160 protein-coding genes, 1 tRNA gene, 1 pseudogene and 6 riboswitches (2 of these 168 cut by a window edge) are annotated in these 230,686 nt (G+C 44.1%); of the genes and pseudogenes, 66 read left to right on the top strand and 96 right to left on the bottom strand.

The window, feature by feature from the left end:
* Both HMPREF0999_RS05390 and HMPREF0999_RS05385 read left to right on the top strand, forming a co-directional pair.
* Positions 1-707 carry the end of a TonB-dependent receptor gene (locus HMPREF0999_RS05390; protein ID WP_009275381.1) on the top strand. The gene continues 1,687 nt to the left of window position 1, outside the view, so only the last 707 of its 2,394 coding nucleotides appear in the window; its start codon lies off the left edge, out of view; the stop codon is at positions 705-707.
* Positions 708-839: 132 nt separating this feature from the next.
* Positions 840-3,488 (top strand): ATP-binding protein, encoded by a 2,649-nt coding sequence (locus HMPREF0999_RS05385; RefSeq protein WP_009275380.1) that lies wholly within the window; start codon positions 840-842, stop codon positions 3,486-3,488.
* Here the strand turns inward: HMPREF0999_RS05385 and HMPREF0999_RS05380 are convergent.
* Together HMPREF0999_RS05380 and HMPREF0999_RS05375 are read right to left on the bottom strand one after the other, a co-directional pair.
* Entirely contained in the window at positions 3,483-4,490 is a 1,008-nt protein-coding gene (locus HMPREF0999_RS05380; RefSeq protein ID WP_008779195.1) for a sensor histidine kinase, read from the bottom strand. The genes HMPREF0999_RS05385 and HMPREF0999_RS05380 overlap by 6 nt on opposite strands.
* Positions 4,487-5,851, bottom strand: a complete 1,365-nt coding sequence (locus HMPREF0999_RS05375) for a sigma-54-dependent transcriptional regulator (RefSeq protein WP_009275379.1) — start codon at positions 5,849-5,851, stop codon at positions 4,487-4,489. Before HMPREF0999_RS05375 ends, HMPREF0999_RS05380 begins: the two co-directional genes overlap by 4 nt.
* Positions 5,852-6,067: 216 nt before the next feature.
* Between HMPREF0999_RS05375 and HMPREF0999_RS05370 the strand changes: the two genes are divergently transcribed.
* Positions 6,068-6,673 carry a DUF4858 domain-containing protein gene (locus tag HMPREF0999_RS05370; RefSeq protein ID WP_009275378.1) on the top strand — a complete coding sequence of 202 codons (606 nt, stop codon included), beginning with the start codon at positions 6,068-6,070 and terminating at the stop codon, positions 6,671-6,673.
* Here the strand turns inward: HMPREF0999_RS05370 and nudC are convergent.
* The gene (gene nudC, locus HMPREF0999_RS05365) at positions 6,644-7,417 is read right to left on the bottom strand and encodes an NAD(+) diphosphatase (protein WP_009016882.1); all 774 of its coding nucleotides are present in this window, start codon (positions 7,415-7,417) and stop codon (positions 6,644-6,646) included. The two genes, HMPREF0999_RS05370 and nudC, sit on opposite strands and share 30 nt — an antisense overlap.
* A gap of 213 nt (positions 7,418-7,630) precedes the next feature.
* On the opposite strand from nudC, the gene HMPREF0999_RS05360 reads away from it, so the two are divergent.
* A complete protein-coding gene (locus HMPREF0999_RS05360; RefSeq protein WP_009275377.1) occupies positions 7,631-10,018 on the top strand; it encodes an ABC transporter permease in 2,388 nt (795 codons plus the stop codon).
* On the opposite strand, the gene HMPREF0999_RS05355 is transcribed toward HMPREF0999_RS05360, so the two are convergent.
* Positions 9,957-14,066: a hybrid sensor histidine kinase/response regulator transcription factor gene (locus HMPREF0999_RS05355; RefSeq protein WP_009275376.1), complete on the bottom strand. Its 4,110-nt coding sequence runs from the start codon at positions 14,064-14,066 to the stop codon at positions 9,957-9,959. The two genes, HMPREF0999_RS05360 and HMPREF0999_RS05355, sit on opposite strands and share 62 nt — an antisense overlap.
* Before the next feature lie 162 nt (positions 14,067-14,228).
* On the opposite strand from HMPREF0999_RS05355, the gene HMPREF0999_RS05350 reads away from it, so the two are divergent.
* The 4 genes from HMPREF0999_RS05350 (at position 14,229) to HMPREF0999_RS22880 (ending at position 18,633) form a co-directional block, all read left to right on the top strand.
* Positions 14,229-16,625, top strand: a complete 2,397-nt coding sequence (locus tag HMPREF0999_RS05350) for a TonB-dependent receptor (protein ID WP_009275375.1) — start codon at positions 14,229-14,231, stop codon at positions 16,623-16,625.
* A gap of 431 nt (positions 16,626-17,056) precedes the next feature.
* Entirely contained in the window at positions 17,057-17,626 is a 570-nt protein-coding gene (locus tag HMPREF0999_RS05345) for a GNAT family N-acetyltransferase (protein ID WP_009275373.1), read from the top strand.
* 18 nt (positions 17,627-17,644) lie between these two features.
* Positions 17,645-18,418: a class I SAM-dependent methyltransferase gene (locus HMPREF0999_RS05340; RefSeq protein ID WP_009275372.1), complete on the top strand. Its 774-nt coding sequence runs from the start codon at positions 17,645-17,647 to the stop codon at positions 18,416-18,418.
* 62 nt (positions 18,419-18,480) lie between these two features.
* Entirely contained in the window at positions 18,481-18,633 is a 153-nt protein-coding gene (locus HMPREF0999_RS22880; protein ID WP_009275371.1) for a hypothetical protein, read from the top strand.
* A gap of 928 nt (positions 18,634-19,561) precedes the next feature.
* On the opposite strand, the gene HMPREF0999_RS05330 is transcribed toward HMPREF0999_RS22880, so the two are convergent.
* Entirely contained in the window at positions 19,562-22,516 is a 2,955-nt protein-coding gene (locus HMPREF0999_RS05330; RefSeq protein WP_009275369.1) for a DUF6383 domain-containing protein, read from the bottom strand.
* A gap of 839 nt (positions 22,517-23,355) precedes the next feature.
* Between HMPREF0999_RS05330 and HMPREF0999_RS05325 the strand changes: the two genes are divergently transcribed.
* Complete coding sequence (locus HMPREF0999_RS05325) at positions 23,356-26,058, top strand: prolyl oligopeptidase family serine peptidase (protein ID WP_009275367.1); 2,703 nt, start codon at positions 23,356-23,358, stop codon at positions 26,056-26,058.
* Between the two features lie 8 nt (positions 26,059-26,066).
* Here the strand turns inward: HMPREF0999_RS05325 and HMPREF0999_RS05320 are convergent, their stop codons facing one another.
* Complete coding sequence (locus HMPREF0999_RS05320) at positions 26,067-27,044, bottom strand: ATP-binding protein (RefSeq protein WP_009275366.1); 978 nt, start codon at positions 27,042-27,044, stop codon at positions 26,067-26,069.
* Between the two features lie 18 nt (positions 27,045-27,062).
* Complete coding sequence (locus HMPREF0999_RS05315; RefSeq protein ID WP_008779184.1) at positions 27,063-27,839, bottom strand: response regulator; 777 nt, start codon at positions 27,837-27,839, stop codon at positions 27,063-27,065.
* Between the two features lie 157 nt (positions 27,840-27,996).
* On the opposite strand from HMPREF0999_RS05315, the gene HMPREF0999_RS05310 reads away from it, so the two are divergent.
* Positions 27,997-30,360 (top strand): ABC transporter permease, encoded by a 2,364-nt coding sequence (locus tag HMPREF0999_RS05310; RefSeq protein ID WP_009275365.1) that lies wholly within the window; start codon positions 27,997-27,999, stop codon positions 30,358-30,360.
* A 22-nt stretch (positions 30,361-30,382) separates the two neighbouring features.
* On the opposite strand, the gene HMPREF0999_RS05305 is transcribed toward HMPREF0999_RS05310, so the two are convergent.
* From HMPREF0999_RS05305 to HMPREF0999_RS05275, 7 genes are all read right to left on the bottom strand, one after another.
* The gene (locus HMPREF0999_RS05305) at positions 30,383-31,081 is read right to left on the bottom strand and encodes a hypothetical protein (protein WP_010182276.1); all 699 of its coding nucleotides are present in this window, start codon (positions 31,079-31,081) and stop codon (positions 30,383-30,385) included.
* 37 nt (positions 31,082-31,118) lie between these two features.
* On the bottom strand, positions 31,119-33,701 hold the full coding sequence (locus tag HMPREF0999_RS05300) for a M14 family metallopeptidase (RefSeq protein ID WP_009275364.1): 2,583 nt from the start codon (positions 33,699-33,701) through the stop codon (positions 31,119-31,121).
* Positions 33,702-33,716: 15 nt separating this feature from the next.
* Positions 33,717-35,324 (bottom strand): RagB/SusD family nutrient uptake outer membrane protein, encoded by a 1,608-nt coding sequence (locus HMPREF0999_RS05295; RefSeq protein ID WP_005859529.1) that lies wholly within the window; start codon positions 35,322-35,324, stop codon positions 33,717-33,719.
* Positions 35,325-35,336: 12 nt separating this feature from the next.
* Positions 35,337-38,606 carry a SusC/RagA family TonB-linked outer membrane protein gene (locus HMPREF0999_RS05290; protein WP_008779179.1) on the bottom strand — a complete coding sequence of 1,090 codons (3,270 nt, stop codon included), beginning with the start codon at positions 38,604-38,606 and terminating at the stop codon, positions 35,337-35,339.
* Positions 38,607-38,890: 284 nt separating this feature from the next.
* Positions 38,891-40,153, bottom strand: coding sequence for an LVIVD repeat-containing protein (locus tag HMPREF0999_RS05285; protein WP_009275363.1), 1,263 nt, complete (start codon positions 40,151-40,153; stop codon positions 38,891-38,893).
* A gap of 20 nt (positions 40,154-40,173) precedes the next feature.
* Positions 40,174-41,556, bottom strand: coding sequence for a porin family protein (locus HMPREF0999_RS05280; RefSeq protein WP_009275362.1), 1,383 nt, complete (start codon positions 41,554-41,556; stop codon positions 40,174-40,176).
* A complete protein-coding gene (locus HMPREF0999_RS05275) occupies positions 41,543-42,094 on the bottom strand; it encodes an RNA polymerase sigma factor (protein WP_008772825.1) in 552 nt (183 codons plus the stop codon). The genes HMPREF0999_RS05280 and HMPREF0999_RS05275 overlap by 14 nt, the downstream gene beginning before the upstream one ends.
* Positions 42,095-42,195: 101 nt before the next feature.
* Between HMPREF0999_RS05275 and HMPREF0999_RS05270 the strand changes: the two genes are divergently transcribed.
* A complete protein-coding gene (locus HMPREF0999_RS05270) occupies positions 42,196-43,014 on the top strand; it encodes a hypothetical protein (RefSeq protein WP_005859539.1) in 819 nt (272 codons plus the stop codon).
* Here HMPREF0999_RS05270 and HMPREF0999_RS23135 read toward each other — a convergent pair.
* The 10 genes from HMPREF0999_RS23135 to HMPREF0999_RS05225 form a co-directional block, all read right to left on the bottom strand.
* Positions 42,967-43,266 (bottom strand): DUF4249 family protein, encoded by a 300-nt coding sequence (locus tag HMPREF0999_RS23135; protein ID WP_255349030.1) that lies wholly within the window; start codon positions 43,264-43,266, stop codon positions 42,967-42,969. The two genes, HMPREF0999_RS05270 and HMPREF0999_RS23135, sit on opposite strands and share 48 nt — an antisense overlap.
* A 68-nt stretch (positions 43,267-43,334) precedes the next feature.
* Complete coding sequence (locus HMPREF0999_RS23130; protein WP_009275360.1) at positions 43,335-44,078, bottom strand: DUF4249 domain-containing protein; 744 nt, start codon at positions 44,076-44,078, stop codon at positions 43,335-43,337.
* Between the two features lie 4 nt (positions 44,079-44,082).
* Entirely contained in the window at positions 44,083-46,839 is a 2,757-nt protein-coding gene (locus HMPREF0999_RS05260) for a TonB-dependent receptor (protein WP_010182289.1), read from the bottom strand.
* Positions 46,840-46,923: 84 nt separating this feature from the next.
* Complete coding sequence (locus HMPREF0999_RS05255; protein WP_009275358.1) at positions 46,924-47,961, bottom strand: DUF4249 domain-containing protein; 1,038 nt, start codon at positions 47,959-47,961, stop codon at positions 46,924-46,926.
* 3 nt (positions 47,962-47,964) lie between these two features.
* Entirely contained in the window at positions 47,965-50,613 is a 2,649-nt protein-coding gene (locus tag HMPREF0999_RS05250; RefSeq protein ID WP_009275357.1) for a TonB-dependent receptor, read from the bottom strand.
* 14 nt (positions 50,614-50,627) lie between these two features.
* Positions 50,628-51,473 (bottom strand): FecR family protein, encoded by an 846-nt coding sequence (locus HMPREF0999_RS05245; protein ID WP_009275356.1) that lies wholly within the window; start codon positions 51,471-51,473, stop codon positions 50,628-50,630.
* 201 nt (positions 51,474-51,674) lie between these two features.
* A complete protein-coding gene (locus HMPREF0999_RS05240) occupies positions 51,675-52,484 on the bottom strand; it encodes a porin family protein (protein WP_009275355.1) in 810 nt (269 codons plus the stop codon).
* Positions 52,485-52,572: 88 nt separating this feature from the next.
* The gene (locus HMPREF0999_RS05235) at positions 52,573-53,085 is read right to left on the bottom strand and encodes an RNA polymerase sigma-70 factor (protein WP_009275354.1); all 513 of its coding nucleotides are present in this window, start codon (positions 53,083-53,085) and stop codon (positions 52,573-52,575) included.
* A gap of 149 nt (positions 53,086-53,234) precedes the next feature.
* Positions 53,235-54,287, bottom strand: a complete 1,053-nt coding sequence (trpS, locus tag HMPREF0999_RS05230) for a tryptophan--tRNA ligase (RefSeq protein ID WP_005859555.1) — start codon at positions 54,285-54,287, stop codon at positions 53,235-53,237.
* Positions 54,288-54,369: 82 nt separating this feature from the next.
* Positions 54,370-54,672: a PAAR domain-containing protein gene (locus tag HMPREF0999_RS05225; RefSeq protein WP_009016867.1), complete on the bottom strand. Its 303-nt coding sequence runs from the start codon at positions 54,670-54,672 to the stop codon at positions 54,370-54,372.
* A 99-nt stretch (positions 54,673-54,771) separates the two neighbouring features.
* On the opposite strand from HMPREF0999_RS05225, the gene HMPREF0999_RS05220 reads away from it, so the two are divergent.
* Both HMPREF0999_RS05220 and HMPREF0999_RS05215 read left to right on the top strand, forming a co-directional pair.
* Positions 54,772-55,713: a DMT family transporter gene (locus HMPREF0999_RS05220; protein ID WP_005859559.1), complete on the top strand. Its 942-nt coding sequence runs from the start codon at positions 54,772-54,774 to the stop codon at positions 55,711-55,713.
* A 129-nt stretch (positions 55,714-55,842) separates the two neighbouring features.
* Positions 55,843-57,105, top strand: a complete 1,263-nt coding sequence (locus tag HMPREF0999_RS05215; RefSeq protein WP_009275353.1) for a DUF4933 domain-containing protein — start codon at positions 55,843-55,845, stop codon at positions 57,103-57,105.
* A gap of 7 nt (positions 57,106-57,112) precedes the next feature.
* Here the strand turns inward: HMPREF0999_RS05215 and HMPREF0999_RS05210 are convergent, their stop codons facing one another.
* Complete coding sequence (locus tag HMPREF0999_RS05210) at positions 57,113-58,285, bottom strand: ATP-binding protein (protein ID WP_009016865.1); 1,173 nt, start codon at positions 58,283-58,285, stop codon at positions 57,113-57,115.
* Positions 58,286-59,056: 771 nt separating this feature from the next.
* Here HMPREF0999_RS05210 and HMPREF0999_RS05205 point away from each other — a divergent pair.
* On the top strand, positions 59,057-61,039 hold the full coding sequence (locus HMPREF0999_RS05205; RefSeq protein WP_008779168.1) for a discoidin domain-containing protein: 1,983 nt from the start codon (positions 59,057-59,059) through the stop codon (positions 61,037-61,039).
* A 239-nt stretch (positions 61,040-61,278) separates the two neighbouring features.
* On the opposite strand, the gene HMPREF0999_RS05200 is transcribed toward HMPREF0999_RS05205, so the two are convergent.
* Positions 61,279-62,280: a transcriptional regulator gene (locus HMPREF0999_RS05200; RefSeq protein ID WP_226766585.1), complete on the bottom strand. Its 1,002-nt coding sequence runs from the start codon at positions 62,278-62,280 to the stop codon at positions 61,279-61,281.
* A gap of 192 nt (positions 62,281-62,472) precedes the next feature.
* Between HMPREF0999_RS05200 and HMPREF0999_RS05195 the strand changes: the two genes are divergently transcribed.
* From HMPREF0999_RS05195 to HMPREF0999_RS05125, 14 genes are all read left to right on the top strand, one after another.
* Positions 62,473-62,691: an NVEALA domain-containing protein gene (locus HMPREF0999_RS05195; protein ID WP_009275352.1), complete on the top strand. Its 219-nt coding sequence runs from the start codon at positions 62,473-62,475 to the stop codon at positions 62,689-62,691.
* An 8-nt stretch (positions 62,692-62,699) separates the two neighbouring features.
* On the top strand, positions 62,700-63,749 hold the full coding sequence (locus HMPREF0999_RS05190) for a TolB-like 6-bladed beta-propeller domain-containing protein (protein ID WP_009275351.1): 1,050 nt from the start codon (positions 62,700-62,702) through the stop codon (positions 63,747-63,749).
* Between the two features lie 12 nt (positions 63,750-63,761).
* Positions 63,762-64,616, top strand: coding sequence for a DUF1573 domain-containing protein (locus HMPREF0999_RS05185; RefSeq protein ID WP_009275350.1), 855 nt, complete (start codon positions 63,762-63,764; stop codon positions 64,614-64,616).
* Between the two features lie 206 nt (positions 64,617-64,822).
* The gene (locus HMPREF0999_RS05180; protein ID WP_005859565.1) at positions 64,823-65,053 is read left to right on the top strand and encodes an NVEALA domain-containing protein; all 231 of its coding nucleotides are present in this window, start codon (positions 64,823-64,825) and stop codon (positions 65,051-65,053) included.
* A gap of 187 nt (positions 65,054-65,240) precedes the next feature.
* Positions 65,241-66,293, top strand: coding sequence for a BF3164 family lipoprotein (locus tag HMPREF0999_RS05170; protein ID WP_005859567.1), 1,053 nt, complete (start codon positions 65,241-65,243; stop codon positions 66,291-66,293).
* 95 nt (positions 66,294-66,388) lie between these two features.
* Positions 66,389-67,249, top strand: coding sequence for a signal peptidase I (gene lepB / locus HMPREF0999_RS05165; protein WP_008779164.1), 861 nt, complete (start codon positions 66,389-66,391; stop codon positions 67,247-67,249).
* Positions 67,250-67,255: 6 nt separating this feature from the next.
* Positions 67,256-68,665: a transglutaminase domain-containing protein gene (locus HMPREF0999_RS05160; protein WP_009016860.1), complete on the top strand. Its 1,410-nt coding sequence runs from the start codon at positions 67,256-67,258 to the stop codon at positions 68,663-68,665.
* Between the two features lie 2 nt (positions 68,666-68,667).
* The gene (locus tag HMPREF0999_RS05155; protein WP_009275349.1) at positions 68,668-70,476 is read left to right on the top strand and encodes an O-antigen ligase family protein; all 1,809 of its coding nucleotides are present in this window, start codon (positions 68,668-68,670) and stop codon (positions 70,474-70,476) included.
* A 100-nt stretch (positions 70,477-70,576) separates the two neighbouring features.
* Positions 70,577-71,644 (top strand): efflux RND transporter periplasmic adaptor subunit, encoded by a 1,068-nt coding sequence (locus HMPREF0999_RS05150; RefSeq protein ID WP_009275348.1) that lies wholly within the window; start codon positions 70,577-70,579, stop codon positions 71,642-71,644.
* Positions 71,645-71,671: 27 nt separating this feature from the next.
* Complete coding sequence (locus HMPREF0999_RS05145) at positions 71,672-74,737, top strand: efflux RND transporter permease subunit (protein WP_009275347.1); 3,066 nt, start codon at positions 71,672-71,674, stop codon at positions 74,735-74,737.
* On the top strand, positions 74,734-76,227 hold the full coding sequence (locus HMPREF0999_RS05140; protein ID WP_005867468.1) for a TolC family protein: 1,494 nt from the start codon (positions 74,734-74,736) through the stop codon (positions 76,225-76,227). Before HMPREF0999_RS05145 ends, HMPREF0999_RS05140 begins: the two co-directional genes overlap by 4 nt.
* A complete protein-coding gene (locus HMPREF0999_RS05135; protein ID WP_009275346.1) occupies positions 76,217-79,447 on the top strand; it encodes an efflux RND transporter permease subunit in 3,231 nt (1,076 codons plus the stop codon). The genes HMPREF0999_RS05140 and HMPREF0999_RS05135 overlap by 11 nt, the downstream gene beginning before the upstream one ends.
* 52 nt (positions 79,448-79,499) lie before the next feature.
* Positions 79,500-80,846 (top strand): hypothetical protein, encoded by a 1,347-nt coding sequence (locus tag HMPREF0999_RS05130; protein WP_005859583.1) that lies wholly within the window; start codon positions 79,500-79,502, stop codon positions 80,844-80,846.
* Positions 80,847-80,890: 44 nt separating this feature from the next.
* Entirely contained in the window at positions 80,891-81,247 is a 357-nt protein-coding gene (locus HMPREF0999_RS05125; RefSeq protein ID WP_005859585.1) for a DUF6078 family protein, read from the top strand.
* Positions 81,248-81,418: 171 nt separating this feature from the next.
* On the opposite strand, the pseudogene HMPREF0999_RS21755 reads toward HMPREF0999_RS05125, so the two are convergent.
* A pseudogene (locus HMPREF0999_RS21755) lies at positions 81,419-83,129 on the bottom strand (AAA family ATPase).
* A gap of 359 nt (positions 83,130-83,488) precedes the next feature.
* Between HMPREF0999_RS21755 and HMPREF0999_RS05105 the strand changes: the two are divergent.
* From HMPREF0999_RS05105 to HMPREF0999_RS05070, 8 genes are all read left to right on the top strand, one after another.
* Positions 83,489-83,905, top strand: coding sequence for a hypothetical protein (locus HMPREF0999_RS05105; RefSeq protein WP_005859592.1), 417 nt, complete (start codon positions 83,489-83,491; stop codon positions 83,903-83,905).
* Positions 83,902-86,193, top strand: a complete 2,292-nt coding sequence (locus HMPREF0999_RS05100) for a S8 family peptidase (protein WP_009275344.1) — start codon at positions 83,902-83,904, stop codon at positions 86,191-86,193. Before HMPREF0999_RS05105 ends, HMPREF0999_RS05100 begins: the two co-directional genes overlap by 4 nt.
* 348 nt (positions 86,194-86,541) lie before the next feature.
* Positions 86,542-89,760, top strand: a complete 3,219-nt coding sequence (carB, locus tag HMPREF0999_RS05095; RefSeq protein ID WP_005859594.1) for a carbamoyl-phosphate synthase (glutamine-hydrolyzing) large subunit — start codon at positions 86,542-86,544, stop codon at positions 89,758-89,760.
* Between the two features lie 77 nt (positions 89,761-89,837).
* Positions 89,838-91,898, top strand: coding sequence for a transcriptional regulator (locus tag HMPREF0999_RS05090; protein ID WP_008779156.1), 2,061 nt, complete (start codon positions 89,838-89,840; stop codon positions 91,896-91,898).
* 254 nt (positions 91,899-92,152) lie between these two features.
* A complete protein-coding gene (locus HMPREF0999_RS05085) occupies positions 92,153-92,392 on the top strand; it encodes a hypothetical protein (protein ID WP_008779155.1) in 240 nt (79 codons plus the stop codon).
* A gap of 5 nt (positions 92,393-92,397) precedes the next feature.
* A complete protein-coding gene (locus HMPREF0999_RS05080) occupies positions 92,398-93,531 on the top strand; it encodes a 6-bladed beta-propeller (RefSeq protein WP_005859602.1) in 1,134 nt (377 codons plus the stop codon).
* Complete coding sequence (locus HMPREF0999_RS05075) at positions 93,521-94,114, top strand: hypothetical protein (RefSeq protein WP_005859604.1); 594 nt, start codon at positions 93,521-93,523, stop codon at positions 94,112-94,114. The genes HMPREF0999_RS05080 and HMPREF0999_RS05075 overlap by 11 nt, the downstream gene beginning before the upstream one ends.
* A 397-nt stretch (positions 94,115-94,511) precedes the next feature.
* Entirely contained in the window at positions 94,512-95,888 is a 1,377-nt protein-coding gene (locus HMPREF0999_RS05070) for an NAD(P)/FAD-dependent oxidoreductase (protein WP_005867456.1), read from the top strand.
* A gap of 100 nt (positions 95,889-95,988) precedes the next feature.
* Here HMPREF0999_RS05070 and HMPREF0999_RS05065 read toward each other — a convergent pair whose 3' ends face one another.
* The 8 genes from HMPREF0999_RS05065 to accC all read right to left on the bottom strand — a co-directional run bounded on the left by HMPREF0999_RS05065 (position 95,989) and on the right by accC (position 109,597).
* Positions 95,989-98,760, bottom strand: a complete 2,772-nt coding sequence (locus HMPREF0999_RS05065; protein ID WP_009275343.1) for an FAD-binding and (Fe-S)-binding domain-containing protein — start codon at positions 98,758-98,760, stop codon at positions 95,989-95,991.
* Positions 98,761-98,823: 63 nt separating this feature from the next.
* Positions 98,824-99,942 carry an ABC transporter substrate-binding protein gene (locus HMPREF0999_RS05060; RefSeq protein ID WP_009275342.1) on the bottom strand — a complete coding sequence of 373 codons (1,119 nt, stop codon included), beginning with the start codon at positions 99,940-99,942 and terminating at the stop codon, positions 98,824-98,826.
* Positions 99,942-101,306 carry a DUF5074 domain-containing protein gene (locus HMPREF0999_RS05055; RefSeq protein ID WP_005859612.1) on the bottom strand — a complete coding sequence of 455 codons (1,365 nt, stop codon included), beginning with the start codon at positions 101,304-101,306 and terminating at the stop codon, positions 99,942-99,944. Before HMPREF0999_RS05055 ends, HMPREF0999_RS05060 begins: the two co-directional genes overlap by 1 nt.
* A gap of 20 nt (positions 101,307-101,326) precedes the next feature.
* Entirely contained in the window at positions 101,327-103,330 is a 2,004-nt protein-coding gene (locus HMPREF0999_RS05050; RefSeq protein WP_005859614.1) for a TonB-dependent receptor plug domain-containing protein, read from the bottom strand.
* 37 nt (positions 103,331-103,367) lie between these two features.
* A riboswitch (cobalamin riboswitch) is annotated at positions 103,368-103,573 on the bottom strand.
* 109 nt (positions 103,574-103,682) lie between these two features.
* Positions 103,683-105,365 (bottom strand): putative transporter, encoded by a 1,683-nt coding sequence (locus tag HMPREF0999_RS05045; protein ID WP_005859616.1) that lies wholly within the window; start codon positions 105,363-105,365, stop codon positions 103,683-103,685.
* A gap of 299 nt (positions 105,366-105,664) precedes the next feature.
* A riboswitch (cobalamin riboswitch) is annotated at positions 105,665-105,866 on the bottom strand.
* Positions 105,867-106,023: 157 nt separating this feature from the next.
* Positions 106,024-107,556 carry an acyl-CoA carboxylase subunit beta gene (locus tag HMPREF0999_RS05040; RefSeq protein WP_009275341.1) on the bottom strand — a complete coding sequence of 511 codons (1,533 nt, stop codon included), beginning with the start codon at positions 107,554-107,556 and terminating at the stop codon, positions 106,024-106,026.
* Positions 107,549-108,073 carry a biotin/lipoyl-containing protein gene (locus HMPREF0999_RS05035; protein ID WP_005859628.1) on the bottom strand — a complete coding sequence of 175 codons (525 nt, stop codon included), beginning with the start codon at positions 108,071-108,073 and terminating at the stop codon, positions 107,549-107,551. Before HMPREF0999_RS05035 ends, HMPREF0999_RS05040 begins: the two co-directional genes overlap by 8 nt.
* 12 nt (positions 108,074-108,085) lie before the next feature.
* Positions 108,086-109,597 carry an acetyl-CoA carboxylase biotin carboxylase subunit gene (accC, locus tag HMPREF0999_RS05030; RefSeq protein ID WP_008777846.1) on the bottom strand — a complete coding sequence of 504 codons (1,512 nt, stop codon included), beginning with the start codon at positions 109,595-109,597 and terminating at the stop codon, positions 108,086-108,088.
* Between the two features lie 85 nt (positions 109,598-109,682).
* A riboswitch (cobalamin riboswitch) is annotated at positions 109,683-109,884 on the bottom strand.
* A 489-nt stretch (positions 109,885-110,373) separates the two neighbouring features.
* Here accC and HMPREF0999_RS05020 point away from each other — a divergent pair.
* From HMPREF0999_RS05020 to HMPREF0999_RS05000, 5 genes are all read left to right on the top strand, one after another.
* Positions 110,374-110,967, top strand: coding sequence for a sugar O-acetyltransferase (locus HMPREF0999_RS05020; protein ID WP_029257150.1), 594 nt, complete (start codon positions 110,374-110,376; stop codon positions 110,965-110,967).
* Positions 110,960-111,577: an HAD family hydrolase gene (locus HMPREF0999_RS05015; RefSeq protein WP_008779151.1), complete on the top strand. Its 618-nt coding sequence runs from the start codon at positions 110,960-110,962 to the stop codon at positions 111,575-111,577. The genes HMPREF0999_RS05020 and HMPREF0999_RS05015 overlap by 8 nt, the downstream gene beginning before the upstream one ends.
* A gap of 90 nt (positions 111,578-111,667) precedes the next feature.
* A complete protein-coding gene (locus HMPREF0999_RS05010) occupies positions 111,668-112,465 on the top strand; it encodes a TerB family tellurite resistance protein (RefSeq protein WP_008779150.1) in 798 nt (265 codons plus the stop codon).
* Positions 112,466-112,519: 54 nt separating this feature from the next.
* Positions 112,520-112,717: riboswitch (cobalamin riboswitch) on the top strand.
* Between the two features lie 111 nt (positions 112,718-112,828).
* The gene (locus tag HMPREF0999_RS05005) at positions 112,829-114,892 is read left to right on the top strand and encodes a TonB-dependent receptor plug domain-containing protein (protein WP_009275339.1); all 2,064 of its coding nucleotides are present in this window, start codon (positions 112,829-112,831) and stop codon (positions 114,890-114,892) included.
* A gap of 22 nt (positions 114,893-114,914) precedes the next feature.
* On the top strand, positions 114,915-116,012 hold the full coding sequence (locus tag HMPREF0999_RS05000; RefSeq protein ID WP_009275338.1) for a sirohydrochlorin cobaltochelatase: 1,098 nt from the start codon (positions 114,915-114,917) through the stop codon (positions 116,010-116,012).
* Between the two features lie 73 nt (positions 116,013-116,085).
* Here the strand turns inward: HMPREF0999_RS05000 and HMPREF0999_RS04995 are convergent, their stop codons facing one another.
* The gene (locus HMPREF0999_RS04995) at positions 116,086-117,015 is read right to left on the bottom strand and encodes a sirohydrochlorin cobaltochelatase (RefSeq protein ID WP_009275337.1); all 930 of its coding nucleotides are present in this window, start codon (positions 117,013-117,015) and stop codon (positions 116,086-116,088) included.
* A 33-nt stretch (positions 117,016-117,048) separates the two neighbouring features.
* The gene (locus tag HMPREF0999_RS04990; protein ID WP_009275336.1) at positions 117,049-119,232 is read right to left on the bottom strand and encodes a TonB-dependent receptor; all 2,184 of its coding nucleotides are present in this window, start codon (positions 119,230-119,232) and stop codon (positions 117,049-117,051) included.
* Positions 119,233-119,280: 48 nt separating this feature from the next.
* Positions 119,281-119,483: riboswitch (cobalamin riboswitch) on the bottom strand.
* A gap of 262 nt (positions 119,484-119,745) precedes the next feature.
* Between HMPREF0999_RS04990 and HMPREF0999_RS04985 the strand changes: the two genes are divergently transcribed.
* From HMPREF0999_RS04985 to fldA, 4 genes are all read left to right on the top strand, one after another.
* Positions 119,746-121,953: an anaerobic ribonucleoside triphosphate reductase gene (locus HMPREF0999_RS04985; protein ID WP_009275335.1), complete on the top strand. Its 2,208-nt coding sequence runs from the start codon at positions 119,746-119,748 to the stop codon at positions 121,951-121,953.
* A gap of 33 nt (positions 121,954-121,986) precedes the next feature.
* Positions 121,987-122,487, top strand: a complete 501-nt coding sequence (gene nrdG / locus HMPREF0999_RS04980; RefSeq protein ID WP_008772872.1) for an anaerobic ribonucleoside-triphosphate reductase activating protein — start codon at positions 121,987-121,989, stop codon at positions 122,485-122,487.
* A gap of 266 nt (positions 122,488-122,753) precedes the next feature.
* Positions 122,754-122,951, top strand: a riboswitch (cobalamin riboswitch).
* 49 nt (positions 122,952-123,000) lie between these two features.
* The gene (locus tag HMPREF0999_RS04975; RefSeq protein ID WP_010182336.1) at positions 123,001-124,338 is read left to right on the top strand and encodes a threonine/serine exporter ThrE family protein; all 1,338 of its coding nucleotides are present in this window, start codon (positions 123,001-123,003) and stop codon (positions 124,336-124,338) included.
* Positions 124,339-124,456: 118 nt separating this feature from the next.
* On the top strand, positions 124,457-124,966 hold the full coding sequence (fldA, locus tag HMPREF0999_RS04970; protein WP_005859688.1) for a flavodoxin FldA: 510 nt from the start codon (positions 124,457-124,459) through the stop codon (positions 124,964-124,966).
* 114 nt (positions 124,967-125,080) lie between these two features.
* Here the strand turns inward: fldA and HMPREF0999_RS04965 are convergent, their stop codons facing one another.
* The 4 genes from HMPREF0999_RS04965 to HMPREF0999_RS04950 all read right to left on the bottom strand — a co-directional run bounded on the left by HMPREF0999_RS04965 (position 125,081) and on the right by HMPREF0999_RS04950 (position 130,881).
* The gene (locus HMPREF0999_RS04965; protein ID WP_008772875.1) at positions 125,081-126,184 is read right to left on the bottom strand and encodes a PepSY-associated TM helix domain-containing protein; all 1,104 of its coding nucleotides are present in this window, start codon (positions 126,182-126,184) and stop codon (positions 125,081-125,083) included.
* Positions 126,181-127,011, bottom strand: a complete 831-nt coding sequence (locus HMPREF0999_RS04960) for an alpha/beta hydrolase (protein ID WP_009275333.1) — start codon at positions 127,009-127,011, stop codon at positions 126,181-126,183. The genes HMPREF0999_RS04965 and HMPREF0999_RS04960 overlap by 4 nt, the downstream gene beginning before the upstream one ends.
* Positions 127,012-127,020: 9 nt before the next feature.
* Positions 127,021-128,436, bottom strand: coding sequence for a DUF4374 domain-containing protein (locus tag HMPREF0999_RS04955; RefSeq protein ID WP_009275332.1), 1,416 nt, complete (start codon positions 128,434-128,436; stop codon positions 127,021-127,023).
* A gap of 63 nt (positions 128,437-128,499) precedes the next feature.
* Positions 128,500-130,881, bottom strand: coding sequence for a TonB-dependent receptor (locus HMPREF0999_RS04950; RefSeq protein WP_010182341.1), 2,382 nt, complete (start codon positions 130,879-130,881; stop codon positions 128,500-128,502).
* Positions 130,882-131,168: 287 nt separating this feature from the next.
* Here HMPREF0999_RS04950 and HMPREF0999_RS04945 point away from each other — a divergent pair, with 287 nt between their 5' ends.
* On the top strand, positions 131,169-132,161 hold the full coding sequence (locus HMPREF0999_RS04945; protein ID WP_009275330.1) for a sugar phosphate isomerase/epimerase family protein: 993 nt from the start codon (positions 131,169-131,171) through the stop codon (positions 132,159-132,161).
* A 173-nt stretch (positions 132,162-132,334) separates the two neighbouring features.
* Here the strand turns inward: HMPREF0999_RS04945 and HMPREF0999_RS04940 are convergent, their stop codons facing one another.
* From HMPREF0999_RS04940 to pflB, 8 genes are all read right to left on the bottom strand, one after another.
* On the bottom strand, positions 132,335-134,644 hold the full coding sequence (locus HMPREF0999_RS04940; RefSeq protein WP_008779142.1) for a TonB-dependent receptor: 2,310 nt from the start codon (positions 134,642-134,644) through the stop codon (positions 132,335-132,337).
* A gap of 46 nt (positions 134,645-134,690) precedes the next feature.
* A complete protein-coding gene (locus HMPREF0999_RS04935) occupies positions 134,691-135,041 on the bottom strand; it encodes a hypothetical protein (protein ID WP_005867403.1) in 351 nt (116 codons plus the stop codon).
* A gap of 84 nt (positions 135,042-135,125) precedes the next feature.
* On the bottom strand, positions 135,126-136,679 hold the full coding sequence (gene ahpF, locus HMPREF0999_RS04930) for an alkyl hydroperoxide reductase subunit F (protein ID WP_005859705.1): 1,554 nt from the start codon (positions 136,677-136,679) through the stop codon (positions 135,126-135,128).
* Between the two features lie 19 nt (positions 136,680-136,698).
* Positions 136,699-137,265 carry an alkyl hydroperoxide reductase subunit C gene (gene ahpC / locus HMPREF0999_RS04925; protein ID WP_005867400.1) on the bottom strand — a complete coding sequence of 189 codons (567 nt, stop codon included), beginning with the start codon at positions 137,263-137,265 and terminating at the stop codon, positions 136,699-136,701.
* A gap of 220 nt (positions 137,266-137,485) precedes the next feature.
* Positions 137,486-138,766: a phosphopyruvate hydratase gene (eno, locus tag HMPREF0999_RS04920; RefSeq protein ID WP_005867398.1), complete on the bottom strand. Its 1,281-nt coding sequence runs from the start codon at positions 138,764-138,766 to the stop codon at positions 137,486-137,488.
* 107 nt (positions 138,767-138,873) lie between these two features.
* A complete protein-coding gene (locus tag HMPREF0999_RS04915; protein ID WP_010182348.1) occupies positions 138,874-139,464 on the bottom strand; it encodes a Crp/Fnr family transcriptional regulator in 591 nt (196 codons plus the stop codon).
* A gap of 186 nt (positions 139,465-139,650) precedes the next feature.
* The gene (gene pflA / locus HMPREF0999_RS04910; RefSeq protein WP_005867396.1) at positions 139,651-140,385 is read right to left on the bottom strand and encodes a pyruvate formate-lyase-activating protein; all 735 of its coding nucleotides are present in this window, start codon (positions 140,383-140,385) and stop codon (positions 139,651-139,653) included.
* On the bottom strand, positions 140,386-142,626 hold the full coding sequence (gene pflB, locus HMPREF0999_RS04905; protein WP_009275329.1) for a formate C-acetyltransferase: 2,241 nt from the start codon (positions 142,624-142,626) through the stop codon (positions 140,386-140,388).
* Between the two features lie 217 nt (positions 142,627-142,843).
* On the opposite strand from pflB, the gene HMPREF0999_RS04900 reads away from it, so the two are divergent.
* The 9 genes from HMPREF0999_RS04900 (at position 142,844) to HMPREF0999_RS04860 (ending at position 160,413) form a co-directional block, all read left to right on the top strand.
* The gene (locus HMPREF0999_RS04900) at positions 142,844-146,884 is read left to right on the top strand and encodes a response regulator (RefSeq protein WP_009275328.1); all 4,041 of its coding nucleotides are present in this window, start codon (positions 142,844-142,846) and stop codon (positions 146,882-146,884) included.
* Positions 146,885-147,086: 202 nt separating this feature from the next.
* On the top strand, positions 147,087-150,149 hold the full coding sequence (locus HMPREF0999_RS04895; protein ID WP_005859721.1) for a SusC/RagA family TonB-linked outer membrane protein: 3,063 nt from the start codon (positions 147,087-147,089) through the stop codon (positions 150,147-150,149).
* Positions 150,150-150,178: 29 nt separating this feature from the next.
* The gene (locus tag HMPREF0999_RS04890) at positions 150,179-151,774 is read left to right on the top strand and encodes a RagB/SusD family nutrient uptake outer membrane protein (RefSeq protein ID WP_005859723.1); all 1,596 of its coding nucleotides are present in this window, start codon (positions 150,179-150,181) and stop codon (positions 151,772-151,774) included.
* A 181-nt stretch (positions 151,775-151,955) separates the two neighbouring features.
* Positions 151,956-154,292 (top strand): GH92 family glycosyl hydrolase, encoded by a 2,337-nt coding sequence (locus tag HMPREF0999_RS04885; protein ID WP_010182359.1) that lies wholly within the window; start codon positions 151,956-151,958, stop codon positions 154,290-154,292.
* Between the two features lie 31 nt (positions 154,293-154,323).
* The gene (locus HMPREF0999_RS04880; protein ID WP_005859727.1) at positions 154,324-155,121 is read left to right on the top strand and encodes a basic secretory family protein; all 798 of its coding nucleotides are present in this window, start codon (positions 154,324-154,326) and stop codon (positions 155,119-155,121) included.
* 238 nt (positions 155,122-155,359) lie between these two features.
* Entirely contained in the window at positions 155,360-156,346 is a 987-nt protein-coding gene (locus HMPREF0999_RS04875; RefSeq protein ID WP_005859728.1) for a GSCFA domain-containing protein, read from the top strand.
* Between the two features lie 4 nt (positions 156,347-156,350).
* Positions 156,351-158,816, top strand: a complete 2,466-nt coding sequence (locus HMPREF0999_RS04870) for a bifunctional UDP-N-acetylmuramoyl-tripeptide:D-alanyl-D-alanine ligase/alanine racemase (RefSeq protein WP_005859730.1) — start codon at positions 156,351-156,353, stop codon at positions 158,814-158,816.
* Positions 158,817-158,951: 135 nt separating this feature from the next.
* Complete coding sequence (locus HMPREF0999_RS04865; protein WP_005859732.1) at positions 158,952-159,809, top strand: enoyl-ACP reductase; 858 nt, start codon at positions 158,952-158,954, stop codon at positions 159,807-159,809.
* Position 159,810: 1 nt separating this feature from the next.
* Entirely contained in the window at positions 159,811-160,413 is a 603-nt protein-coding gene (locus tag HMPREF0999_RS04860; RefSeq protein ID WP_005859734.1) for an L-threonylcarbamoyladenylate synthase, read from the top strand.
* Here HMPREF0999_RS04860 and HMPREF0999_RS04855 read toward each other — a convergent pair.
* The 3 genes from HMPREF0999_RS04855 to HMPREF0999_RS04845 all read right to left on the bottom strand — a co-directional run bounded on the left by HMPREF0999_RS04855 (position 160,392) and on the right by HMPREF0999_RS04845 (position 167,843).
* A complete protein-coding gene (locus HMPREF0999_RS04855) occupies positions 160,392-163,025 on the bottom strand; it encodes a glycosyl hydrolase 2 galactose-binding domain-containing protein (RefSeq protein WP_009275326.1) in 2,634 nt (877 codons plus the stop codon). The two genes, HMPREF0999_RS04860 and HMPREF0999_RS04855, sit on opposite strands and share 22 nt — an antisense overlap.
* A 113-nt stretch (positions 163,026-163,138) precedes the next feature.
* The gene (locus HMPREF0999_RS04850) at positions 163,139-164,794 is read right to left on the bottom strand and encodes a SusD/RagB family nutrient-binding outer membrane lipoprotein (RefSeq protein ID WP_005859739.1); all 1,656 of its coding nucleotides are present in this window, start codon (positions 164,792-164,794) and stop codon (positions 163,139-163,141) included.
* A gap of 16 nt (positions 164,795-164,810) precedes the next feature.
* Positions 164,811-167,843, bottom strand: a complete 3,033-nt coding sequence (locus HMPREF0999_RS04845) for a SusC/RagA family TonB-linked outer membrane protein (RefSeq protein ID WP_005859741.1) — start codon at positions 167,841-167,843, stop codon at positions 164,811-164,813.
* Between the two features lie 631 nt (positions 167,844-168,474).
* Here HMPREF0999_RS04845 and dgt point away from each other — a divergent pair.
* Positions 168,475-169,800 (top strand): dGTP triphosphohydrolase, encoded by a 1,326-nt coding sequence (gene dgt, locus HMPREF0999_RS04840; RefSeq protein WP_008772892.1) that lies wholly within the window; start codon positions 168,475-168,477, stop codon positions 169,798-169,800.
* Between the two features lie 15 nt (positions 169,801-169,815).
* Here dgt and rsgA read toward each other — a convergent pair whose 3' ends face one another.
* From rsgA to folP, 11 genes are all read right to left on the bottom strand, one after another.
* Positions 169,816-170,748, bottom strand: coding sequence for a ribosome small subunit-dependent GTPase A (rsgA, locus tag HMPREF0999_RS04835; protein ID WP_009275324.1), 933 nt, complete (start codon positions 170,746-170,748; stop codon positions 169,816-169,818).
* A 95-nt stretch (positions 170,749-170,843) separates the two neighbouring features.
* Positions 170,844-171,407 (bottom strand): ribosome recycling factor, encoded by a 564-nt coding sequence (frr, locus tag HMPREF0999_RS04830; protein ID WP_005859749.1) that lies wholly within the window; start codon positions 171,405-171,407, stop codon positions 170,844-170,846.
* A gap of 127 nt (positions 171,408-171,534) precedes the next feature.
* The gene (locus tag HMPREF0999_RS04825; protein WP_009275323.1) at positions 171,535-172,701 is read right to left on the bottom strand and encodes an MFS transporter; all 1,167 of its coding nucleotides are present in this window, start codon (positions 172,699-172,701) and stop codon (positions 171,535-171,537) included.
* A 3-nt stretch (positions 172,702-172,704) separates the two neighbouring features.
* On the bottom strand, positions 172,705-173,577 hold the full coding sequence (locus HMPREF0999_RS04820; RefSeq protein WP_009275322.1) for a carbohydrate kinase family protein: 873 nt from the start codon (positions 173,575-173,577) through the stop codon (positions 172,705-172,707).
* Between the two features lie 18 nt (positions 173,578-173,595).
* Positions 173,596-175,404: a DUF4980 domain-containing protein gene (locus tag HMPREF0999_RS04815; RefSeq protein ID WP_009275321.1), complete on the bottom strand. Its 1,809-nt coding sequence runs from the start codon at positions 175,402-175,404 to the stop codon at positions 173,596-173,598.
* A 128-nt stretch (positions 175,405-175,532) separates the two neighbouring features.
* The gene (locus HMPREF0999_RS04810; RefSeq protein ID WP_010182377.1) at positions 175,533-178,196 is read right to left on the bottom strand and encodes a substrate-binding domain-containing protein; all 2,664 of its coding nucleotides are present in this window, start codon (positions 178,194-178,196) and stop codon (positions 175,533-175,535) included.
* A gap of 110 nt (positions 178,197-178,306) precedes the next feature.
* Positions 178,307-179,017 (bottom strand): UMP kinase, encoded by a 711-nt coding sequence (gene pyrH / locus HMPREF0999_RS04805; RefSeq protein WP_005867363.1) that lies wholly within the window; start codon positions 179,015-179,017, stop codon positions 178,307-178,309.
* A gap of 157 nt (positions 179,018-179,174) precedes the next feature.
* On the bottom strand, positions 179,175-180,377 hold the full coding sequence (locus tag HMPREF0999_RS04800) for an acetate/propionate family kinase (protein ID WP_009275319.1): 1,203 nt from the start codon (positions 180,375-180,377) through the stop codon (positions 179,175-179,177).
* A 25-nt stretch (positions 180,378-180,402) separates the two neighbouring features.
* Entirely contained in the window at positions 180,403-181,416 is a 1,014-nt protein-coding gene (gene pta / locus HMPREF0999_RS04795; protein WP_009275318.1) for a phosphate acetyltransferase, read from the bottom strand.
* Between the two features lie 127 nt (positions 181,417-181,543).
* Positions 181,544-182,329, bottom strand: coding sequence for a diadenylate cyclase CdaA (gene cdaA / locus HMPREF0999_RS04790; RefSeq protein ID WP_010182378.1), 786 nt, complete (start codon positions 182,327-182,329; stop codon positions 181,544-181,546).
* 34 nt (positions 182,330-182,363) lie between these two features.
* A complete protein-coding gene (folP, locus tag HMPREF0999_RS04785; protein ID WP_009275316.1) occupies positions 182,364-183,203 on the bottom strand; it encodes a dihydropteroate synthase in 840 nt (279 codons plus the stop codon).
* Between the two features lie 129 nt (positions 183,204-183,332).
* Between folP and HMPREF0999_RS04780 the strand changes: the two genes are divergently transcribed.
* Entirely contained in the window at positions 183,333-184,616 is a 1,284-nt protein-coding gene (locus HMPREF0999_RS04780; protein WP_005859772.1) for a UDP-N-acetylmuramoyl-tripeptide--D-alanyl-D-alanine ligase, read from the top strand.
* On the opposite strand, the gene HMPREF0999_RS04775 is transcribed toward HMPREF0999_RS04780, so the two are convergent.
* Both HMPREF0999_RS04775 and HMPREF0999_RS04770 read right to left on the bottom strand, forming a co-directional pair.
* Complete coding sequence (locus HMPREF0999_RS04775; protein ID WP_009275315.1) at positions 184,611-186,797, bottom strand: DUF2339 domain-containing protein; 2,187 nt, start codon at positions 186,795-186,797, stop codon at positions 184,611-184,613. The two genes, HMPREF0999_RS04780 and HMPREF0999_RS04775, sit on opposite strands and share 6 nt — an antisense overlap.
* Before the next feature lie 278 nt (positions 186,798-187,075).
* Complete coding sequence (locus tag HMPREF0999_RS04770) at positions 187,076-189,886, bottom strand: DUF6383 domain-containing protein (protein ID WP_009275314.1); 2,811 nt, start codon at positions 189,884-189,886, stop codon at positions 187,076-187,078.
* A gap of 452 nt (positions 189,887-190,338) precedes the next feature.
* Here HMPREF0999_RS04770 and HMPREF0999_RS04765 point away from each other — a divergent pair, with 452 nt between their 5' ends.
* A complete protein-coding gene (locus tag HMPREF0999_RS04765) occupies positions 190,339-191,235 on the top strand; it encodes a PfkB family carbohydrate kinase (protein WP_005859778.1) in 897 nt (298 codons plus the stop codon).
* Between the two features lie 63 nt (positions 191,236-191,298).
* Here HMPREF0999_RS04765 and HMPREF0999_RS04760 read toward each other — a convergent pair whose 3' ends face one another.
* The 13 genes from HMPREF0999_RS04760 to HMPREF0999_RS04700 form a co-directional block, all read right to left on the bottom strand.
* Positions 191,299-192,537, bottom strand: a complete 1,239-nt coding sequence (locus tag HMPREF0999_RS04760; protein ID WP_005859780.1) for an MFS transporter — start codon at positions 192,535-192,537, stop codon at positions 191,299-191,301.
* 168 nt (positions 192,538-192,705) lie between these two features.
* The gene (locus HMPREF0999_RS04755; RefSeq protein WP_005859782.1) at positions 192,706-194,973 is read right to left on the bottom strand and encodes a cation:proton antiporter; all 2,268 of its coding nucleotides are present in this window, start codon (positions 194,971-194,973) and stop codon (positions 192,706-192,708) included.
* A gap of 447 nt (positions 194,974-195,420) precedes the next feature.
* Complete coding sequence (locus HMPREF0999_RS04750; protein WP_009275313.1) at positions 195,421-197,475, bottom strand: DUF3732 domain-containing protein; 2,055 nt, start codon at positions 197,473-197,475, stop codon at positions 195,421-195,423.
* Positions 197,472-197,933: a three component ABC system middle component gene (locus tag HMPREF0999_RS04745; protein ID WP_010182388.1), complete on the bottom strand. Its 462-nt coding sequence runs from the start codon at positions 197,931-197,933 to the stop codon at positions 197,472-197,474. The genes HMPREF0999_RS04750 and HMPREF0999_RS04745 overlap by 4 nt, the downstream gene beginning before the upstream one ends.
* Positions 197,930-199,057 (bottom strand): hypothetical protein, encoded by a 1,128-nt coding sequence (locus HMPREF0999_RS04740; RefSeq protein WP_009275311.1) that lies wholly within the window; start codon positions 199,055-199,057, stop codon positions 197,930-197,932. Before HMPREF0999_RS04740 ends, HMPREF0999_RS04745 begins: the two co-directional genes overlap by 4 nt.
* 116 nt (positions 199,058-199,173) lie before the next feature.
* Positions 199,174-200,091, bottom strand: coding sequence for a DUF5712 family protein (locus HMPREF0999_RS04735; RefSeq protein ID WP_009275310.1), 918 nt, complete (start codon positions 200,089-200,091; stop codon positions 199,174-199,176).
* Between the two features lie 4 nt (positions 200,092-200,095).
* Positions 200,096-200,680, bottom strand: coding sequence for a BfmA/BtgA family mobilization protein (locus HMPREF0999_RS04730; protein WP_009275309.1), 585 nt, complete (start codon positions 200,678-200,680; stop codon positions 200,096-200,098).
* Positions 200,681-200,964: 284 nt separating this feature from the next.
* Positions 200,965-201,297, bottom strand: coding sequence for a helix-turn-helix domain-containing protein (locus HMPREF0999_RS04725; RefSeq protein ID WP_009275308.1), 333 nt, complete (start codon positions 201,295-201,297; stop codon positions 200,965-200,967).
* A 129-nt stretch (positions 201,298-201,426) separates the two neighbouring features.
* Complete coding sequence (locus HMPREF0999_RS04720) at positions 201,427-201,840, bottom strand: RteC domain-containing protein (protein WP_009275307.1); 414 nt, start codon at positions 201,838-201,840, stop codon at positions 201,427-201,429.
* Entirely contained in the window at positions 201,815-202,042 is a 228-nt protein-coding gene (locus tag HMPREF0999_RS04715) for a hypothetical protein (protein ID WP_009275306.1), read from the bottom strand. Before HMPREF0999_RS04715 ends, HMPREF0999_RS04720 begins: the two co-directional genes overlap by 26 nt.
* 75 nt (positions 202,043-202,117) lie before the next feature.
* Complete coding sequence (locus HMPREF0999_RS04710) at positions 202,118-202,648, bottom strand: GNAT family N-acetyltransferase (protein ID WP_009275305.1); 531 nt, start codon at positions 202,646-202,648, stop codon at positions 202,118-202,120.
* A 5-nt stretch (positions 202,649-202,653) separates the two neighbouring features.
* A complete protein-coding gene (locus HMPREF0999_RS04705) occupies positions 202,654-203,505 on the bottom strand; it encodes a GNAT family N-acetyltransferase (protein ID WP_009275304.1) in 852 nt (283 codons plus the stop codon).
* Between the two features lie 55 nt (positions 203,506-203,560).
* Positions 203,561-204,133, bottom strand: coding sequence for a Crp/Fnr family transcriptional regulator (locus HMPREF0999_RS04700; protein ID WP_009275303.1), 573 nt, complete (start codon positions 204,131-204,133; stop codon positions 203,561-203,563).
* A 356-nt stretch (positions 204,134-204,489) separates the two neighbouring features.
* On the opposite strand from HMPREF0999_RS04700, the gene HMPREF0999_RS04695 reads away from it, so the two are divergent.
* Genes HMPREF0999_RS04695 through HMPREF0999_RS04685 form a run of 3 tightly spaced genes read left to right on the top strand, consistent with a single transcriptional unit; the run spans position 204,490 to position 205,443 of the window.
* Complete coding sequence (locus HMPREF0999_RS04695; protein ID WP_009275302.1) at positions 204,490-204,768, top strand: helix-turn-helix domain-containing protein; 279 nt, start codon at positions 204,490-204,492, stop codon at positions 204,766-204,768.
* A gap of 22 nt (positions 204,769-204,790) precedes the next feature.
* On the top strand, positions 204,791-205,096 hold the full coding sequence (locus HMPREF0999_RS04690) for a DUF3876 domain-containing protein (protein ID WP_009275301.1): 306 nt from the start codon (positions 204,791-204,793) through the stop codon (positions 205,094-205,096).
* Positions 205,097-205,149: 53 nt separating this feature from the next.
* On the top strand, positions 205,150-205,443 hold the full coding sequence (locus HMPREF0999_RS04685; RefSeq protein ID WP_004293696.1) for a helix-turn-helix domain-containing protein: 294 nt from the start codon (positions 205,150-205,152) through the stop codon (positions 205,441-205,443).
* 282 nt (positions 205,444-205,725) lie between these two features.
* Here HMPREF0999_RS04685 and HMPREF0999_RS04680 read toward each other — a convergent pair whose 3' ends face one another.
* The 3 genes from HMPREF0999_RS04680 to HMPREF0999_RS04670 all read right to left on the bottom strand — a co-directional run bounded on the left by HMPREF0999_RS04680 (position 205,726) and on the right by HMPREF0999_RS04670 (position 208,488).
* Complete coding sequence (locus tag HMPREF0999_RS04680; RefSeq protein WP_009275299.1) at positions 205,726-206,946, bottom strand: site-specific integrase; 1,221 nt, start codon at positions 206,944-206,946, stop codon at positions 205,726-205,728.
* Positions 206,947-207,188: 242 nt separating this feature from the next.
* Positions 207,189-207,261 (bottom strand) — tRNA-Lys (locus tag HMPREF0999_RS04675).
* A 69-nt stretch (positions 207,262-207,330) separates the two neighbouring features.
* Positions 207,331-208,488: an AI-2E family transporter gene (locus HMPREF0999_RS04670; protein WP_009275298.1), complete on the bottom strand. Its 1,158-nt coding sequence runs from the start codon at positions 208,486-208,488 to the stop codon at positions 207,331-207,333.
* Positions 208,489-208,546: 58 nt separating this feature from the next.
* On the opposite strand from HMPREF0999_RS04670, the gene dacB reads away from it, so the two are divergent.
* Entirely contained in the window at positions 208,547-210,004 is a 1,458-nt protein-coding gene (gene dacB / locus HMPREF0999_RS04665; protein ID WP_009275297.1) for a D-alanyl-D-alanine carboxypeptidase/D-alanyl-D-alanine-endopeptidase, read from the top strand.
* A gap of 7 nt (positions 210,005-210,011) precedes the next feature.
* Here the strand turns inward: dacB and HMPREF0999_RS04660 are convergent, their stop codons facing one another.
* The 12 genes from HMPREF0999_RS04660 to HMPREF0999_RS04605 all read right to left on the bottom strand — a co-directional run bounded on the left by HMPREF0999_RS04660 (position 210,012) and on the right by HMPREF0999_RS04605 (position 223,436).
* On the bottom strand, positions 210,012-210,767 hold the full coding sequence (locus HMPREF0999_RS04660; protein WP_009275296.1) for a LytR/AlgR family response regulator transcription factor: 756 nt from the start codon (positions 210,765-210,767) through the stop codon (positions 210,012-210,014).
* Positions 210,764-211,831, bottom strand: coding sequence for a sensor histidine kinase (locus HMPREF0999_RS04655; RefSeq protein ID WP_008772910.1), 1,068 nt, complete (start codon positions 211,829-211,831; stop codon positions 210,764-210,766). Before HMPREF0999_RS04655 ends, HMPREF0999_RS04660 begins: the two co-directional genes overlap by 4 nt.
* 83 nt (positions 211,832-211,914) lie before the next feature.
* Positions 211,915-213,135, bottom strand: coding sequence for an ABC transporter permease (locus HMPREF0999_RS04650; RefSeq protein ID WP_009275295.1), 1,221 nt, complete (start codon positions 213,133-213,135; stop codon positions 211,915-211,917).
* Positions 213,136-213,154: 19 nt separating this feature from the next.
* Positions 213,155-213,895: an ABC transporter ATP-binding protein gene (locus tag HMPREF0999_RS04645; protein ID WP_005859794.1), complete on the bottom strand. Its 741-nt coding sequence runs from the start codon at positions 213,893-213,895 to the stop codon at positions 213,155-213,157.
* A gap of 8 nt (positions 213,896-213,903) precedes the next feature.
* Positions 213,904-215,130, bottom strand: a complete 1,227-nt coding sequence (locus tag HMPREF0999_RS04640) for an efflux RND transporter periplasmic adaptor subunit (RefSeq protein ID WP_005867336.1) — start codon at positions 215,128-215,130, stop codon at positions 213,904-213,906.
* Positions 215,131-215,250: 120 nt separating this feature from the next.
* Positions 215,251-216,567 (bottom strand): TolC family protein, encoded by a 1,317-nt coding sequence (locus tag HMPREF0999_RS04635; RefSeq protein ID WP_008772912.1) that lies wholly within the window; start codon positions 216,565-216,567, stop codon positions 215,251-215,253.
* 695 nt (positions 216,568-217,262) lie between these two features.
* Positions 217,263-217,814: a chromate transporter gene (locus HMPREF0999_RS04630; RefSeq protein WP_005867334.1), complete on the bottom strand. Its 552-nt coding sequence runs from the start codon at positions 217,812-217,814 to the stop codon at positions 217,263-217,265.
* A gap of 1 nt (position 217,815) precedes the next feature.
* Entirely contained in the window at positions 217,816-218,343 is a 528-nt protein-coding gene (locus HMPREF0999_RS04625) for a chromate transporter (protein WP_005859800.1), read from the bottom strand.
* Positions 218,344-218,364: 21 nt separating this feature from the next.
* Complete coding sequence (locus HMPREF0999_RS04620; protein ID WP_009275294.1) at positions 218,365-219,954, bottom strand: S41 family peptidase; 1,590 nt, start codon at positions 219,952-219,954, stop codon at positions 218,365-218,367.
* 23 nt (positions 219,955-219,977) lie between these two features.
* On the bottom strand, positions 219,978-220,451 hold the full coding sequence (gene coaD / locus HMPREF0999_RS04615; protein WP_005859804.1) for a pantetheine-phosphate adenylyltransferase: 474 nt from the start codon (positions 220,449-220,451) through the stop codon (positions 219,978-219,980).
* On the bottom strand, positions 220,438-222,303 hold the full coding sequence (locus HMPREF0999_RS04610) for a DNA topoisomerase IV subunit B (RefSeq protein ID WP_005867331.1): 1,866 nt from the start codon (positions 222,301-222,303) through the stop codon (positions 220,438-220,440). Before HMPREF0999_RS04610 ends, coaD begins: the two co-directional genes overlap by 14 nt.
* 5 nt (positions 222,304-222,308) lie before the next feature.
* A complete protein-coding gene (locus tag HMPREF0999_RS04605) occupies positions 222,309-223,436 on the bottom strand; it encodes a hypothetical protein (protein WP_009275293.1) in 1,128 nt (375 codons plus the stop codon).
* 138 nt (positions 223,437-223,574) lie between these two features.
* Here HMPREF0999_RS04605 and HMPREF0999_RS04600 point away from each other — a divergent pair, with 138 nt between their 5' ends.
* Together HMPREF0999_RS04600 and rnr are read left to right on the top strand one after the other, a co-directional pair.
* Positions 223,575-224,483: an SMP-30/gluconolactonase/LRE family protein gene (locus tag HMPREF0999_RS04600; protein WP_009275292.1), complete on the top strand. Its 909-nt coding sequence runs from the start codon at positions 223,575-223,577 to the stop codon at positions 224,481-224,483.
* A 138-nt stretch (positions 224,484-224,621) separates the two neighbouring features.
* A complete protein-coding gene (rnr, locus tag HMPREF0999_RS04595) occupies positions 224,622-226,808 on the top strand; it encodes a ribonuclease R (RefSeq protein ID WP_009275291.1) in 2,187 nt (728 codons plus the stop codon).
* 103 nt (positions 226,809-226,911) lie between these two features.
* On the opposite strand, the gene HMPREF0999_RS04590 is transcribed toward rnr, so the two are convergent.
* From HMPREF0999_RS04590 to HMPREF0999_RS04580, 3 genes are all read right to left on the bottom strand, one after another.
* Complete coding sequence (locus HMPREF0999_RS04590) at positions 226,912-227,124, bottom strand: immunity 17 family protein (RefSeq protein ID WP_005859813.1); 213 nt, start codon at positions 227,122-227,124, stop codon at positions 226,912-226,914.
* Positions 227,125-227,128: 4 nt separating this feature from the next.
* Positions 227,129-227,548, bottom strand: a complete 420-nt coding sequence (gene tsaE / locus HMPREF0999_RS04585; protein WP_008772916.1) for a tRNA (adenosine(37)-N6)-threonylcarbamoyltransferase complex ATPase subunit type 1 TsaE — start codon at positions 227,546-227,548, stop codon at positions 227,129-227,131.
* A gap of 75 nt (positions 227,549-227,623) precedes the next feature.
* Positions 227,624-229,174, bottom strand: coding sequence for a PglZ domain-containing protein (locus HMPREF0999_RS04580; RefSeq protein ID WP_009275290.1), 1,551 nt, complete (start codon positions 229,172-229,174; stop codon positions 227,624-227,626).
* Between the two features lie 863 nt (positions 229,175-230,037).
* Here HMPREF0999_RS04580 and HMPREF0999_RS04575 point away from each other — a divergent pair.
* Positions 230,038-230,583 carry an RNA polymerase sigma-70 factor gene (locus HMPREF0999_RS04575; RefSeq protein ID WP_009016548.1) on the top strand — a complete coding sequence of 182 codons (546 nt, stop codon included), beginning with the start codon at positions 230,038-230,040 and terminating at the stop codon, positions 230,581-230,583.
* A gap of 74 nt (positions 230,584-230,657) precedes the next feature.
* Positions 230,658-230,686 carry the start of a FecR family protein gene (locus tag HMPREF0999_RS04570; RefSeq protein WP_009275289.1) on the top strand. Its footprint extends 901 nt past the window's final position, so the window shows 29 of its 930 coding nt (coding positions 1-29); it begins with the start codon at positions 230,658-230,660; its stop codon lies beyond the right edge, outside the window.

Raw genomic sequence — 230,686 nt, 5'->3', positions numbered from 1 at the left:
TGAAATTCACGGCCGAAGGATTCTATAAACATTATGATCGTTATCCGATGTCCATACTCGACAGTATCCCACTTGCGTCGAAAGGTACGGACTATGGTGTCTTGGGAAATGAGGCCGTATCGTCTACCGCTACAGGGCGAGCTTATGGGCTTGAGATCATGGGACGTTGGTATAATTATAAAGGGCTTACTTTCATCGCGTCCTACACTTTGGTAAGAAGCGAATTCAAGGATGGGAGAAATATGGACACTTATCTTCCCTCGGCTTGGGACAATAAGCATCTGTTCACGTTTAGCGGGACTTATTCTTTACCCAAGAACTGGGACGTAGGCGCCAAGTTCCGGGTAGTAGGAGGCGCTCCCTATACGCCTTACGATGTAGAAAAGAGTAGTTATGTAGAAGCTTGGGACGCTAATAACGGGCTATACTATGATTACAGCCGGTTTAACAGCGAACGGCTCAAGCCATTCACGCAGTTAGATATCCGTATCGATAAAACATTTTACTTCAAAAAGATTATGCTTGGAGCCTATATCGACATCCAAAACATATTGAATTCCAAATACAAAGAGCAAGACGTATATATCAAAACGGGTAAAATTATCAACCCGGAAGCTCCCATATATGAACAACGGTACGAATTAAGACCGATAGAACGTCTTACAGGAACGCTTCTCCCAAGTATCGGAGTGATGATCGAGTTATAGATTTTAGGCGTAATAGATTCTTTTTATTTTGAATTTCAGCAATTAATCATAAATCTTTTCTATTTTTGTGGACTGTATGAACAAAAAATAGTACTTTAATCGCAAATAAGCACATGAATAGGTAGGTAAAGAATGACATTATTAAAATACTACATACGATTCGTACTCTTTATCGTGTTAAGTCTGGTCTTTTCTTTCCACTTATACGCTACAGATAATGCAGGCCCTATTTTAATCATTAGCTCCTACAATCCCGATACACGTAATACGACCGCCAATATTTCCGAGTTTATGGAGGAATATAAGCGGGGAGGTGGTATCTCGCCGGTGGTTATCGAGAACATGAACTGTAAGAGCCTCCCGGAAGCCCCCTTATGGGACGGTAAGATGAGAGGTATATTGGATAAATATAAGGAAAATAACACTCCTCAGCTTATCATAATCTTAGGTCAAGAAGCGTGGGCTTCTTATATCTCCCAAGAATACAAGCCTGATATACCGGTTTTATGCGGTATGATCAGTAAGAATGCGATCTTATTACCCGACTCGGATTTAAATGTCGCCGAATGGGAGCCGAAATACATCGATATCCAAGAGTACGTAGATAAAGGTTTACATCTTGGCGGATTCTTGTATTCTTATGATGTAAAAGAAAACATCCGGTTAATACATAAGCTATATCCTAAAACTCAAAATATAGCATTAATCACCGATAATACCTACGGTGGTTTAGCTATGCAGACCTTGGTAAAAAAGGAAATGGAAAATATCAAGGATCTGAACTTGATATTACTGGATGGAAGAAAGAATAATATCTACACCATCGTTGAGCAAATCAAGAACCTGCCGGATCAGACCGTGATATTGATTGGTACATGGCGTGTAGACGTGAACGACGGGTATTATGTTGGAAATGCCACGTATACCATGATGACCGCCAATCCCAGAATCCCGACATTCACATTGGCATCCGTCGGCATAGGGCACTGGGCCATCGGAGGTTTCAGTCCCAAATATAGGCCTATAGGTTCCGATTTGGCGAAAGAGGCTTTAAGTATATTGGAGAAGAAAATCGCCCCTAAAGATATCCATCCACAAATCATTCCCAATGGATATATGTTCGACGCTTCAAAGATCAAGGCTTTTGATATCAGCAGATTGTCATTGCCCCACGACGCTACTATTATCAACGAGGACCCGAGCCTATTCTCCAAATACAGGTTCGAGATCTTGCTAAGCGTAATCACCGTATTGTTTATTTTCCTGATAATGATATTAATCTTCTTTATCCGAACCAATAAACTGAAAGATAAGTTATTGGATCTACAGAAGGATAATATACTAATCATGAATAATATCCAAGCTTCCATCTATTTCATCAAGCCGGATTATACCGTAAAATGGAGAAATGAGGTAGAGTTCCATGACTGTATCCCTGAATTCGGTCCGGCTAATTGCTTCTTGGTCAAGAACGGAGTAAAGCCTTATTGTACCCGTTGCACGGTCGCAAAGGCCATGGAAACCAAAAAGCAGGTCGATATCACGAATGAGTTCGGCGATGGAAAGTATCTTCATATTTTGGCGAACCCTGTATTAGACGAGCACGACAACCTTATCGGGGTTATTTTCAAGAAAGAAGATGTGACAAAACAAAAACAGGCGGAGAACGAACTGAGGAAAGCGAAAGAGAAAGCGGAAGAGTCCGATCGTTTGAAATCCGCGTTCTTGGCGAATATGAGTCATGAGATTCGAACGCCATTGAATGCGATCGTCGGTTTCTCCGGATTATTGGCCGTAACCGAGAATATGGAGGATAAAGAGGAATATATCAATATCATTAATAGCAACAACGACCTGCTATTGCAATTGATCAATGATATTCTCGATCTAGCCAAGATAGAGGCGGGTACGCTAGAATTCGTGGATTCAGACGTAGATGTCAATCAACTATTCTCCGATATCGAGCAGTCTTCCCGTTTGAAGGCGCAAGATGGTGTGCAGGTATGCTTTGTCGAGAAGATCCCGAATTGTATCTTACGCACCGACCGTAACCGGGTCTCCCAAGTCATTACGAACTTTATCAACAATGCCATCAAGTTCACGACTCAAGGTAGCATCCTGTTTGGCTACCGCCATAGAGATGATGAGTTGTATTTCTATGTAAAAGATACAGGATGCGGTATCGCCAAGGATAAGATCGGTCAAGTTTTCACCCGTTTCGTTAAGTTAAATAGCTTTGTGCAAGGAACGGGGCTGGGATTATCGATTTGCCAGATGATTATCAAGCGTCTGGGTGGAGATATAGGGGTGGAATCAGAGCAAGGAAAAGGTTCTACATTCTGGTTTACGTTGCCCTATTCGATACTAGAGATGCAGGAAGTCCCGCATGAGAAACCAAAAACCGAGAATGTACAGAAGAGCCAGTCATCCAAATCGGCAACCCTATTAATAGCGGAAGATAACGAAAGCAACTATACTTTATTCCAAGCCATGTTGAAAGATTATAACCTTATACACGCATGGAACGGGGAACAAGCGATCGATTTATTCAATAAATATCAACCGGACTTAATCCTAATGGACCTAAAAATGCCGATCGTAGACGGCTATGAGGCTACACGGGTAATTCGGGAAAAGAACCAGTCCATCCCTATCATCGCCGTAACGGCTTTCGCTTTCGCGGAGGATGAGGAACGGGTAAAACAAAGTGGATTCTCCTCTTACATCGCTAAACCGATCAAGCCGGATAAGCTAATCGCATGTATTAATACTTATTTATAGAATCCGTTTGGTAACAATCGGAAAACGCAAGACGAAAGAGGAACCCTTCTCTACTTGAGAGTCGAGACTAATACTTCCTCCATGACGGTTCATGATCTGCCGGCAAAGACTTAATCCGATACCGGAACCTTTAGATTTAGTCGTGAAGAAAGGCACGAAGACCTTGTCGATCGCCTCGGGAACAATTCCGCTACCATTATCAATCACCGAAATAATAACCATGCCGGCTTTTTGGACAGCCTCCACGACTATTTGAGGAGATAAGGACTCTTCACAAGCCTCTATCGCATTTTTCAATAGATTAATTAATACTTGTTCCACCATGATCCGATCCGCATATAAATTCAAATCTTCCGGTTTTACACGAAAGAAGAGGATGTCGGACTTCTCCGGAAATAGAAGCCGGATATCGTCAAAGAGAGCCGAAACCGAGAAGTTTCGTAAAGTAGGTAAAGGCAGACGGGTTAATTGCCGATAATTCTCGACAAAATCCAATAGCCCCTTACTTCTCCGGTGGATCGTTTGCATGGCTTGTACCATGATAGCGTAGTCTCTCTCATTCATGCCATTTATCGTCGCACGCTCGGCTACCGTCTCTGATAAAGAGATTACCGGAGCGATCGAGTTCATGATCTCATGCGTCAATACCCGGATAAGTTTCTGCCATGCCTCGGTTTCCGCCTCAGCGACCACCGAATTATACAATCGACTCCGTAAAGCTTCCAAGGCAGCGTTCATAGAAGAGGCCAAAGCCTTTTCGTCTTCCGTCATTGAATCGGAAGGATAAAACAGGCTCAGATCCCCGTAATGAATACTCTCTATCAGGTATTCCATCCGCTTAACAGTCTTTTGCTGATCCTTATATAAGAAAACCGAAAGCGCAAGAATACAAAATCCGAACAGCGCAGGAATAAACAAAAACCCTTTCAGCATTAAGAATGAGGCAGTAAAAGACAAGACCACGATCCCCAAAATACGAGCGAACAACAAGTAACGTATCATAAGCCAAATTTCTCCAATTTACGATACAAGGTAAAGCGGGTAATCCCTAGAAGCTCGGCGGCACGAGTGATATTCCCCTCGGCACGACGTAAGGCACGTTCGATCGCTTCTTTCTCCAATACCGTCAAATTTAACTCATCGGATGGTTCCTTATCCCTAAGCGGGACAGAACGCAGAATAAAGTCTTCCGGCCTTAGCCAATTACTTTCAGACAAGATAACCGCCCGTTCAATCGCATGTTGCAGTTCACGTACATTACCGGGCCAAGCATAATTATGTAGCTTATTCTTCCCATCCCTGTTAATGCCCTTCAAGTCTTTCTTATATTTACGGGCATACTTCGACAAGAAATGTTCAGCCAATAAGATCACGTCATTTCCTCGTTCCCTCAAGGGAGGAATATGTAACTCGATCGTATTAATACGATATAAAAGATCTTGCCGGAAAGTACCTTCTGCCACAAGATGATGGATATTCACGTTCGTTGCGCAGATCAACCGGATATCAATCGGTATGGGTTGCGTTGCTCCCAAGCGGGTTATCTGTCGTTTTTCCAAAGCGGTCAACAGTTTCGCTTGCATGGAAAGGCTTAAGTTCCCGATCTCATCCAAGAACAAGGTACCACCGGAAGCTACCTCCATTCGTCCCGGCTTTTCCTTACGGGCATCCGTAAAAGCCCCTTTCTCATAGCCGAATAATTCACTCTCGAAAAGTTGTTCCGGAATAGAGCCCACATCGATCCCGACGAAAAGATTCCCCGAACGCGGAGATTGATGATATAAGGCGCGGGCAACTAAATCTTTACCGGTTCCATTCTCCCCCAAGATTAATATATTGGCATCCGTATTCTTTAATTTATCGACCGTAGCGAAAATAGCCTGCATCGGTTCGCTTTCACCGATGATCTCGAAGCCAGCATCCTCGGGTGAACTAAGAATCTCAACTTGTTTCTTTAAATTTCGCACTTCCGCCCTACTCTCCCGAAGTTCCAATGCCGAAGAGAGTGTAGCGAGTAATTTCTCCTTTTCCCAAGGTTTCGGGATAAAGTCGGTAGCTCCTGCCTTAATCGCCCGCACGGCCTTATCCGTATCCGAATAGGCAGTCATAAAAAGAACCACCACGTCCGGGTCTATCTTCTTTATCTTCTCCAGCCAATAGAAACCCTCCTGACCACTAATAGCATCCCGTTTGAAGTTCATATCCAACAAGATAATATCCGGGATAAAAGTCCGCATGAAATGATCGATGCGCTCCGGTTGCGTAGCCACTCTTATTTGTTCCATATAGGGCTCCAGTAATAAGTTAAGGGCAAAAAGGATGTCCTCATTATCATCTATAATTAATAGTTTTCCCTTTTTCATAAGCGCTAAACTAGTTTGTGATGCCTCAAAGGTAGGTATTAAATCAATGGAAGAAGCGTGCGTAATCGAACGATTATCGTGCGCAGATGAACTGTTAAATTAATAGTCCGCAAAGAGGGTTAAGATTAAGTAAACGGTAAGACTATTTAAGCGAAAGAAAAAACGAGGAGAAAGAAGGAAGACTATCTTTGAACACAATTAACAATTCAGGCATTCATGAGACCACTATTGATTGGATTTTTCGTCTGTATAAATATACACTTAGGCTATGCGCAATGGACTGAGCAAGATTCGATCTGGCTAAAGGATGTATTAGCAGGCAAAGATTCCATCAAATTGAACCCTGAATTCCAAAAAGCAATCCAAAGCGGTTCTTTCCTCAACCCGGAACCGGGAAAACCGATGGGGAAACCTCAACTGGCCGCTCCCAGCAATATCCCTATCACCAGAGATTTCTCAGAATATATCCAACAAGACGATACGACACACCGAAAAGTAGCATTGAAGGATTTACCACCATCGGTATTCTGGCGACATAATCCACCGTATAAAAAGATACTGCCTGTCTATCAATCTATCTTAGATGAATTGAAAAGGACTCCGTCCAGTGGTCGTACCTCACTAGCAACCTTCGATCTAGGAAGGATGACCAGCCGGAAAACATATGTCCATAAACGCAACGCAAAACGCAACGGAACTTGGCAAAACTACGGCAACCTCCCTACCCCGGATGTCATCTCTAAAAGGAAGAAATTCGAAAGACAACAGGCAGAGGCCGCAAAAAAGGACTCCTCATTGATGATCCAACCACCAATCGATTAGCTTACGGGCCAAGCTCAACTTACGGGGGATCTCCGGTAAGTTATCTTTGGTATAGAAGGCACCAGAACTTAGTTCCTCATCCTGCAACTTAATTTCCCCACTTACATAATCCGCTACAAAGCCTACCATCAAGCCACTCGGATAAGGCCAGGGTTGGTTTCCGAAATAAGTGATATTATCGACCTCTAAACCCGTTTCCTCACGGACCTCCCGACGCACACACTCTTCCAAGGTCTCGCCAACTTCTAAGAATCCGGCCACTAATCCATGGAAAGTTCCCCGGAAATTACGGGCATGTACCAAAAGAATCGAATCCTCCTTACGGATCAAGACGATCATCGCTGCTGAGATTGTCGGATAAATCTCATGTTTGCAAGAAGGACATTGCTTCATGATCGACGTAGTCTGCACGGTAGGAGTACCACATACCGGGCAGAAACGGCTATGGCTATCCCAATAAAGCAATTGAAAAGCCTTACCCGCCTTCTCGTAACACGCTCTCGAGATATAATCCCAAGAGGCACGCAACCCCATATGTACGTAACGGTCATTCCCCTCCACCGGAGTATCCAATTCTGCCGTACGCGCGGGAAGTCCATCCCGGTAATCAACCTCCAGCGTATGAGAAACCGGAACTGGGGGATTCTCGCCATAAGGGATGGTATACGTATCATTCTCTTTCTGAAGCAACAGTTGGTCTTTATAAAAAAGGAACCAATAACAGAGTTTATTTGAAGTTTCCATGCTGATATTTCCGAATTATCTTTCTATATGTAAAACATCCGCGAACTTACGAATTAAAATCAAATAACGTGCGAAAGCGAACGTGCACCGTGCGAAGGCACACACAATCGTTTCTAAGCATTTTTCTATTATCTTATGATTAGCAGAACGTTACATCGATGGCACATTATTTGCCTCTTTTCTAAAAAATGAATATATTTAAAACCTGTTACAATGAAACTAATGATTCGAAACTTACTTTATCTATTCAAGCGGTTTAAGACCGCCGTCGTGTTAAACCTCTTCGGCTTGACAATCGCTTTCGCCGCCTTCCTCCTGATAGTAATGCAGGTGGATTACGAGATGAATTACGATGCCATGCACAGTAAATCGGGCCGAACCTTCCGGCTAGAGGCAAATCACGGAGAATTCGAGCATAACGCCATCCATTGCCTAATGTTTAGCGATGCTTTTGTTAACTCATCCGCTCATATCACGGATTACTCCTACCGTTATCCATTCTACGGAGGAGAACGGTATTGCCAAATCGACGAGGTAGACGATCAAGGAGAAGCGAAAGTATTTAAGGAAAACTTCCAGCTTTGTCTACCCAATATCTCAGATGTCTTTGATTTCCACATGAAAGAAGGTTCCGTCGAATGCCTATCCATTCCCGGTTCCGTACTCATTCCGGAGAGTGTCGCCAAAAGGCTGTTCGACAAACAATCCGCTATCGGTAAACGTATCCGGATGTCCGGCAGTAGTGGCTGGCAACCTGTAAGTACCACGATACTTACTATTGGGGGTGTCTATAAGGATTTCCCGGGAAATACTACGGTACAAAACCGTATTTACGTCCCGATGGACCAACTGGGTCTATTAAAAAGTTCTTGGCAAATGTATGCCAACGAAATATACGTCACGCTAGACGACCCCCTAAATAAAGAGGAGGTATTGGATCATTTCAACAAGACTTTCGATTTCGCTAAAAGCCAAATGGGTTCAGCGCAAGAGATCGCATTACGTCTAACCCCCTTAAAGGATGTTTATTACACGCATGATACAACTTTCGACTTTAATCCGAAAGGTCACCGGGAGACAAATTATGTGTTACTGGGTATCGCTTTCCTCATCTTATTCATCGCCGGAATCAATTTTACCAATCTCACAACCTCGTTGATTCCCCTACGATTGAAAACGATCAATACGCACCGGGTATTAGGATGCTCCATCTATAAGTTACGAGCCATCTCACTGATTGAATCGATCGTGATCTGCTTGATATCCTACATTCTCGCCTTATTCATCGTAAACGATTTGTCTTACACACCGATCGCTAATTGGGTAGATGCGGATATACGTCTTAGTCAATACAAAGGCCTGATCCTTCTCACAGCACTGATCGCTATCTTGACGGGTTGCTTGGCAGGACTTTATCCAGCTATACGAAGTACCTCCTATGCGCCGGCCTTGGTACTAAAGGGCTCTTTCGGTCTTAGTCCCAAAGGGAAAAAAGTACGTGTCGCCCTGATCGGTTTCCAATACACGGTATCGATCGCCTTGATTATTGTCACCTTATTCATGGGACTTCAGAACCATTTCATGACCTCTAGCGAGCAACTAGGATTCAATAAAGACCAAGTAGCCATCGTGAACCTGACACCGGAGATCTACGCCAAGCATAAGCCCCAATATATCCAGAAACTTAAAGATTATCCGGGAATAGAGGATGTGGCCTTCTCCGTCTACGAATTATCGAAAGAAGATGACATGATCGATCTCGAATATGCCCGTCATGAAGATAAGGATGTATTCTTCAAGGTATTCTATGCCTCCGAGAATTTCCTTTCCGTCATGGATATCCAAGTAGAGGAAGGAAGGGATTTTACACGGGAGGATTTAAACAAGGCACAAAGTGATTATATCATCAATCCGGCGGCAGAGCGGGATTTCCACTTACATCCCGGAGATCGTTTCAATGATCGTACGGTTCTAGGAGTCAGCAAGGATTTCCGGTTTAACTCTTGCCGGATCGCAAGCTCGCCTTTCGTATTCGCATTGAATAACGATATACCCAATCCTAAATTGGTATCCTATATCCGCTTCAATTCGAAAACGAATTTACAGGAAGCTGTCGCCCACGTCCGGGAAACATTGAAAGAGATCGATCCGACTTTCCCTTTCGAGATCTCTTTCTACAACACCATCTTAAACAATTTATATCAGAAAGAACAAACACTGGGTAAACTAATCTCCCTATTCGGAATAATGGCGATCTTGATCTCTATCGTAGGTGTATTCGGACTCGTGCTATTTGAGACGCAATACCGCCGGAAAGAGATCGGTATCCGCAAGATCAACGGAGCGACTACCGGACAGATTCTTTTGATGTTCAACAAGACTTATATCCGGATCGTCTCCGTTTGCTTCATCATCTCGATCCCAATAGCATGGATGGGAACACAACAGTGGCTAGAGAATTTCGCTTATAAAACACCACTCCATCTTTGGGTCTTCATCGTAGCTTTCCTAATCATTCTCTCGGTTACGATCGGTACCGTTACTTTCCGGAACTGGCAAGCGGCGAATGAGAATCCTGTGAACTCGGTGAAGTCTGAATAAACTCACTCGGAGTGATCCCGTAAATTTCTTTAAAGCAACGGGTAAAATAGTTCGGATCGGAGAAGCCGACCTGAGCAGCTACCTCCCCGATCGAATAAGCGTGCTGCCCCAATAACTCGGCGGCACGCTTTATACGTATATTGCGGGTGAATGAGGAAGCGGAGCAACCAGTAGTAGACTTTAATTTCCGAAATAAGCTGGCACGGCTCATCGCCATCTCGGAACAGAAAAGCTCTACATCAAACTCCGGGTCCTGCAAATGAGCCAGAACGACCTTTGTCACTTTCGAAACAAATTCCTTATCCGGATCGGCGATGGTTTGCTCCGGAGTACGCAAGTCGAACCGATCCCTGAAATATAACTTTAGTTGCTCACTACGTTTGAGCAGATTCTTGATCTTCGCTTTTAAGACAGCAAGACTGAACGGTTTAGGCAGATAATCATCCGCTCCGGCTCCATACCCTTCCAATTGTTGACGTTCTTCCGCTAAAGCAGTCAATAGGATAACCGGTATATGGGCCGTCCGTTCATCCATTTTCAAAGCCTCGCAACATTCAATCCCATTCATGACCGGTATCATTACATCCGAGACAATCACGTCCGGTAGGATCTCCATGGCTTTCTCCAAGCCGACCTTTCCGTTTTTCGCTATCACGACCCGGTAATCCGTTTGAAAAGCATTCATCAAATAACGACATAGATCCTCATTATCCTCTACAAACAAAAGCGTTTGTCGTAGATTCTCCGGGACCGGGTTTGTTCCTTCCAATGGAACTGATTCCCGCAAAGATGCCTCTTCCATTTTAGGTTCCGAATACTCCAACCACTCCTCAGGATAAGCCTCTTCCGATATAGGCAAGGCAACCGTAAAAACAGAACCTTTCCCCAATTCACTCTCACATTGAATGGTTGCCTTATGTAACTCCAATAGCTCTTTTGTGTACGCAAGGCCGATCCCCGAACTCTCCGAGCGGCGAAACGCTATCGATTCCCCCTTATAATATTGATCAAAAATATACGGTAACGATTCGGGGGGAATGCCGATTCCACTATCCGTAATTCGTAAAGTCATGACCGCATCGGATGAGCTTTGCTCCAATAAAGCGGAAAAGCTTACCGAACCACCATCCGGCGTATACTTAAATGCGTTCGACAGTAAATTATATAGAACCTGCTCTAGGATATTCTTGTCAAAATAAGCGATTGAGATATCTGGGGCAATCGAATACGTAAACGCGATTTTATAGGAATCGGCCAAAGGAATAAAGGTTTCCGAAATCTCCTTTAAGAATCGACTGAGATCCGCACAAACAATATGCGGGGAAGGAACTCCCCGGGTCAATACCGATAAATCCAGTAATTCATTGACATGCCGAATCAAGCGATTGGTATTCCGGGAGATCGTACGCAAAGTTTCTTTATCTCCACAAGATTCTTCTGAACCGGAATGCCGTTCCAGATCCTCCGTCAATCCCTTGATTATCGTCAGCGGGGTACGAAGCTCATGAGAGACATTCATAAAGAAACGAGTTTTCAACGCATCTTTTTCCTCCAGTTCTTGCTTGGCCTGTTTCAACAGCCGTGTACGTTCTTGTATCTTACGCTCCAACTCGGCTTGGCGAAGCTGATACCAGCGCACCCGGCTCTTATAGGCGATATACAACAGTACGCATACAACCACGAATACCAGCAAAATAAACCACCACGTCCGCCACCAAGGAGGAAAGATCCTGACAGGTTCGGTAATGGGAGCGCTCCAATAGGAACCATTGCCGGAAGTTTCCACCCGAAACACATAGTTTCCCGGTGGTAGGCGGTTATATATAGCCGTACGATCGCTGGCGTCCACCTCCCGCCAATCCGTATCATATCCATCCAGACGATACCGGTATCGGATACTACGGGGATGAGAATAATCGAACGCAATAAAACCCACCTGTAAACCTTGCTTCTCACGTGAGTCTCCGATCGTGAGGTTCGTGATTCGCAAAGACTCAGGTATTTTTCTCAAACCGTCCGTTAACTGAACGGGATCAAAAGAAACGATCCCCTCATTACTGCCAAATACAAGTTCACCCGATTTGCGCTTACAGCAAGCGCCACCCATAAACTCATTCGATAATAAACCGTTCGCCGTCGTATAATTAACGATATGCCGGTTTTGTATATCCAAGCGACTCAGCCCTTTATTCGTGCTGACAAACAGGATGCCCGGCTCACCTTCACGGATTCCTCGTACGATATTTCCCGATAAGCCATCCTGTACCGTGAAATGATCAAATCGCCCGGTTCGCTTGTCGTATTGATCCAACCCCGCATTCGTACCGATCCACAAATAACCGGAAGAGTCCACAAACAGACAATGAATATGATTCGACGCAAGGGGATTCATCTCACCCGGTATATATCGATACGTGATAAGCGCTCTCGTCTTCGTATCCCACACCCGAAGCCGCCCCTCATCCGCTCCTCCCCAAAACCAAGACTCTTCGCTCACGCATAAGTTACATAACTCCGACAACGAGTTGATCGGATAATCATAAGAGACTTGGTAATCCGGTATAAAAGGGCGGATTCGGAAATCATCCAGATTCAACCGGTCCGGGTTGGCGTCTTGATAACTGATCCATAGGTTCCGCTCCGAATCCTCACGGATAGAACCTATAATCTTTCCGGATAAAGAGGACGGACTTTTTCGGGGTGAGAAGGTAAAACGCATATCTACCCGGGAAGTCTTATGGTTAATCCGATCTAATCCCCTAGAGGTCGCAACCCAAAGATTCAGGTCCGAATCCTCATAAACGGCTAGGATATGAAGAGAAGACAGATTCTCTTTTTCCGTGTATCCCAAGGTATATCGAAACAAGGAAGGTGTTAAATCCGCATGGCTCACCCCATACGTGGAATGCCCCGCCCACAGATGATCCGAGTCATCCAGAAACAAACAGGTAATCTGGTTACTGCTGATAGAATGTGCGTCTTCCGGCACGTTCCTCAACTGTCCCATTTTCCTCTCCTTCGGAGAATAATAAAAAAGACCTTGATTGAAACGGCTATCATCAAACCAGACCGTTCCGTCCTTACTCTCGAAGATGGATCTCACTTGGCATTCTCCCGTAGGTTCCAGATCCTCCGGCCGGTCAAAGAAATGCTCACATCGCAAGGCAAGCCGGTTCATCCGGCTAATCAAGCTTGCCCCCTTATTATGTCCGATCCAGAAATCACCATCACCGGTCTCCAAGAATTGATATACCCGAGTATCCTCACGACCGACAGATTGGAAGATCTCTCGCTCTCCCATATCAACCGAACGAAAAGCCCCTTCACGTCCCGTACCTAACCACATATAATCAAACCGGTCGATATAGATCGCGTTAACGCCATTCAAATTGCCGGCATTGATATCCTCCCGGTCATTTGTCCGTATCGTATAATCTTGAAAGTGGTTTGTTTCTTTGTCATACAAACTAAAACCTGCTAAAGTCCCTACCCAAAACGAATGATCCGGTGCCGAATACAAACAATTCACAGGAGACGACGAGACTACCGAACCCGCCGGCGAAAGGCGTACCAATTTCTTCTCTTTAGCGTCATACTCCAACATCCCGTTCTCCGTACCTATAAAGATATGTCCCGGAACGGAGGCCGAGAAACAAGTAGGACTACCATACACACGTAACTGTTGTCGAAGCCATTCTTTCGTGAAATTCAGAAATGTATCCGAACCTCTGTCATAACGGCTAATCCCACCCGAGGAAAAAAAGATCCAGATACCTCCATCTGAATCCTCGAATAATTTATCGATAGAACTGCTTTGTATACTTTCCGGACAATCCGGTACGGGCAAGAATACTTTAAACGTATATCCATCGTAGCGGTTCAAGCCTTCAGTCGTCCCGACCCAGACATACCCGGTACGATCCTTCAAAATAGAGGTTACCGAGGAAGAAGAAAGCCCGCTATCCATTGTTATCCGGTCAAAAATAACGTTGGTAGCTTGCGCTCTCGTTATCATAAGTACAAACAGCAGTAAAAGGTATATTCTCATCCATTCATCTGATTAAAGCCCCAAATATAAAGATTAAGTAGGTGAAAATCACAGAAAATAGAAAGATTGAACGATTTGTACGGTATTATGAAACATATGTCCGGCCCGCTCCCTCCCTATTTCCCTAGCTTTGCGGTATCAATTCTAAAACGAATGTAAAATATGAGAAAACTTTTTCTATCGCTAGTATTCCTTAGCGTGCTACTATCTATCCATGCGAATCCGGGTATTAAAGGAATCGTAATCGATCAAACCACCCGTAAGGCATTAGACTACGCTCACGTTGTATTATATGATGGAGATCATATCGTCGAAGAAGCTATGACTGAAGCGAACGGTTCTTTTCTAATCCAGCCCGTAAAACCGGGAACGTATTCGATCCGTATCCATTTTCTGGGATATGATGTTTATATGGGAGAGGAGTTTATCCTTACAGAGCAAATCAAGGATCTGGGTATTATCCCGATGCAAATGCTTGAGGTAGGCTTACAGGAAGTGGAGGTCGTAGCCAACAAGAAACAAGTCATCTATAAACTGGATAAAAAGATCATCGAGGCTTCTTCCAACCTGCTTTCCTCGGGAGGAACCGCTGTCGATATCCTAGAGAACACGCCTTCCATCCGGGTGAACGCCGAGGGAGAGGTTACCTTCCGGGGGAGTAGCGGATTCACGGTCTACGTAGATGGAAAGCCCAGTATATTTACCGGGACCCAAGCCTTGGAACAGATCCCGTCCGGACAAATCCAGAATATAGAGATCATCACCACCCCGTCCGCCCAACATGATACAGGGGGTGATGTCGGGATCATCAATGTCATTACCAAGAAGAACTTCGGGGAAGGGCTGAGCGGAGTAATCAACCTAAGCGGGAATACGGTATGGAGCCGGACCTTGGATTTCTTGTTGACCGGACAAAACAAGGCGTCTCAATGGCGTATAGGCGGTTATGTGGGAAACCGACTTCGCAAAAGTCATTTTACCCAAGAGAAAACGACGTTGGTAAACGATACGACAACGACTTCTTATTCCAATGGCCCCCGTGAAAGTAACGGCTACGCATATATTCTCAACGGAGGTTGGAGCTATACACAAAAACAAACGACTTTTTCTATTAACGCGGAAGGCGGATATGCCGGACTCAAACGAAAAGGGGATCTTGAATATACGGAAGAACGTTCCGCTAATGGCGAGCAATTCGAGAACGGAGAGTTCAAGAGCCTTGACGACTTTGATATCCATGAGACTTTCGGACTAGGGAATCTGGCCGTGGATCATAAGTTCAATGATAAGGGGCATAACCTTAGCGGTAGCTTCTTCTTGAAATATGGAGGCGACGCTCTGGAATATTTCCAAAGCGATCTGTTCGACAAAAACAACGTACGCCAGCAAGGTCATCGTGCGTGGGAGGCCGAACATCGTTGGACCGTCCGTACGAAAGCCGATTATGTATTTCCATACAGCAAAACCGGACAAATCAAGGCGGGTTATCAATATTTCTCATACTCGGAAGACGGCGATTATAGTATGCAGTTTTGGAACCCGGATACCAAAGAGTTCTTCTGGCGTGACGATATTTACAACACGTTCTATTTCCAACAAGGGATCAACTTCCTTTATGCGATCGTTGGGGATAGCTACCGGTCTTTTGATTTTCAAGTAGGATTACGAGGAGAACATACGCATCAAGTATTACGTAGCTCCAAAGATTGGGCGAACCGCCTACAAAGGCGTTTTGAGTTGTTCCCATCCGCCCATATCGGTTATAACCTCACACAAAATCAGAAGCTTCTATTCGCTTACAGCCGTCGTACGACCCGACCGGAGCTTTATTTCATGGAGCCATACATCACTTACAAGGATTACTATACAGCCGAGATCGGTAACCCGGATATACGCCCGGAGTACATTCATTCTTTCGAGTTGAATTATTCCTTGACTTCCGGCGACAATGCCTTGTCTGCCTCCCTATTCCACCGAACCCGCAAAGACAAGATCGAACGATTACGGGTTCCTTACCAAGCCGGGGTTACCTTGGATTCCATGGCGAACGTGGGACATGATTATTCCACCGGAATAGAACTATCGGGCAGTTTGCAGGCCACCAGTTGGTGGAATACGCAAATAAACGGTAGCCTTTATCACTACCGGGTAGAGAACGAGTATAAGACGGACGGAAAGAATGAGACCAGTACCAATTACGAGATCGCTTGGAACAACGCTTTCACGGCCGGGAAATACACAAGGATACAGCTTGACGGCAATTTCGTAGGTCCTTCCGTAACCACCCAAGGAAGAACCCAGTCGTTCTGTTTTGTCAACCTAGCGATACGGCAACAATTCTTCAAACGAAAGTTGACGGCCACCCTCTCTTTCCGGGATGTCTTCAATACGGCCCGTTATGTCAATACGATCACTTCCTCGAACTTGATTTCCAAAACACGAATCCGGCCCGATTACCCGTTGATAGGCTTGACCCTTAGCTATACGTTCAACCAGTTCAAGCTAAAGAATGGCTTATCCAACAATTCAAAGGATTTATTCGAGGGGACGAATCATTAACACATACCTATTGCTCCACTTTCAAAGTATGTTAAGTTACTTTGCCGATGAACTTAACATACTTTGCCGATGAACCTAGCTTAATTTGCCAACAAAGTTAGCCTGCTTTTTCCTATCTATTTTCACTGTATTGGAAACCTCTGACTATAAAGATATTATAATAAGCATATTTTGCAATTTAAAACGGTTTGACATAATTTCCAGCTCTCCAATAATATAAATACAGAAAAAACCATTACTTTTGCAACCTATGTGTAAAACAAAGAAGGAAATTGTAAAGTAAATAACCTCAGACGTTCCTGTCGGGGTTATCCCACCATCATACTCGGGCATATTCCTGCCCGAGCTATTTTTCATATACCTTTAGGAATTAATTAAAGCTTGACAAGGTGCGTTATGCATTTGTTGAAGTTCTTAACATACATAATACAATGAATTTAAATAATATTCAAATAAGAGAAACTGCGACAAGCGATTTTAGCCATATAATGGAAGTTGAGAAATTGGCATTCGGCTATGATAAGGAAGCCGAACTCGTAGCAGAGTTATTAGCCGACAATACAACCAAACCGATAGTCTCACTTCTTGCTTTTTATAAAGACGAGCCTATCGGACATATTCTTTTTACCAGAGCCTATTTCAACGAACAGCAGCAGCAACCGATGATGCATATTCTTGCACCTTTGGCTGTAAAACCGGAATATCAACGGCAAGGTATTGGTGGAATGCTGATAAAGGCTGGTATAGAGAAATTACAAGAAAAAGGTTCAAACCTTGTGTTCGTATTAGGGCATAAAGAATATTATCCTAAATATGGATTTATACCTGATGCCAATCATTTAGGTTATCCTGCGCCTTATCCCATTTTGGAAGAATATAGTGATTATTGGATGGTTCAACCAATAAGCCCAAAAGGATTCGAAATCGGTAAAGGAAAAATTAAATGCAGCGAAGAATTAAACAAACCCGAGCATTGGCGAAATGAAGAATCAGATAGATAACTTTTAATAAAAAACATCATGAGTAACGAAAATAAAACAATTCACGAATTCGATTTCAACCTGATCTGCGAATACTTTTCAAACGTAGAACGTCAAGGACCGGGCAGCCCAGAAGCAACTCTTAAAGCGTTGAGTTTTATCGACAATTTGGCTGATAATTCCCGCATTGCCGACCTTGGTTGCGGTACGGGAGGGCAGACAATGATTTTGGCAGAGAACGCTCCGGGGCAGATTACCGGGCTTGACCTCTTTCCTGAATTTATCAATATATTCAATCGGAACGCCAAACAATCTGACCTTTCCGATAGAGTAAAAGGTGTTGTAGGTTCAATGGACGATCTTCCTTTCGGGAAAGAATCCTTAGACCTTATCTGGTCTGAAGGGGCTATCGCCAATATCGGCTTTAAAAAAGGCTTGAATTATTGGAACGGCTTTCTAAAAAAAGACGGTTATGTCGCCCTGACCTATGAGTCGTGGTTTACGGATGACCGCCCCGCCGAAATCGAAAAGTTCTGGCTTGACGCAGTTCCTGAAATGAACACGATAAGTCATAATATTTCAGTCTTGCAGAAAGCCGGTTATCGTCTTGTTGCCGCATTTACGTTACCTGAAACCTGCTGGACAGAGCATTACTTTTCTCCATGCAGCAAGATACAGGATGAGTTTCTGAAGAAACATGCAGGCAGCAAAACCGCTGAGGAACTTATAGCCGGTCAACGCCATGAAAAGGTGTTGTATGACAAATACAAAGAGTTCTATGGTTATGTGTTTTATATCGGGAAGAAGATCTAATTAACTCAAAGAGGGAAGATTATCGTAAAACAATAGTCTTCCTCTTTCAAATAAAAAATAAAATGAAAAAGATAAATTACTATTATCTCGTTGCTGGATTCTTAGCTCTCCTGTTTTCGATAACGCATGAGCTAAACGGACAACGGGCATTAATTCCTGCCCTGTATGCCGGGGAATTAGATATAAATACCGTAACGACATTCAAGTATATTTGACATATTATTACGGCTGAGAACAGTGTTTTTGGTATTGCTTTCATTATCATGGCATTTTATAAAGAACAGGAAAAAGTAAAATTTACCGCATGCTGATTTGTGCGATCTTGTACGCTGATGGGGCCTTATAAACAAATAAGTACATTAAGCCAAAATGTAGCGAATCTGAGATTCAAGGTATTGCTAAACGAGAAAATAGCGGAGAAGATATTAGATGGGATAATTCATTTCGGCCCAATAAATATACCAAGATTTCGACTTATTGAAAAACGCTATAGCCGAGCCATAGAAATGCACACGGAAGGAAAAGCTTACAAAGAAATGATCCAAACACTATATTTCCTCGATGACGATCTCAACAATGATACTTACCAGCAACATATAAGTATCGAAAGATACTTCATTAACGCAGGGTTCATTGATGACAAGATCGAGTATTTAAAGGATAAATCAGGATTATCTTTGAATATATTCTCCGCTTTTTACTCCTTGCAGTTTTGTTCATAGTGCTATTGAAAGGATATAAATACTATCTACAGCACAAAAAGGAAAAAACGGAACTTACCATTAAAAACGAACAGGATCAACGCGCCTTTATAAGGTTCTTCCTACAACATAGCTCTGACACCAAACAACAATAGCAAAAGAAAAAGCAGTAAGTAGAAATAAACCAACTCCAATACCCTGATAAATTAACTTCATGGACAAACAAAGCCGGTAACCTCCAAAAGTAAGCCCCGATCAAACAAACGACCGGGGCTAATTCTTTATCCGCTCTCCATCCTCACGGAGGTACTTACGGATGAACTTTAATTTATTACTTTAGTATTAATATTAATCGCTCCCGCCTGTTCGCCCATCACGGGGTACTTGGACCGAGGCCCTCACGGGAACATGATTATCTTATTTCATTATTCCTTTACATGTCTTATTTAACGACAACCTTTACGGTCTCCTCGCCAACCGTCACGAGAACGATACCAGCGGGAACAGCGATCGTCGCATCATCAGAAGTGATAACCGTCTCTGCCAACGGCATACCCAACAAGTTACGGACATAAGCCGTCTCGCCTTGAGCGCCTTGGATCGTTACATAACCGGCGTTGCCTGTTACTACGATAGAAGAAGATACGGAATTATCGATAGACTCGTTAGATGTAGGATTACCCTCGCCTACTGTTAGCGGCAACGCTTTAGAAGCATTAGTAGTAAAGCCTAATTTACCGTTCAACGCATACAAGTAAGTAGTAGCGGCACCTACCGGCGTAACTGAATAACCACCCTCTATTTTCGTGATATAGAACTTGAAGTTATCGATGCCTGCTGAGCAAACATTTTCCTTAGTCTCTTTAGCCACTACCACAGCCTTACCGTTCACGGTCGTATTGATCGTATCCACACCTGCCAAAACTGCCGGGCGGAAGATAGCCTTAACATCCGTTTCCTCCGTAGGATCATTAGAATAAGAGCCTTCCAACGCATAGTTAGCGTTTACGTCAAATTTAGCCTTGCTTTCGTTCCAGAAATACATAGAGTCCTTAGCATAATACAAGAAGTTTCTGGTAACTGCGGCAGGTTCTTCCGCTTTAGTAACAGGTTCTTCGGTAGCGATGCCCTTAGAGATATAGAAAGAAGGGATCTCAGCCTTGCTGTCTGCCGTATCCAACCAGAAAGTCAAGCCCTCCGCGCCAATGACACCTTCCAAGATACCATTTTTGTTCTCTTTCAAGGAGATTGAGCCTTCATCACCGTCCAATGTAGCGTGTCTCGGGGTAGCCTCCAAGCTGATGCCCAATTGATAGAAATCTACGGTTACATTCGTATAAGATTTATCCGCACCTACCAAATCTTCCGAGAAAGAAGCTTCAGTTACATCTACGTATAATCTCTTAGCGCCAGCTTTCACTACTTGGTTATAATTATCAGCCGCTTTCTCCGCATTAAGCTCACTATCCAAACAGATTACGGAATAAGTTCCATCTACGTTCTTCTTGAATACCAAACGAGATAACTTCTCTGACTTCTTATCCTTATGTTCTGCCAATGCGTATTTGCTGTTATCAGTATCATGTTTGAAGCCATTATCTCCATCAACCAGATAATAAGCCTGTATAGTCAACATATCAGCCTCTTTCTCCGCAACGGCATCATCCTTCAAATAGATATACTTGAAATTGTTCTTCACGGACTCAGCCTTCTCGAAAGCCCAAGAGTAGCTCTTAGCGACATCACTAATCGGCTCAAATTGCTTTTTCTTAGCATCGTCATTGTAATACATGTACAGTTTATCAACAGCCACGGTTGATTTACCATTGAATACCAACTGAGCCTTTTGTTTCAATTGAGCGTCTGTCAAGTTCAAGAAGCCCTCGTTACCGCTTACGGCTACCAATTTGATATTCTCCGCGGTTAATTCACCAACCGTAGTACTTACGGCTTGATAGATACCAGCCTTATCTGTTTTGTACAAGTTTGCCTTGAAAGTCTCGCTTGTCTCAAGATTCTTGAACGTAACACTACCCATACCCGGCATCGCGATAACAACCCATTGAGCGGACGGAGCCTTCAAGTCTACGTCTTTCGGAGCGACAGCCTCTTCAACGAAAGAATAAGAATTCGTTCTTGCCACGTCAGCCTTAGCCGCATACTTAGAAACCAAATATTTGCCATATAAAGATTCATTCTCCTTACCGGATTCAGGCTGCGTACCCGTAAAATAGATATTATAGATAGCGGCACCGTCAGTCTTCAACAAATCAGAAGCTTTTGCCCAAGTATCACCCGTTGTTTGAGCCAAAGTAAGCTTAGCTTCATCTTTTTTAGTAGTGATATAGGTCTTCAAGCCACCAGCGGTCAAGGAGTAAGCGCCGACGTAAACATTCAGATTTGAACCATGGTTCTCATCCGTATCCTTCGTAGCCTTAACACCCTTCATCTGGACCGTATACTGCCCACCTTTATTAGCCAAATCCTTTTCTGAAACACTATAGATAGCATTCACGAAAGCGATCTTACCATCTTTCTTAACATTGGTTGAGTTCAACTTCTCGCCTTTTACGGTAGTGAAGCCGAAGCCCTCACCTTGAGTAGCATCCAAGCTAATGATACCGAAAATAGCGTTCGGATTCAATACGATGAAAGTAGCGGCTTTCAAGTTATCCTTAGTTTTGCCATCACTTTTAGCCAGCTTCAAACCGGCATCGTTGGCGACTACGAAACATACACCGGAAACCGATTCCACACCTAATTCCAATTGCTCATTAACCGTAGCAGCGTCGATAGCGAACATCTGCTCCCCAAACGGATTCACGTCCGGCTCTGAAGCGGCTTTCGGGAATTTGAAGGAGAATCCTTTACCGGAAAGGTTCTTGTTTAAGTCGTCCGCTGTCGTTTCTTTAGAAGCTTTAAGCATTTTAGCGACTTTGGAAGAGGAGGACATATCGTATGCCAAAGGCTTGTTTCCAAGCTTAATCACACCTTCGGCAAACGTAAACCAGCAATAGCCCTTCTTTACCGCATCCGCATCAGGAGTGCCCACAACGTCACCACTTGTCGTACCATATATCACCTTACCCGCGGCATTCAACAGTTGAAAATAGTCCGTACCATTTTCCGTCTTCTTACCACTTACCGTAAACACTTCCGCACCAGCTTCGTCAACCGTAGTGAAACCGTAACCTACATTCTTTACTTCCTCTGATTTTAAAAAGCTTGTAACAACTTTAGTATCCTCATTAGGATCAGCTCCCAGATACACCTTTTCCCCATTCGTCACTTTATCAAGTGCTTCATAGGTTTTCGCAGGTGTAGTTTCTCCAGCAGCGAACACCGCCCCCGCCATAAGCAAGAACGACGCAAACAAAGTAGAAATTCTCTTGTTCATAAATCGAAAATTTAATATTAATAATAGTGTTAATTATATATCCATCAACCCTTTTAGCCAATCTCGGCTTTACGAAAACGACTAGTCTAAACGATCGTTTAGATCTTGCGTTTTTCGAGAGGTACAAAGGGGAGTTTGTGGAAGGAAGAGCTTGTTTCGTAAAGGATAGCCTATCCTATTGATAAGAAAGCGAATAAGGGAACAAAAAAATAGCTCGAAAGGGTTGCAGAAGTCAAAGAAACGCGTACCTTTACAAATGACTAATTATAACGATCGTTTTCAACAATCATTTTCATATATATAATATAATGTACATGCGTACATTATAATAGCGTACTAAAATATCTCCTTGCAATAAATAACATATTCAATATAAACTCCCCCGTTTTGGGCCTCGGAAGTGAATAACTAACGGCTTGTCGAGTGAATAACTAACGGCTTGTCGAGTGAATAACTAACGGCTATACCTAGTGGATAACTTACGGCTTGGGAAGTGAATAACTAACCACTTACAAACCTTTTCTCCTACCGTTGACCAAAGGAATTTCCTATCATCATAATGCCCATTATAAGGTCTTTACAATAGGCAATGTAACACCTTTATAATGCCCATTGTAAGCCGCTTATAACTGCGACCATTAGAACGCTCAAAAAGGACACTGATAATCAATACATTAAAAACGCCATTACCTTGTCCAGAAAACACGTACGACTTTTACAAAAAACACGTACATGTTTTCTCGGAAACACGTACGTGTTTTTCCAGAAGCAAATTCCGGTCAAAAGCAACAAAGATTCTGATAAAGCCATTATCTTTGTTTTAAAATCAATACATAACCATGATGAGACACTTAAAGTACTTGGCTTTTGTAGCATGTCTGGGAAGTCTTTCCCCAGCCTTCGCGCAAAACGCCTCTAAAAGCCTAACAGTTGATGACCTAGTCACTTGGCAACGAATCACGGACCGGGAGATCTCGGACAACGGAAAATGGGTAGCTTGCAAGATGGAACCTTGGGAAGGTGACGCTACCGTTTATTTGTATGCGGCCCAAGGGCAAGAGACCGCCACTTTTTCTCCGGCCGATAAGTTCGCGTTCTCCGCTTCCTCGGGTTATCTGGTTGTCACGCAAACACCCGGAAAGTCCACGGTAGATTCCCTGAAAGTATTGAAGACGAAAGAGGACAAGATGCCGATGAACACCTTGGTAATCTATTCCGTCGCCGGTAAAAAGGAGACGATAGACTCCCTCAAAACCTTCAAATTAGCGGACGAGGCGGATTGGATCGCTTATCAAAGAGGCCGGAAGGACTCCACGTTGTACGTCCGTTCGCTGGATGGAAGCAAGACCTTCCAGTTCCCGACCGTAACGGATTTCCAATTCGCCAAGAAAAGCGGTATGCTATATTACACGAGCGCAGCGGAAGGAGAAGCAGGTATATTCACCTTGAACCCGGAGAAAGGAAGTCCGGCGCTCATCAAAGAGGGAAAAGGCGTATTCAAACAAACCACGTTCGACGAGAAAGGGGAACGGCTAGCTTTCTTATATTGCGCCGACAAAGATTCTTCTTACAAAGCGTTAAGCTTATGGTTATCCGAGCATAACGCTCCCGCAAAAGAAATCGCCACCCGTGGAAACAAGGCTTTCCCCGCTGAATGGGTAATCAATGAGAACGGGATGCTTCAATTCTCGAAATCTGCTTCCCGTCTGTTCTTCGGTACCTCACCGGAGCCGAGGCAAAAAGACACGACCCAACTAGCCGAGAATCGTCCGAACGTACAGGTTTGGAGTTGGGATGAGCCCGTACAATATACCGTACAGAATTATAACAAGGAAAAAGACTTAAAGAAAAGCTATCAAGCGGTTTATAATCTGGGCAACGGCTCTATCTTCCAATTGGCGAATGAGGAATTACCGAATATCCAATTGGGTAACGAGGGTGACGCAGCCTTGGCGCTCCTTTCCACTTCCCGTCCCTATTCTTTGTCTTCCATGTGGGAGGCCCGCACACGCAGCGACTATTATACCGTATCGCTGGATAACGGGGAGCGCAAGCAAATCGCCCAAGCGGATTATGGACGTTTCCGCCTCTCCCCACAAGGTAAATACGCATATTGGTATGGCGAGACGGATAGTTGCTGGTACACGATCGCCTTGGCAGAAGGTAAGCGATATCGCCTAACCACCCCGGAAAGCTTCCCGGCTTGGGACGAGGAGAACGACGTTCCTAATCATCCTTATGCGCATGGAGCCGCCGGCTGGACCGCGAACGATCAAAATCTATTGATCTATGATCGTTACGACATCTGGAAATTCGATCCGACCGCAGCTACCTCACCGATCAACCTGACCGTGAACGGAAGGAAGGAGAAACTGTCCTACCGCTTGGAACAACTGGATAAAGAGGCTCGCTTTATCGACCTCGGCAAACCGCAATTATTAAAAGGATTCAACGAGACCACGAAAGGATACGGATTCTATAACGCACGCCTCTCCGCTCCAGCAGCCCCGAAGACCTTGCTGGCAGGCAACTATATGTTGCGATCTATCAACAAGGCGAAGAATACGGACGACGTGATCTATACGATGGAAACCTTCCAGCAATACCCGGATATCCACTATTCGACCTTGGCGTTCAAGAAATCCGTGCAATTGACGCATGGAGACAAACAGCAGGAAGGTTTTATCTGGGGTACCGCCGAGTTGGTATCATGGATTTCCTTGGACGGCCGTCCACTGGAAGGTGTCGTTTATAAGCCGGCGAATTTTGATCCGAACAAGAAGTACCCGATGATGGTAAACTTCTACGAGCGGAATTCGGAGACTTTATATAATTACCGTATGCCGGAACCGCATCGTTCTACGATCGATTATCACTTATACAATAGCAACGAATATGTCATCTTCAACCCGGACATTCGCTATGTAGATGGTTATCCGGGAGAAAGCTGCTATAACTGCTTGATGCCGGGTATCACCATGATGATCGCCAAAGGATATATCAACGAAAAAGGGATCGGTGCGCAAGGACATAGCTGGGGAGGTTACCAAGTAGCTTATTTAGCGACTCGCACGAATTTATTCTCCGCTATCGAGTCTGGGGCGCCTGTCGTAAATATGTTTAGCGCTTATGGCGGTATCCGTTGGGGTTCCGGCATGGCCCGCTCTTTCCAATACGAGCATACACAAAGCCGTTTAGGAGCTACGCCATGGAGTTCTCCACTTCGTTATCTGGAAAACTCGCCGTTGTTCACGATGGATAAGGTGCAGACCCCAATATTGATCATGCACAACGATGCCGATGGTCATGTGCCTTGGTACCAAGGTATCGAGTATTTCGTTGCCATGAAACGGTTAGGTAAACCTTGCTGGTTACTGAATTATACAGGTGAACCGCATTGGCCGATGCATATGGCAAACCGCATCGATTTCCAACGCCGCATGTTCCAATTCTTCAACCATTACCTGAAGAACCAGAAGATGCCTAAATGGATGTCCGAGGGCGTACCTGCCGTAGAGCAACCGTTTGAGTTGGGGTATTGATCAGACAATTACAGCTTCATACGAAACTCGGTACGGACACCGGGTAAGGAATCAACGGTTAAATCGCCGCCATGCAAGCGCATTATGCGGTGGGAGATACTGAGGCCGATGCCGCTACCACCGGACTTCGTAGAGAAGAAAGGCGTAAAGATAGCAGACAATAGTTCAGGAGAAATACCGGGGCCATTGTCTGTTATAGTTATATATACCCTACCATCTGTCTTCAAGGCTTCTACGGAGACGATACCATCCGCTTGCCCCTCTATCGCCTGTAATGCGTTACGGATCAAATTAATCAGAGCCAACACGATCAAGTTTTGATCCACACGTACCGTTAAAGCTTCCGCAGAGGAGAAACGGATACGGTCGCTACCCGGCTCGGCACACAACAACCGTTCCATCTTCTGAAATAAAGAGGTTATAGGCACCTCGGTTCTTTCCGGCTCCGGGAGATGCGTCAGACGATGGTAGGAATCCAAGAAGGCGGATAAATTTTGCGCTTGCCCATGAATAACCTCCAAACCTTCCCGTAATTGCTTCGGAGTATATGTATCGGAATATTTCAATAGGTCAGCAGACAAGGAACGGATTGGCGTAATCGAATTACGAATCTCATGCGTCAGTACCCGCAAGATACTCTCGTAATATAAACGCTTCTCTTCCATCTCACTCTGGTTTTGACTGAATAGGAGGATAATCCGGTTCATTTCCGTATACAAATCCTTTACAAAAGGATCATTCGTTTTATTTGGGTACCGCAAAGCTGTATCCCCATTACGAACCGACTCAAAGAAGGTAGCTATCTTACGGTTTATACCGTTCATCCACCGGATTAGTAACAGAGTTATCAACAGGATAATACACAGACATACAAAGGATAAGAAGTAAGAGGTACCGGTTATCAACAATACGGACCCAAGTAACGCGAGAAACACGATCAAGGAGACGATTCCTATAATCTTCAAGTATAAACTCCGGTTAACCATAGCTACTCTCCTTATAATCTACAATCCGTATTTCCGCATCTTATTATAAAGGGTCTGGCGGCTAATATCCAATTGTTGAGCCGCAAGCGTCAGGTTCCCTTTCTTTTCTTTCAATACCTCGGCGATAAACTGCCGTTCCATATCCTCCAACGTACAAGGATGGGAGACTTCCGAAAGCTCCTCCACATAGAAATCATCGGCATCCAAACGGCATTTATCCACAAGTAAGACCGTACGTTCGACGATTTGCTGCAACAAGGCCAAATCACCCCGCCCGGCCATATCGGATAACTTATCGACCGCCTCCGCTGTCAGACGAGGCAATGGTTTCGCATAAGCCTCCGTATATTTCTTTAGCAATGCATTAATAAGAGATTCGGCCACAGATGAAGCCTTATCTGTATTTGATTCCATACGGTGTTCCCACACATGGACAAGGGTTTGAATAAGTTTCTCGTTATCCCAAGGTTTCACGATAAAGTCCGAGGCTCCCCTTTTAAGGGAAGATACAGCCAACTCGATATCCCCAAAAGCGGTTATCAAGATAACGGCCGGAGGATTCTTAAGCTCCAAAATACGATCCAACCAGAAAAGCCCTTCCCCACCGCTTTGCTTTCCAGCGCCGAAGTTCATATCCAGTAAAACCATATCTACATCTCCATTCCGTAAAAGGGCAGGCAATAGAACAGGAGATGATACGGTAACGATCGTCTTAAACTCATGGGACAGGATCGTCCGCAGACTTCTCAATACCGCCTCATTGTCATCTACGACTATAATCTTCGCGTTACGCATGAAGCCTCCTCTTTTTTCGCACGCAAAGATACGATCTTTTCCCGGCTCTCAGTGTCCAATATTTAGACAAATCCAGTCCTTTACGAACGTTTCCTCCGATTTTATTTGCCATATTCCACGCAACCGGATAGCTTTGAACCAACAAACAGATAAAACCATGGAATCCATATCTCTAAAACTTATATTCCGTAGCTGGTGGCGAAACAAGACGTTCGCCGTCATTTCCTTATTGAGTCTGGCGGCAGGCATCACTTGTACCAACCTACTGATCTCATACGTCATTTATGAATCTAGGATAGAAGCCCATAATCCCAATAAGTCGCATATCATCTATATGGCACAAGACTCTCCCTTGACCTCCGGAGAGAAAGTATCTTTTATTAAAGGGAAGATCCCTGTGCAGCTAAAAGACCAATACCCTGAAGTTGAGGATTATTTACGACTGAACATAGACAATGCCGCCTCCATCACGATAGGAGAAAAGCGCTTCGACCCAATCTCGATCGTCAGAGCTGATCCCTCCTTTCCTCGCTTTTTCCCTTACAAGGTAATGGCAGGAAATATAAACAAGGCATTAACCCAACCAAACGCAATTGCGTTGACCGAATACCAAGCGAAGATATTCTTCGGGAACGAGGATCCTATCGGTAAAACCTTTTCGGCAAAGTACGCTTATGAGAACGAGACGATTACCTACGAGGTCGCCGCCGTTATCAAAGAGTACCCTCAATCATTCTTGAAGTTCAACGCATTGGCAGGTACTACCTCCCAATTCAATGGCGGCCCTACCTTATTACTGGTAAACGATCTCTTCAACATTGATACGTTCACTCAAAAACTAAAGGATGATAAGGTACCTACTTTCAACGGAACCGGACAGTATTATTTCTATACCCTCCAAGAGAGTTATTTCCAAGAGCAAACCTATACACAAGAATACATCCCCTATATCCACCGAAACCAGAAAGACTTACTGTACGTTGGTTTGTTCTCAGCCATCCTAATCCTCGTGATCGCCTGTTTCAATTATGCCAACCTAAGTTTCTCCCGCATTTTGCAACAGGTAAGGATGATCTACACCCAGAAGGTGATGGGAGCATCGGCTGGGCAAATCCATCGCCAGCTATTCTTGGATACTTTCCTTACCGTGCTGATCGCTTTCTTTTTATCCTTGTTACTTACACTAGATTTCCTGCCGGCTTTCAACCGGATCGTTTCCGGACGTATCTCCTTGGGATTTTTCTTTAGTGGACAGGTCTTACCTGTGATCGTGGCACTCATCCTAGCTCTATCCATTATCCCCTCATTATATATGAGCCATAAGATCAACTCCCTTTCCCATTCCGAGTATAAATCATTCACCACCGGTACCCGGAAGCGGACAATCATAAGCGGGCTCTCCATCTTACAATTCGCCATCTCAATAGCTCTGGTATTCGCCACGCTAACCGTACGGCAGCAACTAACGCTCACTCAGACAAACGGTGAACGTTACCGGGACCTCATCGAAATAGCCGACTGGAGTGGGAATCATATACAGACCTTCTCTGAAGAGATCCGGCGTTATCCTTCCATAGAAGAGATGTGCCTTTCGAGAAGCGGGATCATACAGTTCAACTTGCGGACAATGGTCTTGAAAGACGAAAACGGAAACGAACTAAATTATACGCTAGGCCAATACGAAGGTGATAGTACTTTCCTAAAGGTTATGAAGATAAACATTCTTCAAGGGCTCTCAGAGCGAGAGGCTCTAAAACAATACAGCACACCCGTCTATATTAACGAACAATACGCACGTTTGCTCGTGCCCAAAGGCGAGAATCCCGTGGGTAAGCCTGTCCGCCTTTACGACACTGAATTCGGGAAGATGGAAAAGGAGGGAGAACCGATAGCGATTATAGCAGGGATCGTGGAGAATCTATATACAGGAACCTTACGACAAGAGGTTTACCCTAGCTTGACCTACCTAACGCATACTCCCCCCTATAACCTCGTCCAAGTCCGACTGAAAAAAGAGCACAGAGCCGAGGCTCTAGCTTTACTGCAACAAACATGGGAAAAGATCAATCCCAACGTACCTTTCGAATACCAAGATATATACGAGGAATTTATGTTATCTAACCGAAAAACGATCGAACTGGCACATTTGCTCATCATGTACTCGATCATCAGCCTCCTGCTAACCGCCTTCGGATTATTCGGCATGGCTCTCTATGCCATCCAGCAGCGTACGAAAGAAATCGGTATCCGTAAGGTAAACGGGGCTACGGCCGGGGAGATCTTGTATCTATTAAATCGTCGGTTTATCGGCTGGGTAGGGATCGCTTTCGCGATTGCCGTTCCTATCACGTGGTATTCGCTGAGTTGTTGGCTGGAGAATTTCGTATATCGGGTGGACATATCCATAGGAACATGCCTGCTGTCCGGCGGTATCGTATTGATGGTTACGCTACTGACCGTAAGCAGGCATAGTTATAAGGCGGCATCCCGCAATCCCGTAAATGCCTTACAAAGCGAATAGCGAAAAGGAATATTTTGGATACTCACCTCAGTGTCTTCTCATCAAGGAATGCATCACAATCATCATACAAATTGAAAACCAATTCCTCGGGAATTACCGACCTTGATCGCCACGTTTCGATGGAGGAATAAAAACGTTCGAATAACTCCTCCTCCAATCGCTCGGTTTGCTGCATATACCCATTGCCGCTTAGATTGAAAAGTAATTCCCAATGGAAATAACTTTCCGTATTCGTCCCCCGATGATAACTGTAAATCTTATCCCGAAGCATGTTCGACGCGTCACATAACGGAGCATGTTTATTTTGATCGACAGTTAACGCCTTGGGCAACTTCTTATCGGCGCCTTTCAACCAAACCGGAACCGCAGGAGTAACCGGTGGGTAACCGATAACCGTCCACATCGTAGTGAACGAAGCATCCTCGTCCGGCCGTACACCTTGAATAGCCACAGCGCAAGAGGTACTTCTACGAGCGATAAAATCCTGCTCCGCAAACCAACTGGAAGTCTCTGGCTTATTATGTTTTCCATCTTTCAAGTCGATACCCATCAAAGGATTATGGAACGAGCGAGATAAATGGGACCGCACACAATTCTTCAAGTTTTCCGCATCGCGATTTTTCCACATAATCGGACGTCCGTCAGGTGTTACCTTGCCAGAAATGATAGCCGACGTGCAAGCATTGGCAAATTCCATGGCTCCTGATAAAACAAGAGCCATGAGACACAATATATTTCGTTGCGTACTCATCCGACAACTACATACATTTGTTATAAAACAACGCATTCATGAACAACTTACTAGTTCCAAAGAAGTAAGAACGGAAATTCATATCATCAGCAAAAACAATCACCTTACCGCTTCTATAAGGTTTCACCATTATAGCAGGCTCCTCTCTCAATAGGTTCGCATTATCCGCCGACAAGAATCCCGACAACAAAGGCTTCTTGGTATAATATAAAGGCGAAACATATGGATCCCTATCTTTCTGGAAAATGATATCATTCGTTTTTATAACAGCAATCTCATCTTGATCAAGTCCCCAAGCTAGCGGATGCGTCTTATCCAAATGACAGTTCAGAATTACCCCTTTGATCAACTTTCCGGCTTTTGCTTCCGCCTTATCCGCAAAAGAACGATAAACCGATAAGCTGTCCGCCTTTTCAAGCAATGTTTCCTTTGTCTTTAAAGAGATAAGCCCTTGTTTACCAGCCCATGCGCTAGCCTTTCCGGTAGCGATCAACACTCCTCCGGCAGCAACCCACTCCTTCAAGGCAGTCTCGGTACCCTTAGTTAGATTTGGAACACCATTAGCCAAAATGATAACATTGTAAGCCTTCAAGTCCTTGCCTGTCAAAGACGGGTTCTCTATCAATACCGGACGCATCTGAAAACGCTTATCCAACAAGAACCAAATCTCACCCGATTCCGGGATACTTACGCCACGTCCTACCAACATAGCCACTTTCGGCTGCTCCAATGGTTTAAAAGCCGGGCTGCCAAAATCCACATCAGCCATCAATCCCGTGTTGGCCGAATAGATATCCACTCCCGTATTTTTCGCCAACTCATCCAATGTCGCATAGAGCACATCCGAAGGAAGCGGCTGATTATGCGTCAATACCTGGTAGGTACCATAGCCCATCGTCCATTCTCCCTCTTCGTTCTTAAATTGGAACGGACGGTTGGTCGCACTGACCCGAATCCCCTTACGCTGCAACTCATAGACTACCTTAGGTGCATAAAACTCCCGGTTCTCAAACACATACCCCACCCGGCTTTCCCCGCCGATGAGCCGTCCTTGCGGAAAATCATTTCGCTCAATCCGATCACCCATCAATCCGGCGACACTCTTCACCGGAGCACACTCCAAGTTAAACGCATGCGGGAACGTCCATGTAGAGATATCATAGAAAGTACTATCCGTATATTCTAAACAATCCTCCATAAGCACCTTAACCATCGTACTGTATTTTTGCGCCACCGGAATGACATAGGCTGAACCTTTTTGGAACTCCTTGTTACCTGCGGCTTGATAGTCCTTCGCCAACTGATAGACCTCGATATGATGACGGGCCATATTCTCCAAGAAATGAAAAGCGACAGACTTAGATCCGCGTGTATCGAACACATAGCCCTGTACCGCCTCCTTCCGCGCCTCAGAAGCCGTACGTTCATAATATTCCTTCTGATAAGCCAGCAAACGGGTACGCATCGCCTTGGCCGCTTCCAGCGTAGCGCAAGAGGCTAATGCCTGATTCCGGATCGTCCAGCCAAAGGTCCATTCCCCGCTCGGGGTATTACGCAAATGTCCGCGCGTGGAACCTTGCTCATATAGCAGGCAAACGGATCCATGCGCATCTCCATAAGCAGCCCCTTTTCCGTAATAGAAGTCATCATAACCCTCCTTCGAATAATAAGTCGTCCCAATCCGATCGAGTGCCTTTGCCGTATAAGAAGAAATCTCGGCTGTCAAGTCTTGATTAAGCTGGGGAGTAAACGGATGGGTACGCTTAGGATGTCCCGGACTGAAATAATAAGGACGTAACGCCCCTTGCTCATGTTGATCCACGACCACATTGGGCAACCATTCAAAATATCCATTTAAGCCATTGATCCCCTCGGGATGTTGTGCCATAAGCAAGTCGCGATTACAATCGATCCAATAATGGTTCGTACGACTGGAAGGCCAAGGCTCGGTAAACTCACGTGATTTTATATCGCTAACATTCGTGAAACTTCTAGAGGAATTCACCCACGACGCAAACCGATTGATTCCATCCGGATTGGCTCCGGGAGTCATCACGACAATCTCTTGGTCTAGTAATTCCTCGATCTCAGGCCCTTGTGCCGCCGCCAAATGATAGGCAACAGCCAACGAAGCGTTCACACCCGATGCCTCATTTCCATGAATGCTATAAATCAAGCTTACGATCACAGGCATGTCGTCTATCACTACGCTTCTCGATTTCGCCACGTCGCTCAACTTTAAGTGCTCCTCCTTCAGTCGATCTATATTCTTTTGGTTCTCGGCCGAAGTAAACACGACCTCTATAAAAGGACGGTGCTGATAGGTACGCCCCGTCTCCCTAATCGTGACACGGTCGCTGCATCGCGCCAATGTTCTCATATATTCCACTACTTGATCCCATCCGGCATGTTGTTCTCCAAGCTGGAATCCCAAGATTTTTTCCGGGGTAGGAACCTGAGGGTCATAAACCTGAGAACCTTCCGGCAAGAAATACGTTAAATCATACGGATACTCATCCGCTTGTGGTTGAGCAAAAACACCTGTCGCCAAGAAGATTGGCAACAGGCACATTAAAAAAAATCTTCTCATAACTATTTATTTACTTTATGGATTCGGTTCGCAAAGCGGATTCAGTTGAGTCTCCTTATCAGGAATAGCCCATTGCCAATCCCTATGTCCGGCCGGACGATATCTGTTCCCGTTACCCGTCACCGTTCCATCTCCATACATATTGTAATTAGAAGCTTCTGGATCCACCACTTTAGGCATTGCGTCTTTGTTCCAATATTCAATCAAACCATTCGGGAAAACCTCAGGACGAGGAGCCGGTCCACGGTCCAAATCCATATTCAAACGTTTCAAGTCGAACCAACGGAAACCTTCCCCCCAAAGCTCTATGCGACGTTGAGTCATCACCTCTTCTATCAAGTTTTCGCCCGTTTTCGTAGACAATGTATACTCCGGATCCCGATGACTTGCCAGCGGATAAAGAGCCTGAGCCGCTTTGCCTGGCTCCCCAGCACGTGCATATCCCTCCGCCATGATCAACATCATCTCCGGCAAGCGCATGAAAGGAACATCCCGGCCACCTTTCGTCGTAGGATCCGATACGATAAACTTATTGGCCATATAATTAGCATACGCTTTACTGTTACACTCCGCCCGGATCGGTCGCGGAAGAGTATTGGGATCGGTCGCCCTCGGAAACCAAATTCCTTTACGCACATCGGTATCACTGATCTTGTCGTATAACTTATTATAAATCGCACGAGGGGTATTGCCATTATACGAAATGATCTCATTCGACATATATCCATGGAAGTGAGTCAAGTTCGGAGCTTGCTGCAACAAAGGATTCGATCCCCACAACCATTCTGTATTTGATTGATCGCTAAAACGATCATTCAATGTCGTATAGGTATCATCTTGCAATTTGGCTCCTGATAGATCAACGACCAATTTAGCCATTTCAGCCGCTTCCAACCATTTACCTTGCGTCAATAAGATACGAGCCTTCAAACCGCGAGCCACGTGCAAATCAATATGCGACTTATTAGTCCGTTTCTCCTCCGTAGCACCCAATAATTGGATCGCCAAGTCGATATCCTCATTGATCTGCGTATACACCTCCTCTACAGAAGCTCTCGCTCTCGGCTCCGTTGAGTTATCGTTACGAATTACCACACCCAATTGCGTGTTATCGCCCTCTGCCTTATAACGGCCGCCATACATCTGTACCATCGTGAAATAGGCGAAAGCCCGGTAAAAATGGGCTTGCCCCTTGATATAATTCCTCTCGCTCTCCAAACCTTCCGCAGCATCGATATTATCGATAATCATACTACTGTTAGAGATAAAATATTGCAACAAGCGATAAAAATGGGTCGCACTACCGATCGTCGCATTCCGATGGCTCGACCATTGAGCCTGCTTTTGGAACTGCGCATTGCTGTACGTATATACCAAATCATCCCCCATCACCTCATACCAAATCATCAACATATCGTAACCGCCATAAAAAGCCGAACTAGACAGATCACCCGTCCACATCAATTTATGCAAGCCATTTACAGCCAACATAGCCGATTGGGTATCATTGAACACTGCTTGCTCATCCACCGTTTGTGTGGAAGTTGTCTCCAAAAAATCCTCCTTGCAGCCATTGAATAATACCACAAGAGATAGCAACACTACTATATATATATTTTTCATATTGAACATGATTTAAAAAGTAAGATTCAAACCAAAAGTAAATACTCTCGCAGGCAAATAAACATCCGCATTACCACTATATCCTGAGAATATGTTTGAACGAGGGAAAATACCTTTTCGTTTCGTCAGCAAGAATAGATTCTCTCCTGACGCATATACCCGGAGTCCTTGCATGGAAACCTTCTCCAGCCATTGCTTCGGCAGATCATAGCTCAAAGTAGCGGAAGCCAACTCCAACATATTCGAGCTGATCAACCAACGAGTAGAAGTTCCCGCATTCATATTCGTATCTGCGAAATCCTCGATGCGAGGCACATTCGTGACATCGCCCGGTTTCTGCCAACGATTCAAGATATCCACATGCTTGTTGGAAGTCAAGGATGCGGATCCTGAAGGCTGTGTCATCAAATCAGAATATCCTACATCATACATCTTGCCACCTAGCTGGAAGTTAAACAACAGGCTTAAAGAAAGATTCTTCCAAGATACGTTCGTATTAAGACCTCCCGATACCTTCGGTGTAGATTCTCCGGCCCAATCATAAATGGCCTCATTCACGTTAGTCGTATATGTTTTTCCATCCACCTCTACCAGGTCGACAGACTCCACCGTCAGTTCCGGATCCGGCACATAGATAGAGTTTCCGGTAGCAGGATCTACTCCCGCCCACTGGCGAAGATAAAACTCATAGCGCGAATGTCCCTCTTCCACCCGATGTACTCCGCTGTTATAAGGTTCTACCGGCAAAGAGGTAATCCGATTTTTCAACCATGTAGCGTTAATTCCCACAGACCACGTCCAATCCTTCGTCTGGATGATTCTTCCGTTCAAATCAACTTCCACACCTCGATTGTACATCGTACCTGCATTCTTATATGCGCTGGTAGTACCCGTATCCGGTGCTTGCGGGATCGAGAACAATAAGTTGCTGGAACGGCGATCGAAATACTCTACACTACCCGACAAACGGCTTTTAAACAACTCAAACTCTAACGCCACATCGCCATTGCGAGACACCTCCCATTGCAAATCCTTATTACGAACGACACGTTGCTGGATATAACCGGCCTCCAATCCGTTCATGGCCTGCTCGTAAGCCGCTTGCCACGCATAGTAGCTACCGATGGCATCATTACCCACCTCACCGTAAGCGACACGCAACTTCAGCAAATCGATGAAATCAAGATCTTCCATGAAACGCTCCTCGTCAATACGCCAACCAGCTCCTACCGAGAAGAATGTACCCCAACGGGAATCCTTGTAAAAGCGGGAGGATCCGTCGCGGCGCACGGATGCAGAAAGGAAATAACGGCTGTTATAGTCATAGTTCGCACGGGCAAGGAATCCCTCCGTCTTGTAGGTATTCGTATAAGAGTCTTGCTCGTCCGGCACCGAATAATTGCTGAACTCAAAGTTGCCATTATGGATGGTCTGGTTTTGCATGGAGCCTTTCAGGTAATTGTACTCATAATCATAACTCTCATGTCCTAATAAGACATCGACATGGTGATTGCCGAAATTCTTTGTATAGGAGAGCAATTGGTTGAACGTCCAAGTTGTCTCAAACGAAACGGTCTTCGTGCTTGACCCCACCTCAGTCTTCTCCGGATAATAGATACTGGCCGAATGCCCTAAACGAGAGCTTGTTCCCACGGCTCCGTTCACCGTAAACTTGAAATCATTCAAGAAACGGATCTCCGCATACAATTTCGCGTTCAATTGATTCCGCTTGTATCCGTTGCTGATATTTTGCAACTCAATAGCCGGGTTATTACCAGAGATATACGCACGCGAAGGCGCTTCCACACCCTCCTCGATCGTATAGGCCTGACCGAAGTCGTACACTTTATTACCATTGGCATCCAGCACATATTCTTTGGTACGAGGATCGTGTACATGGATCGGATAGATCGGTCCGATATAGCGAGTGAATCGGAAAGGGTTGTTGTTATTTCCCGAAGCTTGCGACTGCTGCCCTTCCGCCTTGCTGATATTCCCGGAGAGCGTACCGCCAATCTTCAAGAACGAGGTGATCTGCGAGTTAACATTCGTATTCAAGGTATATCGGTCAAACTTCGATCCGATGATATAACCACCTTCCGTCAGATAACCGGCGGAAAGATAATAATCCGACTTATTATTACCTCCGCTCACGCTCACGCCTATATCCGTACGGCTGCCCGTGCGCTGGATAGCGTCTTCCCAATCGGTATCATCCGCCCACATGAACGTAGCGTTCGGGTTAAGCACACCGTTCGCATCCACGACCTGATCGTCCGGCACGTTAAACGGATTGAAGCCCAGCGTTCCCGAAATCAAGTTTTGAGCGGCTGCCATTCCCGCTTGCTCTGGTGACGCACCACCACTTATCAACTGGTTGCGTGCGCTCTCCCAATATACTTTCAAATAATCATTCACGCCCAATCGTTCATAATCCTGACTTTGCCGATTCGTGAATCCTTGGTTGATTTTCACATTCACCGACATACGATCCTTACTACCCGTCTTGGTGGTTATCAGGATAACACCATTACCACCTCGTGCGCCGTACAGAGCCGCAGATGAAGCATCTTTCAAGACAGACATACTCTCTATATCACTGGGATTGATACTACTGATACTCTGATCGTAGGGCATACCGTTAAGTATAATCAAAGGGGTATTCGTCGCAGAAATAGAGCCCAATCCGCGAATATAGATATCCGAATCTGAACCGGGCTGACCACTGGCTGAGGCTACTTGCACACCCGGCGTAGATCCTAGTAAGGCTGAAGTTGCCGATGTAACAGGACGAGCCTCTATCTTCTCTGACTTCAGCAAACTGGCAGATCCAGTAAACGTACTTTTCTTAGCCGTACCATAAGCCACGACCATCACCTCATCCAATGTTTCCGAATCATCCTCCAGAAGTATCATCATCTCTGATTTGATCGGAAGCGTTTGCGAAGTCATGCCAACAAAAGATACGGTAAGCGTACGGGCATTTGCCGGCAAGTTGTCCAATGAGAAACGTCCCTCCACATCTGTAATTGTACCGATTGTTGTACCTGTCACAACAATATTAGCACCAATGACCGGCTCGTTATCAACTCTTTGCAAAACACGTCCTGCAACTTTCCGGGATTGTTGTTCAATGCCATTTAAATAAGAAGTAGGCAAAGCCTCGGCAGAAACACTACCTGCCACTGAAAAAGCCAATAAAAAATGAGCTAAAAGCACGTTTTTAAAAGTCAAACAACGAATGCATCCTTTTAGTCCGTGCATATTGTCAAAAAGATTCATAATAATAGTTTTAGATTTTAATTTATCAAACACAATAACATCCGCAAGATCAGAATAAATATTATAACATCAAAGTAGGAAGCTCATTTTATTTACATTCTCGTATAAATAACACATAAAAAGTAGCGAATTTTCGTGAACGTATTCCATAGAAACAAGCCTGCTATTCGGCGGTATCGTACTGATGGTTACGTTACTGACCGTAAGCAGGCATAGTTATAAAGCGGCACCTCGTAATCCCGTAAATGCCTTACAAAGCAAATAGTGAAGAGGAATATTAAACTCTATTCGCCCATTGGCAATTTACTTAACTGAGATATTGCCTGTAAATTGGAATAATCGTATTGGTAAAGGCCATCATCGGCGATCATCATCAAGGTATTCCTAAAAGGGATTACATCGTAACCCTCCATACCTGCATAATGAACAAGCTGATTAGCCAGCAAGGTCATAGGATCTTTCGCATTGAAGACCTTTAACCCTTCGTCACAGAGGAATAAAGTACCGTTATCGATACCTAATCCTTTCGGACATTTCATGCCATAAGTAACCAGCAGGTTCGGTTGGTCCACATCACTTACATCTATGAGCATCAGTTCATTGGTATTTTGCCCGCAAGTATTTCCGGAATGCACGGTCACATACGCTAAGTCATCCTCCACGACAACCGGATCACAACCAAAGACATGACTTACGGAAGAACGATACTTAGGCGCTAACGGATCTTCCAGCGAATAGATCAACATGCCGGTCGGAGTTCCCATGAACATCTTATCTTTATAGTTGAAAAGAGTCTCGACATCACGTTGCAACCAAATGTCGTTTGTCGTCAAGACAGGCTTGTCTCCAGACAGGTCGAAAACACACATGATATTCTGTTCTACCGTATATAAGTACTTACCATAAATAGAAAAACGAGCCATAGATCCGTTCACGCCCTGCGTGGAAGTACCCGGCGCCGCATCGTTCGCCATCAGATCACCGCCATAACTCGGATAATGGTAAATGGTTTCCTCCCGTTCCTTCGGCTCCCAACCAACCACGACACCTTTCGCTCTCGCTTCTTCCGAATAACACATATTATAATCGAACCCATAGCCATTCTCTATGGTCGGAAGCGCATAACGGAAAGCGTTCTCCACACGACCTTCCAATTCAGGTCTCTCCGGATCGGAGATATCGAACCAGACCAGATCCACATACGAATCCGCATACAATTTATCATCCTTGATCGAGAGATCCTCGTTACCGATCAATTCTACAAAGCCCACTATCCGGGGAGATGCCGGATTCCTGTTATCCACGATATGGATGCCCTTATCCGGGGAAGAAATATACAGGTAATCCTTATAGAAACAGATCTTACCCCGCTTGGTGATTGGCACCACCTCATCCGTCACCTTCACTGAATTCCGAAACTCGGAGATCGACATGAATACCGGTTCGTTGATAGCATACCGCACGACCTCCACTCGCACTCCATCATCCTTGCATCCCATTAAGACGCAAAGGCTAAAGGCAAACGCCCAATAAAAAAGTTTCCGCATAATTATAATAGATTTAATCATTAAAAAGCATATCGTATACCTGCGCTCAACCCAAATCCCAACGGCTTGTCCGTACGGATACTAGCCGGTTGATCACAGTCAAAATAATGGGAGAAGCGAGGCTCGAAATAGAGGCTCCAATCCCCATAAAAACGATAAGCAGCACCGACCGAGGCATTCACGGACCATTGCATACCATGGATATCCTCCTTTTTGCTCTTGGAGATAGTCGTTCCGTTTCCGGCGATATAGCCACTATACACGGCCTGCAAGCCCTTCTCCATCATAAAGCCTCCGGAGAGATAGACATTCCATCGCTGATTCTTCCATAAATAAACCACCAGATTCAAGGGAATACCCAGATAATGCAAAGACGATTTCACCTCTGACGGGCAATCCCCTCCCCTCTTGAATGTAGTGGATAAATACGTATACATCAATCCACTTTCCACGGCTATACGCCGGCTCAAATCCTTCCGTACCGTAAAACCGAATGATATCGGAAGGGAGTAGCTAACGTCCGGATAAGATTCGAACGAACGATTATCCAAGAAGTTCTCATCCACCTTAGAACTCCGTAATACCGGGGCATTACGGAATGAGACCGTTTGGGGAGGCGTATTACCACTCTCCTTTTCATCATCGTCTTTATCCGGCTTATCCGGATCGGGGCTTCCTGCCGAATTATTCATATCTCCCGGAGAAGAAGCATCGCCATAACTCATATCCGTATTTAAAAAGCTATCTACATAACCACTAGAGCCAACGGCGGCGGCCAATAACCACTTGTTCCGTTTACTCTTCTTGGCTTTCTTTTTCAAAGAGGCTTTTCGTCGGGGACTCCGTTCGCCTTCCGGTAGAGGAACCGTAGAGTCACCTCGCTTAACGACTATGTCCGTCGAATCCTCGGACGCATCCTCCTTCACAGACGGTTCTTCTACGATAGCCGCAATCGCATCCTTCTCAATAATCTCGATAGTCTCACACTTCTCATCCTCCCGGATCGTTTCCTTTTCCCCGACAATAGCGGAAAGCTTAGCCTTTTTTTCCCATTTCAGCACTTTCGCTATACGTTTCTTTACAGGCTCTACAGGTAAAACGGGATGCTCCGGAAGAATATTCATTTCCTCCGCTTTCTCCGATATCTCTTTCTGAAAGGGGCTCAATTCCTCCAATGGCATCTTCTCCGGGGAAGGTAGCAGCCAAATAACCAAGGCCAGCACTGCGGCGGCGGCCAAGCCTCTCGTCCACAACCAACCCCGTGATCTCGCTCTTCGGTTCATCCGGGCCTCCACCTCATCCCAGCCGCCAGCATCTACCGGCAACCGGTGCTCTTCCAAGCGCTGCCGCATATAGCCGCTGAAATCATCCAGCCGTTCGTTATGATCCTTATCGTCCCGCATTTTCATGCCTTATTAAAGATTGTACACTCTTTTGCAAAGCGTTCCTCGCCCGGATAAACTGGGAACGGGAAGTCGCCTCCTGTACATGCAGCATCTCGGCGATCTCGCTATGCGTATATCCCTCTATCGCATATAAGTTGAAGACCGTACGATATCCCGGCGGCAATTGGGCCACGCAAGCCAACAAGTCATCCGCCGATAAACGGTCCAATACGGAATAGTTGATATCTTCCAAACTGTCGTCATAGCCGTCCAGGCCTACACTTAGCCTCGTGTTCTCTGAAGACCGGAGATATTCAAGAGCCGTAGTGACAAAGATCCGCCGTATCCATCCCCCGAAAGCCCCGGAGCCGGAATACGACCGGATCTTCGTAAATATCTTCACGAACCCGTCCTGCAGAAGATCACGGGCCGTCTCCCTGTCACCCACGTAACGCATGCAAACACTCATCATAGCAGGAGCATATTGCTCGTACAATTCCTTACGAGCCCATGATTCGCCTCGCATACATCCATCGATTAACAGTTGTTCATCCATAAGTACTTATGCTCTCTATTATATGGATGAAATAGGTATCCTAAAAGTTGCATCTTATTCAAAAAAAAGTTACCTTCACATCAAAAATAGGAGGAGAGTGTATGAGACGAGGATTATTTATATTCATGGCATGGATATGTGTCGTTGGAATTCAGGCACAGTCTGACTTTTCGTTTATTTTAAATAAAGAAGGTAAAATCATCGTCCTGCCTAAAAACAAGACGTATGAGTTGAACATCCCGAAAGCCTCTTATAAGACATTTACCCCTGCGGGGACACGGGATATCGATATTAAACTGCGGGAGTTCACGCCCGATATTCCCCATACGTCCCTACAAGAGCGTCCGATGGATATGCAGATATCTTCCGCCGCCTATCAGCCGTTCTTTAACGTATATACCCCGATGCTTCGGGAGGTATCGCCTATGGCGTTGGATTTCAATGAGACTTATATGAAACGGCTAAACGAAAGTTTCGATCTTATCGCTAACGGTGTTCAATATACATGGCCGGGAGTCGGAGGCATGACGATCATGAACGGGGGTATTTCTTGGCACAGCGGCAATTGGAGTCTTTATGGCGGAGGATTCGGTGGTCGTTTCTTTAGTCCCTTCAACCCTAGTCCCGGAATAACAGCCGGCGCAAACGTACAAGTGGAATATCAACCTACGGACTGGTTGAAACTGAAAGGATGGGGACAATACGCTTATTACGCCGACGAGTACAACAATCCCCATATGCTTAGGAATCCCTTTTTCTATCATACCCAAGTGGGCGGCTCAATGGAGTTCAAGGTTACTGATAATTTCTGGATGGGAGCCGGTATCAACTATGAATACAACCCGGTACGACGGAAGATGGAACCACAGTTCCTAGTCTATCCCGTCTTCAAATCGGGCCGCTTCAAGATTGGAATGTGAGGAAGACGCTATTTCCGTCTCAAACATTCCTACATGGCAACTGCCTAGGATACCGACACCACCGTCTATATTGCTAAATACACGGATCGGTTCGGCCAGACCGCCATCGATCAAAAGGTTCGAAACTGAATCCGTGTCTTTATCTTGCAAAACTTTCAGATATCGATAGTATTCCGCCGAGATAGCATATAGGTGTACCCGTAGGTGCTTGGGTGGAATCGGAAGGAAATCTTCCTCATTTAGATCTTCCATCCCTATCGAATCCGGGACTACTTTTAGCGGGTATGATCCATAATAAGGTTCATAATAATACTCATCCGTTAAGTGCAAGGTATATTCTGCCCGTTTATTAACTCATCAGAAAAGACCTTTCCATCATACCCATACATCCAGTCATTGCCAAAGATTTGATCCAAGGCCGTCAACGATTGGCCAAAAACAGGTTCAGTCGCATAGTTTGGACTCACCGAGAACCATTTATATTCTCCTGTATATTCCTTAGCTATTCCATCAAAAACAGGAATGCCCTCTTCCATACGAAGTAAATAATAATTCTCCTCGGCAGGGTTATCTTTGAGCGTTACCTGATAAATCGCATTCTGGTGAGAACCGAAAGAACCAGCTACCGTGGCATAGGTTACCCCCGCTTTCAAGACCCGGGCGGGCGCTGGCATGACTGTCTCGGCGCTTGCCACACCATATTCCGGATAAGAAGCTTCCACACGGATACGATCCCCTTTCACCGGTATAAAATCAGACTTAAAATACCCTTTCGTGTTAAATGCCTCATCCCCCTCCTGAAAGCTCATACGCTCTTTAAAAGCGCCATTCACGAATAAATTCACCTCGGCTTTATCCAAAGTCACGTTCGGATGATCATCCGTGAAAAACCAAGTACGGGAGACACTTACGGTTAAGGGTTCGCCGGTTATAGCGACACAGTTCACCACCAAAGTGGGATCCGGCCGTAAGGATTCAAGATCGATCTCCTTGATGCAAGACATCAAACCAAACAGGCTTACTATACAAATCGTATTTATTAAGATACTCTTTATCTGTTTCATCTTCCTAGAATTTATAAGTATATGATATGGAAGGTATGATAGGCATAATACCTATCAACTTAAAACAAGGTTTTGTTTTACCGTTATAGGGAGAAGAAGAACCCGGGACTAAGTTATTCGTTCGTTCCCAGTTATCACTTTTATAGACCATAAACGGATTCATCCGGCTATATACATTATAAATACTGATATTCCAGATGCCCATTCGCCCCTTCTCCTTCGGACGGTAAATATTAAGTCCCAAATCCAGACGATGATAAGCCGGCATCTGGTAATTATTACGACGTGTATACAAATCCACCACTTCCCCGGATGGTTCCCACCAGTTATTCATCTTGTATTGGTTGGAAATAGTAAGCGTACCAGCTTGCTCATAACTCTCCAACGACAAGGTCATGCGATTGCCGGAAGTATACGTCCAAGCAGCTGTCAGCTCCACCTTTTCCGATAGTTTATGCGATACCACGATATTCAGCTTATGCCGGTTATCGTAACGTGCCGGAAAGCGTCGCCCGTTATCGATCTCATCGAAACGCCGATCCGACCATGAAAGCGTATATCCTATCCAACCGGTCGTACGTCCGCTTTCCTTGCGAGCCAAGAACTCCACGCCATACGAACGCCCCTTACCGACCGCCATTTTTTCCTCCCAAGCCGCCGTACCGGGCAAGAAGGAATAGCCGTCTTTATAATCCAACAGGTTCTTCATCCATTTATAATACCCCTCTACCGAGAAACTATAAGAACGCATCAGATTATAATAGAAACCAGCGGAGACTTGATCACTGATTAAAGGTTTCAACTTACGGGTAACAGGCATCCACGCATCCGTCGGCAAATTTATATAACTGTTGCCCAATAAATGGATATATTGCCCCATACGGGCGTATGAGGCTTTGAAGCTAAGATCGTCACGTAGCAACCATCTCAAGGAAGCGCGAGGCTCCAATAAGGTATAAGCCTTCCGCTCCACATTGAACAGGCTAAACCGAATCCCCGCATTCAAACGCAAGCTAGGTAAGACATTCCAATCATCCTCTCCAAAGATAGCCGCCTCACGGGCCCATAGCAGATCATTTGTATATATTTTCCCTATATTCGAAAACTCCAGCATACCGGAACCGGCTGCTTTCACCTCATTATACTCCGGGCGGAAACGGTGCATCAAGAAATCCCCTCCAAAACGAATCACATGCGACGTAGAAGGCGTGTAATCAAAAGAGGAACGGACGCCCATATCCAAGATAGAGGTAGAACTACTCGTTTCCGATGAAGAAGAGAGATAATTATCTTCTCCTTCCACACCATAATTATATTCTTTTGAACTCCGTACATTCGAGCGATACCGTGAAAAGACCCCGGAAACCCGTCCGAACAAACGGTTATTGAAGACATAAGTCCAGCCCAAGGTTCCCATCAAATTACCCCAACGCAGCGATGAATGGGTACCATCCGTATAAGGGACTTGCTCTTCTTCTGTTGAGAAATCCGTTCCCCCTCCTTTTAATACATCATTCCCGTTATATAAGCTGAAAAACATCCGGCTGCGATCGCTGAAACGATGATTAAGCTTTAAATTCAAATCGTGAAAAGCATAACGAAGATTTATTTTATGACCGTCTTTTCGAACCTTATTTGCTATCGCTATCGCTGGGGCAGAGAGTACATCCAGCCACGAGCGTCTAAGCGCTATCTGAAAAGCCGTGCGATCCTTGATGATAGGGCCTTCCAAGCTCAGATTACCGGAGATCAGCCCGATCGTAGCGCTACCATGGTACTCTTTCATATTGCCCTCTTTGGTATGGACATCTACCACAGACGAGAGTCGCCCGCCATATCTCGCAGGGAAACCCGCCTTGAAAAAGTCCAGATTACGGATCGCCTCCGGATTGAAAGCGGAGAATAGCCCGCCGACATGATTGATCTGGTAAACCGGATTACCGTCTATCAAAAACAGATTTCCATCTTGGTCGCCGCCACGAACATATAAACCGGCCAGTCCCTCTGTCCCACTGGCTACACCCGGAGTCAGTTGCAAGGTCTTCACGATATCGGACTCACCAAACAGGGTCGGTGTCGCCTTGATCGTCTTCTGGCTAAACTCCATCGTTCCCATCAAGGTGTTATTTACAGACAAACGATCCCGCTCCGAGGCCGTAACTACCACTTCCTCCAGACGGGCGTTCGGACGCAACTCAATATTTAATATGGTATCCCTATCCAATTCCGTGAAATTAAAGGAACAGCTCTCATAACCAATGTAAGAAGCATGCAAGCGGATATTCCCCGGCGGAAGCGTCAAACTGAAAAAACCATAGCTATTCGTAGCCGAGCCTTTCCGGCTGGCGACCTCATAAACAGAGGCTCCGATCAGAGACTCCGAGGACGCTTGGTCCCTCACGAAGCCGCTGATCGTTACCTGTCTCTGTCTACGCTTCAGAATCACGATCTTTCCACTCACCTTATACACGATCGGATACGACTCGAACAAGCGGGTCAAACAATCCGTCAATGTCTCATCTTTCACTTGGAAACTGATCTTCGGAAGCTCTTTCAACAAAGAAGACTCATACGAGAAGGTCACGCCCGCCTGTCTTTCGATCTCTGACAAGACCTCCGGCAACGAAACCTCCTTCATACGCAACGTAATCCGGGGATCATCCTTCGTCTTGGCTGATTGGGCCAAGAGGTCTGGAACAGGCATAAAAATCATCCAGCAAAAAATGGCCATAAGCCATTTATTCATCCACTCTGTCATCATTCTACTTCATTGAATTCATTTATAAGACAAGATTTCCTAAAATACCCCTATCCGAGAAGGGTCTTTTTCGGCGTAGCCCACTGCCTACTGTACACTGTATCCGTCCCAAGGATTCCAAGAAGGAGGTACCGTATCTCTCCGCATCGTGATACGCAATTTATCCTCTTGATATCCGGCGACAATCCCAAAGCCGTTCTCCACATTCGAATACGTATCGGCAGGCTCTATCAACGCCCCGAAATTCGCGTCGCCGATCGTGATAGAGTAGCCCCGCATAATCTTCATATATCGATAATAATCCTCGGAGATAGACAACAGATGCACATCGTAATGGACTTTCGACGAAAGCGTGTCGCTCTCATACGAATAATCTACCGGAGAAACAGACACACGGAGCGTATTCCCGGAAATCATGTCCTTCCCCGCAAACACCCCCATACAATACCGCCCGTCTATCTGACTCGTGATCGGGCTTCCCTCGAAAGTCTGGAATACCGGATCCTCGTAATATAGGTTAAAATAAGTATAATACCAAAGGTATCCATTCGCACTTTGGTAAGAGGTCACAGTCATGGTACTATCCCCTTTCCGGTAATCCGTCACTTTCTCTATGACTAAACGGTAATAGCCACTACTAGCGGGATTCATCTCGACTGTAAAACGTAAATTACTGGATGAATATGAAGAAGATCGATAGGTAGAAGTGTCCACACCGATAATCTTCACTCCACCGGGAATTAGAGTTTCCCCCGAGACTGGTTCATACCCGTCCGCCTCCGCCTCCATGCGTAAACGGTCTCCCTCACGCACCCGGCAACCGGGCAAAACATATTGCCCCGTATTAAAAACCTCCTCCTTAAAGTCATCATACCGCATCAAACCTTGAAACTCGCCATTGATGTAGACACGAATTTTCGGATCCGGTAAATCGAAATTGGCCACATTATCCATGATAAACCAAGTCTTCGAGACATGGGCACGTACATCCTTCCCGGGACTCACCGAGGCGTTGAGGACGATCCGGTCCGGCAAATCCCCTAAGTTTATTTCCACGTCACGTACACATGAGGCCGCTAGCACCCCATACATCAAGATACATATAGCCAGTAAACTTCTTCCCATAAGCTAAAATTTATAAGTGTAAGAGACCGATGGCATACAATAAAACAAAATCGTCTCCTGCAAAACGACGTCGGAACCACCAGCTTTCAACTCGGTCATGAAAGGGTTCGGCTTCAGATAAGCGTTATATAAGCTTAGGTTCCAAATCCCCATTCGTCCTTTCTTTTTATACCGGTAAAAATTCACCCCTAGATCCAAACGATGGTACGGAGACAGTTGATAATTATTGCGTGCGCTCAAGCCGGGATTCGTATCCATCATCCCTACCACCTCAAAATATCCATGCTCTCTCTGGTAAGAGGGAGAAAGATACTTATATTCCGGCAAACTGATATGATTGCCCGACGCGAATACCCAAGCCGCCGTCAACTCCACCTTCCGGGATAACTTACGAGAAACGACCACATTCACCTTATGCCGGTTGTCGAAGCGAAACGGGAAATGACGCCCCTTATTCACGGAACCATCCGGAAACCACCGATCCGACCAAGAGAGCGTATACCCGATCCATCCGGTTGTCTTCCCATTTGTCTTTTGCGCCATAAACTCCACACCATAGGTCTTACCCTTTCCCAAACCGACCCGGTCTTCCCAACCGGAGAAATGTGTCTCAACCGGCCAATGATCCTTATAATCAATCAAGTTATTCAACCGTTTATAATACCCCTCGATCGAGAAATCATACATCCGTTTCAGATTATAATAAAGCCCGGCAGTAATCTGGTGAGAACTCATCGGAGGGACTTGCTCCGTCACCGGGACCCAAATATCCGTAGGTTGGTTCACATAGGTATTCGATAATAAGTGGACATATTGGTTCATCTTACTGTAGGATATCTTCGCCGATAGATCCGGACGAAGTAAATAACGTGCCGACAAACGAGGCTGAAAAGAATGATAGATCTCATTCTCTACATGAAACAAGGTATACCGCAATCCGGCATTCACCCGCAAGCGATCCGTGACCCGCATCTCATCCTCGGCAAACAAAGAGAACTCATGCCCTTTTATCAAGGAATAATCATACAAAAGCTCATATACGGGATTTACTAACGAATCGTTCACCCAAGACCGTTGCTGGCTATTCTCCGGGCGAAAATTATGATACAGGTAATCCGTGCCCATTCGTATCCGGTGATTCATTGAAGGACTGTAATCCACCGACAAACGTACGCTCAGATCCTCCATCTCCGATTTATAGTAGCTCTCTCGTTTGAACGATTCTTTTCCCTCCTTACCTGCATAAATTTCATATCCCCCCACTTCCTGCCGGATATGAGAACGAAAACGGCTGTAACCCACCATCAAATTACCAAACAGTTTTTGCCCGAACACGTAGTTCCATCCAGCAGAGCCGATCAAGTTTCCCCAACGCCACAGAAACATATCCTCGGAATCCCCATTCTTCTCCTTACTCCCTTGCCTGAAAGCATCTTGCCCCATATAAAAGCTCAGATAGGCACGGCTCCGATCCGAGAAAGAGTGGTTGAGTTTCGCATTAATATCGAAGAAATGATAACCGAAAACATCTTTGATACTACTGTTCTTATTGACTACAGCCAAAGCCGTCCCTGTTATCAAATCCAACCACGTACGACGTACCGAGACATTAAACGAGGAGCGATCCTTAACAATCGGCCCCTCCAGATTGGCCCGTGCGGAAAGCAAACCCACGGAGATATTCCCGTGATACTCCTGCCGATTACCGTCATTCATACGGACATCTACAACCGACGAGAGCCTTCCGCCGTATTCCGCCGGAAAGCTCCCTTTATAAAACCGGGTATTCTTTATCGCATCCGGGTTGAACGCCGAGAAAAACCCCAACAAATGGTTCACATGATAGACCGGATTTCCATCCAGCAGATACAAATTCTCATCGGCCCCGCCCCCACGCACATACAAGCCGGTCATTCCCTCGGTGCCTACCGCCACGCCCGGCAACTGCTGTAAGGTCTTCACCAGATCCGCCTCCCCCAGCAAAGCGGGCATCGACTTCACCCGCTCGGCAGGTACGTCGATCACCCCCGCACGGCTACTCAATATCTCGTAGCGAGGCCGGGTCCCCCGAATAACGACCTCGCCTAACGAGGCCAATGACCTCAACGGGAAGTCGATCATCGTATCCCTTTGCAAATCGATCTCTATCTCCATCGCCTTAAAGCCCACATACGAGGCCCTAAGGCGAACCTTACCGGGTGGAAGTATCAAGCTGTAAAAGCCGTAATTATTAGACATCGTCCCTCCCCTCGAACTTTTCACCAGAACCGAGGCCCCCAACAAACTCTCATACGAGGCTGAATCCCTGACAAATCCGCTGATCGTATATTGACGGGGCTTTCGCTTTAAGATGATATATTGCCCCGTAACCCGATAGATAATCGGTAATGGGGAAAATAAGCGCTTCAAGCAGTACGACAAGGATTCATCCCGGACAGACAGGGAAACCTCTGGCAGCTCTTTCAGCAGAGAAGACTCGTACGAGAAGAACAATCCGGTTTGTTTCTCAAGCTCCATCAATATATCCAACAGGGGAACCTGCCGCATATCCAACGTAACCGTCGGCGTAGGTTCGGGCATCTGCGCATATAGATGTCCCATCCAACCGGGAAGCAAAAGAATCCCTATCAGCCATACAACAATAGATCTCATAAAATGATCTGATTTTATTTCTTCGAAGTGGAAACCAAACGTGCGTCCAATGTCTGGTTAACAACCTGCAATACATCCTCCAAGGGCAGATTATTAAAAGTAGCGGTCAATCTCGCTCCCTCATTCTTTGTCCGGTTCGCGATCTTGACTTGATAATAATCACTCAAGTCCTCAATCACCTTATCCAGCGGCGTCTCCATAAAACGCAGTTGCCCCGTTCTCCAAGCCAACTTGTTCACGTCTTCTTCCGTCACTACCGTTATCTCCTTGTTCTCCACAGAATACTGAGCCGACATTCCAGCGGTAAGTATCACATTCTCCTTTTCCTCCCCGGCGGTAAAACATACCTTGCCGGTAACTACATTGACTTCCGTAACGGTAGGCTTCTCATCTATCTGGAAACTTGTTCCCAACACCGTAACTTCCGTTTGGCTCGTTTTCACTGAGAAAGGGCGTGCCTCATTCCTCGTCACTTGGAAAAAGGCCTTTCCATTCATCTCCACGGCACGCCTCTCTTTATCATATCTCTTCGCGTCATACCGGATCCATGAATCGCCAGCCAAAGCGACCAAGGTACTATCCGGAAGATAAACATCTTTCATTTGTCCGGGGGCGGTAGTAATCGCAACCCAATCCGGGGCGTTTCTCTCTACCGTAAACCATGTTCCCAGACCTACGAGCACTAACACGACAGCGACCGCCCCGATCCAATACCGGCGAAACGAGACCTTCCGGCTAATCGCATGCTCAGAAGCGAACTTCTGCCATGCCTTATCCGGGTCAAGGCTTCCTTCCCGATAGCGTTTCGCTACGAAACGGATGCGTTGTTCCAATTTATTGTCATGCTCGTTATTATTCATAACTATTCCTTCTATTTAATAAGTCCTTCCAGTCTCATACCATTGGAATCCGACATTTGGGGCCTGCCCCTTCTTCAATGGAACTCCCACGCTCATACTCGGCGAGATCCTAGACGATACGCAAGATGAGAAAATCATCATCGACACCGCGAATATAAATACCCACTTTATACAAACCATCGCTTTCATCCTATTTTCTCTTTAAAATGTGTATCCCAAGGTAAAACTAGCCGTATGATAGTTCAGACCTATGTTATAAGCATATCCCTTGTATTGCTTATCTATACCCAGATCATAGCCAACCTTGAAAGCGACCCGTTTCACCTCTATACCAGCCTCTATGGTAGCTCCCCAGTCAAAACGAGGCGCTACCGCATATCCTTGGCCGGGATTAAACGGGTTATATGATATTTCCTTATTATAGGGCAGCTTTCCTTTTAAAGAATAATCACTTTCCTCATACGTCACTTTTCCTCCCAAGCCAACCGCCAAATAGGGACCGACCGCCAAATGTAACCGAACATCCTTACTTACCTGCCAATCGAAACGAGCCAAGATCGGTAATTGGATATATTCACGATGCTCCTTCTGACTGCGATGCCTTATACCTTCTACATCAAAATCCTTAATTCCATAGGTATCATAATAGAAGCCCGTAAAGCCGTAACCATTACCATAACCGTATCCCCACAGATTCAAATAATCACTGGAAACGGGATAGAGAAATATACTCGTACCTTCCCGTCCCCCATATGGACTCTCACTAGTTCCATAAATCTCACTATAAGAAGACAGCCCCTTCCCCCGTCGCACATAGTACAAACCGGATTGAAGCGAGAACCAGCCCGATCCGAATGTATAAGAGACCGCGGCCCCAGCCTTAAAGCCTACCTTAGCGACATCTCCCTTATACTTTGTCACGTTCATACCGGCTTCCGGCGTCACTTTCCATTGCGCTTGGGCCGAGATCACGCACGTCATCAACATCACAAATACCACCAACTTCCTCATACACTCTCCATGCTTTAATGAAATAAACAAGTAACCTTTATCTCTAAGACAGAGAAATATGAAAAACCCCCATTCCTTTCTATAAAAATTATCCGAAAAAGAACATATAAACACGGATAGCGGTCTCTCGCAAAGCTTTCAATGCCTTGCTCATCTGGTTCTCAACCGTTTTTACCGATAAATTCAATTCCTCCGCGATCTCTTGGTATTTCAAGCCATCCCGTTTGGATAACAAGAAAATCTTCTTCCGTTCGGGAGGTAACTGATCGATAGCGTCCCACAGGCGGGCGTCACGCTCCGATCGCAGGATGTCTTCCTCTTCCGAGGTATCTTCTACGTCGGGTAACTGCTCGGTGGCCTCAGCGTTTACGGGTTGTGAGGTAAATGAAAGAGAACGATTCCTCACCGCTTGATATAAATAAGCCTTGAGATTCCCGATCACATTACCAGCCCGGTTCTTATCCCATACATCCGCGAAGGCCTGTTGCACGATATCCTCGGCATCATCCACCTGATCGGTATAACGAAGCGCAAACAAACACAAGGGCTTATATAAACTCTTGAAATGATGTTCAAATTCTTGGGTGGTAATAGCAGCCATACGTTTGTTATCTGTAACTATTCACCACAAAGTAACAACCTTTTCTTTTTAACAAATCGCTTTTCAGGTTCTTTATAATGGTTTTAATAAAAAGAAAGCGTTTAAGGACTTATCCCTAAACGCTTTTTCTTATTTTTAATTAATAAGCATCAATATGGACGAAAACCGATAATCTGGCGTACCTCATTTAAAGTCTTAGAAGCGCTCTCACGAGCTTTCTCCGCACCCATACGGGCTACCTTATCCAGATATTCCGTATTGGCGGCCATATCCAAGATACGCTCACGGATCGGAGCGCAGAACTTATTGATATCCTCGGCCAACTGCTTTTTCATATCGCCGTAACGGATCTCGCAATTGTTGTATTTCTCATTAAAGAAATCATAGGTCTCTTTCTCGGAGACAATTTCCATCATCGTGAATAAATTGGCGATCGGCTCGGGCTTCACGCTATTCGGCTCGGTTGGTCCCGCATCAGAAACCGCTTTCATAACCTTCTTCTTGATTGTTTTCTCATCATCGATCAAGTAGATCGCGTTACCCTCACTCTTACCCATCTTACCGGAGCCATCCAAGCCCGGTACTTTCACGGACTTATTGCCCAAATGGAACGACGCAGGTTCCGGGAAGAAATCTACTCCATAGGTAGAATTGAAACGGCGGGCGAAACGACGAGCCATTTCCATATTCTGCTCTTGATCCTTACCTACAGGAACCTTCAACGCCTTATGGATAATAATATCGGCGGCCATCAAGGTCGGGTAAGTCAACAAACCAGCGCTTACGCTATGTTTATTACCTTCATTAAAAATCTCTTTCTCTACATCGCCTTCACATCCTTCCCGGCTGATATGCAACTGCTGACGGGCCTTATCCTTAAAGGAAGCCGTACGCATCAACTCGCCGATACCGGCGTTCATATTCAAATATAGATACAACTCTACCACCTCCGGCACATCGCTCTGAATATAAATGGTAGCTTTTTCCGGATCGATACCACAAGCCAGATATTCCGAGAGGATCGTCTTTACGCTATTTCGTATATTGTCAGGATGCGGGTGAGTAGTCAACGAATGCCAATCAGCGATAAAGAAGAAGCAATTATACTCATCTTGCATCCGCAAGAAACTCTTTACCGCGCCAAAGTAATTGCCTAGATGCAGATTACCTGTTGGTCTGATTCCACTTACTACTGTTTCCATGTCTTGTTATTTTTAGTTTTCAAGTGGCGGCAAAGATAGTAATATTCTCACAATATACATATATTATATGCCGCAGATCCTCCTAACCACCTATTATAACGGTGGGACATCCCAATACGATTTGCCCTCCGTGAGCTGTCGTATCTCCCATTCTGGCGGCAGGTTTACCGCAGATCATCACGGTGGAAGATCCTTTAATGATCGTATCCGGAGGACCTACGCAAACGCAACTATCCCCCATTACCGCCGCCGGTAGCTTGCCGATTAGAACAGTCGCCGCTCCCGGCCCTACGATAGGACCGCCTACATGGGGTATCGGTGATGGCCAAGCCGGGGTTTGCATAGGACATGTATGCATATCTGTCAATCTTGCTGCTGGAGGCATATTTATTACTTTTTAGTTAACGATTTATTGAAATGATAATCTACAAATATATAATATTTATCATGAATATACTACTTTTGCGCGCTAATATTTTTAATCATGAATGCAAAAGCAAAAGGATATGTTCTAGGGGCTATCGCCGCCGCGACTTATGGAATGAACCCCTTGTTCGCCCTACCCTTGTATAAAGCCGGTATGAATCCGGATTCAGTCCTGTTTTTCAGATATTTATTCGCGATCCCGGTATTGGGTATCATGATCAAAGCGAGAGGGCGGAACTTTAAGTTGAAACCCAACGAGATCGTTCCTTTAATCCTCATGGGGCTGTTGGTTTCCTTCTCTTCCCTAGCGTTATTCCAAAGCTATAATTATATGGAAGCAGGCATCGCCTCGACTTTGCTGTTTGTCTATCCGATCTTAGTGGCGCTGATCATGGCGTTTGTCTTCAAGGAGAAATTAACGTTACAAACTATCTTTTGTATCTTGCTGGCATTAGGCGGTATCGGCTTACTTTATAAAAGTGGCGACGGAACGACTCTTAGTTTAACCGGTGTCCTGTTGGTCATGGCTTCCGCTCTTTCCTATGCTATTTATATCGTAGGCGCGAATCGTCCGCTATTGAAGAATATCGCTACGTTGAAACTTACGTTCTATGTCTTGCTTTTCGGAATGACCTTGTTTTTAGTCCGTATAGATTTCGGCAGGAGCCTTCACATTGTCCATGATTGGTATTTATGGGGTAACCTGATCGCTCTAGCCATATTCCCAACCGCTATCTCTTTCCTTTGCACGACACTGGCGGTCCAATATATCGGCTCCACCCCGACGGCTATCCTCGGAGCTTTGGAACCGTTGACCGCCGTATTCTTCGGAGTGACTGTCTTCGGTGAATCATTAACGTTACGATTGTGTTGCGGAATCATCCTGATCATCCTAGCCGTTACCCTCATTATCGCAGGAAGTAACGTAACAAGCCACCTAGTTCGTTTTCGAAAGCTTTTCCCAAGGCTTCCGCTTAAGAAAAAGAACGCTAAATCATAAAATCATATACAGGCATCATTTCTAGATACTATTCTACGGGGCTATCGCAAATCTATGATAAATTCGTAAAATCATTTGTTACAATCAATTATTTTACATATGTTTGCGAGAAACAATACGTATCCAATCATGATCACCAAGTTCTCAACATGCTTATTGTTCCTTGCATTGCTCTTGAATAGTTGCCAACAAAGGAATCAACCCACCTCTCCCCAATATGAAGCGGAGTATAATCGTTCGACAACTCCGGCCCTCATTGATATAGAAAAGGCGCTGGACCATCCAGCGATGTTGAAACTGAGTCAAATAGCCTCTAAGCTGGAATATTATAATGTTGGAGACGCTCGTTACACGGTAACACAAGCGATCGCTATTCCGGATAGCGACGCTTTTATCACATTCAATAACCCACGTATTTATTATCGTAAGCAAGGCATTCCCAGCAAACGATATGGATTTAAGGCCTTGGATTATAAATGGAACCATGGGATGAACGGCCTTAATCTATTTTACGACAAGAAAACAACCCGTATGTACTGCGCCTTGAGCGGCCTCGACCAAGACAATAAAAAAGATTCGACCACATTCAACGATATAAGGCCATGTATCGGGGAATTACCCACATTAGATACGATGCTGACCATTCAGAATTATATATTCCCCGAAAACCTGCCTACCAAATATTCGATAAATGCGGATGCCAGTCAAATAGTAGGCTTCTCCTCCTCGGGATATATGCTTTGTGATTACGCGGAAGGCTCTAAAATCCCGAAAGGAATAACGACATTCAACCTTCGAGGAGATACGCTTTGCAAATTCATCCTTGCGGATGCCAAAGATATTAACGTCTCTCCGGATACGATCACCCGGTTTCAAACCTTTTATTGGAATACGGATCAAGACCGAATAAATTTCTTGATTCCTTATCGAGATACGGTATACCAGCTTTCAAGTTCCCACTCGATCACCCCTTTATATGCGCTTCATAAAGACAATCAAGATAAACCGACCGGTCTTCGTTCTTTCTTGGAGAATCCGAATGGGCTATTTATGGGAGTCTTTCAAAAAGGTTCTCCCGCCATCTATAATTGGCTGGGATGGCTGGACGATTACAAACCGGTTATCACCCATCGAGTAGTCTATCTCAAGAAAGAGAAGAAAACATACGCCTTACCCAAAAGCTCCGGAGGATTTATCAATGATATAGATGATGGACTTCCGTTCTGGCCAGACGGACAAACCGATGACTGTGTTTATATGATTCGTACCGTCACCGAAATGCGTGAGACCGTTAAACGCACAGGCTCCTCCCGCCAAAAAGACCTGATCAAATTCTTAGACGATCCTAAAGTGTTCGAGAGGGATTATGTAATGATCGTGGCAAGACCTTGATGGATATTCAATAGATAAAGCCAAACATCCATAAAGGAATCATATTGCGGAAAGCATACTCTATGTCATCTTTCACCACATACCCATCCGCCGCTTGCTTGATCTGTTGCCGCATCTTATTCTTTCCCCCAATCTCAAAGGTTCGGCCATCTATCTCAAAGTCTGAAATCGCAGAAGAAGTAACGAAGCATACGACTCGCATCCAAGATAGAAAAACCGTCTCACGCACGGAACCGATATCCGGTACCTGCTCCGACAACGCATAAGCCAGATTCGTATTATTCAGATAGATCTTCTCTACTTTCTCCAATAATTTCAAGCCCTGCGCTTTTTCTCGCAGTAAATTAACCAGACCTGCCTTCTCCAAATAACTCATGTAGTCGGGCAACACATTCCGGCTGATATCCAAATCTCTCGCCAACTTCGTATAATTTGGTTTGAAAGGGACACTTTGAGCTAATACATATAATAATTTCTTCAACTTTACGGCAGAAGCCACCGTCATATCCGCAAAAATCGGAATATCAGATTCCACCATTTGGTTAATCACGCTACGCAGACGCAAGAGATATTCCGTATCTTGAAAAAATGGATAATAACCTGTCGATAAATAATCATTAAATAATTTGAGTGGACGAGCTTCCTTATAAGGGAACTCAACCTTCCCAGCAAGAATCTCTTCCAACGAATACGATGGAAGCTGCCACCCCTGCGATATATTCAAATATTCCCGAAAAGAAAGTCCGGGTAATCTATACTCTACCTTCCTGCGACTTAAATCCGCACCACCTTTCTCCAGATCAAGAATAGACGAACCTGTATAGATAACTTGAAGACCAGGAATTTGATCGTATATATTCTTCACCTCCCTAGACCAATCTTTGTATTTATGAATCTCGTCAATATAAAGTTTTTTCCCACCCAGATTATAAAATTGATAAGCCATGTCGAATAACCGATACTTGGTAAAATAGAAATCATCTGCCGTAACATACAAAGACTCATCCTCACGATCATACAATTTGATATGCTGCAACAATAGGGTAGTCTTCCCAACACCACGAGCACCTAAAATCGCAACCAATCGGCTATCCCATGCGATCTGATCGTGAAGAAAGCGCACGACTTCTGTCGAAGTATGCTCTAATTGAGTTCTAAAGGAACGAAATAAGGTCTCCATATCGATTCATGTTTAAAGGACAAATATACAAAATTGCACATCGTATCGTGCAATTTTCATACAAAATTGCACATCGTATCGTGCAATTTCCTTTATATAGGTTGACCATGTTCTATCCTATTGATGAACGAGGTTTACCCGGACAAAAATAATTAACATTGTTTGCACAAATTCATTCAACTCACGATATAAATAGGTGACCTTAGATTGGCAATCCTAAGAGCAATACTGACTTGGCTAAGTAATATATACTGACTTGCCCGACACAGTATATATTACTTAGCCAAGTCAGTACTACTGCCGATAGCAAGCTCATCACACAAATAAACCATCAAATGAACGTTGAAATGGAGAATTTACTCTCCCGAAACGATCTTTAGTGAATATCCTTTACCCCGAGCACTCTCTATCACCAAACCCGGAATAGGAGACAAATCCTCTTTAAGCCTTTTAGCCGTAACGGTAAGATGCACGAAAAGTACTATCTAATGATAATATCTGAAGTGCCCCCCCTGTATAAGAAAAACAAAAATCATCCCCAAGTTCTTTGATACGCCGATCTGTATCCTCTTGGACTACCTGTTGAAATGATAGCAATACAAATACATAACTTTATGCCAACAAACCCTCATTTTTTGTCTGTCAGCTAAAAGTCAGCTAAAACAATTGGCCATGAAAAGGAATAAACTTATGTTTGTGAAAAATTAAATACGATATGAAACGAGCAATCTATTAAAACACCGTCCTTCGCAAAAAGAACAAATAAAACGAATGAAACTCTTTTGGATCACGCTACTTATATCTAGTTTAGTCTCTTGTCACAATTTCAAAGAAGACAGACAACTCTCATTCGCTCTTGAAAGAGCAGGCGAAAACCGCCGTGAATTAGAACAGGTATTGGAACATTACAAAAATGATTCCTTGAAATATCGTGCAGCTTGCTTTCTTATTAAGAATATGCCCGGGCATTATTCTTATTGCGGGAAAATCACCAACACATATAATAAACAAATTGACTCTATAATACTTCAAACACAAAAAGAGGGGCGTTATCATGATACACCTTATCTTGCCAATCGCATTGATAGAATCTCTAAAATCCACGAGAACACCTCATTCCCGATACAAGAAGACATTCGTATAATTACAGCTGATTTTCTTATTCAAAATATCGAGCAGGCTTTCCACCTATGGGAAGATGCCCCTTGGAGCCGACATTTAAATTTTGATGACTTCTGTGAATACCTATTGCCCTACTCTATCGGAGCCATGGATGTACTGGAGGATTGGAGGACTGGCATGTACCAACAAATAGATTCTACGACATTAACAGAACTCAACGACTTCAGCTATTCTTCCGATATGCAAAACTCAGCATTTTGGGCTTGTAAGCATATCAATCAGTTTTTAGAGAAGAAATTAGTTCCTGAAAACTCGGTATATTCCATTCCGTTCATAGCAAAAACCTCCACTAGGAGCATGATATCATTCGGCACTTGTAATCAATTCTCGTTAATAGCGTTAGCTATGATGAGAAGCATAGGAATTCCCGTCATGCTAGATTTCACACCACAATGGCCTTTCCGCTCGATGGGGCATTATTGGAATGTACTTTTAGATAATACAGGAAAGAATCTAGCGTTTGGAGGATGCGAGACAAAAACAGATCCGGATATACTGCATAAACCTAGCCAGAAGATGGCTAAAGTGTATAGGCGAACATACGCTATTAATCAAGATCTCGTAAAGCTGAATACAACCGAAGAGGTCGTGCCCGACCTCTTCCGGAATATTTTCATGAAAGATGTTACCTCCGAATACATGAAAACTTGTGATATCATGATTCCAACACAAAAAAAACGAAACCATAAACATGCCTACCTAGCCGTTTTCGACAATCAGAAATGGGTACCTATATGTTACGGTACACAAAAAGGAAAAGTTTGTTACTTCAATGAAATAGGAAAAGATATTGCCTATCTCCCACTTTATTATGACAATCAAGGTATTCATCCTATTACAGATCCATTCATACTTGATTCACGAGGTAGAATAAAATATCTACATGCAGATACCAGTAAACGAAAGAAAGTTATATTATCTAGGAAATACTATCTCGCAAAACATATTTTCGATTATGCAAAAACTCTCACCGGAGGACATTTTGAAGCTTCCAATAATCCGGATTTCTCCGATCCTGATACAATACATACGATTTCTCATTGGTTATTGTCCGCAGATTCTTTCGAGATAAAACCTCAAAAAACATATCGCTATTGGCGCTATGTATCAGCAAAAAACAAGGGTTGTAATCTAGCCGAACTCGCTTTCTACTCAGACAAGGAGGAAAAAGAATTAACCGGCACAATCATTGGAACAAATGCCTCGGTTCGTTACGATACTATGCCAATGGATAAATCCAAAGTATTTGACAAAGATATCCTAACTTACTATGAAGCCCCTTCTACGGTTGATTATCCATGGGTAGGCTTGGACTTCAACAAACCGGTATCTATCAATAAGATCATTTATACGCCAAGAAACGATGATAATAACATCCACGCAGGTGATCTATATGAGCTATTCTATTGGGAATATAACCATTGGATGTCATTAGGCCAACAAAGAGCTATTGAATCAAAGCTAACCTATACAAATGTACCAGACAATGCTCTCTTGTTGTTAAAAGACTTAACCAAAGGAGAAGAAGAACGCATATTCACATATGAAAATGACAAACAAGTTTGGTGGTAATCTTTATTATTCCATGAGAACCATATTAAATTAATTACAACAAGTAGGCAATTTTAATTTTATCTATAAATAACTGATAATCAGCGTGCAAAAAACATCATTATATTTTCCGAAAAACTCGTACGTGTTTTTACTAAAAGTCGTACGTGTTTCTAAAAATTCACGTACGTGTTTTTTAGAAGACGAAGTCGAGAAGAATATAAACATTCAAAAAAATACACTAACCCACCTTGTAAAACCTACCCACCACACTTCAGCACATAGCCATGCCCCCGAGCACTCTCAATCACCAGATCCGGAATAGGAGACAAATCCTCTTTAAGCCTTTTAGCCGTAGCGGTAAGAGCGTCTTTGGACACACTTCCATCCGGCCAGATTTCTTCTTTCAGCCGATTAGACTCAATGAAATATCCTTTATGTTCTAATAAAATACAAAACAGTTTCAGCCGTTGATTTGCCAATTCGATACGATGCCTATGATAATGCAATACGCCATGTGTTTCATCGAACAAGATATCTTCTGTTATTTGTATCATCTCTTTAGGTGCTTCTTGTAGCGGTAAGATATTTATCCTTGGTCTTTTCCATGTCAAGACAATCGCAATAACCCAGAGAATAACCATTGCCAGAATCCAAAATATATTTCGCAAAAACACTTCACCTACTATATAAAGGAAAGGAAATTGAACAAACGCTTGTAAAACGATCGTCCGATTCGCTCCAAAAACAATATCTTTTAATGGTATGAAAGATTGATAAAAAGAAGTATCTGAAGAGCTACATTCCGTCTTGTCTATAAAGGTATAACAAGTTACGGTCTGAGCCGAAATCGCATGTTCATACAAAGATGCACGAAAAGCGCTATCCAGCAAGGTTACTTGAATCGGATTCTCCATAGACAAACAATGTTGGAGACAAAAATCAGACTTCTCCTGTGAAGACATCCTCCGTGCCACCTCCTTATTATTCCTCATATGTATAATCGCATCGGCAGTCTTGATTGTAATGCTATCTCGTTCCAATCGATTAGCGCCTGAATAGGAAAAACAAAAAGCATCCCCTAAATCTTTTATCCGCCTATTTGTATCATCTTGAACTGCCCGCTGAAATAACGTTTGAGACTCTTCTTGTAATTCATACTTTACATTTTGGTATGATTTATAAAAAGACAACAAGCAAATCATCGTCATCAGAACAAATACACTCCACTTCCAATAAAATTTCCAATTTTGCTTCTCCATAATTATTCCTCGTTGAAACTGCAAAGATACGTTTTCCATCCCTTTCTACGAATAAATTCATTCAACTCGCAAGATGAAAGATGACTATAGGTAGACAAAAGGCTTATTTTTCAACTGTCAGCTAAAAGTCACCTAAAAAGATTGGCTATCCAAAGACCAAGCCGTACGTTTGTAACAAAAATTAGAAACGACATGAAACAAATTACTTTCAAGAAAGCTTTCGCTATCATTTTCATTTGCGCCTTGTGTGCTTCGTATTTTCTTTTGAAAGAAGGAAAACAAAATTTCTCAGATCTTACTTTCTCTAATATTGAAGCGCTAGCTTCCGGTGAAAGTGGATCCAAAGATTGTTATATGGCTGGCTCTCTATCATGTAATGGAGGATATTACAAATATATATACAACCGTTAAAACAACACATGAACTACTACGTGTACATAGTTCTATTAATAGGTAGTCTGGTATCCTGTTCGGAATCCTCACGGCACTTCCCCCGCTACGAGGATTTTCCCGATGAAAAGGCATTAAATGCGCAGGTTATCCACCTAAATACCGCCTTGTTCCGCTATCCTTTCCGGGTAGCGGTCAAGGATGGTATCGCTATTATCATGGACTTGCACAACGTAGATTATTTCTTCCATGCCTTCTCTTACCCCGAATGGGAATATATGACATCGTTTGGCAAACGAGGCGAGGGACCCGAAGAAATGGTATCGGCAGATTGCTTCCGGTTTATCTCCAAGGATTCTATCTGGACGCTCGATGCGAACAAAATGCGAACAACCCGGTGGAAGATTGAACAAAATATGAACAACATCATCCCCGTAGAAACGATCGATATGGACAAGCGGCTGGTTAGGGCATTGGACTTTTACCCGATGGAATCGGGCTTTTTGGTATCTGACTACCTCGGTGAATATAGACAAAAGTGGACAGACCGAGAAGGGAAATGGATTCACTCCGCTAATCAGATCCCGACTGAAAATAATTATGAAGACATCGCACGCCCTGCATTGGCGCAAGCGTGGCGAAGCTTCTTCGACTATAATCCCCAAAAAGGCATCTTGGTCATGGCAACCCAACTAGGAGAGGCATTAGAAATATACAACTTCACAGATACTACACAAACCGTACGGTATGGGCCTAATGGAGAACCTCAATTCGCAATCTCACGATCGGAGGGAATTCCAACCGGCATCATGGGATTTAGTGATGTCCATATCACAGACCATTTCATTTATGCCGTATTCCATGGGCGTAGCTTCAAAGATATCGAACAAGCATACCTACGAGGGGAAGAGATTGAGGATGGAGGACGATATATCTATGTATTCGACCTCAAAGGAAACCCCGTCCGGAAATATGTGCTCGACCATGCCATTTACGGTATCAACGTAGATGAGGATACGGGAACGATCCTCGCCACGGATGTAAACAGCAACGATCCGATTCTTTCATTTAAAATATAACGACAAAATATCATGAAATACTTAAATCTAATCATACTATTATTATTCCTTCTAGCTTGCCAAGACAAGAAAAAAGACGAGATCAAGCATTTAGTATCCGAATGGCAAGGAAAAGAGATACGATTTCCGAAAGACATGGTCTTTACACGGTTTGCAACCGATACGGTAGACTTCACCCTGCCAAAATCCCCCCACAAGGTGCTGGTTTTCGTGAATTCCATAGGATGTACCAGTTGCAAACTCCAACTGCACCGATGGAAAGAACTGATTCAATACACCGACTCCATTACCCAAGGAACGGTTCCATTCCTGTTTTTCTTCCAGTCCGATGATAAGAAAGAAATACGGTATCTATTGAAAAAAGACAATTTCGACAAACCTATCTGTCTGGATCAATCCGACAAGCTGAACGAACTAAATCATTTCCCGGCCGATGGGAGATTTCAAACCTTCCTATTGGATAAGTACAATAAGGTCGTAGTGATAGGAAATCCTATCCACAACCCGAATATCCGGGTGCTATACCTAAAAGAGATCACCGGAAAACAACCCGCTTCACAAATACAGACCACCGTGAAAGTGGAAGAGGCATCCATACAGCTAGGAACTATCCAAATGGGAGAAAGCAAAGAAGCTGTTTTCCGATTAACAAACACAGGAAATAACCCGTTAGTCATACTAGACGCGGCTACAACCTGCGGCTGTGCCCGCCCATCTTTCGACAAACATCCCGCCAAGTCGGGTGAGACCCTTCAAGTAAGAGCCATCATGACACCGAAAGACAAAGGAGTCTTTGACGAGACGATTACCGTGAAATGCAATACGAATCAACTGATAAAATTAAACATTCGGGGGATGGCTCAATAAATAAAAGAGAAGGGAGAGCTTGCCGGATATATTGGAACGATCACAAGCAAGCCTCCCACCCCACTTTTACTCATGAAGCAGAAAGGAGGTGACACAAAAGTAGTAAATTAAATTGAAAGAGGAATTCGAGAATATCCTTATCTTGCAGAAGAATAGTAAGCAAGAGATTAAATTCTCAAAAACATAAACTATAAAAAAGAAATATCATGAGAAAAAAGATTTTAGGAATAGCCGTAATGGCAGTCGTAGCAGTAGCTGCGGCATGGAACATCAACCAGAGTGAAAACGAGATTAAACTCTCTGATTTAGCGCTTGACAATGTGGAGGCATTGGCTAGTGGGGAAGGTGGAAGCGGATATTGCAGTTACTCTGGGGGAGGATGTATTATCAAATATTCCGATGGGACATCCACTTACATACCGGGACGTTGGAACTAAAATTTAATCAAAGGAGGGTGTGCCAAAACGAAAAAAATCACAATGGAATACAGTCGGTAAATCAATGGAATGCAGATGTTTTCTCATTGATTTTTAATTTGTATTTCATAGACTCTAGGTATCTTGAGCAAGAAGAAAATGTGTTCAATCCCTTAATTTGGCATGCCCTCCTTAAAAAATCAGTATCATGAAGAAATACATTATCTTACATCTTTCACTCATCCTATTAGTATTCATCGCTTGTACCGATGATCAAAAACAAGATGACAAAAACATAACCTTCCAGAGAAGTGATTTCAAAGTCCGAAAATCACTATCCGGAAAAACTATTGAATTTGACAGTCTTATTTTACGACCTTCACAAATCCAATTATTCGACTCCTTCCTAGTTACTTGCAATCAAGGGGCGGAAAAACAATTCCACATCTTCAACCTCAATACGGCACATAAGGAAGGAGAATGTATTCCTGTAGGACAAGGGCCTAAAGAGATGATGACACCATGTTTCGTCAATCGGAACGATTCCGTAGTCATTTTTGATATGATGACCTCTACGATTTTCACTTACTCTATCCCGGAATTTACCAGTGGAAAAGAACCGGAATACGCCAGCCGTATCTCCCTAGATACAAAACCGCTATGGAGCAATATTCGAAGCTTGGGCAACGGGTTCTTAGGCGTATCCTATCAAGAGACGAGTCCTGGATTCCTTTTTGATCAAACAGGTAAGAAAACGATGGATTTCGGTACTTATCCTAAAACTGAGCAGGAGTATACTCCTGCCGAATTAATCAATGCGTTTCGGGCAGACCTAACCACCAACCGAAAAGAGAAGGTTGCAATCACTCACTACTTCACTGATTTAATTTGCATCTATAACGTGAACGGGACCTTGGAAAAACAATTACGGGGACCGGATCATTTCGCATCTGTTTTCAAAGAATTTAGGGATGGAGACATTATCGGAAGTAAAGCGAGCCCGCAAACTTATAGAGACGCTTTTTATAGTCCTGTAAACGTGGGGAATAGTTTATTTGTTCTTTATAATGGAAAAATGGTGACAGAGCCTAATTACAATATATTATGCAAAGAATTATTTGTAATCGGATGGGACGGTAGCCTTGAATGCCATTACACATTAGACCAAGGAGTCTCCTCCATCGCTGTAGACAATCAAAAACGGAAGATCTATGGTATCAGTGATGATCCGGAATATCATATCGTAGTGTTCGACTATTGATGACTGATATCCAAAGAATTTGGATTTAGGAAATGAGGCATAAACATAAAAGAATGGGAATAGAAAAACGTATATACAAAACAAATATAAATCAGATGTTACGATATCTGACACTTATATTTTATGGGGTATTTGGTATTGGTTGCATATACGCATTCCTCCTCATCTTCTGTTTCAGCACGTTCAAAATCCCTTCCGATTCCATGGAGCCTCAACTCCAAACCGGAGATCAAGTATTAGTAAACAAATGGATAGCCGGACCTAGGTTATTCAATATTTTCGCATCTATGAAAGGGAAGCGGGTAGATATATACAGAGTACCCGGAGTCGGGCAAATCAAACGGAATGATATTCTCGTATTCAACTACCCGCATCCCTATTCATGGGAGCGGATCGAAATGCACATCATGCAATATTATATCAAACGCTGCCTCGGGTTACCGGGAGACTCCATCCGGATCGAACAGGGATTCTACCGAAACAACCATACAAAAGAGCCTTTGGGGAATGTGGAAAGTCAAGCGAACTTATCCAGACAAAAAGCGGATCGGATGCCGGACGGTGTCTACCGTTGTTTCCCTTTTGATTCTACATTCAATTGGAATGTTCATGATTTCGGTCCTTTGTATATCCCCCGAAAAGGGGATAGAATTACCGTGAATCAAACAAATTATAAGCTATACAAACAAATGATCGAGTGGGAATCAAAAGATTCCCTATCGTGGAAAGATAGTAAAGTTTATATAGGAGACAAACAGGTAAGACAATACCAGTTCCAAAGCAACTATTACTTCGTGGCCGGAGATAAGACAGAAAACTCTAGAGATTCCCGTTATCTCGGACTTATACCGGAGGAATTTATCGTAGGGGTAGCTTGGAAAGTGTGGAAATCCGTTGACCCTTACACGGGGGAATACAGAAAGGGACGTTTTTGGAAAAATATTCGAAACAATTGAAGAATTATGAATAAGCTTATTTTATATGTATGCGCTTGGATCTGTCTGCACTCTTGCGGTTTCTCAAAAAGCCAAGAAGAAAGTATGTTGGAATATGCGTTGTCGCAAGCCGGCGATAACAGGAAAGAGTTGGAATATGTCATCAAATACTATGAAGGGGATTCGTTAAAAAGAGAGGCCGCCCGCTTTTTGATACGCAATATGGTCTATCATTTCGGATATGAGAAGCGAGAGAGGGTATCAGACATCACCACCCTATCCTCGGACTATCTAATCCGTAATATCGAGCTGGCGTTTCAGGCGTGGCCCAAGCCCTGGAATAAATCGGTAAGTTTCGAGAATTTTTGCAGGTATATACTTCCCTACCGGGGGTTATACGAACCGCTCTCCGGTTTACGTGAGGAGCTGATGCGGACGTACCTCCCTTTGCTGGATAGTTCGCATATTGATAACACGTACGATGCGGCCGTGAGGTTACAAAAGATACTACGAACCCGAGTCACCTATCAAACGGAGATACCCATCCACTATCCAACCGCAGAGGAGATCCACCGGACAGGGGTTGGACGTTGTGATGGGGTAGTCTTGTATGGTATCCAGCTGATGCGTGCGGCCGGTATTCCCACTGTAGCAGAACATACGATCTGGACTCGTAGGAACGGGGAACATTATTGGTGCGCATTCTTAAACGAGGATGGGCGATTCCTACCTTTCGCTCCGGAGTACGAAGGCCCGGATTCCTTGATCTACAACCTAACCAAGCCGTTCTTGACCCCGGCCAAGGTTTACAGATACGGATTCGCCCCCTTACATCCGGTAACGACCGAGTCGACCGATGAATACCGTACGTTCTTAAAAAATCCGTTATTGACCGCTGTCACGGAGCAATACCTACCACCTGTCGCAGATATCCATACGACTTGCGACCTCCCGGTGAGATCAAAAAGAGCACCTATTTACCTCTGTACCTATAATCATGGTAACTGGAGGCCTTTCGCCATGAGCGAACGGATCGGCAACCGCTGTACCTTCCCGAAGATCGTAGGCGATGATGTGTTTATCATCGCCGAATATGACAAAGAGGCTTATGGCTCACTACGCTTCATCACATCCCCTTTCCATGTGAGCAATACGGGGATCATCACGAAAATTAAGCCCGATCCGGCCCGAACCGATTCCATCTTTATCGCCTCGGACAACCCGTATCAACAGCAAGTGCCGTATACACTCGCTTATTGGGAACAGGAACAGCAGTGTTTTAAAAACGGATATTTCCCGACAGACACGATACCCGGTGGCATCCTCATTCGCAAGATACCTAAAGGGAGCCTGTTGAAAGCGATGATCTCGCGACCGGAAAAGGCTGCGGAAGATCGTATCTTTTTGGTGGAAAACGATACGGTAAAAAGATATTAACCATGAAAGAGCTGTTGAAACTCGGCGTATATACCCTACTCGGGACACTTTTGCTAAGCGCCCCTTTCGCAGGATTGGGAATGCTATCCACACACTTGGTGACAGAGAAAACCTTTTGGATTCAACTAATCGCCCTGTTCTTATCCGCCGTGTCCCTACAAGGTTTGTGGTTGAATCCAAGCAAGGGGCTGTGCCCATGGACTTACGTGGATATCCTCCCCCTTTCCCTCTTGGGGCTTATCCTCCTCTCTTATCCCTACTCCATACACCCGGAGCCGGAAAAGCTCCTGTTTATCGGACAAATGGTTGTCTTGTGGTATCTGCTTCGGCAGGTGTTCCATGAATATCCGGTGCTCATAGGATATTTTTCAATGTTCTTTATCGCGACAGGCCTTATAGAAGCCATCTGGGGCTTCCGTCAATTACAGGGATGGGCCTATTCGAACCATTCCCTGTTTCGGCTGACCGGCTCTTTTTTCAATCCGGGGCCTTATTCCGGATATTTGGCGATCACATTACCGGTGGCTCTTGGCATCTTGCTGGAACAGTCCAAACGAAATATGCCCTATTACCTGTCCATGGGATGTATAGGCACAGCGATCGTTGTACTTCCTGCGGGAATGAGCCGATCGGCATGGATAGCGGTGGTCGTTTCTTGCGCCTGGGTATATGCCCTGTACCGCCTTGACAGGAAACAGGCAGCGACCAGACTGAGACAACACAAAAGGTGGTATATCATAGGCGGTATCCTAGGCGGCATATTGCTTCTTGGCGGGAGCGCATCACTCTATACATTAAAGAAAGATTCGGCAGACGGAAGGTTTCTGATGTGGAAGATCACGACGAAAGCGATACAAAAACAACCGATTACAGGTACCAGCCTAGGTGGGTTCCCTGCCGCTTACGCTGAAACACAAGCGGAATACATGGCTTCGGGAAAAGCGACTGAACAGGAAAAGTTGGTTGCCGGATGCCCGGAGTACGCATTTAATGAATACTTGCAGATTGGATTAGAACAGGGGTTAGTAGGATTAGCCCTATTTATAGGCTGGCTGGGGCTTCTATTTTATAAAGGAATAAAGAACAAAAGGTATGCTTGTTGCGGGGGATTGATGTCTATGGCTATATTCGCCTTCTCTTCTTATCCATTGCAATTGCCGGAGTTTTGGGTAGTATTGATATTCCTAGGGGTGATGAGCGTAACACCGGACAAGGATGAGATCCGTGAGAACCAAGCCGAATCAAATGGCCATAGATGGGGCAAACAGATATTTTTTATGGGAATCGCTATTCTTGGAATTGGTTTGTTCTGGATGCAAAAAGATCATTATAAGGCTTATCAACAATGGAATAAGGCGCAAATGTTTTACAATAATAAAGCTTACGAAGCGGCCTTGGAGGTATATGAACCTTTGTATCCATTATTGAAGCATAAACCGGAATTCCTTTTCGAGGTCGCTCAATGCCTAAGCAAGACCGGACGATACGAGAAAGCGAATGGATATCTGGAAAGAGCTGTCTTATTAAGCTCCGATCCCATGCTTTATTACGTAATGGCTAAAAATGAGCAGTGTTTAGGTGAATACCGACAAGCGGAAAAGCACCTGTTACATGCCATTGATATTTTACCGGAACGTATCTATCCGTATTATCTGTTAATGAATCTTTATACGGAACCATCTTATTTTCAACCTGCAAAATTGAAAAAGGCGATTGATTCCGTATTAACTAAGAAACCCAAAGTGGAAAGTTCCGCTATTAAAGAAATGAAAGAGAAAGCACGAAGTATGTTAAACAACACATCAATATGAATACAATATCCTTATTTTTATAGCAATTACGACTACATCGTAACAATAAATACTTATATTTGCGAATGATAAATTGTACAAACCGATCAATCATACGAGTATGAAATACTATAAATTGTTGACCTTTACGCTTTTATTATGTTTAAGCGCATGCGGAGGAGAAAAGAAAGATACAGATGCCACACAGGATTCCGTAGAGACCGTATTGCCGGATGAGGCGAACGAAGTCACGATCATGACATTGAAGCAAACGGAATTTAATCATGAGTTGATAAGCAATGGTAAACTGTCCGCTCGCAAGCTGGTGGACTTACGATTTGAATCGGCGGAACCGATCGCCCGTATCTACGTGAAGAACGGAGACCGGGTAAACAAAGGAGAGAAAATAGCGGAACTCGCTACTTTCCGGCTCACGAACAAAACAGCGCAAGCCAAGGATGCCCTAGAGAAAGCGAGGCTTGAATTAAAAGACGTATTGATCGGTCAAGGATATATGCTGGAAGACTCAGCGAAAGTCCCGCCTGCGACGCTCAACCTAGCACGGGTAAAAAGTGGATATGATCTGGCGCTCGCCCAATATCAACTTGCCCAATATGAGGAACAGAACGCGACGCTAATCGCGCCTTTCGACGGTATTATCGCAAACCTTTTCGCTAAACAAGAGAACGTGGCGTCTACGACGGACGCATTCTGTACCGTTATCGATCCTCATAGTCTGGAAGCCTCTTTCACCGTATTGGAAAGTGAGTTGCCGCTTATCCAAAACGGAGATAAAGTGGAAGTTACCCCTTTCGCCACCACCAGCTTAAAGACTGAAGGACGTATATCCGAGATCAACCCGCTAGTGGATGAGAACGGGATGGTACAAGTGAAAGCGGCGGTAAACGACAAAGGTAAATTATTCGAAGGCATGAATGTACGGGTTAGCGTACAACGCTCGCTCGGGAAACAATTGGTCGTACCGAAAACGGCCGTGGTATTACGTTCCGGGAAACAGGTCGTATTTACTTTAGTTGATGGGCACGCTTATTGGAACTACGTGCGCACCGGACTGGAAAACGCGGATAGTTATACCCTTTTGGAAGGATTGAAAGAAGGGGATGTCGTGATTACAAGCGGCAATATTAATCTGGCGCATGAGTCACCGGTCAAGGTAATTGAAAATTGAGAATTGAGAATTGAAAATTAGTCGCGTATGATTCGCTTCCTGCTACAACGTCCGATAGCGGTATTGATGGCTTTTACGGCCTGCTTTATCGTGGGGTTGGTGACTTATTTCACCATACCGGTCTCCTTATTGCCTGATATCGCCATACCTGAGATTACCGTTCAGATATCCGGGCAAAATACATCCGCACGGGAATTGGAAAATACTGTCGTAAAGCCGGTCCGTTTGCAATTGATGCAAGTGGCAGGATTACGGGATATCCATAGCGAGACTCGCGATGGAGCGGGTATTATCCGCCTTAGCTTCGACTTTGGCACGAATACGGATCTTGCCTTTATAGAGGTCAATGAGAAAATAGACGCCGCCATGAATTACCTGCCCCGTGAGGTAGAACGTCCACGGGTGGTCAAGGCGAGCGCTACGGACATTCCGGTGTTTTGCCTCAACCTCACACTCAAGACAATTGAAAATGATGCCGCTTTCCTCGATCTTTGCCAATTTGCGGAAACAGTAATCAAACGAAGGATCGAACAGTTGCCGGAAGTCGCAATGGTGGATATCACGGGCATATTAGGACGGCAATTACAGATCGTACCGGATATGAAGCTCTTGGATATGGCTGATATTACGTTAAATGATTTGGAATCAGCCTTGTCTGCCAACAATATAGAGCCGGGAAGCATGACCGTACGGGATGGTTATTATGAGTACAATATCAAATTTTCTACCTTATTACGTACACCGGAAGACGTACAAAATATCTATATCCGTAAGAATGACCGGATCTTCCAGATAAAAGATCTGGCAAAAGTAGCTGTCGTACCGGAAAAAGAAACCGGCTTATCGCTAGCCAACGGGAAAAGGGCCGTTACATTAGCCGTTATCAAGCAAGCGGACGAGAATATGGATAATATGAAAGAGGCGCTTGCCGAGGTTACCGATTATTTCAAGTCTATTTACCCGGATATTGAATTTACGATCACAAGAAACCAGACCGAGTTATTGGATTATACGATCTCCAACCTCAAGCAGAACCTATCGTTAGGTTTCTTATTTATCTGCATCGTGGCGATCCTTTTCCTCGGGGACGTAAAAAGCCCGGCGGTAATCGGACTAAGTATGGTAGTCAGTATCATCATTAGTTTCTTGTTCTTCTACCTTTTCAATATGTCCTTAAATATCATCTCCCTATCTGGATTAATTCTGGCATTGGGTATGATGATAGACAGCTCCATCATCGTGACGGAGAATATAGCGCAATACCGGGCAAAAGGAGATAATCTGGAAGAAGCGTGTATAAAAGGGACCACAGAAGTAATCACCCCCATGCTTAGTTCCACATTTACCACGATCGCCGTATTCGTTCCGCTGGTATTTATAAGTGGTATAGCGGGAGCGATTTTCTTCGATCAGGCGTTTGCTGTTACGGTTGGTTTAATGGTCTCTTATTTCACCGGAATCATGTTACTGCCTGTACTTTACAAATTAGTTTACAGCATACCGGAGATCAAGCATTCCTTTTTCAATCTGAAAATAAACAATTTGATCAAGGAGCATACGCTAGACCGATTCTATGACGGAGGGGTTGATTTCATATTCAGGCATAAAACCACTAGCCTACTATTTGTAGCTGTCACTATCCCCCTTTGCGCAATCCTATTCTATATGATCCCCAAAAGCCGGATGCCGGAAATCGATCAGAATGAGTTAATCGCACATGTTGAATGGAATGAGAACATCCATATTGATGAGAATAGAAAGAGAGTCACCGAATTATTTGGTGAGGCCGATCGGTTAGGTGCGCAACACACGGCCTATATCGGACAGCAACAATTCCTGCTAAACCGAGACAGGGAATTATCCATCTCGGAAGTAGAGCTTTATTTCAAGACAGAAGAGACCGATGCTATCGCCCCTTTACAACAAGAAATCTCCGCTTGGGTAAAGCGAAATTACCCGACAGCCGTATTATCGTTCTCTCCGCCGGAGACTGTGTTTGAGAAACTGTTCGTAACCGGTGAGGCCGATATCGTAGCCGAGTTCTATGCCCGTAACAAAGAACAAGCTCCGGATGCCCCTACTTTGCAAAAACTAGAGAAAACACTAGAGAGTAAGACCGGTCTCGCTCCCGTTGGCGTAGCTTTCGAGAATCAATTAAACATATCCATAGACCATCAGAAACTATTACTTTATAATATCTCCTATGAAGAGGTCTACAGGGTACTTAAGACGGCCTTCAAGGAAAATGAAATCGCTACCTTACGCTCTTATCAACAGTATTTACCGATCACGCTAGCCGGAAACGAGCAAACGGTCGATCAGACCTTACAAAATACCTTAATCCGTACACAGCCGGACGAAAATCAAAAGACGAATCATGTCCCTCTTAGCGCAGTAACAAAAATTACTCCCGGAGAGGATTTGAAGACACTCACCGCTGGAAAGAACGGGGAATATATTCCTTTTAGCTTCTATCAAGTAGAGAACGCGGAACAGTTAATGGAAAATATTCGGGAGCTCGTCCGCAGCGAATCCAAAGATAAGACGAATTGGGACATCGATTTCTCGGGAAGCTTCTTCTCGAACCAACAAATGCTGAATGAACTGGTCGTCATCTTGTTCATATCCATTCTCTTGATGTACTTTATCTTAGCGGCGCAATTCGAGAGCTTCTTGCAGCCCTTGATCGTCCTGCTGGAAATACCTATAGACGTAGCCGCCTCCTTACTGGTATTATGGATATGCGGGCATACCTTAAACCTGATGAGTGCTATCGGTATCGTGGTAACTTGCGGTATCATCATAAACGACTCTATCTTGAAACTGGACGCGATCAATGAGCTTCGGAAAGAAGGTGTACCCTTGATGGAAGCGATCCATGAGGCGGGTCGTCGCCGTCTGCGCCCGATTATCATGACCTCATTGACAACTATATTCGGTATGGTACCGCTACTATTCACGTTCGATATGGGAAGTGAGTTGCAAAAGCCACTCTCCATTGCCATGATCTCGGCGATGCTGATCGGTACGGCAGTCAGTTTATTTATTATCCCTTTGGTTTATTGGTTTATCTATAGGAGACATGCATTATGAAAAAAAGATACAAGAGGACATTCCTAGTTTTATATGCGTTCTGTTCGCTATTAGCCGAAGGAGTATCGGCCCAATCGCTCGTCCTTTCCCTTGAGAAGACGATCTCATTGGCCGCCGATAGCTCGCTGGAGGCTTTTCGTACGAAAAACCTATTCTTGTCCGGCTACTGGGAGTTTCGTAATTACAAAGCGGAGCGACTGCCTAGTCTTACATTGAATATCACACCCGCCGAATATTACCGGGATATCACGAAACGATACGATTCAGAAAAAGACATCGACGAATACCGTAAGCAACAGTCCTTTTATGCGGGAGGAAACTTAAAGATCAAACAGAACTTCGATATGCTGGGTGGTAGTTTCTTCGTGGACACGGATCTGGGGTATATGCGCTATTTCGGCTCGAATACTTATAATCAGTTCACCTCCGTTCCAATCCGTATCGGATACAGCCAAGATTTATTGGGATACAATCCTTTCCGGTGGGAGAAGAAGATAGAGCCTCTAAAATATGAGAAAGTAAAGAAAGAGTTGCTTTATAATATCGAGACCGTCAGCGAACAAGCCACCACTTACTTTTTCTCTTTAGCCATGGCTCAAGTAGAATATGATATGGCCAAAGAAAATGTAGCGACAACCGATACGTTATACCGTACCGGCCAAGAGCGGCATAAGATCGCGGCTATTAGTCAAGCGGATTTACTGACACTCAAGCTGGATGCGATCAATGCCCGCAATACGTTACAAAACGCCGATATAGCCTTGAAGCGAGCCATGTTCAGTCTGGCCTCGTATTTGAATTTCGATAAGAATACGGAGATACGGCTTCGGCTGCCGTCACGCCCCCATGATATGGATATTCCGGTGGATCAAGCATTGACGTTAGCCCGGGAGAATAACCCCAAGTTTCTGGAAGTGCGGCAAGAGGTGTTAGAGGCCGAGCAACAAGTGGATAAGACCAAAAAGGAAACCTTATTCAACGCTTCCTTGAATGCCAGTATCGGTTTCAATCAAGTAGCGACCCAGTTTAAGGAAGTTTACAAGAATCCGCTGCAGCAGGACTTGGTATCGATATCTATCTCTATTCCCCTTATAGACTGGGGAGTACGGAAGGGTAAATACAATATAGCCAAAAGCAATCTAAATGTTACGCAAATATCCGCACGGCAGACGGAAGTCACTCTGGAGGAAGACGTAATCATGACTGTCGGCGATTTCAATGTACAGCAAAACCTGATCGCCAGCGCCGAAGAGGCTTTGGACATCGCGATCATGGCCTATAACGAGACCAAGCAACGTTTCATGATCGGCAAAGCGGATATCAATAGCCTTACGCTCTCCTTGAACCGACAGCAGGAAGCGCAACGTAATTATATCACGGCCTTGCAAAATTATTGGTTGAGCTATTACAAAATACGTAAGCTCACCTTACATGATTTCGAAACAGGCATCTCATTAGCCAACGAATTTGATTACGAGCATGGGTTCTAAGCCGAACATATCATCCTTTACGATCATCGTCACCTTCCTTTGTATCGCATTGGCGGGGATCGCTTTCGTGCCTTTATTGCCGATCAAGCTATCTCCCTCCCGTACGCTGCCGAAATTAAGTATCAGCTATAATATGCCCTCCAACTCAGCGAGGGTTATCGAGATGGAGGTAACCTCCCGGTTGGAGGCGATGCTTGCCCGTATCAAAGGAATTAAAGAGATCTCCTCGACCTCGGGAAACGGATGGGGAAGGATTACCTTAGAACTAGATAAACATACGAATATAGACGCCGCACGTTTCGAGGCATCAACCATTGTAAGGCAGACGTGGCCGGACCTTCCGGAAGAATTAAGTTATCCGATTTTAGAGATGAGCCGTCCGGACGACAAGGAATCACGCCCATTCATGAGTTATACCTTGAACGCTTCCGCTACCCCGATATTCATCCAGCGATTCGCCGAGGATCAGATAAAGCCCCGGCTTAGCAGCGTGCAAGGTATTTATCGTATCGATGTAAGCGGAGCGACCCCTATGGAATGGCGCTTGGAATACGATAGCCGCCAGCTACGGGATCTGGGGATCACGATAGAGGATATCCAATCGGCGATCAGCCAATATTACAAAAAAGAGTTCCTTGGAACCGCTAATATGGGACAAGGAGATACCAGCAAGGAATGGATTCGTCTGGCGTTAATGCCGGAAAAGATCACGAATGGGTTCGAACCATCGCATATCACCGTCGCAAACAAAGATGGTAGCTTAATCCGGCTGGATCAATTGATAAAGGTAACCCGGCAAGAAGAGGCCCCGCAAAGTTACTACCGGATCAATGGTTTAAACTCTATTTACCTGTCTATCCGTGCGGAAGAGACTGCCAACCAGTTGCAATTAGCCAAGAAAGTGAAGGAAGAAATGGAACATATCCGCACCTTGCTTCCTCCCGGTTACGAGATCCATACCAGTTACGACGCTACCGAATTTATCCAAGAAGAATTGGATAAAATCTACGTCCGTACAGGCTTGACCATCTTGATCCTCTTGCTCTTCGTTCTGCTGATTACCCGGAATGTACGTTATCTGTTCTTGATCATCATCAGTTTAAGTATCAACCTGTGTATAGCCGTTATCCTTTATTATTTATTAGGGTTGGAGATGCAATTGTACTCGCTGGCGGGTATCACGATCTCTCTCAGCTTGGTGATCGATAATACGATCGTGATGACCGATCATATCCGGCACCATCATGACCGGAAAGCGTTCTTGTCTATTCTGGCGGCCACTTTGACGACTATGGGCGCCCTCGTGATCATCTTCTTCTTGGATGAGAAGATACGGTTGAACTTACAGGATTTCGCCGCTGTCGTGATCATCAATCTGGCGGTATCTTTGTTCATCGCACTATTCTTGGTTCCGGCATTGATCGACAAGATGAATTTGCACCGGAAGAAAGTCGCTTCTTCTTCCCCAAAAGCCCGGAGTCATTGGAGACAACATCCGGTGGTCCGTCCGATACGGTCGTTCATACACCGTTTCCCAGTCTATTTCTCTCATTATTACCGGGCGCAGATCCGTTTCCTTTGCAATTGGAAAAAGCTGGCTTGCCTTATTCTAGTACTGGCTTTCGGACTACCGATATTTTTATTGCCGGAGAAGATCGAGCCGGAAGAGAAGGATCTATCCGCAAGGGACTCTTTGTGGATCGCTCGCTACAATGAATTCGCGGCGAAAGGTATTTGGAAGGAAACGATAAAACCTATCGTCGATAAGAGTTTGGGAGGAACCTTGCGCCTATTTGTCCAAAAGGTATACGAGGGAAGTTATTTTACCCGGAATGAAGAAACGGTATTAAGTATCAGCGCTTCCATGCCGAACGGTACGACCCTTGATCAAATGAACCACTTGATCAACCGAATGGAGGCTTACTTGAGTACCTATAAGGAAATACGGCAATTCCAGACCAGTATCTATAACGCACGTCAAGCCAGTATCAACGTCTATTTCACCCGTGAGAACGAGCGAAGTGGTTTCCCCTACACCTTGAAAAGCAGGGTGATTAGCAAAGCGTTGGAATTAGGTGGTGGAAGTTGGGGCGTATGGGGACTTATGGACCAAGGTTTCAGCAATGATGTCCGTGAGAACGCAGGTTCTTTCCGGATCGAGATGTACGGATATAATTATGACGAGTTATACGAATGGGCGGAAAAACTACGGGAGAAATTGCTTACGTATCGCCGTATCAAGGAAGTATTGATCAATTCCGAGTTTTCTTGGTGGAAGGATGATTATCAGGAATTCTACTTCAACTTGAATAAATCCCGTATGGCGCAAGCGGATATATTGCCTATCGATTTATTCGCATCTATCCGGCCTGTTTTCGGTAAAGATATCTACGCAGGTACCATCGTCGTTGATAACGAGACGGAAAAGCTAAAACTTTCTTCTCGCCAATCAAAGGAGTTCGATATCTGGAGTATGCAATATGTACCTCAAACCATCCGTGATAAATCCTATAAGTTGTCCGAACTCGCTATCGTCGAGAAAAGCCAGACCCCTCAACAGATAGCGAAAGTAAACCAGCAATACAGGCTCTGCCTGCAATATGAATATATCGGAGCCTCCTCACAAGGCGAGAAGATACAGAAAAGGGAACTTAGAGAGTTTAACAAGATCCTGCCTATGGGATATACGGCTAAAGCGGAAAAGAACTATTGGTCATGGGATCAGAAAGATAATAAACAATATGCGTTATTATTCTTGATCATCGTTATTATTTTCTTTACGACCAGTATCTTGTTTAATTCCTTGAAACAACCGCTGGCGGTCATTTTTGTCATACCGATCTCTTATATCGGGGTATTCCTGACCTTCTATTGGTTCAAACTGAACTTCGACCAAGGTGGATTCGCCTCCTTCGTTTTATTATGCGGTATCACGGTAAACGCCAGTATCTATATCTTAAACGAATATAACCAAATTCGGGAACGGATACCCGCTATTTCCCCAATCCGTGCTTATCTAAAGGCATGGAACGCCAAGATCACACCGATTTTCCTAACCGTTATATCGACCATACTCGGATTTATCCCGTTCATGCTAGGCACCGATAAAGAAGCCTTTTGGTTCCCGCTCGCCGCCGGAACGATAGGCGGCCTTATCATGTCTATCCTAGGCATCTTCTTTTATTTACCGATATTTACGCTGAAAAAAGAACGGCATTAAACAGGAATACGTATCTTTAACGGATAAATCGTTAATCAAATTCATTAAACTTATGAGACACATAAATTATTTAGTATTGCTTCTGGTAGCTTGCAGCGTAGGTGCTTGCAGTTCCCCGAAAAATGATACGAAAGATGCTTATCCGATGTTCTGGACTTGGTTGGATTACCAGCCCGGAATGAATTTCGACTCCATCTGTACGATCATGAATGAGGCGGGGATAGACGGTGTCATGCTAAACGCCCCTACTCCGGATGATTATCGGGCCGCTATTCCCATCGCCCAGAAACATGGGATAGAGGTCTACGCTTGGTTATGGACGATGAATCCGGAACATGACCGAGACGCTATCTTAAAAGAACATCCCGAATGGTTCAGCGTAAACCGCAATGGACAAAGCTTGGCCGATACGACCGCTTACGTGGATTACTACAAATTTATGTGCCCCGCCTTACCCGAGGTACGGGAGTTTATCAAGAAGAAAATAGAGGCTTACTGCGAGGTAGAGGGTTTGAACGGTATCGCTATCGATTACAACCGTTTCGTGGATGTTATCCTGCCGACTACCCTTTGGCCGAAATACGGTATCGTGCAAGACCAAGAATATCCGCAATGGGATTTTGGTTATCACCCGGCCATGATCGAGAAGTTCAAGGCCGCTTACGGATATGATCCAAGAGAACAAGAAGATCCCTCGCAAGACGAGAAATGGCTCCAATTCCGTTGTGACCAGATTACCGAGGTCGCTAATATGATCGCCGACGTGGTTCACTCTTACGGCAAGAAAATGGCAGCCTCTCCTTTCCCTACGCCCAAGATGGCATCCAAAATGGTTCGTCAAGACTGGGGGAAATGGAATCTGGACATTGTCTTCCCCATGGTATACCATAACTTCTACACGGAAGATATTAGTTTTATCTCAGACTGTATGATAGAGGATGTCCGGGATAAGAACCCGAAAACCACGCTTTACTGCGGACTGATGGTAGCCGACGATATAGAGAATGCCATGGATGCCGCACTGAATCATGGGGCGGAAGGAATCTCTATCTTTACCGTATCCGCTTTGCGCACTCCGGAAAGCCGTGCGATGTTCAAGGCTTATGCAGATAGTGTTCGTGCGGTTCGTGCCGAGAACAATGGGGTGAATCCGGCTTTATCCAAGAGCACCAAAGTAACGAATCCTTTCGAGAGCATGGATATCTTGAATAGGATAAACGCAAAGATCAAAGAACTCGCCAACGTGCCTATTCCGAATATCGCCGATTATAAATTGGTGAACGAAAAAGGTGCCACGAAATACTACGAGGTCAAAGAGCTGAACACAGGAAAGACATTCTGCGTAGACTTTTACTTCTACGGAGGTATTCTTTCCGGATGGAATGTTACGGTTAAATAAGTACTTGATAATAGCTATTTTTACGCGGCCTACCTCGTAAATTCATGAGGCAGGCCGCATGCGTAAACACCCCTATTCCAGAACGCCGAAACAAACAATCACCTTTAACGAGGAGACACCTCGCCTCATTGAAGGGAACTTGCCCTTATTACCGTCCGAACAAGAAAGTACGCTATGCCGCGGGATTCGTAAGCCTATTGGAGAGCTTGCCACACAAACAGATGCTCTCCGTTATCCCGGGACTCATGAGGCACTTCAGCCGGCGCACTTACTACCGTGTCCGCAAGGGAGAAAGGCCGCTCTCACCCTCCGAGCAACAGGTCGTATTGAATGCGCTTAAACGCTGTGGGGTGAAGGAACCAAAAGACTTCGACGCTTATTTCGAGGAGTACGACTGGTAAACCAAGGAAGAGAGGCTTGTGCCATTACCCATGTTACGGATGTGCCATCACCGTGGCATGCGTGTGCCATCGCAGTGGCACGCCTTTGCCATCGAGGTGGCACAACTGTGCCAATAGCATGGCACATCATTGGCACCACAAAGTACTATTAATAAAGCAATTGGAATAATATCACGGAGTCACCTCCCAGCATTTCCATCCTTTGTTGGCACAGATATATACAATGTAGGAACGGACATGATAGTGTGGGAACTTCACCTTGGTATCCTTGGCGTAGGCGAGCACTTGCGCCACGTCCTCGGGACGGGGATCGCTGAGCGCCAGCATGCGCTCCGCTTCTTTCGCTTTGAAATACTTGAATTCCGCCAACCGGTCGTCCTTGTAATAGTCCGTGCCGGGGATACCGGTCATCTCGAAATCGGAACGTCCCGCCGAATTGTTCTGCTCGATGGCGAACGTATAGCAGCTGCTCAGGTAACGGGAACAAAGCTCGAAGAAGGAGCAACGGATGAAATTCTCGTTGATCTTGTCGAACACCTGCGCAGGGAACTGACCGAGGTATTGCTCGAAGTAGTTTTGCACCAGCGGCTCAAAACGACGCTCCTCGGTGAAACGCTCGTAAGTGGGGACATAGCGTTGGGCATTTCCCTCGATATGATTCATCTCGTTGTAATAGTCCATGTAGATGCTGCGTATCGTGAGGTTGGGCAGCACCATGCGGTAATTACTCCGCAGCGTGGTCATGCCCAGATAAAAGAGGCTGACCGGATAGATGCTCTTGTCGAAGAATTTCCTCTTGTTGAACTTGCTGGACAGGTCGGAAACGTTATAGGACAACTCATCATCGATCACCAAGGCGTCCTGCATCTCCTTGGCGTTCTCAAGGGAAAGAGTCAGATGACGGATCCAACCGATATCCGTACGCAGGTTCTCATCCACCAGCTCACTAGGGATTCCACCTTTACGAACGGCGAATTTCTTGAAGAAATAGGTCAGGATCGTGGAATTGAACAAGGGTTCGGCCTCCGGCAAGAAGCGATAACCATCGTAATTATTCACGATCAATTGCCAAACATCATCGAACCGATCCTGCCCCTCCGTATAGGTATCCAGCACGTAACGCAAGTAGACCTCCGCTTCCTTATACGTGAAGCCCAGCATACTCAGGAATTCCGGTTCCAAGGTCAGGATCTCCGCTATATTATATCCGCTTGTCAAGTCATCCATCGTAACGGGAAGAACCCCCGTGCAGAAACAGGTACGGATCGCCAATACCCGCCTTGATCACCTTGAAGAAGGTGCGCAGGAAACTGTCCTTCGTGGTTACCTGCTCATAGAGCGGATCCTTGTAGGCCGTCAATAGCTGATTGGTGAAATTATCGTACTCATCGATCAGCACATACACTTTTGGCAATCCATGCTCGCGGGCGTACCCCAAAGCTTCCTCAAGCATCTTGGAAGCATCACCACGGCTAGAGAACCGGAAGTCCTTAAAACAAGTCCCGGTTATGCGTCACCATGATCTCCACCGCAGAACAATTCAGGTCATTGAAATTCCGTTCCAACCCCTCCATGTCATCAGCCATCACCATCTTGGAGAAATCATAGCGCACGACCATATACCGATTATGTTCCTCCGTCGGGTGCTCACCGATCCAAGTCCTGCCGAACAGCTCCTCGAACCGATCGGCCTTGGTGCGGTCATAGTAACACGCCAAGGTAGAGATAAGCAAACTCTTGCCGAAACGCCGGGGACGGAGAAAACAGGAGCGTTATAATCTTCCAAGCTCGGGATGAAATCGGTCTTATCCACATAATAATAACCACGTTCCCGTAAATCTACGAAATCCGCTACCGCATAAGGAATCGTTATCCGTGCCATAAGCTTTCTTTTTTCAGATTAGTCGCACAAAGATAAAAATAAAAAGTGAGATAAAGTTATATCCTTCACGAGGCAGGCTAGGCGAAACTATAATTCTGAATATTCACTTCTAGTTGAATCTAGGACCTAAAATATTCTATTTTTTTCTTGCACGCTTAATTTTTTTTGATAACTTGCGCACATACTAGAACGTAGATAACGTTTATCATTCTGCTTACAGGTCGCTTTTCGTATAGCTATATTGCAATATAGCAAACGAAAATGAAAAAAACCGGTATAATCACTTATCCGGTCCCTCTCAATTAATTCATCAGTTACATGACTATCCAATAAATTTGTTTAACTTAAAATTCAACTATATGCAAAAACTAAAAACAAAAATAACAGGACTTGCATTTTTCTTAGTCATAGTATGTATAAGCTGTGATAAAGATGATAGGCTGGTCGGCTTTGTAAGCATGATTGCGCTCGAAAATAATAATATCTGTCTTGTAGCAATTCATGAAGGTCCGAAGCTTGGTGTAACCGGCTTGAATTTCTCGAATGCCATACAACTGTATATCCCCGATAATCGTACAGTTAAGCTTGCCTATACAATAAAATTCAATTGTAGAGCTTATGATCCAGCCATAGATGGTGTGATATTGGATGCTTTTACCATACCTCACCCTTCGGAATCTTATGACCCACGGGACCCAAACTCTGAATATCTTTCGAACAAAGTCCCTATGTATATTGCTGAAAATGTTGAAATAATTAAATACGAACTGGAATGAAAACAAATAATTTGATATATCTTTTAGTGATTGTGCTTTTGTCTTCAATACATTGCGATGTTAATGCGCAATATTATTGGTCACAAAATAGGAAAATCGCTTTAACCCCAGACTCATCACACCTTGTGTTGAATATAGAAGCCGATTTAATCCGAACTCCAATGCTAAGTTCGGATTATAAGGGATTTAATGAAATATCGCCGAACATCATTGTAAAAGAAAATAAATCCAATATCTTTTCTGAAAATGATTTTAAAGCATACGAGTCGGATCCTTTAGTGAAAAGAGCTTCTCCTGCTTATTTAGTAAATGGAACAGATACATTGTATGTAACTAATCATATACTGCTTAAGCCTAAAAATGGCGTAAGTATTGATTCTATATTAGCAGGTATGAATGAGATAGTAGAAGTTGTTGATCAAACTAAATATGGGGTTTACACATTATCCGTGAATCAAGGGTTTGATGTTTTAACTTATGCCAATATAATATATGAGAATGGTTTGGTCGATTTTTGTCATCCTGACTTTATAATGAGAATAACTCAATTTCTGAATGACCCTCTTTATAGCGAACAATATTATTTAAATAATACGGGACAATTAGGTGGGACGTGGAATATCGATATTAATGCTCCTGAAGCCTGGAGTATGACAAAAGGTAGTTCTTCGATAAAAGTGGCTGTTATCGATCAAGGTGTGGCAGGGCATGAGGATCTGGGTGATAGACTTTTGCCGGGTTTTACGCCGGGTTTAGCCAATGGGAATGGAGCACCAGTCTCAAATAATCCACATGGAGAATGCTGCGCTGGTATTATTGGAGCTTCTCATAACAATTTAGGTATAGCAGGGATTGCCCCTCTAGTGAAAATAGTCCCTGTTAATATATTTTATAGTCAATCTAGTTCTAATATTGCAGCTGCGATAAATTATGCGTGGGATGATGCTGAAGCAGATGTTATTAGTAACTCTTGGGGTGGTTCTGTAGCTGATGCAATTACCTCAGCCATAAATAATGCTAGAACGAATGGACGCGGTGGACTGGGATGTGTAGTTGTTTTTGCAGCAGGAAATTCTGGTTCCTCTGTTTCGTTTCCCGCAACTGTTAATGGGGTTATCGCAGTTGGCGCAGTTGATAAAAATGGTGCTTTGTATTCTTATAGTGCAAGAGGTTCAGAAATTAATCTGGTTGCACCTTCTGGTGCCTTGGATTATACAGGGGATATTCGCACATTGGATTTAATGGGGAGTGCCGGGCTTTACCCCGGAAATTATCTCTCTACTTTTGGAGGAACCTCAGCGAGTTGCCCTCAAGTTTCAGGCGTTGCAGCACTCCTACTATCTATTAATCCAAAATTGACAGAAGCTGAAGTTCGAAATATACTTGGACACTCTGCCAGAAAAATTGGATCTTATTCTTACTCAACAGTTTCAGGACATCCATTTGGAACTTGGAATGCCAATATGGGATATGGTTTGCTTGATGCAGAGGCGGCTGTCCGAGAAGTATATCCCCAAATATCCGGCGATAATTTAGTGCCATGTACCGGAAATAAAACCTACACGTTAAATCGTAATTATAAGGGGAATTGGACATTAGGAACCAGTGGCCTACAAATTGTAAGTGGAGGACAGAATAGTAATTCAATCACGGTTCGGGCTATCTCTAATCCGGGAGGAACAATGAGTGGTACGATTTATGCGAATGTGGTACTTCCTAATGGCTCTTCAGTTTCTGTAGCGAAAACTGTTTCTATCGGTGCCCCATCCATAACTTCCGTGTCCGGTCCGGATCAAGTAGGGGCTGGTGGTAGTGCATCTTTTACGGCTAGCCCTATATTTATGGAAGACGAAGGGAATTATCAATGGATGGTCAGTCCAAACACGGCTAGCATGTCTGCCTATCGGTATTCAAACAGTGTTACCTTCTCCGCACCAGGAACTTATATTGTGGGCTGTCGTTCAACCAGCACTTGTGGAACACCCGGGTCTTATGTGATAAAAACAGTATCTGTTACGGGATATTATTATTCTGTTTCAACTTCCTCATCCACTCATATGGTTAATATTTCAAAAGAAACTCAAATCCAAGATCAATTCAGTGTTATGTTAGAGACTAGGCCAACCTATACTCTATATAACCAATCAACCGGAGCATTAGTAAGGGAGGGGACATTCTTGAGAGAAGGAGATCTCTTAGATTTTAATACATTACCTTCGGGCATCTATGTATTAAGACTCCAAATAGGCAATGATACTTATGAAACACATAAGATTGTTTTTAAATAATGGATGTGTTAAGCTGGATTTAGAGGCTGTTAAACACAGACAATACTATTTCAGCATAGATTTTCGCATTTAAGCTTTGTTCTTTCAGACATAATCCATACCTTTGCCGAAATTTTGAAGAGAGAGCAGATGACAAACAAGACACATAAGGATAATCCGAAGTTCTATTCCGGTTATATGTCGGAGGTTGAGGCTCTTTTCTCTATTTTACGGGATTATAATTTGGTTATATAAGATGCGTTGGTTACTTTTACTAACGCATTTTTTTTGTGTCCAGCGGTCCGGTGATATAATATAAAGGTATAATATTCTAAAATCATTATAATAAACAAAACAACCCAAATTACTATGTCGAAAAGTGATATCAAAAAGGTGATTGTTCTGGGCTCGGGTGCCCTGAAGATCGGACAGGCCGGGGAGTTTGACTACTCTGGCTCGCAAGCGTTAAAGGCTCTGAAAGAAGAAGGGATCAGTACCGTATTGCTAAATCCGAATATCGCGACTATCCAAACATCCGAGGGAGTAGCCGATAAGGTATATTTCTTGCCTATCACTCCTTACTTCGTTGAGGAAGTTATCAAAAAAGAACAACCGGACGGAATCCTATTGGCGTTTGGCGGCCAGACCGCTTTGAACTGCGGTACTCAACTTTACACCAGCGGCACGTTGGCTAAATATGGCGTGAAAGTATTGGGTACATCCGTTGAGGCTATCATGTACACCGAGGACCGTGACCTATTTGTTAAGAAACTGAACGAGATAGAAGTGAAGACCCCGATCAGCCAAGCCGTAGAAAGCATGGACGACGCCGTGGCTGCCGCTTACAAGATCGGTTTCCCCGTAATGATCCGTTCCGCTTACGCATTAGGTGGTATGGGCAGTGGTATCTGCAAGGACGAGGCCGAGCTTCGCACCTTGGCGGAAAGCGCTTTCGCTTACTCATCCCAGATCTTGGTCGAGGAATCTTTGAAGGGTTGGAAAGAGATCGAGTTCGAGGTGATCCGCGACAAGAACGACCATTGCTTCACGGTAGTGAGCATGGAGAACGTTGACCCGCTAGGCGTACACACCGGCGAGAGTATCGTAGTGGCTCCGACTTGCTCCTTGACCGAGAAAGAATTAGACCTGTTGAAGGAACTTTCTACCAAGACGATCCGCCACTTAGGTATCGTGGGTGAATGTAATATCCAATACGCTTTCAACTCCGAGACTTGCGATTACCGCGTGATCGAGGTGAACGCTCGTTTGAGCCGTTCTTCCGCCTTGGCATCCAAGGCCAGCGGTTATCCATTGGCTTTCGTCGCCGCTAAGTTGGCGTTGGGCTACGGATTGGACGAGATCGGCGAGATGGGTACCCCGAACTCCGCGTACAAAGCGCCGGAGGTAGATTATATGATCGTGAAGATCCCGCGTTGGGACTTGACGAAGTTCGTGGGTGTCAGCCGCCAGATCGGTTCCAGCATGAAATCCGTCGGCGAGATCATGTCGATCGGTAAGAGCTTCGAGGAGATCATGCAGAAGGGTCTTCGTATGATCGGACAAGGAATGCATGGTTTCGTAGGTAACAACGATATCCACTTCGATAACTTGGACGAGGAGTTGGCGAACCCTACCGACTTGCGTATCTTCGCCGTGGCGCAAGCCTTGGAACAAGGATATAGCGTAGACAAGATCCATGAGTTGTCAAAGATCACACGCTGGTTCTTGGAAGGCTTGAAGAATATCGTGGATTACGCCAACGTATTGAAAGGCTACAACAAGATCGAGGATCTTCCGGAGGATGTATTGAAAGAGGCTAAACGCCTTGGTTTCTCAGACTTCCAGATCGCTCGTTACGTAGAGAGCCCGGAAGGCAATATGGAGAAAGAGAATATCCGCGTACGCAACTTGCGTAAGAAAATGGGCATTCTCCCTACCGTGAAACGTATCAACACGATCGCTTCCGAACATCCGGAATTGACCAACTATCTATATATGACTTACGACGGTACGCCGCACGACATCACCTACTACCCGAATGAGAAGAGCGTGATTATCTTGGGCTCCGGAGCTTACCGTATCGGCTCGTCCGTTGAGTTCGACTGGTGTTCGGTGAATGCCGCCCAGACCGCTCGTAAGCTAGGTTATAAATCGATCATGATTAACTATAACCCGGAGACCGTATCTACCGACTACGATATGTGCGACCGTCTTTACTTCGACGAGCTTTCATTCGAGCGCGTGCTAGACGTGATCGATCTGGAATTGCCGAAGGGCGTAATCGTCTCCGTAGGTGGACAGATCCCGAACAACTTGGCGATGAAACTCTACCGCCAGAATGTTCCGGTATTGGGTACTTCCCCGCTATCAATCGACCGTGCCGAGAACCGTCATAAATTCTCCGCGATGTTGGATTCGCTAGGTATCGACCAACCTCGTTGGGCAGAGCTTACCAGCATGGAAGAGATCGACGCGTTTATCGAGAAAGTAGGTTTCCCGATCTTGATCCGTCCGTCTTACGTATTGTCCGGTGCGGCGATGAACGTTTGCCATACGAAAGAGCAGATGATTGAGTTCTTGGATTTGGCCGCTAAGGTTTCCAAGGAATATCCGGTGGTCGTATCCGAGTTTATGCAAGGAACGAAAGAGATCGAGTTCGACGCTGTCGCTATGAATGGCGAGGTGGTTGAGTATGCGATCTCCGAGCATATCGAGTTCGCCGGTGTTCACTCCGGTGACGCTACCTTGGTGTTCCCGGCTCAGAAGATTTACTTCGAGACAGCCCGTCGTATCAAGAAAGTAAGCAAGATGATCGCGAAGGAGTTAAACATCAGCGGTCCGTTCAATATCCAGTTCTTGGCGAAGAATAACTTCGTGAAAGTAATCGAATGTAACTTACGTGCCTCACGTAGTTTCCCGTTTGTATCTAAAGTATTGAAACGCAACTTTATCGAGACGGCTACCCGCATCATGCTGGACGCTCCGTATACGAAACCGGATAAGAGCGCATTCGATATCGACTGGATCGGTATCAAGGCTTCCCAGTTCTCATTCGCCCGTTTGCACAAGGCAGACCCCGTATTAGGTGTGGACATGAGCTCCACCGGCGAGGTAGGTTGTATCGGCGACGATTTCAACGAGGCTTTGCTTTCCGCCATGATCGCCGTAGGCAACAGTATTCCTAAGAAGAACATTTTAGTTTCTTCCGGCGCAGCTAAGAGCAAGGTCGATTTATTGGAGCCTTGTCGCATGCTGGATGCCAAGGGTTACACGATCTATGGTACGCACGGAACCGCCAAGTTCCTGAACGACAACGGAATCAAGGCAACCGCAGTTTGCTGGCCGGATGAGGAAGGTGATTTGAACATCATGGATATGTTCAGCAATCACGCTTTCGAATTGGTAGTAAATATCCCGAAAGATCATAGCAAACGTGAGTTGACCAATGGCTATAAGATCCGCCGTGCGGCGATCGATCATAACATTCCATTGATCACGAACGCCCGTCTGGCCAGCGCCTTTATCGACGCTTTCTGCAATATGAACGTAGAAGATATTCAGATTAAGAGCTGGCAGGAGTACAAATAATCAAAATTTGATTATATTTGCATGCGTGTAATAGAAAGAGACAAGGCTTTATGCCTTGTCTCTATAGTTTAAAGACCATGTACAGACGGCTACCTTTTATCATATTATTATCTATACTGGCGGTTTTCGCCTTGCGTGCGTCTGTGGTCGCTCCCTCTATCCTCGTACAAAATTATTCCGTAGACGATTACAAGGCTAGTTGCCAAAATTGGGATTTAGCGGTTTCCTATCATGGCATCTTATATGTAGCTAATAATTCCGGTCTGGTTACTTTTGACGGGAATACATGGAACACATATCCATTACCGGATAAAACCCCTATTTATAAAGTATCTTTCCAGAACGATTCTATCTATACCCAAGGCAAATCATCGTTAGGCTATTGGCTATACGACAAACTCGGGAATCTGGAATACCATCCGATCGATACGCTCCCGTCATATATAAATTTTGATGATCCCGAGACGAATTACACGATCCCGAAAGAAATCGAGGAGAAGCACCCAACTTCCTTCGCTAGCGCCGGAGGTCTCAATTTCACGGGAACATCTACGTCCGGTATTTATATCACCAACGACGAAGGGGAGATCTTTCAACATCTCAACATCAATAATCAGTTACAAGATAATATCGTACGCTCCATCTGCGTACAGGATAATAATTTAATCTGGGTCGCCTTGGATAATGGTATCTCCCAAATAGATATCAATCCTCCCATCGCCATGTTAGGTAAAAGAAGCCAGATCGGAAAGTTGGAAGACGCTGTAAAAGAGGATAACCGCCTCTATATCCGGACCAATGTCGGCTACTTCAGCCGGAGCCTGATGTTTGGTGATAAGTTTACCCCGATATCCGATGAGATCGGACGTTCATATATCCATCCGGATACGACCGATAATCATTTATCGGTAAGCTCTTTATTTAAGAATAAAGACGTATTGAGCGTATTCGCCAACGCAGAAAGTATTTACCCGGTTCCAGACAATTTGTATTGGCTCACGATCCAGAATGAGGCCGGACTCTTCCATCGGGAAAACGGTACAGGAACTTTAAAATGCCGGATCCTATTCGATAATTACGATCTGAATCTGGTAACCAATGGCAAACGGATCATCCCCTTGAATGATTCTCTTGATTTGGTATCTGCCATGCAAGGAACCCTATTAATCAACACTCGTCAATTAATAGAGGGAAGCCTAGGAGGATTGACGATGCCACGGTTTATGCGCATCGAGTATCAAGATCAAGAAGGTACACATTATTTATATCCGGACACGCAAAGAATCGACCTGCCCCATAACTTCCAAGAACTCTCGCTATACATCGGAACAACGGTATTCACCCCTAATCACCAAATCAGTTATAAGCTGGAAGGGGTATCCGCCGATTGGTCTTCTTGGCAGAAAGACGGCAAAATTACCTTCTTACAACTTCCGGAAGGAACTTATGAGCTAAGGGTACGTAAATATGTAACCCGTGGGCCGTTTCCCGAGATCACGATGCAAATCACGGTGCGCCCTCCTTGGTATAATACCGTATGGGCCTATTTGATCTACGTCGCTTTGATATGGTTCGCCATTCAAGAAGGACTTCGGTACCATTTAAGGAATTTGCGGAAAAAAGAACAAGAAAAGCTGGAGGCAGAGCGACAAGCCGAACTGCAAAGGCTTCAACAAATGAAAAGCGAGATGCTGGAAACGGAGTTGCAAAACAAAAACAATGAGCTTACTCTCCAGACAACAGCTTTGGTAAAAAGAAACGAGGCAATCCAAGCTTTGTTGGAAGAACTGGATAAGCAGAAAGAGACATTGGGTGACCGATACCCCAATAAGTTATATACCCGTTTACGTTCCTTGATCGAATCTACCTTGAACGATCAAGCGGATTGGGTGCAGTTCGAGACCTATTTCAATAGCGCCCACCAGAATTTCATGGATCGTTTACGCCAGCAATACGCAGATATAACGGCAGGCGATTTGCGTATTTGTTGCTTACTCCGCATGAACCTTTCCACGAAGGAGATCGCATCGTTAATGAATGTATCCGTACGGGCTATCGAGCTAAGAAGATACCGCTTAAGAAAGCGATTAGCCCTTGATGGGGATACGAATCTTGTCGATTTCCTGATGAACTACTAAAAATATTTTCCGAGAATCTCACCAGAACGCCCGACGGGTTGGTTATACGTCCTCCAATTGCACATGGCTACCGGAGGGGAAGAAAGCTACAAGATCGTATTGAAGTAAAAAATTCTTCCCGAAAATGATCTCTCGACAAACTCAACATCTAACATGAATAATTTATTCCGGGAAATTTTCACATGGAAATCATTACACTATCAATATATATATATTTGTATTCAAACTTTTGTTTCACTTAAATTTAATGATGTATGGGAAAGAGATTTTTTAAATTCACGGCGTTAATCAGTTTGATCTTTTTCGCTATAAACGTAGATGTTTTAGCAGAAGGTGACAGTGATGATCATGCTTGCCCGGATGGCGACCAAGGCCCAGTCATAAGCTGCGGCAGATATGAGGGGACTTGCTGGAATGTAGATTGGATAAGTGGTATTTATTATGTGCATTGTTATTTCTCAGGAATGCAAGAACATCATTGTTATCCAGATTAAAAAGCATGAAAAGTATCATCTATTATTTTTCGATGATATCCATATTTTTCTTTCTTTCTTGTACGGGATGGAAGGATAAGAAAAATATGGAATCAGATATCATCACCGTGAATTTGGACGAGCGAGACGAGATCTCCACTAAAGATCTATTTTCTGAGATCCAACTCATTCCGTTAGAGACAACGCCAGAATCGCTGATCCGTAATATAACCCAAATCAAGTTTTTTGAGGATCGATATTATATTCACGATTATTCGAGATCCCAAATCTTTGTTTTCGATAGGGAGGGACATTTCCAATTCGCGCTTAACGAGAAAGGAAACGGCCCGGGTGAGTATTTAAACTTAACAGATTTCGCGATCGATACGACCCGCAGGAACCTTGTAGTACTTTGCGCCGTCAGCAACGCTCTCTTTTTCTATGATCTAGGGGGCAAGTTCATCGAGAAAAAGAAACTTCCTGAAATAGCGGGGGCCTACAACAGCCTACAGTTCCAAAACAAGGATACGATAGCTTTCTTCACATACGATTACGACCATCGCTTGAAGTTTTATTCCCTATCAAGAAACGAGATACTCGATGAATATTTTCCTGAAGACATAAAAGATGTATTTTGTAGGGGTGTATTTCCATTTCCACACGCTTTTCGAAGGTCTTTGACTAATACGATTTATTCACTATCGGGAGCGACCTTTACAGAGCTTTATCGTTGGGATTTTGGTGATTTAAATAATGACATCGAAAAATTAGAATTCCATCCCAATATGAGCAAGCAAGAAATAATTCAATACGCGAAGGATGTCTATTCCTCTAAGAGCGTAAATTATATAATAGACTCTCAGGGACAAAACAGCAGATATCGATACGCCATGGTAGTCCGCCAAAACAAGTACATCCAACTGTTTTATAACAGGAAAAACCATGACTTGCTTCAATTCGAGCGAACCAAGGAGGGCTTGCAACTTTACCCGATCTACTTCGGAGAAGACTTCATCCTCTGTACTCCGGAAGGAGGGCTTCCATTAAATGATCTATTTCCCGAGAAGTTAAGAAATGAGGATCAGCAAAGAATTATTCAATCACATTCGGAACAAGAGAATCCTGTCTTAGTAAAATATGTTTTCAAAAATGAAGGTTAACGAGAATACAATTTATATTTTCCTTTTGGGGATACTGGCAGGCATAATTTGTATGCAATGCGTGAATCATTTTAGAAAATCCCCGAAGGATGTGTATGTTGACAATTTTGAATACGAGAAAGAAAGTCTGGGTATCCTTAAAAGAGAAGAACTAAAAAATGAACACTATGAATGCCTTGATCAAATAGCCTATTGGGGAACAGACTCTCTAGATTCTTTCTCCTTAAGTAATTTATGTAATGATAAAAAATTATTCTTTTGTTTTTCAGAGAAAACATGTCCTCCTTGTATCGATGCAGTTGTCGATATAATGAACGAGGTTTTTACAGACGAGGAAATAAAAACAAAAATAGTTTTCGTATCGCCTGATTATCCTGCTCGATTAAGAAACGATTGCTATGGGAAAAAACTATTGAGCTTACATAATAAGAATTTAGGGCTACCTATGGAACTAGAAGATTCTTTCGCTCCTTTCTTATTCATTATGGATAAAGATTTATGTGTTAAATATTTACATATTCACAATAAACCACTCCCACGACTTACTTTAATTTATCTGGAAGAGATAAAAAAAATGTGGTAGATCTTATTGCGGTTGATCGTACGATATTAAGCCGCAGGCTGTTAACGAGGATGGGAAGGAGGATTTGATCATCGTCGGAAGCTTTGAGGAAGCGGAAGGAATGATCGAAGAAAGAATCGTGTTGGAATTGGAGGATGTGCCAGCGTATCTCTGGCTTCCGGATCGCATCACTTTAGAATCTCGCAAAAAGTGAGTCTTATATAATTTTAATCTATTTGACATATAATATACTATATAACAGCATAGTATATATATACAAAAGGAGCTTGAGAAAGTCTTGTAGTAGTCTTATCCAATAAAAAAATCATTTGCGCAAGTCGTGTAGTAGTCATTTTCATGGCTACCGTAATTTATTGTGTTTCCTTTGCCAGCGAATAAAATCTTAAATTCTTTCGACATGATGAAACACGAACTGGAGAAACAATTAGATGCGCTAGAAAAGAAAGGTGTCGACAGACGGCATTTCTTTAAGTTATTAGCGGCGACAGGACTGATCGCGGGAGCTAATACCGGAAAAGCAAACGCTTTTTCAAGCAGCGCAAAAGGTAAAATCGTTATTATCGGTGGAGGAGCCGCTGGTATCAGTATGGCTGCCCGATTAAAACATTGGCTTGATGAACCGGATATCACCCTGATTGACCCCAGCGATCGTCAGTTTTATCAACCGGGATTCACTCTGATCGCCTCAGGTGTATACCAACCGGAAGATGTTTGGAAGAAGCAAGAGGATTGTATGCCTAGCGGTATAAAATGGATAAAGGACTCGGTCGCTGCGGTTGATCCCGTATGGAATCAAGTAACGACCAAAAGTAACGGAAAGATTCCGTACGACTTTTTAGTACTGACCCCGGGATTACAATGTAACTGGGAAAAAGTAGAGGGCATTACCCACGACACCTTGGGACAAGGAAACGCAAACTCTATTTACGATTTCGAAGGAGCCCAAAAGACATGGAAAGCTCTTCAAGAATTCGCTAAAAAAGGAGGCAAAGGTATTTATACCGATACCTATACAAAACATAAATGTGGTGGTGCTCCCAAAAAGATCTGTTTATTATCCGAGCATTACGCAAGGAAACAAGGGACTCGCGACAAACTGCAATTGAATTATTTTACCGCATCGAAGGAGCTATACGATATTCCGTATTTCACGCCTCGCTTGCTGGAAATATATAATGAACGTAACATACCTATTAACTTGAATGTACGTGTAAAAGGTGTAGACACATCCGCAAAACAAGTGCATTTTGAGAAAATAGAGACAAAAGGCGAAGAAAAGATCGTAACGCCGTTCGTAGAGGATTACGATTTCTTACACTTCACCCCGCCTATGTCCGCTCCCGATTTCGTTCGTGATGCCGGATTAGGTTGGACAGAAGGTAAATTGGCCGCGGACGCATGGGTAATGGTCGATAAAGAGACCTTGGTACATAAGAAATACCAGAACATCGTTTCTCTGGGTGATGTAGCCGGTATCCCGACCAGTAAAACATCTGCCGCTATCCGTAAGCAAGTACCTATCGCCGCCAAGAACCTGATCGCGCTCATGGAAGGTAAAGAGCCGACCGAGAAATACAACGGTTATGCCGCTTGCCCGATCGTTACGGATTATGGACACGTGTTGCTTTGTGAGTTTGACTACGAAAAGAAACCAGACATTTCATTCCCATTCTCGATGATCGATACATCAAAAGAGCAATGGCTTGCTTGGATCTTAAAGGTATATATTTTAAAACCGATGTATTTCAACGGAATGCTTAACGGTTACGCATAATATGAATAAAAAAAATCTATGAAATAAAACTCCCTATAATTTCGAATGCCAAACTACAAAGCCCCGGGTTTCAGTTGTACGAAACCGGGGTTTTTGATTTTTAACGGGTAGCCTTTTCCACTAAATATACGATCGACTTATAGGATATCCCACTATTCATCGTCAAACCAATCTCGCACGTACGGCTATTGCTATATCCTTCCGTCGCCCCATGCAAGTTCGGTTTCAAGTAATGAAGACCGGAAGCGTTTAGTTCCGGATAGAAGAAACCACGATCGCCCGCCCAACCGCAACAAGTAACTTGAGCGGGAGAGACCACCCGGTTCGCGCATAAGCCCGCCAGTTCCACCAGCTTGTCTTGTACTCCCATCTTCGTTGTACTACAAGTAGAGTGTACCGCTACCGTAACCGGCAACTTAGTAAAGTTCAGACGATCACGCATAAAGTCATAGATAAACTCCACAGGTTCATATAATCGTAAACGTTTATCCAAGGTTTCCCTCATATGCAGCAAGCAAGGGCTCATGTCACACAAAATAGGCAAGCGGCCGTTATCGCTCGCCCGCAAAAGAGCCTCATTCAATTCCTCCGCCTTCTGCGCCGCTTGCTTCCGGAACCCTTTACTGCTAAAAGCCATGCCGCAACAAAGCTTACTTAGATTCTCAGGATAACGAATCGTAAAGTCCGCTCTTGTCAATAAAGCGATTATTTGTTCCGTTACACTTACAAAATCCACATCTTCATAATCAGCTGAAGCTCCCATCGTACGGGTAATACAAGACGGGAAATAAACCATTTCCATCCCATTCTCTACACCCGTCAGTTCCTTGAACTTTGACGCGCCAGAAGGTGTATGCCGAGTCCAAAGCGGGAATTTATGAGCGGAAGCCCTAAACAAGAAAGAGGCAAATCTCTCGAATGCGTTATACCCCACCAGCTTTGAAAGCACATGAGGCAGCTTAAGCAAAGGACGAAGCATACCCGTTACGGTTCCCATATTCCCGGCGATGCCTGAAGCGATAGCATTCGCCAAGACACCATTCTCTTTCCACCGTAACTCTTTGATCAATAAACCGGTATTAATGCCAACCGGACATGCCGTAGCACATAGGCCATCGGTAGCGCAGGTAGCGTTACCTTTATAGTTAAAGGCTTTCTTGAGTTCTTTATATCGCTTAGAGTTTGTTTCCCCCTGTTCCGCCAAAGCCGATAATTCCCTATAGATCACGATACGTTGCCGGGGTGTCAATGTCACATGCCTTGACGGACATTGTATCTCACAAAAACCACACTCGATGCATTTATCGATCAGCTCATTCGCCAACGGTATTTGCTTTAAGTTCTTTATAAACACATCCGGGTCCCGATTTAAAAGGACGCCCGGATTTAATATATTTTCCGGGTCAAAGAGCCTTTTGATCTTCCACATCAACTCATAAATCTCCTCACCCCATTCATCTTTAACAAATGGAGCCATATTTCGTCCCGTGCCATGCTCCGCTTTCAAGCTACCGTCGTAGTAAAGTACCACATCTACAAGGCTACGCATAAAAGAAGCGTAATGATCGATACCTTCCTGTGCGTTTATATCCGGAAAAATCGTGAAATGAACGTTTCCATCCAATAAATGTCCCCACATCACCGCATTTCCGTATCCATAATCCGACAAGACCCCACGCACTTGTTCCAAAGCCTCTCCTAAAACCTCTTCCCGGAAAGCAATATCTTCAATAATAGATACCGTCCCCCGTGGCCGTCTTCCCGCAGCGGAAGTAAATAAACCGTTTCGTACCCGCCAATAAGTAGCGTAAAGCTTCGGATCGGTCGTAAATGATACCGGACATAAGGTCTGTATATCTGCTAGCCGCTCCTCTATATCCCGGAATTGGATTTGAAGTTCTTCTTCCGAATTAGAAGACGTGTCGATCAGTAACGCTACCGCATCCTCGGGTAAAGAATGTAATATCTCCGGCATCCCCGGTTCATCCTCTACCGCATGTAAGGCGTTTCTATCCATCAACTCGGCGGCGGACACCTTGCATTGGCGTAACGGGTCTATGGCTCTGCATGCTTCTATCAAAGAGGGGAAATAAATCAAGGCGGAAGCTTTTAAAGACTCATCCGGGACTGTCTCGAAAGTAACCGAAGAAATAAACCCTAAGGTTCCTTCCGAGCCAACCATTAAATGCATGAGTATATCGTATGGATCAGTATAATCCAAGAAAGAGTTCATTCCATAACCGCAGGTATTCTTCAACTCATATTTAGATAGAATCCGGTCTTCCATGTCCGGATTCAACAAGATCTCCAAACGGAAATTCATCAACTTTTCCAATAAGCCTATATGCGTTTGCATGAAATCCCTGCGACTCGCTAACGAAGAAGTATCCAAAAAGGCTCCATCCGCGAAGATAATTTCCATATCCCGAATCGTATTATACGAGTTATGGATAATACCATAGCTAGAACCACTCGAGTTATTCGCTACGATCCCACCTATACGTGCGGATTTGATGGAGGCAGGGCTAGGACCCAGTTTGCGGCCATAAGGCCTCAGCCACCGGTTCGCCTCTTCTCCAGTTATACCACAGGGGAATTTAGCTAAACTCCCATCTCCTGAAATCTTAACCTTTCCATAATCAGGACTGATTTCCATCAATACAGAATCTGTGATAGTCTGGCCGGATAAAGAAGTCCCCCCAGCTTTAAAGGTTACAGATTTACCAGTCTTCTCACATTCAGCAAGAACACGTTTTACATCCTGCTCACAACTCACGATTTCAACTCGTTTGGGATTCAACCTGTAAATCCCGGCATCTGTTCCCTTCGCTAATGTAGTTAAAGCATCAGCATATACCTTTTTTATCTTCATAGTCTAATACCTTTATTTGTCTAGAAACGACATTTCAACAAAGATATGAAACCTTTAAGACAATCAGGGCATTTCTCTAAAATAACGAGGAGAATACCCGAATACTAGCTCCGGATGGAAAATCCAGATTAAATCTTTCAATAGATATTCCGGATGTATAGGGAATTCCTCGTAATAAGGAACTGCACCTGTATTACAGGTATAAATCCGTTTTTTTTTAAAAGCGTCGAAATTCTCGTAAGGAGTATATTCGGAGCGTAAATCTTTATAGGTCATCTCAGAAGACTGATTATATTTAACAAGCCAAATATCCGCATGGATCGCTTTATCAAACACGGTCTCAAATGCTAAGGGGGTACTTCCGGCACCCGGTAAATCCTTAAACATATAATCGGCTCCGGCGTCCTCGATAAGATGAGCCATATAACTATCTCCGGATGGTACATACCACGAAGAGCCGAACTTCTTCTCCGACAAAACAGTAGGACGATTATCTATATTTGCGGTTAAGTCCTTTAGAGACAAATAGGCTTGCTCTGTTTCTTTAAATATAGAATCGGCCATCTCTTCCTTTCCGAATAGCAAACCATAAAAGCGAATCCACTCCGTGCGCCCCAAAGGAAATGCCTCCATATAGTCGGCTCCTTCGATAATGGGTATCCCTATCTTCTCGACAGGCCCATAACTACTGTTCTGAAACGGGGAAGCTATCACGAGTTCCGCACCGATCTCTATCATTTTCTCTATATTCGGAGAGGTAGCCTCACCTAAATCAGCGATTCTTCCGGCCTGTATACCCTCTTGTATGGCAGGAGTATCCATATAACGAGGCTCACAAACACCTATAACCTTATTGATTTCGTGCAATTGATCAATAATAGCCGCATGAACAGAAGTATAAACCACAATATCTTTTACCGGGACCTTCACGATCGTCCCTTTGGGTAATCCGCCAGGAACCGACTTTGTCCGGTCTACCAATAAATAGCGTTGAAGCAGACGAGTACTATCCCACGGATCACGAACTTCCACCATTGTATAGGTATCAAAGCGCTGAACCGTGAAACCTTGGGCATATTGAATACTATCAGAGGAAAGAGCTTCCTTGGAAGAAGTTTGCTTTCCGGATGGCGTACATGCCACCATCCAGAAAGCGAACCCTAAGAGAATCAGTAATCGCATTAGATATTATCTTTTTGAGCGAGGACTACTTTCATGGGATTTAAACCGGCCTCAAACTTCTTGAACAATTTACCGTCACCTCCGAAACAATAAATATCGCCATTATTCTTATAATCAGACTCTGCGACATAGACATTTCCACCCACGGCACTGATTGAATAAGGGGACTGTATTGAGGTTCCATCTGTAATAAAGCTCGTTCCCGCAGATTGACTCTTTGTATCAAATGTTAAAAATGCAGGGCTAGACATTCCCCATTGCGCATAGAACAGAAATAGCTTGCCATCCTCATAGGCCATCTCCGTTGCGTTTGGACAATTCGTAAGGGAAGTAACCTCATAAGTCTCCGTATTTATCTTTTGTACCGTATTGGGTATATCCGCATAGTTACCCATAGAAACCACATATACATTTCCTTGCTCATCCGCCTGTATCCGTGTGGGATTCAATACTACATCCAACTTCTTTATCTCTGTAAAAGTAGACAGATCAACCACTGATACCGTTTTATCATACCCAACCTCGGTACTGTAATCCATACCTCCGGAGTTTGAGACAAACAATTTATTAGAAGATACCGCCAATTGTTCCGGATTCCGTCCGACCTTTACCTTCGCCTCAACCTCCAAGGATGCGGTATCCAAACGAGCGACATATCCATTATAATAGCTAATATAGACTTTTCCACCCTCTGATACCATATAACGGGGCTGCCCCTCTGTCTTGACTTGCTTAATGGATTTTGCCTTCAGATCTGTCACTTCTATCGTAGACTCTCCATATACCGCGATATACATCTTATCGCCATACACGATCATATCCTGTGCCGTATCTCCCAGCCCCCTGCCATTTTGAGCCAAGAAATAATCGGGGACAACCTCATCCTTTTCTATGTCGTACATATATAAAGAAGAGTTGTTATTTCCCATATTGCCCGAATTCAAGAAATATAAAGCCATGAAAGAACTATCCTTCACAAAATCAATAACTCTTACGGAAGCATAAACAGAAGACTCACCTTCCGCATTTGCGGCTATAACTAATAAATAGCCTATATTTACGACATCCGTAATAGCATATGAATGTGTTCCAACTTCTACCTCCGCAATTTTCATATCTTTAGCGGTTCCATCAGAGGAACCATAAATCACGTACTTTGTTACATTGTCAACAGAAGACGGAGCTGTCCAATTTAAGGTTCCGCTAACTTTTAAAGCTTCCGGATTCTCATCCGTAAAACTGACATTAGTTACAGATACATTTGGTATGTTCAGTGAAGGCTCATTGTCATCATCACAGCTGACAAACGAGAAAGACATCAATGCACACAAGGCAGAGACACAAACTAAATTCTTCTTTTTCATTACTTTACTTTTATAGTTTACTAATAGGATAAACAAATACTTAAACGCCAAGAACGGCCCGGCATGGGATAATACTGAATAACATCATAATTCACGTTCGCAAGATTTAACAATTCACCTTGCAAACGCAAACCGAAATATCGAAAACGAAAATCTCGATTTATAGAAATACTCTGTTCTATATAAGAATCAATCCTGTTCCGATCTATATTTTGCGGCAATGCATAACGATCACCAACCGCAGTCAGTATATAAGAGACATTTACCCATGGATTTTCCAAGGTTACGGAAACCGTGCCAGAATGACGAGGTGTATAAGGAATCTGATCCTTATAATTCTTAGCTTCCGGATCTGTCACATCAACCGCGTATTGAAAAGAATAAGTGGAAGCCAAAAGCAAGCTCATTCGTAAGGGCAATCGGAATTGTGTAGATAAATTTACATCTACCCCTTTAATATCCACTTCGCCCATATTCATCATCTTCCAAACATACATGGTAGGTAAAGCCACGATCTTATCTTTCACCGTATTATAATATCCATCCGCCGAAATACTGAAATGCCGCAGCCAATCCCCACAGGAAGAACTCCATGTTACCCCTACATTATATTGGGAAGTTTCTTCCGGTTTCAAATTTGTATTTCCCATACGGAGGTAATACAAGTCCGTAAATGTAGGAACCCGGAATATATCTTTGTAAGAGGCACGTATCCGCAAAGTACTTTCCGAGAATGGCCGCCAAGACAAACTTACAGCCGGGGATAAACGCCTCTTATCATCCGGTTTTTCCCCTTGCTCCACTTTATCAGTGATATATGTTCCCAATAAACTAGCGGTAGCCGTGAATCGACTGTTCTTATATTGCACCGCTAGTACTGATTGAGAGGCCATTCGCTTTGGATTAGGGCCGTTCACAAAATTATTGTCCAGCATAGAGCGAGTTAAATCCGTAGTCAACGTCGCCGATACATACTTTATAGGAGTATACAGCAAACCTACAGAGCCATAATACTCATTCTGTGTATTCAAATCGACTTGTTCGCCCGCAGCATATTTATCATTTATATCTAAATAACGAGTAAAAGCATAATTATACTTAGCCATGGCCCGTAGCGTAAATTTCTCATTAAGAACATTCTTATACCCCGATTGCACGAAAAAGTTATTATCCCATAATCGTTCAGAAGTGTTCTTGTTATATAAATTAACAGAACCGGGAAGCCCCCGCTCCGAATCAAAATAGTACGCCTTAAAGGAAAGTTCGCCTCCCCTTCCAAAATCGCCGAATAGATTACCTTCCAAATGGTAAGCATGGATATCGCTATTTCTACGCTTCTCTCTCGTCTCCAATTCCCCATTAATCAATGTATAGGGATATTGCCCATCCGCACGCACGAAATCACCATGTAAGGATGCGCTCCAACGCTTTCCTAATTTTTGATCATAATGCAGCACGGGATTAAAAAGCCCGAAGGAACCTCCCTTAACCTTAAGATAAGTATGAAACGATTTGTCTTTAAACGTGGGCTTTCCGGTTTGTATATTCAAGGCTCCTGCCGAGGCATACACCCTTGCCGTTTGGAAGATGTCATCCGATTGTCCGATCGATAAGGAAACCATCTCCACGTTATCCAACGAGAAACGGCTGATATCGACTTGCCCGCTTTGCGCATCCGTAATCGTCACCCCATCGTAACTGACGGCGGTATGCTTCGCTCCCAAGCTACGTACCGAGACCGTTTTCAATCCTCCGATCCCCCCATAATCCTGTACTGTAACTCCCGAGAAGCGTTTCACGGCCTCGGATAGGTCTTGTACTCCCAAGCGATCGATTCCCGCCCGGTCCATAATTTGCAAAGGCGTACCTTCACGGGTGACCGACGGACGTACCTTCTCCACTACTTCCACCCCGGAAAGCTCGTGATAGGCCGTCGTATCGATCTGTTGACCGAAAGCGACACCCAAAGAAAATAACCATACGCTAAAAACGCACAGACATCTTATAAGATATAAATCTCGCATAATAATTCTTAGGTTTACCAACGTCTTCACCCGAAACGTCGCATAACAAAATCATGGCAGGTTTTCTGGCTCGTCCACCCTCTGTCGGCTACCTTCCCGCCTATCCGATAGGCAGTGGCAACAAGATTTGCCGGGGCTCCAAGGACTTACAGCTACGGGTACAGCTCCGGACTCGCACCGGATTCCCTTTTACTGATTATTATCGGAATCGATAACATCTACACCTTGATTGGCCGCAAAGATACATGTTTACTTTTTGATTAGCAACAAAAAAGCCCCCCGGCGAATCACTTCGGCGGAAGGCTAGGGAGTTTACACTTTTCTAAACATTACTAACAACAAAATATTTATTCTATGTATAAAAGAATAATATCATTAACTGTGCGGTCAACACACGCAAAAACATGGTCAATGGATAAACCGTCGCATATCCAACCGCCGGCGCATCATTTCCTGCCGCCATATTGGAATAGGCTAACGCAGGAGGATCGGTCGTACTTCCCGCAATCAATCCCATCAACGTAAAATAATTCAGTTTATAAAAATACCTTCCCACACAACCGATAATCAGTAGAGGCAATAACGTTATTATAAAACCATAACCGATCCAAGCTACACCACCCTTATTGACTATCGTATCGACAAAACCTTCACCCGCACTCAATCCCACGCAGGCGAGAAACAACGTGATTCCTAATTCCCTCAATAGTAAATTAGAACTTTGCGTGGTATAAGTAACCAATTTATAACGATAACCGAACCGGCTTATCAATATCGCAACGATCAACGGACCTCCCGCTAATCCTAATTTCACCGGTTGAGGAATACCCGGAAAACTAATAGGAAGACTTCCCACGATAATACCCAAAACTATACCAACAAAAATAGTCACCAAATTAGGTTCATTCAAGCGTTTCATTGAATTACCCAGCGTCTCGGCAACTTTCTCCACCGCCAATTCACTACCGACCACTGTCACCCGGTCGCCTATTTGCAAGACCAGATTAGGAGTAGCTACCAACTCCAGCCCCGCACGATTGATCCGAGTCACGTTAATTCCATGTAAACGGCGTAACTGCAAAGCCCCTAATTGCTTACCGTTGATTTCAGACCGGGTAACCAAAATACGCCGGCTGATAAACTGGCTTTCCGCCGGAATCCATTGCTTACGATCCATCTGTATTTCTTGACCGATAAAAGTCTTTATCGCCTCCACGTCATGCTCTGCGGTAATAACAAAAATCTTATCATCCCCATTCAATACCGTGTTCCCCGCCACGATCTCTATCCGATTCGTATCGTTACGTAAAATACGGGAAATAACAAATTCACGGTGTTCCAACAATTTAGATAGCTCACTTACGCTACGACCAAAAATCGCCGGATTCTTCACCACCAAAGAGATAGGTACAGCCTCTCCTCCCGATTCCGTATCCGTCTCTTCTTCCAATTGTTCCGTCTCCTTCGCAAAAGAGATACGGAAAACATAACGGATAAAAATCATCGACAAGATAATGCCGATCACACCTAACGGATAGGCAACCGCATATCCTAAAGCGATCGTTTCATCCGAGATCCCCGTCATATCTGAATAAGCCTGTTGAGCAGCGCCCAATCCCGGTGTATTCGTCACTGCTCCGGATAAGATACCTACCATTGTCGGTATAGGAATGCCTGTAATATAATGTATAATCAAGGCAGTAATCACCCCTAGAAAAACAATACCGCAAGCAAGCATATTCAACGTGATCCCTCCCTTTCGAAACGAAGAGAAAAATCCGGGGCCTACTTGCATACCTACCGAGTAAACAAATAAGATCAAACCAAACTCTCTAAAAAAATGAACGACCGACGGATTCGCCGTAAAACCGAAATGCCCGAGAAAGATCCCGACAAACAGTACCATGGTAATCCCTAAAGAGATACCGAATAGCTTCAGTTTACCAAGCTGGATCCCCAGAGCGATCACAACGGATAACAAAAGGATAGAATGCCCTACCCCTTCTCCCCATAACAATTCATTAATCCATTCCATATCTATTCATGTATATATTAATTTAAGATAAAAAAGTACCTCTGGCGAATCACTTCGGCAGAGATACACATATTGAACATTTAGTATCCCAGTTTAATCTGGCATCCATTCTAACAACATTTACTAATATATTTTCTATTTCTTATGCTGATAATTTAGACAAACTTTCCTCTTCCGGCAAAAGGGTTACCGGCCATTCAAATGTCGCACGACAGTGCGAACAGATCCTTTTCATACGTCTTTGTTCCTTTTAAGATATTGCTTATCTTTTCGTACTGCTTTCCTAATCCCTCGAGCAAAAACAGCCTTTAATGAATGGCAGGTCTTCTGACTGACTCCCATCTTGAAGCCTTCCCGGTCGCTAGAACCAGTGGCGATAGTGTTGTTTCAAGATGTTCTTCGGAGCTTCACAGCAGCGGGACTGTCCGGGATTTACACCCGATTCCCTTTTAATCCACATACCCGAATGGTATATGCGGAACCGATTCGGGAACAAAGATAGCATGTTTTCCGTATATATCATATCTTTTCGCTTTTTTGTTTACTTTTATTATCCAAATAAAAAAATCCCGGGACAAAACAATTGAACCGGGATCTTTTAACCTCTAAGCTATCCTCCCGACAGGAAGAGGCTTTGATTTTCCTTAAATAATAATTACTACAAGGGAATATTTCCATGTTTTTTAGGAGGATTACTCTGGCTCTTATTTTTCGCCATTTCCAACGCCTGAATCAATTTAAAACGTGTGTCTCTAGGTTGTATGACTTCATCTATAAATCCTTGCTCGGCTGCCCGGTAAGGATTTGAGAATTTCTCGGTGTATTCACGAATTGCTTGTTTCTTCTCCTCATCGTTGGCTTTCCGGTATAATATATTCACGGCACCTTCAGCCCCCATCACCGCAATCTCAGCCATCGGATATGCCAAGTTTATATCGGCACCGGTAGGCTTACTTGCCATTACGATATAGGCTCCCCCGTAAGCCTTCCGGGTAATCAACGTGATTTTGGGAACCGTGGCCTCCGCATAAGCGTAGACAATTTTTGCCCCGTGGCGTATAATTCCCGCATGTTCTTGCGTACAGCCCGGCAAGAAGCCCGGCACATCCTCGAACGTGATCAATGGAATATTGAAGCAATCGCAGAAGCGAATGAAACGTGCGGCCTTATCAGAAGCATCGATATCCAAGACTCCCGCTAAAAAGGCAGGTTGGTTCCCTACGATACCTATGGTACGGCCTCCCAAACGAGCGAATCCCACTACAATATTGCGAGCGAAATGAGGCATAATCTCGAAAAAGTAATGATTATCCACTATCGGCTCTATAATATCCTTGATGTCATAAGGGACATTAGGATCTTCCGGAATCACATGCTGCAACGACTCTTCTACCCGACGCACATCGTCAGCACAAGCTATAACTGGAGCGTCTTCCATATTATTAGAAGGCAGGAAACTCAGAAGTTCCCGGATACTCATCAAAGTCTCCTCTTCCGTATCACACACAAAATGTGCGACCCCGCTTTTTCCGCTATGTACCTGCGCCCCGCCCAGCTCTTCCTTATCGATCACCTCGTGAGTCACCGCCTTTACGACATCCGGCCCCGTGATAAACATATGACTTTGCTCTTTGACCATAAAAATAAAATCGGTCAAAGCCGGGGAATAACAAGCGCCCCCCGCACAAGGCCCCAAAATAGCCGATAATTGGGGAACGACTCCCGAGGCCATCGTATTTTGGTAAAAGATAGAAGCATAACCAGCCAAGCTATTCACCCCTTCTTGAATCCGGGCACCCCCCGAGTCATTCAAGGCGATGATCGGCGCTCCGTTCTTTAAGGCTAATTGTTGCACTTTCACGATCTTAGCGGCATTCGTGGCACTCAAGGTCCCACCGTATGCGGTAAAATCATAAGCGTAAACAAATACCAAACGACCATCGATCTTTCCATAACCACTTACCATTCCATCACCGGGAATCTTATTCTTATCCATCCCGAAGTTTGTACACCGATGCACCACGAATTTATCCAGCTCATTGAAAGTCCCTTTATCCAACAGCATCTCGATTCGTTCACGGGCGGTCATACGCCCGCAAGCATGTTGTTTCTCAATGCGATTCAATCCTCCTCCCAACGAGGCCTCTTTATTCAAAGCCTCAAAATCTTTATATAATTGCTCGTTATTCATATGAATCATCTTTTAATAGGTCTAAAGTCATAAGCACTTGATTGTTATCAACGGAATCTCCCTCGGATACCAATATATCTTTTACCACGCATGCTGAGCTTACCTTATAGTTACTCTGCATCTTCATCGCCTCAAGTACGACCACGGTATCCCCCGTTTCCAAGCGATCTCCTTTCCGCACAGGTATTTTCACGACTTTACCCGGCATCGGGGCGACAATCTTGTCATCTTGCTTCTCTTCCGCACTTTTACGCATACGCAAATATTTCTTTTGGGTATCTACGATATCCACATGATAGGAACGGTAGAACATATTCACGTCATAACTCCGATGATCTTCTCCGGAGATGATCTCCGCGTTAAATGAGTTCCCATCGTGCAAGACAGAACAACTGCCGTTCTCCGTCATCACGATATCCACATCATACGGCTTCCCGTCGATAGAAAGCCGGACTTTATTCCCTTCTTTACTGACCAATGTCACATCGGCCACACGATTTCCGATATGTATTTCCATAACCAATACCCGTTAAATCCGTAAGACACCTTTTTGTAAACCAAACTCCCGCCAACGGCTGATAGGACGTGTATCCACCAATTGGGTAGAAGTATTTTCCTCTAAATTCATCAAATAATCCATATAAGCGGCGATCATGGCGATATTCTCGATTTCCTCGTTATTACCGTTAGACCGTTGTAGCATCCGGGCATTCTTAGCGATAAATAATGTATTATATTCCCCTTTCACGAAATCAGGATTATGCATGATACGTTTCAAATAACTGAGGTTCGTCTTTAAGCCCGTGATTTTATATTCATATAGAACCCGGCGCATACGCTCGATCGCATACGCACGTGTCGTTGCCCATACGATTAATTTACCGATCATAGGGTCATAATAGACCGGAATCTCATACCCTTCATATACATAGCTATCGATACGTACCCCGATACCATTCGGTTCCGTTAATTGCCGGATAATACCCGGGGAAGGCATGAAATTATTTTCCGTATCCTCCGCACAGATCCGGCACTCGATGGCATGTCCTCGTTGGAAAAGATCTTCTTGACGAAGATGCAAAACCTCATTATTGGCGATACGGATTTGTTCCTTTACCAAATCCACCCCTACCACTTCTTCCGTGATAGGATGCTCTACTTGTAGCCGGGTATTCATTTCCAAAAAATAAAAATGGCGGTCCTTATCTACAAGGAACTCTATCGTTCCCGCTCCGGAATAATGAACCGCTTTAGCCGCAGCCACAGCCTTTTCCCCCATTTCTTTACGTAAGTCCGCTGTTAGGAATGGAGACGGGCTTTCCTCTACTATTTTCTGGTTACGACGTTGAACCGAACATTCCCGGTCAAATAGATGAATGACATTACCATGGTTATCTCCCAATATCTGGAATTCTATATGATGCGGCTCCTCTACGAATTTCTCTATATATACCGTATCATCACCAAATGAGGACAACGATTCTGAACGAGCCGTATGATAAGCCTCGACAACCTCGCCCTTCTCATGTATCAGGCGCATCCCTTTTCCTCCACCTCCCATAGAAGCTTTCAGCATAACAGGGAAACCAATTTCTTCGCAAACCCGAAGCGCTTCTTCCGCACTTTGCAACGGTTGCTCCGTACCGGGAACCACAGGAACCTCTGCGGCGATCATGCGTTTGCGTGCGGCGATCTTATCTCCCATCGCTTCCATCGTCTCCGCTGACGGGCCGATAAATATCAATCCTTCTTGCTTACAACGGCGTGCGAAGTCCGCGTTCTCCGACAAGAAACCATAACCGGGATGTATCGCATCGGCATGGTGCCGTTTCGCCGCAGCGATCAGATTGTCTATATTCAAATAACTTTCCTTGGAAGCCGCCGGGCCTATCAAGGCTGCCTCATCCGCATACATTACATGCCGAGCGGTACGATCGGTCTCCGAATATACGGCAACAGTGCGAATCCCCATCTCCTTACATGAGCGCATCACACGGATAGCGATCTCACCTCGATTCGCAACAAGCACTTTACGGATCATGTCGCCACGAGGACATAAATTCTCCATAAATCATTAACTATTGATTCTTATTCTTTTCGTACTGCTTTCCTAATCCCTCGAGCAAAAACAGCCTTTAATGAATGGCAGGTCTTCTGACTGACTCCCATCTTGAGGCCTTCCCGGTCGCTAGAACCAGTGGCGATAGTGTTGTTTCAAGATGTTCTTCGGAGCTTCACAGCAGCGGGACTGTCCGGGATTCACACCCGATTCCCTTTTAATCCACATACCCGAATGGTATATGCGGAACCGATTCGGGGGCAAAGATAGTATTTTTTATTTAACTATCCACTTCAGCCAGGCCGGAATATACGGAATACACGGATCCCAAGTAAAATTCCGTACAATAAGCTCACAAGAGAAGCTTATGCATAAAGCATTAAAAATCAACATTAAAAAAACAGGATAATCTTTCTGCGAAAACACATACATGTTTTTGAAAAAAGTCGTACGTGTTTTCTGGAAAGGTCGTACGTGTTTTCCTGAATCCTTCCACCGAAAACAATAGCGCATGCTAAAATTTACAAGAAGCTCCACTTAAATGAGATGTTAAATGAAAAAGCCTTACTTTTTGTAGAGTCAACAGGCAAGTACAGTTTTTATACATTTCGTTTGTTCGTGTTCTCAGCTATTTTGTGTAACTTTGCGTATGCTTGAAGGCATATCAATTTGAAGCTGCCTATTCTTGCTTGCGTTACCTTGTCGTAATAATTGGCTCAAATAAAGAATAAGACTCTACAATGAGATGAATTGAACACATGAAAACTGAATATCAAAAATGTATGGATGAGGAGCCTTTCGACGGCTCATCGCCCGAAATAACGGAAATGACTGTCCGTAACAAAAGGCTACTACACCAACTCAGAGAAACGGATTATGCCGACAATGAGGCAAAGCAGCGCATCTATCGGCAGATGTTCGGAAGTATCGGCAAGGATGTTTACATCGACATAGACTTCCGATGCGAGTATGGGAAAAACATCTATTTCGGGAACAAGGTGATCGTGAACATGAACTGTACGTTCCTCGATAATAACAATATCATTATCGGTAACAACGTGATGATAGCCCCCGATGTGAAAATATATACCGCAACTCATTCCGTTCACCTTGCGGAAAGGATGCCGGAAAGGACACATCCCGGAGCGTCCATCTGCGACACAATTGCCCGACCTGTCCTTATAGAAAATGGTGTATGGATAGGAGGCGGCTCTACAATCCTTCCGGGTGTGACCATCGGTAAAAACTCTGTCATCGGAGCAGGCAGTGTTGTCGTGAAAGATATTCCTGCCAATTCCATAGCTGTCGGCAATCCTTGCCGTGTAATTAAAAATATCGAAGATAATGATTAAAAACCTCATTTTTGATTTTGGCAAGGTCCTCGTAAATCACGATTTGCAACCCTTGCTTGAACGACATTTCGGGGATGATGAAGTGTCACTAATCGGTTTTCACAAAATTCTATCAGATCCGAAATTTATAAACATGTGCGACCGTGGAATAATCCCGTTTGATAAAATGATTGACGGAGCGATAAAAAGGTATCCTGAATATAGTGATGCCTTCACGTTTTTCAAAGATAATTATCTAGAAGAGATAACAGGAGAGATTGAAGGTATGCGTGTACTTCTAAAAAAGTTAAAGCAATCTGGATTCAAACTATATGGGTTGACGAACTGGAGCGACACAATCTACCGGGTCATGGAGAAATTCGACATATTCCGGTTACTTGACGGTATGGTAATATCATGTGAGGAACACTTCATCAAGCCAGAAAAGGAAATTTATCTTCGCCTTCGTGACAAATATGGCCTTAAACCGTCGGAATGTTTGTTTACGGATGACAGAATGGTGAATGTGTTGGGTGCAAAGGCGATTGGAATGGAAGCTGTATTGTTCACAACACCCAAAGAATATATTTTTGAAATAGAGCGAATTTGCGGTATCAAAATTGAACAATGATGAATACCAGAAATTGCAACAGCCGGAGATGCGTTTAGAGAATAGCGAATATCGCACCATTGATTAACGACAAATAAAACAAAGAAGAATATGGGTATCGGAAAATGGATAGGCGGTGTCTTGGGGTTTATGGCATTCGGACCACTGGGCGCTTTAGCCGGTATTATATTAGGCTCTTTCTTTGAGGAAGAGGCAAACATGACGGGACAGCCCTTCGGTGGCAGAACCAATTACGATGATCAATATACACGAAGAGACCCATACGCCGGGGAGCGTAACAGTTTCCTTTTCTCCATGTTGGTAATGGCCTCCTATATCATCCGTGCCGATGGGAAAATCATGCACAGCGAGATGGAATATGTCCGTCAATTCCTCCGAAGGAACTTCGGCGAGATCGCCGTAGGCCAAGGTGAAGAGATATTGCTAAAGCTTTTCGACCAAGCCAAACGCATGGAGCAAGAGAATAGCATAGGATTCAAGAATACCATCCGGGAATGCGGAACCCAGATCGCATACAACCTAAGTTATGAGGAGCGGCTGCAACTGCTGGCGTTCCTCGCCGAGATCGCTAAGAGCGACGGTAATGTTTGCGCCACCGAGATCAACGCTTTAAAAGAGGTAGCCATAGCGATGGGAATGTCTGAAAAGGAAGTTGAATCCATGTTAAATCTTCAGGAAAACTCCCTAGATAACGCCTATAAAGTATTAGAGATAGAACCCACGGCTACGGACGATGAGGTGCGTGCCGCTTACCGCCGCATGGCTATCAAACATCATCCGGACAAAGTAGCCAACCTTGGTGAAGATATCCGCAAGGCCGCCAATGAGAAACTCCAAAAGATCAATGAGGCTAAGGAGCGTATCTATAAAGCGAGAGGCATGAAGTAAATAAGAAAATGGAAATATTTTCTCAATGTCTGTATTATTTAATTAAAAAGACCTACCTTTGCCCACGATTTTAGTAACCAAGCTATCACATAGTTTGGTGAGAGGGAATCCGGTGTGAATCCGGAGCTGTTCCTGCAGCTGTAATCCTCATTAAGTTGGTTAGAAGTTCAAAAGCCACTGTTCTTGAATTGGAATGGGAAGGTTTCTAACCAGAGGAGAGCCAGAATACCTGCTAAAGTCTTACAATAACATCAAGCTTCCAGGATAGAAGTATGTGTCATACAAAAAACGATTCAATTTATTTTTTGAGACATAACCAGATAGAGGCTTGTTGTTTTATTTCGTGTATAAATAAAACACTATATGAGGCTTTTAGCATTCGCTATTCTGGTGGCATGCGTACAATCCGTATGCGCCCAAAGCATATTGAAAGATCCGAAGGAACTTTCCGTGCTATTGAACGAGGTCGTGGTCACCGGTACGGGTACCGAACACTATCTGAAAGACGCCCCTGTGCAAACAGAGGTAATCACCGGCAAAGCCCTTGACAGTTACCAAGGACGTAGTATGCAAGATATTCTGGAAGGGCTGAACGCTTCCATCACCTTCAATCCGAGCGACATGGGTAGTGGCATCCAGATGAACGGATTAGGCAACGATTACATCTTGATCCTTATCAATGGCAAACGGATCAACGGAGATACCGGCGGACAAAACGACTTGAGTATTATCAACCCCGCCAATATCGAACGTATCGAGATCGTAAAAGGTGCCGCCTCTTCCCTGTATGGCTCGGACGCTATCGCCGGTGTCATCAATATTATCACGAAAAAGAACCGGGATAAAGTGAGCCTATCGAATACGACTCGTGTCGGATCATATGGAGATATATTGGAAAGCGTACAAATCGGCTTTGGGCATAAGAGAGTGAATTCCAACACCTCACTTAGTACGACCCATACGGACGGCTGGCGAAATACGACCCAAGAATGGGACCATCACGAGGTAATGAATGGAACCGTGACACGAACCGTAAACCGATCCACGAACTTTACGTTAAGGGAGAACTTAACCTACAAAGTGAACGACCGGCTGAGCCTTTCGGCCGATGGCTCTTTTTACCAGAAATGGAATTATCGTCCGCACGGCGCATTCAAGTATTATACCTATGATCAATTCTACCGGAACTTCGATGTAGCCGGAGGAGCTAAATACGCATTGGGAGGGCAGAACTTCCTTTCGGTAGATCTAACGTATGGTAACTATAGCTATTTCTATAATTACCATCATAAAGATGTCACGAACTTCTTCGATCCGAAGACGGATTTACGTATCACTCGTTATCCCGGAGAACATATTCTGGAAACCTCTCAACAACGTTTCCTAGGACAAGCCAAAAGCGTATTCCACCTCGGTGAAAACAATATCCTAAGCGCCGGGCTCGAATATCAATACGATCATTTGAAATCCCCCCGGCGTATCGAGAACGGGAAAGCCTCCGTATTTACGGCTTCCGCTTATGTACAAGACGAATGGAACCCGACGGATCGGTTGAATGTGACGGTAGGTGGGCGCTTCGTCGTGCACCAAGAGTTCGGGGCTACGTTTACCCCTAAAGTCTCCGCCATGTACAAACTAGGCGACTTCAATATCCGAGCCACATACTCAAATGGATTTAAGGCTCCTACCTTAAAGGAGTTGCACGATGATTATATCACGCAGATCGGCGGCGGCCCGTGGAAACATTATTATGGTAATAAGGATTTAAAACCGCAAAAGTCCAATTATTATTCGGCGAGCGTAGAATATCATGCGTCGAACCTGCAGATCACGGTAACAGGATTCTACAACCGTATCAAGAACATGATCGCCTTGACCGAGATCCCGACAAGCGCCGAAGACCGATTGGATGAGATCGAGGCCAGCATGCAACACAAGAACTTATCCAAAGCCCGCTCTTTCGGAGGAGATATATCGCTCACCTATCAAATCCTATCTTCCTTGGCTATTGGTGGAGGCTATAGCTATACGGATGCCAAAGCGCAATATACGGATGATCCAGCCGACCCGAATTATATGCTCTACACCCCGATCAACGGAACCTCATTCCATAATGCCAATTGGAAACTGGCATGGAACCATGCGTGGAAAAAGTATAAATTGGATGTCACTTTGTTCGGCCGATACCAATCTACCCGCTTTTATATCACGGACGGTGATGGAAAAAGTTATCAGCTATGGCGATTGAATACCCGTCATAACGTATTGAAAAAGAAAAAATGGAACCTAGATATCAATGTCGGTATCGATAATATCTTCGATTATGTGGATCGTACCCCGTTCGGACGCCATCGTGGAACTACGTCTCCCGGACGGACTTGGTACGCCTCTTTTATCGTGAAATTTCAGAATAAACATAAACTATAAACAATCTTAAAAGTTAAATGCGATGAACAAATTTAAGTACCTTTTGCTTGCGGCGAGTCTATTTGCCTCAAACGCAGTTTTTACCTCCTGTGATGATGGAGACGACGACAATACCGCAAACCCGGCGGAAGAAGTCGTAAAGGCAAGTAAGAAACATGACACGGCGATCTTGTTGTGTACATTCGGTAGCACATTCAAGGAGTCTATCAAGACATACGACGCTACACTAGCCGATTTCCAAAACGCATTTCCCGATGCGGACATCTATTTGTCATTTACCTCCCGTACTTGTGTGAATCGTGTAGAAGCAGAGACAGGTATCGCACGTTACCAACCGGACCTTTGGTTACAAGCCCTAGGAAATGCCGGTTACAAGAAGGTTGCGGTACAGTCCTTACACATCATCCCGGGTGAGGAATACCTAAGCTTGATGAATACGGACGTGAAGAAGAAATTCATGATCGAGTCTTTCCCGAGTGTTCAAGTCGTAAAAAGCCCTTGTTTGGTGTACAACGAAGAGGATGTGGAAGCCGTAGCAAAAGTCCTATACAGCCACTACAGTGATAAATTGGCTGATAACAAGAACGTCCTTTTATTAATGGGACATGGTAACCCGGATAAAAACTATAACGCAAATACGAAATACACGGAAACAGAAGAGGCTATGCAAGCCTTGGCCGCTAACAAGAATGTATTCGTAGGTACCGTTGATTACGGAGATATGTTGTTCTGGCCGGAAGAAGGCGAACCAAATGAGGAATGTGTCTATTCCAAACTTACCAAATACCGCGAGGATCATAACTTAAAACCGGAAGAGATCACGATCTCCTTAGCTCCGTTCATGTCTATCGCCGGAGACCATGCGCATAATGACCTTTGGGGTATTGAGGAGGGTGATGATTTCAGCGCTGCCGCTCCTAACGCCGACGCTTGCTGGAGACTAAAACTTTTGAAGATGGGCTTCAAGATCGACACGGAAGAAAGCCATAACGGAAGTTTAGAGAACTGTAAGATCATAGGCTTAGGCGATTACGACGCTGTTCGTCAGATCTGGGTGAACCATCTAAAAGCATTATATAATGATGCGGAGGCTTGGGAAACCGGAGAAGACTACCAGTAAATAATTGAGAATTGAGAATTGAAAATTAGGGAGTACTTACTGAACCAATTTTCAATTCTCAATTTTCAATTGTTCAGTGTGTATATAATTTCTTTCGATCAAAAATCGTCGCCCGTTTATATTTCATGGCGAAACGGATGTGATCGATAAATAAAGACCGGATCGCCGGATTCTCACCTAGAGGCTTTAAATAAATATCCACATCGAAACCCTGTTGACGTAGCCCTTTCTGCCAGAAATCCGTAACCGTATTTTCCGTACCTCGAATCAGTACGAACATAAAAGGAATCAACTCCACACGCTTATGACCGGCTTGGCGCATTTGCTCACCTACATCCTCGATCGTAGGGAAACCCTCACGGGTTCCGGTATAATAATCTTTCATTCCTTTGGTCTGGAACATATACCCCAATTTCGCGTAAGCCGAGTTACTGGCATGATAAGTTCCGTGCGCCACCAATAACTTAGCCCCATTTTTAGTCACTCCAGAAGGTGAGGAAACCGCTTTCATCACCGCCTCATAATCGGTATCATCATATAACAAGGGATTACCTACACGCAAATCCTTAAACAAACCTTTTCGCTGTTCCGCCTCTTTGCGGATCGCTTCCATCTCCACACCCTCTATAATGATAGTCGGTTGGATTATCACATGGGTAAACCCTTGATCACGCAACTCTACCAAGGCGTCCGCCGGCAACTGAACCCAAACACCTTGCGCCCTCAACCGACTCACTACGCTACGGGCGCTATAAGCCTGCCGGACTTCCACGTCTGGGAAAGCCTCCTTGACACGCTTGTTCATCACATCGAGTACTTGGGTACGAGCTTCCGGGTAAGCACTCCCGAAATGTACCATCAAGATCGCTAACTTATCTCCCTTTTCCATGCTCTCCCGGATATCGGAAGCGTAAAACTCCCGCCCGGGTTTCGCCCATAATGAACAGGCGAGCCCGAGCAGGAGTGAACAAACAAACATGGATCGTAAAAATCCCCTATACATTATTATATTAGTTAATAGTTGACATGTGACAGTTTACTGCTTGAAACGGACCAGAAGGCTGACGTAATAGGTACGGCCCGGGGTCAATGTAGCGTAATTGTAATTAAAGGGACGATCATCTACATAATCAAAAAGGTTCTCGATACCTACTCCCGGTTCCAACAAGAAATCGCCGGCTCTAAACGTATGGCTCGTATTGAGATTCCACAAGGAATATTTCGGTGCGTATCCATAAGAAGTAGAATAACGTTCCCCTTGGATACGTCCGTTAAAATTCACGTTCAGCTTATACTTATTCCAAGTATGAGACCACATAGCCGCTACCGTACCACTATGCTTAACGGTCTTATCCAAAGGCTCATCCTCATATACGTTTTTTCCATCCATGAAACTATAGCCACCATTCAAGGTAAAGCCCGCTCCCAGATAACTATTGAAGGCCACGTTAATACCTTTGATCTTCGCTTTATCGATATTCGCACGCATCTGTATCTCATCATAGTACGTACCATGGGCGGTGTTATAAGCATCCCGTTCCGCCGTATCCAACATCTTATAGTTAATCATGCTACGTACGTTATTCATAAAAGCGGACACGGACAAAGAGAAATACCGCATCGTATATTCTGCGCTCAACGTAAAATTGTCGCTCTTCTCCGGGTCCAGATCCGGATTACCGATCGTAAGGCGAGTCGCTCCGGACGCTTTCTTCTCCGATTCCGTATACAACTCTTTCAATTCAGGTGTACGGAAACCAGCCGCATACGATCCGCGGAAATTAAAACCGCCTACCTTATACAGCAAAGCCACGTTAGGAGTCGCATAACTCTTAAAATTCTCATGGTAAATATAGCGCAAACCCGCGTACGCTTGGAAATGCTCATTGATATTGATCTCGTCTTGAGCATAAAGCGCAGTCGTGTACATACTTTTACCCGCTATGTTATCCGTCTCGCTACTCAGTAACTCTTTAATGAACTCCGCACCAGCCGAAAGCTTATTATATTTGCCCAAACGAAAGATTCCCTTGACATTCAAGTTATGGTAATGAATCCGTTTCGTCATATCACTCTCTCCGCTTTTCTTTCCATCAAAGAAATCCTTATACGTACTATGATTGTCCGACAGATAATCAGCGTTCAAATAAGAGTTCTTATTAATCATGTATTGAGCGCCCGCCCCATAAGTGAACGTCTCTTTTCTCATATCATAGTTGGTCGTATTCACTTTATCCATTGGCATCGGACGATCGCTGGAACGTCCGAAGAAAGTACCACGCACATAAAAAGACAAACGATCCGTAGCGTCGTACGTGAAACGTTGGTTGATCACGTTCCGGTGAAATCCCTCGGAAGCTTGCTTATTGGTAGGAACCAACTCGCCTTTACTCTCCGTATAGGGATTTAATTGCCAACCATCGGCCCGTTGATATTGATAAGAAGTATATGAACCGAACTTCCCTACATTCACGTCCGCATTGACCGACTGCAAGAATTGGTTCTTGCTACCATAACGGCTATTGCTCGTCACGTTCACCTTATTACGGGAATCATCCGTGATGATATTGATAACGCCGGCGATCGCATCGCTACCATACAAAGCGGAAGCGGCCCCGTTCAATATCTCTACCCGCTTTACGTTAGACATATCGATACGGGAATAGGTATCATCGCCGGCCAAACGCTTACCGTTTTCCAAGATAACCACGTATTTCTCTGTCAATCCGTTCATATTCATCGTAGCCCCCTGTCCGTTTTCCATAAATACGATACTCGGATTCAGCTTGGTCATCGCATCTTGGAAATTGGTTACGCTCGCCTCTTTCAAGTCTTTTCCCGTAAGCACTTTCACGGGAATAGGAGAATTACTCATGCGGCGATGCGAACCGGTACCGGTTACCACCACTTGATCGATATTCACATACTTTTCTTTCAGCTTAATAACGACATCTTTTTCCGAGTGATCCGTTTGATACACGCCCTGTTCATAGCCAAGGTAAGTCACACGAATACGATGTCTACCATCGGGAAGGTTCAGCTCAAATTTTCCGCCGGCATCCGTGGTTGTACCATTCAAGGATTCCGACACGCGGATATTCGCGCCCGGGATTGGTTCATTACTTTCATCCACGACCTTACCCTGTAAACGTACCTGCGCAAATGATACGTTTATCGCACAACTTACAGCTAAAGCCGCGCACAAACACTTTCTTTTCATAAACGATTTGTTATTATGTATATTTCCGCTTTCCTGACCCCGAGAAAAACAGCAATAAAAACGCTTGGCAGGTTTCCTGACTTACTTCGTAGAGAACGACCTTCCCGTCTTTTACAGACAGTGGTATGAGAAATGTTTTCTACTTTACAAAAGCTTACAGTAGCGGGCACTGCTCCGGATTCACACCGGATTCCCTCTTTATGACGAAACCGGATGGTTTTTACGTCATCACCAAAACGGGGGCAAAAGTATGAATTATTTTATATAAACAAAAATATATCCCGGCTTATGTTCTTTAATAGCTTTACAAAGAGAAGCTTATAACACATCACATCGCCAAAAAGGAAAACAAAAGCAATCATGCAAGATACAAAGTTTTCCAAAACTTTTTACAACTCACTGTAAATTAATATATTAACATAATTTAATCAGCAAAAAGTTTTCCAAAAAGAAAATCATATAGAGTAATAAGATACCTTTGCACGCATAATCAATCACAAATTAATCGACATCATGATACAGACAGTTGTTAAACGGGACGGGCGTATCGTTGGCTTCAACGAGGAGAAGATAGTAACCGCTATCCGTAAAGCCATGTTGCATACAGACAAGGGAGAAGATATGCAACTGATTCGCCAAATCACAGACCATATCTCATTCAAGGGAGAACCTCAAATGACCGTAGAGGCGATTCAAGATGCCGTGGAACTGGAATTGATGGCCAGTAGCCGGAAGGACGTAGCGCAGAAATATATCGCTTACCGAAATCAGCGAAGCGTAGCCCGCAAGGCGAAAACACGGGATATGTTCTTGGAGATTATCAATATCAAATCCAACGACATCACCCGTGAGAACGCGAATATGAACGCCGATACACCCGCCGGCATGATGATGAAATTCTCCAGCGAGACCACCAAGCCGTTTGTCGATGACTATTTATTGAGCGAAGAGGTCAAGGAAGCCGTATCTAACAACTACCTCCATATTCATGATAAAGATTATTATCCGACTAAAAGCTTGACCTGCGTACAACACCCGTTGGATCGCATCCTGAAATACGGGTTCTCCGCCGGTCATGGCGAATCACGTCCGGCTAAACGAATCGAAACCGCAAGCATCCTTGGCTGTATCTCTCTAGAGACCGCCCAAAACGAGATGCATGGCGGACAGGCGATACCGGCGTTCGACTTCTACCTAGCTCCTTACGTACGTAATAGCTTTATCGAGGAAGTAAAGACCTTAGAGGATTTATACGGACAGGATTTCTCCCACTTATATAATAAGCCTATCGACGATTACCAGACACAGACCTTGGATGGATTAAGCGGTGATAGACGCGTCATACAACATGCCATCAACCGCACGGTAAGCCGTGTACACCAATCGATGGAGGCTTTTATCCATAATATGAACACGATCCATTCCCGTGGAGGCAACCAAGTGGTATTCAGCTCCATCAATTATGGGACCGACACCTCGGCGGAAGGTCGTTGCATCATCCGGGAGTTATTAAAAAGTACTTACAGAGGCGTAGGTAACGGCGAGACCGCTATCTTCCCGATCCAGATATGGAAAAAGAAACGAGGCGTAAGCTATCTGCCGGAAGACCGTAACTACGATCTTTACCAATTGGCCTGCAAGGTCACCGCCCGTCGTTTCTTCCCGAACTTCTTGAATCTCGACGCGACCTTCAACCAAAGCGAGGATTGGAAAGAGGACGATCCTCAGCGCTATATCCACGAGGTAGCGACCATGGGATGCCGTACCCGTGTATTCGAGAATCGTTTCGGACCAAAAACTTCTATCGGACGAGGTAATATATCCTTCTCGACGATCAATATCGTACGATTGGCTATCGAGTGCATGCAAGTGGAGAATAAGGAAGAGCGTATCGCCCTATTTTTCGCTAAACTGGATCATATGCTGGAACTTACGGCTCGTCAGTTGCATGAGCGTATGGAGTTCCAGAAAACCGCTTACGCGAAGCAATTCCCGTTGTTGATGTCTTCCTTGTGGTTAGGCTCGGAAAAATTGAAGCCTAACGATTCGATTGCCTCCGTTATCAACCAAGGCACCTTGGGCATCGGCTTTATCGGACTGGCCGAATGCTTGGTAGCCCTTACCGGGAAGCATCATGGCGAAGATGAGGATTCGCAAGCCTTAGGCATAAGGATCGTTACGTATATCCGGGATCGTGCCAACCAATTCTCGGAGCAATACCAACACAATTATAGCGTACTGGCAACTCCGGCAGAAGGTTTGTCCGGCAAGTTCACAGGAAAAGATCGTAAGAAGTTCGGATCGCTCCCCGGTATCACGGATCGGGATTATTATACGAACTCTAATCACGTCCCGGTATATTATAAGTGCAGTGCCCGTCATAAAGCCGAAGTGGAAGCTCCTTATCATGATTTGACTCGTGGCGGCCATATCTTTTACGTAGAGATGGATGGCGACGCTACGCATAACCCCGAAGCGATCATGCGTGTCGTGGATATGATGGATAAATACAATATCGGATACGGTTCCGTAAACCATAATCGTAACCGTTGTCTGGATTGTGGCTACGAGAACTCCACCCCGAATCTGGAAGCCTGCCCGAAATGCGGCAGCAAACACTTGGACAAACTTCAACGCATCACCGGTTACTTGGTAGGAACCACCGACCGTTGGAACAACGCCAAGCTATCCGAGTTGAACGACCGTGTCACCCACAACTAATTTTCAATTGTCAATTTTCAATTTTCAATTACCATGTTGTCTATCATAGATATCATCGAAGATACCACCGTAGACGGTCCGGGATTCCGGACCGCCATCTATGCGGCGGGTTGCCCGAACAAATGCCCGGGTTGCCACAACCCCGAATCATGGGACATCCATAAAGGGAAGAAAGTAAGAACGGAAGAGATCGTGGAGAAAGTGCTGGCTGACGAGTTCGCCAACGTCACCTTCAGCGGAGGAGATCCCATGTTCCAGCCGGAAGGCTTCACCGAGGTAGCCAAGGCGATCAAGGAAAAAAGCCAAAAGACGATCTGGTGCTACACGGGATATAAATTCGAGGACCTGATAAAGAACCCGGCACAAGCCGCCTTATTATCCTATATCGACGTATTGGTAGATGGCCGCTACAAACAAACCCTTCGGGATGAGAGCCTTTTATTCCGGGGAAGCAGCAACCAACGGTTAATTGACGTACAAGCTTCTTTAAATAAAAAGGAAATCGTAAAATACAAGTACGATCCTTTTATTTAAGGCTTTTAAGGCACACACATGCATAAAATCTTGTACGGAATAAGAAATAAACATCCGTTCTCTTATATATAAAGAGAATTGCATCAGCATCTATTCCTCAATTTTCAACGTGGTCTGTACAAACCACGGCGTGGTTTATAAAATCCACGGCGTGATCCGTACAGACCACGGCGTGATTTATAGAATAGAAGCGCATTCAACAAAGAATATATAAGTATCCGGATAATTATTCTTACTGAAGCGAGACGGATATTAGCATGATTTCATACCTTTGCATCCGAATTGGTTCCGTACGCTCGTTCGGGCATACGGATTAAAAGGGAATCCGGTGAGAATCCGGTACAGTCCCGCTGCTGTGAAACTCCTTTAACATTCTAATACTACTTTCGCCACTGGCCTAGTAAGCCGGGAAGGCATTAGAATGGGAGTCAGTCAGAAGACCTGCCATTCATTTAAGATTCATATCCTCGTGGGTTAGGGTATAGAGAACACATATATAAGAACAAAAAGAAGATGATGACAGACAAGGAAGTATTGTTATTACGGCGCAAATTGGATCTTTTGCTCCGTACGGGAAAATTGTTGATGGAAAGTGCCGCCGATACGAACCGTATCGAGCGTAACATGAAGCGGGTGGCCGCCTTTATGGGGATTCCCGAGGAGAAATTGCATATCGATATCCGATGGACCATGATTATGGTGAACGTAAGCGATGAGCGAAACTCATTCTCCAAATTCCAGAAATGCGAGAAACATGGTATTAACATGACAACGATATCACAGGTCAGCAAGCTCTCATGGCGGGCGATCGAGCAAGATTATTCTTTGGATAAATATGAGGAAGAATTGGAAAAGATAGTTCGCCAACCTCGGAATTATACCCCTTATATCGTAGCGGTCGGAGCAGGATTCGCTTGTGGAGGTTTCTGTAAGTTATTTGGAGGAGACTGGATCGCGTTCTTGTTAACCTCGATCTGTACTTTTATCGGTTTCAGGGTGCGTGCCCGTTGTGTAGAGGCTGGCCTTAACGCCTACATGGGGATCGCTCTTGCCGCCTTTATTTGTACTTGCCTAGCATATGCCTCATCTTTTCTGGGAATATCCGATACTCCGTATCTCCCGTTACTGGCTTGTGCCCTATTCATCGTACCGGGCGTACCTTTGATTAATTTTGTAGACGATATGATCGATAATCACTTGCTGGTCGGTATTACCCGTGCCGCAAACACGGTGATGATGGTAGCGGCAATGACTTTCGGTATCGCTTTCGCCTTGCGCCTGCTCGTGATGAACGACGTATCGATCGACCATAAATTCAGCGAACTAAGCATGGTCCCGCATGATCCGTATTACGTATATGCGATAGCGGCTGCCATATCCGCCGTTGGTTTCTCTATGATATTCAATATCCAACGCCGTTTATTATGGGTGGTTGCTTTAGGCGGTATTATCGCCGTATGCATCCGGAACTTCGTGAACTTCGAGCTGGGCTATGGTCCCGTGATCGGCTCGTTTATGGGAAGTTTCGTTGTCAGCCTGATCGCAGTGAAAGCGGTTCATTGGTTCCATGTACCGAACCATGTATTGACGATCCCTTCTGTTATCCCAATGATCCCGGGAGTATTGATGTATCGCTCGTTATTAGGTTTTATCAACCTTCACGGGGTGATCGGCGAGGTTACGAACGCCTTCTCCAATGGTATTAACTCCGCCCTCATCATCCTTTGTATCTCTTTAGGCGTAGCCGTCCCCAATATCTTCGCCCGTCGTTACATCGCCAAAGACCGCCAACGTTATCTGCAAGAGGAATTGGAGAAACGCAGGCAAAGAGGTAAGTTTATCGAGTGGTGATTTAAGCTGGCCATTCGTGGGTATTCCCGACCGTCAAAATACATATTTATAGGTATTGCCGAGACTAATAAGATATCGGATATTTGCTTTCGTTATCAAACTATAAAAACAAATAGAAATGAAGACTATAGGAATATTCTACGGCTCGTCTACAGGAACGACGGAAGGGATCGCGAAACGTATCGCAGAGAAGCTGGGTGTGGAAGACAAAGATATTCATGACGTATCTAACGCTTCTCCCGCTGATGTAGCGCCTTATGAAATCTTGTTATTGGGCTGTTCCACTTGGGGCGCCGGAGATTTGCAAGATGATTGGGATAGTTATCTAGGGAAACTGAAAAAGCTGGACTTAAGTGAGAAAACCGTCGCATTATTCGGTTGCGGAGACTCAGCCTCTTTTAGCGACACTTTCTGTGACGCCATCGGTACGATCTATTCCGACCTGCGAAATACAGGTTGCAAATTCATTGGCGCTGTAGATGCTTCGGGATATTCATTTGACAGTTCCACCGCCTGCATAAACGGTATGTTCGTCGGACTTCCTTTGGATGAAATGAATGAAGACGATCAAACAGAAGGGCGGATCGACCAGTGGTTGGCATCTATAAGGAAAGAAGGAATTGAATAGACGCACACTTTTACATACATAACTGTTTAACCTTAATATTACAACGTTTGCGTATTCAACTTGATTGGTTTAGATTTATGAAGAGGTATGTGGGTCAAACATACCTCTTTCTTTTCATCTCAGTTTCCTGAATTGTTTCTTTATCCAAAAATAATAGCCGGTTATCGCGAAGATCGTCCCCAACAAGGAAACTAAGCAAGTCAATATACGGGTAGTCATTCCCCCCCACGAGCCGACGTGTACGGAATAAATCCATCCTCTTATCTTCCCCGATTTTGGGAGATCTTTATATAATTGGACTTCCGTAATCTCACCCGTAGCAGGATCAAAGGAGTAACGGTCGCTTCCTCTCGTATTTCCATAACGGGCCGTAGAAACCGTAGCGGAGCCATCTTGGATCGTGATTGAGTTAAAGTCCGGATAATGGCTTTTCAATGCCGATAACACCTCAGCCCATTGTGTGTAATCCGTCTTTTTCTTCGCGGGTTTCTTCGCGCCGGAAGAAGCTGGAGCATGATGCGCTTGAGGCGGGTTTGCACTAATACCGAAGACACTATAAAAGGCATTTCGATACCAACCAAACGACCATGTTAATCCGGTTAACGCTAAGATAAGCAGGAGCAATGCCGCATAGAATCCCCCGGAGACATGTAAATCATAGAAGAAACGGAACCAACCAGCCTTGGTCTTTACTTTCAACCGGTTTCTCAATACTTTTTTATTACGGGGATACCAAATTACGATTCCACTTATAATAATAATCGCCAAGACCAAAGTCGCATAGCCAACTATTGATTTTCCCCAAGAAAAACTTCCATCCCGTTTATACTCATCAAGTAACCAACGATGAAGACGCATCATTTTCAGGAAAAAACCTTGTCCGTCATCCATCCCGGTCACCTCCCCGGTGTAGGGATCAATAAAACCCGCGGCCTTTTTCCCCGGTAATATCAGTTGATAAGTTCGTCTCGGGTCAGACGATACCCGAATACCGTTTATTCGAACCGAATCGGGTAATTGTTGGCGCGCCGATTCTATCAAGGTGGCAGGCGAGAGAGGTTCCCCTTTTACTTCCTTTACAAAATAACGGGAAGGGTAGCCTAATTCTAATATCTCTGTCTCAAAGACGAGAATCGCCCCGGTCAGGCAGACAATCGCAATAATAATGCCAAAAGGTATCGATAGCCATAAATGTACTTTCGCAAAGAATTTTCTCATTTTCCGAATAATTGTTTAATCCCGTCATATATACCCGGAACCGCTACCGTTCCATGGTTCTCGTCGGGAAATGATTTACTAAAGAAACGCAGGTTCTCCGCTTGCGGTAAAAGCTCCGAAAGAAGATAACTCACTTTGTCAAGATGAATGTCCACCCGGTCCGTCCTTTTTTTAGACGCGACACCGATATACAGGCTTTTCCCTTTAAAATCCCGGCCTGCAACCAAAGCCTCCGCCTCCCGGACCAACCGCCCCTGATCCCACCACAAACTAGGGTCGACCGCTAGATAGGTATCAAATAATTCCGTATGACGAAGAAACATATTCAAGGTGAAAAGCCCCGCATACGAATGACCGATAAGCATATTCCAGCCGTTCGTGCGATAGGCACTATCGATAGCAGGGCGAAGTTCTTCCGTAAGAAACTTACTGAAAGCCTCACTTCCCCCTCCTTGCGGAATCGCATCTATGGAGATTTTACCATCCCGTCCGGCGGCTGAAGCGGTAGGCGTAAAATCACGTGTCCGATCCGTATTTAATACCCCGACAATAATACAGGGAGGTAGATATTTACCTCTACCGGATGCCAACGTTTTCCTTATGCCTACCAGCGAATGAAAGAAAGAATCTCCATCTAGCAGGTAAACAACCGGATAGCGTTGTTTCGTATCCATATTATAATGCTCCGGCAGGTGTATCCAATAACTCCGGTCTTCTTGCAATACGGTAGAGTACAAAACCAGTTCCTTTCCTATACAAATATCCTCCTGGCTCCGCAGGGTTAGCGGGAGCAGGAGGAATATTAAAAGAATGTGAGTCCGACTCATACTTGCTTATTATTCTTGAGCGGCAGTCAATTTACCTACACCACTGATTTGCTCTGCCTCAACGGTAAGACCTTTTGTAGCGGTAGCTGTCTTCGGATCGATACGATACACGGCAGGTTGACTTCCATCGGTAGTCGTAACCGCCATATAAGCGATACCATCCTCCGAGAACGGAGTATTGCCAAATCCGGAAATAACATCCGTGGAAGGCAGCCCCTTCACGTAAGTAAGACTCTTATCCTCTCCTTTATAAATAGCCAACTCTTTCGCGGCGAATCCGGATTCAGTCAACGGACGATCATACATCAACAACAAGAAATAATCTTCCGTGATATGCCAACAACGCAAGAATGCCTTACCACCCGTCTGTGCCTCCAAATTACAATAATAATCAGGATCAAACCCCTCCGCGTTAGCCTTAATACGAACTACACCGGCCGGCAAAGTCGTTTTCTGTACCTCCGCGGTCATCGTCTTGGCATAGCTGGGCGAGAACACATACACATCGCCGTTGTCTGCCGTCCAAATGGTCTGGTAGTATTGAGAACGGTTACGTCCGCAAGCATAACTGATCTTATCCGTCTTTATCAGTTTCGGGTTCTCGAATTTCTCGTTCGCATAAATAGCGACCCAAGCCTCGTTCGGATATTGCGTCCATTGCAATTCCCCTTTTTCGTAAGCGCCACTACCGCTTCCTCCGGATTCAGTCTTTACCAGCTCCGGGTATTTAACATATTTACCTCCCTCCGCTTTCACGCCGTACTTACTCAATCCCATCGGGATAGCCGCGGAATAGATCCGGCCGTTCGCTTGGAGAATACCCGCTAACGTAACAAACTCGCCATTTCCCAAATAATTCTCCGACAAGATCGTATTCGTGTTTGTCGTAAACGTCTCTTTGGCCACATCCAGATAAGAGAGCAAGAAACCTTTAGGCAGATAACCATTCTCGTCCGCATATTCCTCACCCAGATCACCGGTAGAAGATGTAATGATATAGTCACCGTAGATACCATAAGAAGTAAACCGCTTGATCTCGTAAGTATTATCACGCTCCTTAACCTTGCCTTCCGTATTCAGTACGTATGAAGAAGTAACACCGGCATTTCCTTGATTGTAAACCAAACGATACAAATATTTATCCTTATAGAAGATCCATTGCGTACCGCTTTCCGTAGTGAGTCCGTTGTTTTTAGCGGAGATAGAGCCATCACCCAGCGTATCGGCTGTCAACAAGTAATTCGCGTCACCGACAGAAGCGGCAACTACATAGCTCGAAACCACCTCCGAGGTCGATCCTCCGCCATTTCCATTCCCGTTGCCTCCGTTATCCGGGTTTACAGGATCGTCGTCACTACAAGAAGTAAATACTCCCCCAACCAATAACGCGGCGGCAAGACCTGTCATTAAATAATTCTTCTTCATGTTGTTTTAATCTATTATGTTTTGAATTAATTATTGATAAATAAAAGATAGTCACACTTTAAATTAATTACCGAAATAAACCCTCACCTTACCATAGAAAGCCCTGCCAGCCTTCTGCAAGCTGAAGTTATCGTATAATTTCTCGTTCGTGAGATTCCTGCACTCGAAAGAGATATTGTAACGCCCGTTCTGTATACCATAAGAGAGTGTCAGGTTATGCGAGAATTGAGTTGGTACCACAAATTCGGATTCACTGCCTACTGCCTCCGAATACAGCGGGAAACTATGCATATATAAATTATCGTAAGTGACACTTAGCGTATTGCCTTTCTTCCACAAATTGCGCCAGTAGAAGGTCACATCCGAGTTGGCAAACTGATAAGGAAGATTCGGCATACGTGCGCCATATGTCAAGCTCTCTTGGTTCGTCCCGCTGGTAACCGTCTTCACGTTATCCCTCACATTCATCTGCGTAAAGTTTCCTCCTACGCTTACCCAGTTAGCGAAACCGTAGCGAACCGAGATATTGTAACCCTTGGTCTCTACACGACCATGATTCACATAGGTAGCGCCATATTTACCGCCGCTCAAATCCGATATATTCCGTTGGATATAATCTTTCGTATTCCGGTAGATCAATCCGCCTTCCACATATACGGAATGCTTACCGAATGTCTCGTTGTAGCTTAAATTCAGATTCACATTATCGCTGTTCTCCGGTTTCAAGGAAATATCGCCGGTCTCAAGGTCCTCATCGCCAAACATCTCCTCATTGGTCGGCAGACGATAGGCTTTCTCATAGGATAATTTCGCTTGCAAGCTTTTCAAGATAAAGTAAGTTCCCGCAGCCCCATATCCCATCGCGCTTACCGAATTGGTCGTACGTATATAGTCATCTTGAGCCGAGGAAGTAGCGACAGGCCCTGCGATAAACTGGTTGTAATATTTACCGAACACAGACAAGTTCCAATGTTCCGTCGGCATCAAGCGATACGAAAGACCGCTGATATTTTTACGGGTTTCCTTCGGGATAGCGTTCGCTTCCGAGTCCTCGTTCAAAAGAGACTGATTCGAACGCCGGAACGCGTTGATCACGTGATTGAACGTGAATGTATGTGCCTTACCGATACGGTAGTTAGCCGTTAAGGTTCCGTTCCAGTTATTATTATCCGACCGGGTGTTCTGATAAGATTGCTCACCGGGCATCCGGAGCGGACGCATCTCGCCACGCCAATTATATTCATAGGAAGAGGTATCTACATTGTTCGTCATGTTCTTATTATAATTCGCCGTCAATACCAAATCCAAGCCCCTAACGAAGAAATCACGCTTGCGATAGTCCAACGACGGCATGATCGAGTATCCCTTCCGATATTTGCCGCCAAACACCACTTCTTGGCGTACGCCCGTCTGTATATCTTTATACATATGTGAATAGGTAAACCCGAACATCAAACGATCCGCCCATTTCTTATCCACGAAACCGATTTTCCCGATAACGGCCTCGTTATGATACGTATCATGAAAACGCTTCACATGCTCGATCTTTTTCTTATTGATCGCTCCGGTCGTAAAGTCCTTCACCGGAGTATCCACATAGTAATTATTATCCGAATAATTCTGAAAAACGTTGATCTCATACGTGAGTCCGCTCCGGAAAGTTTGTCCGAAGTTCACATAAGATTTATGCGTATTGAAAGACCCGTATGAATAAGAAGCATCCAAGAACCATTTGTCCCGGTTCTTCTTGGTGATGATATTGATAACACCTCCGATAGCGTCTGTTCCGAAACCCACCGGTACCACACCCTTATAGACCTCTATACGCTCGGCATAATTCACCGGAATGTTATTCAGTCCGAAAGAACTGCCGACACCTTCTTGCGGAACCCCATCGATAAAGATCTTGATATGCTTGCCGGTAAATCCATCCATCATCAGTTGCATATCCGAGCCGACACCGCCGGACTCCCGGATCTTCATTCCGGGCGCTTGAGCCAAGGCTTCACTCAAGTTCTGGGTTGAATTTTGCAAGGCTTTCGTATCGAGGGCCACGGCATTGAACGCAGAACGCTTGAGCCGGGTCACGCCATTAGAAACGACAACCACCTCATCCAACTCCGTAGCTTGAGGGCTGATTACCACATTCATCTTTGTCCGTTCCCCACGCATCAGTTTCACGGGTTTCTCTACCGTCTTATATCCGATAGCCGATACTACTAATGTATATTCTCCCGCGGGAGCTTGAAGATGATAGATACCTTCCTCATTCGTAGTCCCGCCGTAATTCGTACCTTTTAGATAAACGGTAGCGAAATCCACGGTTGTTTTTTCCGTGGACAGGACTTTGCCCGATATCATTGTTTTATGTTGAGAAAAAGCCGAGATGGAAATAAGCAACAGTAAAAAGGAGAGGAAAAGCCCTCTGATTTTCTTCATCATCATTTAATCAATTATGTTATTTAAAACGTTGCAAAGTTACGATCAGAGACTACCGCCCCACAATACCTAAGAATGGGTAAAATCACATTAAAAATCTACGGAGGTATACCAAACAATCCCCTTATTCAGGTAATTGGATGTATGGAGTAAGTTCGTAAAATTGAGTTATGTCAAATTTTAAATCTATTTAAACCCAATCGTAGGTTTTTGAGGTACTTTTTCTTAATAAACTTCAAAAAGGTTAACTATATTTGCGAGAAACAGATGTTTAATTTTAATTCTTTATCACCATGACAGACAGAAGAACATTTTTGAGAAACATTTCATTACTTACTTTAGGGGGCATAGCCAGCCAAAAAGTAATGGCTTCAAATCCCACCAGATCCATACCCGCCACGGATGCGGTATCCTCGGCAACCGCCGGGAAAAAGATGGGATTGCAAACCTATTCGCTCGGACAGGAGTTACTGCAAGATATGCCTAACGGGTTGAACCGATTGGCAAAAGCAGGATATACCGATCTGGAGATTTTCGGATATAGGGAAGACACTGGTAAATTCGGTGATTATAATCCTAAAAATACGACATTCATCGCCTCCAAGGATTATAAGAAAATGGTGGATGATGCCGGTTTGAGAATCAGCAGCTCACACTTGACCCCTTCTCTTCGTGAGTACACGAAAGAGAATATGCCCAAATTCGACGAGTTCTGGAAAAAGGCAACCGATATCCATGCCGAGCTAGGTGTTAGTTGTATGGTACAACCGAGTTTACCCCGTATCGAAAACGAGGATGACGCCAAAGTAGTATCAGAGATCTTCAACCGTGCCGGAGAGATCACGAAGAAAGCCGGAATCCTATGGGGTTACCATAATCATAGCAATGAGTTCAAACGGGTATTGAAAGCCGGAGAGAAACCGGAACAGAACCCGAATCCGTGGGCACCACCTAAGGGTACTTATATCGAGGAGTTATTCCTGAAAAATACCGATCCGGATAAGGTTATGTTCGAGTTGGATGTATATTGGGCCGTTATGGGACAGCAAGATCCCGTGGAATGGATGGAGAATTATCCGAATCGTTTTAAGTTATTGCACATCAAGGATCGTTGGATCATCGGTGATTCCGGTATGATGAATTTCCCGAATATATTCAAGAAAGCGTACGAGATCGGTATCCTCGGCTACTACGTGGAACTGGAAGGCGACAAGAAAGGCCGTACCCAGTTCGAGGGCGTAGAGAAGAGCGCCGCCTATTTGCAAGCCGCTCCGTTCGTTAAATAAAACATCCCGATTTATCCCATAAAAAAGACAGTGTTTCCGTAGGGCGATCATATGCTTGGGAACACTGTCTTTTTGTTTATTTTGCCTTCAAAAAAACACGTACGTCTTTTTTCGGAAACATGTACATGTTTTTCACGAAACACGTACATGTTTTTTCAAAGGGCATTACATGATTAAAAACTCATCTTTACACCGGCAAAATAACTTCTCGGGCTAGCCGGGCCATAGATATAGGAGGAATCCCGGTTCTTACCTTGGTCAAAGTCGGATTGGTAAGCGTTAAACAGATTCTGCACGCCTCCATTTACTTCTAGTTTCAGCTCTTTGTAAAGCGGGAACTCATACGCAAGCTTGATATTCATATCAAAGAAATCCGGAGTCTCCACCGCCTTATCCAAAGGTATATATCCCGCCAAATGCTGCACCAACATACTTCCCGTATAGGTTCCCGACAGGGAAGCCGTGAAACGTTTGAAAGGCGTAAGGGTAGCCGTAAAATAACCATAGATATCCGGCGTACGGAACATCTTTGTCTCGGCTGGCACATTCTCGTCATCGCTCCATTTCTCGGCCTCTTTATAACGGCTTCGCTGGAAAGTAGCGCCCGCTTGCAAAGATAGCCATGAAGTTAACACCGACTTTCCTTCCAAGGTTAATCCCATCACTTTCGCCCCGGAACCGTTACGACGTTCCTTAATCAGATTGCCTTGCTCATCTTTCCCAATATCTTCCAAGACAAACACATCACTTAAGCTGGAGTAAAAACCTTCCACCAAGAAGTTCAACTGGATACCATTCTTAAAACGATGGTAAAAATCGACCGAAGCACTCAAGCTCTGCGATTTCTCCTCGGATAAATCTTTCGCACGCTGGATCATAGCGACCTCTCCGCCGACCGCCGAGATATGCATATCCTCATCGAACGCTTGCGGGGCACGGAAACCACTGGAATAACTAGCCCGGATATTGATATCTTCCGTCGGGTTAAAACGGATATTCGCACGAGGGCTGAATATTACATGATCCATCATATTATGTTTATCCAAACGACCGCCAATCAAGAAGCTCCATCGCTTATTTTTCCACTCATTCTGCAAAAACGCACTCTCGATATGCACCTTCTGATTCGTAAAGCGATTATACCCGATCATCTCGTCTTTCAAATGATCGAAACTATACTCCAAACCGGCAGTCAAATCCGATGGCATAAACAAGAATTTATCAAAACTATAAGCATATTGCGTACCGGCCATAACCGTCAGGTCCGTAGTCTTGCCGTAAGCGTTCGGATCTTGGTTCGTCCCGTAATAACTATCCCGGTCTGTATTCTGGGCAGAAGTGAAAACACTCCATTTATGTTTGTAATCCTTGGAGAAAAGATCGAATTTCAGACCTCCTCCATCAATCGAATGCTCCAACTGTTCGGCGATATCCGCTTCATGAGGCGGACGATCCAACAGATTTCCTCCCCTGCGGTATTCATTCATATGATGATACTCGAATGTCAATTTACTATAAGTACTCGTTTTCAGGTACGAACGGAAACCAACCGTTTGATTCTTCAATTTAGGCAACTCCGTAAAACCATCTCCATCCTGATCAAAACCGGAACGATGACGGTTCTGGCCAAAAAGATATAAGCCCGCTTTCCCATTTTCCGATACCAAAGAGGCATTTAGGGTCGTATTATTATCGAAAGCAGATGTCCCGCCAATCGAGGTTAACGTATGCGACAATTCCCCGGAATTTCTCAAGGGCTCCTTCGTGATGATATTAATTGTCCCGGCGATAGCGGACGAGCCGAACAGTGCCGATCCCCCTCCTCGCATCACCTCTACCCGCTCGATCATATTCGCCGGTATTTGCTCAAGCCCATATACGCCGGATAAAGCACTGAATATGGGACGTGAATCAATCAGTATTTGGGTATAAGGTCCGTCTAATCCATTGATCCGGACTTGCTGGAAACCGCAATTCTGGCAATTCGTCTCCACCCGTACACCCGGTTGGAAATTTAGTCCCTGTGCCAAATTCACCGCATTGGTCGTAGTAAAAACCTTCGCATCCAATACATTCACTAATGTGGGAGCCAACCGGCGGGAAGTTTCCGCACGATTCGCAGATACCACCACGCCATCCAAGGCGATCTGGTCTTCTTCCAGTTCTACATTAATCTCTAAGGTTTTTCCTTTCTTTAGGCTCACTTCTTTAGAGACAGTCTTATACCCGAGCGCTTTATATTCCAGCGTAAATTTACCTTCCGGCAGATTCTTCAGGAAATAATGTCCCGAGTTATCGGTGGTCGTACCGATCGTGGTACCTTTTAACAATACGTTGATAAAGGGAAGATGTTCCCCTGTTTTCTTATCCAAGACATGTCCGAAAACATTTGCGTCTGAGTCGTTTAGACGGTCCTCTCCCGTGGCCTGAGCTACCGTTAGGGCACAGCACAGGCATAGTATAAAGATGAAAAATTTATTCATTTTAATTTATTCTGATAAGTAATACAATGTTATTAATCTCACAATATCAGAATATGGGAGGAGCCCGAAGCGTACGTCTTCCCCGGAAGGGAACGATATAGTCCGGATAGACCGGAGCGAAAGATAAGTTACGGATAAAGGAATAAAAAGCCGCCAGCAGAATAGCGACGAAAGCCGCACCTGTTATCTGCAAGACAGATAACTGATGAAGCAACTGAAACTCGGCGTAGCCATGTTCATGGTCCGGACGACCATCGTCCGTTTTATGATACGGGTGAGAATGGACGATTGTTACCCCGTTGACAATATGAACGTGGGTAAACGCAATAATACATCCCAAATAGGCTATGAACAGCGCAGGGAGTAATATCCTCAGATATTTTCTTAATCTATCCATCTCTTTTCTCTCGATCGCAAATATAGTAATATAACCGATAAAAGAGATACGCTGTTCAAAAATTACCTATTTGTAGGTATTTCATCAACCGAGTACACCACGTACCCGATCTTCAAAGGCCGAAAGGGCCGCTTTGGCGCCTTCTCCCATAGAAATAATGATTTGCTTAAAGGGTACGGTGGAAACGTCGCCCGCTGCATAAATACCCGGGACATTCGTCCGGCAATGTGCGTCAATCACGATCTCACCGGGACGATTTGTTTCGACAATCTCCTTAAAGACACCACTATTAGCGGCTAAGCCGATTTGAACAAAAATACCGTCTAAATGAATAACACGCTCTTCCCCTGTCTTACGATCCTTTGTACGGATACCGGTTACCTTGTCGCCATTTCCAACCACCTCGGTTGTTTGTGAACTAACAAAGATCTCGACATTCGGCAAACTCTTCGCTTTCTCTTGCAAGACTTGATCCGCTTTTAACTCATCCATAAACTCCAAAACGGTTACTTTCGAACAGATCCCCGCCAAATCAATAGCCGCCTCGATACCGGAATTTCCACCGCCAACCACGGCAACATGTTTTCCCTTATAAAACGGACCGTCGCAATGAGGACAAAAAGCCACTCCACGCCCTATATACTCTGCCTCACCCGGTACATTCAATTTACGCCAGCTAGCGCCCGTAGCGACAATAACCGCCGGAGCCTTGAATATCTCACCTCCAGCCGTAGATAAAACCTTCTCGTTTCCTTCTATCGTTACCTTCTCTATACGACGATGCTCCAGCAGGTCAATCGGATATTGCCGCATATGCAAGCGCAGATTGTCAGCCAACTGGGTACCTGTTGTCTCCGGAACTGAAATCAGATTCTCAATTCCTACCGTCTCCTTCACCTGCCCGCCGATACGCTCCGCCACGACAGCGACACTCAGCCCCTTTCGTGCGGAATAAATAGCGGCAGAAGCACCAGCCGGACCCCCACCGACCACAACCACGTCATATCGTTTTACCGTCTTCTCCGTCAGGCTCTCATTGATTCCATACTGAGCTTCCAGCTTCGATAACAATTCACCGAATTCCCCACGTCCTACATGGATCAGTTTTCCATCCGCAAAGACAGAGGGGACGCCTTGTATCTTCAAGGCATCAACTTCCGCCTGATTGATAGCCCCATCTACCATCTCATGATGGATCTGAGGATTTAAAGTCGTCATAGCGTTTAATGCCTGTACCACATCCGGGCAATTCGTACAAGTCAAAGAGACATAGGTCGTCAGATGTATCGAGCCATTCAAGGCTTTAACACGATTACAAATACTCTCGTCCGGAAAATTCTTGCCTTTCCCATCTGAATTCAAGATCGCCAACAGCAAGGAAGTAAACTCGTGTCCATTAGGTACTCCACGAAACTTAATCCCCGTTTTCGCTCCATCCTTTAATAAAATGAATTCCAATCCATCCCCATCAGATACTCGCATAGATATTTTATCCGAACAAGAGGCAACATCACCTAATAAATCCAACAACTCTTGTCTACTTTCATGCGCAGGAGAGATCGATATATCAAAGGTATAATTCGCATTTAACCCTGCGAATATACCTTTTAATTGTTCTTTTAATGTTGATTCTAACACGATCTATACTCTTAATTATTTAGATTTTCCCTACCAAGTCAATGCTAGGTTTCAAGGTAGCCTCCCCTTTCTTCCATTTAGCGGGACAAACCTCACCATCATGTGAAGCGACAAACTGAGCGGCTTCAACTTTACGAAGTAACTCGGAAGCGTCACGACCGATATTGTTATCATGAATCTCGGCCACTTTGATCTTTCCTTCCGGATTTACCAAGAAAGTGCCACGGTATGCCATACCCTCTTCCTCAATCATCACACCAAACGCACGACTCAGTGCTCCAGTGGGATCCGCCAACATCGGATATTGGATCTTACGGATAGTCTCGGAAGCGTCATGCCAAGCTTTATGTACAAAATGAGAGTCTGTACTTACAGAGTAAATTTCTACTCCCATTGATTTAAACTGCTCATACTTCTCAGCCATATCGACCAACTCTGTTGGACAAACAAATGTAAAATCGGCCGGGTAGAAGAAAAAGATAGCCCACTTACCCAAAACGTCCTCGTTGGTTACAGTCTTGAAATTACCATTTTGAAAAGCTTGTACTTTAAACTCCGGAAGTTGAGAATTAATAATCGGTTCCATACTTGTTCCTATTTTTAAATGAATACTATTTGTTTTTATTTCCGATACAAAAATATAACATATTTCTTCATTAAAACAATTTTTCTAATCGATATATTTTATGAGGTTATAGATAACACTTTATCAATCAATAAAAAGGGCCTATCCTCACGGATAAGCCCTTCAATATCTTGGGTTTTGGATTACTACATAATTAGCGATTATAATTTACTTTATATACTTAATTGATTCTTTTGTATCCGTATACGGCACGGTCTCCCAATTCCTCCTCGATACGAAGCAGCTGGTTATATTTAGCCATACGGTCCGAACGACTTAATGATCCCGTCTTGATCTGTCCGCTATTGGTAGCGACAGCGATATCGGCGATCGTAGCGTCTTCCGTCTCACCGGAACGGTGTGAAGTAACGGTCGTGTATCCATGACGGTGAGCCATCTCGATAGCGTTCAGTGTCTCCGTCAAGGAACCGATCTGATTTACCTTGATCAAGATTGAGTTACCGCAACCTTCTTTAATACCCCTTGAAAGGAACTCTACATTTGTCACGAACAAATCATCTCCGACTAATTGGCAATGGTTACCAATACGATCTGTCAGTTTCTTCCAACCAGCCCAATCATTCTCACTCATACCATCCTCAATGGAATCGATCGGGTATTCGTTGATCAGCTTTTCCAGATAATCCACTTGTTCGTCGGAAGTACGTTTCACTCCTTTTTCTCCTTCAAACTTCGTGTAATCGTAGATTCCATCCTTATAAAACTCAGAAGAAGCGCAATCCATACCGATCATCACATCCTTGCCCGGTTCATAACCAGCCGCCTTGATAGCGGCGATAATTGAGTTCAAGGCATCTTCCGTACCTTCCAAATTCGGGGCGAAACCACCCTCATCACCAACAGCGGTACTTAACCCACGATCGTGCAATACCTTTTTCAACGCATGGAATACCTCAGCGCCCATACGTAAGCCTTCCTTGAAAGAAGCGGCACCTACCGGACGAATCATAAACTCTTGGAAAGCGATCGGAGCGTCGCTATGCGAACCGCCATTGATTATATTCATCATCGGAACAGGCATCACGTAGGTATTCGTTCCACCAATATATCTATATAAAGGAATATCCAAATAATTTGCGGCAGCTTTCGCTACAGCTAAAGAAACGCCAAGGATAGCGTTCGCACCTAGTTTCGATTTAGTTTTCGTACCGTCCAAAGCCAACATCGCATGATCGATACCTATCTGATCCAAGGCAGACATCCCCTTCAATGCCGGAGCGATAATCGTATTGATATTCTCAACCGCTTTCAATACGCCTTTACCACCATAACGCTTCTTGTCGCCATCACGCAACTCCAAAGCCTCGTTCTCGCCGGTGGACGCACCGGAAGGCACAGACGCACGGCCCATAACGCCGGACTCTAGTAAAATATCAACCTCTACTGTCGGGTTACCTCTTGAATCTAGGATCTCACGTCCTGTAATCTTTTCTATTTTCATTGCTTCTACGTTTTTTAAACTGACGCAAATATAGATGGATTACTTGAACCGTGAAATCACCACAAATTGCTATTTTCACCTCAATAATACCTGAATGTAGGTAGAGACTACAACACTCCCGCCCGCACCCGGCTCAAAGATTCGGGTGTCATCAATAAATACGAGGCGATATGATTGACAGAAGCACGTTTCGCTGCTTCCGGATATTCCTGTTGAAAACGCAGATAACGTTTTCTTGCCGACTCAAAACGCCAAGAGTCCGCTTTCTCTTGCGAAAGCATCAAAGCCCACTCCAGTATTTTCTGGTACAATCTATTAATAGCTAAAGATGTTTTCAATAAATCGCTAAATTCCGAAAAAGAGATCCGGTGATAAACCGTCGGTTCCAATGCCTCGATTAATAAACGCGTCGGTTCTCTTTGGAATGTGCTGGCTATACAAATAACGATATTTCCCTCACAGGAGAAATGCTCGGTAATATCACGTTTATTCTTATAGTAAAACTGGCGTAATAATCCCGATTCCACATAATATAAATATTTAGATATTTGTCCGTTATCCAACAATAATTCTCCTTTCGCAGCCTTACTTGATTCTATGATCGAGGCCAGAGAATCCAAATCCGCATTGGGTAATGGATAAAAACGTTTGGATATCATTTCGGCTATTTCTTGTGGTGTCTTCATACTATTCATCATTTTCTGATCTATATCATTTTTTATCTCCTTACAAAAATAGATATTTGTTGCATATAACAAAACAAACACATATTAAATAGTCAAGGTTAGTCTAGGCAAAAAATTATTACTATCGTTTAAAAGCTAATCGGATTAGATTGTTTTCCCTGATTAGCTGTTGCATAATCGCAAGGCTTGATCGAGAGATCAGGCCTTGTTATTTTCTGGTTTGTAGCGAGAGAATATCGCTTTCGCATTATCTAAACGTTCTTTTGATAAGGGTTCCACCCCCTTTAACGGATAATCGAGGCCTAATTGCTCATATTTATAGGTTCCCATCGTATGATAAGGCAATAATTCCACTTTGCGAACCACTTTATATGAACTGACATACCGAGCTAACGCCTCCAGCCACTCGTCATTATCCGTATATCCGGGGACAATAACATGGCGAATCCAAGTATCTATGCCACGTCTCTCCAATTCATCCAAGAACAGAAGCGTATTATCCTGCTTGACACCCGCCAGTAACGGATGTAAATCCGGGTTTAAGGTTTTGATGTCCAATAACACTAAGTCCGCATAATCCAAGACTTCCCAAGCTTTTGAGGTACATACGAAACCAGATGTGTCCAAAGCTGTGTGAAGACCTTGCTCTTGGCACAAACGGAAAAACTCTTTCAGAAACTCAGGTTGCAATAAAGGTTCCCCACCGGTAACAGTCACCCCCCCACGGGCGATAAAACTCTTATACCGTAAAACTTCCGTCAATAGCTCGCCGGGAGTCATCTGATATTTCACCTTCCCTTTCGGGTTCCAAGTATCCGGGTTATGGCAATACAGGCAACGCAACGGGCAGCCCTGCATAAAAACGACAAAGCGAATTCCGGGACCATCTACGGTCCCGAAACTCTCTAATGAATGTATCTTACCTTTTATCACTTACAGTGAATGGTTAATGGTTCTTGAAATAACATCCAACTGTTGTTCACGAGTCAGTTTCACGAAGTTTACCGCATATCCGGATACACGGATCGTAAGTTGCGGATATTTCTCGGGATGTTCCATAGCGTCGATCAACAAATCCTTATCAAATACGTTAACATTCAGATGCTGACCTCCATCCGGAGTAAAATAGCCATCCAATAAGCTAACCAGATTATTGATCTGCATTTCACGCTCCTTTCCCAACGTAGCCGGAGAAACAGCGAAAGTATAAGAGATGCCGTCGTGCGCATGCTGGAATGGAAGCTTCGCTACCGAAGCTAGCGCAGCGATAGCACCTTTCGTATCACGACCGTTCATAGGGTTCGCGCCCGGAGCGAAAGGAGTTCCACCGATACGGCCATCCGGTGTCGTACCAGTCTTCTTACCATATACCACATTAGAGGTGATCGTAAGGATGGACTGCGTAGGTTTCGCATGGCGATAGGTCTCGTGCTGACGCAAATATTCCATGAACTTCTCGGTGATCTCTACAGCGATACTATCCGTACGATCATCGTTATTACCGAAAGGAACATATTCGCCCTCACGTTCGAAATCAACCGCCAAGCCACGCTCGTCACGGATCACACGTACTTTCGTATCACGGATAGCAGCCAACGAATCGGCAACGATAGAAAGACCGGCGATACCTGTCGCACGGATACGCTCTACATCCCCATCGTGAAGCGACATCTCGAATGCCTCATACGCGTATTTATCATGCATATAATGGATTATCTTCAAGGCGTTCACATACACTTTCGCCAACCAGCGCATCATTTGCTCATACTTAGCCATCACCTCATCGTATTCCAGATACTCGCCGCGAACCGGCTCGAACATCGGGGCTACCTGTACGCCGCTGCGCTCATCCCGTCCTCCGTTGATCGCATATAATAAACATTTCGCCAAATTCGCACGGGCTCCGAAGAACTGCATCTGCTTACCGATCTTCATAGGAGAAACGCAACAAGCGATACCATAATCATCTCCATAATCCGGACGCATCAAATCGTCGTTCTCATATTGGATAGCCGACGTATCGATAGAGACCTTGGCACAGAAACGTTTCCAGTTCTCGGGAGCGTTCTTAAACCACAGAACCGTCAAATTGGGTTCTGGTGCCGGACCTAGATTATATAATGTATGGAGATAACGATAGGAAGTTCTTGTTACCAAAGAACGGCCATCCACTCCTTGGCCGCCCAAGGACTCTGTTACCCAAACCGGATCACCGGAGAACAAATCATTGTATTCCGGCGTACGTAAGAAACGAACGATACGCAACTTGATGATCAGCTGGTCTACTAACTCTTGCGCCTCCTCTTCCGTCATCTTACCCTCACGGATGTCTTTCTCGATATAAATATCCAAAAACGTAGAAGTACGTCCGATAGACATCGCCGCGCCATCTTGGTCTTTTACCGCCGCCAGATAAGCTAAGTACACAAACTGAACCGCCTCACGAGCGTTTTGCGCCGGGCGGGTCACGTCGAAGCCATAACTAGCGCACATTCTCTCGAACGCTTTCAACGCCTTGATTTGCTCAGAAATCTCCTCACGGCTCTGGATAATCTCTTCCGTGATCTCTTGGATATCCAAACGATTCAAGAAACGCTTTTTCTCCTCGATCAAGATTGCCGTACCATATAAAGCGACACGACGATAGTCACCGATAATACGTCCTCTACCATACGCATCGGGCAAGCCGGTGATGATAGCCGAACGACGTGCGGCAACCATCTCTTCCGTATATGCGGAGAAAACGCCCTCGTTATGCGTCTTACGGTACTTCGTGAAGATCTCTTTCGTCATCGGGTCTAAATGATAACCGTAGGCTTCCAAGCTATTCTCGACCATACGGATACCACCCTTCGGGAAGATACCACGTTTCAGCGGAGCATCGGTTTGTAACCCAACGATAACCTCATTCTCCTTATCAATATAGCCCGGACCATATACATCGATCCCTTGAGGTAATTTTGTCTCGGCGTCATAAACTCCCTTTTCTCTCTCGACCTTAAACATCTCGGTCAGCTTGTTCCAGACCTTACGGGTCTTCTCGGAAGAAGCGACTAAAAAGGAATCATCCCCTTCATAAGGCGTATAGTTACTCTGGATAAAATCTCTTACATTGATCTCTCTCTTCCAGGTCTCACCCTTAAAGTGATCCCAGTACTCATTCTCAAATTTCATAAACAATCTTATCTAATACCACATTTTTACCGGCACAAAGGTAAAACTTTTATCCTCATGTTCCTGTAACATTTGCGACACCCCTCTAAAATCCCTATAAATAGGTATTAAAAATATACAAGAAGAAACGGGATAGTAATGCGATGCTTTGCACGAAGTCTCCATTTTATTCACTATCTTTGCCTACAGAACGTAAAAGTTAATCTGGATCAAACACATGAGAAATATCCTGTTTACCGTTTTATTTATAGGAATACTATCTTTAATCGCATCTCCTATCTCACTCGCGTCTAAATCTTTGCATAAGGCAAATATGATTAATTTGTCGAACAATGCCATTATTTGCATGCATCAAGATCCGGATGGCTATTTGTGGATCGGGACTTACGACGGACTTAACTTATACAACGGAAAAGATACGTATGTATATCGTTTCGAATTAAATAACAAAAACTCTCTTTGTAGTAATATCATTCACAAAATATCCGACGCAGAACCCGGCTTTTTATGGATATCAACCTCTTTAGGTATCAATAAATTCTCGCTAAAGAAACGGAAAGTCACCGAGTCTTACCCGGGATACATGGAGAGTGATCTGGTAGCGACCGATTCATCCGGTATCACATTAGCCATTTGTAAAGAAAACCGGATATCTTGTTACACCCCATTTAGCGATGGATTCCGGGATCTGCCGAGAGAAGGGATAGGCCCTCAAACCGTACGGACTTTATTCGCCGGAACAGACGGATATTTTTATTTACTATTGACCTCGGGAATACTGAAAAAGTTAACACCGGATTTCTCCAATACAACTTTTAATTTACTATCGGAAGAACGCCAATTCCATAATAAACCGATCTTATCCGCATTTCATGAGAATAACCATATCTTCATTGTCGATACCGACAATAAGTTATATCGCCAACAGGTAGACGGAAGCGGGAAAGAATTCCTGTTTGATCTGTCTGGAATGACAAATAAATATGGAAACATCATTAAGATATGTACCTTCCAATCCAATGTATATATCGTTTTCCGTAACGGCAATATTCTAGACCTAAGCCAACCGGAAAACACGATAGACACGGGCATCGGTATCTTTTGCCTGATGAACGATAAAAGACAGGAGATTCTTTGGGTAGGGACCGATGGACAAGGCATACGGATGTTTTACGATAAACCCGATCTTTTCGGCTCTATCTTACTCAAGGATTTACCGATTAATATACAGAACCCCATACGTTCTTTATATACAGACAATGATCGATCCCTTTGGTTCGGGACAAAAGGAGACGGAATTGTCCGGATACAAGCCTATGACACTTACCCAAACAAAAAGGCGATTCCACAAAGCGCTATCACGCATTTCACCACCGCCGACGGATTATCCAGCAACCGGGTATATAGCTTCCAGAGAAGCGAATTCCATCCTTGTATCTGGATCGGTACGGAAGGCCCGGGGCTCTGTTATTATTCTTATAAAGAAAATCGAATGAAGACGATCCCGCAGCAAGAGGACACTCCCCCTATCCGCTATATCCATTCTATTTGTGAGGTAAACGACTCGACATTATGGTTGGCGACAACCGGCAACGGATTACTGAAGGTTACTTTACGTATGGATAAAGTCACGCCTACAATCAGTAAGATACAGACCTTCCCGCTAAAAAACGGGGAGAATACCTGCAAAGAGATTCAATCCATGATATATGATAACGACTCGACCTTATTTCTCGGGAGTCGTGGCGGTTATGGGGTTATTAGTTTTAACATATTCAACCAGAAATATGAGTTCCTGCAAACCAACAATTTAAGGAATCCGGCCATTGGAGACGTGTTATCTGTATGCCAGACCGAGGATTCTACTTTCTATGCAGGCGCCAGCTCCGGACTTACCCGGATTAAATTTAAAAGAGGAAAGATACATTTACGCCAATTCGATAAAAGCAACGGGATCGCAAACGACATGATCCATGGCATTCATGAGGGGAATGATAGCTGTATCTGGTTAAGCACCAATAAAGGTCTCACCAAATATAATCCCCGGAATAATTTTTTCCATAATTATCATCAACCTTATTTTAGCGTCACGGAATTCTCTGATGACGCTTATTGGAAATGCCCATACTCCGAGCGTTTATTCTTTGGAGGCATCAACGGATTAGTCTGGGTAAATAAACAAACGGAGCCGGAGCATACCTATCAACCAGAATTAAGTTTCTTCGAGTTGCAAATGGATAAACAAATCCTTCCATTATATAAGAACATCAGCCAGAACGGTGTAACGGTTCCGGCTGATGTGCAATCGTTAACGATTGCGTTCGTCGCTCCGGATTACATCAACGGGGAGAATTACGAGTATTCGTATCAGTTGGTCAACTATAATTCCTCTTGGGAAAAATTGCAAAAGACAAACAAGGTAACTTTCATGAACCTCCCGTACGGGGAATACTTGCTGAAAGTCCGTTATCGTAACGATGTCATTGATTCGTCGGCAAAAGAATACACCCTACCTATCAAGGTATTACCTCCTATTTATCTAAGCTCATTAGCTATTTTCACGTATCTTTTTATCGGTACGGTTTTAATCATCATTGCCATCTATCGCATCCATTACCAAATACTAAAGAAACAGAAACAAATAGCAGACAAGATCAAGGAGGAGCAAAAAGAGAAGCTATACGAGTCTAAGCTGAATTTCTTTACCCATATCACGCATGAGTTATGTACCCCGCTTACCTTGATCAATGGCGTGGAGAATTATATCCAAGCCTATGCCGCCACCTCAAAAGACAAGACATTAGAAAAATACACTTCAGTCCTCCGGGAAAATGTAGAGGAACTGAACGGGCTTATCCAAGAAATCCTTGATTTCCGGAAAGCGGAAGACGCTGGATTCAGTCATACGCACATCCGAAGAGTATCCGTATCCTCTCTTTTGCGAACTCAATTCGAATGGTTTTACCCACTATCCGAGCAACACCAAATCCAATTCAAGATCGATGCTCCCAAAGAGCTTTATTGGAATACGGATTCCGTCTATTTCAAGAAGATCCTAGCAAATCTGATTTCCAACGCATTTAAGTATACGGAAGACGGGGGCACGGTTCGTATCTCCTTACATGAGGAGGAGAACTTCCTCGTCCTTAAAGTTTACAACACCGGCAAAGGAATCGAGGAGGCAGACATGCAAAATATTTTCGACCGATATCGTATCCTTGGCACGATGGATAACGACGATAACAGGCAAAATACGGCACGGAATGGCCTCGGCTTATTTATCTGCCACAGCCTCGTACAATCCTTAGGTGGTAAAATCGACATAGAGAGTGAGGTCGGCCAATATGCTGAATTTACAGTTACCTTACCTTTTGGCATCGTAGAGGAGAGCTCAGACGACACGATAGACGAAGATATTCCCGTATCGCTTCCTTCCCCAAACACGGATATACAAAAGCCGCAAATCTCACATACGGCACAAAAAGAGACGGAAGATAAACCGATGATACTCGTTATCGACGATCATAAAGACATCGTCTGGCTAATCACGGAAACCCTCTCTTCCGAATATCAGGTTCAGGAAGCTTATAATGCGGAGGAGGCTCTGGAATTCCTCAAGCAATACACTCCCTCCCTTATCATCACCGATATCATGATGCCTAATATCGACGGATTGGAATTGATCTCTCTTATCAAGGAAAATAGATATACCCGTCATATCCCGCTTATTATCGTATCTGCCAAAATATCAGACCAAGAGCAAGCGGCAGGACTTAATATAGGAGCGGATGCCTATCTAACCAAGCCTTTCTCGCCAACAGTTCTCCTATCCGTCGTGAACCGATTGATGACAAATCAAAGAGAATTAAAAGAGTATTTCTATTCTCCGGAAAGTGCTTATCAATATACGGAAGGGCAATTATTACATCAAGAAGACAAGGAATTCCTTGACGCCGTAACCGCTATCATCAAAGAAAATGTCAGCAAGGAAGGACTCGGTCCCGAGCTGGTAGCGGACGCACTGAATATAAACACCCGCATCTTATATCGCCGTTTCAAGAAAATATCTACCATGACGCCGAGTGATTTTATAAAGGATTATAGGTTAAACTATGCAGCGCAATTACTCGTAAATACCAACATGAGCGTTCAGGAAATTATTTATAATGTAGGGATTTCTAACAAATCATACTTCTATAGGGAGTTTGCCCGTAAATATAACATGACTCCTAAAGAATACCGCACAAAAGAGGCATAAATCATTGATTCCTAAATAGTGTCATAATCTACCAAAAGAGTATCATAATCTGCCATATGCATTTCATGACACTTCTTCGGCATTTCAAAGCACTCTTCAATTCGTTAAGACCTATTAATATTGCTGTCGAATAACAAAGCAAACCGCTTGTGTGTATTCTTCCTTCGGGAAGCACATTATTAACTTTTAATTTAATGTTTTTATGAAAAAAAAGAGTGAAGGTAAGACGAGGAAATGCCTGACTTTATTAGGTGGACGAACCTCTTTGTTACTTTGTTTATCTTTAATGTTTCAGTCCTCTTATGCGGCCGAAGATTCTACTGTTCCTGAAATGGGAAACATGGAGATTCATCAGATCGCACAGCAAAGTTCAACCATTAAAGGTGTAGTAAAAGACCAAAAGGGTGAACCTCTGATTGGCGTTAGTATTGTTGTGAAAGGAACCACGAACGGAACTGCTTCGGACTTTGACGGAAATTTCACCTTGGATGTACCGGATAACAGCACATTGGTATTTTCCTTCATCGGCTTCAAATCCCAAGAAGTTCGTTATACCGGGCAAAAAACATTGAACATAGTCTTAGCTGAAGACTCTGAGACACTAGACGAGGTAGTAGTCGTAGGTTACGGTTCCCAAAAGAAAGGTGAGATCACCTCATCCGTTACCAGCGTGAAAGCATCCGACTTTAACAAGGCACCGGTAGTGAACCCGATGCAATTGGTGGAAGGACGTGTAGCTGGTCTGACTGTATCGCGTGGTAGCACCGACCCGAATGGCGAGGTAAAAGTACAGATGCGTGGTGCCTCATCTCTGAAAGGTAGCAATGAGCCTCTCGTTATTATTGACGGTATGCCGGGTAATATGACTTCTTTGAACGCTATCGCACCCGAGGATATCGAGGCGATCGACGTATTGAAAGACGGTTCCGCAGCCGCTATCTACGGAACCCGGGGTAATAACGGTGTGATCATCGTCTCCACGAGACGTCCGCAAGCCGGAACTACTCAAGTGGATTACTCAGGATATATCATGCACGAGGCGGTTTATAAACGGCCGGAAATCTTAAATGGAGACGAGTTCGTCGCTTATGGCAAGGAAACCAACAACGCCAATATCCGCGACTTTGGTGGACGGGATAACCATTACGACGCTTTATTGAATAAGAGTAATTTCACCCATGTACACAACTTGACCGCTACTGGTGGTAATGGTAAGACAAACTATCGCGCTTCTTTAAATTACAAAAAGAATGATGGTATGATCCGTAACACCAGCCGTGAAACGATCAATGGCTCTATCGCTGTGAACCACCGTGCGTTTGATGATAAACTACAGCTTTCTTTCAATCTAGCAAACTCTTTCGTGAAAGTGGACGCAGTTTCCGATGATGTGGATAAGGTAGGAGATATCCCTAATTACGGCATATTATACCAGGCGATCCGTATCAACCCGACGATGCCTATTTATAAGGAAGACGGCTCCTTCTGGGAAACTTACAGCGGTTACGAAGATTTCAACCCGGTAGCCCGCATATACCAGCGTACCAAGAAAAAGGAATTCAAGAATTTATTGGCGAACTTCAAGGCTCAATATGAGATTATCCCCGGTCTGACAGCCGCCGCTTTCTTCGCTATGGAGAAGAACGACGCATTAACTAACGATTATAGCATGCGTGAGGAATATAGCCAATATAAAGACGGTACAAACGGACGCGCCAAAAAAGAATATTATCAGAATACCAACCGTACTACTGAATGGACAGCAAACTACAATACTTCCATCAACGGCGTACACAATATTACCGGTTTGCTGGGATACAGTTACCAAGATTTTGAATACGAGCAATTCAGCGCCGAGAACAAGAACTTCTTGACGGACGTATTCGGTACCAATAACCTAGAAGCCGGCGGTTACCTAAAAGATGGTAAGGCCGAGATGAAGAGTAAAAAAGAGACCAGCAAACTGATCGCCTTCTTCGCCCGTGCCAACTATAATTACGACGGTAAATACATGGCCAGCGCCTCTATCCGCCGTGAAGGTTCCACAAAGTTCGGAGCGAACAACAAATGGGCTTGGTTCCCCTCCGTCAGCGCAGGCTGGATGATCTCTCGTGAGGACTTCATGGAGAGCCAAGAAGTATTCGACGTATTGAAATTCCGTGCCGGTTTCGGTATCACGGGTAGTCTACCTACCGATCCATATATGTCTCTCGCTACCTACGGCACAGGTGCTGGAGCTTGGAACGCTTACACCGGTTCATGGCTAACCGCCACTTACGGTCCGAATATCAACCCGAATCCGGATTTGAAATGGGAGAAGAATGAGTCCTTGAACATCGGTTTCGACTTCGGCTTGCTAGGTGGACGCCTAAATGGTACGATCGATTGGTATAGTCGTACGACTCGCGACTTGATCAGTAGCTACAATGCCCAACAGCCATCCTTGATCTACAACACGATCACCACCAACGTAGGCACGATGAGAAATAGAGGTATAGAATTAGCATTAAACGCAGAGGTCGTAAAGACTAAGGATTTCTCTTACACGGCTAATTTCACGTTCTCATACGAGAATAATAAATTGACATCTTTGTCTAACGACGTGTACAAATCTTCTTACGAGGATCAATATGACCTGCCCTCTCCGGGTAACCCGGGCAAGGCTTACCGCCTACAAGAAGGACAGCCGATCGCATCATTCTTCGGTTATGTATGCGATGGTATCAATCCGGACGGAACTTGGAATCTTCGCGACATAGACGGAAAGGAAGGTCTGTCTGACGCTGACCGTACCTTTATCGGTAATGGTTTGCCGAAATTCAAGGCTGGCTTACAGAACACATTTACCTATAAGAACTTTGACTTCAGCTTCTTCCTGCGCGGTATGTTTGATTATGACGTATTGAACGAGGGTGCTATTTATTTCGGAACGACTGTTAATATCGATCAGTCTGGCACAAACGTATACAAGGATGCCTTGAAGAACAAGGTAACAGAGCAACCATTGTTCTCTTCTTATTATCTAGAGAAAGGGAACTTCTTGAAGATCGATAACGTGACACTAGGTTATACATTCAACTTCAAAAATAATAAATATGTGCGCAACTTACGTATTTATGGTAATGTCACCAATCTTGCGACTATTACAGGATACTCTGGTTTAACCCCTGACGTAAACGTAACAGGACTACAAGCAGGTATAGAGAAGCGCGGATCTTATCCCACCACCCGTACCTTCACGTTTGGCGTTAATTTTGGATTCTAATTAAGTAACAATAGATTTAAGACAATACAATGAAAGCTTTAAAAAATATATGCGCAATTTCATTATTGCTGGGAGCTACCGCATTTACCTCTTGTACGGACCTGACAGAGGAAATACATAGCTCGGTAATCGCTGAGAATTATTACAACAATGCAGGCGAGGTAATGGCCGCCATGATGCGTCCATGGGGACACTTCTGTGGAACTATGCAAGTAGCCCAATCGCCTTGGTCATGTAACGAGTTATCTTCCGACTGTGCCGCATGGCCTCAAAAAGGTCGCCACGGCTATGACAATGGAGACTGGATTCGCTTACACCGCCATCAATGGATTCCTACGGATGGTCAAGTAGTGGATGCTTGGAAAAAATTATTTGAAGGTATCGGATATGCTAACAACTTCCTTACAGATACAGAGAATATAGATTTTGAAGCACTCCAAGTTCCAATGTCTAAAGCACAAGCACAAGCGGAGATGCGTGTATATCGCGCTTACTGTTATTGGTATGTGATGGATATGTTCGGTACGGCTCCAATTTGCGAGAAAATCGGTGAAATCAATCCTTCCTCCAAATCTCGCGCAGAGTTATTCGCTTGGATCGAAAAAGAGTTAAACGAGAGTATTCCTTCTTTGTCAGAGAGTAAAACAGAGACCTACGGACGTGTATCCAAATGGGGGGCTTACGCATTATTGGCTCGTCTCTATTTGAATGCGGAAATTTATACTGGACAAGCACGCTGGGATGATTGTATCGCAGCTTGCGATGAATTAGCTAAGGGAGGTTTCGCATTGGATAAGAAGTGGAACGACACTTTCCGTGCGGATAACGACAAGCGATCTACCGAGATTATCTGGTCAATCGTGTATGATGAAGTATATGCCAAAGGAATGGGTTGGTATCAACGTTGGTTGCATTACGCACACCAAACTGGCTGGGATTTGCAATCCGGTCCTTGGAACGGCTTGGTGACACAACCGACCTTTTATGACTCATTCGCTGACAACGACTTGAGAAAAATTGAGGGTTTCTTGATCGGTAAGCAATATCCTCGCAAAGTAGATGAAAACGGTAATTACTACTACGACACGACCGCAGAGCCTTTGAAAGGTTCAGAGGAGTACAATGGGCAGGATTTGGTATTCGTAAACTACATTAAGTCCATGACCGAGGGCGAAGAAAACAGCGGCGCTCGCTCTATCAAGTATGAGATCCAACCGGGTACTACCGGCGATATGAACAACGACTGGGTGATGTTCCGTTATTCCGAGGTTATCTATAACAAAGCGGAGGCCTTGATGCGTAAGAACGGGGGCAAAGCAACGCAAGAAGTGGTAGATATGATCAACAGCGTTCGTCAACGTTCTTTCAAGGCAGAGGATTGGGAGAAAGCGAAATATACGACCGCTACATTGACAATGGATGAGTTCTTAGCCGAAAAAGGTAGAGAGTTTGCTTTCGAAGGAATCCGCCGTACAGACTTGGTTCGTTTTAACAAGTTCGTAACCACTTCTTGGTGGGACAAGACTGCATCCAACGAACCAAAGCGTAATATCTTCCCTATTCCGCAAAGACAATTGGATGCTAACGCAAACTTATCTCCGAACGAGGCTAACTCATTGTTCTAAATATCAACTAAGTATAGTAGAAATTCATTATTAACAAATTAGCACTTGACAATGATAGAGGACTACTATACTTATTGATCTGAAAATATAAAAGGTTACCTTTGTCACTATCAAAGGTTATCCTTGGAACTATCAAAGGTGACCTTTTATGTTTCATCCTTTTCTAACTAATTGATACGACATGATAAATCTCAAGAAATCGATGTGTTGCCTCTTTCTGGCAGCCAGCTCAACAGTAGCGATCGCACAGACCAGTGTAGTTGATCTTGTAAACCCGATCATCGGGACGAATGGAATGGGACATACGTTCCCGGGTGCTTGCGTACCCTTCGGACTCGTACAACTCAGTCCGGATACGGATACCATACCACACAACGTAGATGGTAAATACCAACCTCGCTCCTACGAGTATTGTGCGGGTTATCAACATAAAGACAGTAGCATCGTAGGTTTCAGCCACACCCACTTCAGCGGTACCGGCCACTCCGACCTCGGGGATATCTTGATTATGCCTACCACCGGAACGTTGAAGCTAAACCCCGGAACGGCCACGAATCCCGATGGCGGTTACCGTTCCCGTTTCTCGCATGGCACCGAGATATCCCGTCCCGGATACTACGAGGTGATGCTCGCCGATTATGGCGTAAAGGCGCAACTAACCACCACCCAACGGGTCGGCATCCACAAATACACATACCCTACGAACAGTGAGAACCAACGCATTATCCTTGATATGATTCACGGGATCTATAACTATGACGGCAAAGTTCTTTGGACCAATATTCGCGTAGAGAACGATACGCTGGTAACCGGCTATCGTATCACAAACGGTTGGGCACGTACCAACTATACTTATTTCGCCATGTCTTTCTCCAAACCGATCACGCATTACGGATGCGAAGAGAAAGCGAAAGTTAATTATCGGGGCGGTTATGCCAAGTTCAATATGAAAGAGAACTTCCCGGATATCGGAGGACGTAAGATCGTCGCTTATTTTGATTTCGATCCGAAAACGTCTGATGAGTTGGAAGTGAAAGTCGCCCTTTCCGGAGTCAGCACCGAGGGAGCCTTGAAAAATCTACGTGCCGAGGCTTCCGGTGCGGACTTCGACCAATTAGCCGCCAAAGCCTCCGATACTTGGAATAAAGCGCTCTCCGTCATCGACGCGAAAGGAAGCGATGATCAATTGGCTATGCTTTACACCTCCTTGTATCACACGATGATCAATCCTTGCGTATATACGGACGTTGACGGTCAATACCGCGGACTCGACCATAATATCCATCAAGCGGACGGATTCACGAACTATACGGTTTTTTCCGTATGGGATACCTATCGTGCCCTACATCCCCTGTTCAATATCATCAACCGACAAGTTAACACGGATATCGCCAAATCTATGTTGAAACATTGCGAGCAAAGCGTTCATCATGCCTTGCCGATCTGGAGCCATATGGCAAACGAGAACTGGTGCATGATCGGTTATCATTCCGTCTCTGTCTTGGCAGATGCTATCGCCAAAGGATTACCGATCGATAAAGACGCCGCGTTAAAAGCGATGATCAACAGCTCTACGATTCCGTATTATGAGGGAACCAAAGAGTTTATGGAATTAGGTTATGTTCCTTTAGATCGCAACGGTAGCGCAGGCTCCTTGACTTTGGAGTATGCTTATGATGATTGGACAATCTATAATACAGCTTTATTAGTGGGAAACCGATCCGTGGCCGATACCTATAAAAAGCGTGCGTCCAATTACGCGAATGTATTCGATACCTCGATCGGATATGCCCGTCCCCGTTATACGAATGGTAAATTCAAAGAGGACTTCAGTTTGTTAAGCACGCACGGTGAAGGGTTTATCGAGGGAAATGCCTTGAATTATTCCTTCTATGTCCCTCAAGATGTCAATGGTATGATTCAGTTGATGGGAGGCGAGCAAGCATTCATCACTAAAATGGATTCCTTATTCACGATGCATCTTCCCGATGAGTTCTTTGCCGAGACCGAAGACGTAACCAAAGAAGGATTACTAGGAGGTTATGTACACGGTAACGAACCCAGCCATCACATCCCATTCTTATACGCATGGACCAGCCAGCCTTGGAAAACCCAATTCTGGCAACGCGAGATCATGAATAAGATGTATCGCAACAATATCGACGGCCTTTGCGGTAACGACGACTGCGGCCAGATGTCCGCTTGGTATATCCTTTCCGCCATGGGATTCTATCCGGTTTGCCCGGGTACAGATCAATACGTATTAGGCGCTCCTTACCTTCCCTATATGAAGGTCCGCTTGGAGAATGGTAAGACTTTCGAGGTAAAAGCCGATAAAGTCAGCGACAAGAACCGTTATGTAAAAGCGGTAAAGCTAAACGGGAAACCCTATACCAAAGGATACATCACGCAGGATGACATCATGAACGGTGGAACGCTCACTTTCGAGATGACTTCCAGCCCGAACAAAAAGCGATTGTTCAACGGAGAGGATCGCCCTTATTCACTGACGGATTAACCCATTTTATCAGAAAAAACAGACAAGACTCATGAAGTATAAACAATTAATCAGCGGTGCTTTCCTGCTGTGGACTTGCATCGCTTGCTCCGGCAAAAAGGAACAGGCGGCTACAGTAGCGGAAGCCACCTCAAATCCTTGGGATAATTATTACATCGGAAAGATCGATTTCAAGAATCTTTCCCCCGAGGCTAAGGGCTCGGCAATCTATGCCGCCGTTATCCCTGATCCGGAAGCTTATATTACCAAGCACGCCCGCAAGGTCGTAGAGACGCTTTATTTCACTCCGGAAGATAGTATCCCGGGCATCGAGGAGATCCACTATACATTAAAGGAATACGACGGGGTATCCGCGAAAGACGGAGCGCCCCCTTCCATCAGTATCGTATACAGCACGAAATGGATCGAGAAAAGTTTTGCCAATAACGACACTGCGAAAGTGGATTACGAGACCCGTGGCGTATTATACCATGAGCTGACGCATGGTTTCCAATTGGAGCCTCAAGGCATAGGTAGCTATGGGACTAATAAGACTTTCTGGGCCATGATAGAAGGTGTGGCGGATGCCGTAAGATACTTAAACGGCGGTTTTACCTTGGAAGATCGTCCCAAAGGCGGCCATTATATGGATGGTTACCGCACGACAGGCTTCTTCCTCGCATGGCTTACGCAAACCAAGAGCCCGGATTTCCTGCGGAAGTTCAACCGAAGCACATTAGAGGTTATTCCTTGGTCGTTCGATGGTGGCGTGAAATATGCGCTCGGCAATGATTACGACATAGACTCCTTATGGAAAGAATATATGGCAACGATGGGAGATGAAGCGTAGCCCCGGCAAAGGCTACGACCAACGGCGGTAACACTCAACAAGTTACCGCCGTTCTTTTATAGTATCACTCCCGACCTTCCGCCAATAGGCATTATAAGGTCGCAACAATGCCCATCGTAAGCTCCTTATACTGCCCATCCTAACAACCTTACAATGGGCATTGTTACATTATTCCCCTAAAACACCTTCCTTATTTGCATTTCCGTAAACATATATCTACTTTTGCGAAAAAGTAAATATGGAACTTTATACCCGAATCCTGTTGCCGAAAGCACGATTCTCTTTCTCGTATGAGGACCGGGTCGTGATGATGGGCTCCTGCTTCGCCGAGAATATCGGGCGGAAACTGGAAGAGAATAAATTCTCCGTAGATATAAACCCATTCGGTACTCTGTATAACCCGGCTTCCGTAGCGGAAGGATTGCGGATGCTGCTACGCCCGGAGTATTTCACTCCCGGCGATTTATTCCAGCATGAGGGCATATACCATAGTTTTACCCATCATAGCCGTTTCTCCGCTCCCTCGGAAGAAGAATGCCTAGGCCATATAAACAGCCGCTTATCCGAATCCTCCGATTTCCTGCGAAAAGCGACCCGGTTGGTAATCACGTTGGGAACCGCTTTCGTCTACCGCCTCAAGAGCGACGGGCGAATCGTGTCGAATTGCCATAAGCTACCGGAAAAGATGTTCGATCGGCAACGATTATCCACGCAAGAGATCGTCGAGGACTGGAAACCTCTGTTACTAGCCCTTTGGGAACAAAACCCCGCCTTGAAAATCTTATTTACCGTAAGTCCAATCCGCCACTGGAAAGACGGGGCGCACGAGAACCAACTCAGCAAAGCCACCCTATTGCTAGCCACGGACGCCTTACAGAAAGATTATCCCGGCCGAATCGCCTACTTCCCCGCTTATGAGATCCTTATGGACGAGCTCCGGGATTATCGTTTCTATGCGGACGATATGCTCCATCCCTCCCCATTGGCCATTGATTATATTTGGCAACGTTTTATCGAAAATTTCTTATCCACAGACACTTCGGCAATCCTTAAAGAATGGGGTGATATTCAAAAAGCTATTAACCATAAGCCCTTTCAACCGGATAGCGAGGCCTATAAGCGGTTTATCCTTCAAACTTTGTTAAAGATGGAACGAATTAGCGAGAAAATTCCTTCCTTTGATATCAGAAAAGAGATCGAAATAGTAAAGTCTAAACTAAAATAAAAGAATGGAATACGCAATTAAAGAAATAGCAAGAGTTATCGGTGCTAAAACAAACCAATTGCTTGACGATACGGTCAGTTTATTGTTGACTGACAGCCGTCGTCTCTCCTTCCCGGAAAAAAGCCTCTTCTTCGCCTTGAAAACCAAGACGAACGACGGACATAGATATATACAGGAACTCTATAAACTTCGTGTTCGCAACTTCGTGGTAAGCGATATGCTACCGGAGTTCGAGAGCATGAAGGACGCAAACTTCCTGATCGTAAAAGATACGTTACGAGCTTTACAAAAACTGGCGACTCACCACAGGAAGCAATTCAACATCCCCGTGATCGGCATCACCGGTAGCAACGGAAAGACGATCGTAAAGGAATTCCTCTATCAACTGTTGCATAACGAGTTCAACATCGTACGTTCGCCTCGGAGCTACAACTCCCAGTTGGGGGTTCCTCTCTCGGTATGGCAGATGAGCGAGAAAAATACACTGGGCATCTTCGAGGCCGGTATCTCACAACCGGACGAGATGGAACGCCTGCAACCCATTATCGCCCCCACGATCGGTATCATCACGAATATCGGGGAGGCTCATCAAGAGAATTTCCTCTCCTCCAATCAGAAATGTATGGAGAAGCTGACGCTTTTCAATGATTGCGAAGCCATTATTTATGATGGGGATGATTTATTTATCGCCAATTGTATCGAATCGGCTTGCCTTTCTCATAAAGCGATCGCATGGAGCCGTACGGACTCCGAGGCTCCTTTGTTTATCGAGTCTATCGATAAGAAAGAGTTTGAGACGATCATTCACTGTACTTTACTGGGCTTCAACCGGGTCGTTACCATTCCGTTCACGGACGACGCTTCTATCGAGAACGTGATCCATTGTATGGCGGTTATGCTTTACCTAAAACCCACCAGCGTAAACGACGTAACAAAATTCTTGCATCTTGAGCCGGTGGCTATGCGATTGGACGTAAAGCAAGGTATCAACAATTGCCTGTTGATAAATGATACCTATAACTCGGATATCAACTCCTTGGATATCGCGCTCGATTTCCAACAAAGCCGCCGGGTAGGCAAGCAATTAAAGAGCACTTTAATCCTCTCCGATATCCTTCAATCGGGCACCTTGCCGAAATCTCTATATAAGAAGGTCGCCGATTTGGTTCGCCGTAAGAAGATAGATCGTATCATCGGTATCGGCCGCGACTTAAAGGAATATGCTTCCGTCTTCGAGATCGAGAAGGAGTTTTACACGACCACCGAGGAATTTATCAAGTCTCCTTCCTTCAAGAAATTCAAGGATGAGTTGATCTTGATTAAAGGTTCCCGCCATTTCCATTTCGAGCAGATCTCCGAGTTGTTGGAGAAGAAAGTGCATGAGACGATCCTAGAGGTAAATCTGGACGCGATCGTACACAACTTCAATCAGTATCGTTCCAAGCTAAAGCCGGAGACTAAGATGGTTTGTATGGTAAAAGCTTTTGGTTATGGAGCCGGCTCTTACGAGTTGGCGAAGACCCTTCAAGAACATCGTTGCGACTATCTGGCCGTGGCGGTAGCCGACGAGGGAGCCGAATTGCGTAAAGAAGGCATCTCGATCCCCATTATCGTCATGAATCCGGAATTCAGCAGTTTCAATGTCTTGTTCGAGAACCATCTGGAACCGGAAGTCTATAGCTTCCGCCTATTGGATGCCATGATCCGGGAGACCGAGCGCAGAGGGATCACCTCTTACCCTATCCATATCAAGATCGATACCGGCATGCATCGCCTAGGGTTTCAACCGGAGGATGTCCCGGCGATCTGTGAACGCTTGAGAGCGCAATCCGGGGTTATCGCCCGTTCGGTCTTCTCTCATTTAGCCGGAAGCGACTCGTACGTCTTCGATGATTTTACCCATCAACAATTGGATAAATTCACCAAAGCCGCAGGGGAACTAGAAAGCGGGTTAGAGTATAAGGTAATCAAACATATCCTAAACTCCGCGGGAATCGAGCGTTTCGCCGCTTATCAAATGGATATGGTACGTTTAGGTATCGGTTTATATGGAGTAAGCGCATCCGGACAAAAAGGCTTACGGAATGTCAGCACCTTGAAGACAACGATCTTACAAATACAAAACGTACCCGCAGGGGATTCGATCGGTTATAGCCGTATGAGTTATGTGAAACGTGATTCCCGGATCGCTATCATCCCGATCGGATACGCCGACGGACTGGATCGCCACTTCAGCAACGGAGGTGGGGAGGTCTTGATCAATGGACAACGCTGTCCGATTATCGGCAACATCTGCATGGACGCTTGCATGATCGATGTCACCGACATCCATGCGCAAGAAGGCGACGCCGTAATTATTTTCGGCGACGAACTACCGGTGAGCGAACTTTCGGATAAACTGAAAACAATCCCTTATGAGATATTAACCTCTATCTCGCCTCGGGTAAAGAGGGTTTATTTCCGGGAATAAGAAGTAACCGCCAACAAAGAATGGCTCTACCTTGTTTTAATATCAAGGCACATATTCAAATGTCAGGCTATGATATTCATTTGCGTATGTTGCACATTTTGTGTATGTTTGTGCCGTAATTAATAAACAAGAGGTATGAGTCATAATTTATTGAAAGGCAAGAGAGGCATTATCTTCGGTGCGCTGAACGATATGTCTATCGCCTGGAAAGTGGCAGAAAGAGCCGTAGAGGAAGGTGCGACTATCACGTTAAGCAATACGCCTATCGCTGTTCGTATGGGTCAGGTAGATGCTTTGGCGGAGAAGTTGAATGCGCAGGTAATCCCGGCGGACGCAACCAGCGTAGAGGATCTGGAGACCGTATTCGCGAAGTCAGTGGAAATATTAGGTGGTAAAATAGATTTCGTTTTACATTCTATCGGTATGAGCCCGAACGTACGCAAGAAACGTACGTACGATGATCTGGACTATGGAATGCTGGAAAAGACGTTGGATATCTCCGCTATTTCTTTCCACAAGATGCTACAGGTAGCAAAGAAACAAGACGCTATCGCCGAGAATGGTTCCGTGGTGGCATTAAGTTACGTGGCCGCCCAGCGCACGTTCTTCGGATACAACGATATGGCGGACGCTAAGAGCCTGTTGGAATCTATCGCCCGTAGTTTCGGTTACATCTATGGCCGTGAGAAAGGCGTACGTGTGAACACGATCTCCCAATCCCCGACAATGACAACCGCGGGTAGCGGCGTGAAGGGAATGGAACACTTGATGGACTTTTCTAACAAGATGAGTCCACTGGGTAACGCCAACGCCGACGAGTGCGCGGACTATTGCGTAATGATGTTCTCCGACTTTACCCGCAAGGTAACGATGCAGAACCTATACCACGACGGTGGTTTCTCAAGCATGGGTATGAGCCTCCGGGCCATGAACCAATATAGTAAAGGATTAGAGGAATATACAGACGAGAACGGACACATTATCTACGGCTAATATGTTAGTGAGAATCTATCCGGAGAATCCGAATCAAAAAGAAATAGACAAGGTCGTCAAAGTCCTGCAGGACGGCGGCCTTGTCGTTTATCCTACCGACACGGTATACGCCATCGGTTGCGATGCGCTGAACGTACGTGCGGTAGAGAAAATATGTCAGATGAAAGGGGTTAATCCACAGAAAAGCAACCTGTCTATCATCTGCTACGACCTGTCTAATCTTAGTGAATACGCCAAGGTAAGCAACGCCGCTTTCAAGCTGATGAAGAAACATCTGCCCGGTCCTTTCACCTTTATCTTACCCACCAGCAGCGAGCTTCCAAAGATTTACAAGAACCGGAAAGAAGTCGGAATCCGTGTACCGGACAATAACATCACCCGTACATTGGTACAATCCTTGGGAAATCCAATCCTAACCATGTCCATCCGTGACAAGGATGAGGTGATCGAATATACGACAGATCCGGAATTGATACACGAGAAATACGAGCATCAAGTGGATATCGTAATCGACGGCGGTTTCGGAGGATTGGAAGCCTCTACGGTTATAGATTGCACGACGGATAATTTCGAGATCGTACGTCAAGGCAAAGGAGAATTGTAGCTATCCACCACGATTTGTATTCGCTCTTCCGGCAGATTAGCGGGAAACTCCAAGCTTATTTCTTGTTGGTCACCCGGCATTAGCGTAATATAGTTATCCGAATAATGTACCGGTAAGATTCGTTTGCCTGTCTCCTTATCAAAGACCTTGATACGGTTGAAGAACGAGATCTGCGAATCAGCGCTCAGACGGACTGTACCTACGAAATTCGATCCTTCCTTCTTGATCTCGGTCTTGATTCCCGGTCTTGACTTCGGAAGTTGAGATAAGCTGGTGTAGTCTTTCGGCTCGGTTGTCAGCCAATAAATATTGGGGACATCCGCATTCAAGGCCAGCCGTAAGAAATAAGCGCCTTTGATCCCTTCCGGAACGGGGATATCCAATAATTCCTGTACCGTATTCGCCTTGGCGCTCGCTCTCGTCTCTTTCTCCCAAAGCAGTTTGCCTTCCAGATTATAGATACGGGCTACAATCGATAAATCCGTATAATCTTTCAGGGTCGTATTCAACAATCCCGCCTTACGGGTTACCGGGTTATAATAGGCATGTAAGGGCTCACAGCCTTTCCGGGTTCCGTACAAGGAAGCATTTACATCGAGAGACCAATCATACATTTGCCCCCGCAAGGATGTCCATGGATTCTGGGTTTTCCAGATCAAGATACCCGTATACCAATCCCACATATGAGAGGCCCAGCCTTCCATAAAACTACGATATTGGTCATAGTTCACGACTTGGGCATACTTACAATAAGTCTCGATATCCTTCACCTCCCCATAACGCTCCAGATGATCGCCATAGCCCAGATCCTTATGATACCGCCACGTATAATTACGGGTCAAACCTTTCCTTGGGAAACCGGCCAAATCCTGTTCCGTCATCATCTCCCGCATACTCTCGACCTCCGGGGAACCAACCGATCCGGCTTCCGGATTAAACGGATGCGAACGGAAGCTAAAGAACCATTCCGGCTCTTGTATACCGTAAGGACCATCCCCATTATCCCCCAAAAAATTCCGGGTAAACAACGTATCTGTCGAGAAACTCACGAAAAGACGCTCCGGATCTAACCGGGGGAAAACCTCCTTTCTCAAACATTGATCGATATCTTTAGCTAAAGGCCATTCATTCGCCCCACACCAGAAACAAAGACTCGGATGGTTACGGATCATTTTCACTTGATCTTCCACGGAGGCGATAAATAAATCATGATTATCGGGATATTCCCAACGACGCTCTCGGGAATCCATCTTGGTCGGGTCCTCCCAAGCGCCATTGCAATCACCACTGCCCCACAGATCTTGAAAGACTAAGATACCGAACTCATCACAGGCGTTATAGAATTCCGGCCGTTCCACCAACGCACCTCCCCATACACGGATCATACGCAGATTCATTTCCGCATGGAAACGTACCTCATCCCGATAACGTTCCGGAGAGAGACGAAGCAACCAATCGGAATTAATATAGTTACCACCCGTGACATATATTTTCTGTCCGTTCACGAAGAAACGGCGTCCCCCGTTATCCGGGCATTTATCGGAAGTAATCTCCCGGATACCATAACGCAACCGTTCCCGGTCACTCACTTGATTCCCGATCTCAAAAGAGAGGTTCATATCATATAAAGGCTGCTCGCCGATACCGTTAGGCCACCATAAACGAGGATTCTTTACCGCTAAAGGATTCAAGGATACCGTTTTCTTCTCGAATGGCGATAAAGTAACCGGCTGGGTTAAGCGGGTTCCGTTCGTCTCACAAACCAATAGCCCCTTTAAGGAAGTGCTCCCGGTATTCTCTAGCTCGACAGAGGTATTCACAAAAGCCTCCTTTTGAGTTTTCGTTTCCGGATCACGTACGCCGGGTACCTTGGTCACGACATAAGGAGAGGAGAGGCATACCGGCCCGGTTGTCGTAATAGATACCTCATCCCAAATACCCGTATTCCGGTCTCGTACAGGTTGTATCCAGTCCCAACCCGGCGTATATTGCATCGTATTATTCCGGGCGATCTGCCCATCACCCCCTTGTCCGCCATTTGGATTTCCGACATGTGTAGGTGGATAAACCAATACCGCTAATACATTCGGGGCATCCGTACGAAGATAAGGAGTTATATTAAACGTCTTCCTCAAGAACATACCCTCATGGGTATTCCGGTTGATCCGCTTACCATTTAAAAAGATTTCCGCCTTATAATTGATTCCCCGGAAATTCAACCAGACATTACGCCCCTCTGGTAAAGCATCGATAGTAAACTGACGGGTAAACCAATACGTATAGAAATCATTGCCGACTTCATGTATATCGGGAATCAAATTGTTATTCAACCCAAACTCAGGGGCCGGATACAAACCATTCTCCAAAAGCGTTGTCAACACCGTACCCGGTACACGAGCCGGTAACCATCCTGTTTTATCCAAAGGCACCGCGCTCAACCGGTTCCCATCCATTTTCACCTCATTCGCTTTCCGGGCATACCAATCTGAGTGAATCAAGGTTTTCTCTCCCGGTTCCGGGATCACCAACAAGGCTTGCCCCTCCGCGGATACGGGCTTTGACCAGCAAGCCAGGCAAAGCCAACAAAATAAATAAATACATCTGTTCATCATATAATCTTAGATTTATCCTTCTAAAGTAGTACAAAATTCAGAAGGGCCTCTTCGCAAACTCGAAGAAGCCCTTTCATTACATATTATTTAACAATAAGACCTATTAATGCCGATTAGAAATTACCTACACCAGCTTTGTCCCACCATACATGAGTACCACCTTTATCACCAGAGATCGAACCCGTATTCTCTTGATTCAGCAGCTCGATGCCTTTCTGTAATTCCGCATTATTGGTGTTAATTTCCGTATCTGAGTAGATCAAGCGACGAACTTGTTCGTTAGTATTGATATCACCGTTACTCAAGTTTACACGATTCGGGAATAATTTAGGATAGCCTGTACGACGGTATTCAGCCCAAGCCTCACAAGACAATGGGAAGTTAGCGATCCATTTCTGAGTAATGATACGTTGCAACTTCTCCTCCTTACTAGCACCTTCGTCCCATTTAACACCTAGTGTATTCATCGCCTTTATACTATTTTCCGCCTTAACCGGGTCAACAAAGTCAATCTGTCCACTGGTTCCATTGAGATAAGCGTCTATTTCCGCATCTGAGATAGAAGTTACACCTGCAATACTGCCCTTATAAGCCAATTCGTTCTTGATAGAAATACGAATGCCCTCCTCATATAGATCTTTAGCGCTACCTCCCATGCTCCAGCCACGTAAAGCACCTTCAGCACGTAAAAAATAACCCTCAGCAACTTTCATGACAGGGAAAGCGGTCGTATAAGTGCAAATCACTTTAGAGAAATTACCCCATTGATTTGGCTTAGAAGGTAAGTTACATCCGCCGCGAACACCAAGATACTTTGTCCCCTCCTCAATTGTCGAGCCATCTTCACAAGTAACAGCCGCTTGATTCTTGGTCACATACAAAGGTAAACGAGGATCTTTGAAACCTTCCAACATCGTGATTAAGCTAGCATTCATTCCACAATCACCCCACTCAAACATACGAGTCAACTCATTGCTCAAACCTTGGTTGATCAAGATATCACGATCAGCGGAAGTCAATACGCCTCCTTGAACGGCTTCCTCCGCTTTTTGCTTCGCCAATGTAGGGTTCACCTTTACGATACGCATAGCCAAACGTAGTTTCAATTGATTAGCGACCTTCTTCCACAAAGCGATATCACCATTACACCAATAGTCAAATGCTTGCATATCCGCAACAGATGCAGTTCCCTTAAATCCAGCGATCGCTTCATCCACCAAAGTAAACAAAGCATTGTAGACACTTTCCTGAGTATCATAAGAGAAAGAAGCTCCACCCGTAGGATCTTCGATAACAGAACTATAGGCCACTGGGCCATAGGCATCCGTCAACATCTGGATCGCATAAGCTTGTACGACACGCATCATCGCTCCATAATCACTTAAGCCTTGCTCATCACAAGAAGCAATCAGACGACGGGTATTGTTGAAAATATGAAGATATACATTCTCATACATACCACCACAGAAACCACGGTTCAACGCATAATCAACATTACCGGAACCATTAAAGTTATGTGGAGTCATGAAGTAGCCGCTAAACAAATCAATATTTAGGTTGAAGCAATATTGGAACAAGTTCTGCTGCGGAGCATAGACATAAGAGAATGGCTCCTTAAATTGGGCAGAGAACGGAAGTTCATCTGGATCAACCTCATAGGGATCAGTATTTAAATTTTCAAAATTATCTGTACAGCCCATGGTCATAACACCGGTAGATACTACCAAAGCCGATACAGCGGCATATTTTAAAATTCTATTTAGTTTCATAAGATATACTCAAGATTTAGAAATTAAGTTTTAAATTCAAACCAAAGCTACGAGATGTTGGCAACGCAAACATATCCACACCTTGCCAGCCATTGCCTGTACCAGCCGCTACATCCGGATCCATAGGAGCATCTTTATAGAAGAAGAACAAATTACGTCCAATGATAGAAGCCGTCAAATTCTTATTCGCTCCAAATAAGTTACGGAACGTATAACCAAATGACAACTCACGCAAACGAACATTAGTCGCATTGTAAACATACTGAGAAGTCAAGATATTAGAGTTATAACTTGTACCTCCAGTCGTCGTGTAATATGCTTTAGGATCAAATGAAACACCATCAATCACAACTTCACCTGCATCACGAGCGGCACCCGAACGCTCTGATACGCCCCAACCATCCAAGGTAGCTTCCGTCATTGACAAGACCTTACCACCGACCTTAGCATCAATCAAGAATGACAATGTAAAATCTTTGTAATGGAACGTGTTAGTCCAACCCATGTTTACTTTTGCGTTCATATCACCGACATATACCAAATCCTTATTATCCGTACCTCCCAACTCAGGAGCGCCAGATTCAGTTTTCACCGGCTTACCATTATCGTCTCTCTTGAAATCACGAACATATAAGTCACCAAAATGACCACCTTCAGTCAAAATCACTTTCGCACCTGTACAATAGCTAGCTAATGTCCAATCTTTCAACTCATTCGATAATTCAATGATTTTATTATTATTGTAAGAGAAATTGAAATTCGTACTCCAGCTGAAATTGTCCGTAAACTGATTATACCAACCTAAGCTAACCTCAAAACCTTGGTTTTCTACGTTACCGGCATTGATATAACGGTTCTTCAAACCAGTTTCCCAAGGAGCGGTAATATTAAAATATTGATTCTTCGTATTGGTCTTATAATACGTCAAGTTTACATTGAAACGATTCTGGAAGAAAGTTCCATCAAAACCAACCTCTAAAGAGTTCGTCTTCTCTGGCTTCAACGTTCTAAAAGCAGCTTCTTCTGGCGGGTCGATAGATCCTTGGTCACCAATCGTATAACGTTTATTGGAAGCATAGATAGGCACATCGTTACCCACGATAGAATAAGAAGCACGCAATTTAAATAGGTCTACATTCTTTCCAAAGTCCAAGAATTTATCCAATAGAGCACTTACACCAACAGACGGGTAGAAAAAGGATACACCATCCGTAAACGCCAATGAAGAAGACCAGTCGTTACGAGCGCTGACATCCAAGAACAAACCTTCCTTATATCCAAACTGAGCAGTAGCGAACACAGAGTTCAAGCGTTTTTCTTTCAGAGTCTCTGTGGTTTGCATCGTATAATAGTTCTTCGGGGAGAAGATGTTCGGATAATAAGCACCCGGGGTTATCACACCGTTATTTACTTTAAACTCCTTATCACCCCAACCGATCAATTCGATGCTAGATGCGCTTGTCTTCGTAAAGCTACCACCAGCAGTAACGGACAATGAATAAGTCTCATCCCAAGTTTTATTATAACTTGCTAACGCATCGGCATATGTTTGCTCACTGAAAGTCCGGGTATCTTTCATGGTACCCAATAAATTTCGTCCCGCGGTACTAGACGCATATTCGTTCAAGATCCATTTTTCATCACCACGTTCATAACGCAAACGCCCCGTAACAGAAAGACCTTCCATGATATCATATTTAACACTACCACCAAATTCATAACGGTTACGGTCCGTGATAGGAGTCTGACGATTCAACATCCAGTAAGGATTGGAGAATTGCTCTTGTTTCGTATTCGTCCAGTTATGAACATTCACGTTACGAACCCCGTCATATACTTCATAGTTACTCTTGTAGTAATCCCAATCCTCACCTCTCGGGAACAGGTAGGCACCTGTAATCGGGTTATTCAAATAACCGGCAGAAGGCTGATTCTCGATATGCTGCTTGTTGTAGCGGGCACTTACATCCACATGTACTTTCTTCCACAAGTTAAAGCCAACCTTAGCCATTAAATTATGACTTAAATAATCATTCTCCGGCATAATACCATTCGATGAGACATTCGCGTAAGAGAAATAAGAAGAAATATTCTCCGTTCCACCAGATAAAGAGATAGAGTTATTCGTTGTATAACCCGGTTGATAGAATTTACGTGCGTAATTCGGAGATGTAGCTCCTAATTTACTTCCCCAGCTAAATGTGCCCTCGTCACTCATACCATAATTATTTTGGAATTTCGGCAAAGACATGGCTGATTCGACCGTCGTATTACTAGATACATTAATAGCGACCTTACCGGCTTGTGCGGATTTTGTCGTAATCATGATAGCACCATTGGCCGCTACCGCACCATACAAAGCAGCGGCGGAAGCACCTTTCAACAATGTAATCTGCGCGATATCATCCGGATTGATAGTAGACATAGCGTCACCACCATCACGTTCGCCGCCATAGGCCATCTTCACCTGCGAATCAGATACGCTCATCATCATAGGGACACCATCCACAACAATCAACGGTTGGTTACTACCGCTAATAGACTTATTACCACGGAATAAGATCTTAGAAGAACCACCCGCACCCGTAGAGTTCGGGGTAATCTGCAAACCAGCGCTCTTTCCTTGTAAAGAGTTGATCATATTCACATTCTTAATCTCGTTCAAGTCCTTACCGCCTACCGTTTGTGCGGAATAAGTCAAAGTCTTTGATTCACGTTTGATACCCATCGCTGTTACGACAACCTCATCCAAAGCCTCTGCGTCTGAAACCATCGTAACATCGATTTTCGTACGGCCATTCACTGGCTCCTCAATCGTTTTCATACTCAAATAAGAGAATACCAAAATAGAGTTTGCGTCAGCCTCTAAGGTATATTTTCCATCAAAATCAGTAATGGTACCGGTTGTAGTACCTTTTACTAACACGTTCACTCCTGTTAGTGGTTCATTTAGATCCTTGTCAATGACGACACCACTAATCGTTAGTTTCTGTGCATATCCTGTAACACACAGAAAAAACGCCAATAATAAGATAAATGACTTTCTCATGAAAAATCGTTTTTGATTTAAGTGATTCTACATTTGTGCTTTTTTAATTTTCATACTCTTTTTAGAGAGATCGGGCTCTCTTTTCTTTCTTTTTTAGTGCATAGGCATTTACTCTTTTTTGTTTAAAGTTATTATTATATTCATACAAAAATCTCTTTCTATTTAAAATCAAACGGTTATATTTTAAATAATAATAACAACGTAGTATCATTAGAACTAAGTCGTTTTCATGTTTTGACAGACAAATATATATATAATAACTATACATACAAGTTAAAACGTAACAAAAATCAGTATGTTCCTCACTTTTTCAGGTGTTTGCGATAACACATAGTCAAATTTTCATCATGCCTCAATAAATTAAATATGTTAATTTGATTTAGTTCTAATGAAACTAACAACAAATTTCAATTAACATAATTTTCCTTCATTATCTTCTTCCTCCTATAACATCCAATCGCTATCTGACTATCATCTTGGAATAAAATTACAGCTTTATTTACAAGCTTCGAAAACAACTCAGTCAGGAAATTAACCATTAACTCTAATTTCTTCCACAAATATTCAATGATTTGCACAGATTATCTCTACATTTGCGATATATATATATATATATATTAATGTATTGACTATGAACTGGACCCAGCTATTATCCGGCAAGCGTTTCGGAATGGAAGAGTATCACGAGCGGAAACATGAGAGAACTGATTTCCAACGTGACTATGACCGTTTGATTTTCTCATCCCCTTTTCGAAGACTACAAAACAAGACACAGGTGTTCCCCCTTCCGGGAAGTATCTTTGTACATAACCGACTTACACATAGTCTGGAAGTATCATGCGTAGGACGTTCATTGGGTAATAACGTAGCGAAAGGACTTATGCAAAAATATCCGGACGGCAGTATCAACTTCCCAGAGATAGGTTCCATCGTATCAGCCGCTTGCCTTGCCCATGATATGGGAAACCCTCCATTCGGGCATTCCGGAGAGAGAGCGATCTCCGCTTACTTCTCCGAAGGGAATGGGCGAAAACTAGAAGAGAAAGTACGGAAGGAACGGGGACGCTGGGAAGACTTCGTCCATTTTGAAGGTAACGCAAACGCCATGCGGTTGTTGACCCATCAGTTCATTGGACGCAGAAAAGGGGGATTTGCCTTAACATATAGCACATTAGCCTCTATCATCAAATATCCTTACGCATCCATCTATTCAGGAAAGAAAGGGAAATTCGGCTTTTTCCAATCGGAGGAGGGAAGTTATCTGCAAATCGCCCAAGAGCTAGGGATCGGACATAGCCCGGAAGCCCCAGACAAATTTCTTCGTTACCCGTTAGTTTATTTAGTAGAGGCGGCAGACGATATCTGCTATCAAATAATGGATATAGAAGATGCTTGCAAACTGCATATCCTGACCACCGAAGAGGCCATACAGCTATTATTGGGATTTTTCGAAGGAGAGCGGTTGGAGCATATCCGCAAGGTCATGCATATGGTAGACGATACCAATGAGCAAATCGCCTATCTGCGTTCTTGTATTATCGGGCTATTAGTGGATGAATGTTCCCGTGTCTTTTTAGAGAACGAGGAAAGCATCCTCAATGGTACCTACAGCACTCCGTTAATCAGTAACATATGCGATCAAGCCAAACAGGCTTACGCTAATTGCTCGGCTACAGCATACAAGAAAATATATAAGGCAAAAGAAGTGCTCGACATTGAATTAGCCGGTTATCATATTTTCAGCCATCTGATCGACAGCTTGACCGAGGCCGTGATGAACCAAGAGCATGCTTACAGCAAACTGCTCTTACAACGGATACCGGAGCAATACGACACAAACGCTCCTACTACATATGGCAAGATACAATGCGTACTCGATTATATCTCCGGCATGACCGATGTATATGCGCTCGATCTATACCGTAAAATCACCGGTATGAGCCTGCCGGCCGTTTGATGTTATAATAATGTGTTAGAATTCTTCCCGGTACTTGCTTTCCATGCGATCATCCAAGATACTTAGATAGCTTTTATAGCGGGACTCGCTGATTAGCCCATCGTTAACGGCCTGAATGACGGCGCAGCCCGGTTCATGACGGTGCGTGCAGTTATTGAAACGGCATTCTTCCGAGTATTTAAACAACTCCCGGAAATAATGGGAGATCTCAGCGTCCGCCATCTCGATCGTTCCAAATCCTTTGATACCCGGAGTATCGATCAAATAGCCTCCCCCGGGAAGAGGAATCATCTCGGAAAAGGTGGTCGTATGCATACCTTTGTTATGATATTCGGAGATATCACCGGTACGGAGATTCACCCCCGGCACCAGTTTATTGATAATCGTGGATTTTCCGACACCCGAATGGCCGGACAAAAGCGTAATCTTATCTTTTAGATCCGCTTTCAAGGCATCCAAACCTTCCTCGGTCCGGGCACATAGCGTCGAACAGGGATAGCCAATCGAGGTATACAACTCGATTAAATTCTCCAACGCCCTTTGATCCTCATTATTATAACGATCAATCTTATTGAAAACTAATTTAACAGGGACACGATAAGCCTCGGCGGTCGCCAAGAAGCGATCGATAAATATCGTTGTTGTTATAGGATAATTCACCGTAACGATCAGCATCGCCTGATCCAAATTCGTGGCGATAATATGCGCTTGCTTCGATAAGTTAGAGGCACGGCGGATGATATAATTCTTACGCTCCTCGATCTCTGTAATAAAAGCGGTTCCTTCTTTATTAATATCGATTACGACACGGTCTCCTACCGCGACCGGATTGGTACTCTTTATGTCTTTCAGACGAAAGTTCCCCTTGATCTTACTCTCTATATCTCGCCCGTCTTCCGTACGGACCGTATACCAACTACCTGTGTTTTTTATTACCAGTCCCCTCATGAGAATTGAAAATTGAGAATTGGAAATTGAGAATTGGAATAAGGACTCAATGGGGTTCCTTAATTCTCAATTCTCAAGTTTCAACTTTCAATTATTTAAACGGTCATTACTTCTTTTTCTTTAGCGGCGTAAAGCTCATCGATCTTTTTGATAAACTTATCATGGATTTTCTGAACCTCTGCCTCGGCGTCTTTCTCTACGTCCTCGGGAACCCCATCAGACTTGATGCTTTTCTTCAAAGCCTCAATAGCGTCACGACGAGCGTTACGAACGCTGATCTTCGCGTTCTCCGCCTCCTGCTTACATTGTTTCACCAATTGACGGCGACGCTCCTCAGTCAACGGAGGAATACCTAAGCGGATCACCTCACCGTTATTCTCCGGCGTGATACCTAACTCAGAATCCAGAATACCTTTCTCAATATCGCGGATGATCTTCTTCTCCCACGGAGTGATCATGATAGTCCGTGCGTCCGGAACCGTCACCGTAGCCACGTTAGTAAGAGGAACAGGCGCCCCATAATACATTACCTTCACACAATCGAGGATTTTCGGATTAGCCTTACCAGCCCGAATGTGAGACAATTGCTCGTCCAGATACTCAATGGCGAACGTCATCTTCTCTTCCCCTGCTTTGATCAATTGTTTCGTATCTATCATAAATATACGTTTTTTGTTTGCGAATCTTTTAATTAACAAAAGTAATAAAGATTTCCAACTTCGCAAACATATAATTAAAATACTCCCTAACAAAAGATTTATAATACCGTATAAAAGCTTATCGCCGTCACTGTTTACTTAACTTAGGCGTAAAGAATAGTAAGTAGGCTACGCCCACGCACAACACCAGCACTGCTCCTACTTGAGAAACCAACATATCGGATGCCACGCCCATAAAGATCGGGAAGATCGTGCCGCCAAACAGTCCCATAATCATCAAACCGGACACCTCATTCTGCTTATTCGGCATAGAAAGCAGGGCTTGGGCGAAAATAATGGAGAAGACGTTCGAGTTTCCAAAGCCGATCAAGGCGATACAAGCATAGATGATCTCTTTCGAATGAAATAGCAGCAAACCGATCATCGCCAATAACATCAAGAAAACACTAAAGGCGAAGAATCCTTTCGGAGAGACTTTTCGCAAGATAAAAGCCCCGGAGAAGCATCCCGCCGTACGGAATATGAAATAGAGGCTCGTGGCGAAGCCTGCGTCGGCCAACGTCATGCCTAGACGTTCCATCAAGATCTTCGGGGCGGTCGTATTCGTCCCTACATCGATCCCCACATGGCACATGATACCGATAAAGCAAAGCAGGATAAAAGGCTTGCCCAGCAAAGCCAGACATTCGCCAAAGGTGGAGGGCCGCCCCTCCTCTTTGGTCTCGTGGATAGTGGTAGCTCCCAATAGCAGGATAGCGATCACGGCGATCACCATATAGACCGGAAACAAGACACGCCAACCGAGTTCCATCGACGGTATCGCTTGGGTAGCACCCCACATGGCGATATAAGGCGCCAAGAAGGAGGCGATCGCCTTCACGAACTGGCCAAACGTCAAGGAACTAGCTAGCTTATCCCCGCTTACGATATTCGATAATAACGGGTTCAAGGAAGTCTGCATCAAAGCGTTGCCGATACCCAACAGGGAGAAGGATATCAACATGACCATATATGCGTCGTCGAAGATCGGGATCATTAGCGAAAGAAACGTTACGATCAAGCTCAATAACACGGTCTTCTTCCGCCCGATACGGTTCATCAACATCCCCGTCGGGACGGAGAAGATCAAGAACCAGAAGAACACGAGCGACGGGAAGATATTCGCCTCCGAATCACTCAAGCCTAAATCCGCTTTCAGGTAATTAGAGGCGATTCCCACTAAGTCCACGAATCCCATGGCGAAGAACGCCAACATCACGGGAATCAATTTCAAGGATGAAGTCTTCTCGCTCATGGCTTATAAATCTTTAGGGTAAGCAGGCCATGCGCCACTCTGCGTACAAACATAAGCGGCTACTTTTACCGCTTTCTCATGTGCCTCACGTAAAGGTTTTCCGGTTAAGATCGATGAAATAAACGCCCCGGAGAAAGAATCGCCGGCGCCTACCGTATCTACCACCTGTACCTTCGGGGTAGGAATCGTAGAGACCTCCTCCTCGGAAAAGATCGTACTATACTCCGCCCCGGCCGTAAGTACCAAATAGCGCAAACCATATTTCTTCATGAACCAGCGACACATATCCTCTATCGTGCCTTCCAGACCAAACATCGGGCGAAGCATTTCCAATTCCTCATCATTGATCTTGAATACGTTCGCCAATTCGAGCAACGATTCGATCAATTCCTTCGAATAGAAATGCTGACGGATATTGATATCGAAAAAGCGCAAGGCATGACTAGGCATATAAGAAAGTAAGGTACGAAGCGTCTCACGAGATTCCGCGGCACGTTGCGCCAATGTTCCGAAGCATACGGCGTCCGCACGTTTCATCAAATCGATAGACGCTTGGGTAAAAGGGATATGATCCCATGCCACACCTTCGATGATCGTATAGGAAGGGATGCCGTTCTTTAGCTCTACCATCACGCTTCCGGTCGGATATTCCACCGTACTGATATAATTACTATCGATACCGTTCTTATCCAATTCCTGAATAATCTCGGTTCCGAACACGTCGTTGCCCACGGCACTGATCGCATAACCTTCCGCTCCTAATTGGGTAGCGTGATACACAAAATTAATCGGCGCTCCACCGGCTTTCTTCACTTCCGGGAAAACATCCCACAACAATTCACCAATGCCTACTACTACAGGTTTACTCTTTTCCATGATATATTTTGTTTTTAATTATTTGAAGGGATAAATGGTTAATGACGTAACCGTGAACGCTCCTCCCTTCGCATTGAAGCTAATGCGATTATACGGCTCTTCCGGGAAGACTAGGTTGGTCATGACAAACTCTCCATTCCCGTCGAAGGCCTCTATGCTACAATTGTCTACCAACAAACGTAAGGTATATTCCTTAGCGGCGGAGATCGGGGCCGAGGTAGCCGTGGCGAATGTCTTGCTAAAATCCGTAGCCCCGCTGTTACGGCGATCCATCGTGAACGTATTATCCAGAAGATTATAATGCATCTCCACTTCCTCACCTTTCGAGTTAAACAACTGGAAACTCATGATATCGGCTCCGTTATTCTTAAACTTGATCTCGATCTCATAGGTTCCCGTATGATCGGAAAGTATCGGATTGACCTCATGGGAACGGTCTACCTTGAAGGTTCCTTTCTTCTGGGCTTTACCTCTCAATTTCAACATTTCGGGAGACGGGGTACTGCTCAAATACGTCTGTCCGTTTTTCGTATAAAGAGCCAAGTCGCGAGGAACCGAGTTCGCGCTCCGGTATTGCAAGGTCGGCACGTTATTCGCATATTCCCAATTGCTCATCCAAGCCAAGGCGATCTTCCGGTCCTCCGGAGCGTTACTCCAAGTTACCGTAGCGTAATGATCCTTGCCGTAATCCATCCATTTGGTCAAGGCCGGAGATTCATTCACGAACTGTTTCCCATCGAACGTACCTACGAAATATTGGGTAGCGGAGCCGCCAAACGGACCGCCGGGATTGATATTACAGATCAAGACCCACTTCTTCAATTCCGTACCCTTCACCGGAAGCTCGATCAAGTCCGGGCATTCCCAAACGCCCGCATGCGCTCCTTGTCCTTCCCCGAAGCTGCTCTCATACGTCCAGTCCTTCAAATTGGGAGAAGAATAGAGTTGCATCTCCTGCCCTACGGCGAGCACCATGATCCATTTATTGGATTCCTTATGCCAGAAGACTTTCGGGTCGCGGAAATCACGTTGCGTAGAAGTAAGGATCGGATTCCGGTCATATTTCTTGAACGTCCGGCCGTTGTCCAAGCTATAGGCCATACTCTGCACTTGCCGGTCGCTGGCCGAGGTATAGAAAGCCACGATAGCGCCAGCGCCAAAACCGGCGGTATTATCCTTATCCACCACACAGCTACCGCTGAAGATCGTACCCAAGGCATCCGGAGCGATCGCCACCGGTTGATGCTCCCAATGAATCAAGTCCTTGCTGATCGCATGCCCCCAGTGCATATTCCCCCACATCGAGCCATACGGATTGTATTGATAGAACAAATGATACTCACCATCCTTGTATACCATGCCGTTCGGATCATTCATCCATCCCCAAGCCGGCGAGAAATGATAGGCCGGACGGAATTTCTCCCGGTTAGACGAATCAAACTGATCGGATAGCTTCATCTCTTTCCAGCAAAGAGCCGATTCCGGGGCAAGCTGGAAGTTGAAGGAGATATGCTTATCCGCATACCCTGATAGATCTACCGGAACGAAATAATCCACCTTATTCACCGCCAAACGAACATTAAAAGTCCGTACCACGTCATTATCGACAATCATATATAACTTGGATTCCGGCGAGGACTCCTCGACCGGAAGCAACAAATACTTGGCTTGCGCATCCACACGGACAATGCTTTGTCCTTCGCCCAGATGCTTTATATCTATAGTACGTTCTGTCGCATATCCGGCCAACGGATCGACAGCGCTTAATAAAACGACACCGACAGCCATACATAAACTCTTAAGAAGTCTCTTTGTTTGTTGTTTCATAAACGAACGGATTAAAGGATAATAATGTTTGATTCTCCGCCAAAATTAATAGGATTCTTCCGGATAGAAAAACACTTATGCCCTAAAGATGGGGAGATATGACATTTGTGATAAAGATCGTACAAATGTTATTGATACTCGGTAGGCGTAACCCCGTAAACCGCCTTGAAACATTTAGAGAAGTAAGCGGGTGAGGAGAAACCGGTTCGGTAAGCGACCTCACTCACCGTATACGCATTCTGCCTCAACAACTGGGTCGCCTTATTCAAGCGATAGGTACGCAAGAACTCGACGGGGGCGGTTCCGGTAAGCTCCTTGATCTTCCGGTGAAGGTGTCCCCGGGATAATCCCAAGGTCTCGCTTAGTTTCTCCACATTATATTCGGGGTCCGCATAAACCGCCTCGATCTGTTCCGCAAACTTACGCAGAAAGGCATCATCGATGCTCTCCACCTTTTCCGGCTCGGACAGAAGGAGCTTATTATCCCGCAGCTTCTCCAACAAACGTTCCCGTAACTTCTGGCGCTCTTGCAATAGGTGGATAATCTTGATCTTCACGTAATCCGTATGGAAAGGCTTCTGTATATAATCGTCCGCCCCGCCGGTAATCCCGAAAATCCGTTGACGCTCATCGGTCAAGGCGGTCAATAAGATCACCGGGATATGGCTAAAGAGAAGTTGCGACTTGATCGTCCGGCAAAGTTCGAAACCATTCATCTCCGGCATCATCACATCGCTTACTACCAATGATATCTCCTCCTCTTCCAATACCCGCAAGGCATCTTTCCCGTTTGCGGCCGTCCGGATCTTGAAATGAAGGCTAAGCTCACGCTCCAGAAACCCGCGGACCTCATCGTCATCCTCGGTGATCAGTATCGTATAAGGATAGGTCTTGGAAAGTATCTCCTTGGTTTCCGAATCGTCCAACCGGGAGGCTTCGTAGGCTTGATGGGATACGGACGTTTCCATCAGGTCGCTATCCTCGAAATGCGCCTTTCCTTTCCGTAGGCAAACCGTAAAGGTAGTCCTTTGTCCCGGCTCGCTCTTCACATGGATCTCCCCTCCATGCATATGTATATATTCCTTTACCAATTGTAATCCGATCCCGGTTCCCATCGACCGATCCTCCGTATAGAAACGGTCAAACAGATGCGGAAGGTTACCGGGTTGGATACCACTTCCCGTATCGATAACCCGTATAAAGACCCTATCTTCCTCTTCTGTCAGCTCTATCCGCACGCTACCTCCCTCTGGCGTAAACTTAAAAGCGTTCGAGAGAAGATTGACTAATACCTTCTCCAATAAGTCCGGATCAATCCATAGTGTACATTGCTTCATCGAAGAAGTGAATGTATAAGAGATCGCACGTACCGAGCCCATACTGTCAAAATAAGATTTGATCTCGCCAACGAAAGGAACCAAATCGATTTCCCGTACCGCTAGTTTCTCTTGCTTGCCTTCCACCTTCCGGAAATCCAATATCTGATTGATCACACGCAACAAACGGTTGGCGTTCTTCTGGATCAGTCCTAGATCCGAGGCGTAAGGAGATTCCCGCAACGAGACAATCAAGCGATCCAAAGGGGCGAGAATCAAGGTCAAGGGCGTACGTACCTCGTGGGAGACATTCGTAAAGAATTGGAGTTTCTGCGCCGTCACCTCTTTCATCTCCGCATTCAAGGAGATTAGCTTACGATTCGCCTGCCTCATCTTCCGGTTTATGTAAAAGGCATAAATGGAAAGGGCGATAAAACCAATCATCAATAAGGAGATCACCCCTAAAGAGTTTCGCAGGAAATAAAACCGGTCGGACAAACCGTCGATACGGGAACGCTGCGCCTCGATACGTTGCTTATATTTCTGGAGTTGGTCCGCTTGCAACAATAAGGTGCGGGCAGACTGATGATCTACCGGAGCCGTACGAAGAGGGATAAACTTATCCACCGGCTCCCCCTGAATGATACGCATAGCCGTGCGAATCACTTGCTCCCCTCCTGTCGGATAGAGGAAAGAGGCGTTGATCCGTCCATCTTCTACGGCTTCCAGACCGGCACCCGCCACAGCATCCACGCCGATAATCCGCAAATCCCGTCCTCGGATGGAATCCCATGCCATAAAGTATTCCCGAGCTGCTATGGCCATCATGTCGTTATGGGCGTAAACGAAATCTATCTGCTCGGGATGCTCTAACTTCCGAAGCTCCATCCGGGCCGTATCGACCAGCCATTGTCCTTCTATCTTACGGAAAGAAAGATCCTCCCTTTCTCGCAAGGCATCGACAAAACCTTTATGTCGCTCTTGCGCCGGGGAGGTTTGCGTGAGTCCCCATATCTCTAAGATAATAGCGTTCGGGGGAAGATAATTGGCGGCGTAATTGCCTGCCGCTAGTCCGATCTCATAATTGTTCGCCCCGACAAAAGAGGTGTATTGATCGGTATTTACCTTGCGATCTGTAATGATCGTCGGGATTCCGGCACGGTACGCTTCCTCGGCAACTGCCGTGATCGGCTCGGATTGATAGGGGGAGATGATCAAGACATCCACCTTTTGGCGGATCAAGTCTCGTATTTGTTGTATTTGTGTCTCGTTATTGTTTTGCGCGTCCTTTATAATAATTTCCATATCATCATAGTTAGACGCTTCGATACGCATATCGTTAATCATAGCTTCCCGCCAAGCATCGTCCAGCATACATTGGGAGAGGCCGATAACGTGCCTCTTCTGTTTCCCCGAGCTCGTGCAACCACACAATACGATCAAGGTTAACCATACTAGTAAAAAGGGATGCTTCATATACAAGAATAAAGGTCTAACGTATTTGCCACAGGGCTGGCACAACCTTGCCATGCCTGTGGCACGACAGTACCATACGGATGGCACTGCCATGTCATCGGTTAATGGCACTAATTATGCACCAGTGTCCCGATATTCTCTCCGCTCATCACTTTCTTCAAGTTGCCGTTGGTATCCATATCGAATACGATGATCGGGAGGTTGTTCTCTTTACACATCGTGGTAGCGGTCAAGTCCATTACCTTCAGGCCCCGGGTATAGATCTCATCATACGTAATATCGGAGAACTTGGTAGCCGTAGGATCTTTCTCCGGATCAGCGGTGTAAATACCGTCCACACGGGTACCTTTCAGCATGACATCCGCCTCGATCTCGATGCCTCTCAAAGAAGATCCGGTATCCGTAGTAAAGAACGGATTACCCGTACCGCCGGACATGATTACCACGTTGCCTTGTTCCAGCAACTCGATCGCACGCCATTTATTATAGAACTCGCCGATCGGTTCCATACGGATAGCCGTCAGTACCTTCGCCTTCACGCCTTGAGCGACCAAAGCGGAGCTAAGCGCCAAGCTATTGATCACCGTTGCCAGCATCCCCATCTGGTCTCCTTTTACCCGGTCGAAACCTTTGGAAGCGCCGCTCAACCCGCGGAAAATATTACCTCCACCGATCACGATACCGATCTGTACACCCATCTCGGCGATCTCCTTGATCTGTGCCGCATATTCATTCAAGCGAACCTCATCGATCCCATATTGTTTACCACCCATCAGCGACTCCCCGCTTAATTTTAATAAGATACGTTTGTATTGAGCCATGTTTTGTATATATTTAATATGTAATTCCGCAAAAGTAACGAATAATCCGATATTCGCATAAAAAAGATCGCCCCAACCGGTGTCGGGGCGATCTAAACACTAATCCCGTGTTTTGTAAGCTGCGAGGATTAGCTAAAATTATATGAAACGTTACTGGTTACTTTTTATCTAAGATCTCCAAGGTATCGGCAGCGATCATGAATTCCTCATCCGTAGGAACGACGATGATAGTCACCTTACTGTCCGGAGTGCTGATTACCATCTCCTCGCCACGCATGCCCTCGTTCTTCTCAACATCGATCTTCATGCCCATGTATTCCATGTTCTCGCAAACCGCACGACGGGTCGCCCATTGGTTCTCACCGACACCACCGGTCCAAACCAAGATATCACAACCACCCATAGCGGCGGCATAAGCGCCGATATATTTCTTGATGCGGTAGTTATATACGTTCAAGGTCATGATCGCACGCGGATTTCCGGCAGCTACGGCAGCCTCGATCTCACGCATATCGGAAGAGATTCCGGAAAGACCGGCAACACCACTTCTCTTATTGATCAAGTCGGAAAGGCCGGCACCATCCATGCCTTCCTTATCCATGATGAAAGACAAAGCACCCGCATCCACGTCGCCGCAACGAGTACCCATCAACAGACCCTCAACCGGAGTCAAGCCCATGGAAGTATCCACGCTCTTACCATTCTTGATAGCGGTGATAGAACCACCGTTACCTACGTGAGCCGTGATAATCTTCTGATCCTCATAAGGAACACCTAAGATCTCGCAAGCACGACGGGATACATATCGATGACTGGTTCCGTGGAAGCCATAACGACGTACGCCATATTTCTTGTACATCTCGTAAGGCAAACCATACATATACGCATAATCCGGCATGGTCTGGTGGAAAGCCGTATCAAACACCGCTACTTGAGGAATACCCGGGATCAAAGCCTCCATCGCCCGAACACCCTTCAAGTTAGCCGGGTTATGAAGCGGAGCCAAATCAGAGCACTCGATTACCTTATTGATTACATCCTGATTGATCAATACGCTAGAGGCGAACTCCTCACCACCATGTACCAGACGATGACCTACAGCGTCGATCTCCTTATAATCCTTGATACAACCATAAGTAGAGTCGGTCAATACGCTCAAGATAAACTCGATACCTTGTTGATGGCCGGGGATCTCTCTCTCGATAACCACCTTCTTGCCATCCTTATCCGTCAATTTCAGGAACGCGCCCGGCAAACCGATTTTCTCGATACCACCTTGAGCCATAACCTCACCGGAGGTCATATCGAATAACTTATATTTGATAGAACTACTACCGCAGTTCAATACTAGAATCTTCATATTATTAAGTCGTTAGGATTATATATTATTTTGCGGATTTCAAACCGATGGATTGATTACAAGCGATCGCTACCATCTTATAAATATCGTCTACGGAACAACCGCGAGACAAGTCATTCACCGGAGCGGCCATACCTTGAAGGATAGGACCGACAGCCTCAGCGCCACCCAAACGTTGAACCAGCTTATAAGCGATATTACCCACCTCCAAAGTCGGGAATACCAAAACATTCGCTTTACCGGCGATCTCGCTACCCGGAGCTTTCTTGCTACCTACAGCCTCAACCAAAGCGGCGTCGGCCTGCAACTCTCCGTCGATCTTCAAGTCCGGAGCCATCTCCTTAGCCAAACGAGTAGCCTCCACTACCTTGTCTACCATCTCGTGAGAAGCGCTACCCTTCGTAGAGAAGCTCAACATAGCCACACGAGGCTCAACGCCTACGATATTACGAGCCGTAGCGGCGGTAGCGACAGCGATGCTAGCCAACTCTTCCGCGTTCGGGTTTGGCATAACCGCACAATCGGCAAATACCAAAATACCATCATCCCCATATTGAGGAGTCTTCGTGAACATAAGGAACGCACCGGAAACACACTTCATGCCCGGAGCCGTCTTGATAATTTGCAAAGCAGGACGCAATACATTACCCGTCGTATTCTCAGCGCCGGCGATCTCACCGTCAGCGTCACCCGCCTTAATCATCAGGCAAGCCAAGAACAAAGGATCTTCAACTAAAACCGCAGCCTTCTCGGAAGTCATACCCTTCTTTTGGCGAAGTTGGAAAAGCAAGTCTGCATACGCGGCTTTCTTCTCGTGATTTTTCGGATCGACAAGAGTTGCCTCACCGATGTGGTTCAGTCCGAAACCAGCCGCCAACTCCTTGATCTCAGCGGGGTTTCCAATTAAGATAATGTCTGCTACACCGTCGGCCAGTAATCGGTCGGCAGCTTTAAGAGTTCTTTCCTCGGTACCTTCGGGAAGAACAATACGCTGCTTGTCAGCTTTAGCGCGCGCAATAATGTCTTGCATTAAATCCATAGCGGAAGATATTTTATATTATTTAATAATTGTACTCGTAATCCGGCTACAAAATTAGGCATAATGCAATATAGAGTTTACAAAATAGGCAAAAGAATTACAGGTAGAGATACCAGTTTCAGATCTTTTAACAGTAATTCGTCACTTCCCGCTCCCCGGAGAGTATTTGTTGCAGTTCTTCCGCTGTCACATTCACACTTAACTTACCTTTATGGGCCACGGAGATCTTTCCTCTCTCCTCCGAGACAATAATAACCAGCGCATCTGTCTCCAATGACATCCCTAAACCAGAACGATGGCGCAATCCCATATCCTTGGGAAGGGTAGCGTTCTGGGCGACCGGCAAGATACAACCGGCCGCCTTGATCCGGTTATCGGCTATGATCATGGCACCATCATGCAACGGGCTGTTCTTAAAGAAGATGTTCTCGATCAAGCGGGCATTTACATCGGCGTTGAACATCTCGCCCGTATGCTCATAGATCGCCAAGTCCATATCTTGCTGGATCACGATCAAGGCACCCGTCTTTTTCCGGGCCATATTCATACAGGCCAAGACAACTGGGGCGACAAACTTCCCTTCTTTCTCCGGATCGCCTCCTCGCTTGGAAAAAAGTTTCCCTAGGAATTTCCAGCCCCGGTGCGAACCTAACGCCAACAGGAAACGGCGGATCTCGTCTTGGAAGAGGATTACCAAAACCACGAAACCTACGCTAATAAACTTATCCAAGATGGCCCCCATCAACCGCATCTCCAATACCTGCGAGATCAAGATCCATACGACGATGAATGATACGACTCCACTGAATATAGCCAATGTGCCCGAGCTTTTCATCAACTTATAGGTCTGGTACAGGAAGAAAGCCACCAGCAATACGTCAATCAAGTCTTTTATACCGAAATGCATCCACATAGTTAATTGAGAATTGAAAGTTGAAAATTGAAAATTATTTGTTGGTCATTTGACCTATGACGCGAATGGCTTCCACTGCTTCCCGCACATCATGTACACGAAGGATATTAGCGCCGTTCAAGAGAGCGTACGTATTCAATACAGTCGTTCCGTTCAGGCTATCCGCAGGGGTTCCACCCAGTAATTTATAAATCATGCTTTTACGGGAGACTCCAACTAATAAAGGCAACTCAAAAATAGAGAACTCCTTTAAATGGCTCATCAATTCGTAATTCTGCTCCAACGTCTTACTAAAGCCAAAGCCGGGATCGAGGATGATATCATTCACCCCTAAAAGCCGAAGCTGGCGTACCTTCCGGGAAAAGTACAGCATGATCTCCTCCATCATATCCGGGTAATCAGTATGCCTCTGCATAGTTTGAGGGGTTCCACGCATATGCATCATGATATAAGGCACCCTCAAATCCGCTACCGTTTGGAACATATCCGCATCCAACTCACCGCCGGAGATATCGTTAATGACAGCCACTCCATATTCCTCTACGCAACGACGGGCAATCCCCGCACGAAACGTATCTACGGACACCGGGATATCCGGGTAATGCTTATTTAATATATGTAAGGCAAACTCCAAACGGCGCATCTCTTCCTCCGGCGTAACCTCAGCGGCATCCGGACGGGATGAATAACCACCGATATCGATCCAATCCCCTCCCTCCGATAAGATTTCCCGGATACGGTCCTCGATAGCGGTCTCGGTCTGTTTGCGGCTGCCCGCATAAAAAGAATCAGGGGTAATATTCAAGATTCCCATCACCAACGGTGTCGCTAAAGAAGTAAGTGTCCCTCTAATATTGAGCATTTTATCTAACATGATCTTTCCTTATTTCCAGCAAAGATACAGGTTTCTCTCTTAAAATCTCCTTCTAGATTCTTCATTCTTTATTTAATTGCTACATTTGCGCCGAATTAGACAGGAATAAATATTTAACGCGATACAGTCATGAGTATTATCGACCTCTATGATTTATTTATACATAACCCTCAAATAACGACAGATAGCCGGAACTGTCCGAAGGGTTCTATCTTCTTCGCCTTAAAAGGTGATAAATTCGACGGAAATCAATATGCCGGGAAAGCCTTGGCATCCGGCTGTGTCTATGCCGTCATAGACAATCCCGATTATTATATAGGCGAACGCACGATCCTTGTTGATAACGTGCTGAAGACCTTGCAACAATTAGCGCACCATCACCGCAAGGTACTGGGGTTGCCGATCATCGGGATTACCGGAACGAATGGCAAGACCACGACCAAAGAGTTATTGGCCGCCGTGCTCTCAACGAAATTCAATTTACTATATACCGAAGGGAATTTCAATAACCATATTGGCGTTCCCTTGACCCTGCTCCGATTGACTCATGACCATGAGATGGCGGTTATCGAGATGGGCGCCAGCCATCCGGGAGACATCAAGGAATTAGTGGATATCGTCCATCCTAACTATGGCATCATCACGAACGTAGGCCGTGCCCATCTGGAAGGCTTCGGTTCTTTCGAGGGTGTGATCCGGACAAAAGGGGAGTTATATGATTATATCCGTCGCTCCAAAGGCAAGATATTTATCAAGAAAGAGAACGAGTACCTTCAGTCTATCGCCAAAGGCATCGAACAAATCACATATGGAAACGGGGATGATGCTTTCGCATCCGGACAGGTAGTCAGTTGCGATCCTTTCTTAGTGTTCAATTGGAAGCAACAAGGAAAGTTGCATACCGTCGAAACACATATGATCGGTAGTTATAACCTAGATAATGTATTGGCCGCCGTCGCCGTAGGCCGCTTCTTCAAGATCCCGGCAGAGCGTATCAGCCGTGCTATCGCCGCTTACGAGCCTACCAATAACCGTTCTCAGTTCAAGAAAACCGATAATAACGAATTGATTATCGATGCTTACAACGCAAATCCGAGTAGCATGAAAGTAGCTCTGGACAATTTCATCACCATGCCCGTACAGCCTAAAGCTATCATCCTTGGAGATATGCGCGAGCTTGGACCAACTAGCGACGAATTACACGCAGAGGTTGTCGAACAGATCAAGAAAGGCCAGTTCGACAAGGTGTTCCTCTGCGGCGAGCATTTCTCCAAGGTAGGCAAAGAGTTCTCCCCCTTCGCTACCACGGAGGCAATGGTGGAAGAGCTTCGGAAACAGCCGTTAAAGGGCTATCATATCTTGATCAAAGGCTCTCATAGCATGGGGCTGGAGAAACTAGCGGATATCCTATAAGCTATCATCGAACAAGACGGTTTTCAACTTCTGGTACAAGAAGGAGAGAATCAATAAGATAACTCCCAAGATTATAAAGACGACCACCTTCCCGATCGTAGGCAAGAGCCACAGATCCACCATCACCAACTTTAGCAATACGATCGAGAAGGTGGCCAAACTAATCATCCGGACAACTTTCAGATGCAATCGCATTCCCACCGCCATTTGCATAAAACCGGCAAGACTCAACGAGATAGAGAAACCTGCGCTTAATTCATCCGGCAAGCCCAACTGATTCAACAAATTATTCGTTCCCACGGCTAGTAATATCGTAGACAGCAAACAAATATATAAGGTCATCCCATGCGTACGCTTTTCTCTTGCGTCAAATGACTTATAATAGTACCGCCCCAAGACAAAAATATGCCCCCCGATTAAAAGCAAGGAAACCCATAGCAGGAACCGGGGAATAAAGAGATCATCATACCCGACCCACAAAGACATTCCTCCGAACAGGGATAAAGATAGCCCCAAGAGTAGTCCGTATCCCCCCGCATTTCTTGACACAGGCAAATAGCTTTTCCCTAATAAAACATTCGCAGCAAATAAAACCGCCACCGTAAATGTCTCGATATAGCTAAAGGACACGATCGAAGGATCTACATATGAATAGAAATCGAAAACAAAGGCTATATATAATACGACACATCCCGTCAAGAGAGGCCCTTTCGTCGAGATCCTTGTCGGACGTACCAACCAAGCGTCTACCCAATACGATAGCCCCGTAAAAATACCGGTAGCGAACAAGCCATTTATAAATAGGGAAGAATCTCCGTACCGAGCCTCCATACATCCGTGGAAGACATCCATTCCGTAAGAGCCCAGCGTCAAGACCGGAAGTACCCAAACGAATATCTCGTAAACCCGCAGACGGAAACGACTATAGAACCAGAGAATAATCATTACCTCTGAAGCCCAAAACAAGGTAATAAAGGTCCCTTCCAGTTGGATCGGGATCGTCACCGATACGAACGTAAGAGCGATACCCAATAACGTATGCATCAAGAAAGTGAAAGGTTCCCCTTTCCGTTTGATCCAAAAGAAAAGAGCGAAGTTAATAGCCGCAACAAAAAGGGTTACCAGACCTTTGTAATTCCGCTCAAGCTCCATATTCTGCAGGAGACAAAGGGCAAAGAACAGGAATACGAAATTGTTCAATCCGATCACTCCTAATAAATATTGATTGATCCCCCGGATATTGATTCGCACGATGGAAGCGACCGATAATAAGAAGATCAAATAGAAGGCGATAGAGAAAATAAGTAAATGCGTTAATTGGACACTTCCCATCAAATCCAGATCCGCAGCATACGTATAACCCGCAAAGACGATCCAAGTCAAGGCAAAACAAATTACAGGCAATTCCCCCCACTTCTTATAGATAGATAGCCCGAACATCCCTAGGTCCAAGATCATGACATAGGTAAACAGCACCCAATAACTTCCATCCCCGCTGCCCACTAAGAATGGAGCGATAAATCCACCCACCAAAGCGATAATCGCCAGTTCCCTACGATTATAGAGTATAGATAAAGACGACATAAACCCGGTAAACAATACAAGCAAGATAAAAGCGACCGTTTGGCTGAACAGCCCGTAATAATGATAGGCGATCGCCACCGTTACATAAAAGATCGCAAAAGCGCCTCCCGCCAGCAAAGAGCTAAAGGTACGATAGGAATCCTTCAAACGCCAAGCCACGAATAGAAGTAATCCGCCCATCCCAAAGCCAAGGATCGTACGCAAGGTCTCGTTTATCCATTCCTTATCTATCGCATACTTCACGAAAAGACCCATGCCCAAGACGAGTATCAGGATACCGATTTTACCGAATAAGTTCTCACCGATATATTTCTCATAATTGACAGGCTTCCGTTCCTTCCGGGGTTGAAGATTTCTCGCTGGTTCGACAATCGCCCTTACCGGTTCAGGTTGTACGAAAACTTCCGACTCTTTCAAGATCTCAGGCTCCGGTTCCTTTATCTCGTCCGCAACTTCCGAACTATTCTCCAAACGTCTACGCAAGGCAGCGATCTCTTTCGATAATTCCTCCGTCTTCTCCTGTGATTTGGATATCTTATTACGCAAGTTTATCCAAATCATGATCAGTAATAGAAGTATCAGTAAGGTATATTCCATAAACTCTAAAATTATAAGCTTACCGCAATATACGCATTTATTTATATAAAAGCTTTCCGAACCATAAAAAAGTCCCGACGATACGAATATCGCCGGGAGCAATTTTTTATCCGGTTTCCTTCCTCACGGAAATACTATCGGAAGAACTTTTTTACTTTAGTATTAACCACACGTTCCCCCATCACGGGATACTTTGTTGTGTGGAAATTATTTAATTAAATATATTTAGATAGAGACGGGACGTGCCCGCCTCTACTGTATCATTTCGAATAAAATAATTATTTAACAACCACCTTAACAGCAGCCTCACCCTCTACAGCTACAGCTACGATACCGGCAGGTACAGCGATTGTAGCGTTATCAGATGAAAGAACTGTCTCAGCAACCACCTTACCTAAGATGTTAGAGATAACAACAGACTTGCCAGCGGCACCTTGGATTGTTACAGTACCATCGTTAGCGATAACAGAGATAGCAGACTCAGCAGCGATCTTGTCATTAGATGTAGGAGTGCTAGTTGTCATTACCTTGAATACTTCTGCTTGCTCAGGATCAGTTGTCCAATAAACAACATTGTTCAAATGAGCCAAATAAGCATTACGAGGTAAATATTTCTCTACATCATACTCTTCACCTTGCTCTTCAGCTGCTTCCTCATCATAAGCCGGATTCAAATATTCTTGAACAGAAAGGATCTTGTAAGCCTCATCGCTATACTCAGCTGCGACCTCAAATGCGACAGCAGCCGGATTCAAGTTCATCGCATTGATTGTATCACCCTTGATTGCGATAGAATCTATACCGCATACAGAACCAGCGATAAATGCAGCACGAACAGCCTCAGCGCCAGCAGCCTCATAAGCATAACCCTTAACCTCTGCAGAATCCAATGTATTCATCAAATAGTTTCTAGTTTTCACACCTTCTTCCGCAAATGCATTAGTAGAAAGATAATACAAAGGCATAGTCTCTTCGAAAGTCAAGCAAGCAGTATCCAACCACAAAGTCAAAGAATCATGCGTATATACATCGCTCTTCAAGATAGACTGTCCTTCTGCCTTCAATACAGCGAAACCATCTTTCTGGCTAGCGATCATCTTGTTATCATCCTCTGTATAAGAAGTGATCTGTACGTGACCGATATTCAAAGTAGCATATGTAGGAGCATCCTTCTTTGCGAACTCGAATGTAGTATTCTCAGTGTTGCACCAGCTAGCTGTATATAGCATTCCAGATCCAGCTAAAGCAGAGATTGCAGAACCATAATAACCATATTCTTCAGTATATTCAGAATAAGAAACCAACTTATATTCATTCTCTACACCAGTAGATAAGAAAGATAATGTAACAGGATAAACACCATTCTCTACATCAGGCTCACCCATTAAATAATAATCAGTTCCATTTTCATTTTTAGAGCATAAAGTAGCCTTACCTAAACGATCTGTTACATTATACTTGTAAACTTTCACTCCATTTGACTCAGCTACAGTTGAATTTGCCTCATCTAATTCAACCTCTTCTACCTTAAATCTATAAGCAGAAGCCAACTCACCGGCAGCTACATACAATTTGCCATCTTTAACAGTTACATACAAGTTCTCCAATAAATCAGATTTCAAACGGAATGACAATGCACCATTAACCAAATCTTCTTTAGAAACTTTCTTATAAGCTAACTCTTGAGCATCCTCCACTTTCGGGCCTTTTACCAATTGAACTGTATCTGTTCCAAAAGAATAAATAGCCTTCGCATCATCTATTACGCGGATAATAGCACCACCTCTAGTACTATTAGTATTCCACATATTAGCCAAATTATTAGTCTCAGTCAAATACCATAAAGCAGTAGGAACTTCTGTTACAGCACCAGCATGAACTGTACCGTTCTCACAGAAAGAGAATACATAGTATTTTCCTTTGTTCTTATTTGCGGAATGATCCTCATCAGACTTCGCATTGTTCATATCCTTAACAAAGTAAGTATACTCTGGATCCAATGTAGTCGGAAGCTTAACCTCAGCGAAAGTACATTTAGCAGCATCCTTAGTCCAGATTGTCAATTTCTCTGTACCTGCGAAGTTACCAAAAGCGATCATCTCACCATTAGCGGCAACCTCCATGTCATAACACATTTTTGACTTCTTCTCCGTATCATTTGCGCCTTTATATACAGGAGTAGCATACGGATAAAGGATCATCTTGCTATTATCGGAAGGATCTAAAACCACCTTGAAAGCATACAACTCTTTCGCACGACCATTCTCTAGGATCGTACCAGCTGTTACACCGGTAGCCTTATCAGCAGCAGCAGCCTCATCTTTAGGTTGTGCGTCTACAGTAAGTTTCCAGAATTTCTCAGAAGACAAATTAGAAGACCAAGAAGTAGAGTCCACAACTAAATACTTACCGGTAGTTCTATCCTGCAAAGTAACATAACCATCTAAACCGTCAATGTCTGTAGCGAACAACTCTTTGCCTGCCAAAGGATTTCCATCCAGATTTTTGTCGAAAGTCAAAGCGAAAGGAGAACCATACTTATTATTTAACAAGTCAGCAGTCATGTTTATCTTTGCTGGAGCTGCTACTGTAAAGTTAATCGCAGATGCAGATACAGCCGTTCCCTTTTCCAAAGTAACAATATCTGTTCTTTCAGCTTCCACATCATCTTTAGCGATGATAGAAACAACTGTCTTATTATCCAACTGAGCAGATAAAGTAACGGCAGTCACATTCTCCGGAGCGATAAACGCACCCTCATTTTTGAAGTTCCACTCAGCTTGCTTATCCAATGTCAACACTCTGCCTGTAGCGCTATTCGTCAATGTGTACGCCCAAGTATTCGCCAAAGAGACAAAACGATAAGTTACTTTCCATAAGGATTTTTGATAATCAGTGTTCTTGATATCCGCAGTAGGAGCATCAGCCAAGATCAAACTATCAGTCTTTGTATAAGACTCTGTGACAGACAAATATTTACCATCCTCATTGGTCAATTGGTAAACTTTGCCATTTTCAACCTTCGCATTAGCGGTAAAGGCAGTACATAAAGCCAAGCCCGCTACAAGAGTAGAAAACTTTTTGTTCATAATTCTAAAATTAATATTAATACTAGTGTTAATTAAAAGCTCTTTATATATGCATCCCACCTAAATGGGTACAAAACGACTAGTCTAAACGATCGTTTAAACTAGTCGTTTTATAAACCTATCTTCATACGATCAATAGCATATACTATATTTTCAATAGAATTTACCCTTTTATCATATATTATATATGTACGAGCGTACATATATAATATAATTATCAAGCAATCAACAGATATTCCTTATTCCTTCAAGTCTTATAATAATGAAACTTTTGTTCACCTATGAAGTAACTTTAGTTCCATAAGCTTAAAACTATAGCTTGATGCCGATGCAACTAAAGTCACAAGGGCAAAACGCCTCTTTCATGCTTTTATTGGTCAAAAAAGAGAGTAATCTATGTATTTGAAAGCTTTTTTCATAAATTTGTCGCTTTATAATAAACTGAGTAAAAAATGAATACACACGAACTTTGCTGCGTAGGACACATCACCTTGGATAAGGTAGTAACACCTAAGAACACCGTCCATATGCCGGGAGGAACCTCCTTTTATTTCTCGCATGCGATAAAACATTTCGATGATATCGACTATACTCTAGTGACAGCCTTGGCTGAATCTGAGATGAAAACGGTGGAGGAACTACGAGCCGAAGGTATCGACGTTGCCGTGATGCCAAGTAAGCACACCGTTTATTTCGAGAATATTTATGGAGAGAACCAAGATAACCGTACGCAACGTGTATTGGCGAAAGCAGATCCTTTCACCGTGGAATATCTGGAGAACATCAACTCTAAAATCTTCCACCTTGGTAGTTTGCTTGCCGATGATTTCTCTTTGGAAGTGGTAAAGTATTTAGCGGGGAAAGGCTTAGTATCGATTGACTCGCAAGGGTATCTACGGGAAGTAAGAGACAAGGATGTATTTGCCGTGGATTGGCCAGAGAAAAAAGAAGTACTTAAATACGTGCACTTCCTCAAGGCTAACGAACATGAGATGGAGGTGTTAACCGGATATACCGATGCCGTGAACGCAGGAAAAGTTATCTACGATTGGGGCGTGAAAGAGGTATTGCTGACTTTCGGAAGCATGGGATCTATCATTTACGACGGTTCCACTTTCCATAAAATCCCCGCTTACATACCGAAAGAAGTAGTAAACGCTACCGGAGCGGGTGATACTTATATGACAGGATATCTCTATAAACGTGCCAAAGGCGCAAGCATAGAAGAAGCCGGACGTTTCGCGGCAGCTATGACAACATTGAAAATCGAAGGAATAGGCCCATTCAACGGCACTAAGGAAGATGTGTTGCGATGCTTAGAGACAGCGGAACAACGAATGCCTGAGTAGTTGAAAATTGAGAATTGAAAATTATTCGCTCTCTCCTAATTTTCAATTCTCAATTCTCTATCTTTAATTATTCTTGAATGCTTTGCAGAATGTAGTCATTAGCAAGATACAAAGCCCTAACAAGCCGACCACGATATAAGCGTATTTCATATTGAAAGCCTGCGAGATCGCTCCGATCAACAAAGGTGCGATCAACGAGCCGATAAAGCTGATACTGGAAAGGATCGTCAAGGCAATTCCCACCGGAGTTCTCGATTTAGCGCCCACTAAGCTATAAATAGTAGGCACCATACACGAGATGCCCAAGCCTACCAACATAAAGCCTAAGGAATTCACGATCACCTTTACCGTCATCGATTCGAACATTCCACCCAACATGGCTGAGATAAAAAAACCTGCTAAAATAAAGAAACCCGCTAATTGCAACACCTTCTGCTTTCCTAAAACACTATAGGCGGAGTTCGTAAGAAAACGGCCTACCGTCATCATCACCATGAACACCAAGAAACCAATCTGTAAGGACTTAGGAACCTGCAATACCGATTCGAAGTAAAGTCCACTCCAATCAAACATCGCGCTTTCCACCACCAAGGCAAACAGCCCGACGATACCTAACTGGATCAACAGCATTTCCGGCTTACGGATAAAGCTCAACAATGCCGGAGCTTCTTTCTTCTCCGCTTCCTTCTCTTCCTCCGGTGACTCAACCGCCACGTCTTCCTGCAAATACTTCCGGCTTACCAAAACAGTCACTCCAATCAATAATGCAATCAACGTAAAATGCCAGAACGGAGTAACACCGGATACGATCATGATAAACCCGATCAAAGCCCCTAAACAAGCCGCCAGACTCCAACCTCCATGAAATGAGGCCATAATCGTACGCCCATAGAGTCGCTCGATACCAATTCCTTGCGTATTCAAGGATATATCGCAAAGATTCCAGAACACCCCAAAACAGAACAAATAAACACCCAGCAGATAAATATTATGTGCCGTACCTATCGCGAATAAGGCCAAGGCATACCCCAACACACTGACCTGCGCCATAATACGACTCCCCAACTTCGACACCAAATAACCCGCTAACGGTATCGCCACAAACTTACCTACCGGGATCAGGAACAAGACCAAGCCCCAATAGAAAGCGTAATTCACCTCAAAAATATCCTTCACGTCCGGAATACGGCTAGCCCAACTAGAGAAACAAAGACCTTGCGCTAAAAAGAAAGAAAGCATCGCATAACGAATCCGTTCCTTGGGAAAAGCGTTGCCCAATGTAGCATTCATTTTTTCATTCATTATCATTTACTTTTATTGTTATCATTTATTCGAGAAAGGGGCACGCCCCCCATTTCTTCGCAAAGCTATCAAATATATCCTAATATCCTAATCCCCTAAGTCTTAAATGTAGAATTTAAGAGATGGCTTCCCTAATGAAAAATATATTTTACACTTTGGCTGAAACACTTAATTATAACTTAAACCTTCGCTCAATTGAACAATTTGACGATATTCTCCAGCAACCCATACGTTGTCGTTTTCCTTGAATACGGTTTGGGATGGAGGATTCATCATTGACTTTCCGTCTCGTTCAATACCCAAGATCAGACAAGCGTTCTTATCCCGAATGTCAGACTGTTGAATAGATCGCCCGATCAACGGAGAGTCTGGTTCAATATTAAATTGCTCTATTTTGATATTATTATTAAAGCTTTGCGCCAACTGATCTCTATATTCTTTGTCCTGTTTTTGTATTATCTCCTGGAAAAGATCCAATTCCTCATCCGTACCAACAATTATAATCTTATCAAAAGGATAAAGGCGTTCCTCTCCTCTAGGTATATTGATTTGTCGTTCACCTCGAATGATGGAAACGATATTTATTCCATATTTTTGACGGAAGTTGATCTCTTTCAAACTCCGGCCGACAATGGAGGATTCTTGGCCAACAACGAAATCCATCAAGTGCAAATCATTGAAAGGCAAAGATTTCAAGATATTATCAGTCAAAGGACTTCCAATGTTTGAGTCCGTTGTTTTCCCGTTGAAGTTGTCAATAAATCTTTTCTCGATCGAGAGAGAACGCTTTTTCAGTTTTTTGGATAAAATAATCATTAGCAATATCAACAGGGTGATAATAAATCCAACACCAGATGCTACATTAAATATATGGACTATGACTGGCATTAGAATACTTGCGCAAAGGAGCAGCTTTATCGCTATCAAAGAAACCAATGGTCCCCGGTTGAATTTACTATCATTCCATAATTTCAGGAATTCAGGAGAATGATTCTTCTTCATAATGATAGCCCAAAGAAAAGGTAATATAATGGCCAAAATAATAGATAAGCTCAATAGAGCCCCTTTGAAGCCTAATATGTTCTCGCGAATAATTGGATTTACATAAGTGAAAAATATGATAATACTGAATATTGTCAATACTGTATATAGTATTACATCTAGTAACATAGATTTCAACAGCTTATTCCATGTACTTTTATGTTTGACCGTGTTGGATCCGGAAGAATAACGGTTCAACATTAGTTTTATAGATGAAGGCAAATAATTGTCAATCAATTGATAGACCGGGGTCGCCATGCGAATCATATAAGGAGTAAGAAATGTTGTAACGACTGATACAGCGACAATAACAGGATACAGATAATCGTCTGTTACCTTTAAGCTAACTCCCAATGAAGCGATAATAAACGCAAATTCACCTATTTGGGTCAGAGAGAATCCTGATTGTAGAGCTATCTTTAATGGCTGTCCGGACAAGAGGACACCAAGACTCCCAAAAAAGATTTGCCCAATGATAACCAATATGGTTAAGATGCAGATTGGGACAAGGTATTCAATCAATAAATCCGGTTGTATCATCATGCCTACAGAAACAAAAAATATGGCCGCAAACAGGTCTTTTACCGGTTTTACCAATTTTTCTATCTTCTCGGCCTCAATGGTTTCAGCCAATAACGATCCCATAACAAAAGCTCCTAACGCAGAGGAGAATCCCGCTTTAGCCGCAATCATAACCATACCTAAACAGAAGCCTAATGCTATGATTAATAAGGTTTCGTCGTTAAGAAATGGCTTAATCTTTTTAAGAAAACTTGGAATCAGATAGATTCCGAGTAATGACCAAAATATAAGAAACGCTCCTAACTTTAGAATACTTTCCAGCATTTCCATTCCTTCGACTTGCTTGCTGACTGCTAAGGTTGAAAGCAAGACCATCAAAACTACGGCCACTAAATCTTCGACCACCAAGACGCCTAATACTACTCCTGTAAATTTTTGCCCTCTGAGTCCCATGTCATCGAACGCCTTGAATACGATAGCGGTGGATGACATAGAAAGCATACCGCCTAAAAATATACTGCTTAGATGCGAGAAGCCAAGCGCGTTTCCTGCAGTATAGCCTAGAAACATCATTCCGGAGACTATGGTTATAGAGGCGATAACAGCTGTACCTCCTACGGTCATCAACTTCTTGAAAGAGAATTCTAATCCCATAGCAAACAAAAGAAAGATGACGCCTATATCTGCCCATATTTTTATATTGGTAGGATCGGATACCGTTGGTATATAAGGTACGGCGGGCCCGGCAAGAATGCCAGCGACAATATACCCCAAAACGACAGGTTGTTTCAAGCATTTAAAAATCAATGTAATTATTCCCGCCGCAATCAATATAACCGCCAAGTCGGAAATAAGAGGTGCAATTTCAGACATGTTATTCATTATTTTGTGCTCGCAAATTTACATATTAACTTAGAACCATGTTGGGATAAAACAAAAGTACTCTTGTCCTAAAAACATATATGGGAAATATTCCAGGACAACCGCAGCAAATTCCTCCTCCCCCCAAGAGCTTTATCTTAACAGCATGAATACACCAATATCTATAAGCGGCAGTTTACGAGATATAAAAAAAGGGTCTTCATTGCTGAATACCCTTTCTTGGTGATCCGCCTGGGATTCTCCTAAGAGAGTTACCACGCTGATATTTAAAACTTTATATTTTTAGCTTCAAGCATATCCCATGATTTATCCCACTGATTTGCTACGTGCTTTTGCGGTAGTTTGCTCATGGAGAATACTGGGACAAAGATAACAAGATCTCATTCTTATTGCAAATTTGTTGCAGAATTTATCACTTAATTAAATCTTAAACTGAGTTTAATAGGTAGCAGTTCCTAAATCGCTTTGTGTAAGTTTAGATAAATCAATTAATCCATCAGTGTTCTTTCTCCAACGTCTTCTAACATAGTTTTCAAAAGTTCCTTGTTTAAGTTCCAAATTATCTGCATGGTCGGAAATTATTACTTGTGGAGCTATCTCAAATTCTTTATATGTATCATTTATGAATTTTAAAATCTGATCAAATAAATTTGTGACTGCTTTTAAATCATCATCTGTATTCTTTAAATCACCCTCCATTTCTTTTAGTTTGTGAGGATCAAAACCATCTTTGTTATTATCGACAATTGTTGGAAAATAGACTTGACTTGGCTGATCTAGGAATAAGATACTTGGAACTAAGCACTTATTCCCTAATGAACAGAAGTACTTCTGAATACCAAGGAAAAGGCAAACATGTGAATATAGCCAATTAGCTCCACTTCCCATTGATCTAAGGTAGATTTTCTTTTCTATTTGTTCTGCCTCATTCTTTTTCAGATGATATAACTCAAATGTATTAATGTCAAATTTTAAGTTTATTTGTTTGTATGATTTTTCAAAGTCAAAATTCTTGCCGATTTCATTCATAGCTTCATTGATGAAATTTTCAGCCGATTTTAATTTGTTTTCAACATCATACTCGTCACTTATTTTCCTTTCCAATGTATCAATATCTTCCTTAAGCTGTTCTATGTTTGATTCTTGAATTTTATTTTTTATATCCAACGACCATTCAAGATGGTTTTCTATTGATAAACGAACTTTAAATCCTTGCTCTTCTAATGATTTATTTTTCTCTAACTCATCATTGACTTTTAATATTTTATTTATTTCATATCGAATGTGTTTAAGCGTTTCATCAATAGCAGCTAATTCTTGTTCGCATTTTTGTTTTTCAGGCAAAAACGAATCAATCATTAAAGGAGCTTTACGTAGCTCTGAATTTAACCAATCAATAGCATCTGATAGCTTATTGATTTGAAGAGAGGTATTATTATTTCCTTGTAAACAGAATGGACATTGAGAATCTTCTTTTATCGCTTCTGAAATAGGGGTTATCATATCAATTGCTTCACTGTATTTTTTTGCATATTTAATAGATGAATTGATGTTTTCCAATTTCAACATTATCTTCCGCCGTGACGCAAGAAGTTCGTTTTTACGTGTTTCAAGTTTTGTATATTGTTCTTTGAAGACATTAGACTGATCATCAACTGTTATACCTCCATCACTTTGAATTTTCTCTAAATATATTTTGGGAGCTTCTAGCATATTTTCAGCAGAATACCCTTGTAATAGGTGATTCCCAACTATCATGTGATATTCTTCCAATAACTCCCTTAGTATTGCAGACCTTTTCTTTTTCTCATCTTTAAATTGAGTGATTTCTCGTTGCTTCTTCTCGTACTCTAACTTTTTATCATTGATTTGTTGTTTAATAATAAAATAGTCTTGATCTACAAAACCTGCAAATATCTTAAATTCATCTATAATCTTGTCTCTTTTTTCTTTCTCATCGAATCGATAAAATAAAGAATGCTTATTTGCAATAAGATTTTGATGTTGAAGAATATACGAGGTCATGTTTCTAACAGAAGGACGTCCCTTTTTATTGCGGTAATTTAAAATATTGTTATCTTCATCAGTTGATGAAATATTTATTCCAAAATATCTTCCTAACTCTTCTTTGTAGGCTTTTAGTGGAAGATAATAATCTGACTGGAAATATTCTGATTTTAAATAATCGGGCGATGGAAAATTGGGATCAACTCGGAAGAAGGCGTAAGTACTTTTTTCTTCTTGATTTCGAGCCAATACTAAATTCGTATTATTGATCTCAAAAACAAGAAAATACAATTTTGTATTATCGGTTATCACCCCATCTGGTATTGTGTTTTCGGAATTACCAAAGCAGAAATCAAATATTTCAATAATAGCACTTTTACCTGTAGAAGAACGTCCTGTGATTATGTTTAATCCCTCAATAAGATCAATATAATGACAATTTTCTTCGTTATCTATTAAACCGATATATTTTATATAACTTTTCATAAGCCTTTAATTCCAAATGTATAATATGTATTAATTATATCTTGCGTAAATATTTTTGGTAGTTTTGATGCAAGGTTTATGGCATCATTAAATGATTTATCAGTATATAAGATATCCCTATTGGTCACTTTTATACTTAGATTTTCATTTATTTCAATATACTTGCAATCCAAAGCATATTGTAAGCAGTCGTTAGTAATCTGCTGAAATTGCTTGAATCTATTCTGGAATCCTGCCATTATCTTTTTATTTGCTACCAATCGTGTTATATTTGAATTTCTATTAACACTTTTTATTTCTTCAATAGCAATTGGATTTAGCACGATCGGAAGAATGAAATAAGCAATTAATATATCTTTTTCTCTTGATGTATAATTTTTGTAGAAAGAAATTATTATTGGAGTTAGAGAAAAGACATTGTTATGTATAAGAAATATATTATCAACAAACTTACTCATGTTTTTAGTTTTATAAGCCAAACAAAATCTTCTTTTTCATCTGCTAAAATGTGTAACATTCCATTATGAAAGTAAGCTGGAACACTATTATATATATAAAAAGTACTATCATTAGCAGACATCATATTGTCATAGAAGTCTTGAGAATGAATAATTTTATGTCTATTGTCAGAACAGTGCCTACAGGCTTTTCGGTATTCTGTATTATGTCTCTTTAAGAGAGTTTCTTCATATTCATTTAATGAATCAGAAATTTTCTTTGATGTTATGATTTCATTTATTATTAGTTCTTTAGTTTGTACATAATCTGTTATTGCTTCCAATACTACTTCATTGTATTCAATCTGTTTGATTTTATCAACGAACGGGTTTGTATTGTATTCTTCGTGTTTTATATCTATCAACCTTATTTTAGAAGGAAAATGAGTCGTCGTATCAATTAGACTTTGAGCGAGTATATTTACTTCTTGCCTAAAATCATCATATGTAATACTCCAATTATTATCAATTGTTTGAGGCGAAATTACATATCCTAACATGGAGCGAATAAATTCATCTTGGCGTATTTCTGGAATTGTTTTAGCATGAGTTTCTTTTATGTATTTGTAATATTTAATATCATTCAAGGCATTGTTATCAATCACAAATTTCTTCAATGCAATTTTTAATCTTTCAAATTTAGCCTCATTTAATACTGATTGAATCAGCTTTTCTGTCTTAGCATCCTTACTTGACTTTTTTCTATAGTATTTTAATGCTGCATTTTGTAATATTTGTAACTTTTCAGCGATATTTTTATCATTCCATCCAAACCAGATACTTGTTGATTTAACGTTTTGCGTAGTCAATAAAACCAAAGAAGAGAAAGAATCAATAGGAAAACTCTCCTTAAGCCAGTTATTCAAAGTATTCCATATATTATGATCATAATCGGTCAGATTCTCTTTATAAAATTTAGATTCTATTTGTACTGTGTCGTTACAACCCAAAATAGATATATCACCATATGTTTCTATATATACAGTTTCTCCAGCTTGTAACTCGAAGCATTTTCCTAAAGCTACAAGAAATTGATAAATTAATCCTTTTATTGTAGGTGTTGAATTATTACTTAGTTTCACCATATCTACAAATTATTTTACATCTGCATTTATACTAACTACAGTGTATGCAAATATAATATCTTTTCTTCACATATTTAGATACTTTAGGTATAATCTTTAGACTATCAATACATTTGCTACCTTATCCTTCTTCTTTTTTCCCTTTTGCTCTTTTTAGGATTAGATAAAAGTTCTTCTGGATTGGAAAAAGAACTTACCTTCGTTGGAGTAAATGAAATGAGTGAACTAGATATTGGGCTATTTTGGAGGGTTATAGGGATTTTAGTTTCTAGCTTTGTAGAAATATTAGTATTTGTATTGTCTTCTAAATTACTATTTTGTTTAATTTCTGTTTTTCTTTCATTAGGTTCCAATTTTTGTTCTTGTAATTTGAGTTGCTCATATATAGGATTATTCTTCATAGTGTTTTGATAATCAAATGCTTCTATTTTCTGACGGTTGTAACTAAATAACTTATCAAACCCCTGTTCTATCTGCTGAAACAGATTCACACGGTCAAAGCCACCTTTTATTATTCCGTTCTTTGTATTCTTATGATTGGTGAGTGGTGATAGTTTCTTTTTATTAGTTTGGTCTTTTCGGCTCACAATCAAATGGCAGTGCATATTCAGTTCATTGTCGGAACGGCTACGGTCAAAATGTATCTTTCCGTAAAACTTTATATCTGCTTCGGATAGTTCTTTGTTGAAGTTCTTGGCATATTCAGGGATAAACACCTCACGAATATAGCATTTCATTGCTTCGGCTTGTTCCTGTTCTGTGTTACCCATCGCCCGGAGTTCCTTTTCCGATGGGCTGATGTGAATAGCGTAAAACTTAGCATCCGTTTTTAGGAGTTGCCCAATATTTGTATCTATATCCTTTATGACCTTTGATTTATAGATATTATCATCTGTAAGATTGAAAAAGCCTTCAGTATAGATGCCTTTCTCCATCCGTTCTAAATCTTCATGCTCCATGTAATTAGCTAGCTGTCGGCTACTACCAGTGTTATTATATGTTCCGTTTGATGGTGGGGCAAAGTCTATGTGCATTATCCTATGTGTTTATCAAATTGCTGATTTCTGCTTTCAGGTTCTCTTTCCTTTTGCTATCCATCACCCCACAAGCAGAAAGTTCCGAATAGAGTTGTATTAGGTGGAACAGTTTTTTATAATCCCGTTGGTGTATCTGGTAAAGTGCGTTAATCTGTTTGGACTGACTGTTTATTACATCGGCATGATTGCAGAACTGCTCACTTAGTTTTTTAAGTACAGCTGTTTGTTTCTCCTGACTGGCTTCCAATTGAGAGAGAATAAGAGTTTCTAAAGTTTTGCCGATAGCATCGAAACGCAAAGCGATAGAATTTGTTACTCGTATCATGGGGTTCAGTTGTTCTTCCTCATAGTGACGGATGAAGCGGATAATATCATCCTGTCTCTTATTTATTTTCGCCAGTTCCGATTTTACTGATTCAGGGGCTTCGGATGGGTTGATATGTGCCTTATCTATATACCCGAACGCCAACTTTACAACTTCACTCTTTTTCAGTGAATAGCGTTTGCATATCTTCTCTACCAAAGCTGCCGTTTCCTTGTCTATGGAAACGGTAGTGAATATCGTTTTTCGACTGTTGTTTGGCATGGTAATTACTTTTTTATAGAAATATGAATAGATAAATACCTGATAATAAGCATTACAAAGAAAATGCTTATTACAGGTGTCATTACAGCGTGTTCTTGTAACACGCTAAAGCCGAAGGCTTTGCCCCGCAGGGCAAGAGGGAAGAACAGGACTTGTCCAGTTCCCTCTTGCTCGATTTAGCGAAACGGGCTGAACCGATAGGTGAAGCAGTTTTTGTTAAATCGAGGTGACAACACAAAGAAATAGCCCGTACACAGGCTTCTTCCTTCTACTGCATTTTGCTATCAGGGCTGATTTGTCAACTGATTGTCTTTTTCAAACCGTTTGTAGGTTTGAAAATCGGCACGTTCACGAACAAAAGTTCGAATATCTACAGCCCGATAATAGGTTTTCCTTCCGATAGTGAAATAAGGAAGTTGATTATTTACTCTGTAGCGTTGAAGAGTTCGGAAAGATACTTTCAGGAGAAAAGCTAAATCCTGATTATCAAGAATCTTCTCATTATCATCTAGTACTGTATCAGTATTGATAAGAGATTTCAAATCTTGTCCGATTACGGTGAGTTTTTTGGATAGTTTCTCCATCCATTTCTTGAAATTTTCGTTATCTATATACATTTTGCTTCATTTTTTAGTTTAACATTATTGTTCTCAATCGATTGATGAAGCAAAGTACGGTAAATGGATGCAAATAAGTTAGGGGTGTAGTATATCTACTCCCCTAACAATTGTTGGTAAGTTCCTGATTTATAGATAGCCTTTCTTTTTACTTTCTTCGGCAATAGCTTTGCGAAGTGTATCCAAAAATTCGATTCGTTTATTGGCTTGCCGACAAATTACACTTTCATGCTTTTTGTGGATGTCCCCAAATTTGATATTGAAGAGATGTTCAAAGGCTCGTCCGATTTCTGTTAATGGTGCTTCTTTCCCGGCATGGTTTATAATTCTCTTAGATAGGAATAATCCGCTAACTAGTTCCATGATTTCAACAAGGTTAGTTTCATCTGTCAGATAGAGTGGCGATTGTGGATTACCATTTTTCCGGTTTTGAAATGGGGTTGGATATTGAATTTTTAGGTTCAATAGCTCCAGTTCTGAATTGATAATAGCCAATGTCTTTTGTAGAAACTGTTTTTTAAGCACATTTTCCCCCCTGCCCATAAAGAGGTACAGTTTCAAGTGAAGCTATCTCAATACGGGTAGCTACAAGAATCCGGAAAGTAGTGGAGTAATCATTTCCATTACTCATGGCTCTAATTTGTTCGACAAATTCACCATAGGCATTTTGCATTTCTTCGGTTGTTACTTCTTGTGAGGTTTCAAATAATAAATCACTCAACCTCGTTTTCAATAAATCATTCATATATCTAATATTTATAAAGTGAAAAATATCATTTATGCACAATATTTTTTAGGCGTGATTTATTGCTTTTTGAATCTATTCCTTTTGATAATACTTTTCTCTTCTAATTTCATAAAATAAAGAAGGTGTTTTACCATTATAAATTAAATCATCAATATATTTGAGTCCTAACCTATTCATCATTTTGATAGAACGGTTATTGGCAGAGTGTGTGTATGCTACAATCCGATTGAAATCAGCTATACTAAAGGCATGTGCAATTATTACTTGTGCAGCTTCAGTTGCATATCCGTTTCCCCATGCGGAATATTTCAACCGCCAGCCAATTTCAGTAGCCTGTCTATCATCTTTTACTGGTAATAGATGTATCCAACCAAGGAAATTTATTGGGTTTTCTTTCGAAAAAATAGACCAATATCCTAAGCCAGAGGGGTAGGATTTCAAAATTCTCTCTTTTAGAAAGGTAAGATGTTCGTATGAACCGTTCCATTCCCCCGGTATATATTCTGTAACCTGTGGAGCTATGTCCATCTCTATACAACTTTCGAGATCGTCTATAGTTCGGGGCTTGAGAATCAGACGAACTGTTTCAAATGTTGGAAGCATAACACTTATAACCTTTTTATCATTTCAAATTGTTTTCCTGCCGGTTCTATATTTTTCGATTGAAGAAAAGTTGTAATTGAATGACATTCTATGTCGGTATTAATGATCTTAATAGAACTATGTTTATTGCTTTCGAGCATCTTCTGAAAAAGCAATGAACCAACTCCCCTGCGGCGGAATTGTTTATCAACAGCTATTTGAGTAACATCCCCAGAGATAGGTTCAAAAACTCCATAGCCGATAAGATTGCCTTCAGAAAAAACGCCTAAACAAATAAAGTCTTTTAAGCATCTCTCTATCGCTTCTATACTATTCTGCCACGAGGGTTTGAAATCCCAAAAGTTGGGTATTGAATTATATTCATCAATTTTAATTGGCTTCAATGTATAAGGGAAATCAAGCGTTCTAATAGTCTTGCTAATCTGATTATTTTTTAACTTGAAGTAATAAAACTCTCGTGTCACCTCGAAGCCTAATTTCCTATAAACGGAGAGTGCACCTATATTATGCTGTAATACTTCTAATAGATATTCCTTTACTCCTAATGCTTTTAAATGGGGAATTGAATATTTAAAAACCTGCGTAGCCAACCCTTTTCCCTGGTAGTCTTTCAGTGTTCCTGTCCCAGTATCGTAAGCAGTTGGTGTTCCATAGAAATTCCCTATCCCATTACACGTAAACGAAACTATTTTATTTCCATCAAATGCTCCAAAAGAGGCTTTGGGTTCAAAGCCACGCCGTTTTAGCATAGTTAAAAGCTCTACTTTGTTTAACTGCACTTCATAATCGGCAAAAGCCTGTTCAAATGCCTCAAATAATTCATTAAGACATATATTATTTAAAGATCTTATTTCCATATTCATACTACTTTATTTACTTTTTTGCAAAAGTAGTGAAATGGTATATAATAGTTCATTGACCTATGTTAAGAGATTTAAGTCGGCTCAATGATTCTGGTTTAATTCCGAGATAAGCGGCAATATAATACTGAGATAGGTGTTGTTCTATTTGCGGATAGGTTTTTAGCAATAATTTATATCTTTCAAATGCACTATCCATTAGGAAAGAAGTTTCCTTCCTGCATTTCTTAATCAACAAGCTATCAGAAATATATTTTCCAAATTTAAACCATTCGTTCGATTCTTCGAGTAATTGATTGTAGGCTGAACTGGAAAGTGTGACAAGATGGGTGTCTTCCAAAGCCTGTATGCTTCCGATACTAGGCTCACCAGTAAGGAAACTTTTGTAAGAAACGACAATTGAACCGGAAAAGTAAAAGTCTTTAATGAACTCAATAGCATCTTTCTCAATATAGGAACGTAACACACCACTTTCGATTATACCAAGATTATAACAAACTTTGCCCTGTTGGACAAACATCTCTTTCTTCTTCAAATATTTAGTTTCTGCCAATTCAAGAAACCTATCGCACATATCGTTCGATAGATTTAGTTCTTTTTTCAGTATTTGTTCAACAACGTTCATTTGTTTATCAAATAATATTATACTATAACTCAATGATATCAAAGGTAATAATAATCTTTGATATCATTAATAGTCTTTCCTATAAAACAAGACTATTTTAGATAAATCTAAATATTTCAACTAACAAGATCGCTTTTGATTTGAGTAATAGTGATTCTGTATTTCATGATATGAGTTATCTGAACAGACTATGGAAATTGATTTATTTCTATATCGGTTATTTATACTTAGCTTATTGTCAATAACAGTCACTTTATACCACTTCCAGACAGTTTTTAAAACGTCTCTTGATTCTTCTTTCATTTGCCGATGAAAATAGAATCAACACGTTTTATAAACCATTTAAAAGAGAAAGTATGGAAGTAGTAACCATTGAAAAGAGAACCTTTTCGTATGTCTGCGAACGGTTCACCGAGTTTGCCAAACGAATAGAAAGTTTGTGCAGCACTCATACCCAGAAAGTAGAAAACTGGCTGGATAGTCAAGAAGTGTGCCTGTTGTTGGGTTTTAGCAAACGAACACTGCAATATTACCGAAGTAGTGGACGGCTGGCTTATTCTCAAATCGGAAGCAAGATTTATTATAAGTCTTCCGATATTGAAAGAATTATTGCGGACAGTGAAACACAAAATTAATCACTCAAACAAACCACATTTTATGAAAAGAGCTAAAGAAGATTACCCGTCCTTCAATCTGTTTTCCATTGTTGGCACATGGGAAAGCGTTAATCTGAATCCTACGATAATCCTTTATCGGAGCGATAAAGAGTACCTTCTTTCTATTATATATGTATCGGAAACCACTAAACAAGCTTCACCCGCTACTTATGAGATACAGCAAGATGGTAGCCAGTATTTTATTGCCACTGCATCCAAACGACTCTATGTAGATTATGATTCGGCAAAAGATGTACTTAGCATTTCATCGCTGGGTGACTATCTGGGTGACTATCTGCGTAACTAGCCAGCTATCTAGCCATCTTGAAATCAATATTTCAATAAAACAATCTTTCAATCATGGAACTAATAAATAAAGATACCCCACAAGTCAAAGAATTTATTTCTTCGCTTGATTCGATGCTGAACGGTATTGAATCTATAGTCAAGCATTACAAGCCACACCTGAACGGGGAGCGTTTTCTTTCTAACAATGAAGTTTCCAAGAAACTGAATGTCAGTTTGCGAACCCTGCAAGAATGGCGAGATACAGGGCTAATCCCCTTTATCCAGATAAAAGGTAAAATCATCTACCGTCAGAGTGATATTGATAAACTGCTCCAAAAACACTACTTTGAAAGTTGGAAAGAGTAACCTGCCAAGCCCAAAACATTGTTTTTCGGAATTTAATTTGAATCATTGACTTTTCCAGTGAAGTATTTAGTCTGTGCAAGTCTTTAGATGAAAATACGCTCGAACATAGTGAGAGGAAGATTTTCATCTAAACCGAAGGCTCGGACTTGAACAGGCTAAATACGGAACTTACCTTTGTCAATGCTTCATATTGAGTTCTGGAAAACTTACTATGAAAGAAAAGGATTGAGAAAATGAAATTCATTCTTCCCAATCCTTTTTCAATATTAGCTACTATCTTTATTATATAGCCAATTCCGACAGGCAGCTATTTACTTTTTGCATATCCTTGAAAATATTCTGATCCAATACCCTTGCATAGTGTTTTGTTACGCTTGTATCTGCATGACCTAACATCTTAGCAACATTCTCCATACTCACGCCATTTGCAAGGCAAATGCTTGTGGCATAGCTATGACGGGCGGTATGAGTGCTAAGATTTTTATGAATTCCGCACACATCGGCAATCTCCTTCAAATAACTGTTCATGCGTTGATTACACAATACAGGTAAAAGTTTTCCGGTACACTCTACTACATCCTTATATTTATCAAGTATAGAAGCTGCCACAGGCAGCACAGGAATGTTACACATGATTTTTGTCTTTTGCCGGTTCTTCCTTATCCAAAGTTCCCCTTTATTGTCTTTTACCAAGTGTTCAGGCGATAAATCTTTCACATCGCTGAACGCCAAGCCTGTAAAAATGCAGAATACAAAAACATCCCGTACCTGTTCTACTCGTTTAATGGTGAACTCTTTGGCAAGAATGATTTTAATCTCGTCCATCGTCAGAAATTCAGGATCGGTTTCTTCCAGTTTGAAGCGATAGTAGGCAAACGGATCTTTTTTTATCCAGTCGTTTTCTAAAGCAATACGAATAATCTTCTTCAAGTTCTTTAGTCGGGTGATAGCTGAGTTCTGCGCACAACCCTTTTCAATCTTCAAGAAAGCATCGAACTTAGAAATGAAGTTCGCTTCCAAGTTATTCAGAGCAATATCCGATAGCTGATATTCTTTCTTAATGAATTCCTCCAAATATCGGGTAGTGGTTTCATACCGTTGAACAGTCTTGCTTACAAAGTCTTTGCCGATCAGCTTACGACTTTGTTCATTATGTTCCCTGAATACCTGTAATAGTGTTTTGTTATCTTCGTCCACACCATAAAACAGTTTTCTAACAAGATCAACAGTGATAACCTTGCCGGAAGTTTCCAGTTCTCTATAAATTTGGTGTACGTGCGAACGTGTGATTTCTAAGTAGTGGTTCAGTTCCACCGACATACGGTCTTTACCTTTTGAATTCTCTTTTGCCTGATTCCATAGGTTTAAGGGACAGCTTCTTTTGATAGAAATATCTACCATACAGCCGTTTACGGTGATTCTCATGCACACGGGTGCTTCTCCGTTCTTTAATAATTTGCCTTTCTTGATGAAGAACAATACAGAAAATGATTTTCGAGCCATTTTTACATCGTTTTTAAAGTTACAAAACTATGTATTCTCTTCCAAAGTAAGTCTATGCAAAATACTATGAATCAGTGAGAAAGGTGCAAATTCGTGGGACTTTTTTGAACTAAATTTTAGTCCCACGATTTATCCACCGATAATATGCTTGAAACGGCTATTTTTTGCTACCTGCTAGAAAAAAGAAATCCCTGATAATATCTGATTATCAGGGATTTGCTTGATTTTTATTTTGTTTTCAGTGATCCGCCTGGGGCTCGAACCCAGGACCCCAACATTAAAAGTGTTGTGCTCTACCAGCTGAGCTAGCGAATCATCCTATGCGTTACTTCTGTAATGCGGGTGCAAAGGTAGGGATATTTTTTTAATACGCAATAGATATGGCTATTTTTTTGCGATTAAATCTGAATTTATTTCCTCTTGTTTAGGTTGATGAGCAAGGCTTCTGGAATCTAACTCATTATATTCATGCAAGATAAATCGTTTATAATAAGATAAGCATAAGGTTGTTAATGGGAGGGCTATTATTAAGCCGATAAAGCCTAAGATCGTTCCCCAGATGGATAATGAGAGTAAAATGATGGCGGGATTCAATCCCATAGCCTTACCCATTATGCGGGGGGTAAGATATAAATCCTGTATACATTGTACGATACCCAAGACTAAAATAGCCAAACCAAAGATCAACCAGAAGTTCTCGCCTGTCTCGGCCGAACGCAATAAGCTCAATAGAATCATCGGGATGATACCGATCGCCTGCATATAGGGAATTAAGTTCAGCACGCCGATAAACAAGCCCAGCGTGACCGCCAACGGGAAATTAATGATCTTAAAACCGATCGCGAGGAGAATCCCGACGGAGAGAGCGATCAGCGATTGTCCTCGGAAATAACGGTTCATGCTGTATTCCACATCCTCAGCCAAACCTTGCAGGAACGGACGGTAACGCTCCGGTATCAAATCGATCCAACCATTCGCGATCTTCTCATAGTCCAAAAGGATGAAGATAAAATAAAGCAAGATCACGAACACGATCGTGATACTGAAAAGGATCGAGAAGGTGTTCGATAAGATAGACCATAACTGGGGTGCTATCTGCTTCACCGCTTTCAACAAATTCTCCTTACTCAATAACTCCATAATCTGAGCGAAGTTCACATTACTTTCCAGATATTCCATCCATGAATGCGGAATCAAAGGGACATGACCTTCACCGGGATCATGTGTGCGGATCAGTTCTAGCGTTTTATCCGCCTCAGCCGCGATGGAAGGAACGACCATGACTATCAGCAACGTTATCAACAGCCCTAAAGTCACCAATACCGCCATAATCGATAAGATACGGCTCTTAAAGCATAATTTATATTGGAAGAACTTTACGAACGGTTGCATCATGTAAGCCAGCAACCAAGCGATCAGGAAAGGTAACAATGCGTTCCGTAATAAGGCTATCAAATAGATAATCCCTGAGATGACCAGTATACCGAACACTATGCGTATTACACGGTCAAACGTAAAAGGCTTGTCAAACAGTGGATTCATATTATTTTCATATCTTTGCTTGCGACAAAGATAGAATAAAGTAGAATATATAAACATCATGATACGTAAAATATCCTTTTTCTTCCTCATTTCTTGCTTATACCTTTCAGTAGGGGCACAGGTTCCACAACCTATCAAGCAATTCCTGCGTAAGCCTTATATGGAAGGAGCCTCATTTTCCTTGATCGTGAAAGACGTTCACAATGGCGAGACGGTATTCGCTTACGATACCCTCCGGCAGCTGACCCCAGCCTCGGTCATGAAGACGGTTACGACCGCTACCGCCTTGGAGATACTGGGCGAGGATTATCGCTTTCCCACGACATTGGCATACGATGGCTCCATCGAGAAGGGCTTGCTAAAAGGGAATCTATACATCAAGGGAAGCGGAGATCCCAGCCTTGGCTCAGCGCATTTCGCCCCGTATCATAAGCGGTTCCTACAGGAATGGATCTCCGCCTTGAAAAAGGTGGGTATCCATAAAATACAAGGTGCCGTAATCGCTGATGAAAGTATATTCGACACGGAAGGCACTTCCTTTAAATGGGTTGGCGAAGATATGGGCAGCTATTATGGCGCCGGAAGCTATGGACTTTGCGTATTCGACAATCTCTATAAATTAGGACTGCAAACCGGGGCTCCCGGAAGCCGCCCGAAGTTGAAAGGAACCGAACCGGAATTATCCGGCATCCATTTCCATAATTACTTAACGGCTCAGCAAGTATCTTCGGATAGTTCTTTTATCGTAGGGGCGCCATTCGCCACGGACCGTTATTTATACGGAATTGTCCCCGCTAACCGGGAATGGTATCCGCTCAAAGGGGATATCCCGGACCCGGCTCTTTTCCTAGCGGATTATCTCACTAGGCAATTGGAACATGAAGGGATCACGGTCGGCGAATCACCGTCTTGTTTCCGTATCTTGCGGGAGGCCGGTAGGTGGCAACCCGGGAAACGGACCGAGATTGTTACCACTTACTCCCCTACGCTTCGGGAAATCGTGGAAGTGACCAACCATGTCAGCCATAATTTATTCGCCGATGCCTTGATCAAGACAATCGGCCTACGCTATACGCCCCGTAAGGGAGAGGTCATATCTTCTTTTAACCGGGGCATCCAGGTGCTTCGGGACTATTGGCAAGGGAAAGGACTCGACCTCTCGTGCGTCTGGATGTACGACGGTAGTGGCCTTGCGGTTACCAACAAGTTATCAACAGCTTTTGTGGCTGATTTATTGATTTATATGAGAACCCGTTCACAACAACACACAGCCTTCTACGAATCATTGCCCGTAGCGGGGGTAGAAGGCTCGGTGAGGAACTTCTTAAAAGGCTCATCCCTCCAAGGAAAAGCTCATCTTAAAAGCGGAAGCATGAGCCGGGTAAAAGGATATGCGGGATATATAAACAAAGGCGATAAGCAATACGCCATCGCCCTATTCGTAAACAACTATTCCAGCGACGGACGTCCTATGACCGTAGCGATAGAGAAATTATTGCTCCAGTTGTTCAACTAACCAGCGGTTATTTCGGCAGGATCGATCTACGCTCTATCATCTCTAGGAAATGCTGTTTATAATTGTCGGAGATCGGGATATACTCCTTTCCAAAGACAATCCGATTCCGCTCGATCACCTTGATCTTCTCCGGCTGGACGATAAAAGAGCGATGAACACGCACAAAGCGATCCGAAGGTAACATATCCTCCAAACTCTTCATGCTCATCAACGAAAGGACCGGACGGGGCTCATCCTCCACGAATATCTTCACGTAATCCTTTAATCCTTCAATATATAATATCTTGCGCAGCTCTATTTGCAACAGCTTATACTCACTCTTGACGAAAATACTCTCCATCCCGCCCCTCTCCGCGATTGACGCGGATTCCTCCTTCTCTTCCGAAGACACCGGCTTACGGAGCAACTCATACCATCGCAACGCCTTATTCGCCGAGGCAAGGAAGTCCGGATAGCTGATCGGCTTCAACAAATAATCCAGCGCGTTTACCCGGTAACTATCCACGGCATATTGATCGAAAGCCGTCGTAAAGATGACACGGGTATCGGCGTTCAAGATACGGGAGAACTCCAATCCGCTCAACTCCGGCATCTGGATATCCAGAAAAAGCAGATCCACCGGCCGATCCCGTAAGTCGGAAAGAGCGTCCAAGGCACTATTATAAGTCCCCTGCAAATCCAGAAACGGAGTTTTCAAGACGTAGCTTTCCAGCAAGCTAACCGCTAAAGGTTCATCGTCAATAATAGCGCAAGTCAATCTCATATCTCAGTCTCGTTTATAGTAATTGATAGATAAGAAGAATAGTTATCCCCCTCCCGACCGCATTGGAACGAGAAATGCCCCGGATAGAGCAGCCCCAAGCGTTTCTCCAGATTCACCAGCCCGATACCGGAACCACTTTTATCTTGATCCGGGCTTTTCGGGAAATAGCTATTCACGATAGTACAAACCACCTCCGCCCCCTCCTGATGGATATCCAAATGGATGAAAGACGGCTTATTATTGCTCACCCCATGCTTAAACGCGTTCTCAACCAAGGAGATAAACAACAGGGGAGCGATCAAGGTTCCCGGAGAGGAAGCGACGATATTCGTTTTCAGCTCCACATGTTTGGGCAGGCGTATACGCATCAACTCCACATAATTACGAAGGAAGTCGAAATCCTTCTCCAAAGGGACAAAAGGCTGGCTACTCTCATACAAGACATAGCGAAGCAAGCGGCTCAAATCGTGCACCGCCTCCTGCGCCTTCTCCGGGCTGAACGCTATCAAGCTATAGATATTATTCAACGTATTAAACAGGAAATGCGGGTTAAGCTGGCTTTTCAAGTTCTGCAATTCCGCCTCGGCACGCTCCTTCTCCAGTTCCCGCTGGATAGCCGCCACCCGGTACCATCCGTCCGTCATCTTGATCGCCACGCTAAGGCCGGCTACCAAGGAGTAGATAACGGCGTTGACGAGAAAGAACCCCACCGTCTCGTTCAACGGGCGGGGCGGACGAGCCGGATGATGCATCTCCGGCGGATAGAAATAGCGCATGCAGAGATGCACGAACAGCATCATACCCCCGATAAGCAATAGGTTGATCAGCAGGAAACGCCCTGTCCGGCGGTTAAACAAATACCGCCTCACCAGCCACCCGTAATTCAAGTAGAAGACGAGCATGAAGGAAAGCGGCACGATGATGCTCCGGAAATAGCCCTCGAACGTGACTTGCGACTCCCTCCCCGTGAAGAAGAAGGGGGAACAGAATAGGATACCCCATCCCGCAATGTGTATCAACTTTCCCAAACCTTTGATAGGGGGGGATTGTGGTGTGTCATTCATCTTATTATCCTCTTTAGTGCTACGCAAATATAGTCATTCCTACCGTTATATGAGCCATGTAGCCTTATCTAGTGAGCATTCGTCTACTCATAGCGTATGGCCTCGATCGGGTCGAGCTGCGCCGCCTTCTTGGCCGGGTACCATCCGAAGAACACGCCCGTCACCGTACATACCACGAAAGAGAGCAGTACGCTCCATGGCTGGATATAGATCGGGAAATGCGCCACGACATTCACGATCAAGGCGGCTCCCACGCCGAAAAGCACGCCGATCAATCCCCCGGTCACGCTGATAAGGATAGACTCGATCAAGAACTGAGCCAAGATATCCATGCCTTTCGCACCGATACTCATACGGAGGCCGATCTCCCGCGTACGCTCCGTCACGCTCACGTACATGATATTCATGATACCGATACCACCAACGAGAAGAGAGATACCAGCCACCGCGGCCAGCAACGTCGTCATTATATCCGTCGTACTTGTCAACATCGTACTCAACTCCTGCATACTCCGGATCGTGAAATCATCATCATCGGTTTCCCGCAGCCTATGGTTACGCCTCAGTATCTCCGATATCTCGTCTATGGCTTGATCGGTGTACTCCTCCTTGAGCGCCGAGCAGGTTATGCCTTGCAAATGGGTAATGGCCAAGATCTTCTTTTGAATAGTTGTGTATGGAGCTAAGATCAGGTCGTCTTGGTCCATTCCCATGCTGTTATATCCTTTGCTTTTCAGTACGCCCACGACCCGGAACGGTAGCTTCTGGAAACGGATCACCCGTCCGACGGGATTCTCTCCGCCGGGGAAAAGGTTATCCACCACCGTCTTCCCGATCACGCATACCTTGGCGGCGGTCTGTACGTCTTGATCGCTGAACATATCGCCATCCTCCACCTCGTATCGGCGTATCTCCATATAATCCGGGCTGATACCGTAGACGGTGGTCGGGGCATTGTTGGCGCCATAGATGGCCTGCCCGCTACTGTTCACGGAGGGAGAGGTGGCGGAGACGTAGCGAGTCTCGTTCACGATATCCTCGTAGTCCTGTAGCTTCAGCGTCTCCATGGCAGAGGCGTCTTGGCGGACACCACCACGCATGTCGGCTCCCGGCTGGATCATGATCATGTTCGAGCCCATCTCGCTGATCTGCGCCTGTATACTCCGCTTCGAACCTTGACCGATGGCCAGCATCGTGATCACGGAAGCCACGCCGATGATGATACCCAGCATCGTGAGGAATCCCCGCAGCTTGTTGTTGGCCAAGGCCCGGAGGGCTATCTTTAGTAAATTCGTCGTATTCATTGTTACTTCTGTTTATCGCTTAATCATCATTCTTGGGCAGGCGGGCCAAAGCCTCGGCGGCGCTCAAGATATTCGTATTCACCGTATCGGCGGTTACATGACCGTCGCGCAACGTGATATTCCGGCTGCTGTATTGGGCGATCTCCGGGTTGTGGGTGACAAAAATAATCGTACGTCCCTCGGCGTGCAGACGCTGGAAGAGCACCAAGATCTCAAAAGAGGTACGGGTATCCAAGTTGCCGGTAGCCTCGTCCGCCAGGATCACCGCCGGATCGTTCACCAAGGCACGGGCGATCGCCACACGCTGCATCTGGCCACCGGACATCTGGTTACTTTTATGCATCAGTCGGTCTCCCAAGCCCACGGCGATCAAGGCGTTGACCGCCTTCTCCCTACGTTGGGCCGCTTTATAAGTAGGATTGTACATGAGAGGAAGCTCTACGTTCTCTACCGCTGTCGTCTTCGGCAACAGATTGTAATTTTGAAAAACGAATCCGATCTTGCGATTCCGGAGGGTCGCTCGCTGCCGCTTGTTCATGGTGCGCACGGATACTCCGTCTAAGTAATACTCCCCGCTCGTAGGAGTATCAAGGCAACCCAGCGTGTTCAACAACGTACTCTTTCCGGAGCCGGAGGTTCCCATGATCGTAACGAACTCCCCCTCGCGAATCGTGAACGACACGCCTCGCAGGGCATGGACGGTCTCGTCGCCAACGTGGAAGTCTCGTTTTATATTGTCTAATCTGATAATTTCTTTCATGACGCAAGCTATCTCTTATTTTTGTTGCTTCCCGGAGGGCCCGGCATGAAAGGGCTACGCTCCGCTCCTGCACCTACTTCCGGCATGTTAGCGGCGCTCGCTAAATCTACGGCTACCTCATCGCCCTCGCTCAAGCCCTCGGTTACTTCGGTCACGCTGTTGTTGCTGGTTCCGACCGTAATCTGCCTCGGGCTCAAGGTATTTCCTTGGCGGGACCAAACCAAGCGTTTTCCGGGTTGTACCTCCGCATTCGGATCCGTCACGGTCATACCCAACGATTCCATGATGGCGGGCTCGGGGATAAAACGAAGCGCCTTGTTCGGCAAGGTCAAGATATTCGCACGTTCCAACGTATAAATTGTGACATTTGCCGTCAAGCGAGGTTTCAGTTTCAAGTCCGGATTATCCGCCGTAATTACTACCTCATACGTAACAACCGTGGAAGAAGAAGTACTGGAAGAAGCACTGGAAGTGCTTTCGCTGTCCCCTAAACGAATCTGACGAACCACGCCCTCGAATTGATCGTTCGGATAGGCATCCACCGTAAAACTAACCCGTTGGCCTTCCTCCACATTACCTATATCCGCCTCATCCACATCCGCTATTACCTGCATCTTCGTCAAGTCGGCGGCAATGGTAAACAGCGTCGGGGTCTCGAAGCCGGCGGCAACGGTCTGCCCTTCCTCAACGGCCCGGTTGATAACCACTCCGTCTATAGGGCTCGTGATCGTGGCATATTCCAGATTACGGTTTACTTTTACCATGGAGGCCTGACTCTGGTCGTAAGCGGCCTTCGCCTTCTCATAATTATAGGTAGCCGTCTCATAATCCGTATCGCTAATCAATTGTTTCTCGTGAAGCACCTTGCTACGTGCGTAGTTCTTCTGTTGATACTCGAACTCCGTCTTGCTGCTCGCCAATTGCGCCTCGGCGGAACGAAGCTCGGCTTGGAGGTTGATCTTATCCATCTCGGCGATCAGTTGGCCGGCTTTCACCACGTCGTTATAATCAGCGTACAATTTATCGATGATACCGGAGACCTGCGTACCTACCTCAACCTCGGTAACGGGCTCTACCGTACCGGTGGCCGTAACCGTATTCGTGATCGTGCTGCGCCCTACTTTAGCGGTCTCCAGCTTGATTCCGCCTTTCGAGGATTTGCCCGTGAAAAGGAACACGCCCCCCGCAATGAGGATAACGGCAACACCGCCCATGATTAGTTTCTTCTTGTCCATATTCTGATTCGTTTTATTTCTGTTTTACGTTGTATTCTTGTTCAAAAGGCCCCCGCGACCTCCGTCGCAGGGTAACCTTGAAAAAAGAGAGTGGAGTAAATATATATATCCATTAGTGGGTTAATAATTCTCCGCAACCGGCTTCTTCTGATAAACATTCAGCAATTGAACGCTCATCAAGGCCATGTATTTCGCTTGTAGCTGCTCTTGCTGGGCGGTCAGATAATTGTTCTTCTCCGTCAATAGCTCAAGCGTATTTTTCATACCGAGGCTGAATTGCTCATCGATCAAGTTATAGCTTTCTTTCACGTAACTCAAGCGTTCGGTAGCCGAGGTATATTGGGTCTGCGACGAGGTAGCGTCCAGATAGATCCCCTCCACGGTTTGCAGCAATTGCTTTTGGGCATTCAGCAACTCCAACTGGCTGGTGGTAATCGCGTATTTCGCCTTGTTATAGGCCGTCTTATACTGGCGGTTACTGAAGATAGGGATGCTGATCGTCAATCCGACACTCTCGTTGAAGCTATTCCAGATCTGGCTACCGAAAGCGTAATCCGTTCCGGAAAGATGGCCGGTACCCAGCCCGGCGTTCATGGAGAGCGAAGGAAGGAAAGCACCTTTCGCCTTTTTCTTCTCCAGCTCGGCGATGTCCACGGCCAGCTCACTGCTCTTTATTTGCGGCATCACGGCCAGAGAGGTATTGTAAATCGTTTGCTTGCTCGGAAGCGGGGTTAAGATATCTTTCTCCGTAAGCTCCGGCATCACCAATTCGATCTCTTCGGTTATATCCAGTTCTAGTAATTGCTTCAATTGCAACTTATAATTGTCTAGATTCGTCTGGGCTACGACCAATTGATATTTATCGGTGCTTAACTGGCTTTCCAACTGAGCCAAATCCACTTTCGAGATCGAACCGGCACGTAGCAACTCCACCGCACGATCCCGTTGCGCCGTAGATACCTCGACCGTATTTTGGTTGATACGAACGGACTCCATCGCATATAGTACCTGCATATAGGTCTGTATCAAGGAGATTTGGATATCATCCTCGTTTTGCTCGATACCCAGCTCATCGACGGTATTTTGTATTTCCTGTTGCTTGATCGCCTGTACACGTTGCCCTCCATCAAAAAGCGTCCATTTAGCGTTCAGCGCATAATTACCGCTATAGCTATTATTCGTAGCGGCGTCGCTCGAAGGATAATTCACGAATCCTTGGGTAACCGAAGCCGAAAGGGAAGGGAAAAGCTGTGCTTTCGCCTGCTTCGTATCCTCTATACCGGAAAGATGCGACACCTTGCTTTTCTTTACTTGGATATTATGCTCCAAAGCGTAATCCAAGCAAGCGCGCAAAGTCCATCGGGTAGGTTGCTCTTGTGCCTTACTCCCCACACAGAGGAAGAACAGACATGCGAATAATAAAGCGTATTGTTTCATATTGCCTTCGTTTTCTATCTTTTTACGAAAGCAAAACTATATTACCTTAAAAACATGGGCAACCAGACTAGAAAAAGGGGCTGTTTTCACCGATTAAACGGGCAATTGCATCGACAGGAAAGCGTGCGGATATATATTTATAAGGCCATCGATTTGACAATTTGACAAAATGATAACCGAAGTCCCGGAGAATCGATTATTCCGGGCAAAGGTACGGCTCACTCCCAAATACGAAAGAAAAAAACGGCAATCATCTCGCTAATAGACGAATACCCAAAAACAGTCTTTTATTCCAGTGAAATGAATTCATCCTAATTCATCTATTTAGACAAGAAAAAGGGTGAAACAGTGTTACGATAGGGTTGTAACAGGCTACGAATGCCTATTCACAGGTACTCACAACCCAATGCACAGCCGCTCACAACGCCTAACGCAAGTATACGCATCAAGGAATGCGTCCTCTCGCAAGCTGTCTCGTCACCTATTATGTCCCAAATCGGCCTCTTTTTAACGAAAAAGCACGCTTATCACCACTTCTTTCCCACAATCTCGCTACCTCCGCACAAAAGGTGTGTCAGCGGATTTGCGTTATATCGAGCAAGAAGTAAGAATAAACGCCATTCCACCTATCTTTTATCGGCTCAAAAGTAGTCATTCTTCTTAAAGAATCAGCTCAAATTGAGCCGATTTGATCCTCAATAATACAAAATAACCCCGGCGATACCTGCCAAAATAATCATCAAGATAGGATGTATCTTGAATTTCCAAGTCAAGATAAAGGCGGCGCCAAAGATCAAGAAGCTCTTGTAGTCGATGAAGTTCTCTTTATTCATTAATAGCAAGGCGGCGGCGGCGATCAAACCGACCGTAGCCGGGCGCAATCCAAGGAAAGCCGCCTCTACATATTTATTATTCCGGAACTTAGCGAAGAAATAAGAGATCAAGAGAACCAATATGAAAGAGGGCAGACATACCGCGAATGTCGTCAGGCAAGACCCTAGGATACTCATCGTCTCTGAATACCCCGCATTATGCACCGCCGTATACCCTATATAGGTGGCGCTATTGATACCGATCGGCCCGGGTGTCATTTGAGAGATAGCGACAATATCGGTAAACTCCTGCAAGGAAATCCAACCATAGCGGTCCACCACGTCGGCTTGTATCAAGGATAACATCGCATACCCGCCACCAAAGCCCAATATACCGATCTTCAGATATACATATAATAATTGTAACCAAATCATATCAGCCCTTCTTATTTAAACCATACACCAAACCTCCGGCTATAGCCGCCAAGATAATCCAAGCGGGAGACACCCCACCCATCCAGATCAGCAATGCCGCCCCGACAGGTATGATCATTTGCACGTAACTCAACTTGATAGAACGTGCGGTTGTCAGACAAGGCACGGCGATCAAGGCGACCACCGCCGGACGCAATCCCATAAACGCCTTCTCCACCCATACATTATCCTTTACCTGCGTAAAGAATAACGCGATCAAGAGCATGATTACAAAAGAAGGGAGAATCGTGCCCAAGGCACAAACAAAACCGCCCCATGTCTTCTTCAGTTTATAACCCACGAAGATCGCTATATTCACGGCGAAAATACCCGGCAACGATTGGGCCACGGAGAAAACATCGATAAAGTCCTCTTTCGTCATCCACCCCCGGTCCACCACATCCCGCTGGATAAGCGGCAACATGGCGTATCCACCTCCGATGGTAAACATACCGATTTTCACGAATGTCAGAAAAAGCGTCCAATACATACCCTTATCAGTTTACGTTGGCTAACGTCCTAAAAGCCTATTGTAAGTTTCTTTATTATTAATAATCTGAAGCGCTTTCTGGTAACTCGGATTATCATCATTGATAATCTGGAAGTACTGCGCCATATCATAGAGATCCCGTGCGATAAGCGCCTTGATCTGAAGCATAATCAACGGCTTCGAACGATTATATTGCTCTTCCTCAAACTCAATCTTCTCATCGCCGGCCATCTTAAGAAGCTCCTCCATGATATCCTCTCCAACCACGAAATATTGCTTATATTGCTGGAACTTCGGATATTTAGCCATCATCTGGTTCCGATTACGATCCAGATAATTCATGGACACCCGATTGACTAAACCGGAAGCTACCAGTTTCCGGTGATAATCCGTATAGCGAGTCGTATCTACCGGGATGAACACGTCCGGCATAATACCTCCACCTCCATATACGGTACGCTCGGTAACCAAGGTGTTATACTTCATTGAATCCGGGAAATGAATGCTATCGGCACTCATCAACTCCCCCCGGTTATAACGGTCGATCAGATCATGGTGGTACTCCTCGATCTTCCCGTTCTCGTAAGGCTTTTGTATACAACGTCCGGTGGGTGTATAGTAACGGGAAACCGTCAAACGAATCATGGAACCATCCGGCAGGGGAATCGGTTTCTGTACCAAACCTTTACCAAAGGTACGGCGACCTACGATCACTCCACGGTCCCAATCTTGAATAGCGCCGGAGACGATCTCGCTGGCCGAAGCCGAGGACTCGTCCACCAGCACGACCAAACGTCCCTCTTGGAATTGTCCGCGAGCGGTAGAGTTCGCCTCCTCACGAGGTTGCTTACTCCCTTTCGTATAAACGATCAACCGGTTTTTATCCAAGAACTCATCCGCCAGCTCTATGGCGATATTCAAATATCCCCCGCCATTTCCCTGCAAATCCAGAATCAAGTTCTTCATACCCTGTTTCCGGAGCTTCTCCAACGCCTCCCTGAATTCATCGGCGGAAGAAGCGGCGAAACGGTTCAACTTAATATAACCGGTATTCTTATCCGCCATATAAGCGGCATCCAGACTATACACGGGAATCTTACCGCGAACGATCTTGAAATCCATCAATTCCGGCGACTTGCCTCGCTTTACCTTCACACGCACCTCGGTACCTTTCGGTCCGCGTAGTTTCTTCATGATATCGGTAGTCTTCATCTTCACGCCGGCGATCAAGGTATCGTCTACTTGGATAATACGGTCGCCCGCCATCAACCCCACCTTCTCAGAGGGACCTCCGGGGATTACCTGAATCACGTAAAGCGTATCCGTCAACATATTGAACTGTATGCCGATACCATCGAAATTGCCTTGTAAAGGCTCGGTCATCTCTTTCGTCTCCTCCGGGTCCATATAATTGGAATGAGGGTCTAGCTTATCCAACATGCCGACTATAGCGTCTTCCACCAACTTCGTCTCGCTAGTAGAGTCGACATATAGATTAGAGATGGCGAATAAAGCCAATTGGAGCTTCCGGGCATCCATATTCGCTTTTTGCGCTGTCGCTCCGGTAAACACACCTAGGACGATCAGCAGGGATAAGACGATTCTTTTCATCAGATATATTCGTTTCATAATTTTCAATACAATCTCGTCTCTTTAGGGACGAATTGAGAAATGTCTTTGCCGTAGCGTAACAACTCACGGACAATGCTTGAGCTAATATGCGTATGTTCCGGTTCCGTAAACAAGATAAAAGTCTCGATACCCGTCAACTTACGATTCACGTCCGCGATCGTCTTCTCATATTCGAAATCATTGACCGTACGGATTCCTCTTAAGATAAAGCCGGCTCCGACCTCTTTAGCGAAATCCACCGTCAATTGATTATATGACATGACTTTCACCCTTGGATTATCCTTGTATAGATTCCAGATCGCTTCCATCCGCTTCTCCAAGGAGAAATAGGTAAGCTTCTTATCGTTGATACCGATCGAGATCACGATCTCGTCCACCAGTTCCAACCCACGCCTTACCAAGGATTGATGCCCGATCGTAAAAGGATCGAAGGTACCGGGAAAAAGCGCGATACGTTTATTTTCAATTGATGACATCTTCTTCAACCACTAAGTTATCGATAATAAAGTTCTGTCGCTCCATGGTATTCTTCCCCATATAGAACTCAAGCATATCTTTCACGAGGTCCTCTTTCTTCATTGTCACCGGATCAAGGCGTATATCCTTGCCGATAAAATGCTTGAACTCATCGGGAGAGATCTCTCCCAGACCTTTGAATCGGGTGATCTCCGGATTCTTCCCGGCAGCGGCTATGGCAGCCAAGCGTTCCTCCTCTGAATAACAATACCACGTCTTCTGCCGGTTACGTACCCGGAATAACGGGGTTTGCAAGATATAAACATGATTACGCTTAATCAAATCGGGGAAGAATTGCAAGAAGAAGGTAATCAACAATAAACGGATATGCATCCCGTCCACGTCGGCATCTGTCGCGATAATCACCTTATTATACCGCAAACCTTCCAAGCCATCCTCAATATTCAAGGCCGCTTGAAGCAAGTTAAACTCCTCGTTCTCGTAAACGATCTTCTTTGTCAAGCCATAACTATTCAAGGGCTTACCCCTCAAACTAAATACAGCTTGGTAATTCGGGTTACGGCTCTTCGTGATAGAACCGCTAGCTGAGTCGCCCTCCGTGATAAAGATACTGCTTTCCTCTAGCAAATCCCCTTTCGAGTCGGTCAGGTGAATCCGGCAATCCCTTAGTTTCTTATTATGTAAATTCGCTTTCTTCGCACGCTCGCGGGCCAGCTTCGTAACACCGGCGATCGCCTTGCGCTCTTTCTCGGACTCCAAGATCTTCTTCAGTAAAAGCTCCGAAGTCTCCATATTCTTATGCAAATAGTTATCCAGGTCATTCTTGATGAAATCACCGATAAACTTCGCTACCGTAGGGCCGTCCGGTCCTATATCTTTCGAGCCGAGCTTGGTCTTTGTCTGACTCTCGAATACAGGCTCCTCCACTTTTATGCTGATAGCGGCCACGATACCCGCACGAATATCCGAATACTCGAAATTCTTATTGTAATATTCCTTGATGACACGGCCTACAGACTCCTTGAAAGCGGAAAGGTGCGTACCGCCTTGGGTGGTATGCTGGCCGTTCACGAACGAATAATATTCCTCTCCATATTGATTGCTATGCGTGATAACCACCTCTATATCCTCCCCTTTCAGGTGGATGATCGGGTAAAGAGGCTCGGTGGTCATATTCTCGTTCAACAAATCCACCAGACCGTTGCGGGAATAGAAACGCTTGCCGTTGTAAATAATGGAAAGTCCCGAGTTCAAGAAGACATAGTTCTTTAATAGCCCCTCGATAAACTCGTCCTTATAATGATAATCCTTAAAGATCTCCCGGTCCGGGACAAAGAATACCTGCGTACCGTTCGCCTCCCCGGTCGGTTGGATATCCGATTCCTCCGTGACGATCGCCTTACTATATTCCACCCGCTTACACTCTCCGTCACGGTAGCTGGTTATCAAGAAATAACTACTCAAGGCATTCACCGCCTTGATACCCACACCATTCAAACCCACAGATTTCTTAAACGCCTTGCTATCGTATTTAGCACCGGTATTCATCTTGCTAGACACATCCACGACTTTACCCAAAGGGACACCACGGCCATAATCCCGTACGGCTACCGTACCTTCCTCGATAGTCACCTCGATACTTTTGCCATACCCCATCATGTACTCGTCGATAGAGTTATCCAGCACCTCCTTCAACAACACATAGATACCATCATCGGCATAGCTACCGTCCCCTAGTTTTCCGATATACATACCGGGACGCCGGCGGATATGCTCCATCCAGTCCAGTGTCTTGATGTCATCATCGTTATATTCCGTAGGTTGTTGTATCGTTGAATTCAGCTCATCCATATCTCTTATAACTTTTTAATATACGCTCTTCTTGATTTATGATGCTCTCGCTTAAAATAATCCCATTGCGCTTGTACGGCACTATTCGTCTCCAGCTCCGGGTTACTCTCGGCGTAAACGGCACCGATACGCTTATAGACCGGAATCAAGTCATTAAATAATAAAGCGTTCACGCCTTTACTTTGATATTCCGGCAAGACTCCTGTCAAATACAGGTCGATTACTTTCGGCTTACTCTTCAACGCTTTCAGCAAATGAATCCACCCGAAGGGTAACAGATGCCCACGAGCCTTTTGCAAGGCTCTCGAAAGGTTGGGCAGGGAGATACCAAAGCCAACCACCGCATTATCCTCTTCCCTTACGATCAGCGTTACCAAATCATAACGCAGCATAGGGATATACATATTGATATAATAATCGATCTGCTTCTCGGTCAATCGTGCGAAACCATACAAGGGAGCGAAAGCCGCGTTCAATGTATGGAATACCGGACGGGCGTAAGGCATAATCTCCTTAGCGTTCTTGAACTTCAGCACCTTCAATCCGTATTTCTTCTTCACGATCTCACCGATACGCAAATGCTTCTCCGGAACGCCATCCGGTATATAGATCTTAAATTCATGCCAATCTTGATCCTTTCCGTATCCGATACGCTCCACTTGCTTGGGGTAATAGGGATAATTATAAATCGTAGCCATCGTACCGATCTGATCGAAACCCTCGATCAACATACCCTCGTGATCCATATCGGTAAAGCCCATCGGACCGTGGATCTCCTCCATGCCTTGTTCGCGGGCCCATTTCTCAACAGCGCCAAAAAGGGCATCAACCACCTCGTCATCATCAATAAAATCAACGAAACCAAAGCGGGCACGTTTCTGTCCCCAAGCCTCGTTACTCGGGTGATTCACCATACCGGCGATACGGCCTACCACCTTCCCGTCCTTATAGGCAAGGAAGTAAATAGCGTCGCACACCTCGAACGCCGGATTTTTCTTCTTATCCAGCGTCATCATCTCTTCCTCTATTAAACCCGGTACGTGATAGGGATTACCCTTGTATAATTCGATATTGAACTTGACAAACTTCTTAAGCTCCTTCTTACTGGTAACTTCTCTTATCTCTACGCTCATCGGTAATTTTATTTAAGCGGCAAAGTTACATAAATAATCTTTTATCATGGCATTATAAAACAAATTTATACCTTTGTAAACTCAGATTCATAGCATACCATGAAAAAAATAGTTATTAAATTAATATTGGCATTTATCATGTTTGAAGGAACCTCTTGTATAAACGATCCTATTATAATCAGCCCCGATCTGGCGTTTCGGGCGGAAGCTACTACAGGGGAGGGATCGATTTGGCATCCCGATCGCAATACACTTTTCTGGGTAGATATTGAAGGAAAGACGTTATATGAGTATATACCGGACTTGCAAAACTGCCGTTCATGGCAGTTCGACCGCATGGTCTCTACCGTCGTACCGGAAACGGACAGTACGGTAGTCGTCGCTTTACAAAACGAGATCATACGTGTAAACCTAACGGATGGGAACACGACATCTATCGCCCCAATCCCGGACAATAACGGGAAGATTCGTTGCAACGATGGGAAATGCGACCCGTCCGGACGCTTATGGATCGGCACCATGGGATTTGGCGCGCCTAAAGGGGCTGCCAGCCTTTATTGTGTATGGGCAGACGGAACCGTCGAAACAAAGTTGACAAAAGTCACGATCTCCAATGGGATCGTATGGTCCGCCAACAAGAAATACATGTATTACAACGACACACCTACCCGTAAGATCATACGTTTCCGGTATGACGATAGCTCCGGTGACATATTGTACGATGGCGTAGCCGTAAATATACCCGAGGGCACCGGCTCCCCGGATGGAATGACGATAGATTGCAACGACAACCTTTGGGTGGCTCAATGGGGAGGTGGCGGTGTTTATTGTTACAATCCCTATACCGGCGATCTGTTGACAAAAATTGTCGTGCCGGCCCCCCACGTAGCGTCATGCGCTTTTGGAGGGGATAAGCTCGACACGCTTTATATAACGACCGCCCGTGCCGGATTAAGCAAGGAACAGCTTGAAGAATATCCACTAAGCGGTAGCGTATTCTGTTGCAAGCCCGGAGCGAAAGGGGTGCCGGCGAATTGTTTCCATTAAGAATCCGCAAGCTTAATAAATCTAATTAACACAATTGTCAACCAAATATCAATTTAAATTGTTTCCTTTGTAGACATGGCGTGCAAAAGACGAGGTGTGCCCCGTCTCCACAAAAACAAATGCAAATAATTATACAGAATGGCAAAGAATAGACCAGTAAAAAAAGATAACAATAAGGAGAAAAAAGGAAAAAAGGAAAAGGGTGTTGGTAAACGTATGAAAAAAGAAGCGATGATCCAAGCCATCATTTCCGTTTTCCAATCCGCTCCCAAGGAACCTTTCAACTATAAACAAATCAGCAAGATCATCGGAGTCGAGAACCAAGTGCAGAAATTGCAGGTGGTAGACATCCTGTATGACTTGTCCGCCGAGGATATCATCACCGAGATCGACCGTGGCCGTTACCGTCTCAACGGATTGGGAACCCTAGCCGTAGGAACTTTCGCACGCCGCAGCAATGGAAAGAATTCTTTCATCCCTGAAGACGGAGGTACGCCGGTATTTATCGCTGAACGTAATTCCGGGCATGCCATGGATGGAGACAAAGTAAAAGTACAGCTTTTCGCCAAACGTAAAGGTGCCGAGCCGGAAGGTGAGGTCGTGGAAATCCTTGAGAGCAAGGAGCGTACTTTCGTAGGTAAACTTCAAGTAGCTAAAGGCTTTGCCTTCTTGATTACGGAAAACAAGACGTTGGCTAACGATATTTTCATCCCTAAGGATAAACTGAAAGGGGGCAAGAACGGCGACAAAGCGATCGTACGTATCGTGGAATGGCCGGATGAAGCCAAGAATCCACTGGGTGAGGTCATCGATATATTAGGTATCGCCGGACAGAATACCGCCGAGATGCACGCGATCCTTGCCGAATTCGGATTGCCTTACAAATATCCTTCCTCGGTAGAGAAAGCGGCGGATAAGATCCCGGAAGCGATCTCTCCGGAGGAAATTGAGAACCGGGAGGATTTCCGGGGGATAACAACCTTCACGATCGACCCGAAGGACGCGAAAGACTTCGACGACGCCCTTTCCGCACGCCGTTTGGATAACGGGAACTGGGAGGTTGGCGTACATATCGCCGACGTAACACATTATGTGAAAACGGACGGTGTCATCGATAAAGAGGCACAAAGCCGTGCGACTTCCGTTTATCTGGTAGACCGTACGATACCGATGCTTCCCGAGCGACTTTGCAACCAAATATGCTCTTTACGTCCCGACGAGGAAAAATTATGCTTCTCCGCTGTCTTCGAACTAAATAGCGATGCCGTGGTACAAAACTCCCGGATCTGCCGCACGATTATCAAGAGCGACCGCCGCTTTACCTATGAGGAGGCACAAGAGGTGATCGAAACCGGCGAGGGAGATTATAAAGAGGAGATTCTAGCCTTGAACGACCTTGCCAAGAAATTGCGGGAACGCCGTTTCAAGAGTGGCGCTATCAACTTCGACCGCTATGAGGTCAAATTCGAGATCGACGAACAAGGGAAACCGGTCCGTGTTTATTTCAAGGTTTCAAAAGACGCTAACAAGTTAATCGAGGAGTTCATGCTATTGGCAAACCGTACCGTAGCCGAGTTCGTGGGTCGTCCTCCTAAAGGAAAGACTAAGAAGACATTTGTTTATCGTATCCATGAGCTTCCGGACCCAGATAAAATGGAGAATTTCGCCTCTTTTATCCGTCGCTTCGGCTATAAGTTGAAAACAGACGGCACGAAGACGGATGTCTCCAAAGGTATCAACTCCTTATTAGACAATGTACAAGGGAAGCCGGAAGAGAACTTGATCGAGACAGTGGCGATCCGTGCCATGCAAAAGGCCCGTTACTCCACGGAGAATATCGGCCACTATGGCTTGGCTTTCGAATACTATACGCACTTCACCTCTCCGATCCGCCGTTACCCGGACATGATGGTACACCGGTTGCTGGAACGTTACTTAGCCGGAGGCCGTAGCGTGATACAAAAGAAGTATGAGGAGCTGTGCGATCATTGTTCCAGCATGGAGCAAGTCGCCGCCAACGCAGAGCGTGCATCCATCAAATATAAGCAAGTAGAATTCATGCAGGATAAGCTCGGCATGGTATTCGACGGCGTTATCTCCGGTGTCACCGAATGGGGACTTTACGTAGAACTGAACGAGAATAAATGCGAGGGGCTTGTACCAATCCGTGATCTGGATGACGATTACTATGAGTTTGATGAGAAGAATTATTGTTTATTGGGCCGTCGCAAGAAACGTCAATATCGTTTGGGAGACCCTATCACTATCAAAGTAGCGCAAGCGAATCTGGAACGTAAGCAACTTGATTTCCAATTAGCGGAATAAGGCCTTTTTCAAAGTAAGTATAACTTCATCAGACAACGAAGTTATACTTACTTAGGCATTTTGATTATACTTACTAGGACAAGTAAGTATAATTTACTTTTTATCACCAATACATAAGTCCCAGCGCCCCACAAGCGATCAGCCCGATTCCCAACAACGCATAGAAGATACGTGCGCCGCCACGACCGAACCAGTTCACGAAAGTCATCGCCCCGCTGGTTTTAAAGTACCAATCAAAATTACAGATCGCCGCTACGATTGAGAACAATCCCAAAGCGATAAACAAGGATAAGATAAAGTATTCGGAAGGATCCATAGACTTACTTAACCTCTACAGTACGTGAACCGTCCGGATTCTCCGAGATCGTTACATCTACCACATCTCCGGGTAACAACTCATCTATTTTCTCCGGCCATTCAATAAAACATAAAGCTCCGCTATAGAAATAGTCTTCTGTTCCGATATCCTCCGCCTCACTCAATTTATTGATCCGGTAAAAATCAAAATGATAAATCAATTCTCCCGTCGTATCGCTACGGTACTCATTGATAATAGCGAATGTGGGACTGTTGATCACATCCTCCACACCCAATTCCTCACAGATCGCCTTGATAAAGGTAGTCTTACCGGCCCCCATCGGACCATAGAAGGCAAAGACCGTACGATCATCCATCCCGGCGATAAACTCCTTAGCCGCCTCATGGATCTTATCCAAACTTTCTATTTTCAGTGTGCTCATAGCATTCGTGTTTACAGTTTATATGGACTGCAAAGTTCGTGATATTTATGATATACGCAACTTTTCGGCATATTATCATTTCGGTTCCATCGTAATAAACGGCACCAACATCTCCTCCATCGAGATTCCTCCGTGCTGGAATGTATTTTTATAATAGGATACGTAGTAGTTATAATTATTCGGATAAGCGAAGAAATTCTCTCCGTAGGCGAAAATATACTTACTGCTTAGATTCGGGGAGGGAAGCCCTACTTTTTCCGGGTCCCGGATCTCAAATACCTCTTTTGGATTGTAGTTCAAGTTCTTGCCTACCTTATAGCGTAGATTGGTATTCGTATTCTTATCACCTATCACCTTGATCGGATTCGTTACCCGAATCGTTCCATGATCGGTCGTAACGATTACTTTTCCTCCCCGCTCGGCGATTCGTTTGAACAACTCAAGCGTAGAAGAGTGCTGGAACCATGATTTAGTCAAACTGCGATAGGCCGCCTCGCTTTGCGCCAACTCGCGGATCATCTTACTCTCCGTACGAGCATGCGAAAGCATATCCACGAAGTTCAGCACAATCACATTCAGTTGATTACGAGTAAGAGAAGGGATCGTAGCCAACAATTTCTCTCCATATTGGGAATCGTGTACTTTATTATATGAGAAGGTATATTTCTTACGGAACCGATCGATCTGGGTTTGAATCAATGGAGCCTCATTCAAATTCTTACCTTCCTCGCTCTCCTCATCTACCCACAAATCCGGAAACATCTGCTCTATTTGCGAAGGCATCAAGCCCGAGAATATAGAGTTGCGGGCATATTGCGTGGCGGTTGGCAGTATGCTATAATACAAGCTCTCGTCAAACGTAAAATACTCAGTAAGCAATTCTTTTACCACCCGCCATTGATCCAGCCGGAAATTATCGATCAATATAAAGAAAACCTTCTCGTCATTATCCAACATTGGGAAGACTTTCTTCTTAAACAGGTCGGGGCTCATCAACGGGCGATCGACCGGATTCTGTATCCAGTCCACATAATTCTTCTTCACGAATTTGGCAAAAGCGTTATTGGCCTCTTCCTTCTGCATACGGAGCATATCTGTCATTGCCACTTGGCTGCTTTCCAGTTCCAGTTCCCAGTACACCAATTTCTTATAGACCTCCATCCAGTCGTCTGTGGTCAAGGAATCATTGATTTGCATACCGATACGACCGAATTCCTGCTGATAACCCACCGTGGTCGTCTCGGAGATAATCACGTTCTTATGGACATTCTTCTTGATAGAGAGAAGCAATTGGTTGGGATTTACCGGTTTGATCAAATAATCCGCGATCTTATTTCCGATCGCCTGATTCATGATACTTTCCTCCTCACTTTTAGTCACCATCACGACCGGCACATTCGGAGCGATCTCCTTGATATGCGACAGCGTCTCCAATCCTGTCAAGCCGGGCATATTCTCATCGAGAAAAATAATGTCAAACGATTGTTCCTTACAGCAGTCAATAGCGTCTTGCCCGCTCACCACCGGAACCACCTCATATCCCTTGTCCTGCAAGAACAAGATATGTGGTTTCAACAAATCAATCTCGTCATCCGCCCAAAGTACTCTATCTTTCTTCGCTGCCATAAGCTTACCTAGTTTATTTACAAATATATGGATAATCCTCCATATAACAACGAAAGAAACGGGATGTTTCGTATTTGATCTCGTAATTTTCCCAAATCCAGATAAGCGAATAGCCAATGAGGAGATCTCCTTCATCAACTCACGAACAGTACTCTCTCTTACTGACTAAGGTTCAAAAATATCCAATTTATCTACAACATCTACAACTATCCTTGTAATCATCTATCTTTAGACGGTTTAGCCTATGGTGGTAGATAAAAAACATCTACAATTATCAGGCCCTATCTACCATCATTTACTACTTTTCTATCTCTAAACAGAACGATCTCTCCACACTTGCCGCAATCATCATACGGTCTCTTCCTTATACAGACAAAACATTAACATATAAGCTTATACAGTTTTTATCCATGAAAAACTAAAGTTTTATACCGCTAAAACCTTTGTTTTCCGCTTAGGAAACTTTTGTTTCTATATAGGGAAACTAAGGTTTCTTCGGCACGAAACTTTTGTCTTCTGTAGGAATGAAGAAAATAGTTCCCTAGGAACTATGTTCATGACTATTTAGTGCCAAATGCCTTTTATGTTAAAACTCCAAAAGATAAGGCAAATATATTGATTTCTTTTAGCAAAACACAATCTTTTCTATTCTAAATCAATATTGTCTTATATTTTATTGACATAACTATATGATTTCAGGGCATAAAAGTCCCACCGGTTAGTCTATTTACGCTCTGTAGATACAATATGTGAATTAGGAAGAAGCGTAGTTTGTAAATACCGAATATAGTTCCTAGGGAACTTTGAAGAACTTAGTTTTACTTCAGAAGTCATGTAATCTTATTTTTATTACTCAGCTTATAATGGCAAAAGACAATTTTAACATTATTTACGAACGAAACTATCAACGATCGTTCATGTTCGCTAAATCATACGTACATGATGATATGATAGCAGAAGATATCGTATCCGATTCTCTTGTGAAGTATTGGAGACTGATCTCCACCCAAAAAGGAGAAGCAACAGAAGCTCTTTTACTTTCGATCTTGAGAAATAAAGCTCTCGACTACTTACGCCATAAAGCTGTACATGATGCTGCGATCGAAAATCTAGAAGAAATAAAAAAGCGAGAACTAAGCATCCGCATATCCACTTTAGAGGCTTGCGATCCAGAAGAAATTTTCCGGGAAGAGATACGCACAATCCTTCAGCGCACCCTACAATCATTGCCCGAACAAACTCGCAGGATATTCGAGATGAGTCGTTTCGAAAACAAAACAGTGAAAGAAATCGCTATAGAAACCAACCTCACCGTAAAAGGAGTAGAATACCACATTACCAAGACTTTAAAAGTATTACGTATCAATCTAAAAGATTATCTTCCCTTATTCTATTTTCTTTTTTCTTGACTTTTCTCGTTTTTCCACTAGGGATCTATCTTGCAGCATCGTTTATTATTTATAAAGCGAAATTAATAGATACCATGAAGGAATTACTACAACGATACATAAA

Source organism: Parabacteroides sp. D25 (assembly GCF_000307475.1).
Taxonomy (GTDB): domain Bacteria; phylum Bacteroidota; class Bacteroidia; order Bacteroidales; family Tannerellaceae; genus Parabacteroides; species Parabacteroides distasonis.
This window is presented reverse-complemented; position numbering and strand designations above follow the sequence as displayed.

Coding starts and splice junctions, on each gene's coding strand:
- HMPREF0999_RS04810 (WP_010182377.1), bottom strand. CDS start 178,196: ATGAAGCATCCCTTTTTACTAGTATGGTTAACCTTGATCGTATTGTGT.
- HMPREF0999_RS04885 (WP_010182359.1), top strand. CDS start 151,956: ATGATAAATCTCAAGAAATCGATGTGTTGCCTCTTTCTGGCAGCCAGC.
- pta (WP_009275318.1), bottom strand. CDS start 181,416: ATGGATTTAATGCAAGACATTATTGCGCGCGCTAAAGCTGACAAGCAG.
- HMPREF0999_RS04600 (WP_009275292.1), top strand. CDS start 223,575: ATGTTTGAAGGAACCTCTTGTATAAACGATCCTATTATAATCAGCCCC.
- HMPREF0999_RS04855 (WP_009275326.1), bottom strand. CDS start 163,025: ATGATGAACAGATGTATTTATTTATTTTGTTGGCTTTGCCTGGCTTGC.
- HMPREF0999_RS04630 (WP_005867334.1), bottom strand. CDS start 217,814: ATGATTTGGTTACAATTATTATATGTATATCTGAAGATCGGTATATTG.
- HMPREF0999_RS04820 (WP_009275322.1), bottom strand. CDS start 173,577: ATGGAAAAGAGTAAACCTGTAGTAGTAGGCATTGGTGAATTGTTGTGG.
- HMPREF0999_RS05305 (WP_010182276.1), bottom strand. CDS start 31,081: ATGGCTCTTGTTTTATCAGGAGCCATGGAATTTGCCAATGCTTGCACG.
- HMPREF0999_RS05100 (WP_009275344.1), top strand. CDS start 83,902: ATGAAAACAAATAATTTGATATATCTTTTAGTGATTGTGCTTTTGTCT.
- lepB (WP_008779164.1), top strand. CDS start 66,389: ATGTTACGATATCTGACACTTATATTTTATGGGGTATTTGGTATTGGT.
- HMPREF0999_RS05145 (WP_009275347.1), top strand. CDS start 71,672: ATGATTCGCTTCCTGCTACAACGTCCGATAGCGGTATTGATGGCTTTT.
- HMPREF0999_RS05290 (WP_008779179.1), bottom strand. CDS start 38,606: ATGAATCTTTTTGACAATATGCACGGACTAAAAGGATGCATTCGTTGT.
- HMPREF0999_RS04745 (WP_010182388.1), bottom strand. CDS start 197,933: ATGAGTAAGTTTGTTGATAATATATTTCTTATACATAACAATGTCTTT.
- HMPREF0999_RS05270 (WP_005859539.1), top strand. CDS start 42,196: ATGAGACGAGGATTATTTATATTCATGGCATGGATATGTGTCGTTGGA.
- HMPREF0999_RS05090 (WP_008779156.1), top strand. CDS start 89,838: ATGTACAGACGGCTACCTTTTATCATATTATTATCTATACTGGCGGTT.
- HMPREF0999_RS05125 (WP_005859585.1), top strand. CDS start 80,891: ATGAGGCAGGCCGCATGCGTAAACACCCCTATTCCAGAACGCCGAAAC.
- HMPREF0999_RS05300 (WP_009275364.1), bottom strand. CDS start 33,701: ATGAGAAGATTTTTTTTAATGTGCCTGTTGCCAATCTTCTTGGCGACA.
- HMPREF0999_RS05235 (WP_009275354.1), bottom strand. CDS start 53,085: ATGGCTGCTATTACCACCCAAGAATTTGAACATCATTTCAAGAGTTTA.
- HMPREF0999_RS05085 (WP_008779155.1), top strand. CDS start 92,153: ATGGGAAAGAGATTTTTTAAATTCACGGCGTTAATCAGTTTGATCTTT.
- HMPREF0999_RS04990 (WP_009275336.1), bottom strand. CDS start 119,232: ATGAAAAGAAAGTGTTTGTGCGCGGCTTTAGCTGTAAGTTGTGCGATA.
- HMPREF0999_RS05050 (WP_005859614.1), bottom strand. CDS start 103,330: ATGCGAGATTTATATCTTATAAGATGTCTGTGCGTTTTTAGCGTATGG.
- HMPREF0999_RS04635 (WP_008772912.1), bottom strand. CDS start 216,567: ATGAAACAATACGCTTTATTATTCGCATGTCTGTTCTTCCTCTGTGTG.
- frr (WP_005859749.1), bottom strand. CDS start 171,407: ATGATAGATACGAAACAATTGATCAAAGCAGGGGAAGAGAAGATGACG.
- HMPREF0999_RS05080 (WP_005859602.1), top strand. CDS start 92,398: ATGAAAAGTATCATCTATTATTTTTCGATGATATCCATATTTTTCTTT.
- HMPREF0999_RS04935 (WP_005867403.1), bottom strand. CDS start 135,041: ATGGATAGATTAAGAAAATATCTGAGGATATTACTCCCTGCGCTGTTC.
- HMPREF0999_RS04760 (WP_005859780.1), bottom strand. CDS start 192,537: ATGAATGAAAAAATGAATGCTACATTGGGCAACGCTTTTCCCAAGGAA.
- HMPREF0999_RS05260 (WP_010182289.1), bottom strand. CDS start 46,839: ATGATGACAGAGTGGATGAATAAATGGCTTATGGCCATTTTTTGCTGG.
- coaD (WP_005859804.1), bottom strand. CDS start 220,451: ATGTCATCAATTGAAAATAAACGTATCGCGCTTTTTCCCGGTACCTTC.
- HMPREF0999_RS04945 (WP_009275330.1), top strand. CDS start 131,169: ATGACAGACAGAAGAACATTTTTGAGAAACATTTCATTACTTACTTTA.
- HMPREF0999_RS04590 (WP_005859813.1), bottom strand. CDS start 227,124: ATGGATCCTTCCGAATACTTTATCTTATCCTTGTTTATCGCTTTGGGA.
- HMPREF0999_RS05220 (WP_005859559.1), top strand. CDS start 54,772: ATGAATGCAAAAGCAAAAGGATATGTTCTAGGGGCTATCGCCGCCGCG.
- HMPREF0999_RS04985 (WP_009275335.1), top strand. CDS start 119,746: ATGATACAGACAGTTGTTAAACGGGACGGGCGTATCGTTGGCTTCAAC.
- HMPREF0999_RS04645 (WP_005859794.1), bottom strand. CDS start 213,895: ATGAAAGAAATTATCAGATTAGACAATATAAAACGAGACTTCCACGTT.
- tsaE (WP_008772916.1), bottom strand. CDS start 227,548: ATGAGCACACTGAAAATAGAAAGTTTGGATAAGATCCATGAGGCGGCT.
- HMPREF0999_RS05310 (WP_009275365.1), top strand. CDS start 27,997: ATGGAATCCATATCTCTAAAACTTATATTCCGTAGCTGGTGGCGAAAC.
- HMPREF0999_RS05040 (WP_009275341.1), bottom strand. CDS start 107,556: ATGAATAACGAGCAATTATATAAAGATTTTGAGGCTTTGAATAAAGAG.
- nudC (WP_009016882.1), bottom strand. CDS start 7,417: ATGGAAACTTCAAATAAACTCTGTTATTGGTTCCTTTTTTATAAAGAC.
- pflB (WP_009275329.1), bottom strand. CDS start 142,626: ATGAAATTTGAGAATGAGTACTGGGATCACTTTAAGGGTGAGACCTGG.
- HMPREF0999_RS05295 (WP_005859529.1), bottom strand. CDS start 35,324: ATGAAAAATATATATATAGTAGTGTTGCTATCTCTTGTGGTATTATTC.
- HMPREF0999_RS05150 (WP_009275348.1), top strand. CDS start 70,577: ATGAAATACTATAAATTGTTGACCTTTACGCTTTTATTATGTTTAAGC.
- HMPREF0999_RS04800 (WP_009275319.1), bottom strand. CDS start 180,377: ATGAAGATTCTAGTATTGAACTGCGGTAGTAGTTCTATCAAATATAAG.
- HMPREF0999_RS04940 (WP_008779142.1), bottom strand. CDS start 134,644: ATGAATAAATTTTTCATCTTTATACTATGCCTGTGCTGTGCCCTAACG.
- fldA (WP_005859688.1), top strand. CDS start 124,457: ATGAAGACTATAGGAATATTCTACGGCTCGTCTACAGGAACGACGGAA.
- HMPREF0999_RS05015 (WP_008779151.1), top strand. CDS start 110,960: ATGATTAAAAACCTCATTTTTGATTTTGGCAAGGTCCTCGTAAATCAC.
- HMPREF0999_RS04620 (WP_009275294.1), bottom strand. CDS start 219,954: ATGAAAAGAATCGTCTTATCCCTGCTGATCGTCCTAGGTGTGTTTACC.
- HMPREF0999_RS04655 (WP_008772910.1), bottom strand. CDS start 211,831: ATGAATGACACACCACAATCCCCCCCTATCAAAGGTTTGGGAAAGTTG.
- HMPREF0999_RS05195 (WP_009275352.1), top strand. CDS start 62,473: ATGAAACAAATTACTTTCAAGAAAGCTTTCGCTATCATTTTCATTTGC.
- HMPREF0999_RS04960 (WP_009275333.1), bottom strand. CDS start 127,011: ATGAGTCGGACTCACATTCTTTTAATATTCCTCCTGCTCCCGCTAACC.
- HMPREF0999_RS05350 (WP_009275375.1), top strand. CDS start 14,229: ATGAGAAAACTTTTTCTATCGCTAGTATTCCTTAGCGTGCTACTATCT.
- HMPREF0999_RS04845 (WP_005859741.1), bottom strand. CDS start 167,843: ATGAGAAAGTCATTTATCTTATTATTGGCGTTTTTTCTGTGTGTTACA.
- HMPREF0999_RS04950 (WP_010182341.1), bottom strand. CDS start 130,881: ATGATGATGAAGAAAATCAGAGGGCTTTTCCTCTCCTTTTTACTGTTG.
- HMPREF0999_RS23130 (WP_009275360.1), bottom strand. CDS start 44,078: ATGAAACAGATAAAGAGTATCTTAATAAATACGATTTGTATAGTAAGC.
- HMPREF0999_RS04975 (WP_010182336.1), top strand. CDS start 123,001: ATGATGACAGACAAGGAAGTATTGTTATTACGGCGCAAATTGGATCTT.
- HMPREF0999_RS05180 (WP_005859565.1), top strand. CDS start 64,823: ATGAGAAAAAAGATTTTAGGAATAGCCGTAATGGCAGTCGTAGCAGTA.
- HMPREF0999_RS05020 (WP_029257150.1), top strand. CDS start 110,374: ATGAAAACTGAATATCAAAAATGTATGGATGAGGAGCCTTTCGACGGC.
- HMPREF0999_RS05205 (WP_008779168.1), top strand. CDS start 59,057: ATGAAACTCTTTTGGATCACGCTACTTATATCTAGTTTAGTCTCTTGT.
- HMPREF0999_RS05075 (WP_005859604.1), top strand. CDS start 93,521: ATGAAGGTTAACGAGAATACAATTTATATTTTCCTTTTGGGGATACTG.
- HMPREF0999_RS05225 (WP_009016867.1), bottom strand. CDS start 54,672: ATGCCTCCAGCAGCAAGATTGACAGATATGCATACATGTCCTATGCAA.
- HMPREF0999_RS04900 (WP_009275328.1), top strand. CDS start 142,844: ATGAGAAATATCCTGTTTACCGTTTTATTTATAGGAATACTATCTTTA.
- eno (WP_005867398.1), bottom strand. CDS start 138,766: ATGAAAATAGAAAAGATTACAGGACGTGAGATCCTAGATTCAAGAGGT.
- HMPREF0999_RS04870 (WP_005859730.1), top strand. CDS start 156,351: ATGGAATACGCAATTAAAGAAATAGCAAGAGTTATCGGTGCTAAAACA.
- cdaA (WP_010182378.1), bottom strand. CDS start 182,329: ATGTGGATGCATTTCGGTATAAAAGACTTGATTGACGTATTGCTGGTG.
- HMPREF0999_RS04705 (WP_009275304.1), bottom strand. CDS start 203,505: ATGGAAATAAGATCTTTAAATAATATATGTCTTAATGAATTATTTGAG.
- HMPREF0999_RS04750 (WP_009275313.1), bottom strand. CDS start 197,475: ATGAAAAGTTATATAAAATATATCGGTTTAATAGATAACGAAGAAAAT.
- HMPREF0999_RS04915 (WP_010182348.1), bottom strand. CDS start 139,464: ATGATGAATAGTATGAAGACACCACAAGAAATAGCCGAAATGATATCC.
- folP (WP_009275316.1), bottom strand. CDS start 183,203: ATGTTAGATAAAATGCTCAATATTAGAGGGACACTTACTTCTTTAGCG.
- HMPREF0999_RS04690 (WP_009275301.1), top strand. CDS start 204,791: ATGAAAAGAGCTAAAGAAGATTACCCGTCCTTCAATCTGTTTTCCATT.
- HMPREF0999_RS22880 (WP_009275371.1), top strand. CDS start 18,481: ATGAAAAAGATAAATTACTATTATCTCGTTGCTGGATTCTTAGCTCTC.
- HMPREF0999_RS05155 (WP_009275349.1), top strand. CDS start 68,668: ATGAAAGAGCTGTTGAAACTCGGCGTATATACCCTACTCGGGACACTT.
- HMPREF0999_RS04895 (WP_005859721.1), top strand. CDS start 147,087: ATGAAAAAAAAGAGTGAAGGTAAGACGAGGAAATGCCTGACTTTATTA.
- HMPREF0999_RS05200 (WP_226766585.1), bottom strand. CDS start 62,280: ATGGAGAAGCAAAATTGGAAATTTTATTGGAAGTGGAGTGTATTTGTT.
- HMPREF0999_RS05280 (WP_009275362.1), bottom strand. CDS start 41,556: ATGCGGGACGATAAGGATCATAACGAACGGCTGGATGATTTCAGCGGC.
- HMPREF0999_RS05245 (WP_009275356.1), bottom strand. CDS start 51,473: ATGAATAATAACGAGCATGACAATAAATTGGAACAACGCATCCGTTTC.
- trpS (WP_005859555.1), bottom strand. CDS start 54,287: ATGGAAACAGTAGTAAGTGGAATCAGACCAACAGGTAATCTGCATCTA.
- HMPREF0999_RS05105 (WP_005859592.1), top strand. CDS start 83,489: ATGCAAAAACTAAAAACAAAAATAACAGGACTTGCATTTTTCTTAGTC.
- rsgA (WP_009275324.1), bottom strand. CDS start 170,748: ATGAGGGGACTGGTAATAAAAAACACAGGTAGTTGGTATACGGTCCGT.
- HMPREF0999_RS23135 (WP_255349030.1), bottom strand. CDS start 43,266: ATGGAAGATCTAAATGAGGAAGATTTCCTTCCGATTCCACCCAAGCAC.
- rnr (WP_009275291.1), top strand. CDS start 224,622: ATGGCAAAGAATAGACCAGTAAAAAAAGATAACAATAAGGAGAAAAAA.
- HMPREF0999_RS05000 (WP_009275338.1), top strand. CDS start 114,915: ATGAACAAATTTAAGTACCTTTTGCTTGCGGCGAGTCTATTTGCCTCA.
- HMPREF0999_RS05215 (WP_009275353.1), top strand. CDS start 55,843: ATGATCACCAAGTTCTCAACATGCTTATTGTTCCTTGCATTGCTCTTG.
- HMPREF0999_RS04740 (WP_009275311.1), bottom strand. CDS start 199,057: ATGGTGAAACTAAGTAATAATTCAACACCTACAATAAAAGGATTAATT.
- HMPREF0999_RS05370 (WP_009275378.1), top strand. CDS start 6,068: ATGAGACCACTATTGATTGGATTTTTCGTCTGTATAAATATACACTTA.
- HMPREF0999_RS05135 (WP_009275346.1), top strand. CDS start 76,217: ATGGGTTCTAAGCCGAACATATCATCCTTTACGATCATCGTCACCTTC.
- dacB (WP_009275297.1), top strand. CDS start 208,547: ATGATACGTAAAATATCCTTTTTCTTCCTCATTTCTTGCTTATACCTT.
- HMPREF0999_RS04780 (WP_005859772.1), top strand. CDS start 183,333: ATGAGTATTATCGACCTCTATGATTTATTTATACATAACCCTCAAATA.
- HMPREF0999_RS05330 (WP_009275369.1), bottom strand. CDS start 22,516: ATGAACAAGAGAATTTCTACTTTGTTTGCGTCGTTCTTGCTTATGGCG.
- HMPREF0999_RS05275 (WP_008772825.1), bottom strand. CDS start 42,094: ATGGATGAACAACTGTTAATCGATGGATGTATGCGAGGCGAATCATGG.
- HMPREF0999_RS05340 (WP_009275372.1), top strand. CDS start 17,645: ATGAGTAACGAAAATAAAACAATTCACGAATTCGATTTCAACCTGATC.
- HMPREF0999_RS05140 (WP_005867468.1), top strand. CDS start 74,734: ATGAAAAAAAGATACAAGAGGACATTCCTAGTTTTATATGCGTTCTGT.
- HMPREF0999_RS04680 (WP_009275299.1), bottom strand. CDS start 206,946: ATGGCTCGAAAATCATTTTCTGTATTGTTCTTCATCAAGAAAGGCAAA.
- HMPREF0999_RS04715 (WP_009275306.1), bottom strand. CDS start 202,042: ATGAATGATTTATTGAAAACGAGGTTGAGTGATTTATTATTTGAAACC.
- HMPREF0999_RS05325 (WP_009275367.1), top strand. CDS start 23,356: ATGATGAGACACTTAAAGTACTTGGCTTTTGTAGCATGTCTGGGAAGT.
- HMPREF0999_RS05375 (WP_009275379.1), bottom strand. CDS start 5,851: ATGAAAAAGGGAAAACTATTAATTATAGATGATAATGAGGACATCCTT.
- HMPREF0999_RS04995 (WP_009275337.1), bottom strand. CDS start 117,015: ATGTATAGGGGATTTTTACGATCCATGTTTGTTTGTTCACTCCTGCTC.
- HMPREF0999_RS04580 (WP_009275290.1), bottom strand. CDS start 229,174: ATGGCAGCGAAGAAAGATAGAGTACTTTGGGCGGATGACGAGATTGAT.
- HMPREF0999_RS05345 (WP_009275373.1), top strand. CDS start 17,057: ATGAATTTAAATAATATTCAAATAAGAGAAACTGCGACAAGCGATTTT.
- HMPREF0999_RS05250 (WP_009275357.1), bottom strand. CDS start 50,613: ATGAGATCTATTGTTGTATGGCTGATAGGGATTCTTTTGCTTCCCGGT.
- HMPREF0999_RS04605 (WP_009275293.1), bottom strand. CDS start 223,436: ATGAGCGTAGAGATAAGAGAAGTTACCAGTAAGAAGGAGCTTAAGAAG.
- HMPREF0999_RS05185 (WP_009275350.1), top strand. CDS start 63,762: ATGAAATACTTAAATCTAATCATACTATTATTATTCCTTCTAGCTTGC.
- HMPREF0999_RS05255 (WP_009275358.1), bottom strand. CDS start 47,961: ATGGGAAGAAGTTTACTGGCTATATGTATCTTGATGTATGGGGTGCTA.
- HMPREF0999_RS04965 (WP_008772875.1), bottom strand. CDS start 126,184: ATGAGAAAATTCTTTGCGAAAGTACATTTATGGCTATCGATACCTTTT.
- HMPREF0999_RS04610 (WP_005867331.1), bottom strand. CDS start 222,303: ATGGATGAGCTGAATTCAACGATACAACAACCTACGGAATATAACGAT.
- HMPREF0999_RS04890 (WP_005859723.1), top strand. CDS start 150,179: ATGAAAGCTTTAAAAAATATATGCGCAATTTCATTATTGCTGGGAGCT.
- pyrH (WP_005867363.1), bottom strand. CDS start 179,017: ATGGCTCAATACAAACGTATCTTATTAAAATTAAGCGGGGAGTCGCTG.
- HMPREF0999_RS05385 (WP_009275380.1), top strand. CDS start 840: ATGACATTATTAAAATACTACATACGATTCGTACTCTTTATCGTGTTA.
- HMPREF0999_RS04730 (WP_009275309.1), bottom strand. CDS start 200,680: ATGCCAAACAACAGTCGAAAAACGATATTCACTACCGTTTCCATAGAC.
- carB (WP_005859594.1), top strand. CDS start 86,542: ATGTCGAAAAGTGATATCAAAAAGGTGATTGTTCTGGGCTCGGGTGCC.
- HMPREF0999_RS05355 (WP_009275376.1), bottom strand. CDS start 14,066: ATGAGAATATACCTTTTACTGCTGTTTGTACTTATGATAACGAGAGCG.
- HMPREF0999_RS05035 (WP_005859628.1), bottom strand. CDS start 108,073: ATGGAAATACATATCGGAAATCGTGTGGCCGATGTGACATTGGTCAGT.
- HMPREF0999_RS05315 (WP_008779184.1), bottom strand. CDS start 27,839: ATGCGTAACGCGAAGATTATAGTCGTAGATGACAATGAGGCGGTATTG.
- HMPREF0999_RS04755 (WP_005859782.1), bottom strand. CDS start 194,973: ATGTCTGAAATTGCACCTCTTATTTCCGACTTGGCGGTTATATTGATT.
- HMPREF0999_RS05320 (WP_009275366.1), bottom strand. CDS start 27,044: ATGGTTAACCGGAGTTTATACTTGAAGATTATAGGAATCGTCTCCTTG.
- dgt (WP_008772892.1), top strand. CDS start 168,475: ATGAACTGGACCCAGCTATTATCCGGCAAGCGTTTCGGAATGGAAGAG.
- HMPREF0999_RS05065 (WP_009275343.1), bottom strand. CDS start 98,760: ATGAAGATAAAAAAGGTATATGCTGATGCTTTAACTACATTAGCGAAG.
- HMPREF0999_RS04865 (WP_005859732.1), top strand. CDS start 158,952: ATGAGTCATAATTTATTGAAAGGCAAGAGAGGCATTATCTTCGGTGCG.
- HMPREF0999_RS04670 (WP_009275298.1), bottom strand. CDS start 208,488: ATGAATCCACTGTTTGACAAGCCTTTTACGTTTGACCGTGTAATACGC.
- HMPREF0999_RS05285 (WP_009275363.1), bottom strand. CDS start 40,153: ATGCGGAAACTTTTTTATTGGGCGTTTGCCTTTAGCCTTTGCGTCTTA.
- HMPREF0999_RS05070 (WP_005867456.1), top strand. CDS start 94,512: ATGATGAAACACGAACTGGAGAAACAATTAGATGCGCTAGAAAAGAAA.
- HMPREF0999_RS04735 (WP_009275310.1), bottom strand. CDS start 200,091: ATGCACATAGACTTTGCCCCACCATCAAACGGAACATATAATAACACT.
- HMPREF0999_RS04825 (WP_009275323.1), bottom strand. CDS start 172,701: ATGAGCGAGAAGACTTCATCCTTGAAATTGATTCCCGTGATGTTGGCG.
- HMPREF0999_RS04700 (WP_009275303.1), bottom strand. CDS start 204,133: ATGAACGTTGTTGAACAAATACTGAAAAAAGAACTAAATCTATCGAAC.
- HMPREF0999_RS05005 (WP_009275339.1), top strand. CDS start 112,829: ATGAGGCTTTTAGCATTCGCTATTCTGGTGGCATGCGTACAATCCGTA.
- HMPREF0999_RS04725 (WP_009275308.1), bottom strand. CDS start 201,297: ATGTATATAGATAACGAAAATTTCAAGAAATGGATGGAGAAACTATCC.
- HMPREF0999_RS04880 (WP_005859727.1), top strand. CDS start 154,324: ATGAAGTATAAACAATTAATCAGCGGTGCTTTCCTGCTGTGGACTTGC.
- HMPREF0999_RS05160 (WP_009016860.1), top strand. CDS start 67,256: ATGAATAAGCTTATTTTATATGTATGCGCTTGGATCTGTCTGCACTCT.
- HMPREF0999_RS04765 (WP_005859778.1), top strand. CDS start 190,339: ATGAATACACACGAACTTTGCTGCGTAGGACACATCACCTTGGATAAG.
- HMPREF0999_RS04775 (WP_009275315.1), bottom strand. CDS start 186,797: ATGGAATATACCTTACTGATACTTCTATTACTGATCATGATTTGGATA.
- HMPREF0999_RS04660 (WP_009275296.1), bottom strand. CDS start 210,767: ATGAGATTGACTTGCGCTATTATTGACGATGAACCTTTAGCGGTTAGC.
- HMPREF0999_RS05045 (WP_005859616.1), bottom strand. CDS start 105,365: ATGGAATGGATTAATGAATTGTTATGGGGAGAAGGGGTAGGGCATTCT.
- HMPREF0999_RS05170 (WP_005859567.1), top strand. CDS start 65,241: ATGAAGAAATACATTATCTTACATCTTTCACTCATCCTATTAGTATTC.
- HMPREF0999_RS05010 (WP_008779150.1), top strand. CDS start 111,668: ATGGGTATCGGAAAATGGATAGGCGGTGTCTTGGGGTTTATGGCATTC.
- HMPREF0999_RS05190 (WP_009275351.1), top strand. CDS start 62,700: ATGAACTACTACGTGTACATAGTTCTATTAATAGGTAGTCTGGTATCC.
- HMPREF0999_RS04685 (WP_004293696.1), top strand. CDS start 205,150: ATGGAACTAATAAATAAAGATACCCCACAAGTCAAAGAATTTATTTCT.
- ahpC (WP_005867400.1), bottom strand. CDS start 137,265: ATGGAACCGATTATTAATTCTCAACTTCCGGAGTTTAAAGTACAAGCT.
- HMPREF0999_RS04955 (WP_009275332.1), bottom strand. CDS start 128,436: ATGAAGAAGAATTATTTAATGACAGGTCTTGCCGCCGCGTTATTGGTT.
- HMPREF0999_RS04875 (WP_005859728.1), top strand. CDS start 155,360: ATGGAACTTTATACCCGAATCCTGTTGCCGAAAGCACGATTCTCTTTC.
- HMPREF0999_RS04720 (WP_009275307.1), bottom strand. CDS start 201,840: ATGGGCAGGGGGGAAAATGTGCTTAAAAAACAGTTTCTACAAAAGACA.
- HMPREF0999_RS04850 (WP_005859739.1), bottom strand. CDS start 164,794: ATGAAACTAAATAGAATTTTAAAATATGCCGCTGTATCGGCTTTGGTA.
- HMPREF0999_RS04650 (WP_009275295.1), bottom strand. CDS start 213,135: ATGAATACGACGAATTTACTAAAGATAGCCCTCCGGGCCTTGGCCAAC.
- HMPREF0999_RS05055 (WP_005859612.1), bottom strand. CDS start 101,306: ATGAAAAAGAAGAATTTAGTTTGTGTCTCTGCCTTGTGTGCATTGATG.
- HMPREF0999_RS05060 (WP_009275342.1), bottom strand. CDS start 99,942: ATGCGATTACTGATTCTCTTAGGGTTCGCTTTCTGGATGGTGGCATGT.
- HMPREF0999_RS05240 (WP_009275355.1), bottom strand. CDS start 52,484: ATGAGGAAGTTGGTGGTATTTGTGATGTTGATGACGTGCGTGATCTCG.
- HMPREF0999_RS04860 (WP_005859734.1), top strand. CDS start 159,811: ATGTTAGTGAGAATCTATCCGGAGAATCCGAATCAAAAAGAAATAGAC.
- HMPREF0999_RS05360 (WP_009275377.1), top strand. CDS start 7,631: ATGAAACTAATGATTCGAAACTTACTTTATCTATTCAAGCGGTTTAAG.
- HMPREF0999_RS04695 (WP_009275302.1), top strand. CDS start 204,490: ATGGAAGTAGTAACCATTGAAAAGAGAACCTTTTCGTATGTCTGCGAA.
- HMPREF0999_RS04625 (WP_005859800.1), bottom strand. CDS start 218,343: ATGTATTGGACGCTTTTTCTGACATTCGTGAAAATCGGTATGTTTACC.
- HMPREF0999_RS05130 (WP_005859583.1), top strand. CDS start 79,500: ATGAGACACATAAATTATTTAGTATTGCTTCTGGTAGCTTGCAGCGTA.
- HMPREF0999_RS04815 (WP_009275321.1), bottom strand. CDS start 175,404: ATGAAACAACAAACAAAGAGACTTCTTAAGAGTTTATGTATGGCTGTC.
- HMPREF0999_RS05380 (WP_008779195.1), bottom strand. CDS start 4,490: ATGATACGTTACTTGTTGTTCGCTCGTATTTTGGGGATCGTGGTCTTG.
- HMPREF0999_RS04640 (WP_005867336.1), bottom strand. CDS start 215,130: ATGGACAAGAAGAAACTAATCATGGGCGGTGTTGCCGTTATCCTCATT.
- HMPREF0999_RS04575 (WP_009016548.1), top strand. CDS start 230,038: ATGGCAAAAGACAATTTTAACATTATTTACGAACGAAACTATCAACGA.
- HMPREF0999_RS04770 (WP_009275314.1), bottom strand. CDS start 189,886: ATGAACAAAAAGTTTTCTACTCTTGTAGCGGGCTTGGCTTTATGTACT.
- HMPREF0999_RS05210 (WP_009016865.1), bottom strand. CDS start 58,285: ATGGAGACCTTATTTCGTTCCTTTAGAACTCAATTAGAGCATACTTCG.
- nrdG (WP_008772872.1), top strand. CDS start 121,987: ATGTTGTCTATCATAGATATCATCGAAGATACCACCGTAGACGGTCCG.
- accC (WP_008777846.1), bottom strand. CDS start 109,597: ATGATCCGTAAAGTGCTTGTTGCGAATCGAGGTGAGATCGCTATCCGT.
- HMPREF0999_RS04710 (WP_009275305.1), bottom strand. CDS start 202,648: ATGCTTCCAACATTTGAAACAGTTCGTCTGATTCTCAAGCCCCGAACT.